Consider the following 226569-nt stretch of genomic DNA (forward strand, 5'->3'; position numbering starts at 1 on the left):
CCTCGGAGGCCGAGCGCCTCACCCGCGAGACGAACGCCGAGGCCGAGCGGCTCACCGCCGAGGCGGTCGCGGAGGCGGAGCGGCTCACCCGCGAGGCCGCCGAACTCGCCGATTCCGTCACGGCGGAGGCCCGCACCGCGGCCGAGGCCACCGTGGGCTCCGCCCGGCAGGACGCCGAGCGGATCCGCACCGAGTCCGAGCGGCTCGGGGCCGAGGCCGAGGCGGCCGCCGAGCAGATGCGCTCGGAGGCCCGCGCGGAGGCCGACCGGACCCTGGACGAGGCGCGGGAGGCCGGCGCGCGGAAGCGTTCCGACGCGGCCGAGCAGGCCGACCAGCTCATCGGCAAGGCGCAGGAGGAGGCGCTGCGCGCCACCACCGAGGCCGAGTCGCAGGCCGACCTGATGGTCGGCGCGGCCCGCAAGGAGGCCGAGCGGATCGTCGCCGAGGCGACCGTCGAGGGCAACTCGCTGGTCGAGAAGGCCCGTACGGACGCGGACGAGCTGCTCGTCGGGGCCCGTGGCGACGCGACGGCCATAAGGGAGCGGGCCGAGGAGCTGCGGGGCCGGATCGAGGGAGAGATCGAGGAGCTGCACGAGCGGGCGCGCCGCGAGAGCGCCGAGCAGATGAAGACGGCGGGCGAGCGGGTCGACAACCTGGTGAAGGCCGCCACCGAGCAGCGTGCCGAGGCCGAGGAGAAGGCCAAGGAGCTGGTCTCCGAGGCGAGTTCCGAGGCGAGCAAGGTCCGGATCGCCGCCGTCCGCAAGGCCGAGGCGCTCCTGAAGGAGGCCGAGCAGAAGAAGGCCTCGCTCGTCGCGGAGGCCGAGGGCATCAAGGCCGAGGCGGAGCGGGCGCTGGCGGAGGCGCGGGCCGAGGCCGAGCAGACGGTCGAGGAGGGCCAGCGCGAGCTGGAGGTGCTCGTGCGGCGCCGCAAGGACATCAATGCCGAGATCTCCCGTGTCCAGGACGTGCTGGAGGCGTTGGAGTCTTTCGAGACCCCCTCCGCCGGCGCGAAGTCCGCCGGGACAGCGGGTGTCAAGGCGGGCGCTTCGGCGGGTTCCACTCGTTCGAGTGGCAAGTCCCAGGACGGCTAGCCACTCAAAAGGCTGGACATTCTCCAGATCAAACGGGCATACGCTCGATGACACGCCGCTTCGGCCCCTAGGATTCCCTCTAACACCTCACCGGTCTCATTCGACAGGAAACCCATGAGCGACACATCCTCCCCCTTCGGCTTCGAGCTCGTGCGGCGCGGTTACGACCGCGGTCAGGTGGACGACCGCATTACCAAGCTCGTTTCCGACCGCGACAGTGCGCTGTCCCGCATCACCTCCCTGGAGAAGCGCATCGAGGAACTCCACCTCGAGACGCAGAACGCCCAGGCTCAGGTCACCGACGCCGAGCCGTCGTACGCGGGGCTCGGCGCCCGGGTCGAGAAGATCCTCCGGCTCGCCGAGGAGGAGGCGAAGGACCTGCGTGAGGAGGCCCGTCGCGCCGCCGAGCAGCACCGCGAGCTGGCCGAGTCGGCCGCCCAGCAGGTGCGCAACGACGCGGAGTCCTTCGCGGCCGAGCGTAAGTCGAAGGCCGAGGACGAGGGCGTTCGGATCGTCGAGAAGGCGCAGGGCGAGGCCAACACGCTGCGCGCCGAGGCGCAGAAGGACGCGCAGTCGAAGCGCGAGGAGGCGGACGCCCTCTTCGAGGAGACCCGCGCCAAGGCCGCCCAGGCCGCCGCGGACTTCGAGACCAACCTGGCCAAGCGCCGCGAGCAGTCGGAGCGCGACCTGGCCTCGCGTCAGGCCAAGGCCGAGAAGCGCCTCGCCGAGATCGAGCACCGGGCCGAGCAGCTCCGCCTGGAGGCCGAGAAGCTGCGTACGGACGCGGAGCGCCGGGCCCGCCAGACGGTGGAGACCGCGCAGCGCCAGGCCGAGGACATCGTGGCCGACGCGAACGCCAAGGCCGACCGGATCCGCAGCGAATCGGAGCGCGAGCTCGCGGCGCTGACGAACCGCCGGGACTCGATCAACGCGCAGCTGACCAACGTCCGCGAGATGCTGGCGACGCTGACCGGTGCCGCGGTGGCCGCGGCCGGTTCCCCGATCGACGACGAGCGTCCGGCCGGCGTCCCGGCCCAGCAGTCCCGCTGACGCGCCCGCCGCGTACGGCCGCCCCCCGTACGGCCGTCCGGGTGAGCGCCGTCGACCTGACGGACAACCGGTAACGAGTTCGTAGCGTTCCTCAGAACCCCCTGTCATTCCGGTGGCGGGGGGTTTTGCGCGCCCGTAGGTTGGATCTCATGATCGAGCTTGAGGGCCTGACCAAGCGATACGGGGCGAAGACCGCGGTCGACCACCTCTCCTTCCAGGTGCGTCCTGGGGTGATCACGGGCTTCCTCGGGCCCAACGGGGCGGGCAAGTCGACGACGATGAGGATGATGCTGGATCTGGACAACCCGACGAGCGGGACGGTCCGGATCGACGGCAAGCACTACCGGGAGCTGGAGGAGCCGCTGAAGTACATCGGCGCGCTGCTCGACGCCAAGGCCATGAACGGCGGCCGCTCCGCGTACAACAACCTGCTGTGCCTCGCGCAGTCGAACCGCATCCCGGAGCGCCGGGTGGGCGAGGTGCTGGACCTGGTGGGTCTGACGCCGGTCGCCCGGAAGAAGTCGAAGGGTTTCTCCCTCGGCATGGGGCAGCGCCTCGGCATCGCGTCGGCGCTGCTCGGCGATCCCGAGATCCTCATGTTCGACGAACCCGTCAATGGTCTGGACCCCGAGGGAATTCACTGGATCCGCAATCTGATGAAGGCGTTGGCGGCCGAAGGCCGGACGATCTTCGTTTCCAGCCATCTCATGAGTGAAATGGCGCTGACGGCCGATCATCTGATCGTGATCGGGCAGGGAAAGCTGCTGGCCGACACGTCGATGGCGGATTTCATCCAGGAGAATTCCCGGAGTTATGTGCGGCTGCGTTCCCCTCAGCAGGAGCGCCTCCGGGACGTGCTGCACGCCCACGGCTTCGTCGCGGTGGAGGCGGGCAGCGGCAACCTGGAGGTCGACGGGGCGACGACCGAGAAGCTGGGTGAACTCGCCGCCGAGAACGGGCTCGTGCTGCACGAGCTGAGTTCCCAGCGCGCCTCGCTCGAAGAGGCCTTCATGCAGATGACCGCCGGTGCGGTGGAGTACCACGCGCACGGCACCGATGTACACGGTGGCGCCCCGGCGCCCGGCCCCCAGTGGGGCACGACCTCCGAGGGAGCCTGAACGATGGCAGCGGTATCCGCGGTCCTGCAGTCCGAGTGGACCAAGATCCGGACGGTGTCCTCGACCGTCTGGACCCTGGCGAGCGCCCTGATCGTCACGGTGGCGATCGGCGCGGCGCTGTCCGCCGTCTTCAACTCCACCTTCGACGACCTCAGCGAGGTCGAGCGGGCCACCTTCGACCCGACCCTGGTCAGCTTCTTCGGGATGACCCTGGGGCAGCTGGCGATGGTCGTCTTCGGCGTCCTGGTGGTGGGGACCGAGTACTCCTCGGGGATGATCCGCACCTCGCTGGCGGCCGTGCCCCAGCGGGCGACCTTCCTCTTCTCGAAGATCGCGGTGGCCGGCGGGCTGGCCTTCGCCGTGGGCCTCGCGACGAGCTTCCTCGCCTTCTTCCTCGGGCAGGCGCTGCTCGGCGAGCACAGCGCCTCGATCGGCGACGACAACGTCCTGCGGGCGGTGATCGGCGGCGGGCTCTACATGGGCCTGATCGCGCTGTTCTCCATGGGCGTGGCGGCGATGCTGCGCTCGTCGATGCTGTCGCTCGGCATCCTGATGCCGTTCTTCTTCCTGGTCTCGCAGATCCTGGCGGCCGTGCCGAAGGCCAAGGAGGTGGCCCGCTACTTCCCCGACCAGGCCGGCTCGAAGATCATGCAGGTCGTCCCGGACGCCATGAACACGGAGGAGGCTCCCTACGGCCCGTGGGCCGGGCTGGGGATCATGGTCCTCTGGGTGGTGGCGGCGCTGGCCGGCGGCTACCTGGTGATGAAGAAGCGGGACGCCTGACCCCGCGGGACCTCCGGGGGCCCCGGCGCCGGTCCCGCGGGATCGCGCCGGGGCCCCTGCGGGACAACCCTGATGTTTCCCCCGGAGCGGGCCCGGAGGTCTTCTCCGCTTCGCCGGAACCGTCAACGGCTGGATAAGCTCCTAGCTCATACGGGGGGCTCCGGCCGACGGCCGCCACGCCCCGACCATGGTGCGACCGACCTGGCGATGGGGCTGGAGAATGATCGAGGCAGTCGGCCTGACGAAGCGCTACGGCGCCAAGACGGCCGTGTACAACCTTTCCTTCCAGGTGAGGCCGGGTGTCGTCACCGGCTTCCTGGGACCGAACGGGTCGGGCAAGTCGACCACGATGCGGATGATCCTGGGGCTCGACCAGCCGTCCGCCGGGCACGTCACGATCGGCGGCCACCCCTTCCGGCAGCTGCCGAACGCGCCCCGCCAGGTCGGCGCGCTCCTCGACGCGAAGGCCGTGCACGGCGGGCGGAGCGCGCGCAGCCACCTGCTGTCGCTCGCGCAGCTCGCGGGCATCCCGGCGCAGCGCGTGGACGAGGTCCTCGGGGTCGTCGGCCTCCAGGACGTGGCGAAGCGGCGCTCCAAGGGCTTCTCGCTCGGCATGGGCCAGCGACTGGGCATCGCGGCGGCGCTGCTGGGCGACCCGCAGGTGCTGCTCTTCGACGAGCCGGTGAACGGTCTGGACCCGGAGGGCATCCTCTGGGTCCGGAACCTGATGAAGAAGCTCGCCGCCGAGGGGCGGACGGTCTTCGTCTCCAGCCACCTCATGAGCGAGATGGCGCTCACCGCCGACCATCTGATCGTGATCGGCCGGGGGCAGCTGCTCTCGGACATGAGCGTCAAGGACTTCATCTCGGCGAACTCCGCCGACTTCGCCCGGGTGCGGACCCCGGCGACCGAGCCGGGTCAGCGGGAGAAGCTGACGGCGGCGCTGATGGAGGCCGGCGGCCAGGTGCTGTCGGAGCCGGACGGCGCGCTGCGGGTGACGGGTCTGCCGCTGCCGCGGATCAGCGACCTCGCGCACGGCGCGGACGTACGGCTCTGGGAGCTGTCCCCGCACCAGGCCTCCCTGGAGGAGGCGTACATGCGCCTGACGCAGGGCGCCGTGGACTACCGGTCCACGGACGACCGGCTCGCGCACCTCCAGCCGCCGCAGCAGCCCGGGCAGCAGGGGTACGGCGTGCCGCCGCAGCCGGTGGCGCAGGACGTGCCGCAGCAGGGCTGGTACGCCCCGCCGCCGCCCGGGCAGAACCCGTACGCGGGAGCGCCCGGACAGCCGCCCGCGGCCGCTCCGTACGCCCCTCCGGTCCCCCCGGCCCCTCCGCGGCCGGCCGCCCCCCAGCCGAGCGACACCCCCAAGGACGCCCGATGACCGCCCCCGCCCCGCACCACGCTCCGGCGCCGCACTCCTACGTCTCCCCGATCCCGGTCCGCAGGGCGCATCTCGGTGACGCGCTGGCCTCCGAGTGGACGAAGATCCGCTCGGTGCGCTCGACGCTGTGGACGCTCGGGGTGATGGTCCTGCTGATGCTGGCCATCGGTCTGGGCGTGGCGGCGATCGCGGCGAGCTCCGAGGCGCCGATGGGCGACGAGTCCGCGCTCGGCTTCGGCTTCTTCGGGATGCTGCCGGCCTCGATCTGTGTGATCACGCTCGGGGTGCTGACCATCGCCTCCGAGTACGGCACCGGCATGATCCGCACGACCCTGACGGCCTGCCCGAGCCGGGCCCGGGTGCTGACGGCGAAGGCGATCGTCTTCTTCCTGCTGGTCTTCACCGTGACGACGGTGGTCGCCACCCTGGTGGGACTCGGGCAGGTCGCCCTGGTGGACTCGGCGGCCGCGCCGTCGGCGTCGGACTGGCTGCGGGCGACGGTCGGCGCGGGCGCCTACCTGGCCCTGCTGGGGCTGCTCTCGCTGGCGCTCGGCACGCTCATCCGCCACTCGGCCGGTGCGATCACGGTGATGATCGGTCTGCTGCTGCTGCCGCTGGTGGCGGCCCTGTTCATGTTCTCCCCGACGCTGAAGTCGGTGCAGGAGTGGCTCTTCACGTACGCGATCCCCTCGCAGATGATCGCGCTGTACGCCGCGCAGCCGCCGTTCGGCGACGCCGGCCCGTCGGGCTGGGAACCGCTGCTGATCATGGCCGGGGTGGCGGGGGCGGCGCTGGCCGGCGCCTACGCCCTGCTGAACAGCCGGGACGTGTAGGGCCCGGCTCCGGGCTCAGTACTTCGGCGCGTTCCTGGACCGCTGCACCCTGCTGGTGCGGCGGTCCTTCGCGTTCCAGCAGGCCTTGTGCCAGTGGCGGCGGTCGTCCACGCCGCCCCACTCGGGCCAGGCGACCACGTGCGGGGCGCCGGGCGGGATCTCCTGGTCGCAGCCGGGGCAGCGGTAGCGCTTGCCGGGCGCGCTGGCCCCGGCGACCAGGCGGACGTACCACTCCTCCCCCTGCCAGGTCTCGGTGCGCTGGGCGCCGCCGTACCGGTCGCCGTGGTCGCCCTGCCGCGACTCGGGCTTCTCGCCGCCTCGGGAACGGTTGTGGCGCGGGGACACGGGCACACCTCACGGGGTCGGGGAACACGGACCGTTCCCTCCAGCCTACGGGCCGCGATGCGGTGCCCCGGGCCCCGCCGGCGGCGGCTTAGCCGAAAATCGCAAGAACTTCATGAACGGCCGTTGCCTTTGGCACGTGTCAGACGTTGGTGCCAGTGCGAGGCGAGTTACGCGTCGGCCGCAGAGGAGGCACAAGGCGATGCGCGTGGGTACGTTCGTTCTGGCAGCGCAGTTCCCGGGCCAGGGGCAGGGCGAGGCCCTGCACCGGGCGGTGCGGACGGCCGAGGTGGCCGAGGAGGCGGGCCTCGACTCGGCCTGGCTCGCGGAACACCACTTCGTGCCGTACGGGGTCTGTCCCTCGGCGGTGACGCTGGCCGCGCTGCTCCTGGGCCGTACCAGAAGGCTGCGGGTGGGCACGGCGGTGAGCGTCCTGCCGAACGTCCACCCGGTCGCGCTGGGCGAGCAGGCGGCCTTGCTGCACCTCACCTCGGGCGGCAGGTTCACCCTCGGGGTGGGCCGGGGCGGCCCCTGGGTCGACCTGGAGGTCTTCGGCGCGGGTCTCGGCGCGTACGAGGAGGGCTTTCCCGAAGCACTCGACCTGCTGCTGCGCTGGCTCTCCGAGCCCCGGGTGGGAGCCGAGGGTGAACGATTCGCCTTCCGCGAGGTGCCGGTGGTGCCCCGCGCCGACGAGCTGATGGGCGGGGACCCGACGCCCGAGGTCGTCGTCGCCTGCACCTCCCCGCGGAGCGTGCGGCTGGCGGCGGAGCGCGGACTGCCGATGCTGCTCGGCATGCACTGCGGGGACGAGGAGAAGGCGGAGATGGTCGCTGCCTGGCGGCGCTGCGCGCGGGAGGCCGGCCGGGACCCGGACGAGATCGCCCGGATCGGGGCGCAGCACGTCTCGGCGGGGGTGGCCCAGCTCGCGGACCGGGCCGCGGACGCGGCCGAGGCCCTGGTGAAGGCGATGCCGGGCTGGTTGAAGCAGGGGCTCGACGCCCATGTCACCGTCGACGGCCGGCACCGGGCGATGCGGGACCCCGTGGCGTACACCGAGCTGCTCTGCGGGCTGCACCCGGTGGGCACTCCCCGGAGCGCGGCGGACCGGCTCGCGGCGACGGCGGAGCGCACGGGCATCACCCGCTACGCCCTGCTCGCCGAGGGCACGGGCGACCTCGCGGCGACCGAGGAGAACGTGCGGCGGCTCGGCACGGAGGTCCTGCCGCTGCTCGTCTGACCCCTGGGACGGACGTGCGATCCGTACGGGCGGGGGCGGGCCGTCCGTGCGGGCGGCGCACGGTCGTTCGGGGCTGTGCTGCCGCTCCGGCACCTCCGCGCGGCGATGCGCGTCGGCACGCATCGGCCGTGTCTCCCGCGATGCGGAGCGACAGCACCATGTCTCAGCAGTCGCGCAGTTCCGGCGACTGGTTCAGCAGCTGCCCCCGTACGGACGTGAAGCGGGCGAGCCGCTCGTCCACCGACGGGTCCAGCGGGAAGACCGCCACCCGGTGGCAGTTCTGGAAGGCGAGACGCACCCCGAAATGCCGCTGCAGCGCACCACGAATGGCGTCGCTCGCGAGCGCGCGCAGCAGCTGACCACGTGCCTGCTCATTCGGCGGCGGCGTCTGGTTGTCGGCGAACTCTCCGCCGTCGACCTTCAGCTGGGCCACCAGAGAACTGATCATCTCCCATGCGTAGGGCAGGGAGGTCCGGACGCAGTCGACGAAGTCGGCTTCGTCGACCTCGCCTCGCTCGGCCTGTTCCAACAGTGCCGGTGAGACGTCGAGCGACATGGGTTCTCCTCTCGCGACCCCGCGCACGGGGTCTTGCGGGCAGGGCGAAGGCCGGGCCGGCCGCCACGCAGCGTGCACGGACGACGACCTCCAGCTTCCACGGTAAGCGCGCAGTCCTGCACGCACCAGGAGATGGGGAGTACAACCGGCTGATAACCGACGGGTGTTCGGCTCAGGATCATGCCCGCGGGAGGCCGGGGCGATGCCCGAATCGCGCGGAAGAGCGCCCGTCTTGTAGCGTTGCCGACCATGCGTCTCGTCATCGCCCGTTGCTCCGTGGACTACGCGGGCCGGCTCACGGCCCACCTGCCCTCCGCGCCCCGTCTGATCCTCGTCAAGGCAGACGGCAGCGTCTCCATCCACGCGGACGACAGGGCGTACAAACCGCTCAACTGGATGTCCCCGCCCTGCACGCTCAAGGAGGGCGCCGGCGACGAGGCGGGCGTCTGGACCGTGATCAACAAAGCGGGCGAGAAACTGATCATCACGATGGAGGAGATCCTCCACGACTCCTCGCACGAGCTCGGGGTGGACCCCGGCCTCATCAAGGACGGCGTCGAGGCTCACCTCCAGGAGCTGCTCGCCGACCGCATCGAGATCCTCGGCGAGGGCTACTCCCTGATCCGCCGCGAGTACCCGACCGCGATCGGACCGGTGGACATCCTCTGCCGGGACTCCGACGGGGCGACGGTCGCGGTCGAGATCAAGCGGCGCGGTGAGATCGACGGCGTCGAGCAGCTGACCCGCTACCTGGAGCTGCTCAACCGCGATCCGCACCTCGCGCCGGTCCGGGGCGTCTTCGCGGCGCAGGAGATCAAGCCGCAGGCCCGGGTCCTGGCGACGGACCGCGGGATCGGCTGCGTGGTCCTGGACTACGACGCGATGCGGGGCATCGAGGACGACAAGCTGCGGCTGTTCTGAGGACGGCGGGCGGTACGGGGAAGGCCCCGGGTGCGGTGGACGCGCCCGGGGCCTTCCCCGTACCCGGGGTCGTTCAGGCGGGCGTCCCGGAAGCGGTGGGGTCGCCGGGGGCGGGCCGGGCGTCGCCCAGGGTCGAGGAGGCGGAGATGCTGGGGCTGTTCTCCTCCTCGGTCGTCGGGGAGGTGGTCGGCGGGGAGGTGGTCGGCTCCGGCGCGGTCGTCGTCACCGGCGGAGTCGTCGTGGTCGGGGGCTTCGACGTCGTGGCCGGCGGCTTCGGGGGCGTCGTCGTGGGCCCGGGCGGCCCGGTGGTCGGACCGGTGGGAGCGGTCGTCGTCGTGGGCGGCGGGGTCGTCGACGGGCTGTCCGAGGCCGACGGGGTGCCGGAGCCGTCGGGGGTCCCCGAGTTCGACGGGTCCGCCGGGTCCGTGGACGAGGCGCTCCCGGAGGCGGAGGGGCTCGGGGAACCGGAGCGGCTGGGGCCGCCGGTCTCGCCGGGTCCGCCCTCCTCCCCCTCGGCGGGCTCCTCGCCGTCGGTGCCGTCGTCGAGGGGGTCGTCGGTGGCCGTGCTGTCGGAGGTGACGTGGTTGGTGGCCGGGTCCTCGCCGTTCCCGGAGGTCGCGCCGAGCGTGACGACGGTGCCGAGGACCGCGACGAGCAGCGCGCCGGCGCCGACGGCGGCGAGGTTGCGGCGCGCGCCGCTGATGATGCCGCCCCGGAGGCTCGGGCGGCCGGCGCCCTTGTCGGTGTCGGGGCGGGTGATGAGCGTCGGGCCCTCGTCGGCGAAGTCGGGGAACGCGGGCATCGAGGACCGGGCCGTGCCCTGGGCGGGGCCGCCGAGGGTCGGTGCCTTGGCCGGGAAGGCGACCGGCGGGGTCGTGGCCGGCGTCGGCGCCGACGGCGCCGGGAAGGGCTCGGCGGCCGGTCTGCGGCCGGGGCCCCGCAGGGAGGGCACGCCGCGGGGCGGTGAGACGGGCTCCTCGGTGCGGGCGGCGGGGGCGGCGTGCTCGCCGGAGAGGTCGGCGACCAGGGCGAGGGCGCGGCGGCCCGCGACGGTGCCGCGCTTGTCGGCGAGCACCCCGCGCATGCCGATGGAGGCCTCCAGTTCGGCGCGGGCCCGCTCCAGGTTTCCGGCGCACAGGGCGAGGACGCCCAGCTCGTGGTGGAAGTAGGCCTCCTCGGCGACCTCGCCGGTGAGCCGGGCGGCCTCCTGTCCGGCGCGCAGCGCCCGCTCCCAGGCGCCCCAGTGCAGTCCGGCGGCGAAGGCGGGGGCGGCGGCGCGGGCGAGCAGGACGGCGGTGGCGCGGTGCTCGGCCTCCGTGTCGGGGGTGCTCCCGTTGCCGGCGACGAGGACGGAGAGGGCGGCGAGCAGGGCGTCGGACTCGGCGGCCGCCCGCTCGGGGGTGACGGAGGGGTGCGCGGCCCACCAGGCGTAGTGCTGGGCGGCGGTGTGGGCGCGGTCGGCGGCGGCGTGGGCGGGCTCGTACCCCTGGGCGAGGAGCTGGGTGAGGACTCCGGCGGCGAGCCGGTAGCGGGGGCCGACCGGGGAGAGCAGGCCGCAGGCCCGCAGTTCGCCGAGGGCGGCGTCGGCGTGGGTGTCGCCGACGAGGGCCGGCAGGTGGGCCTGGTGCGGGACCTCGCCGCCGAGGGCGACGGCGAAGCGGAGGGCCGTCTGGGCGGAGCGGCTGAGGCGGGAGGCGAGCAGGGCGGCGGGGGCGGCGCCCTCGCCGAGGCTGGGCAGGGGTATCTCGCGGAGTTCGACGTCGGGGTCCTCGACTCCGTCGAAGGCCGCGGCGGCGGCGGCCGCGGCGGCTTCCGGGTCGGTGGGCCCGAAGGCCTCCTCCAGGGCGCCGAAGGCGTCGAACTCGGCGGGGGTGACGCGGAGCCGGTCGCGCTGGCGGAGCAGGGCGCCGGCCTGGACGAAGCGGAGCGGCAGCCCCTCGGACTCGAACCAGAGGTCTCCGGCCCAGTTGGCCTCGTCGTCGCTGAGGGTGCGGCCGACGGCGCTCTCCAGGAGCTCGATCGCGGCGCCGCGGCCGAGGCCGGCGAGGTGGATGTCCTCGACGTGGGCGTCGGGGGACGGCGCGGGGGTGTCGGGTCCGGCGGCGAGCAGGAAGGCGCACTCGGGGGCGGCGGCGAGGAACTCGTCGAGGGCGGCGCCGCCGAACTCCAGGTCGTCGACGAGCACGACGGCGCCGATCTCGCGGAGCCGTTCGTGGAGGACGTCCTGGCCGGGCCGGTGGTCGGGGGCGTGCCGGACGGCGGCGAACAGTTCGTGGAGGAGTTCGGCGGGGGTGCGGTGGTGGCCGGAGAGCCGGACGACCCCGTCGGGGGCGAGGTCGGCGCAGTCGGCGGCGACGGCGTCGAGGAGGGCGGTGCGGCCGGATCCGGCGGGGCCGCTCAGGCGGGCGGAGCGGCCGCGGCCGAGGATGCCGGCGAGCCGCTCGCGCTCCTCCTGGCGTTCGAGCAGGGGCAGCGCGGGCGCGACCGGGCCAGGCGGTACGGGAGGGGCGGCGGCGCGGGCGGCCTCGGCGCGCTCCTCGGGGGTGCGGGGGCGGGGGGCCTCGGGTTCCTGGCCGGGCGGGCAGGGTTCGATCTCGCTGCCGTCGACGGGGTTGACGGTGACGAGCAGGTCGCCGGAGACGAGCCGGACGACGCGGGCACGCGCGGGTGCGGGGGCCGGGGCGGGGGCGCCGCGACCCTGGCGGGCGTCCTCGCCCTCGCCGTCGTGTCCGTACTCCTCCGGCCCGCGGTTGATCGGGTCCATGGTCCAAGCCCCCAAGAAGCGGTGTCCGGTGCCCGCCGGGTGGGTCCGTCAATGTGCAGGCGACCGAACCCTAGACCGTGGTCAGGCGCTCGGGAACAGGTGGGGTGCCCACGAGACCCAGTCGTCACGGTCTTGTGAGGATTGCGCGTGACGCCGGGTTCGCACGGCTGCTTCACACGGGTGTCACCGGCGGGTCGTCCCGCACCGGGCCTGCCCCGCTCCGGGTGGTCACACCCGGGGCAGGGACTCCAGGGCGAGGCCGCCCTCGATGGCGAGGATGCGGTGCAGCTTGGTGGCGACGAGCAGCCGCTGCATCTGGGGCGGCACCCCGCGCAGGACGAGCCGCCGGCCGCAGCGGCCCGCGCGCCGGTGGGCGCCCATGATGACGCCGAGTCCGGTCGCGTCCCAGGAGTCCAGGCCGGTCAGGTCGAGCACCAGGTCGCCGACGCCGTCGTCGACGGCCGAGTGCAGGACCGTACGGGCGTCCGCCGCGCTGCGGACGTCGAGGCGGCCCCCGACGACCAGCTCGACTTGGTCGCCCCTGATGTGCATATGCGCTCCCCGAGAGTGCTCCGTCTTCGCAACAACTGACTGCCGCACCGGCAGATACGTTGCGCCTTGTCAGCGAACCGATACCGAAATTCACCCCACGGGGTGAGGCGGGGTGGCGGGCCGTGCTCAGTACTTGTAGAAGCCCTGCCCGCTCTTGCGGCCGATGTCACCCGCGTCCACCATCCGGCGCATCAGTTCCGGCGCCGCGAACTTCTCGTCCTGGGACTCGGTGTAGATGTTGGTGGCCGCGTTCACCAGGATGTCGATGCCGGTGAGGTCGGCGGTGGCGAGCGGGCCCATGGCGTGGCCGAAGCCGAGCTTGCAGGCGATGTCGATGTCCTCGGCCGTGGCGACGCCGGACTCCTGGAGCTTGGCGGCCTCGACGACGAGGGCGGCGATGAGGCGGGTGGTGACGAAGCCGGCGACGTCGCGGTTGACGACGATGCAGGTCTTGCCGACCGACTCGGCGAACTCCCGCGCGGTGGCGAGGGTCTCGTCGCTGGTCTTGTAGCCGCGGACGAGCTCGCAGAGCTGCATCATCGGGACCGGGGAGAAGAAGTGGGTGCCGACGACGGCCTCGGGCCGGGCGGTCACCGCGGCGATCTTGGTGATCGGGATCGCGGAGGTGTTGGAGGCGAGGACCGCGCCGTCCTTGGCGACCTTGTCGAGCGAGCGGAAGATCTCGTGCTTGACGTCGAGGTTCTCGAAGACGGCCTCGACGACGATGTCGGCGTCGGCGACGGCCTCCAGCTCGGTGGTGGCGGTGATGCGGCCGAGCGCGGCCTCGGCGTCGGCGGCGTCCAGCTTGCCCTTGGCGACGAACCGGTCGTACGACGCCTTGATGCCGTCGGTGCCCCGGGTGAGCGCGGCGTCGGTGACGTCACGCAGGACGACGTCCCAGCCCGCCTGTGCCGAGACCTGCGCGATGCCGGATCCCATGAGTCCGGCCCCGATGACGGCGAGCTTCCTGGCCACGATGTTCCACCCCTTAACGCCTGTTCACTTCTGGCTCTCCGGCGGAGATTAGCGGTCGGGAGGCGTCATGTGACCGTGAAGTAATGCGCGTCACGCCCTGTTTGACGGACGTCACACTCGCAGCACCCCGTTCGCGGGGTCAGTCCTCCCGTACGGCGTACGTCAGCACCTTGTCGCCGAGCAGCTCCCCGGCGATGCCGCTCTCGGGCCTGATGCTGCTGTACGGGGTGCTCGTGGCCCTGGTCGGCGCGGCGCTCGCCGTGACGGTCGGCACACGGACGTTCCAGAAGGCCCTCGCCTGACTAGGCTGGACCCATGGTCAATCTGACGCGCATCTACACCCGCACCGGCGACCAGGGCACCACGGCTCTCGGCGACATGAGCAGGACCGCCAAGACCGATCTGCGGATCTCGGCGTACGCCGACGCCAACGAGGCCAACGCCGCCATCGGTACGGCCATCGCCCTGGGACAGCTCGACGCGGAGCTCGTGAAGGTCCTCGTCCGGGTGCAGAACGACCTCTTCGACGTGGGCGCGGACCTCTGCACTCCGGTGTTGGAGGACCCCGAGTACCCGCCGCTGCGCGTCGAGCAGTCGTACGTCGACAAGCTGGAGGCCGACTGCGACCTCTTCCTGGAGTCGCTCGACAAGCTGCGCTCCTTCATCCTGCCGGGCGGCACGCCCGGGGCGGCGCTGCTGCACCAGGCGTGCACGGTGGTCCGGCGGGCGGAGCGCTCCACCTGGGCGGCCCTGGAGGTGCACGGCGAGACGATGAACGCCCTGACCGCCACCTACCTCAACCGGCTCTCAGACCTGCTCTTCATCCTTGCTCGTACGGCGAACAAGCAGGTCGGGGACGTGCTCTGGGTCCCGGGCGGGGAGCGCTGAGGCCTCCTCCGGGGCCTTCCGCGGGAAGAGCGCGTAGCTGAGCGCGATCAGGCCGTGGATGCCCGCCGACCGCCAGGCGACGAAGATCCAGCCGTAGAGGCCGTCGGTGTTCCCGTCCTCGCCGACGTACAGGGCGGCCAGCAGCAGCAGTCCGGAGGCGACGGCCGCCGCCGTCACCGAGCCGAGCCAGACCCTGCCCTCGTGGCGGGCCCGGGCCATCCCGTACCGCGGGGGCTTGGGGGGCCGCGGCGCACCGCCGAGGCGGTGGGCGGCGTGGCCGTCGAGCCACTTCACGGTGCGGTGGCCGTGGCCGACGGTGTACCCGATGTACAGGGCGGCGAGACCGTGCTTCCAGCTGGGGTCGGCCCCGTTCTTGAGGTCGATGGCGGTGACGACCAGGAGCAGGACCTCCAGGAGCGGCTCGCAGAGCAGCAGCGCGATACCCGTCCGGGGCATCTTCAGGAGGTAGCGGGCGGCGAGGCCGGCGGCCAGCAGGACCCAGAAGCCGACCTCGCAGACGACGATCAGCGTGACGATCACGGCGGTTCCCCTTTCGGTACCCCCTCAGCGTCCCGCGCGATCCGGCCGTCCTCGTCGTCGCCGGTGACGAAGTCCGCCTACATCCTTCGGCGGAGGCACGGATCGGTCCGGACGAGGAGGCCGGGGCCGGTGCGGACGTGTTGGATGAGTACGTGACGCTCCCCCGCCCGCTCCGCTTCGACCTGCTCATGGGCCTCCTCGGGTTCTCCAGCGGACTCCTCCTGTGGTCCTTCGGGCTCTACACGACGGGCGACCGTCTCCTCGACCAGCGGTGGGCTCCCCTGATCCCGCTCGCCGTGATGGCCGTGATGGAGGCGCTGCGCCGGACGCTGCCGCGGACCGCGCTGGCCGTCGGCACCCTCGCGATCGTCGCCGACCAGCTCACCAACGGGAACCTGATCACGATCCTGATGTTCACGGACCTGGTCTACGCGGCCGTCGTCTACGGCCCGCCCGCCACCGCCCGGCGGGTCCCCTACACGACCGGCCTGGTCACGGTGGCGGTCACCGTCGGCTTCCTCGTCTGGTGGCAGAACGCGATCGCGCTGCTCGTCGGGGCGCTCACCGGCATGATCTCCTTCATGCCCGCGATGACCGGCGCCGTCGTGCGCAACCACCGGGAGGCGGCCGAGGCGGCCCGGCTGCGGGCCGAGCAGACGGCGCTGCTCGCCGAGATGGACCGCGCGCAGGCGGTCGTCGCCGAGCGGGCCCGGATGGCGCGCGAGCTGCACGACATGGTGGCGAACCACCTCTCGGCGATCGCGATCCACTCCACGGCCGCCCTGTCGCTCGACGAGCCCGCCACCACCCGGCAGGCGCTCACCGTGATCCGCGAGAACAGCGTGGCGGGCCTGTCCGAGATGCGCCGGCTCATCGGCATCCTCCGGGACAGCAGCGGGGACACGGAGCCGGCCGCCGCCCCCACGCTCGCCGCCCTCGACGCGCTGGTCGACCAGGCGCGGGCCAACGCCCGGCCGAGCGGTCTCGACCTCGTCCTGGAGGACACCAGGGAGAGCGCGGCGGGGCTTCCCGCGCCGGTGGAGCTGGCCGCGTACCGGATCGTGCAGGAGTCCCTGACGAACGCGCTCAAGCACGCGGCGCCGGGCGAGGTCCGGGTGGTGCTCGGCCGGGAACCCAAGGCCCTGACGGTCGAGGTGACGAGCCGCTACGGGGAGCGTCCCGGCCCGACGGCGCCCGGCTCGGGGGCCGGCCTCGTGGGGATGCGGGAGCGGGTGGAGCTGCTCGGCGGCGCCTTCGAGGCGGGTCCGGTGACGGACCACGACGGACGCAAGCGGTGGCAGGTCAGGGCGGAACTGCCCATGGACGTGAGGGACGAGGAGCAGGCATGACAGTGCGGGTGGTGGTCGCCGAGGACCAGTCCGCGGTACGGGCGGGCCTGGTGCTCATCCTGGGCAGCGCCCCGGACATCGAGGTCGTCGGCGAGGCGGCGGACGGCGAGCGGGCGGTGGAGCTGGCCCGCGCGCTCCGCCCCGACCTGGTCCTGATGGACGTGCAGATGCCCCGGATGGACGGGGTGACGGCGACCGGGATCGTGGTGTCGGAGGGACTGGCCGACGTGCTGGTGCTGACGACCTTCGACCTCGACGCCTATGTCTTCGGGGCGCTGCGGGCGGGGGCGTCGGGCTTCCTGCTGAAGAACGCGGAGGCGCGGGAGCTGATCGAGGCGGTCCGGACGGTGGCGCGCGGCGAGGGGCTGATCTCCCCGGCGGTGACCCGGCGGCTGATCGCGGAGTTCGCGGCGACGGGCCGCGCGGTCCGGGAGCCGTCGGGGACGGACCCATCGGTGCTCGACGCCCTGACGCCCCGGGAGCGGGAGGTGCTCTCGACGCTGGGCCAGGGGCTGTCGAACGCGGAGATCGCGGTACGGCTCGACATGGCGGAGGCGACGGTGAAGACGCACGTCAGCAAGGTGCTCGGAAAGCTGGAGCTGCGGAGCAGGGTCCAAGCGGCCGTCCTGGCACAGGAGTTGGGGGTGTAGCGGACCTCACCGACGTTGGTCTGGACCTCTTGACGGTTGGTCCAGACCTTTCTACGCTCGCGGGGCGCGCGCATCTTCACGGACCACCGGACCACCCCCACCCATGTCCGTCCGCAACTTGAGGAGCACCGTTGAGCACTCAAGCACCGACGCGCAGAACAGGGTTCAGACACCGGGCCGCCGCCGGCCTCACCGCCCTGATCCTGCCCCTGGCCGCCATGGTCGGCCTCGCCACGCCCGCGGAAGCCGCCACCTCGGCCACCGCCACGTACACCAAGACCCAGGACTGGGGCACCGGATTCGGTGCCAGCTGGACCGTCAAGAACACCGGCACCACCACAATCAGCTCCTGGACCGTCGAGTGGGACTACCCCGCCGGTACGTCCGTCACCTCCGCCTGGGACGCCTCCGTCACCAGCTCCGGCAACCACTGGACCGCCAAGAACGTCGGCTGGAACGGGACCCTCGCCCCCGGCGCCTCGGTCTCCTTCGGCTACAACGGCGCGGGCCCCGGCGCCCCCAGCGGCTGCAAGATCAACGGCGCCGCCTGTGACGGCACCAGCCAGCCCGGCGACAACGCCCCCTCCGCCCCCGGCACCCCCGTGGCCTCGGACATCACCGACACCTCGGTGAAGCTCACCTGGACCGCGGCCACCGACGACAAGGGCGTCAAGAACTACGACGTCAAGCGGGACGGCACCACCGTCGCGACCGTCACCGGCCTCACGTACACCAACACGGGCCTGACCGCCGGCACCGACTACAGCTACACCGTCGTCGCCCGCGACACCGTCGACCAGACGGGCCCCGCCTCCGGCGCGACCCCCGTCCGCACCACCGGGGGCGGCGGCGGCCAGCCGAACCCCAACGCGGTGAAGATGGGCTACTTCACCAACTGGGGCGTCTACGGGCGCAACTACCACGTGAAGAACATCGTGACCTCGGGCTCCGCGTCCAAGATCACCCACATCAACTACGCGTTCGGCAACGTCCAGGGCGGCAAGTGCACCATCGGTGACGCCTACGCCGACTACGACAAGGCCTACACCGCCGACCAGTCCGTCGACGGCGTCGCCGACACCTGGGACCAGCCGCTGCGCGGCAACTTCAACCAGCTGCGCAAGCTGAAGAAGGCCTACCCGAACATCAAGATCCTCTGGTCCTTCGGCGGCTGGACCTGGTCGGGCGGCTTCGGCCAGGCCGTCCAGAACCCCGCGGCCTTCGCGCAGTCCTGCTACGACCTGGTCGAGGACCCGCGCTGGGCCGACGTCTTCGACGGCATCGACCTGGACTGGGAGTACCCGAACGCCTGCGGTCTCTCCTGCGACACCAGCGGCGCCGCCTCCTTCAAGAACATGATGCAGGCCATGCGGGCCAAGTTCGGCGCCAACTACCTGGTCACCGCGGCCGTCACGGCCGACGCCTCCACCGGCGGCAAGATCGACGCCGCCGACTACGCGGGCGCCGCACCGTACATGAACTGGTTCAACGTGATGACGTACGACTTCTTCGGCGGCTGGGCGGCGCAGGGTCCGACGGCCCCGCACTCCCCGCTCACCGCGTACGCCGGCATCCCGCAGCAGGGCTTCAACTCCGCCGAGGCCATCGCCAAGTTCAAGGCGAAGGGCGTGCCCGCCAACAAGCTGCTGCTCGGCATCGGCTTCTACGGCCGCGGCTGGACCGGCGTCACCCAGGCCGCCCCCGGCGGCACGGCGACCGGGCCCGCCCCCGGCACCTACGAGCCGGGCATCGAGGACTACAAGGTCCTCAAGAACACCTGCCCGGCCAACGGCACCGTCGCGGGCACGGCCTACGCCCACTGCGGCAGCAACTGGTGGAGCTACGACACCCCCGCCACCGTGAACTCGAAGATGAGCTGGGCCAAGAACCAGGGCCTCGGCGGAGCGTTCTTCTGGGAGTTCAGCGGTGACACCAGCAACGGCGAGCTCGTCGGCGCCATCAACACCGGTCTGAACTAACCCCCCACGGGGTCACGAAGAAGCGGGGGCCGGCGCAGCACGCCGACCCCCGCTTCCTCATGTCCTACGCGACATTCACCCTCTGCCCCGGAGGCGCCGCCTCCAGCCAGGCCATGAAGCCCGTCCGGGCGTCCTCGCTCATCGCGAGCTCCAGGCGGACGCCCTCGTACATGCAGGGCTGGATCACCATGTCGGAGAGGAGCGCGAGCTCCTCCTCGCCCTCCGGCATCCGGCGCTCCAGGGCCACGATGGAGGAACGCTCCAGGACACGGCGCGGGCGGGGCGCGTACGAGAAGACCCGGAACCAGGCGATCTCGTCACCGCTGTAGCGGGCGACGCCGTACGTCCAGCCCTTGCCGCTCGGATCCGGATCGTCCGGGACGTTCCAGTGCAGCGAGCAGTCGAAGGTGCCGCCGGCGCGCTGGATCAGCCTTCGGCGCAAGCCGAAGACGAAGAGTCCGATCACCACCAGTGCGACGACCAGGCCGCACACGAGCAGAGCGAGGAACATCTTCACCGACCTCCTCGCTGCGTCCCGTAGCCGACACCGCCGGCAGAACCGAATACGACCTGCATCTGCATCGCCTCAGCCGCGGCACGGTCTGGATGGCTCCAGACCGTGCCGCGGCTGAGGGCACTACTCTGCGCGGACCGTCAGCGGACCGCTACCGCGCGCAGCCGGACGTCGGCGCGCCGCTCGGCGGCCGCGTCGGAGTCCGACTTCGCACGCTCCAGCGCGCGCTCGGCGCGCTGGGCGTCGATCTCGTCCGCCAGCTCGCAGACCTCCGCGAGCAGCGACAGCTTGTCGTCGGCGAACGAGATGAATCCACCGTGGACGGCGGCGACGACGGTCGCGCCCTCGCTGGTACGGATGGTCACCGGGCCCGACTCCAGCACACCGAGCAGCGGCTGGTGGCCGGGCATGACGCCGATGTCGCCGGAGGTGGTACGCGCGATGACCAGGGTGGCCTCGCCGGACCAGACACTCCGGTCCGCGGCGACCAGCTCGACGTGCAGCTCAGCAGCCAAGGGTGGCTCCTCGGGTCACCACCCGGCGGTCGTGCCGGGTGTTGGGGTCAATTCTAAGGGGCGTGGTGAGGGGGGCGGGACCGGAATCCCGCCCCCCTCGGGAGAGCACGGGGCTCAGGAGACGCCGAGCTCCTTGGCGTTGGCCTTGAGGTCCTCGAGGCCACCGCACATGAAGAACGCCTGCTCGGGGAAGTGGTCGTACTCACCGTCGCAGATCGCGTTGAACGCGGCGATCGACTCGTCGAGCGGAACGTCCGAACCGTCCACACCGGTGAACTGCTTCGCCGCGTGGGTGTTCTGGGACAGGAAGCGCTCGACACGGCGGGCGCGGTGGACAACGAGCTTGTCCTCCTCGCTCAGCTCGTCGATACCGAGGATCGCGATGATGTCCTGGAGGTCCTTGTACTTCTGCAGGATTCCCTTGACGCGCGTGGCGGCGTCGTAGTGGTCCTGCGCGATGTAGCGCGGGTCCAGGATCCGGGACGTGGAGTCCAGCGGGTCCACGGCCGGGTAGATGCCCTTCTCGGAGATCGGACGGGAGAGAACCGTCGTCGCGTCGAGGTGGGCGAAGGTGGTCGCCGGCGCCGGGTCGGTGAGGTCGTCGGCGGGGACGTAGATCGCCTGCATGGAGGTGATCGAGTGACCACGGGTCGAGGTGATGCGCTCCTGGAGGAGACCCATCTCGTCGGCCAGGTTCGGCTGGTAACCCACCGCGGAGGGCATGCGGCCGAGCAGGGTCGACACCTCGGAACCGGCCTGCGTGAAGCGGAAGATGTTGTCGATGAAGAACAGCACGTCCTGCTTCTGCACATCGCGGAAGTACTCCGCCATGGTCAGACCGGCGAGGGCCACGCGGAGACGGGTGCCCGGGGGCTCGTCCATCTGGCCGAAGACCAGGGCGGTCTTGTCCAGAACGCCGGCCTCCTCCATCTCCACCATGAGGTCGTTGCCCTCACGGGTGCGCTCACCGACGCCCGCGAAGACCGACACACCGTCGTGCAGCTTGGCCACACGGACGATCATCTCCTGGATCAGAACGGTCTTGCCGACACCGGCACCACCGAACAGACCGATCTTTCCACCCTTGACGTACGGGGTGAGAAGGTCGACGACCTTCAGGCCGGTCTCGAACATCTCGGTCTTGGACTCGAGCTGGTCGAAGGCGGGGGCCTTGCGGTGGATGGTCCAGCGCGGCGCGTCGGCCACGGTGGACTCGTCCGCGTTCAGCACCTGACCCAGCGTGTTGAACACGCGGCCCTTGGTGACGTCGCCGACGGGCACCGTGATGCCGTCGCCGGTGTCGACCACGGGGGCCTGGCGGACCAGACCGTCGGTGGGCTGCATCGAGATGGTGCGGACGACGCCGTCACCGAGGTGCTGGGCGACCTCGAGGGTCAGGGTCTTGGTCCCGCCCTCGACGGCCGGGTCCGGAACCTCGACGTTCAGCGCGTTGTAGATCTCCGGCATCGCGTCGACGGGGAACTCCACGTCGACGACCGGGCCGATGACCCGGGCGACGCGGCCCGTGGCGGCGGCCGTCTCAACAGTGGTCGTCATTACTTGTCACTCCCCGCGGTCGCGTCGGCCAGGGCTGCGGTGCCACCGACGATCTCGCTGATTTCCTGGGTGATTTCGGCCTGGCGGGCCGCGTTGGCAAGTCGGGAGAGGTTGTTGATCAAGTCTCCCGCGTTGTCGGTCGCCGACTTCATCGCGCGTCGCGTGGCGGCGTGCTTGGAAGCAGCCGACTGCAGCAGCGCGTTGTAGATCCGGCTCTCGACGTACCGGGGCAGCAGGGCGTCGAGGACGTCCTCCGCCGACGGCTCGAAGTCGTACAGCGGACGAAGGGTGTCCTTGTCGCCCGCCTCCTTCGCCACCTCGTCGAGGCTGAGGGGCAGCAGCCGGGCCTCGACCGCCGTCTGCGTCATCATCGAGACGAACTCGGTGTAGACGATGTGGAGCTCGTCCACACCACCCTCCGCCGTGTCCTTCTCGATCGCCTCGATCAGCGGAGCCGCGATCGTCTTGGCGTCGCCGTACGACGGCTGGTCCGTGAACCCGGTCCACGAGCCGGCCAGCTTCCGCTCACGGAAGTTGTAGTGCGCGATGCCACGACGGCCCACCACGTAGATGGTGACCTCGCGGCCCTCGGCCTCCAGCTTCGCCGTCAGCTTCTCCGCCGCCTTGATGGCGTTGGAGTTGAAGGCACCGGCCAGACCGCGGTCGCTCGAGAGGAGCAGGACCGCGGCGCGGATCGGGTTCTCCGCCTCGGTGGTCAGCGGGTGCTTGTCGTTCGCACCCGTGGCCACCGCCGTGACCGCGCGCGTCAGCTCGGTCGCGTACGGAGTCGACGCCTGCACCTTGCGCTGCGCCTTGACGACACGCGAGGCGGCGATCATCTCCATCGCCTTGGTGATCTTCTTCGTCGCGGTGACGGATTTGATGCGACGCTTGTAGACCCGGAGCTGCGCTCCCATGAGTCAGGTCCCTTCCGTCGTCACTTCGAGACGTTGACGGCGGCAGGAGCGTCCTCGCCCAGCAGCTTGCCGTCAGAGGTCTCGAACTGCTTCTTGAACTCCGCGATGGCGTCGCCCACGGCCTGCAGGGTGTCGTCGGACATCTTGCCGCCCTCACGGATGGAGGTCATGAGACCGGAGTGGCTCTGGCGCAGGTACGCCAGGAGCTCGGCCTCGAAGCGACGGATGTCGACGACCGGGACGTCGTCCATCTTGCCGGTGGTGCCGGCCCAGACGGAGACGACCTGGTTCTCGGTGGGCATCGGCTGGTACTGAGCCTGCTTGAGCAGCTCGACCATGCGCTGTCCACGCTCCAGCTGCGCCTTGGACGCGGCGTCCAGGTCCGAACCGAAGGCGGCGAACGCCTCCAGCTCACGGAACTGGGCCAGGTCCACGCGGAGGCGACCGGAGATCTGCTTCATCGCCTTGTGCTGGGCGGAGCCACCGACACGCGAGACCGAGATACCGACGTTCAGGGCCGGACGCTGGCCGGCGTTGAACAGGTCGGACTCCAGGAAGCACTGGCCGTCGGTGATGGAGATGACGTTGGTCGGGATGAACGCCGACACGTCGTTCGCCTTGGTCTCGACGATCGGAAGACCGGTCATCGAACCGGCACCGAGCTCGTCCGAAAGCTTCGCGCAGCGCTCGAGGAGACGCGAGTGCAGGTAGAAGACGTCACCCGGGTAGGCCTCACGGCCCGGCGGGCGGCGCAGCAGCAGCGACACGGCGCGGTAGGCGTCGGCCTGCTTCGACAGGTCGTCGAAGACGATCAGGACGTGCTTGCCCTGGTACATCCAGTGCTGGCCGATGGCGGAGCCGGTGTACGGCGCCAGGTACTTGAAGCCGGCCGGGTCGGACGCCGGGGCGGCGACGATCGTCGTGTACTCGAGCGCACCGGCCTCTTCCAGGGCGCCGCGCACGGACGCGATGGTCGAGCCCTTCTGGCCGACGGCGACGTAGATGCAGCGGACCTGCTTGTTCACGTCGCCCGAGCGCCAGTTGTCGCGCTGGTTGATGATCGTGTCGACACACAGAGCGGTCTTGCCGGTCTGACGGTCACCGATGATCAGCTGACGCTGACCACGGCCGACCGGCGTCATGGCGTCGACGGCCTTGTAGCCGGTCTCCATCGGCTCGTGCACCGACTTACGGGCCATAACGCCCGGGGCCTGCAGCTCGAGGGCGCGGCGGCCCTCGGTCGCGATCTCGCCGAGACCGTCGATCGGGTTGCCGAGCGGGTCGACGACGCGACCCAGGTATCCCTCACCGACGCCGACGGAGAGGACCTCGCCGGTGCGCTGCACCGACTGCCCCTCCTCGATGCCGCTGAACTCGCCGAGGACGATCGCACCGATCTCGCGCTCTTCGAGGTTCAGCGCGAGACCGAGGGTCCCGTCCTCGAACTTCAGCAGCTCGTTCGCCATGGCCGAGGGAAGACCCTCGACCTTCGCGATACCGTCACCGGCCAGGCTGACCGTGCCGACCTCCTCGCGCGAGGCCGCGTCCGGCTGGTACGACTGGACGAAGTTCTCCAGTGCGTCCCGGATCTCCTCCGGCCGGATCGTGAGCTCCGCCATCTGGGTTCCCTGCTCTCCTTGTTGGGCCCGAAGTTTCTTAGGGGGTCTGGGGGCCGACCCCCAGGAATCTTCTGCAATCTCTGCACGGCCCAACCGGGCCGCTGGTCTAGCTGTGTAGCTGTGATGCCTTGTGCTGCTGGTGACGGTCGTCAGCCGGCCAGTCGACGGGTCGCCTCGTCGAGGCGCTCCGCGATCGAGCCGTTGATGACCTCGTCGCCGACCTGCACCGTGATCCCGCCGAGGACCGAGGGGTCCACGTCCAGGTTCAGGTGCATCTCGCGGCCGTACAGCTTGGCGAGTACGGCTCCGAGGCGCTGCTTCTGCTGGTCCGACAGCGGCACCGCCGAGGTGACGACGGCGACCATCCGGTCCCGGCGCGCCGCGGCGAGCTTGGAGAGGGACTCGAGTCCCGCTTCCAGGCTACGTCCCCGGGGCTGGGTCACCAGACGGACGACCAGACGCTCGGTGGCGACGTTGGCCTTGCCTCCGAGCAGGCTGCGGAGCAGCTGGCCCTTGGCGGTGGCCGTGGCGGCCTTGTCCGTCAGCGCCGAGCGGAGCTCGGGGCTGGAGGACACGATCCGGCCGAAGCGGAACAGCTCGTCCTCGACACCGTCGAGGGCGCCCGCCTTCTGCGCCGCGGTGAGGTCGGCGGTGTTCGCCAGCTCCTCGGCCGCGTCGACCAGGTCACGCGAACGCGACCAGCGGGAACGCACCATGCCGGACACCAGGTCGACGGTCTCGCCGCCCACCTGACCGTTCAGGAGTCGCTGCGCGAGCTCGGCCTTGGCCTCACCCGACTGCGCGGGGTCGGTCAGGACCCGACGCAGCGACACCTCGCGGTCGAGCAGCGTGGTGACTGCGGCCAGCTCGTCCGCGAGCTTCGTCGCGTCGACCGACGTGTTGTCGGTCAGCGCGTCGAGGGACTCACGGCCGGCGGCCAGTGCCTCACGGCTCGCTCCGTTCATCGGACGGCCTCCGCCTTCTCCTCGAGCTCGTCGAGGAAGCGGTCGATCGTCCGGCTCTGGCGGGCGGTGTCCTCGAGGGACTCGCCGACCAGCTTGCCCGCCAGGTCGGTGGCGAGCTTGCCCACGTCCTGTCGCAGCGAAGCGGAGGCGGCCTTGCGGTCGGCCTCGATCTGCGTGTGGCCGGCCGCGATGATCTCCTCGCGCTGGCGCTGGCCTTCCGCCTTCATCTCCTGGATGATCGCGGTGCCCTGCTCCGTCGCCTCCTGGCGGAGACGCGCGGCCTCGTGGCGGGCCTCGGCGAGCTGGGCCTTGTACTGCTCCAGCACACTCTGAGCCTCGATCTGGGCCGACTCGGCCTTCTCGATGCCGCCCTCGATGGCCTCGCGGCGCTGCTCCAGAACCTTGTTGATGTTCGGGAGGAGCTTCTTGGCGAGGAAGCCGAAGACGATGACGAAGGCGATCAGGCCGATGACGAGCTCGTCGAGATGCGGGATCAGAGGAGGCTGGGGCTCCTCCGCCGCCGCAAGAAGCAGAGCGTTCACATCAGTGCCTTCCGTAAAAAGAATCGGGCAGTCGGTCCGGCTTACTGGTAGACGAAGCCCATGACGATGCCGATGAGGGCGAGCGCCTCACAGAAGGCGAAGCCCATGATCTGGTTGGTACGGATGAGACCGGCGGCCTCGGGCTGGCGGGCGAGCGCCTGCGTACCGTTACCGAAGATGATGCCGACGCCGACGCCGGGGCCGATCGCGGCGAGGCCGTAGCCGATGGACGCGACGTTGCCGACGAGGGTGGTCTTGGCGGAGTCGCCGGGGGCGGCGAGGTTGACCAGTTCGAGAGCAGCGGACATGCCGTTACTTCCTTCTCTTTCAATGACCCGGTGGGGGTTGGCCACCGGACGACTGTTGGATTGGGGGTGAAGCCACGATCCGGGACGGATCGGCTCAGTGGTGCTCGGAGAGCGCGCCCTGGATGTAGCTGCAGGCCAGGAGGACGAAGACGTACGCCTGGACGGCCTGGATGAAGAGCTCGAAGGCGGTCATCACGAGGACCATCACGAACGAGGCGCCGGCGTAGACGAAGCCCAGGCCGTTCATGAGGTACCAGGTGGCCAGCGAGAACATCACGATCAGCAGGTGACCGGCGAACATGTTCGCGAACAGTCGCACCGCGTGCGTGAAGGGGCGGATCAGCAGGTTCGAGAAGAACTCGAGGACGACGACCATCGGAAGGATCGCGCCGAGCGACTTGTCGTAGCCGACGATGTTCTTCCAGCCGCCGACGAAGCCGTGCTTCTTGAACGTCAGCGAGATCCACATGACGTAGACGATCAGCGCGAGACCGGCCGGGAAGGCGATCAGCGAGGTGACCGGGAACTGGGCGAGCGGAATGATCGACCAGAGGTTCATGATCCAGACGAAGAAGAACAGCGACACCATGAAGGGGACGTACTTCTCGCCGTCCTTCTTGCCGATGATCTCGTAGACGATGCCGCGGCGCACGAAGTCGTAGCCGGCCTCGCCAACCATCTGCAGCTTGCCGGGGACCAGCTTGGGCTTGCGGAACGCGGCCCAGAAGAACCCGACGACCACGATGGAGCCCAGGAGGGCGAGCAGCATCGGCTTGGTGAACTCGATGCCTCCCACCGTCGCGATGGGCTCGTACATGAACGTGTGCAGGCCCGGCGCCGGGAAGCCACATCCACTGAAGATGTGGCAATCCGGGTCGAAGGCAAGCGTCTGGTCAGCACTCACCGCGGGCTCCTTCAGCGTGGCGCATAGGTACGGCAACCTCGTTGTGTCGGCGCGGCGCGCAGCCGCGGGTCGGCACTGGACTGGTCTTACGGATTAGGGGGCGGCGGTCAGGCATCGAGCCTCGCGCTGGGACAGGCGTCTCGGATGCCCGCGCCCGCAGTGCCGCAGTTGGCACCGGACGATAGCAGGAAGCCGAACGCGGCTTTATCCCGGCCCTACCCTTCACGACTTCGACCCCGTGTTTCCGGGGTCGATGTACGTGATCTTGGCCTTCATGTAGGCACGCGCCTGTGCGGCGACCCACACCACGGTCGCCGCGAGCAGCGTGAAGGCGAAGGCCTTGAAGTTGAACAGCGTGGTGTCCTTGAGCAGCGCCAGGAAGATGAAGAGCAGCAGCAACTGGGCCGTGTAGAGCATGAGCCCCATGGCCTGGAACAGATGCGGCAGCGACTTCGCCGTCCGCTGCAGGACGACCTGCCCGATCCCCATGAAGAGGAGCACGACCAGGGTGCCGACGACGGCGCCGAGCGCGCCCTTGCCACCGGCGACCACAGCGCTGACGACCGTGGCGATCGCGCCGACGGCAGCGGTGGGGATGACGGTGTGCAAAAGGATGCGTGCGTCGTTGGACGGCATGGCGGTGTCTCCGCTTGCTGAAGGGGGCGATGGTGTCGTCAAGGACGAGCGTAAGCCCGGTCCGAGGTGGGTCTCGGGGCCAACAGACCGTCGCACTACGGTCTTTCGGCACTGTCGCCGGGTCTCGTGAACCGTATCACAAACTATTTGAATAGGTCTTTACCCATAAGGTGTGCCAACAGTCACACATGAGAGTGACCATGCGCGTGTGTGCGCGACACCACGACGCGTTGTCTGCTATTGGCCGCGAATGCGGCTTTCGTCAACTCGGCGTTCCGGCCTTACGCCTGTCGGTGAAGCGCCCGCGGTTGCCGATGGCGGTGGACCCGTTGATCCCCGCGGGCACCGGAATCCGCTCCTCCTCCACCCGGGCCGGCGCCGGAGGGGCCTCCACGACGGGAACCCGCTTGCGGCGGCGGTAGCGGGGCGGTACGACCGACTCGGCCCAGCGGGGCGCGCGGGGGGTGAAGCGCGGCAGCAGGAGCAGCACCAGGCCGATCGCGCTGAGCGCGACGACGCAGAGGACGATCCACATCGACGCCGAGTGGACCGAGTACGCCAGCGTCCCGAAGGCGATGAGCGCGGACCAGAAGTACATGATCAGGACCGCGCGGCTGTGCGAGTGCCCGATCTCCAGGAGCCGGTGGTGCAGGTGTCCGCGGTCCGCCGCGAACGGCGACTGGCCCTTCCACGTACGGCGCACGATCGCGAGGACCAGGTCCGCCATGGGGATCGCGATGATCGTCAGCGGCAGCACCAGCGGGATGAAGACCGGCAGGGCGGCGTGCGTGGCCTGGCGGGTCGAGCCCTCGAAGATCTTGAGCGCGTCCGGGTCGACCTGACCGGTGATCGAGATCGCCGACGCGGCCAGGATCAGACCGATCAGCATCGAGCCGGAGTCGCCCATGAAGATCCGCGCGGGGTGCATGTTGTGCGGCAGGAAGCCCAGGCACATGCCCATGAGGATGACGGTGAAGAGCGTCGCGGGGGCGGCGGCCTCGATCGTGTAGCCGTACCAGAGGCGGTACGCGTACAGGAAGAAGGCGGCGGCGGCGATGCAGACCATGCCGGCCGCGAGACCGTCCAGGCCGTCCACGAAGTTGACCGCGTTGATGGTGAGGACGACCAGGGCGACGGTCAGGAGCGTGCCCTGCCACGGGGTCAGCGAGACGACGCCGACGCCCGGGATCGGCAGCCACAGGATCGTCAGACCCTGCGCCACCATGACGCCCGCCGAGATCATCTGCGCGCCCAGCTTGATCAGGGCGTCCAGCTCGAACTTGTCGTCCAGGACGCCGATCAGCCAGATCAGGGCGGCACCGGAGAGCAGCGCGCGCGGCTCGTTGGAGAGCTCGAAGACGCTGTTCAGGTTCTGCAGGTGGTCGGCGACGAGGAGTCCCGCGCAGAGCCCGAAGAACATGGCGATGCCACCGAGCCGCGGAGTCGGTTCTCGGTGTACGTCTCGGGCACGGATCTCCGGCATCGCCCCGGTCGCGATGGCGAACTTCCGCACCGGACCGGTGAGCAGATAGGTCACCGCGGCCGTGACACAGAGCGTCAGCAGGTAATCACGCACGGGCTGCCCCACAGGTTTCGCTGGCCATCTCAGCCCCACACCCTAGCCGTGCCGTCCATGTGCTTGGAGACACCCGGGGGGCCCGAACGGTTGCACAGCGACTTTCCCGGGCCGCTCCTCAGCCGCCATACGGGGGAAACCTGCCGGTCAGCGCCCGTACCTCGGCGCGTACCCGGGCCGTCTCCTCGGGATCGTCCCGCAGCGCCGCGGTGAACAGCGCCGCGATCCGCGCCATCTCCGGTGCGCCCATCCCCTGCGTGGTGACGGCCGCGGTGCCGAGCCGGATCCCCCGCCCCTCCCCGTGCGGCAGGGCGCAGGTGTCGAGGACCATGCCGGCGGCGGCGAGCCGGGCGCGGGCGGTGCGGCCGTCGACGCCGAGGGGTGCGGGATCGGCGGTGATGAGATGGGTGTCGGTGCCGCCGGTCGTCAGGGCGAAGCCCTCCGCGGCGAGCGCGGCCGCGAGCACGCGCGCGTGCTCGACCACCTGGTGGGCGTAGGCGGTGAAGGCCGGGGTGGACGCCTCCCCGAAGGCCACGGCCTTCGCCGCGATGGTGTGCATCTGGGCCCCGCCCTGGGTGAACGGGAAGACGGCCCGGTCGATCCGCTCCGCCAGCTCCTCGCCGCAGAGGACCATCCCGCCGCGCGGACCGCGGAGCACCTTGTGGGTGGTCGCGCAGACGACGTCGGCGTACGGGACGGGGCTGGGCGCCGCTCCCCCGGCGACCAGGCCGATGGGGTGGGCGGCGTCGGCGATGAGGTAGGCGCCGACCTCGTCGGCGATCTCGCGGAAGAGGGCGTAGTCGAGGTGCCGGGGGTACGAGATGGAGCCGCACACGATCGCCTTGGGGCGGTGGTGGCGGGCGAGCGCGGCGACCTGCTCGTAGTCGACGAGCCCGGTCTCGGCGTCGACCCCGTACGGGACGAAGTCGAACCAGCGGCCGGAGAAGTTCGCGGGCGAACCGTGGGTGAGGTGCCCGCCGTGCCCCAGGCCCATGGCGAGGACCGTGTCACCGGGCCTGAGAAGGGCCGCGTACGCCGCCAGGACGGCCGCGGAGCCCGAATGCGCCTGGACGTTCGCGTGCTCGGCTCCGAACAGCGCGGTGGCCCGTTCCACGGCGATCCGCTCGGCGGCGTCGGCATACGCGCAGCCGCCGTGGTGACGGGCGCCGGGGTACCCCTCGGCGTACTTGTTGGCGAGCGGCGAGCCGAGGGTGGCGAGGACGGCGGGCGAGGTGAAGTTCTCGGCGGCGATCAGCTGCAGACTGTCGGCCTGCCTCCGCGCCTCGCCGAGCAGTACGTCGGCGACCTCCGGATCCTGCCGGCGCAGGACGTCGAGAGCCTCTTCGGGGGGAGCGGTGACCGGCATGGCTGACTCCGGGCGTGGAGGGATGTCAGCACCAATGTAGGCAGGACGGCCCCCACGCGCCCGGTGAGCGGAAACCCCTGCCGCCCGCCCGTCGTCAGTCGCGCGCCCGTACGCCCGTCAGCGCCGTGACCACCGGGTCCAGCGCCTGGTTGATCTCGTCGCCGATCGAGCGGAAGAAGGTGATCGGGGCGCCGTACGGGTCGTTGACCTCGTCGGCGTCCACCGAGGGGGCGAGGAGCCACCCGCGTAGCGCCGCCGCGGCGCGGACCAGGGCACGCGCGCGTTCCACCATGCCCTCGTCGCGGGCGTCCGGGAGCGTCGCCGGGTCGATCGCCCGGACCAGCCGGGTGAACTCCTTCAGGGTGAAGGTGCGCAGTCCCGCCGAGTGGCCCATCGAGATGACCTGCGCGCGGTGGTCGCGGGTCGCGGTGAGGACCAGGTCGGCGCGGATGACGTGCTCGTCGAGGAGTTCGCGGCCGACGAAGCCGCTGTAGTCCGCGCCGAAGTCGGCGAGGACCAGTTCCGCGTTCGTCTCCATCGGGGCGCCCTCGTGGCCCCACGTGCCCGCGCTCTCCACGATCAGGCCGCCGCCCAGGGGATCGCCGAGGCGGTCGCTCAGGGCATGGCGGGTCAGCCGCTCGGTGATCGGCGAGCGGCAGACGTTGCCGGTGCTGACGTGGAGGATGCGGAAGGTGCTGCTGTCGTCGAACCCCGCTATGCCACGCCCCTCAGGGGCGGTCAATTCGCCACCTCGAGGTCGGGTACGACCTTCCGGAGGTCCTCCGGCGAGAGCGCGCCCTCGCGCAGCAGCACCGGGACCCTGCCCGTGACGTCGACGATGGAGGACGGCACGATGCCGGGCGTCGGTCCGCCGTCCAGGTAGACGGAGACGGAGTCGCCGAGCATCTGCTGGGCCGCGTCGCAGTCCTCGGGGGACGGGTGGCCGGTGAGGTTCGCCGAGGAGACGGCCATCGGGCCGACCTCGGTGAGCAGCTCGATGGCGACCGGGTGCAGCGGCATGCGGATGGCGACGGTGCCCCGGGTGTCGCCGAGGTCCCACTGCAGGGACGGCTGGTGCCGGGCGACGAGGGTGAGGGCGCCGGGCCAGAAGGCGTCGACGAGTTCCCAGGCCTGCTCGGAGAAGTCGGTGACCAGACCGTGGAGGGTGTTCGGAGAGCCGATGAGCACGGGCGTGGGCATGGTGCGGCCCCGGCCCTTGGCGGAGAGCAGGTCAGCCACGGCCTCGCTGCTGAAGGCGTCCGCCCCGATCCCGTACACGGTGTCGGTGGGCAGCACGACGAGCTCGCCGCGGCGGACGGCGGACGCGGCCTCGCGCAGACCGGTCACGCGGTCGGTCGCCTCGTTGCAGTCGTATCGCCGTGCCATCAGTTCCCGGCCTCCTCGTACGCGTGGTTCGTCAGGGCAGTCGTGGCGGTGGCGCCGGTCGTGCGGCTCATGGCATGGCCTTGCGGGCGGTCGCGAAGCGCGGCCGGTTGTTCAGGTCCGGGTGGTCGGCGGCGTCCGCCCAGCCGGCCTCCTCGTTGAAGATCCAGGGCACCTGCCCGCCCTGGGTGTCCGCGTGCTCGATGACGACGAGGCCGCCGGGACGGAGCAGCCGGTGCGCGGTGCGCTCGATGCCGCGGATGGTGTCGAGGCCGTCCTCGCCGGAGAAGAGGGCCATCTCCGGGTCGTGGTCGCGGGCCTCGGGCGCCACGTACTCCCACTCGGTGAGCGGGATGTACGGCGGGTTCGAGATGACCAGGTCGACCTGTCCGTCCAGCTCGGGGAGCGCGCTGAGCGCGTCGCCCTGGTGGACGGTGACCCGGGAGCCCTCGGCGTTCTTCCGCGTCCACACGAGGGCGTCGTCGGAGAGCTCGACGGCGTGCACGCGCGAGCGCGGCACCTCCTGGGCCATCGCGAGGGCGATGGCGCCGGAGCCGGTGCAGAGGTCGACGATGAGCGGCTCGACGACGTCCATCGCGCGGACGGCGTCTATGGCCCAGCCGACGACCGACTCGGTCTCCGGGCGGGGCACGAAGACGCCCGGCCCGACCTGGAGCTCCAGGTACCGGAAGAAGGCCCGCCCGGTGATGTGCTGGAGGGGTTCGCGGGCCTCGCGGCGGGCGACCGTCTCCCAGTAGCGGGCGTCGAAGTCCGCGTCCTTGACGTTGTGGAGCTCCCCCCGCTTGACGCCGTGCACGAACGCGGCGAGCTCCTCCGCGTCGAAACGCGGTGAGGGAACGCCGGCGTCGGCCAGCCGCTGGGTGGCCTGGGCCACCTCGGCAAGCAGCAGGTTCACGCTGGTCCTCCGTGGTGCGGGGTGGGGCTTACGGAACGGGCGCCACTTACGCCGCGGCGAGCTTGGCGGCCGAGTCGGCGTCGACGCAGGCCTGGATCATCGCGTCCAGGTCGCCGTCGAGCACCTGGTCGAGGTTGTACGCCTTGAAGCCGACGCGGTGGTCCGAGATCCGGTTCTCCGGGAAGTTGTACGTGCGGATCTTCTCGGACCGGTCGACGGTGCGGACCTGGCTGCGGCGGGCGTCGGCGGCCTCGGCCTCGGCCTTCTCCTGGGCGGCGGCGAGGAGCCGGGAGCGCAGGATGCGCATGGCCTGCTCCTTGTTCTGGAGCTGGCTCTTCTCGTTCTGGCAGGAGGCGACGATGCCGGTCGGCAGGTGCGTGATGCGGACGGCGGAGTCGGTGGTGTTGACCGACTGGCCGCCGGGGCCCGACGAGCGGTAGACGTCGATGCGCAGGTCGTTGGCGTGGACCTCGACCTCGACGTCCTCGGCCTCGGGCGTGACGAGCACGCCGGCGGCGGAGGTGTGGATGCGGCCGGCGGACTCGGTGGCGGGCACGCGCTGCACGCGGTGCACCCCGCCCTCGTACTTCAGGCGCGCCCAGACGCCCTGGCCGGGCTCGGTGGCCCCGTTGCCGCCCTTGGTCTTCACGGCGACCTGGACGTCCTTGTAGCCGCCCAGCTCGGACTCGGTGGCGTCGATGATCTCGGTCTTCCAGCCGACGCGCTCGGCGTACCGGAGGTACATGCGGAGCAGGTCGCCGGCGAAGAGGGCGGACTCGTCGCCGCCCGCGCCCGCCTTGATCTCCAGGATGACGTCCTTGTCGTCGCTCGGGTCGCGCGGGACGAGGAGCAGGCGGAGCTTCTCGGTGAGCTCCTCCCGGTCCTTCTCCAGCTGCTTGACCTCGGCGGCGAAGTCCGGGTCGTCCTGAGCGAGCTCGCGGGCGGTCTCGATGTCGTCACCGGTCTGCTTCCAGGACCGGTAGGCGGCGACGATCGGGGTCAGCTCGGCGTAGCGCTTGTTCAGCTTGCGCGCGTTCGCCTGGTCGGCGTGGACCGAAGGGTCTGCGAGCTTCGTCTCGAGGCCGGCGTGCTCGCCGACCAGTTCCTCGACCGCCTCGAACATCGGGGGCTCCTGGGTTTTTCGTCAGTTGCTACGGGGACGGCAAAGCGCCGGTCCCGGCCGCCCGCGCGGGGCGACCGTGGACCGGCGCAGGGGCTCGCTACTTGGCGGAGCCGGCCTTGCCGAAGCGGGCCTCGAAGCGGGCGACGCGGCCGCCGGTGTCGAGGATCTTCTGCTTGCCCGTGTAGAACGGGTGGCACTCGGAGCAGACCTCGGCACGGATGGTGCCTTCGGTCAGGGTGCTCCGGGTGGTGAACGACGCGCCACAGGTGCAGCTGACCTGGGTCTCGACGTACTCGGGGTGGATCTCGCGCTTCAAGGTGTCTCCTAGTTTCGGGAGGGCTCCGGGTCGCTTCCGCAGGTCGCGGCAAGCGTGAACCGGGGCCGACGTACCAGTCTGCCAGGACCGGCCGCATCTCCCCAAACCGGGGTGAGGGCGAAAGTATTCCTGGGCCCCCGGCGGCGGTCGGCGGAGCCGTCCGCGCCGCCCCCGGGCAGCGGTCGGCGGACCCCTCCGCGCCGCCCCCGGCGGCGGCCTGCCGGCTACTTCACGATGCCGTCGGCCTGGCCGGTGGCGGCGTCCTCGGTCGCCGAGGCCGGGATCGGAAGGTCCTTCTTCAGGGCCGTCCAGACCTGCCGCGACTGGGCCTCCAGGGGCACCACGCGGTTGGGGTCGCGGGGGTCGTACTCGACGGGCAGCGTGACCATGTGCACGTTCTGGGCGCCGATTCCGGAGAGGCCCTTGGCGAAGCCCATCAGCTCCTGGACCGAGTCGAGCTCGGAGTCGGGGGTGATGGCCTTGGTGGCGGCGTCGGCCAGGTCGAGGAGCTTCTTCGGGTTGGTGAGGACGCCGACGTCCTTGACCTGGTTCATGAAGGCCTTCATGAAGGCCTGCTGAAGCTGGATGCGGCCGAGGTCGCTGCCGTCGCCGACGCTCTTGCGGGTCCGCACCAGGCCGAGGGACTGCTCGCCGTCGAGGGTGTGGGTGCCGGGCGCGAGGTCGAGGTGGCTCTTGCCGTCCTTGATGGGGGCGGTGGTGGTGATCTCCACCCCGCCGAGCTTGTCGATGAGCTTCTTGAAGCCGGTGAAGTCGACCTCGATGTAGTGGTCCATGCGGATGCCGGACATCGACTCGACGGTCTTGACGGCGCAGGCGGGGCCCCCGACCTCGTACGCCGTGTTGAACATGGCGCGCTGCTCGCCGGGGACGGCGGCGCCCTGGGCGTCGGTGCACTTCGGCCGGTCGACGAGGGTGTCGCGGGGGACGGAGACGACGCTCGCCCTCTTGTGGCCCTCGTAGACGTGGACGACCATCGCGGTGTCGGAGCGGGCGCCGCCCTCGTCCTTGCCGTAGGCGCCGTTGTCTCCGGAGCGGGAGTCGGAGCCGAGGACGAGGATGTCCAGGGAGCCGTTGTCGACGTCGTCGGGGCGGTCGGTGCCCAGCTGGGCGTTGATGTCGACGGTCTCGAGGTTGCCGTCGAGCTTGAAGTAGACGTAGCCGAGGCCCGTCCCACCGAGCACGAGGACGGCGAGGGCGCCGGAGACCAGCACGGCCGCCTTGCGGCTGCGCCTGGCGCGCTGCTTGCGGCGGCGGCCGTTCCCGGCGCCGGGTATTCGCCCGCTCTTGCTCTGCTCGGTCATCGCCATCCCTTGGGCCCTAGGTTCACCACATGTGACGGTGAAGCGCCCAAAAGGGTTGCATACGGGCCTGTGAGGTTTGGATGAGCGCGCGGCCGGGACAGCACTGCGCCCACCGTGCGGGGCACGGTGGGCGCAGTGGTTCACGCAGGTCACGACCGGGTCACGAGGCCGAGGCCCCGTTCGGGTCGGCGGACCGGAGTGTGACGCAGGTCACACTCCGGGCGCCTCAGTCGTCGTTCTTGCCGCCCGGCGTGGTCTTCTGGATCTGGAGCAGGAACTCGCCGTTCGACTTCGTCTGCTTCATCTTGTCGAGCAGCAGCTCGATCGCCTGCTGCTGGTCGAGCGCGTGCAGCACGCGACGCAGCTTCCAGGTGACCGCGAGCTCGTCGCTGCCGAGGAGGATCTCCTCCTTGCGCGTGCCCGAGGCGTCGACGTCGACGGCCGGGAAGATGCGCTTGTCGGCGAGCTTCCGGTCGAGCTTGAGCTCCATGTTGCCGGTGCCCTTGAACTCCTCGAAGATCACCTCGTCCATGCGCGAGCCGGTGTCGACCAGCGCGGTGGCCAGGATGGTCAGCGAGCCGCCGTCCTCGATGTTGCGCGCGGCACCGAAGAAGCGCTTCGGCGGGTAGAGCGCGGTCGAGTCGACACCACCGGACAGGATGCGGCCGGAGGCCGGCGCCGCGAGGTTGTACGCGCGGCCCAGACGGGTGATCGAGTCGAGCAGCACGACCACGTCGTGACCCAGCTCCACGAGGCGCTTGGCGCGCTCGATGGCCAGCTCGGCGACGGTGGTGTGGTCCTCGGCCGGACGGTCGAAGGTCGAGGAGATGACCTCGCCCTTCACCGACCGCTGCATGTCGGTGACCTCTTCCGGACGCTCGTCGACCAGGACGACCATCAGGTGGCACTCGGGGTTGTTGTGCGTGATCGCGTTGGCGATCGCCTGCATGATCATGGTCTTGCCGGTCTTCGGCGGGGCCACGATCAGACCGCGCTGGCCCTTGCCGATCGGCGACACGAGGTCGATGATCCGCGTGGTCAGCACGCCCGGGTCGGTCTCCAGGCGGAGCCGGTCCTGCGGGTAGAGCGGGGTCAGCTTGTTGAACTCGGGACGGCCGCGGCCGGAGTCGGCGGCCATGCCGTTCGCCGAGTCCAGGCGGACCAGCGCGTTGAACTTCTCGCGGCGCTCGCCCTCCTTCGGCTGCCGCACGGCGCCGGTGACGTGGTCGCCCTTGCGCAGGCCGTTCTTGCGGACCTGGGCGAGGGAGACGTACACGTCGTTCGGACCGGGCAGGTAGCCCGAGGTCCGGATGAACGCGTAGTTGTCGAGGATGTCGAGGATGCCCGCGACGGGGATCAGGACGTCGTCGTCGGCGACCTGCGGCTCGCCGGCCTGGAAGTCGTCACGGCCACGGCGTCCACGGCGGTCGCGGTAGCGGCCGCGGCGACCCCGGCGACCGCCCTCAGCGTCGTCGTAGTCGTCCTGCGGACCGGCCTGCTGGCCGCCCTGCTGGCCCTGGGACTGCTGACCCTGGCCGCCCTGGCGCTGGCGCTGGCCGCCCTGGCCGCCGCCCTGCTGCTCGTCGCCCTTGCCGCGGTCGCGCTGGCGGTCACGGCGGTCACGGCGGTCGCCGCGCTCCCCGCGCTCGCCGCGGTCACGGCGGCCACGGCCCTCGGCGCCGTCGACGGCGGCCTCGGCCTTGGCGTCGGCGCCCGCGTCGGCCTTGGCCTCGGTACGAGTCTCGGTCTTGACCGCCTGCGCGGCCTCGGCCTTGGTGTCGCCCTCCGGCGAACCGGCCGGAGCGGTGGCACGGCGGCGACGACGCTCGCCCGCGGGCTGGTCGTCGGAGGCCGGCTGGCCCGGGATGTCGATCTGCTGCTGGGCGACGGCCTTCTCGGCCTTGTCGACCTTGGGCTCGGCGGCCTCGGCAGCGGTCTCACCCGTACGGGCCTTGGCGGTGGTGCGGCGCTTGGGCTTGGTCTCGGCGGCGTCGGCGGCCTTGGCGGGGGCGGCGGAGCCTCCACCGGCCTGCGCCTCCTTGATGACCTCGATCAGCTGGCTCTTGCGCATCCGCGCGGTGCCCCTGATACCGAGGCCGGACGCGACCTGCTGCAGCTCGGCCAGGACCATGCCCTCGAGGCCGGTGCCGGAGCGGCGGCGCCGTGCGGTGCCGCCGGTGGCAGCACCTGCGGCGGGCGCGGCGGCGTCGACACTGCTGTCGGCAGTCACGCCCATCAGATCGGTGGTGTCGCTCACGAAGGGTCCTTCCCTGGAGCGGACGTCGGCCATCTGGCTCGGCGACCGGTTGTGCTGTCCGGCAGCGGTCCCGTGTGGGTGGACCGTGTCCGGGGCGGTGGTCCCGCCGGGTACGGCGGAGAGAGAACGTGCTGGGGTCCGGCCCGAGCGCCCCCTGCTCGGCCCTCACTGCTGAAGAGCGAGGGGTGTCGTGCCGGTTCCGGAGCGTGCTCGAAACTGCTCAGGCAGGCTGCTCAGGCAGTTGGGGAGGCTCCCGGAAGAATCGGTGGTCCCTGATGGGGACACTCAGCACCGCGCCACAAAGGCGCCGGGTGCTGACTTGAGGTTAACACTACCGGCTCCAACAAACATTCCCCCTCTCCCTCACCGGCAATCTCCTGTCCGGACGCTGCCCGGCGTCCGGCCGCCGTGCGCCTAGGGCGCCAGCGGAAGGACGCTCGCTCCGGAGGCGTCGAGGTCGAGCCGGTTCGCGGCCCAGCCCCCGCCCGCCAGGAGGGCGACCTTGTCGGCCGTCCCGTGTTCGGCCAGCGCGAGGACCGTGGGGCCCGCGCCGGAGATGACCGCGGGGACGCCGTCCGCCCGCAGCCGGTTCACCAGGGCGATGCTGTCGGGCATCGCGGGAGCCCGGTAGTCCTGGTGCAGCCGGTCCTCGGTGGCCGCGAGCAGCAGCTCGGGGCGCCTGGTCAGGGCCTCGACGAGGAGGGCGGCGCGCCCGGCGTTGGCGGCGGCGTCCACATGCGGGACGGTGCGCGGCAGGAGTCCGCGGGCGGTCTCGGTCAGTACCGGCTTCCCGGGGACGAAAACCACCGGAACGATGGAATCCGAGGGATCCATCCTGATGGCCCGCGCGGCACCGGACTCGGTCCAGGCGAGCGTGAATCCGCCGAGGAGGCAGGCGGCGACGTTGTCGGGGTGGCCCTCGATCTCGGTGGCCAGCTCCAGCAGGGCGGCCTCGTCGAGCCGGGCGTCCCCGCCTATGGTCACCGCGCGGGCGGCGACGATGCCGGCGCAGATGGCGGCGGAGGAGGAGCCGAGGCCGCGGCCGTGCGGGATGCGGTTGGCGCAGACGACCTCGAGGCCGCGCGGCTGTCCGCCGAGCAGGTCGAAGGCCGTGCGCAGGGAGCGTACGAGGAGGTGGCTCTCGTCGCGCGGGAGCGTCTCGGCGCCCTCGCCCGCGATGTCGACGTGCAGCCCGGAGTCGGCGACACGGACGACCACGTCGTCGTAGAGCCCCAGCGACAGGCCGAAGGCGTCGAAGCCCGGACCGAGATTGGCGCTGGTGGCGGGGACGCGCACCCGTACGGCGGCGGCGCGGAACGCTGGACCGGCCATCGCTCGATGACTCTCCTTGATTGCGACAACGGGTTGTTCTGGAACAGCGGGTGTTTCAGAAGGTGTTTCGGCGGGTGTTTCACGAGAAGTACCGGGAACCCGGGGGCCGTTTCAGCCACGGAGGCGACGACGGCAACGACACCGCGCATATGCGGCGGGACGGGTTCGGTACAGCCTATCGAAGGAAGGTTCTGCCGCGACATAGGGCGCACAGGAGGCGCACGATGCGTGTCGCGAGCCAACCTGTGCGCCTATGTACGTTCCTGATCGGGTTTCGATCAGCACGTTTCCCCGCGCGGAGGGGTGAGGATCAGGCCAGACCGAGGCGCTCGGCCGCGGCCGCCGCGTCGACCGGGACGGTGACCGGCTGGGGCGCGCCGGCGACGGCCCAGTCGGGGTCCTTGAGGCCGTTTCCGGTCACCGTGCAGACGATCCGCTGCCCGGGGTCGACCTTGCCCTGCTCGGCCGCCTTCAGCAGACCGGCGACCGAGGCGGCCGAGGCGGGCTCGACGAAGACGCCCTCCTGAGCGGCCAACAGGCGGTAGGCGCGCAGGATCTCACGGTCCGTCACCTCGTCGATGAAGCCGCCCGACTCGTCGCGCGCGGCGAGCGCGTAGTCCCACGAGGCCGGGTTGCCGATGCGGATCGCGGTGGCGATCGTCGACGGGTCCTTGACGACCTCGCCGCGCACCAGCGGGGCGGAGCCGGAGGCCTGGAAGCCCCACATGCGCGGGCGGTGGGTCGCGAGGCCGTCCTCGGCGTACTCGCGGTACCCCTTCCAGTACGCCGTGATGTTGCCGGCGTTGCCCACGGGCAGGACGTGGATGTCGGGCGCGTCGCCCAGCATGTCCACGATCTCGAAGGCGGCGGTCTTCTGGCCCTCGATGCGGACCGGGTTGACCGAATTGACCAGCGCCACCGGGTAGTTCTCCGAGAGGCTGCGGGCCAGGGTGAGGCAGTCGTCGAAGTTGCCGTCGACCTGGAGGATCTTCGCGCCGTGCACGAGTGCCTGGCCCATCTTGCCGAGCGCGATCTTGCCCTGCGGCACGAGGACGGCCGACACCATGCCGGCGCGGACCGCGTAGGCCGCGGCGGAGGCGGAGGTGTTGCCGGTGGAGGCGCAGATGACGGCCTGCGCGCCCTCCTCCTTGGCCCGGGTGATGGCCATGGTCATGCCCCGGTCCTTGAAGGATCCGGTGGGGTTGGCGCCCTCGACCTTGAGGTGCACCTCGCAGCCCGTGCGCTCGGAGAGGACCTGAGCGGGTACGAGCGGCGTGCCGCCCTCACGGAGCGTGACGACCGGCGTCGTGTCCGTGACCGGAAGGCGGTCCCGGTACTCCTCGATGATGCCGCGCCACTGGTGGGTGCCCTTGTGGGTCATGGGTCCTTTACTCCCCTTCAACACGCATGATGCTGGCGACACCGCGCACGGTGTCGAGCTTGCGCAGCGCCTCGACGGTCCCGGAGAGGGCGGCGTCGGGCGCGCGGTGGGTGACGACGACGAGGGAGGCCTCGCCGTCCTTGCCCTTCTGGCGCACCGTATCGATGGATACGCCGTGCTCGGCGAAGACCGTCGCGACCTGGGCGAGCACGCCCGGCTTGTCGGCCACGTCGAGACTGATGTGGTACCGCGTGACGACCTCGCCCATGGAGCTCACGGGCAGCTGGGTGTACGCGGACTCGCCGGGGCCCGTCGCCTCGTTGAGACGGTTGCGGCAGACGGCGACGATGTCGCCGAGTACGGCGGAGGCGGTCGGCGAGCCGCCCGCCCCGGGGCCGTAGAACATGAGCCGCCCGGCGGCCTCCGCCTCCACGAAGACCGCGTTGTACGCCTCGCGGACGGAGGCCAGCGGGTGGCTGAGCGGGATCATCGCCGGGTGCACGCGGGCGGTGACGGACTCGCCGTCGGCGGCCCGCTCGCAGATGGCGAGCAGCTTGATGGTGCAGCCCATCTGCTTGGCGGAGGCGAAGTCGGCCGCGGTGACCTCGGTCATGCCCTCGCGGTAGACGTCGTCCAGGCGGACGCGCGTGTGGAAGGCGATCCCGGCGAGGATGGCGGCCTTGGCGGCGGCGTCGAAGCCCTCGACGTCGGCGGTCGGGTCGGCCTCGGCGTACCCGAGGGCGGTGGCCTCGTCGAGCGCCTCGGAGTAGCCGGCGCCGGACGTGTCCATCTTGTCGAGGATGAAGTTCGTCGTGCCGTTGACGATGCCCATCACGCGGTTGATCTTGTCGCCGGCGAGGGACTCGCGCAGCGGGCGGATCAGCGGGATGGCGCCGGCGACGGCGGCCTCGTAGTAGAGGTCCTGGCCGTGCTCCTGGGCGGCGGCGTAGAGGCTCGCGCCGTCCTGGGCGAGCAGCGCCTTGTTCGCCGAGACGACCGAGGCGCCGTGCTCGAACGCGGTGGTGATGAGGGTGCGGGCCGGCTCGACCCCGCCGATGACCTCGACGATCACGTCGATGTCGCCGCGTTTGACGAGGGCGGTGGCGTCGGTGGTGATCAGCTCCGGGGCGATGCCCTCGCGGACCTTGTCCGCGCGGCGGACCGCCACGCCGGCGAGCTCGACCGGGGCGCCGATGCGCGCGGCGAGGTCGTCGGCGTGCGTCGTCATGATGCGCGCCACCTCTGAGCCGACCACTCCACAGCCCAGCAGCGCCACCTTCAGCGGACGCGTACGCATCATCCGACCTCTTTCCCGTCCTACTTCGTATCTCTACGTTCGAGTCTCTGCGGTTCTCAACGGTGGAACCAGTCTCACTCACCGGACGGGGGTTTCAGCCCCTCGTCCGGATCCTGAGACATCTATTTCATCACTCGACTATTTCATCACCCGACGTCGAGACGCAGGAGATCTTCCTCCGTCTCGCGGCGCACGATGACCCGCGCCTCTCCGTCGCGGACGGCGACGACGGGCGGCCGGAGCGCGTGGTTGTAGTTGCTGGCCATGGACCGGCAGTAGGCGCCGGTGGCCGGCACGGCGATGAGGTCGCCGGGCGCCAGGTCCGAGGGCAGGAAGGCGTCCCGTACGACGATGTCGCCGCTCTCGCAGTGCTTGCCGACGACCCGGGAGAGCATCGGCGCGGCGTCGCTGGTCCGCGACACGAGGTTGACGGTGTACTCGGCGTCGTACAGCGCGGTGCGGATGTTGTCGGACATGCCGCCGTCGACGCTCACGTACGTCCGCAGCCCTTCGAGCGGCTTGACGGTGCCGACCTCGTACAGGGTGAAGGCGGTGGGGCCGACGATGGCGCGCCCGGGCTCGACGGAGATCCGGGGGGTACGGAGCCCGGCGGCCTCGCACTCGCGCGTCACGATCTCGTTCAGCGCCTTGGCGATCTCGTGCGGCTCGCGCGGGTCGTCCTCGGAGGTGTACGCGATGCCGAGGCCGCCGCCGAGGTCGATCTCGGGCAGCTCGACGCCGTGCTCGTCGCGGACCTCGGCGAGCAGCTGGACGACGCGCCGCGCGGAGACCTCGAAGCCGGCCATGTCGAAGATCTGCGAGCCGATGTGCGAGTGGATGCCGATGAACTCCAGGCCGTCCAGCTTGAGCGCCCGGCGGACGGCCTCGGCGGCCTGGCCGCCGGCGAGCGCGATGCCGAACTTCTGGTCCTCGTGGGCGGTGGCGATGAACTCGTGGGTGTGGGCCTCGACGCCGACGGTGACGCGGATCTGCACGGGCTGGCGGCGCCCGAGGGACTGCGCGACGTGCGCGACGCGCACGATCTCCTGGAAGGAGTCGAGGACGATCCGCCCCACGCCGGCCTCGACGGCCGTACGGATCTCGTGCTCGCTCTTGTTGTTGCCGTGGAAGGCGATGCGCTCGGCGGGCATCCCGGCGGACAGCGCGGTGGTGAGCTCGCCCCCGGAGCACACGTCGAGGTTCAGTCCCTCTTCCTTGAGCCACTTCACGACCGCCCGGGAGAGGAAGGCCTTCCCGGCGTAGAAGACGTCGGCGTCCGGGCCGAAGGCCTCGGCCCAGGCGCGGCAGCGGCCGCGGAAGTCGGCCTCGTCGAGGAAGTAGGCGGGGGTCCCGAACTCCTCGGCGAGGTCGGTCACGCTCAGCCCGCCGACGGTGGCGACACCGCGCTCGTCACGCTCCACGGTCCGCGACCACACCTTGGGGTCGAGGACGTTGAGGTCGGCGGGGGGAGCGGTGTAGTGGCCCTCGGGAAGGACGTCGGCGTGGCGAGGGCCTGCGGGGTGGGCGGAACGACTCATGTCTGAACTCTTTCAAATCCGTTCGGGTGCGCTGATGCCGAGCACGGAGAGGCCACCGGCGAGCACCGTCCCGGCGGCTTCGGCGAGCGCGAGCCGGGAACGGTGGGCGGCCGAGGGTTTCTCGTCGCCGAGCGGCAGAACGGTGTGCTGGAACGCGAGCAGCGCGTCGGCGGTGACTTCCAGGTGCCGGGCGACCCGGTCGGGGGCGCGGTGGCGGGCGGCGGCGAGGAGGACGACGGGGTGGTCGCCGAGGGCGCCGAGGAGTTCGGGTGCGTCGACGGCGGTGTCGTACGCGGGCCCGAACCCGAGCTGTGCGGCGTTGGCGATCAGCCGCCGGACGCGGGAGTGGGCGTACCGCACACGGAAGAGAGGATTGCGCTCGTGCTGCACGAGCAGCGGCGCCCCGTCGAGCGGCCGATCCTGGGGGGCGGCCCGCAGCAGGGCCCACCGTGCGGCATCGACACCGAGGAGGTCCGGCTGGTAGGGGCCGGGGTGGACGTGGATGCGCTCGTCGCGGGGGGCGGGGGCGGCAGGGTCGGCTTCGCGGGGGGCGGGGTCGTTCGACCCGGGGTGCGCGGGGATCCGCTCGTCGGCGGGGACTCCCCCGTCGTCCGCCCGACGCCCGCGAAGGGCGGCGTCGGCGCCCTGGCTCCGGAGCAGCCGGACGACGGTCTCGGTGACGAGCAGGGCGCGCGACTCCGTCAGGTCGGCGAAGCGGACGGTGACGCCGGCGAGGGCGGTACCGCTTCCGTACGCGCCCCCGGCCTCGCGGACGGCCCGCACGAGGTCGCCGGCGGCGTCGGACCGGAGGGTGAAGTTCAGGAAGCCGGGCCCGGTGACGGCGACGTCGCGGAGCCCGGGGGCGCCCCGGAGGCGCTCTTCGAGGATCCCGGCGACGTCGAGGGCACTGCGCCCGGCGGACCGGGCGAGGGTGAGGGCCACGTTGCTGGCGTAGTCGCCGACACCACCGGGCCGGGCCCGCTCGACCTTGACGACCGGGGGGACGTCGACCCGCAGCGCACCGTCGTCGACCGCGCGGCGCACGGCGTGCAGCACGGTGAGGGAGAGGTCCGCGGGGGTCACGGGACAAGCGTAGGGGAGGAGGGGGGTCGGAACGCGAACCGGTTTCGCGATGCGGTCACCCGGGACGCGGGCGAGAGGGAGAGGGAGAGGGAGTGGGAGTGGGAGATGGATGCCGGCGAAGGTCGACGGCGGGGGGCCGGGGCGAGCGGCGGGTGGGCACGAGCAAGAGATCGCTGCGAGCGCGCGGGTCCAGAGGAGACGCGAGGGGGATCCGAGCAAGTGCGGGACACCAGGGGGCCGAGGGGGGCGGAGCAAGCGGGGGGATCAGTGCGAGCGGGGGGTCGTTCCGGCGCGGCGGGGATCCTGGGAGTCGTCGACTGCGGCCGGATCCTCGCCTCCGTCGGTGCCGGCCCCGTCGGGCCGCTCGCGCCGCTCGCGGTGCATGAGCTGCCGGACGACGCGGACGAGCTCGGAGGGCTCGAAGGGCTTGGCGAGGAAGGCGTCGACGCCCGAGGCGACCCCGCCGGAGACCTCGCCCTCGCCGCAGGCGCTGATGATCGCGACGGGGAGGTGCCTGGTCCGAGGGTCGGCGCGGAGCCGTTCGGCGGTCTTGATCCCGTCCAGGCGGGGCATGACGACGTCCAGGGTGACGACATCAGGACAGACCTGATGCACGACATCCAGACACTCGGCACCATCGGCCGCGGTCACGACCTCGAACCCCTCGAGTTCGAGATTGACCCTGATCAACTGCCGGATCACCTTGTTGTCGTCGACAACGAGCACCCGACCGGACGCGCCTGACACACGGACGAGAGTAGGCCGCCCTCGACGGCCGCGTCCGGGTTTTGCCCACTTCTGACCCGTGCGGGGGACCCCGCCCCTGGTGACACCCCGGAAATACCTGTTCACAGCCACTCCCGCGGAGCTGGTAGGGTTCTACCCGTCGCCGCCGAACGCGGCGGACGCCCCCGTAGCTCAGGGGATAGAGCAACGGCCTCCGGAGCCGTGTGCGCAGGTTCGAATCCTGCCGGGGGCACTTCGCAGGAAGTGCCACACAGACCCCGTGATCAGCGGAAACGCTGAGAACGGGGTCTTGTTGTATCTGCGGGCCGGTCCCGCCTGCGGCTCAGCCGGGGTGGCCTGGGTTCGTGGTCGGGTTCGTCAGTCCGCTGTCACTCCCCAGTACGCGATGTTCGTCGGGGTGCCGTTCGCGTACAGGACCGTGCAGTTGCCCTGGGCTCGGTCCGGGTACGGGAGGGCTCCTGTGTCCAGGGCTCTGGTCCATTCCTCCTCGGTGGGTCGGGCCGTCGGGGACCAGGTGCGGACCTCGGCGTCCGTCAGCGGGCGCATGTACGGGTGGTCGCCGCGGTCCGTCGCCTCCGTTGTGCGGGGGAAGTCCAGCACCGACGCCGTGCCGACCGTGTAGACGTACTCGTTCCAGTCCGGGTCCTGCCACAGCTCCTCGATCGCGCGGCCCCCGAAGCCGTGGCCGTTCGCCGCCAGGCTCGCCTCCTGCGCCTGCCGGAATGCCGCCGCCAGATCCGGCTGGTACGGGCCCGTCTGCGTCCACGCGTTGCCGCCCATGCTGTGTCCTCTCCCCCTGGTCGTTCCCAAGGGTCCGCAGCGTAGGCGGGGGCACTGACAGCTCCCGCCGGCGTTCCAGGTCGGGTCGTTCCCTCAGCCGGTGAGTTCGGGTACCAACGCGTCTTCCTCGTCCCGGAGTTCCAGGCCGTAGCCGTACCCGGGCGAGGCGCGGGTGCTCCAGCCCGCGGCGGCGAGGCGCGCGGCCGCCGTCGAGGCGTCTCGGCAGCCGCCCCGGAGCGGGGGCGGTTCGTTGCGGGTGCGCGGACCGGGCGGTATTACGCTTTCACCGGATCGCTTTCGGAGTGCCGGCATGACGGGGTGTCGCGTACGTCCCGGAGCTTCCGCAGTCGGTCGGCCGGGGGCCTGAGTCGGGGGGAACTGTGGCGGGAGAGTCCGTGTCCAGGCGTACCGCCAAGAAGTGCGAACGGCTGTGGCGGGAGGGGGTCACACTGCTCCGGCTCGGTCAGTACGACGCCGCCGCCGTGCGGTTCACCGAGGTGCTGGAGTACGACCCCACCGCCGCCGACGCCTGGTTGGGGCTGCACGCCACCGGGCGGTCCCAGGCCGAGGCCGTCGAGGCCATGGGGCGGTACCGGCACGCCTTCGGCGAGCTGCGGAACAGGTGTGCGCTGACCGTCCGTTCGCGCTTCGACCTCGGTCTCTACGTCTCCTTCCGGCTGGAGACCTCGCGTGACCTCTGGCTCGCCGGCATGGCGCAGCGGCTCTCCGCCGGGCAGGTCGACGAGGCCGAGCCCGCGCTGCTCACCGCCGTCCTCGACTGCGACGAGACGCGCTTCCTCTGCACCCGGTACGCCTACCTCAAGCAGAACTGGCCGCTGGTGCTGGAGTTCTCCCGCGGCATCGAGGCCTCCTTCCTGCGCGACGAGGCCCAGTTGTACGTCGGGTACGCGCTCGCCCGCCAGGGGGTGTTCCACGAGGTCCTCCGCACCATGGCGCCGCTCCCCCACGCGCTGGAGCGCGGCGGCCGCTTCGACGGCGAGGTCGCCTACCTCCGCGGGCTCGCGTACGAGGGAACCGGCGACGACCGGGAGGCGCTGCGGCAGTTCCAGTACGCCTTCCGCTGCTTCCCCGGGCTCGCCGACGTCGCCCGGCGCGCCCAGGTCCAGGCACCGGCCCAGGCCCCGGTCCGCGCACCCGCCCCGGACGCGGCTGCCCTCGCCCCCGCCGGGGAGCGCCCCGGCGACGCCGCCGCCGATCCCCGGCTCGACGAGGCGCTCGCGCGGCTCGACGGGATGATCGGGCTCGAACCGGTCAAGCGGCAGGTCAGGACCCTCGTCGCCCAGCTGCGGATGGCCACGGTCCGGCGGGAGCAGGGGCTGCCGACGACCGCCGGACCCCAGCACTTCGTGTTCGCCGGGCCGCCCGGCACCGGGAAGACGACCGTGGCCCGCATCATCGGCGACGTCTTCGCCGGACTCGGCATGCTGGAGTCGGGCGCGCTCGTCGAGACCTCGCGGGTCGACCTCGTGGGCGAACACCTCGGGTCGTCTGCCGTGAAGACGAAGGCCGTCATCGACTCCGCCCTGGGCGGCGTCCTCTTCGTCGACGAGGCCTACGCGCTGCACAACACGGGCTACTCCGGGGGCGACGCCTTCGGCAAGGAGGCCTTGCAGGTGCTGCTCAAGCGGGCCGAGGACGACCGCGACCGGCTCGTCGTCGTCCTGGCCGGGTATCCGGACGAGATGGCCGAACTCCTGTCGACGAACCCGGGCCTCACCTCCCGTTTCAGTACGCGGATCGACTTCCCCTCGTACTCGGCGGAGGAACTCCTCCGGATCGCCCACGGTGTGCTCGGGGCGCAGGGCGATGTCGTGGACGAGGACGCCGCCGCGGTCCTCCACTCCCATTTCCGGAGCGTCGTCCGGGACGGGCTCGTCGACCGGCTGGGCAACGGGCGCCTCGCCCGCGAGCTGTGCCGCAAGGCCGCCTCGTGCCGCGACCTGCGGCTGTACGACACCCACGGCGGGCACGCGACCCCCAGCCGGGAGGATCTCGTCACCGTGCGCGTCGCCGACGTCAACGCCGCGTTCGAGGAACTGCGTTCCGCCGGCGGCCCGCCCGCGAGGTGAGGGCGGAGCCCCGCGTACGTGGGCGGGAGTAGACCCCCGTGGGTGGTGGTGATTGCTGTTCGCCGGGTCTGATTCCGGTGCGGCGGGAGGCTTCCGGCTTCGTACCTCGGCTGCCGGTGACCGGACCCAGGCCTCCGCGGCGGGCTCCTTCGCCCGCCGCGGCCCGCCTCACGCCGAGCGCTTGCCCTGGGTCGTCTTCTTCGCCGTCGTCTTCCTGGCGGTCGTCTCCTTCGCCGTCGTCGCCTTCGCCGCCGTCTTCTTGCTCGCCGTCTTCTTCGCCGCCGTCTTCTTCGCGGTCGTCTTCTTGGTCTCGGCGCTCTTCGCCGTGCTCTTGCCCGCCGCGGTCTTCGCCGTCGACTTGCGTGCCGGGGCCGCCGCCTTCCTGGCCGCCGTCTTCGACGTGGACTTCTTGGTGTCCGTGGCCTTGGGTGTCGCCCGCGGCTTGAGTTCGGTGACCACCGCGTCCTCGCCCCGGGCCTCCTTCGCCGCCCGCACGCTGTTCTCCAGGGCGGCCATCAGGTCGATCACCTGGCCGCCGCCGGTCTCCTCGCCCGTCTCCGGGGGTGCGACGCCCGCGCCGCCCTCCGCCTTCGCCGCGATCATCTCCTCGACCGCCGTGCGGTAGTCGTCGTGCAGGGTGCTCATGTCGACCTCGCCCAGGGTGGCCATCAGGGCGTCCGCGAGGTCGAGTTCGGCGTCCCGTACGCTCACCGGGTTCTCCGGGGCCACGCCCTCGGGCGCGCGGATCTCGTCCGGCCAGAGCAGGCCGTGCATCGCGATGACGTCGTCCACCACGCGGAGCATGCCCAGGCGTTCGCGGCCGCGGAGGGCGTACTTGGCCACGGCGACCTTCTCGCTGCGCTTCAGGGCCTCGCGGAGCAGGGTGTACGGCTTGGCCGCGGGCACGCCGTTCGCCGAGAGGTAGTACGCGGCGTCCATCTGCAGCGGGTCGATGTCGCCGGCCGGTACGAAGGCCACGATCTCGATCGTCTTCGCCGTGGGGAGCGGCAGCGAGGCCAGGTCCTCCTCGGTGATCGGGATCATCGTCCCGTCGGCGTCCTCGTACGCCTTGCCGATCTCGGCCTGCGTGACCTCCTCGCCGTCGAGCTCGCACACCTTCTTGTAGCGGACGCGCCCGCCGTCCTCGGTGTGGATCTGCCGGAAGGAGACGGACCGGCTCTCGGTGGCGTTCACCAGTTTGATCGGGATGCTGACCAGGCCGAAGGATATGGCGCCGTTCCAGATGGATCGCACAGACGTTCCCTTCGGGTCGGATCAGATCGTCGGATCAGGTCGTTTCGTCATGCCCGCTTTGTCGTGAATCGTGGGATTCTCATCGTATGACGCCTCTCACGGAGGTGGAGGGGCGGCGCCTGGCGCTCAGCAACCTGGAGAAGGTGATCCACCCGGTCACCGGCACCACCAAGGGCGAGCTGCTCCACTACTACGCGACCGTCGGGCCCGCGATCCTGCCGCATCTGCGCGACCGCCCGGTGTCCTTCCTGCGCTATCCGGACGGTCCCGACGGGCAGCTCTTCTTCACGAAGAATCCGCCGCCCGGCACACCCTCCTGGGTGAGGACCACCCCGGTGCCGCGCTCCGAGGACCCCCGGGCCCGGCAGGTGGTCGTCGAGGACCTCGCCTCGCTGATGTGGGCCGCGAACCTGGTCGTGGAGTTCCACACGCCGCAGTGGCCCGCCTCCTCCCCCGCCGTCGCCGACCGGCTCGTGTTCGACCTCGACCCCGGGGCGCCCGCGACGGTCGTCGAGTGCTGCCGCGTCGCCCTCCATCTGCGCGGCCGGCTCGCCGAGGACGGGCTGGAGGCCTTCGCCAAGACCTCCGGCTCCAAGGGGCTGCACCTGCTCGTCCCGGTGGTGCCCACGCCCTCGGCGCTGGTCTCGGCGTACGCGCGCACGCTCGCCGTCGAGGCGGAGGCGGCGCTGCCGGGGCTGGTCGTGCACCGGATGGCCCGGGCCCTGCGGCCCGGGAAGGTCTTCGTCGACCACAGTCAGAACGCCGCCGCCAAGACCACGGCCACCCCCTACACCCTGCGGGCCCGGCCCCTCCCCATGGTGTCGGCGCCCGTCACGTGGGAGGAGGTCGAGGACTGCGCCGAGGAGGCCGCGGACCCCGGCTCCCTCGTCCACCTCATGGATGACATCGCGCCACGTCTTGAGCGCTACGGGGATCTCCTCGCGCCACTTTTCGCGCCCGAACGGGCGGGAGAGGTGCCGTGAACCGGCCCGGGACCCACCCGGAACCGGCCTCGGAAGGCGGCGCGAACGGGGCCGGGGCGCACGCCCCGGGCGGGAACGACGGCCGCGCGAGCGCCGGTGGCGGGGCTCCGGGCGGGCGTCACGGGCAGCCGGGAGCCGCCGCCGGTGCGGCGAGTGGCACTCAGGGCCGCGGCGCGGACCTCAACCGCGCGGGACGCCCAGGGCTCCGTACCGCCGCAGCCCCGGGAGCCTCCGCAGCCCCCTCCGGAACCCGGGCGCGGGAGGCCCGCGAAGCCGCCGCGCCCCCGTCCCCGGCCCCGGCAGGCGGTCCGTGACCGTGCCCGAGCATCCGCAGCAGTCCGGACCGCGGCCCGGTGACCTGGTGCTTCCCCCGCCCCTCGACGTCATGCGGCCCCGGTCCGCCGACGAGATCCCCGCTCAGGGAGCGCCGCCCCGGGAGGTCCAGTACTCGCTCAAGCTCGACGGGTTCCGCGCGCTCGCCTTCGTCCTGGGCGACGGGAAGGTCGTGCTCCAGTCGCGGTCCCGGCGGGACCTCGCGCCCGAGTTCCCCGCGATCGCCGCCCACCTGCGGGACCAGCTGCCGCCCGGCATCGTCCTCGACGGCGAGCTGTGCGCCTACCGCGACGGGCGGCTGAGCTTCACCGACCTGCTGCGCTCCCCCGCGGACCGGGCGCGGGCCGGTGTCCCGGTCTCGTACATCGCCTTCGACCTGCTCGCCGTCCCGGGGCGCGACGTCCGGCCGCTGCCGCTGCGCGACCGGTGGGAGCTGCTCGGGACGGCGCTCAGCGACACCGGGCCGCCGCTCCAGCGGGTGCTGGCCACCCTGGACGAGGAGACCGCGCGCGGATGGTTCCGCGACCTGCGGGACGCCGGGGTCGAGGGGATCGTCGCGAAGGCCCTGGACTCCCCCTACCGGGCCGGTCCCACCTGGGCCTGGCGGAAGATCCGGCACGCGGAGACCAGCGACGGCCTGCTGCTCGGCGTCGTCGGGCCGCCCGGCCGGCCCCGGACCCTGGTCGTACGGCTCGCGGACGGCCGTACGGTCTCCACCTCGCCCCGGCTGACCCCGGCGCAGTCGCGCGAGGTGGGCGCCCTGGCCGCGGACCGCGCCGGGCCGCTCTTCCAGGACCCGGAGCACGGTCCGGTGCGGTGGATCGACCCGCCGCTCCCGGTCGAGCTCCGGCAGCTCGCCGTGCGGCAGCGGCAGGAGAACGCGACCTTCGTCCGCGTCCGGTCCGAGTGACAGCCGGCCTCCGGGCGCCTCCCGGGGGCGGCACGGAGTGCAACTGCCCCACTGCGCACCGCACATGGCGCAAACAGAACGCAACAGGGGCCCTGTCCGCGCCCGGTGTCGCGGGTAAGGCCTTGCCGCCCTTCCAGTGGTGCACACTTGCTGCCTGGTACAGGGCTCACGGGGAAGGCGGCCTGCAGATGCTGACGGGGATCGAGGAGGTCGACTGGGCCTCACTGGGGCATGCGTACGGCCCCGCGGACGACGTGCCGGAGCTGCTCCGCGGACTCGCCTCCGCCGATCCCGCCGAGCGGGAGACGGCCCTCGACGGCATGTACGGGGCCGTGCACCACCAGGGCGACGTCTACGACTCCACCCTGGCCTGCATCCCCTTCCTCCTCGAACTCGTCGCCGACCCGGCCGTCGAGGACCGCGGCTGCATCGTCGAACTGCTCACCAGCATCGGCGGGATCGAGCTCGAAGACGACGAGGAGATCGACGAACTCGACGCGGAGGGCGAGGAGTTCATCCCCGCCGCCAACTACGCGATGGCCGCCGCGGCGATCGCCGCCGGCGCCGACGTCTTCCTCGGGCTGATCTCCGACCCCGACCCCGAGGTACGGCTCGCCGCCCCCTGCGCGCTCGCCTCGCTGCACCCCGAGCCCGCGCGGGTGCTGACCCTGCTGCGGGAGCGGCTCACCGTCGAGCGGGACACCGAGGTGCGGCTCGCCCTGGTCGCCGCCGTCGGGCGGATCGCCCTGCGGCACGCCTCGCTGCGCGCCGAGACCGTCGACTGGCTCGGCTGGCTCGCCCGTGCCGCCCAGGATCCGGGGCTGCGGCTCGCGGCCCTCGCCCAGCGGGCGCGCTGCGCGCCCGGCGACATCCCGGAGGACATCGTGCCGTGGGTGACGGGGCTCCTCGAGGAGATCCGGACCTCGGCCTCGGGGCCGGCCGGGGGCGGCGGCGAGCGGGCCGCGACGCCGACCCTCATCGGGCAGGTCCGCGAGCTGCTGGAGGAGCACGCCGCCGGGCGCCCCGCACCCTGGACGGAGGAGCTGCTCCGGACGCTGCACGCGGCGCTCGACGACCGGGTCGACGACCGCATCGCGCTGATCGAGGCACAGCTCCGGAGCCCCGACTGGGGTCAGCGGTCGGACGCGATCTGGCTGTGCGGCGGGCTGATACGGGTCTGGCGGGGGCGGTACGAGGAGATCGTCCGGCTCGTCGGCGCCCAGCTCGACGACCCCGAGCCGCGGCTGCGGGAGGCCGCTACCTCCTTCCTGGAGCGGCTCTTCGAGCTGGGCGGCCCGGCCGCCGACGCGCTCGCGGCCCGTCTCGCCGTGGGACCCGCGGGGGCGGCGCCGGCCGGGCCCGGCGGGGCCGGCGGTCGGGGCACGCGCGGCGGCGGTGCCCAGGGCGGCGGTTTCGTCGGACGGTCCGGGCGCGACGGCGCCCTGCTCGCGCTGGCCCGCGCCGGGGACACCCGCGCCGTGCCGCTGCTCGCCCGCGCCCTGGAGGAGCGGGAGGTGCGGCGCGAGCTGCTGTACGCCATGGACGGGCTCGGGCCGTCGGCCGCCATGCTGGCGCCGCTGCTGCGGCGCCGGCTCGCGGAGGTGGAGCTCGACGAGCGGCTCTACGACCGGGCCGCGCCCCTGCTGTACGCCCTCGCGGCGGTACGGGGCTCCCAGGCCGTGCCGGAGGTCCTGCGGGTCCTGCGCGGAGCGCCGGCGAACCGGCGCGACTGGGTCCGCGAGTCCGCGCTGCGGACCCTCGCGGCCTTCGGGCCCGCGGCCGGGGAGGCCGTCCCGGACATGCGCGGGCTCCTGGGGGCCGACTCGGCCACGGTCGCCACGGCGGCCGCGCGGGCCCTGTGGGCGGCCGAGGGCGATCTGGGCGAGGTCCTGGCCGCCCTGGAGCGGTGGCTGCGGCCCGGTGCCTCGGGCGCGGACTGGTGTTCCGCCGCCCAGGCCCTCGGGGACATCGGCCCGGCCGCCGCCTCGGCGGCCGCCGCTCTCAGAACCGGCCTGGCCTCGCGGGACCTGTGGGTGCGGGTCCGGAGCGCCGCGGCCCTGTGGCGGGTGTCCGGGGACGCGGCGCCGGCTCTTCCGGTGCTGGTCGCGGCCTGGGAGGAGAACCGGCACGCGCGCGTGGACGTGGCCGAGTGCCTGGCGGAGATGGGTCCGGCCGCCGCGGAGGCGCAGCTGCTGATCCTCACCGAGCTGACGCGCAGGCGTCGCCACAACGCCCGCGAGGGCGCCTCGGGCAGCCATGACATCCACGTCGACGAGAAGCTCCTGACCGTGTGCCGGGCCGCGCTCGCGCGGATGGAGCGGGGCGGGTTCTAGCCCGGGCGGGACGGCGGGTCCGCGGAGGACTCGGCCGACGGGTCGGCGGCGATCCGTGGGCGGCGGGGCGGCGGACGACGGAGAGGCGGACGACGACCGCGACGGGTGCGCGGCGGCAGGCGGCGCGGCGACCAGCGACCGGCTGCAAGCGGCAGGCGCGGCGACCGGCTGCAAGCGGCAGGCGGCACGGCGACCGGCTGCAAGCGGCAGGCGCGGCGACCGGCTGCAAGCGGCAGGCGGCACGGCGACCGGTACGTGGCGCCCTGACCCCGGCCGACAGCAGCCGTGACCGGTACCTCGCTCCGTGAACCCCGGCCGACAGCAGCCGTGACCCCCTGCCGGGCAGTGGGGCCGCCGGTCCATGAGTAGACAAAAAGGACTTCCATCCGAATAAGGTCTACTGGAAGCAGGCCCGGACCCGGTCCGCCGTCCGATCCCCCGGTCGGCCCCGCCGGACTCCCGGCCGCACCCGTCGATCGACTCGTACGAGGAGCAGTGTGAAACCGCGCGGAACGCAGTTCGCCGCCGGTGTCCTGTGCGCCCTCGTGCTCGGCGGCGCCGTCGGCTGCGGGCGCGGCGAGGGCGGGCTCCAGAGCGCCGGGGCCACCCCGCCGGCCGCCGGCCCCGTACGGCTCTGGCCCGACCTGCCGCCCGCCACGGACCCGCCGATCGACTACGGCGAGTCCGACACCGAGCGCGTCCCCGGCGTCCAGGTCCCCGACAACGACGTCCACTCCGTCGACGCGATCGCGGTGGTCGCCGCCGAGGTGCGCGCCCACCCCGGCACGTACAGCGGCCCCGACGGCATGTACGCGGAGACCGCCCGCGCCGTGAAGGCCTGCGGCACCGCGCCGGCCGCCTGTCCGGTGATGCGGCCGTACTACCGCGACCTCACCGGCAACGGCCGGGACGAGCTGATCGTCGGCGTCCGGATGCCCGACCAGCAGGTCGGCGTGCGCGTCTACCTCGCCGAGAACGGCGGGCTCACCCGCATCATGTCCACCGTCGACCAGGTCATCAGCGTGGAGCTGGCCGGCCGCGACCTGATCATGCGCGTCGCTTCGGCGGGCATCCCCGGGTACGAGTACCGCACCGCCTGGTCCTGGGACGAGCAGCAGCACAGCATGCTGCCCACCCGCGACGAGATCGTCCGGGTGAAGCCGGGCCGCACCGCGGCACCGGCCGTCCCGGAGCCCCGCCTGGTCAGCCCGGCTCCGGCGGTCCCCGCCCCGGCCTCGCCCCCGGCGCCGCTCCCGGTCCCGCCCGACGCGGCCCCGCCCGCCGAGCCGAGCCCGTGAGGGCGCCCCGGCTGCCCGCCTGGACCGCGACCCTCACCTGGAAGGCCGCCGTCTTCATCGCGGTGATGTGCTGCGCCCTGGCCGCGCTCCTCGGCATCCTCGTGCACGTCTCGGTGACCGGCCAGACGGTGAACGACTCCCGGGAGAAGGCGCTCGCCCGGCTCACCGACGTCACCCGGCTCTACGAGGCCGGCGAGCCGCTGCCGCGGTTCGCCGGGGTCGATCCGCCCGGGCTTCCGGCCTCCCTCCGCGCGCTGGCCGTCCGGGGCGAGCGCGGCACGCTGGTCGCCGACGACCGGGGCCGGCCGACGATGTGGGCGGCGGGCCCGGCGGACGGCCGCGCCCTGGCCGTCCGGGTCGACTACACGCAGAGCGCCGAGACGATCGACGCCCTCGACCGCTCGATCCTCGGCTCCTCCGTCCTCGCGATCGGGGCGACGCTGCTCGTCGGCGCCTTCGCCGTCACCCGGGTCACCCGGCGGCTGCACCTCACCGCCCAGGTGGCCCGCCGGATCAGCGCGGGCGACCTCGACGCGCGCGTCGACGACCCGCGCACCCAGGACTCCTCGCGTCCCCAGGACGAGGTGGCCACGGTGTCGGGCGCACTCGACACGATGGCGTCCTCGCTCCAGAGCAAGCTGCAGAGCGAGCAGCGGTTCACCGCCGACGTGGCACACGAGCTGCGCACCCCGCTGACCGGGCTGTCGGCGGCGGCCGAGCTGCTGCCGGAGGGGCGGCCCTCGGAGCTGGTACGGGACCGGGTGCGGGCGATGCGCGGGCTGACCGAGGACCTGCTGGAGATCTCACGGCTCGACGCCCGCAACGAGACGGTGGACCTCGCCGTGCACGAACTCGGCCCGCTCGCCGAGCGGGTGGTGCGCGCCTCGGGGACCGGGACCGAGGTCCGGGTCCTCCGGGACGCGACCGTGGAGACGGACCGGCGGCGGCTGGAGCGGGTGCTGGGCAACCTGATCGCCAACGCCCACAAGCACGGGGCGCCGCCGGTGGTGCTGACGGTGGACGGTCCGGTGGTGTCCGTGCGGGACCACGGGCCCGGCTACCCGGCGTACCTGCTGGAGTCGGGGCCGCAGCGGTTCCGCACGGAGAGCGGCGGCAAGGGCCACGGTCTCGGGCTGACGATCGCGGTGGGGCAGGCGGAGGTGATCGGCGCCGAGCTCGTCTTCGCCGCCGCGGCCGACGGCGGGGGCGCCGAGGCACGGCTGCGGCTGCCGGAGTACGTGAGCCTGGCGGAGCCGACGGCGGAGGACTGACCGGGAAGGTGCGCGGCCCGGGCAGACCGCAGACGGCACACCGTCACGCAAAAGGGACATAGGGCACACCGCTTGCTACGTTGCGGCCATGACCGCACCGCGCACGGACGCTCCCCCTCCCGGGGTACGCACGCCGAAGCGCCGCGGCGTGGAACTCTCCCTCCTCGTCTGCGCCGTCCTCATCTGCGTCTTCGGGTACGCCGAGGTCGGCCTCGCCCGGAGCGGGGCCGTACCGCCGGACGCCGTGCGCTACGGGACCGGACTCGGCCTGCTCGCGCTCGTCGCCCATCTCGCGGTCCGGTTCCGCGCCCCCTTCGCCGATCCGCTGCTCCTGCCGATCGCGGTCCTGCTCAACGGCCTGGGCCTGGTGCTGATCTACCGGCTCGACCTGGAGACGCCCAAGGACCAGGCGGCGGCGACGCAGCTGATCTGGTCCACGCTCGGCGTCGCGCTGTTCATCGTGGTCGTCCTGCTGTTGCGCGACCATCGCGCGCTCCAGGGGTACGCCTACGTGTCGGTGGCCGCCGCGCTCGCCCTGATGATCCTGCCGATCTTCTTCCCCGCGGTGAACGGCGCCAAGATCTGGATCCGGCTGGGCGGCCTCTCCTTCCAGCCCGGCGAGTTCGCCAAGATCCTGCTGGCGGTCTTCTTCGCCGCCTACCTCGCCGCCAACCGCAACGCGCTCGCGTACACGGGCCGCCGGATCTGGAAGTTCCAGTTCCCGACCGGGCGGGTGCTCGGCCCGATCGTGGCGATCTGGCTGCTGAGCGTCGGCGTGCTCGTCCTCGAACGGGACCTCGGCACCTCGCTGCTCTTCTTCGGCCTCTTCGTGATCATGCTGTACGTGGCGACCGGCCGGACCGGGTGGATCGCCGTCGGGCTCGTCCTCGCCGCAGCCGGGGCCTTCCTCGTCGGCTCGCTCGAACCGCACGTGCACAGCCGGGTGCAGGACTGGCTCGACCCCTTCGCCTCGATCCGGGCGGGGGACGGTCCCGGGCAGCTCGCCCAGTCGCTGTTCTCGTTCGCGGCGGGCGGGATGCTCGGCTCGGGGCTCGGCCTCGGGCACTCCGTGCTCATCGGCTTCGCCACCAAGTCCGATTTCATCCTGGCGACCGCCGGCGAGGAGCTGGGACTCGTCGGTCTGACCGCGCTCTTCCTGCTGTACGCGCTGCTGGTCGCCCGCGGCTACCGCGCCGGCCTCTCGCTGCGGGACCCGTTCGGGCGGCTCCTCGCGATCGGGCTGGCCTCGATCGTGGCGCTCCAGGTCTTCGTCATCGCGGGCGGGGTGATGGGGCTGATCCCGCTGACCGGCATGGCGATGCCGTTCCTCGCCCAGGGAGGGTCGTCGGTGGTCACGAACTGGGTGATCGTGGCGCTCCTCATCCGGGTCAGCGACTCGGCGCGGGCACCGCAGCCGGACGACGCCGACACGGGGACGCTCGCCCCGGTGACCGAGGGCGCCGCGTGACCCGCCCGTCCGCCCGGAGGAGCCGGGCCGTCCCGCCGCACGCCGGGAGGAGCCGCGCCGTCGCGCCGGGCGGCCGGAGGAGCCGGACCGCCACGCCGTCCGCCCGGATCCGTCCCGGCGTGCGGCGGCTCCGCGCCCTCCCCGAGGGGGCCGTGTGATCCGGTACGCGCGGCGGGCCGCCGCCCTCTGCCTCCTCCTCCTCGTCGCGCTCCTCGTCAACTCCGCGCGCGTGATGGTCTTCGAGGCCGAGTCGCTCGACGACAACCCGGCCAACCGCCGGATCGCGATCAACCGCTACGCGCAGCCGCGCGGCGAGATCGTCGTCGACGGGAGGCCGGTCACCGGCTCCCGGGACAGCCGCCAGCAGCTGCGCTGGGAACGGACGTACCGCCAGGGCCCGTTGTACGCCCCGCTCACCGGCTACGCCTCGCAGACGTACGGCACGACCCTGGTCGAGCACGCCGAGGACGCCGTCCTGTCCGGCACAGCCCCGATGCTGGCGCCGCTGCCCCTCTGGAACGACCTCACCCGGGGCCGGCAGCCCGGCGGCGACGTCGTCACGACCGTCCGCGCCCCCCTCCAGGAGGCCGCCTTCCGGGGCCTCGCGGGGAAACGCGGCGCGGTCGTCGCCGTCGAGCCGCACAGCGGCCGCATCCTGGCGCTGGTCAGCTCCCCCTCGTACGACCCCGGCGTCCTCTCCGGTACGGGGGCGGAGGTCAAGGACGCCTGGCGGCGGCTCACCGGCTCGCCGAACCAGCCGATGCTGAACCGGGCGCTGCGGCAGACGTACCCGCCGGGCTCCACGTTCAAGATCGTGACGGCCGCCGCGGCGCTCGACGCGGGAGTGGTGCGGGACGTGGACGCCCCGACGGACACCCCGGACCCGTTCGTGCTGCCCGGCACCCGGCAGGTGCTGCCGAACGAGGCGGAGGGCTGCGCCGACGCGTCCCTCGCCTACGCGATCCAGTGGTCCTGCAACACGGTGATGGCGGGGCTGGGCGTGAAGGTGGGCCTGGCGGGGATGGTCGACTCCGTCGAGCGGTTCGGCTTCAACGACACGGGGCTGCGGGTGCCGTCCTGGGTGGCGAAGTCGAACTTCGACCGGCAGATGAGCCCGGACCAGCTCGCGCTGTCGTCGATCGGCCAGTTCGACACGACGGCGACGCCGCTGCAGATGGCGCTGGTGGCGTCGGCCGTCGCCAACAACGGGGAGATCGCCCAGCCGTACCTCGTCGACCGGACGACGACCTCCGGCGGGACCACGGTCGACCGCACGGGCCGGCGCAGCTACCGGCAGGCGATGAACCCCGCGACGGCGATGCAGCTCCAGCGGCTGATGGTGAAGGCGGTGACGGAGGGGACCGGCACGAACGCGGCCATCCCCGGGGTGCGGGTGGGCGGCAAGACCGGCACGGCGCAGCACGGCTTCGGCAACACCGGGACCCCGTACGCCTGGTTCATCGCCTGGGCGCAGGCGGAGGACGCGGCCCAGCCGGCGGTCGCGGTGGCGGTGGTCGTCGAGGACGCGGAGGCGTCCCGTACGGACATCAGCGGGGGCGGCAGCGCGGCGCCGATCGCGAAGGCGGTGATGGAGGAGGCGCTGCGGCTGGAGGCGGAGACCCGGAGGTGAGGCGGCGGCCGCGCCGCGGGTGTTCTCCATCCCGTCCGCACCCCGCGACGCTCTCCACCCCGTCCCGCGCCTGCCGTCCCTGCCGTCCTCAGCCGGCGATCGGCTTGCGGACCTCCCGCCCTCAGCCGGTGATCGGCTTGCGGACCTCCGCGCGGATCTTGGCCGTCTTCTCGGCGAGGTCCTCCAGGTCGATGTCCTTGGGGTCCCCGGAGGCCGACTCCAGGGTGACGAGGGCGACGGCGGCCGCGGTGTTGTCGTCGCCCCAGGCGCACATGGGGAGGTTCGTCCTGTCGAGCACGCTCCCCGTCGTGGTGACCTGACACCGGACGGTGACCCCGTATCCGGCGGGGGTGAAGTCCCGGGGCCCGACGACGAGCTTGGAGTCCTTCTCCGTGGCGGCGCCCCTGAGGATGGAACTCCGGGTGGACGAGCCGCTCTTGATGCGGCCGTAGAGCCCGGAGAGGACGAGCACCGAGTCGTCCTCACCGTCGTACTGCCCGACCGCCGCCGTGGCGTCCTTCACCGTGAAGTCGGGGGTGTCCTCGATCTCCTTGCCCTGGCTGTCGGACAGGTCGGAGGCCAGGGTGTACTCGCCGGCGAGGAGGGTCTTGGGGACGACCAGCTTGTGGGTCGCCTCGGGGAAGCCGCCCATGACGCCGTCGAGTCCGGCCTTGACGCCGTAGCCGAGGCCCGCCACCACGACCAGCGAGCCGACGACGATGGCGACGATCGCGCCGGACGACAGCTTCTTCTTCGGCGGGGGTCCCGTCGGCGGCTGCCCCCAGCCGCCGGGTCCGGGGCCGTACTGCGGCGGAACGCCGTACGGGGGGTGGCCCTGCGGGGGGAAGCCCTGCGGTGCGCCGAACGCGCCGGGCTGCTGCGGGGGCGGTACGGGTCCGCCGTACGGCTGCGGGGACGGCGGCTGGCTCGGCGGTGGCGGCATGCTCATGGCGGTCACGCTACGTCAGGCGTCGGACAACGCGTGTTCCCGGGCCGGATCCCGGCCCGGGCGGTGCCGCGGCCCCGACGCGATCGGGTGCGGGTTCGGGTTCCGACCGCCCGTCTCCTCCGTGGAGCCGTCCCTCCCCCGTACCCCTGTCTCCTCTCCGTACCGCTACTCCTCCGCCGTGCCCGCGGCGATCGCGTCCGCGACCTCCTCGACGCGGGCCTGCTCCTCCCTGGCGAAGCGCTCCGCGTCGAGCTGCTCCGCGATCTCCTCGTCCTGGGTCATGAGGAGGTCGAGGTTGGAGTCGCCGAGGTCGAAGACGCCCATGTCCAGGTAGGCCTTCTGGAGGCGCTCGCCCCAGAGTCCGATGTCCTTGACGCAGGGGACGATCCGGCTGAAGAGCAGCTTGCGGAAGAGGTGCAGGAACTCGCTCTGCTCGGTCAGCTCCTCCGCCTCCTTCCGCGGGATGCCGAAGTCGTCCAGGACCTCGACGCCGCGCAGCCGGTCGCGCATCAGGTAGCAGCCCTCGATGACGAACTCCTCGCGCTCGCGGAGTTCGGCGTCGGACAGTTGCCTGTAGTAGTCCCGCAGCGCCATCCGGCCGAAGGCGACGTGCCGGGCCTCGTCCTGCATCACGTACGCGAGGATCTGCTTGGGCAGCGGCTTGTCGGTGGTGTCGCGGATCATGCCGAAGGCGGCGAGGGCGAGCCCCTCGATCAGGACCTGCATGCCGAGGTAGGGCATGTCCCAGCGGGAGTCGCGCAGGGTGTCGCCGAGGAGGCTCTGCAGGTTGTCGTTGATCGGGTAGAGCATGCCGATCTTCTCGTGGAGGAACCGGCCGTAGATCTCGGCGTGCCGGGCCTCGTCCATGGTCTGGGTGGCCGAGTAGAACTTGGCGTCCAGGTCGGGCACGGACTCGACGATCCGGGCGGCGCAGACCATGGCGCCCTGCTCGCCGTGGAGGAACTGGCTGAACTGCCAGGAGGAGTAGTGCCGGCGCAGGTCGCCCTTGTCCTTCTCGGTCATCTTCGCCCAGTGGCGGGTGCCGTGGAGGGTCAGGACCTCGTCGGGCGTGCCGAGGGGGTCGTACGGGTCGACCTCCAGGTCCCAGTCGATCCGGGTGGCGCCGTCCCACTGCTTGTCCTTGCCCTTCTGGTAGAGGGCGAGGAGGCGGTCGCGGCCGGCGTCCGCCATGTCGTATTCCCAGCTGAAGCGGGCGGCACCGGTGGCGGGGACCTGCCAGCTCGGTCCGGACGGGGCCGTGGTGTAGAGGTCGCGCGTCGACACTGACGCCTCCTTGGGGGGGTCGGGCCTTCCCGTGGTGCGAGTCCTGCGGCCCAGGCTCACACGGTGCTAGACGCATCGTCAACAAGTCGCGCACAGGGGATTGACGGCCCTACTGACGGGGAGTCTGATAAGAGGTGCCCACCGGTGATACGTCACGCCGTCGCGACGAGCACAGCGAGGTTCGGACCCATGACCCCCTTCACCGAGTCCGCCGAGCCGGACTTCAGCCTCCTCCGGGACGCCCTGGGGCCGCTGCGCGACCGCGAGCAGGTCGCCGAGCGCCTCCTGGAATCCTCCCGGAAGCACTCCTACGACCCGGACGTCGAGCTCGACTGGGACGCGCCGTTCGAGGACGGCAAGTGGTTCTGGCCGCCCGAGCTGCTCTCCCTGTACGAAACCCCGCTGTGGCACCGGATGTCCGAGGAGCAGCGGATCGCGCTCTCGCGCCACGAGGCGGCCTCGCTCGCGTCTCTCGGGGTCTGGTTCGAGATCATCCTGATGCAGCTGCTCGTCCGGCACATCTACGACAAGTCCCTGACCAGCCATCACGTCCGGTACGCGCTGACCGAGATAGCGGACGAGTGCCGGCACTCGATGATGTTCGCGCGGATGATCCAGCGCGGCGGGACCCCGGCGTACCCGGTGCCGAGGATCTACCACAACCTCGCACGCGTGCTGAAGACCGTCTCCACCACCCCGGGCTCGTTCGCCTCGACGCTGCTCGGCGAGGAGATCCTCGACTGGATGCAGCGGCTGACCTTCCCGGACGATCGGGTGCAGACCCTGGTGCGCGGGGTGACCCGCATCCACGTGGTCGAGGAGGCCCGGCACGTGCGGTACGCCCGCGAGGAGCTGCGCCGCCAGATGGTGACCGCGCCGCGGTGGGAGCAGGAGTTCACCCGGCTCAGCTGCGGCGAGGCGGCGCGGGTCTTCTCGACGTGCTTCGTCAACCCGCAGGTGTACGAGGCGGTCGGCCTGGACCGGCGCGAGGCGGTCGCGCAGGTCCGGGCGAGCGGCCACCGGCGCGAGGTCATGCAGTCCGGCGCGCGCCGCCTGACGGACTTCCTGGACGACATCGGGGTGCTCAGGGGCCCCGGACGACGGCTGTGGAAGTCCTCGGGACTGCTGGCCTGAGCACCCGCGCGGGGGCGGCCGGAGGGCGCGGACCGGGGGCGGCGGGGCGACGGCGGAGGTGACGGCGGGCGACGGCCGGAGGGCGCCGACCGGGTGGCGGCGGACCGGCTGTCGGCCGGCGTACCCGGGGGGCGACGCCGGGGCGCCCCGCTACGCTGCGCAGCATGACTGCCGCCGCCACCCCCGCGTACCGCAGGCTCAGCGTCGAGGCACGCCGCGGCCAGCTCCTCGAAGCCGCCCAGGAGCTCTTCGCCCACCGCACCCCGGAGGACGTCTCCCTCGACGACGTGGCCGAGGCGGCCGGCGTCTCACGGCCCCTCGTCTACCGCTACTTCCCCGGAGGCAAGCAGCAGCTGTACGAGGCCGCCCTCCGTTCCTCCGCGGACGCCCTCGCCCACTGCTTCGCCGAACCCGCCGTCGGACCCCCGACGGAGCGGCTCGGGCGGGTGCTCGACCGCTACCTGGCCTTCGTGGACGAGCACGACGCGGGTTTCAGCGCCCTTCTGCGCGGCGGCAGCGTCGCGGAGACCTCCCGCACCACGGCGATCGTCGACGAGGTCCGCCGCTGCGCCGCCGAGCAGATCCTCGTCCACCTCGGGGTGGAGCGGCCGGGCCCCCGCCTCCGCATGCTGGTCCGCACGTGGATCGCGGCCGTGGAGGCCGCCTCCCTGATCTGGCTCGACGAGGACAAGCGGCCCCCGGCCCTCGACCTGCGGGAGTGGCTGGTGGACCACCTCGTCGCCCTCCTCGCCGCGAGCACGGCGAGCGACGAGGAGACGGCGCGGGTGGTCGCACGCCTCCTCGCCCAGGAGACGCCCGAGGGGCCCGTGGCCCGACTGGCCCGCCGGGTGATCCCGGTGGTGGGCGAGGCGGCCCACCTGCTCTGAGCCGGAACGGGGACCGGAGGGGACACTGGAGGGGTGAGAAGCGAGAACACCCCCTTTCGTGGCGGCCCCCTCGACGGCCGGGTCCTGCCGATCCTGCTCGGCCCGACCGGCCATCCGCCTAAGTGGTACGAGATCCCGGTCCCGGCCCACCACGGGAACCCCCCGACCCTCGTCACCTACCGGCGCGAGCCCGCGGGCTACACGAAGCGCCTGGGCCTCCAGCGCGGCTGGGTCTACGCGTACGCCCCCGAGGGCCGCGAGCGGCGCGAGCTGAAGTGGCCGTGGTCGAAGCCGGGTGCCGGCACGCCCGCTCCCCCGGACACCGCTGGGCCGAAGGAGTGAGACCGCCGGACGCGCCCTTGTCCGTACGGTAATCGGATGAAGTGACGCGTCATCATCCCCGTGGAGGTGGTGACGTGTCACGGAGCCTGCTGCGCACGGTCTGCACGGCGGCGCTGGCCGCTGCGACCGCCCTCACGGGCGTCCTCCCGGCGGGAGCCGCCGCGCCGGAACCCCCGGCCGACCCCCCGGTGGAGGCCCCGATCGCCTGGGCGGACCCGTCGGCGGAACCCGTGGAACCGGTGGATCCGGAGGCCGGGACGGAGACCGACGCCGGGGCGGACACGGACCCGGGCGCCGTCCCCGACACGGACCCGTCCGCACCGCCGACGACGCCGGCCACCGGCGCACCGCCCGAGGCGACCGAGGGGGCGGCTCCCGGAGGGCGCGACCCCTCGGACGCCGCCGACCCGGCCGGCCCGAGCGCGTCGGACTCTCCTACCGCTCCCCCCGCCGACGACGACGCGGCCGCGCTCCCTCCCCCCGGCGGCGACTCCGTCACCGCCCTCCTCACCCGGATGCGGACCCTCTACCGGCAGGCCGAGGAGGCGACCGAGCGGTTCAACGCCGCCGAGGAGGCGCTCAAGCTCCAGACCGCCGACACCGGCAAGGTCACCGCCCGGCTCACCGCCGCCCGCACGGCGCTCGCGCAGGGGCGCGCCGCGGCCGGGCGGATCGCCCGGGACCAGTACCAGGGCAGGTCCGAGTTCTCCTCCTACCTGGGGCTGCTCTTCGCGCCGGACTCCCGGGCCGCCTTCGACCAGGGCCATCTGATGGCGCGGGCCACCCGCGACCGGGTCACGGCGGTGGCCCGGCTGGAGAAGGCCGAGCGGCAGGCCGGCAGCCTGGCCTCCGCATCCCGCAAGGCCCTCGACCGGCAGCAGACCCTCGCCGCAGCCCGGCGGACGCGGCGCGACGAGGTGCGGGCCCGGCTCGCGGAGGTCGAGAAGCTGCTCGCCGCGCTCTCCCCCGAGCAGCTGGCCCGGCTCACCGAGCTGGAGCGGGTCCAGACGGCCGGGGCGCAGCGGGAGCTGCTCGACTCCGGCGTCCTGGCGGGCCGCCGCACCCCGTCCGGGGCGGGCGCGGAGGCGCTGAGGTTCGCGGTGGAGCAGATCGGCAAGCCGTACGAGTGGGGGGCGGAGGGCCCGGAGACGTACGACTGCTCGGGGCTGACCCAGCAGGCCTGGGCGGCGGCGGGCCGGACGGTGCCGCGGACCAGTCAGGAGCAGTGGGCGACGCTGCCCCGGGTGTCCCTCGGCGAGCTCCGCCCCGGGGACCTGGTGGTGTACTTCCCGGGCGCGACGCACGTGGCGGTCTACCTCGGCGAGGGCCTCGTGGTGCAGGCGCCGCGGCCCGGCGGCAAGGTGAAGGTCTCCCCGATCGCGGCGAACCCGCTGCTCGGGGCGGTGCGCCCGGATCCGGACGGGGAGGCCCTGGCCTCGTACGCGCCGCCGCCGCTGCCGGCCGGGGCGCGGGACGGGGCGGACGAGGGGTACGACCACGGCTGACCGCCGGCGCCCGCCCTCGCCGCACCCGAATCGCCGCACGGACCGGACGCCCGCGTCCCACCCGCATCGCCGCACGGACCGGACGCCCCCCGGCACACCCGACCCACCGCACGGACCGGACACCTGGTCCCGCCCGGCTCTCGACGCGGCCCGGACGTCCGGTCCCGCCCGGTTCCCGGCCCGGGCCGGGCGGACCCGTCAGGCTCCGGCGACCGAGGCCAGGTACGCGTTCGTCTTCTCCGGGTCGAAGAAGAAGTTCTCGAAGTCCGACGGGTCGTTGAAGCCGTTCGCGAAGCGGTCGGCGACCGGCTGGAGCTGGCCCGCGGCGCCCAGGAGGTTCAGGACGTGCTCCGGCGGGGGTGCCAGCATCGCGTTCGTCCACTTGGTGACGTGCTGCGCCGTCCGCCAGTAGCGGTCGAACGCGGACCGCATCCACTCCTCGTCGAAGGGCCGGTCGCCCTGCTCGACGATGGCCGCCAGGTAGGCCGCCGCGCACTTCGACGCCGAGTTCGAACCCTGGCCGGTGATCGGGTCGTTGGCCACGACCACGTCGGCCACGCCGAGGACCAGGCCGCCGCCGGGGAGGCGGCCGATCGGGTTGCGGACGGTCGGGGCGTACCGGCCGGCGAGGGTGCCGCCCGCGTCGGTCAGTTCGACCTTCGTCGCCCGCGCGTACTCCCAGGGCGTGAACCTCTCCATCAGCTCCAGCGTGAGCGACAGGTGCTCCGCCGGGTCCTTGACGCCCTTGAAGGCGTCGATCGGTCCGCCGGGGACGCCCTCCCAGAAGAGGATGTCCGCGCGGCCGCCGGTGGTCAGCGTCGGCATGACGAACAACTCGCCCACACCGGGGACCACGTTGCACCGCACCGCGTCGAAGTCCGGGTGCTCCGGGCGCGGGCCGAGGCCGTGGACGTACGCGACGGCCAGCGCGCGCTGCGGCTCGCTGTACGGCGAGCGCGACTCGTCCCGGCCGAACATCGAGACCAGCTCGCCCTTGCCCGCGGCGACGAGCACCAGGTCGTAGCTGCGCGAGAAGTAGTCCAGGTCGCCGACGGCCGCGCCGTGTATCACCAGCTGGCCGCCGCGCTGGGCGAAGGTCTCCATCCAGCCGGCCATCTTCACCCGCTGGTCGACCGACTGCGCGAACCCGTCGAGTCTGCCGACCCAGTCGATCGCGCGGGACGAGTCGGGCGCGGCGACCGAGACGCCGAGGCCCTCGATGCGGGGCGCCTGCGACTCCCAGAAGTCGAGGCCGAGGTCCCGCTCGTGCTGGAGCGCGGTGTGGAACATGCACTGGGTGGACATGACCCGGCCGGCCCGGATCTCGTCCGCCGTCCGGTTCGACATGAGGGTGACCTCGTACCCCGACGACTGGAGTCCGAGGGCGAGCTGCAGACCGGACTGGCCGGCGCCGACTATGAGTATCTTCCGCATGGGTGGTGCTCCTGGCGTGACGGGGAGAGCTGGGCGATCTATTCGGGGGTGTGCTCGAGCGCGTGCGCGACCATCGCGAGCAGGCTCTCGACGACGCTGTACCGCTTGCGCGCGTCCATGATCACCACGGGGACGTCCGCGGGCACGGTCAGCGCCTCCCGCACGTCCTCCGCCGCGAACAGCTCGGTGCCCTCGAAGTGGTTGACGGCCACGATGTACGGCAGTCCGCAGCTCTCGAAGTAGTCGAGGGCCGGGAAGCAGTCCGTGAGCCGCCGCGTGTCCGCCAGCACGATCGCGCCGATCGCCCCGCGCACCAGGTCGTCCCACATGAACCAGAAGCGCTGCTGTCCCGGCGTGCCGAAGACGTACAGCACCAGGTCGTTGTCGAGGGTGATCCGGCCGAAGTCCATCGCCACCGTGGTGGTGAGCTTGTCCGGGGTGGCGGTGAGGTCGTCGGTGTCCTCGCTCGCCCGGGTCATCAGCGCCTCGGTCTGGAGCGGGGTGATCTCCGAGACCGCGCGGACGAAGGTGGTCTTGCCGACGCCGAAGCCGCCCGCGACGACGATCTTCGTCGCTATCGGGGCACGGGTGTGGTCCAGCTGCCAGTCCTGCGCGCCGTCCTCGGCGTCCGGTCCGGCCGGGTCCGCTCCGGGCGCGGCCGACGCGGTCGTATCTCGCTGGAAGAGGTTGGCCGCGGGGGCCTGGGGCTGCGCGGGGATGCCCGACACGGGCGATTCGGTGTCGGCATCGGAGACGGCGGAGGCGTCAGAGACGACGGAGTCCACTCAGCACCCTTTCGAGGAGCGCGCGGTCGGGCTGTCCGGTGCCGTGACCGGTCCCGTACACACGGATCTTTCCCTGGTCGGCCAGGTCGCTGAGAAGCACCCGGACGACCCCCAACGGCATCTTCAGAAGTGCCGAGATCTCCGCGACCGTCCTCATCCGGCGGCAGATCTCGACGATGGCCCGCATCTCGGGCATCAGGCCCCGGGCGCCCGGCCCGCCGTCCGTCAGGACCTTGCGCACGGCGGGCGCTTCGAGCGCCGCCACGAAGGTCTCGACGAGCAGGACGTGGCCGAAGCGGGTCCGTCCACCCGTCAGCGAGTACGGGCGCACGCGCGCGGGGCGGCGCCCGTCCCCGCGGACGGGCAGCCGGTGGACGTGGTGCAGCGGGTAGGCCGAGGACGCGGACGTCACTGGGTGCTCTCCATCGATTTGCGCAGTTCACTGCGGACTTCGGGGGTGAGTACGTGACCGGCGCGGCCCACGAAGAGCGCCATGTGGTAGGCCACCACGCTCATGTCGCAGTCGGGTGCGGCGTGCACCCCGAGCAGCGAACCGTCGCTGATCGACATGACGAAGACGCTGCCCTCCTCCATCGCCACCATGGTCTGCTTGACCCCGCCGCCGTCCATCAGGCGCGCGGCGCCGATGGTCAGGCTGCCGATGCCGGAGACGATGGTGGCCAGGTCGGCGCTGGAGCCGCGCGGCCCGTGCGGACGGCCGGCTTCGGCGGCGGCCGTCGTGCCTTGCTGGGTGGCCGGGTCGGACGAGAGCAGCATCAGGCCGTCGGAGGAGACGACGGTGACCGAGTGGACCCCGGGCACCTCCTCCACCAGGTTCCCCAGCAGCCATTGCAGGTTGCGGGCTTCCGTGCTCAGTCCGTACGTTCCCGTCGCAGTCAACTGCGTGCCTCCTCGACTGTGTCCCCCGTCTTCTCCTCTGTGCGCGCCGGCCCTTCGTCGGCTATCCGTGCCGTCTCGATCTCCGCCTCGACGTCGCGGCGCCCGGCCTTGGCCCCCTGGTGGAAGCCGCCGAGGCGGCGGCGCAGGGCCTCCGCGTCCACACCCCCTTGGCGGGGGGCGGCGGCGGGGCCGGTGGGGCGGACCACCTGCGGGGTCCGCTTGGGCAGCCCCTTGTCGGTGACGCGCTCCGCCTGCGGGGTCCGCTGCCCGGGAACCGGCTGGTCGACGACCGGCTCGGGGGCGGCGGGAGCCTGCGGCTCCTGGTGCGGGGAGGGGGCGGTGGCGTCCGCCGGCCTCTCGTGGGCGTCCGGCTCCGGCGGCGGGTCGGGCAGCCGGACCTGGAGCGTGGTCTCGGAGACGCTCTCGCCGAGGGGCGCGGGCTGGTCGAAGGACGCGGGCCCGGCCTCGGGGAACGGCGCCGGTTCGGTGGACGCGGCCGGGGCGTCGGTGTACGCCGCCTCGGGCCCGGTGTACGGAGCCTCCGTCCCGGGCTCGGCGTACGCGGCTTCCGCCTCGGGCCGACGGGTCGGGTCCTCGGCGGACTCCGGGGCCGTCCGCCCGCTCGTCGCCGTCGCCTCCGCCGCCAGGAACGCCCGCTCGGCCGCCTCCACGAGCGGGTCGCGGTTCCGGGACGGCAGCGTGTTGGAGTTGGCCTCGGCCGCCGAGCCGGGCAGCTGGATCGCGGGCGCCCCGCCCGTCGTCCGTACGGGCTCGGTGACCGTGGTCGGCAGGGCGGCGGGGAGCAGCGGCTCCGGCAGGACGACGACGGCCGCGGTGCCGCCCGACTGCTGCTCGCGCAGCTCGACGCGGACTCCGTGGCGGGCGGCGAGGAGGGCGATGACCCGCATGCCGAGGCCCTCGCCCTCGAAGGCGGCGGGCTCGCCGTCGGCCAGGCTCGCGTTGAGCTCGGCGAGTCGGGCGGGCGTCATGCCGATGCCCGAGTCCTGGACGGAGAGCATGACCTCGCCGGACTCCATGAGCCAGCCGGAGAGCTGGACCTCCGCGTCGGGCGGCGAGAAGGAGGTGGCGTTCTCCAGGAGCTCGGCGACGAGGTGGCTGAGGTCGTCCGCGGCGAAGCCGGCGATCTGGGCGTGCGGCGGCAGGGACTGGATGGTGACCCGCTCGTACCGCTCGATCTCGCTGACGGCGGCGCGCAGCACGTCGACCAGCGGGACGGGGCCGGCGTGGCCGTGGACGTGCTCGTGCCCGGCGAGGACGAGGAGGTTCTCGCTGTGGCGGCGCATGACGGTCGCCATGTGGTCGAGCTTGAAGAGGGTCGCGAGGCGGTCCGGGTCCTGCTCGCGCTCCTCCAGCTTCTCGATGACGCCGAGCTGTCGTTCGACGAGTCCGAGGCTGCGGAGTGAGAGGTTGACGAAGGTGTGGTGGACGGTGCCCCTGAGCCGTTCGAGCTCGGCGGTGAGGAGCGCGACCTGGCCCTGCAGATCGGCGCGCTGGGCGGCGAGCTGGGCGCCGAGCGCCTCCTTGGCGGCGGCCAGGTCGGCGTGTCCGTCGGTGAGCCGCTCGGTGTGCTCGCTGAGGCCGGCGAGCTTGCCGTGCACGGTGTTCAGGGAGCGGACGACCTGGGCGAACTCGTCGTTGCGGCCGGTGAAGCGGACCGGTTCCTCGGCGGTGGGGTCCGGGGCGGCGGCGAGGCGGGCGGCGCCGATCCGGAGGACGGCGAGCGGCCGGGTGAGGGTGCGGGCGACGTAGGTGGAGATGCCGATGGCGACGAGCAGGCAGCCGCCGAGGAAGGCGATGCGCAGTTCGAGGGCGGTGACGTCGTCGTCGCGGAGGGCGGCGAAGTGCTCGACCCGCTCGGTGGCGAGGCGGGACTCGACGCCCCGCATCTGCTCGATGCGGGCGGACAGGGCGGCCTCCAGGCCGGCCGGGTCGGTGCCGCGCTCGGCCTCGGTCAGCCGGGGCTGGTCGGTGAGCGCGGCGAGGGAGCGTTCGGCGCTCTTGACGTCGGGCCCGGTGACGGTGGTGGCGAGCGCGTCGCGGGCGGCGGTTCCGGCGGCCTGGTCGAAGTCGCCGAGGGCTGCGAGTTCGCGGACGCGGGCCTGCTGGGCCGCCGCGGTGAGGGTGTCGCGGGCGCGGTCGGCCTCGGCGGCGCCCGGGGGCTCCTCGGGGACGTAGGTGCCGGTCTCGACGTCGTAGCGGACCTGGCCCGTGGGCTCGGGCTGCGGGATGGAGAGGGCGGCGAGCAGCAGGCCCCGGGTGGCGGAGGCCTGTTCGACGGCGCGGGAGAGGGCGGCGGGGGCGCGGGTGGCCTCGGTGAGGGCGGTGCCGGAGGCGCGGTCGGGGGTCCGGTCGGCCAGTTCCTCGGCGAGGGCCTGGAGCTTGGTGATGATCTCCGAGTAGGCCCGGTGGGCGTCCAGGGCGGTGCCCTTGCCGGTGAGGGCGGTGCGGCGGACGGAGGGGACGCCGGCGAGGTCGCGGCGGAGCTCGGCGGAGGCGGCGGGCCGGATCTCGTCGATCTGCCGGTCGACGCGGGTGGACCGGGTGCTGGTGATCTGGCGCTTGTCCTCGGCGTCGCCGCTCTGGGCGTCGCGGCCGGCGGCGATGTAGGCGACGACCTCGTCGCGCTCGTCGGCGAGCGAGTGGGCCAGGGTGACGGCCTGCCGGTCGAGTTCGGCGAGGGTGACCAGGCTCTGGGAGTCGTTGAGCCCGGTGGAGGCGGTGAGGACCGCGGGCGCTCCGGCGGCGAGGACGGTGATGCCGACGAGGGCGACTCCGGCGACGAGGCGGTTGCGGACGCGCTTGGGCCGGCCGGCGGGGGCGCTGCCGGGGGTGGCCGGGGTGCCGTCCGCGGTCGGCACCGCACCGGGGGTCTGGCTCCGCGTGCCGTTCTTGCTCCGAGGCCGCTTCATCTGCACCGGTGCTCGCATTCTTGACTCGTCCGCCCACAAAGCAGAGGTGACGGCCGGTCACATGGAGCGCCCCCACCCCCCTGGTATGGCTTCCGACCATTCCAGCGCTTTTGGTAAGGGGGCGCGCATCAGCCGCTCCGCCACCCGAACGAGTGAACAACACTCATGAGTTGGCGAACAACTTCGGCGGGTGGGCCGGAGGGCGCCCGGAGGGCCCCCGGTTGGATCTTCCGCGCCTGCTTTGGCAGGATGCCCGCCCGCAGCTTCCCGGAGTCGGCCGCTCCGCTCCCCGGGGCGCTCCACGGGGTCGGTACAGGCCACTTCCGCGGGTTTGCAGGTCCGGTGAAGACGCGCGCCGGGAACGTGCGCCGCGCCGGGCACACTGGGGTCATGCGCAGCGATGTCGCCACCCTCCCCGGCAGCCCCGAACGCCCCAACGAGGACTGGGTGGCCGCCGCGCTGCCCGCTTCGGGGGGCGGCGGGACGGTGGTGCTCCTCGACGGCGTCACGCCGCCGGCGGGTCATGACGGTTGTGTGCACACCGTGCCCTGGTTCACCGCGCGCCTGGGCGGGGCTTTGACCGAACTGTCCGCTTCCCGGCGGGACATGCCCCTGCCCGAGATCCTCTCCCTGGCAATCCGGCGCACCGCGGACGCCCATCGGGGCACCTGTGACCTTTCTCACGTGCGGACGCCCCAGGCGACGGTGGCGCTCGCCCGGTGGGACGAGGCCCGGGTCGAGTACCTGGTCCTGTCCGACTCCGTCCTCCTCCTGGAGGCGCCGGACGGGTCCGTGCGCGCGGTGGTCGACGACCGGCTGGACCGCGTGCCCGACGAGGTCCTGCGGTCCCTGGAGGCGACGGACCGGCTGCGGAACAGGGAGGGCGGCTTCTTCACGGCGGCGGCCGACCCGGCGGTGGCGGGGCGGGCCGTGACGGGCACGAGTCCGCGCGCGGAGGTACGGGCCCTGGCGGCGCTCACGGACGGGGCGGGCCGCTGGGTGGAGCTGTTCGCGGAGGGCGGCTGGGCGGACTGCTTCGGCGTCCTGCGCAAGGAGGGCGCGCTGGGGCTGCTGCACCGGGTGCGGGCCCTGGAGGCGGCGGACGCGGCGGCCGGCGGGACGCGGCGCTGGAAGTTGCACGACGACGCGACGGCGGCGCTGGTGGAGCTCGGGGAGGGCTGATCGGCGGGGGCGGGAGCGGGCCGGGGGCGGGGGCCGTTCGGGGGGCCGGGGACCGTTCGGGGGGCGCGCCCCGCGACTCCTGCCCGTCGCGCCCGCCCGCCGCACGTGCCCGCGCGCCGCGCCCCGCCGCCGGACAGGAAGCCGAGGCGCTCGCCCGCACCGGCCGCGGTCGGCGTCCGCCGTGCTCAGCCCTCGGACCGCACGTTGAAGTGGTTCAGGAGACGGGCGAGTTCGGCGACCTCGGCGCGGTCCCAGTCGGCGAGCTTGCGGACGTACCGCTCGCGCCGCGCGTCGCGGACGCTCCGGAAGCGGTCCCGGCCCTCCTCGGTGAGCCGGACCAGCGAGGCGCGGCCGTCGGCCGGGTCGGGGTCGCGGGCGACCAGCCCGAGGTCTTCGAGGGCCCGGAGCTGGCGGCTCATGGTGGCCTTGCCGACCCCGAAGTACCCGGCGAGCTCGGTGGCCCGCTGGGGGCCGGCGTCGTCGAGGCGTACGAACAGGCCGTAGGCGGCGGGCTCCAGTTCGGGGTGGACCTCGCGGGCCATCTCGCCGGACTGGGCGCGGGCGCGGCGGAGGAAGACCGCGAGTTCGCGTTCGAGCGCGAGGAACTCCCGGTCGACCCCGCCGGGCGGCGCGGGGAGGGCCCCGGCGGGGGGCACCGGGAGCGCCCCGCGTGCGGTCGGCGTCGACCCGACTTCGCCTTCCGTACCGCTTCCGTGCACGTCAGCACCTCTCACGCGTCCTCCGGCGACCCGCCGACGGCTTTCCAGCCGCTGAAAGTTTCTTCCGGCCGAGGCCATCGCCGCAGCTCTTCCAGTATTTCGCAGGAGTAGACCAACGGCGGTACCCGGGCCCTCTTCCTCGGGCCGGGTCTACGTGCGTAGCGTCGTCCACGGCACCCGCTCTGACATGTCCACACCATTTCGTGGGGCGGGTGTCCAGGACCGCCGACCCCGCTCCCCCCACCGATCCTTTCGGAGGCACGCAATGCGTGTGCACAGATCCGGAACGACCCTCGCCGGCGCCGCGCTCGCGGCCCTGGCCCTCCTCGCCCCCCTCGCCACCTCCGCCGGAGCCGCCCAGGACCCGGCCGCCGCCGGGACGCCCCCGCGCGGCTCCGCCAGCATGGGCATGGGCGTCCTCGCGCACGACGGGCGCGGCACCGCCCCCGGCGGCGTCTCGGCCCAGGCCGTCCAGACCGAGGGCGTGGACGTGTCCAGCCACCAGGGCAACGTCGCCTGGTCCACCCTGTGGAACAGCGGCGTCAGGTGGGCCTACGTCAAGGCGACGGAGGGCACCTACTACAAGAACACCTCCTTCACCCAGCAGTACACCGGCTCGTACAACGTCGGCATGATCAGGGGCTCGTACCACTTCGCCACCCCGGACACCGCGACGGGCACGGCCCAGGCCGACTACTTCGTCGACAACGGCGGGGGCTGGTCGAAGGATGGCCGGACGCTGCCGGGCGTGCTCGACATCGAGTGGAACCCGTACGGCGCGACCTGCTACGGCAAGACCCAGGCCGGGATGGTGTCCTGGATCCGCGACTTCGTGAACCGCTACAAGGCCAGGACCGGCCGGGACCCCGTCATCTACACCGCGACCAGCTGGTGGACGCAGTGCACCGGCAACTCCTCCGCCTTCGCCTCGGCCAACCCGCTGTGGATCGCGCGGTACGCCTCGGCGGTGGGCGAACTCCCGGCCGGCTGGCAGTACTACACGATGTGGCAGTACACCTCCACCGGCCCGACGGTCGGCGACCACAACCACTTCAACGGCGACCTCTCGCGGGTGCGGGCGCTCGCCGACGGCTGAGGCCATCCGCACGGCGGCGGTCCCCGGGTGCGCGGCGCCCCGGGGGCCGCTCCGGCTTTTCCGGCCCTCCCCCTTGCCTATTGGTATGGACCAATGCGAGGCTCTACGGCGATCGCCCGGGATTCAACTTCCGTGTGCTCAGCGCGCGTTGCTCATCCGTCCTCCCCCACGCACGAGAGAGAGCCCCCGCATGCCGTCCACCCGCCGCACCGCTGCCGGCGTCGCCGCCCTGTCGGCCGCCGCAGCCCTCGTCACGCTCACCCCGACGACCGCCAGCGCCCACGGAGCCGTCTTCAACCCCGTGAGCCGCGTCGCGGCCTGCAACGCGGAGGGCCCCGAGACCCCCAAGTCGCAGGTGTGCAAGGACCTCGTCGCCGACTCCGGCACCCAGCCGCTCTACGACTGGAACGAGGTCAACATCGCCAACGCGGCGGGGCAGCACCAGGCCCTCATCCCGGACGGCAAGCTCTGCTCCGCGAACCGCGCGAAGTACCGGGCACTCGACTGGGCGCGCACCGACTGGCCTGCGACGGCGGTCGCGGCGGGCGCCTTCGACTTCAAGGTCCGGGTCACCGCCGCCCACGCCGGCACGATGACGGTCTACATCACCAAGCAGGGCTTCGACCCCACGCAGCCGCTGAAGTGGTCGGACCTGGACGCGAGCCCCGTCGCCGTCTACAACACCACCCGCACCGCCACCGACGGCTACTACAACTTCACGGGCAACCTCCCGGCCCGCACCGGCCGGCACATCGTCTACAAGGTGTGGCAGCGCAACGACAGCCCCGAGGCCTTCTACAGCTGCTCGGACGTCACCTTCGGCGGTGCGGCGGCCCAGCCGGCCGCCGCGAGGGCGCAGGCCCCGAGCGAGGCGAAGATCGCTGCCGGGGCGTCGCTGTCCACCGTGAGCCACGCGGGCCACGGCGGCGACGAGCAGGCCCCGGCCCTCTCGGCCGAGTCGGCCGCGACCCCCTCCTCGCCGCTGCCCACGGCCCTCGCGGGCGCGGGAGCCCTCGCCGTCTTCGGCGCGGGCAGCCTCCTCCTGGGCCGCCGCCGCAGGACCTCGGCCTCGTAGCCGTGTTCCTCGCCCGGGCCGGCCGACCGCGTCCGGCCCGGGCGACGCGGCCCCCTCGGGGCCGCGCCCGACCCGTCCGGCCCGCGCTCCGTCCCGAGCGTGCCGGGAGGTGTCCCGCCGATCAGCCGGGCTCGCGGGGCCCGATCGGCAAGACGCCCCCTATGCGCCGGACGCGGCGAGCGGGAAGAGGGCGGTGAGGCGGGGTATCGCCACTCCCTCCGGACGAGACCCCCGGGGCTCGCCGTCCTCTTCCCACTCCTCCCCGAAGTCCCCGGAGAGCTCGTCCGCCAGTTCCTCGGCGCGCTCGTCGACGGCGTCGTCGAACTCCTCGCCGCAGTCGTCCTCCTGGCCGGTGAGCTCGTCGAACGCGTCCTGCGCGACGTAGTCGAGACCCTCCCACTCCGGCCACTCGTCGTCGTCCCACCCGTCCCGGTGCCGGCCCACCAGGGCCCGTACGCCCGGCACGTCGGCCAGCGCGTCCGGGTCGGCGACGACCGATTCGTAGACCTTGCGCCCCTGCCCGACGAGCCAGAGGGTGAAGTAGTGGAAGCCGTCGTCGGTGCAGGCGCCGCCCTCGATCCGGTTCGCCGCGCGCCACACCGCGTGCGTCCCGGCGACCTCGAGCGCGTCGTCGAGGCGCACCTGGAAGTCCACGCTCTCTTCGGCCGGTCGCCGGAGCAGCTCCGTGCGCAGCCACTCCGTCCGCTCCTCCAGGTCACCGGTGCGTCGGCTCAACTCGTCGATGAGGGCCCAGAAGGCGTCTTCGTTCATGCGTACGAGCATGACACTCCCGGCTGACATCCGGGTGAAGAATTACCTGCGCCCGCGTACACGCGCGGGGCACGCCGGAGCGGGGTGCCCCCGCGTGGGGCACCCCGCTCCGCCGCGGGGGCGTCAGGCCGCGGCCGCGCCGACCGGCACCGCCGCCGGGGTCAGCGCGATCTCCAGGACCTGGCGGACGTCCGTGACCGGGTGGACCTCCAGCTTCTCCAGGATCTCGGCCGGGACGTCGTCCAGGTCGGCCTCGTTCCGCTTGGGGATCACGACCGTGGTGATGCCCGCCCGGTGGGCGGCGAGGAGCTTCTGCTTCACGCCGCCGATCGGGAGGACCCGGCCGGTGAGGGAGACCTCGCCGGTCATCGCCACGTCCGTGCGCACCTGGCGCCCGCTCAGCAGGGAGGCGAGGGCGGTCGTCATGGTGACGCCGGCGCTGGGGCCGTCCTTGGGGACCGCGCCCGCGGGGAAGTGGATGTGCACGCCCCGGTCCTTCAAGCCGGTGACGGGAAGCTCCAGCTCCGCCCCGTGCGAGCGGAGGAAGGAGAGCGCGATCTGCGCCGACTCCTTCATGACGTCGCCCAGTTGACCGGTGAGGGTCAGCCCGGCGGCGCCGGTCTCCGGATCGGCCAGGGACGCCTCGACGAAGAGGACGTCGCCGCCCGCGCCGGTCACGGCGAGGCCGGTGGCGACGCCCGGCACGGCCGTCCGGCGCTCCGCCGGGTCCTGGGCGGACTCGGGGACGTGGTGCGGGCGCCCGATGAGTGCGCGCAGGTCGTCGGGGCCGATCGTGAACGGCAGGTCTCGGTCGCCCAGTTCGTGCTCGGCGGCGACCTTGCGGAGCAGCCGGGAGACGGCCCGCTCCAGGGTGCGGACGCCGGCCTCGCGGGTGTACTCGCCCGCCAGCCTGCGCAGGCTCGCGTCCTCCAGGACGACCTCGCCGGGCTCCAGGCCCGCGCGCTCCAGCTGCCGGGGCAGCAGGTGGTCGCGGGCGATGACGACCTTCTCGTCCTCGGTGTAGCCGTCGAGCCTGACCAGCTCCATGCGGTCGAGGAGGGCCTCGGGAATGGCTTCGAGGACGTTGGCCGTGGCCAGGAACACCACGTCGGAGAGGTCGAGTTCGACCTCCAGGTAGTGGTCGCGGAAGGTGTGGTTCTGCGCCGGGTCGAGGACTTCGAGGAGGGCCGCCGCGGGGTCGCCGCGGAAGTCGGAGCCGACCTTGTCGATCTCGTCGAGGAGGACCACCGGGTTCATGGAACCGGCCTCCTTGATGGCGCGGACGATCCGGCCGGGCAGTGCGCCGACGTAGGTCCTGCGGTGGCCGCGGATCTCCGCCTCGTCCCGTACGCCGCCGAGGGCGACCCGGACGAACCGGCGTCCCATCGCGTGCGCGACGGACTCGCCGAGGGAGGTCTTGCCGACGCCGGGCGGTCCGACGAGGGCGAGGACGGCCCCGCCGCGGCGGCCGCCGACGACGCCCAGGCCGCGCTCGGCGCGGCGCTTGCGGACGGCGAGGTACTCGGTGATGCGCTCCTTCACGTCGTCGAGGCCGAAGTGCTCGGCGTCGAGGACGGCGCGGGCGCCGCGGATGTCGTACCGGTCCTCGGAGCGCTCGTTCCAGGGCAGTTCGAGGACGGTGTCCAGCCAGGTGCGGATCCAGGAGCCCTCGGGGGACTGGTCGCTGGACCGCTCCAGCTTCTCGACCTCCTTGAGGGCGGCCTCGCGGACCTTCTCGGGCAGGTCGGCGGCCTCCACGCGGGCGCGGTAGTCGTCGGACTCGTCCGCCTCGGACTCGCCGTTCAGGTCGCGCAGTTCCTTGCGGACCGCTTCGAGCTGGCGCCGGAGCAGGAACTCGCGCTGCTGCTTGTCGACGCCCTCCTGGACGTCCTTGGCGATGGTCTCGGCGACGTCCTGCTCGGCGAGGTGCTCGCGGAGCTGGGCGGTGGCGAGCCGGAGGCGGGCGACCGGGTCGGCGGTCTCCAGGAGCGCGACCTTCTGCTCGACGGTGAGGAAGGGCGAGTAGCCGGAGTTGTCGGCGAGGGCGCCGACGCCGTCGATCTGCTGGAGGCGGTCGACGACCTGCCAGGCCCCGCGCTTCTTGAGCCAGGTGGTGGCGAGCGCCTTGTACTCCTTGACGAGGTCGGCGACCTGGCCGGGAAGCGGGTCGGGCAGGGTCTCCTCGACCGTGCCGCCCTCGACCCAGAGGGCTGCGCCGGGCCCGGTCGTGCCGGCGCCGATGCGCACGCGGCCGATGCCGCGGATCAGGGCACCGGGGTCGCCGTCGGAGAGCCGTCCGACCTGCTCGACGGTGCCCAGGACGCCGGTCCCGGCGTAGGTCCCGTCGACGCGGGGCACGAGCAGCACCCGCGGCTTGCCCGCGCCGGGCCGAGCGGCGGCCTGGGCGGCCTCCACGGCGGCGCGCACCTCGTTGTCGGACAGGTCGAGCGGCACCACCATGCCGGGCAGCACGACCTCGTCGTCGAGCGGCAGCACGGGCAGAGTGAGCGGCACGGACGGCTTGGAGTCAGAAGCCATGATCTCCCCTTCGGCAGTCAAGTTGAGCTATGTCGACTCAATGCATGTGAGCCCGTGGATGTTCCCGGACGCCCGTTCGCTCTGAGCGATCACTCTCGCGCAGGACCCGGAACGACCGATGTAATACCTGTATGGATATTGCAGCTCTTACATCGGCCTGGGTGACGGGCTGGACCGTCTCCCGGGGGACCCCGGCCGCCGTCCCCGAGCCCTGGGGCCACCGGATCGACGTGGGACTGCCCCGGCACGTCGTACGGCACGTGCTGCCCGCCCCCGACGCCGCCACGGTGGGCGCGCTCTGCGCCCGCCTCACCGCCCCCTACAGCTGGCTCAAGGTCATGGCGGGGCCCGAGGACGCGCAGGCGTGGATCACGGAGGGGTGGACCGTCCCGGACGACCCGGGCTTCATGATGGTCAAGCCGCTCGACCCCGGCGCCCGCCCGGCCCCGCCCGAGGGGTACGCGCGGACCACCGAGGTCCGGGACGGGGTCATCCGCGTCCGCGTCCTGGCGCCCGACGGCACCCTCGCCGCGAGCGGCCGGATCGCCCCGACCGGCTCCACCGCCGTCGCCGACCAGATCGAGACCGATCCCGCGCACCGGCGCCGCGGCCTCGGCGCCAACGTCATGCGCACCCTGGAGGCCGCCGCCGCCCAGGCCGGCGCCGCGACCGGGGTGCTCGCCGCGACCACGGACGGATTCGCGCTGTACGGCTCCCTCGACTGGCGCTACCGGGGGCCGATCACCGGAATCGTCCGGGACGGCGGCGCGGCCGGCTGAGCCGATCAGCGGCATCATCCGAGAGGGCGGCCCCGCGGCCGGCCGAGCCGGCGGGCGCGAACCCGGCCGTACGGCTGCGCGGGACGTCCGCGACTTGGCATGCTCAGTCCATGGCGAGAGGCGTACGGGGAACATGGTGCGGGACCCTGATCCTGATCGGGGCCCTGGCCGGCGGTACGAGCGGCTGCGGACCCGCGGAACCGCCCGCACCGGGCGACCCGTCCCCGGCGACGAGCACGCCGGCCCCGTCGCCCACCGGGGAGGGCGGACGGCCCGAGCCGAGCGCCACGCGGCCCTCGCCCTCCACATCCCCGGCCGGCACGCCCCCGCGTGTCACGCTGCCCCCGGCCGACCCACCCTCCGACCCGCAGCCGACCGGGGTCCTCGTCGAGGTCGTCGTCGACGGCGGCCTCGCCGGGGTCCGCAACAAGCTCGTCGTCCAGCACGACGGCTCCTGGAGCATCCGCTCCGGCACCGAGCCGCCCCGGACCGGCCGGCAGACCCCCGCCCAGGCCGCCGAGCTGCGGGCCGCCCTGGCCGACCCCGCCTACGCCCGGATCCCGGAGCGGCCCACGGGCCGCCCGGTCCCCGACGGCTTCCAGTACCGCGTGACGTACCGGCACCGCCTCGTCGTCGCGCAGGACGGCGAGGAGGAGCGCCCGGCGGCGCTCCGGCGGGTCTTCGCCGCCCTCCCGGAGGGCGGCCCGCCGACGCGCCCCTGAGCCCGGCGGGCGCGACGGCCCCGGGACCGGGGCCCTGAGGCCCCGGTCCGGTTCACGCGCGCGTGAACCGGACCGGGGCACGCGCGCGATAGAGAGGGCGTGAGACTGTTGCGCCCCTCAGGGGGAGGCCCCGCAGGGGGCGACGAGGACGACGACACGGCGCTGCTGCGCGCGGTCGCCCGGGGGGACTCCGGGGCGCTCGCCGTGCTCTACGACCGGCACGCCGGCTGGCTGCACGCGCGCCTCGCCCGGCGCTGCCCCGACGAGGAGACCGTGCGGGAGGTCCTCCAGGACACCTTCGTCACGGTCTGGCGCTCCGCCGGCGGCCACCGGGGCAGGGGCGAGGCCGGCGGCTGGCTCTGGGTGATCGCGGCCCGGCGCCTGGTCGACGCGCAGCGGGCCCGGGCCCGCGCGGAACGCGTCGTGACGGAGGCCGCCCGGCAGGCCGCCCTGCCCGCGGAGCCGCCCGCCGCCGCGCCCTCCGCCGAGGACCGGGTGCTCGCCGGCCTGGAATACGGGGAGGTCGGCGCGGCCCTCGACCGGATCTCCCCCGAGCTCGCCGAGGTCCTGCGGGCCACCGTCGTCGACGGTCTGACGACCCGGGAGACCGCCCGGCTCCTCGGCATACCCGAGGGCACGGTCAAGACCCGCGCCCTGCGCGCCCGCCGCGAACTGCGCGCCGCACTCGGGGCGGCCCACCCCGGCGGCCCCCACGCCCTGGGAGGCACCGCATGACGACACAGCGCCGCCCCGCGCCCGGCCCCGGACTGCCCTGGCACGTCACGGACGACCTCGCGCGCCGGTACGCCGACGGTTCCGCGCCCGAGACCGACGCCTGGTCCCTGGAGAAGCACGTCGAGTCCTGCGCGGGCTGCGCGGGCCGCGTCTCCGCCGCCGTGCGCGCCGGAACGGCCGGCCCCGTGCTCGCGGCCGTCCGCGCCGACCTGCTGGCGTCGATCGGCGCCGCTCCGGCCCGGGCGGGCGCCCGGCCCGCGCTCGCGGGCGACACGGGCGGACGACCCGCACACGGCGGCATCGCGCCGGCCCCGGCCACTCCCCCACCGCACGCCCCCTCGCCCTCCGCCCCCACCCGGACCGGCCGCCGGGCCCGGCTCCGGTGGGCCGTCGGCCCCGCGGTCGGCGGCGCCACGCGACGACGGCCGGCACACGGCGGCACCGGGCCGAACCCGGCCCAGGCCGCCCCCTCGCCCTCCGCCCCCACCCGGACCGGCCGCTGGGCACGGCTCTGGTGGGCGGTCGGACCCGCGGTCCGCGGCTCCTGGGCGGTCGCCGTGCTGCTGGTCGTCGGCGGGGCCCTCGCGCTCGCCCACGGGGCCGGGGTCCGCGGCGCGGGCGGTCTGCTGCTCGCCCTCTCCCCCGTCCTCCCGCTCGCCGGCGTCGCCGTCTCCTACGGGCGGCACGCCGACCCGATGCACGAGATCACCGCGGCCACGCCCTCCGGCGGACTGCGGCTGCTGCTCACCCGTACCGCCGCCGTCCTCGTCGTCTGCGTACCGCTGCTGACGGCCGGGGGCGCGCTGCTGCCGCCGGTGGCCGGACTCCCGGGAGCCGCCGCCTGGCTGCTTCCGGGTCTGGCGCTGACCCTGGCGACGCTCGCGCTCGGCTCGTTCGTCGGCTGCCGGGCGGCGGCCGCGACGCTGGGCGGCGGCTGGCTGATCGCCGTCACGGGCCCGCTGCTCGGCCCCGTGGACACGGCCGCCCCGGCGGCCGCGCTCGCCCCGTACTTCTCCGGCCCCGCCGCCCAAGGGGGGTGGGCCGGCGCGGCGCTGGCCTGCGCCGCCCTCCTCGCGGTGCGGCGCCGTTCCTTCGACCACCTGGAGCTCCGGTGACCCCCTCTCCCGCCGTCGCGGTGAGCGGACTGACCGTCCGCCACCGCCGCACCCTCGCCCTCGACCGGCTCGACCTGTCCCTGGGCCCCGGCGTCCACGGCCTGCTCGGCCCGAACGGCGCCGGCAAGACCTCCCTCATCCGGGTCCTCGCGACCGTGGCCGCCCCCTCCTCCGGCCGGGTGGAGCTGCTCGGCGGAGACGCCACCCGGCACCCCGAGCGCACCGGCATCCGCCGCCGGCTCGGCTACCTCCCGCAGGACTTCGGCTACTACCCGGCCTTCACCGTGCGGGAGTTCGTGGCCTACGTCGCCTGGCTCAAGGAGGTGCCGGCCGACCGCGTCCCGGCGGCCGTGGAGCGCGCGGTGGAGCGGGTCGGGCTCGGGGACCGGATCGACGCGCGGATGAGGACGCTGTCCGGGGGCATGGTCCGGCGCGCCGGAATCGCCCAGGCCGTCGTGAACGAACCGGAACTGCTGCTGCTCGACGAGCCGACCGCCGGACTCGACCCGGAGCAGCGGGTCGACTTCCGCTCGCTGCTGCGGGAGCTGGGCACGAGGGCGACGGTGGTGGTCTCCACGCACCTGGTGGAGGACGTCGCCGCGGCCTGCACCGACGTCGCCCTCATCGAGGGGGGCCGCCTCGCCTTCCAGGGCTCGACGGCGGAACTCACCTCCCTCGGCGGGGAGTCCGCGGACGGGGACGACTCGGCGACGCACGCCGTCGAGCGCGGCTACACGGCCGCCCTGCGCGCCCACCGGGCCGCCCCGGACGCAGCGAAGGGGGCGCTCCGGTGACCGCCGTCCTCACCCCTCCCCCGCCGCGCGCCACCCGGCGGGCCGGGCGGGCGACCAGGCCCGTCGTCGTCGAACTCCGTCGCGGGCTCGGCCCGTGGACCGGTCTCGCCGTCCTCCTCACCCTGCTCGTGACCATGTACGGCAAGGCGCCCGGCTGGCAGGGGCGCTGGGCCGACGCCACGAACACGCTGCACGTGGCCGCCGGACTGCTCGCCGGGCCGCTCGCGCTCGCCGCGGGCTGCTGGCAGGGGGGCCGGGACCGGCGGCGCGGGACGCTGGACCTGTGGGAGTCCGCGGCCCGCCCGCCGCTCCGCAGGCTGTTCGTCGCGGTCGCCCCGTCCGCGCTCTGGCCCGCCGCCGGGGTGCTCCTCGCCGACGCCGTCTGCCTCCTCGCGACCTGGCCGTACGCGGCGGGCGGCCGCCCCTTCCTGGAACTCCTCGCGGCCGACGCGGTCGCCGTCGCCGCCCTGGGCGCGCTCGGTCACGTGGCCGGACGCACGGTCCGCTGGCGGCTGACGGCCCCGCTCCTGGGCATCACCGGCTATGTGGCACTGGGGATCGGCGCGTACAGCCACAGAACCGTCCGCTGGCTCGACCCCGCCGCCGAGCACCAGTTCCTCTGGGACCGGCCGGTGTGGTGGTTCGGTCCGGTGTCGATGGCGTGGACGGCCGGGCTCGCGCTGAGCGCCCTCCTTGCGTACGGGTTTCGCGGAGCGCGGCTGCGGGCGCTCGCCCTGGTCCCGCTGGCGGTGGCGGTCGCCGCCGCCGCACTGATCCTGCGCCTGCCGACGGACGAGGGCCCCTGGCGTCCGGACCCGGCCCTGGCACGCCCGCTCTGCGACGACGGCACGCCGCAGATCTGCCTCACCGCGGTGGACGCGCGTCTGCTGCCCGAGGTGTCGGCGGCACTCGCCCCGCTCAACGCCCGTCTCAAAGGGCTGCCCGGCGCCCCGGTCCGCTGGGTCGGCGGCCCGTTCGGCCCGCCCCGCCCCGGTGGCGTCGAACTGCCCGACGCCGCGGCGGACGCGGTGCGCGGCCGGCTCCCGCGGCCCGACCTGTACCTGAACGCGGCGGTGTCCTGGCTGCTCTCGGACACCTGCCGGCCGGGGGACGGCACCGGTCCGGACGCGGAGCGGGCGAGCCTCGTCAACCTCGCCGTCATCGAATGGCTGGCCCCGACGCCCGAGGACTACGGCCCCGACCCCGCCGCGGCCCGGCCGTACATCGACCGGCTCCGGGCCAAGCCGGCCGCCGCCCAGCGCGACTACCTGGCCCGCTACCTCGCGGCGAACACCTGCCGCCCGGAGGAGGTGCCGATCCCGTGAGGCCCGAGGTGTTGCTCTACCTGCGGTCCCGTGCCCTGCCGGGCGCCCTGGCCACGCTCGCCGGCACGGCGGCGGCCGCCGCCTGGGCGGCCTGGTGGCTCCAGTCCCTGCCCGACTTCGACCACCGGGCGCGCCTGCCGGTCGTCGTGCTCGGCCCGCTGCTCGCGGCCGCCGCCGTCGGCACCAGCCTGCACACGCCGAGCGACGAGCTGGACCGTACGGCGGTCCGGGCCTGGTGGCCCCGGCGGCTGGTCCACGTCCTCGCCCCGACCGCCCTCGCCGTCGCTCTGCTGGCCCTCGCGGTGCCGGGTCACGCGGAGCAGTTCGGGGCGCCGGCCGCCGTGCGCAACACCCTGGGTCTTGTGGGGGTGACGGCGGGCGCGGCCGTCGTCGTCGGCGGCCGTCTGAGCTGGCTGCCGCCCTCGTTCCTGGTGGGCGCGGTCTACCTCGCGGCGCCGTCCGCGCCGGGCGGCGGGGCGCAGTGGTGGGCGTGGGTGATGCAGCCGGGCGCCCAGCGGGGGGCGTGGACGGTGGCGCTCGCCGCCCTGGCGACGGGCACCGGGCTGTACACGTGGCGCGGCGCGCGGCGGCCGACGGGCCGTGCCTGAGACTCGGCCGCGGCCGGGCCTGGGCGGGCCTGGTGGGTCCTGGGCGGGCCTGGTGGGTCCTGGGCGGTCCCGGCCGACCCCGGTCCGGGACGGGCGCGGCCTGAGGCTCGACCGCGGCCGGACCTCGGTCGATCCCGGCCGACCCCGATCCGGGACGGGCCGTGCCCGAGGCTCGGTCCCGGCCGGTCCCCGCCCGCCTCGCGTCCGGACCTGACGAACTCCCGGCGGGGTGGGGCGCGGGTCTCCGCGCGCGGCCGCCGTCCCGGTGCGCGGCTCCGCCCGGCGCGGCCGGCGACGGGGCGTCACCGGCCGGTGTACGGGGCGTGGCGACCGTACGGGCGTCCGATCCGGGCCACCCGCGCGGAAAACGGGTTTGTCCGCTCCGCCCCGGCCCCGCCAGGATGGCCGGGGCCCACTGCCGAGCCGAGAGCGGAGCGACCGATTCATGCCAGGAACCGTCACCCTCGACCGCCGAGAAGGACCGTACGGGGAGGTCGTGCTCCGCCGGCGCGACGCGCACTTCGAGATCATCGCCAACGGCACCTTCCTGATGGACACCTCCGACGGGCGCTCCGAGCGGCTGCTGGTCGACGCGGCGCAGGCGGCGCTCCCGGAGGGGCGCCGCTCCGGGGCGTCCGTGCTCGTCGGCGGCCTGGGGGTCGGCTTCTCGCTGGCCCACGCGGCGGCCGACCCCCGCTGGGGCCGGATCACCGCGGTCGAGCGGGAGGAGGCCGTCATCGACTGGCACCGGCACGGCCCGCTCGCCGCGATCTCCGGGGCGGCGCTGGCGGATTCCCGGACCGTGATCCTGCACACGGACCTCGTGGCCCATCTCCGCACCTCGCGCGACACCTACGACGCGCTCTGTCTGGACATCGACAACGGCCCGGACTGGACGGTCACCGAGGACAACGAATCCCTTTACGGGGCCGAGGGATTGGCGTCCTGCGCGGCCCGTCTGAACCCGGGTGGAGTGCTCGCCGTGTGGTCCGCCCGACCCTCCGTCGATTTCGAAGGGTCCTTGCGGAATGCCGGATTCAGCGGGGTACGGACGGAAGAGATCCCGGTTGCCCGGGGCGTCCCCGACGCGGTTCACCTCGGCATCCGTCCCGAGTAAGTCCTGGATAGCCGGGACGCCACCGGTACCTCTAGGCTGCTGAGCCGACATCGGCGACGCGAGGCGGGGCAATGGAGCAGACACACACCACTCACCACGGTGCGGCGGCCACTCCGGGGGCCCAGCGCCGGGTGCTCGTGGTCGAGGACGACACCACGATCGTCGAGGCGATCGCCGCCCGGCTCCGCGCGGAGGGCTTCCTCGTCCAGACCGCGACGGACGGCCCCGCCGCCGTCGACGCCGCGGAGGCGTGGCAGCCGGACCTGATGGTCCTCGACGTGATGCTGCCCGGGTTCGACGGGCTTGAGGTGTGCCGCCGGGTCCAGGCCACGCGTCCCGTCCCGGTCCTCATGCTGACCGCCCGCGACGACGAGACCGACATGCTGGTCGGTCTCGGCGTGGGCGCGGACGACTACATGACGAAGCCGTTCTCGATGCGCGAGCTGGCCGCCCGCGTGCACGTGCTGCTGCGCCGGGTGGAGCGCGCCGCGCTGGCGGCGGTGACCCCGCGCAGCGGCATCCTGCGCCTCGGCGAGCTGGAGATCGACCACGCGCAGCGCCGGGTCCGGGTGCGGTCCGAGGACGTGCACCTGACCCCGACCGAGTTCGACCTGCTCGTCTGCCTGGCGAGCACGCCGCGGGCGGTCCTCTCCCGCGAGCAGCTGCTCGCCGAGGTGTGGGACTGGGCGGACGCCTCGGGCACCCGGACCGTGGACAGCCACATCAAGGCGCTGCGCCGGAAGATCGGGGCCGAGCGGATCCGTACGGTCCACGGCGTCGGCTACGCGCTGGAGACCCCGGCGCTGTGAGCCGGCGGAGGCCCGGGGGGCGGCGGGGGCGGCGGGGACCGGACGGCGCGGCCGGACGGCCGCGCCGGATCGCGATCTCGATCAAGACCAAGCTGGGCACGCTGGTCGTCGGGGCGGTGCTGCTGACCTCCGGGCTGGCGCTGGTGGCGATCCGCACGTCCACCGAGTTCCGCTACATCACGATCTTCGCGATGATCGCGACCCTGCTGATCACCCAGTTCGTGGCGCAGTCCCTGACGGCGCCGCTGGACGAGATGACCACGGTGGCCGGGACGATCTCCCGCGGGGACTTCACCCGGCGGGTGCGGGGGGCGGACCGGCGCGACGAGCTGGGCGACCTGGCGTCGACGATCAACCGGATGGCCGACGATCTGGAGGCGGTGGACCGGCACCGCAAGGAGCTGGTCGCGAACGTCTCGCACGAGCTGCGGACCCCGATCGCCGCGCTCAGGGCCGTACTGGAGAACGTCGTCGACGGTGTGTCCGAGGCGGATCCGGAGACGATGCGGTCGGCGCTGAAGCAGACCGAGCGGCTGGGCCGGCTGGTGGAGACGCTGTTGGACCTGTCACGTCTTGACAACGGTGTCGTGGCGCTCCGGGCGAGCCGTTTCGAGGTCTGGCCGTACCTCTCCGGAGTTCTGCGCGAAGCGAACCTGGCCGCCTCGCAGCGCGGCCTCTCGTCCACCTCGGGTCTCCACAACCGCACGGACGTGCACCTGCACCTGGACGTGTCGCCTCCCGAGCTGGTGGCGCACGCCGACGCCGAGCGGCTGCACCAGGTGATGGCGAACCTGATCGACAACGCGGTGAAGCACTCGCCGCCGCACGGCCGCGTCACGGTCCGGGCCCGGCGCGGGCCCTACCCGGACTCCCTGGAGCTGGAGGTCGAGGACGAGGGTCCCGGCATCCCGGAGGCGGAGCGGCACCGGGTGTTCGAGCGGTTCAACCGGGGCACGGCGCCGCACCGGCAGGGCCCCAAGAGCGACGGCGGCACGGGGCTCGGGCTCGCGATCGCCCGCTGGGCCGTGGATCTGCACGGCGGCGGGATCGGGGTGGCCGAATCATCACGCGGCTGCCGGATCAGGGTCACTCTTCCGGGCAGCCCTCCGCCGAGAGATTGACGTAGGGTTCGAACCGGAACAGCCGGGTCCCGCGGCGAAGCCGGTCCACCGGGCTGCGCGCGAGGGAGACCTCCGCGCACGTGAGCGGGATGCGGTCAGGGGTGCGGTCGAAGCGGGCCGTTCCCGGGCTTTCCCGTACCCGCACGCATCCGGAACCCCGCTTGTTTCCCGCCATTCACTGCCCCGAAACACGCCGTCAAGTGTGACTTGCACGACGTTGGCGCTCCCCGCCTGCACCTCTCGGCCGGACAGGCGTAGCCTTTATTTCCGCTGTCCATCACCTTGCGAAGCGGAAGAGGGCGGTTGCCGCCGTGTCGTCTCAGTCCCCCAGTACCCCGAGCTCCCCGGCCGACCAAGACGGGCGAGGCGTGAGCCCCGCAGCCGCCTTCGGTGCCAACGAGTGGCTCGTCGACGAGATCTACCAGCAGTACCTCCAGGACCCGAATTCGGTCGATCGTGCCTGGTGGGACTTCTTCGCCGACTACAAGCCGGGAGCGTCGGAGACCCCGACCGCCCCGGCCGCCACCACCCCGAGCGCCCCCGCGGCGCCGCAGGCGGGCCCCGCACAGGCCGCGCCTGCCGCTCCCGCGGCCGTTCCGGCCCCCGCGCCCGCTCCGGCCGCGACCCCGGCCGCCCCGGCGCCGGCGAAGCCCGCCGCGGCTCCTGCCGCGAAGCCGGCCGCCGCCGCCCCCGCCGCGACGAAGGCCGCGCCCGCCGCCGCCAAGCCCGCGGCCGAGGCCCCGGCCGGTCCCGAGCTGATCACGCTGCGTGGCCCCGCCGCCGCGGTCGCGAAGAACATGAACGCCTCGCTGGAGGTGCCGACGGCCACGTCCGTCCGCGCCGTCCCGGTGAAGCTGCTCTTCGACAACCGGATCGTGATCAACAACCACCTGAAGCGCGCCCGGGGCGGGAAGATCTCCTTCACGCACCTCATCGGCTACGCGATGGTGCAGGCGATCAAGGCCATGCCGTCGATGAACTACTCCTTCGCGGAGAAGGACGGCAAGCCGACCCTGGTCAAGCCGGAGCACGTGAACTTCGGTCTCGCGATCGACCTGGTGAAGCCCAACGGCGACCGCCAGCTCGTCGTCGCGGGCATCAAGAAGGCCGAGACCCTCAACTTCTTCGAGTTCTGGCAGGCGTACGAGGACATCGTCAAGCGGGCCCGCGTGGGCAAGCTGACGATGGAGGACTTCAGCGGCGTCACGGTCTCCCTGACCAACCCCGGCGGCCTCGGCACCGTCCACTCCGTCCCGCGCCTGATGCCCGGTCAGTCGGTCATCATGGGCGTCGGCTCGATGGACTACCCGGCCGAGTTCCAGGGCACCTCCCAGGACACCCTGAACAAGCTGGGCATCTCGAAGGTCATGACCCTGACCTCGACGTACGACCACCGCGTCATCCAGGGCGCCGCCTCCGGCGAGTTCCTGCGCGTCGTCGCCAACTTCCTGCTCGGCGAGCAGGGCTTCTACGACGACATCTTCAAGGCCCTGCGGATCCCCTACGAGCCGGTCCGCTGGCTCAAGGACATCGACGCCTCGCACGACGACGACGTCACCAAGGCCGCGCGCGTCTTCGAGCTCATCCACTCCTACCGGGTCCGCGGCCACGTCATGGCCGACACCGACCCGCTGGAGTACAAGCAGCGCAAGCACCCCGACCTGGACATCACCGAGCACGGCCTCACCCTGTGGGACCTGGAGCGGGAGTTCGCGGTCGGCGGCTTCGCCGGCAAGTCGATGATGAAGCTCCGCGACATCCTCGGCGTGCTGCGCGACTCGTACTGCCGCACCACCGGCGTCGAGTTCATGCACATCCAGGACCCGAAGCAGCGCAAGTGGATCCAGGACCGCGTCGAGCGCCCGCACTCCCGTGTGGAGCGCGAGGAGCAGCTGCGGATCCTGCGCCGGCTCAACGCCGCCGAGGCCTTCGAGACCTTCCTGCAGACGAAGTACGTCGGCCAGAAGCGCTTCTCCCTGGAGGGCGGCGAGTCCGTCATCCCGCTGCTCGACGCGGTCATCGACTCGGCCGCCGAGTCGCGCCTCGACGAGGTCGTCATCGGCATGGCCCACCGCGGCCGGCTGAACGTCCTCGCGAACATCGTCGGCAAGTCCTACGCGCAGATCTTCCGCGAGTTCGAGGGCAACCTCGACCCGAAGTCGATGCACGGCTCCGGCGACGTCAAGTACCACCTGGGCGCCGAGGGCACCTTCGTCGGTCTCGACGGCGAGGAGATCCGCGTCTCCCTGGCCGCCAACCCCTCGCACCTGGAGGCGGTCGACCCGGTCCTGGAAGGCATCGTCCGCGCCAAGCAGGACGTCATCAACAAGGGCGGCACGGACTTCACCGTCCTGCCCGTCGCCCTGCACGGCGACGCGGCCTTCGCCGGCCAGGGCGTCGTCGCCGAGACGCTGAACATGTCGCAGCTGCGCGGCTACCGCACCGGCGGCACGGTCCACATCGTCATCAACAACCAGGTCGGCTTCACCGCCGCCCCGGAGTCCTCGCGTTCCTCGATGTACGCGACCGACGTGGCCCGCATGATCGAGGCGCCGATCTTCCACGTGAACGGCGACGACCCGGAGGCCGTGGTCCGCGTCGCGCGGCTCGCCTTCGAGTTCCGCCAGACGTTCAACAAGGACGTCGTGATCGACCTCATCTGCTACCGCCGCCGCGGTCACAACGAGGGCGACAACCCGCAGTTCACCAACCCGCAGATGTACAACCTGATCGACAAGAAGCGCTCGGTGCGCAAGCTGTACACCGAGTCGCTCATCGGTCGCGGCGACATCACCCTCGAAGAGGCGGAGCAGGCGCTCCAGGACTTCCAGGGACAGCTGGAGAAGGTGTTCGCGGAGGTCCGCGAGGCGACCAACGCCCCGGCCTCGGCCGTGGTCCCGGACGCCAAGGCCGCCTTCCCGGTCGGCGTCACCACCGCGGTCTCCGCCGAGGTCGTGAAGCGGATCGCCGAGTCGCAGGTCAGCATCCCGGAGCGGATCACCGTCCACCCGCGTCTGATGCCGCAGATGCAGCGCCGCGCCGCCTCCGTCGAGGACGGCACGATCGACTGGGGCATGGGCGAGACCCTCGCCATCGGCTCGCTGCTCATGGAGGGCACCCCGGTCCGGCTGTCCGGCCAGGACTCCCGCCGCGGCACCTTCGGCCAGCGCCACGCTGTCCTGGTCGACCAGGAGACCGGCGAGGACTTCACCCCGCTGCTCTACCTGACCGAGGAGCAGGCCCACTACAACGTCTACGACTCGCTGCTCAGCGAGTACGCGGCGATGGGCTTCGAGTACGGCTACTCCCTGGAGCGCCCGGACGCCCTGGTCATCTGGGAGGCCCAGTTCGGCGACTTCGTCAACGGCGCCCAGACCGTCGTCGACGAGTTCATCTCCTCGGCCGAGCAGAAGTGGGGCCAGACCTCCGGCGTCACGCTGCTCCTGCCGCACGGCTACGAGGGCCAGGGCCCGGACCACTCGTCCGCGCGCCCGGAGCGCTTCCTCCAGATGTGCGCCCAGGACAACATGACGGTCGCCATGCCGACGCTGCCGTCGAACTACTTCCACCTGCTGCGCTGGCAGGTCCACAACCCGCACCACAAGCCGCTCATCGTCTTCACCCCTAAGTCGATGCTGCGTCTGAAGGCCGCGGCGTCCAAGGCGGAGGAGTTCACCACCGGCGGCTTCCGCCCGGTGATCGGTGACACGGCGGCCGACCCGGCCGACGTCCGCAAGGTCGTCTTCTGCGCCGGCAAGGTCTACTACGACCTGGAGGCCGAGCGTCAGAAGCGCGGCGACACGGAGACCGCGCTCATCCGCCTGGAGCGCCTGTACCCGCTGCCGGGTGCCGAGCTCCAGGCCGAGATCGCCAAGTACCCGAACGCCGCGAAGTACATCTGGGCGCAGGAGGAGCCGGCGAACCAGGGTGCGTGGCCGTTCATCGCGCTCAACCTGATCGACCACCTGGACCTGGCGGTCGGCGCGGACATCCCGGCGGGCGAGCGCCTGCGCCGGATCTCGCGTCCGCACTCCTCGTCCCCGGCGGTCGGCTCGGCCAAGCGCCACCAGGCGGAGCAGCAGCAGCTGGTCAACGAGGTCTTCGACGCCTGACCGTCGCACCGCGTGAGAGGGCCCGGCACCCCGGAGGGGGCGCCGGGCCTTCGGCGTCTCCGGGCGCCTACGTCAGAGGTTGGCCTCGAAGTCCCAGTACGGGCGGTTGCGCTGGCGGGCCGAGAGGGTGTGCGGGTGCTGGGCGCCGAGTGTCCTGGTGAGGGTGAGCAGGGCGTCCTCCTCCAGCTTCCCGGCCTCCTCGATCTCGCGCAGTCCGCGCAGGTCGGTGGCGAGCGAGACCTGGCAGGAGAGGGTCAGCGGGTGCTCGGATCCCATGACGTGCCGGGCCCGGCGCAGGGTGTCGCGGCTGAGCTCGGCCGCGTCGGAAACGCGCCCGTTGAAGTTGCGGGCGGCGGTGGCGTTGAGGGCGCAGCCGAGGACCCAGGGGTGGTCGGGTCCGAGGGCGGCGGTGAGTCCGGCGAGCGCGGCCTCCAGCATGGTCATGGCCTCGGTGCGTTCGCCGGCCGACTGCATCACGAGCGCCGTGTTGGCGAGGACGCCGGTGGATACGGGGTGGGCGGGGCCGAGGAGCGCGCGGTAGCCCGCCTCGGCCTCGTTGATGAGTTCGCGGGCCCGGTCGAGGTCGCCGTGTTCGCGCAGGTAGTTGGCGTAGTTGGTGACCGCGGAGAGCGTGAGGTAGTGGCCGCGCCCCTGCGCCTGTTCGAGGTGTTCGAGGACGCCGGCCATGACGGCGCCGATGTCGTCCTTGAAGCCGCCCTCTCGGCGCCGGCAGAGAGCGAGCTGGCTGCGTGCGTAGAGGGTCTGCAGGTGCTGGGCGCCGAGGATCTTCACGTGGAGGCGGACGTTGGCCTCCTGGCGGCCGAGCGCCTCGCGGTACCGGCCGAGGAGTCGGAGGTCCTGGGCGACCGCGTTGTTGGAGTTGAGGGTGGAGGGGTGGTGGGGACGGAGGATGTTCTCGCACCGGGAGAGGGTGTCGGCGTCCTGCTCGTGCGCCTCGCGGTAGCGGCCGAGCATCCGCAGCACCACGCCGACGTTGTGGCGGGCGGCGAGGGTGAGCTGCTGGGTCTCGCCGAGGAGGGTCTGGGCCTCGGCGAGGACCTCGCGCTGGAGGCGTTCGGACTCCTTGTACTGGCCGAGGAAGCGCAGGTCCCGGGCGATGCAGATCTTGGACTTGAGGTCGCCGAGTTCGTCGGGGTGGTCGGCCGCGGCAAGCAGAGTGCGGCGGGCGAGGTCGAGTTCGTAGGCCTCGCGGAAGCCGCCGCTGCGGCGGAGGATGTCGCCTTCCACGGTGGTGAGTTCCTGCATCTGCAGGGAGAGCGGGTCGAGGAAGCCGCTCCAGCTGCCGCGGATGCGCTCGGCGAGCCGGGTGCCCGCCTTGTGCTCGCCGCTGCGGTCGCAGTAGCGCAGGCAGTTGAGGACGGTGGTCTGGATGCGCGGGTCGGTGCTGCGCAGGGCTCCGGAGGGCTCCAGATGGGGCAGGAGTTCGGAGTAGCGGGGCCAGTTCCGGCTGTCCGTGGGATTGCCGGGGTCCGCTTCGGCGAGCAGGGTGCGGACGGCCTTGCGGTGGGCGTCGCGGTGCTCGCCGTCGGTGAGCCGGGAGACGATGTCGTGCACGAGCCGGTGCATGTGGACCGACTCCTGCTGCGGTGCCGCCTCGTCGCTGGTGACGGGGCCGCGGATGTCCCGGGTGAGCACCGAGTAGTTGACCAGGGTGTCGAGGGCCCGGGTCCAGGCGGGCAGGTCGGTGGCCATCCACCGCAGGTCCTCCGGGAGGGAGGCCTGCGGGTGGGCGCGGACGATGCCGAGGGGGATGCGGCCGGGGGCGAAGGAGGCGCAGAGGCTGAGGATGTCGATGGCCTGGGGCTGGGCGCGCCGGAGCCGGTTGATCAGTATCGACCAGGAGGTGAGGGAGGTGTTGGGCATGCCGTCGCCGGTGCCGGGCTCGTCGACGGTGGAGAGCCGTCCCTCGCGGACCATGCGGAGGTACTCGGAGGCCTCCATGCCGGACTCGCCGAGCCAGGCGGCGGCCTGGACGAGGGGCAGGGGTACGTCTCCGAACTCGGCGGCGACCTCGTCGGCCTCGGCGGCGGTGATGTGCGGGGCACGGCGCATCAGGTAGCCGGTGGACTCCGCCCGGTCGAAGTTGCGCACGGGGAGGACGTCGGTGTGTTCGCGCCAGCCGTGGTTGCGGGAGGTGATGAGGACGTGGCCGGGGCCCTGCGGGACCATGACGTCGACGTCCCTGATGTCGTCCCAGCCGTCGAAGACGACGAGCCAGCGGCCGTGCGGGGCGCCGCGGCGGAGGGCTTCCCGGACGGCGCGGATGCGTTCGCCGGGTTCGCTGCCGGTGGGCAGTTCGAGGGCGACGGCCAGCTCGCCGAGGCGGTCGCGCTGGACGTTCCGGTCGTCGGAGCTGACCCACCAGATGACGTCGTAGTCGGAGCTGAAGCGGTGGGCGTACTCGGCCGCGATCTGGGTCTTGCCGATGCCGGACATGCCGAGGAGGGTGTACGCGGCGTTGCCGCGCTCGGCGTCCATGAGCCGTTCCTGGAGGTCCGTGAGGAGGTCGTCGCGGCCGGTGAAGCGGGGGTTGCGGCGGGGGACCTCGCCCCAGATGTCCGGCGGGGTCTCGGGGTAGCGGACGAGGGCGCCCGGGGCGATCCGGCGGGCGGGTGACCGGCGGGGTTCGATGCCGAGTCTGCTGAGGAGCCGGGCCTCCGCCTCCTCCTCGCCGACGCCCCAGAGACTGACCGGTTCGAGGACGGCCGTGGAGGGGAGGAGGGTGCGGTTGGTGAGGTTGACGGCGGCGAAGCGGTCGGCGCGGTGCGCGACGAAGCCGCGCAGGACGTCGTTCCACTCCCCGGCCGGCCGGGGGCCCAGCTCGAAGAACCAGTCGTCGAGGACGAGGAGGACCGGGCCGCGGGCGAGGAGCAGGTCCCCGAGGGAGTCCTCCAGGGGGACTTCGCGGGGCGGGTCCCAGCGCTGCAGGGTGGCGCGGACGCCGTGGGTGTCGAGCCGCTGGTTGATCCAGGTCGCCCAGGGCCGGTGGTAGCCGGGGAAGACGACGAGGACGTGCTCGGGAGCAGCTCTGCCACCGTGGTCCGCCGAAGCGCCGCCCGACCGCTGTTCCGCCATGTGTGCATCTCCCGTCCCGCTCGCGCGCAACGCAGGGTCATGTGCCGTGGGCACAGTGTTACGCAAGGGCTCGCCGGCCGGAGCTGAGGCTCGCAAGGTGCATCCTCATTTGCCGGGCGAACTCCCTTCCCTCATTGGTCAGTTCATCGGATTCAAGCAGGATCGCAAGAGCTTCGACCACCTGATCGTGGATATGGTCGAACTGCCGTGCCGAGCGGGTTCGCCACGATCCCGGCACCCCGGAGGCGCGGGGGGCCCGGACGGCCCGGTGCCACAGGTCGGCGAGCGCCAGGTGGGCGTAGGCGCCCTGGAGGACACCGGCGACCGGGCGGAGGTCCCGGCGCCAGCCGACCCGGTAGGCGGGGGCCGCCCGGTCCGGCGGGTGGGGCCGGTAGAGCGGGACCAGTTCGTGGAGCGTGGCGAGTTTGCTGTGGTGGAGCTCGTGGACGAGGGTCTCGGCCATGTCGGACGCACCGGCGGCGGGCGTCATGAGGATGGCTCCGGGGGCGGCACTCAGCGTGGCGCCGATGGAACGCGTCCCGAGCGGGACGAGCGGCACGACGGCGTCCACCGAGCGGCCCACCTCGAAGGCCCGGGCGCGGTCGGTCGCGCGCAGCAGACCGCGGGCGGCGTTCCAGCTGCGGGCCCAGTCGGCGTGGTCGGTGTCGGCGCGGTCGGCCGCCGCCCTGGCCGGCATGCCCATGCCCGGCGGTAGCCGGTACGGGTCGAGGTCCTCCAGGCGGGTCACCCCGCCGGGCAGGTCGCGCAGTCCGTGCCAGCCGGGACCGCTGCCCGTCAGGCTCCGGCCGGCCCCGCGCGCGTGGCGCCGGAGCACGGCCCGGGAGCCCCTGCCGTCTCCGCCGCCGATCCGTACCGAGCGGGCGCGCGCGTCGATCCGGACGGTCCCGGTGCCGGCCTCGACCCGGCCGAGGCCGGGGAGCGGGACGACCCCGCCGGGGGCCTCGACCACCAGGTCCACGGGGAGCCCCGCGCGGAGGGCGGCGGTCAGGGCGAGCAGTTCGAGGTAGGCGAGATGGCGGTCGAGACCGGCCCCGGGCGGCTCGGTGAGCGCGGTGGCGAGCCAGGTGCCGGTGGTCGGGTAGTCCAGGGCTGCCCGGACGACGTCCGGACGGGCGCGCTCGGCCCGCTCGAACAGGAGCCAGCCCGCCTCGAAGCCGCGCAGCGCCGCGGGCGCCACCGCGTCACGGTGGCGCCGGACCCGTACCAGGAGGGTTCTGAGGAGGAGGAGTCGCCGGGCGTGCACCCCGGTCCGCAGGAACGCCGCTCCGGCTGGCCCCGGCCGGGTGCCGGCGAGCCCCGCGAGCACGGCCGGATCCGGCGGGGCGGCGATCACTCGCGGCTCCGGGCGGACGGCGGGCCGCCGGGAGGACGCGAGGGACTGCCGGAGGGAGAGCGGCCGTCGGGCGTGGATACGGCCGAAAACGTACGGGCCGTACGGGCCGTACGGGCCGAACGGGCCGAACGGGCCGAACGGGCCGAACGGGCCGAACGGGCCGAACGGGCCGTACGGGCGGCGCCGTGCTCCCGGAGGTCAGCCGACGAACTCGTCCTCCGTCCAGGAAGCGACGAGATCGGAGGGGCGGAGCAGCACTCTCTCCACCGCCGCCCCGAGAGCGGCGTCGTCCATGACCCGCAAGGTCCGCAGGTCGACGGTTGCGAGATCGGACAGATGCGGTGACCCGACGGCATCCCGCCCGACACCGGTCGCCCACCCCGTGCGCTCGCACACTCTCGGCTCCTCCTCACCGACGCTGTCCCCCACAGTCGTAGCAGTGCGGCGGTTCTTCCCGACGGCAGGAGACCGGAAACCCATTCGATTCAACTGCCACCGTGTGCGCCCCCGTTATCCAGCCGTCCGGGGCCACCACGGCGGCATGACGCGACGGCGCTCCTCGGAGCTGAGCGGCACCCCCTCCCCCGCCCTGTCGCTCTCCACCCCCGCGAGCAGCGTCCGGGTCCGTTCCACGTCGTTCCAGTCGACCTCCACCAGCTCCCCCGTGAGGCGCCGCCACTGCGCCGTCGCCGCGAGCAGGACCGTCCGGGCGCGCGCCGGACGGCCCATCAGAACGAGCACCGCGCCCTGGGCGTGCAGGGCGCGTGCACCGGTGACCGTGCCCGGCGTGTCGCCATGGGCGGCGCGGGAGTCCTCCCCGGCGTTGCGGTACGCGGCGAGGGCGTCGCCGATCACCCCGTCCCGCGCGGTTTCGGCCAACTCCAGTCGGACGCGGGCGAGCTGCATCCACACCTCGGCGCGCTCCCCCGGGTCGTCGGTGCCACGGAGCGCCTCTTCGAGCACATGGCGGCTCTCGAAGAGGTCGGGCAGGAACCCGGCACGGTGGAAGCGGAGCGCCAGGACGCTGCCGATCAGGGTGCGCGCCCGCGCGCGTTCGGGTGCTCCGGCGGGCAGGCGGGTGAGGGCCTCGCGCAGGACGCCCTCGGCCCGGTCCACCGGTGCCGTGCCCGTGGCCGTCGCGGCCCGGCGCAGCAGCGATCCTCCCCAGGTGAGGAGGAGCGGTCCGCGCTGTTCGCTGTCGGCGGGCGCCAGCAGGGTGGCCTCCTCGTACGCCGCGTCGGCGGCCGCGCCGTCGCCCTGGGCGTCGTACAGCCGGGCGCGTGCGGTGGTGAAGCGGAGCCGGAGGGCGCGGGCGTCGCCGAGGAGGGGTTCGGCGCGGTCGAGTACGGGGCCGATGCGGTCCGGCTCGGCCTCGGCGAGGTGGAGGGCGTCCGCGAGGTCGAGGAGCGCGGCGGCGCTCTCGTGCAGGGCGAGGGCGGCGGTGAGCTCGGCGGCGGCCCCGGCGCCGTCACCGCGCGCGAGGAGCAGCCGGCCGCGTCGCAGATGGAGGGTGGGGCGGGCGGATTCCGGCCAGCGGTCGGCGTCCTCGGCGAGGGCGTCGAGGGCCGCGTCGAGGTGGTCGGCCCCGTCGCCGTCCCGCCACAGCGCGTGGTGGACGACGGCCAGTTCGAGCCGGGCCTCGGCCCAGGCCTCTCCGCCGGCGCGGGCGAGCTCCCCGGCCCGTACGAGCGTGTCGGCGGCCCTGCCGAGGAGTTCGGGGCGGCGGCCGGCGCGGCGGGCCGCGGCGGTGCCGGCCTCGGCGTACAGGGCGCGGGCGAGGACGATCCGGGCCTCGACGGGTTCGGCGGGGAGCGCCGCCTCGGCGCGCTCGTGCGCCCCGGCGAGCAGCGCGGGGTCGGACTGGGCGCGGCCCTGCGCGAGGAGCCGGCGGGCCTCGGTGAGCGGGTCCGGGGTGACCAGGTCGGGGTGGTAGAAGCGGAGCACGCGCGCGGGGATGCGGGCGAAGAGCTCGGTCTCGGGGCTGTCGGGCCCCAGGGGCTCGTCCGTCGCCTCGGTCTCGGCGGGGAGGTCGGTGGCCCGGCCGGGTCCTCGGTGGGTCGCGGGAGCGGTCCCGCCGTCGGCGTCGGCGGGGGCGTCGGCGCCCGCGAGGCGTGCGGCGGCGAGCGCCGGGAAGTTGCGCATGCCCCGGCCGAAGTGGCGCTCCACGTAGGCCGAGCAGTGTTTGAGGACGAGGGCGGCGGCGCTGGGGTCGAGGGAGCCCAGGAAGTGCTGCTGGATGCCGGGCGGATAGCTGAAGCAGGGGTACGGGGTGGGTCCGGGCAGTCGGCGCAGCACTCCGCTGAGCAGGACCTCCGCCAGCTCCATGGGGCCGGTGTCGGGGAGCATGGCGCGCTGTACGAGCTGCATCACGGGCAGGGTCAGCGGGGCCGCCGCGAGATGGACGGCGAGCCGGAGCGCGCCGGGTGAGGCCGCGGCCCGGAAGGCGCGGAGGAGTTCGTCGTCGCTCCGGGTGCCGCGGGCGGTGCCGGACGGGCGCGGCGCCGCGGGCCCGGGGGCGAGCCAGGCCGCCCAGCCGCGGACGGCGTTGCCGCCGTGGCCGGTGTGGAGCCGCGTCCAGGAGGCGAAGGCCTCGGGGGTCGGGGTGAGCACGGGGACGGCCCGGCGGCCGGGGGCGGCGGGCCCCCAGGGCTCGTCGTCGGAGACGAACGCGGTGGGGCCGCCGGGGGTGGCGGAGCGCTGGAAGGTGCCGGGTTCGGCGGGGAGCGCGGTGCGGGGCCAGAGGCGCGGCGGGAGCGGCTGGACGAGGGCGAGCGGGGAGTTGCGGGGCCACTGGCGCAGGAACCGCTGGGCGGCGCCGCGCTGCCAGAGGGGTCCGACGCAGTCGCTGACGACCAGGGTGAGGCGGCGGCCGGTGGGGTCGTGGAGCTGGTCGACGGGCCGCAGCCGGGGGCGGCCGTCGGCGCCGGAGGTGGTGGTGACGAGCGGGGGGCCGTCGCCGGTGTCGTACAGGCGGTGCACCTGGACGTCCCGGAAGGCGCCGGACTGCTGGCAGGCCTGGCGGAGTTCCTCGACCATCCGGTTCCAGACGACCATGGCGGGTCCGGTGTCCATGAGGAGCTGGATGTCGGGGCGGCGGCCGGCCGCCGGGCGCATCACGGGGGTGAGCATGCCGGCGGCGGCGCTGCGTTCGGCGGTGGCCTCCTCGTCGAGGACGCCCTCCTCGGGGCGTCGGGCGGCGAGGGCGTAGGCGCGGAGGGGGCGGAGGGCCTTCTGCAGTCCCAGGAGGCCGGGCAGGGCATTGGCGCCGGGGGCGCGGACGGGCAGGCCGGCGCCCCGGTCCGCGGGCCGGGCGCCGCGGGACGCCGGAGGGCGGTCGGCGCGGGCGGTTCGCGCCTCCTCGGCGACCGCGTCGGCCGTCCCGGTGGCTCCGGTGGCCATGTGGAGGGAGACGGACTCGTGCGGGCTCCCGGGTCCGGCGGCCGTTCCGCCGCCGCTTCCGCGCGCCGCGGCATCCGTACCGGCGCCGTCCGGGCCGCCGGTGGAGAGGTCCCCGTCGGCCTCGTCCGGGGGGTCGGCCGGCGGGTCCTGCGGCCCGTCGGGTCTCTCCCGGTCCGGTGAGGGGCCGGGGAGCCACTGGGCCAGCCACAGGGCGTCGGCGACGTCCTCGGCGGTGGGGTCCTGGCCGCCGGCCCGCAGTCTGCGGGTGAGTTCCTCCAGATGCATCCGGTGCATCCGATCGTCACCTCGGCTGATCGAGCGGTTGCATGAGCATGTCGGCGATGCGTTCCCTGGTGACCCGTTCGGCGCGGGAGGCGTGCTGGGTCAGGTAGAGGGCGTTGAGGAGCTGGTCGGTGGCGATGACCTCGCCCGGCTCGCGGCTGAGGAAGCGCTGGACGAGGCCCTGTTCCCCGTCGCCGCCGGCGGCCTCGCTGCCGAGGTGGGCCTCGATCATGGCGCGGAGCTGCTCCTCGCCGGGGGCCTCCAGCTCCAGGCGGATGCAGCGGCGGAGCAGGGCGGCGGGGAAGTCCCGTTCGCCGTTGGAGGTGAGCACGATGAACGGGAAGGTGGTGCAGCGGACCCGGCCGCCGAGCACCGCCACCTTGTGCCCGTCGTCGGTGAGCACCTCGACGGCGGGCTCCCGGTCGGCGAGCCGTTCCAGCTCGGGAATGGCGAACTCGCCTTCCTCCAGGGCGTTCAGGAGGTCGTTGGGGAGGTCCAGGTCGCTCTTGTCGAGCTCGTCGATGAGCAGGACGCGGGGCTGGTCGGAGGGGAGCAGCGCGGTGCCGAGCGGGCCGAGCCTGATGTACGAGCCGATGCCGGCCGGCGCGGCGGCGGAGCCGGGCGCTCCGGCCTGGGCGCGCTCCAGCTGGACGTCCTGGAGGCGGCCGATGGCGTCGTACCGGTAGAGCCCGTCCTGGAGGGTGGTCCGGCTGACGATCGGCCAGCGCAGGACGCGGCCGAGGCGCAGTTCGTGGGCGACGGCGTGGGCGAGCGTGGACTTGCCGGTGCCGGGGTTGCCGGTGACGAGGAGCGGGCGCCTGAGGTACAGCGCGGCGTTGACGGCGTCGGTCTCCGCGGGCCTGGGGTGGTGGTTCTGGACGAGCCGGCGCTTGACGCCGAGCCGCCGGTCGGAGCCCGCCAGGGTGTCGTCGGCGCCGCCGGTGGAGAAGTCGCGCCAGGGCGGCGGGGCGGGCAGCCGCTGTATCTCGTCGTGCGGAAGGCCGGCACCACGGTAGATCCGCCAATCGTTCACGAGTGACTCCTCCTGGCTGTGGTGTCGATGCCGGGCCCGTCGACGGTACCGCCCGGGAGCGGGGCCTGCCGACGGCTTAATCGGACGGATCGCGGGGCCGTCGTCCCGGTGGGCGCACAGGTCACTGCTCCCCCTCCCCGAGCAGCGGCGGGGGTTCGAGCCGGCCGCCGTGCGGGGGCCGGTCGGGCGGGTCCAGGAGCAGGGCGACGCCTTCGGCCCAGGCGTACGCGGCGAGCGCCTCGGGGCCCGCCGCCCGGTCCGTCGCGCGCGTGCGCAGGGATCTGACGGGGCCTCGGAGGTCCCAGGCGGTGGGGGCGGCGGAGAGCAGCCGGTCGGCCCGCTCGTGGAACTCCGCGCAGTCGGTGTGGTCGTGGGGGCCGGTCCGCCAGAGGGCGAGGGGGTGCCCGGCGGCGAGCGCCGCGTGCATCGCCATGAGCCCGTCGCCGGTGCTCACCCGGCCGCAGTAGACGGGGACGGTGCCGCCCGCGGCCTCGCGGAGCCGGTCGTACGTCTCCGCCCAGGTCTCGCGGCTCCCGCGCGCGGTGTGGGCGTCCGGGCCCGTGCCGGGCACCTCGGCGCGGAGCGGGGCGGCCCGCAGCGGGCCGCCCTCCGCGGCCTCCCAGCGCTCGCGCCATTCGGGGGTGGGCTCCCGGTCGTGGCGGCGGCGGTCGCGGACGACGACGAACCTGCGCTGGCCGAGCGTGGTCGCCCAGGCGTCCTCGGGGCCGCCCTGGGTCGGTTCGAGCCGCCAGGTGTCGAGGGGTTCGTCGAAGAGTTCGAGGGGCAGCACGGCTTCGACGGCCGCCAGGTGCCGTCCGCTGTCGCCGCGCCGCAGGGCGTCGGCGAGCGGCTCGCGCAGGGCCTCCCCGAGCCGGGCGCGCTCGACGCCCCGCTCGTCGAAGTGGAGCGGGCTGACCGTGTGGCCGTCGTGGAGGAGCTTGAGCCGCCACGGGTAGCGCCGGTCGTAGATCGGGGCGTCGATCTCCAGGAGGACGTCGGCACGCGCGCGGGGCTCGCGTACGGAGAGGGGCGCCGGCCGGCCGGGGCTGACGAGGCGGTCGATCTCGCGGCGGAGGTGCCGGTCGGCGTCGCCGGACTCGTCGATGATCCAGCGGGTGAGGTCGGCGGTGTCGACCCGCTCGCCGTACCGGCCGCGCACGTGGCGGGCGACGTGGGCCGCGTACAGCAGGATCGCGTCCGGTTCGAGGTCGCGGACGCCGTCCCTGCGGGGCGCCCGCAGGCCGCGCAGGAGTCCGGCGCCCTCGCTCCAGGTGCGCGGGTCGTCCTCCAGGACGTCCGGCAGTTCGTCGTCCCTGATCCAGGCCTTGACCTGGTCGACGAGGTCCATGATCTCGCCGGGCGCGGTGGGCGCGGGCAGTTCGGCGAGGTGTCCGTAGAGCAGGGTGCGCGGTCCGGGGCCGATGCCCGAGGAGCCGGCGAGGCGTCCCTGGGTGCGGGTCCAGTCGGGCCGGTCGTCCAGGGAGCGGTAGCGGGCGAGGTGGTAGCGGTCGTGGGCGCGCAGTGCCTCGCCCATGGCCTCTCCGCCGGGCAGGTCGTGGAGCCGGCGCAGGGCGGTGACGGGGACGACGGCACCGCCGTCGCGGCCGCGTCCCTTGTTGAGGCCGACGACGGCGCCCTGCTGGTGGTCGACGACGGGGCCGCCGGAGCAGCCCTCGACCGGCATCACCCAGTCGGTGATGAGGGCCTTGCCGTCGGTGCCGATGAGGGTGCCGTGGACGTGCCGGATGCCGAGCTCACCGGTCTCCCGGGACCAGCCGTGCAGTCCGACGGAGGTCGGCGGGACGGGCGGGCGCTCGCCGAGGCGCACGCAGGACGCCTTCGTCGCGCCGGGCACGCGGACGAGCGCGATGTCGGGGAAGGCCCACCGGTCCGGCGGGTCGTCGGGCCGGTCGGGGCGCGGCAGGGCGAGCACGACGGTGCCGGTGGTCTCCCGGGAGGTCTTGCCGTCCTCCCAGGTGATGCCGACGGCGGGTTCGCTCCTCCACACCGCGCTTCCCCCCTCGGCCACGACATGGGCACAGGTCAGCACCCAGCCGGGGGCGATGAAGAAGCCGGTGCCCCAGTACCGGTCGCCGTGCGGGTCATACCCGCAGTCGGGAGCGGCGATGCGTACCAGGGCGGGGCGCACGAGAGCGTCGAAGGCGCTCATGCGGGTCCGTCGGCCGCCGGTCCCGGTGCGGAGGGACCGGGTGCGGGCGGCCGGGGCGCGGGAACGGCCGCCGGTCGCGCGCCGGACTCCGCGCGGGACTCCGCGCGGGCGGCGGGCCCGGCGGTGTCCGGGGCGGCTTGTCCGGCGGCCTGTGCGGCGGCTTCCGGGGCGGTCGGTCCGGCGGCCTGTGCGGCGGCTTCCGGGGCGGTCGGTTCGGCGGCGCGGCCCGGTTCGGTCCAGGTCAGGGAGACGTTCACGGAGGCCTTGCCCGAGCCGTCCGCGAGGACGCCGATCACCTTGCCGGACTGCGCCGACAGTTCGATGCCGAAGCTGACGGCGACCTCCACGGACCCCTGCGGGTCGAGCCCGGCCCGCAGCGAGCCGACCACCCCGCGCACCACGTCGGTGAGCCCGCCGGCCATCGAGACCACCCGGTCCTTGACGCCGGTGTCCTGGAAGCCGCCGCCCCTGCCGAGTTCCTGCACGTCACTGACCCGGGCCCACACGGGCGTGCCGTCGTCCAGCCGAATACGCGCGATCCCGTGCGTCACAGCGCCCCCGCTCCCCGAAACGATGATGAGGAAGGCTAGTCGGAGACCCTGGCGGGCGACAGGGGACGCGGGGGCTTCGGCCTATCCTGATCGCATGTACTTCACCGACCGTGGCATCGAGGAACTGGAGAAGCGGCGCGGCGAGGAGGAGGTCACCTTCGAGTGGCTCGCCGAGCAGCTGCGGACGTTCGTCGATCTCAACCCCGACTTCGAGGTGCCGGTAGAGCGCCTCGCGACCTGGCTGGCCCGTCTCGACGACGAGGACGACGACGACGAGTAGGAAGCCCGGCGCCGACAGGGCCGGCGGGACGGGTGGCGGACGGGGCGGCTCGCGGAGACGTCCGGAAGGAGGGGTGATCACGCGCGGGCGTGGTCACCCCTCCCGCAGTCGGTCGTAGGCCAGGCCGAGTGCCCCGTGGACGACGAGCAGCGCTCCGGCCGCCGTCCAGCCGCCGCTGCGCCGGCCGAGCCCCCAGAGCAGCAGCGGCACCCCCGCGGCCAGCTGCGCCCCGCCCAGCACGCGCGCCCGTGGGCCGCGCAGGTACGGGCCGAGGGGGCCCTCCTCCACCACGTCGAGTTCGGCCAGTACGGCGTCCTTCCAGCCCGACCATTCGAGCTGCTCGGCGCCCTGGGCCAGGGCCACGGAGCGGAGCCGGTCGGCGTTCTCGCCGGGCAGCAGCCCGGTCGGCAGGGCGAGGCCGACGCGGCCGAGGACGGCGACGACGCCGAGGAGCCGGGCGTGGGCGTCGGCGTCCGGGTCGGGCGCGGTGAGCGGCTCCAGGGCCTGGACGTCCAGGACGGGGTCGAGGGAGAGCCGGGCGGCGAAGGTGCGCATGGCCTCGTCCTCGCCGACGGGGGTGCCGTCCGCGAGCCAGGTGTAGCCGACCGTGCGGCGGAAGCCGGCGGCGAGGGTCAGGCCGGCGCGGTCGCGGTCCCACCAGAGGGCGACGACGGGCCAGCCGGCCGCCGAGACGGCGAGGGCGGTCGCCCAGCCGGTGACGACCCGTTCGACGGACTCGCCGTCGTGGAGCCAGGGCTTCCCCTCCGGTACGAGCACGCTCCAGTCCTCGCCCGCGGGGGCGAGCAGCAGGTGTTCGCGGAGCAGCTGGGCGGGGGGCCGGACCGTCGGCGGATCGGCACGGCAGAGGAGCAGCGCCCCGACGGGGCTCGGTCCGGATGTCGCGTTCATGGGCCCTACGCTAGGCCAATTTGTCCGCATTCGAGGCCTATTGCACCCACCCCTGTCAGGGGAGAGTCAGGGTTGACTTCCCTTCACCGCGATATATCGTGTCTATCGAGAAACACGATATGTTGCGTTGTCGAACGGGAGGTCAGCACCATGACAGAGTGGTCCGTCACCGAGCCGACGAAGCTGGCCCCCGGCGACCCCGTGAGCCGTCTGCGGGTCCGCATCGTCAACGGCGCGGTGAACGTGGTGGGGACGGACGAGGGCTCCGCCCGCGTGGAGGTCTCCGAGGTCGAGGGCCCGCCGCTGCTGGTGTCCCAGGACGGCTCCACCCTGACCGTGGGCTACGAGGACCTCCAGTGGAAGAGCGCCCTCAAGTGGCTCGACCGCAAGGAGTTCAGGCGCCGTGCGGTCGTCTCCGTCGCCGTCCCCGCGGGCGTCGACGTCGAGGTGACCGCGGTCGGCGCCGAGGCGGTCGTCACCGGCATCACGGGACGCACGGAGGTGCGCGGCGTCTCCGGCGACACCACCCTCCTCCGGCTCTCGGGCCCGGTCCGCGCCGAGAGCGTCTCGGGCAGCCTGGAGGCCCAGTCGGTCACGGGCTCGCTCCGGATCAACTCGGTGACCGGCGACGTGACGGTGATCGAGGGCGCGGGCGCCTCCGTGCGGGCCGAGACCGTCAGCGGCGACATGGTCATCGACCTCGACCCGGCCGAGCTCGACGGTCCGCCCGCCGACATCCGGCTCTCCAGCCTCTCCGGCGAGGTGTCCATCCGGCTCCCCCACCCGGCCGACGCCCGTGTCGAGGCCAACACGACGACGGGCTCCGTGTCGAACGCCTTCGAGGACCTCCGGGTGGCCGGGCAGTGGGGCACCAAGTCCGTCACCGGCACGCTCGGTTCGGGCCGGGGCACCCTGAAGGCGACCACCGTCTCCGGGTCCATCGCGCTGCTCCGCCGCCCCGATTCCGACGAGGACGGCTCGACCCCCTCCCCCGCCCCCTCCGCGACCGGAAAGGTGCTCTGACATGCCGCCCGTCTTCGCGCACGGCCGCCTCCGCCTCTACCTGCTCAAACTGCTCGACGAGGCGCCCCGCCACGGCTACGAGGTGATCCGCCTCCTGGAGGAGCGCTTCCAGGGGCTGTACGCGCCCTCGGCGGGCACGGTCTACCCGCGCCTGGCCAAGCTGGAGGCCGAGGGCCTCGTCACGCACGCCAGCGAGGGCGGCCGCAAGGTCTACTCGATCACCGACGCCGGCCGGGCCGAGCTGGCCGGGCGGGACGCCGAACTGGACGACCTGGAGCGGGAGATCCGCGAGTCGGTGTCGGAGCTGGCGGCGGAGATCCGCGACGACGTGCGCGGGGCGGCCGGGCGGGTGCGCAGCGAGATGCGGGCCGCGGCGGGCCGGGCCCGCACCGCGGACCCCTCCTCGTTCTCCGAGGCCAAGGAGGAGCTGCGCCGGGTCGGGCAGGAGTGGAAGGAGCAGGCCCGCCAGGCCCGCGCCGAGGCCACGTCCGCCCGCCACCAGGCGAAGGAGTTCCAGCGGATCGCGCAGCAGGTGCAGGAGGAGGTCCAGGACCGCTTCTCGCGCGGGGACTGGCCCAAGGGGGTCTGGGAGGGCCTCTCGGACATCACGGCCCAGCTCGGCGGCCTGGTGGCGGGCACCACCCACCCGAAGGCGGCGGGCCAGGAGCCGCCGTTCGCGGCGGCCCCGGCCGGCGAGGCACCGGAGTGGGCGCGGGACACGGAGGGCTCGGGCGACCCGGCCCGCGACCTCGACCGGCTCCTCGACCGCTTCCGCGACGAGATCCGCGACGCGGCCCGCGACCACGGGGTCGGCCAGGAGCAGCTGGCCGAGACCCGCGACCAGCTGTCGGCGGCGGCGATCCGGATCACGGGCCTGCTGCGGTCCCGCCGGGAGGCGTGACGCGGGGGTACGGCCGGGGCGGCCCTGCGGTACGGGCGCGTGCCCCGAGCGCGGGTGACGGCCCGGGGCGGGCTCGCCGCACGCGCTGCGGGTGCCGCCCCAGCACGCCTGCCGGCTTCGGACGTACCCGCGCCGCCCACGCGGAGGCCGGCGCGGGGCCGCGCCCTCGCGGCGCGTGCGCCCCGGTGCTCAGCCCCGGGTGACCGTGACCGTCACCCGGTGGCCCGGGGCGGCGAGGACCAGGGCCCGGCCGGGGGTCGTGCGGAGGACCAGCGCCCCGCCCAGGGCCGAGACCCGCCAGTCGCCGGGCGGCAGGGACAGCTCGGTGACCCGTGGGCCGCGGCGGTCCGCCGCGTCGTACGCCAGGCGGTAGACCCCGGCCCCCGCGTCGTAGCCGGCGGACCGCACCGTGCCCGCGACCGCCTCCGCGTACGGCTCGGCGGTCAGCTCCTTGTTCGTACGGAAGTTCCCGGCGCCGTCCACCGCGCAGTAGCCGCCTCCGTAGCACCAGACGTAGCCCGCCCAGCCGGAGCCGTAGCGTCCGAGGGAGGCCATGGCCTCGCGGTAGAAGCGGTTCATGTGCGGCAGGGAGTTGTTGAGCGGGCCCCATTCGCCCACCACCACCGGGACCCCGTACTCCTCGGGGTACCGGGTGACGGCCTGCTCGTAGGTCTCGATCCAGCGGGCGGCCGGGTCGTAGTCGGCGCCGGCCTCCATGGCCGTGTTGTAGAAGTGCGGGGCGTAGACCACCTTCGGGTCGTCGATCCTTCCGAGCCCGGTGGGCACGCCCTCGCCCACGATCGGCGTCGGCTCGACGAAGATCCAGGTGGACGGGTCGACCGAACGGATCGCGTCCGCGAGCCGGTTGTACAGCGGGGTGAGCTGGTCCCGCTCGATGCGCCGGGCCGCCGTCGGCAGGTCCTCGCCCTCCCGGAGCTCGCCCATCGGCTCGTTGATCAGGTCGTAGCCGAGGACGGCGGGATGGTCCCCGAAGCGGTCGGCGAGCACCCGCCACATCCGGGCCTGGGCGCGCCGCAGGTCCTCGTCCTCGTAGAGGTGGGTGAACGCCCGCTGGACGGCGGGCTCGAAGTACTCGGAGAACCAGTCGTCCGGGCGGGGTGTGAAGGGCAGTCCGTCGGTCCTGGTCGCCCAGGCGGGCACGCCGCGATGGCCGAAGGCGGGCCCGAAGACGTCCTGGTGGGCGTCGAGGAGGACCTTGACGTCGTGCTTCGCCGCCCAGTCCAGGATCCGTTCGATCTTCCGGAGGTAGGCCTGGCTGTACCGGCCCGGCCGGGGCTCCAGGTCGTCCCAGAAGACGAGCAGCCGGGCGAAGTTGAAGCCCTTGGCCCGCATGTCGCGGAAGTGCTTCTCGGTGATCGCGGAGAGGGCGGCGTCACCGCGGTTCGTCTTGTCCTCGACGTTCCAGCCGCGCAGGGTGAGGGCGCGTCCGCGCTCGTCGGTGAGGACGGGGATCGTGCCCCCGCCGGCCTGCGGCCGGGCGGCGGGGGCGGCCGCCGCGGGGGCTGCGGCGGCGGGGACCGCGGGGGCGATCAGCGCGGTGGCGAGGGCGACGGCGGCGAGGGCCGTGCGCCAGGCGGGGGTGGATCGCGACAAGGTGGACCTCCGGCACGAGGAAGTGAGCGTTGTTCACGTTTCGCGTGCCGGAAATACCATCAGGCCCACCGACGGGTCATCAAGGGGTCGTCACGAGGTCTTCAGGACGATCTTCCCGAAGAGGTCGCCGGCGGCGATCCGCTCGAAGCCCTCGCGCGCCCGGTCCAGCGGCAGGACCTGGTCGACGACCGGCCGGAGGCCCGTGGCCGCGCAGAAGGACAGCAGGTCCTCCAGCTCGTCCTTGGAGCCCATGGTCGAGCCCACCACCTTGAGTTCGAGGAAGAAGATCCGGGTCAGCTCGGCGTGCGCAGGGCGGTCGCCGCTGGTGGCGCCCGAGATGACGAGGGTGCCACCGGGCCGCAGCGACTTGACCGAGTGGGACCAGGTCGCGGCGCCGACGGTCTCGATGACCGCGTCCACCCGCTGCGGGAGCCGCGCGCCCGGCTCGAACGCCTCGACGGCGCCGAGTTCGACGGCACGCTTGCGCTTCTCCTCGTCCCGGCTGGTCGCGAAGACCCGCAGGCCGGCGGCCTTGCCGAGGGCGATCGCCGCGGTGGCGACGCCGCCGCCCGCGCCCTGCACGAGGACCGAGTCCCCGGGCCGCACACCGGCGTTGGTGAAGAGCATGCGGTACGCGGTCAGCCAGGCGGTCGGCAGGCAGGCGGCCTCCTCGAAGGAGAGCTCCCTGGGCTTGGGCAGCACGTTCCAGCGGGGCACGGTCACCCGCTCGGCGAAGGTGCCCTGGTAGCGCTCCGTGAGGATGGACCGGGGCTCGTCCGGGCCGACGCCGTGGCCGCTCTGGCCGATCACGGAGTGCAGGACGACCTCGTTGCCGTCCTCGTCGATCCCGGCCGCGTCGCAGCCGAGGATCATCGGCAGCTTCTCCTCGGGCAGCCCGACCCCGCGCAGCGACCACAGGTCGTGATGGTTGAGCGAGGCGGCCTTGACGGTGACGGTGGTCCACCCGGGCCGCACCTCGGGCTCGGGGCGTTCGCCCAATTCGAGGCCGTTCAGGGGCTGGTCGCGGTCGATTCGGGCAGCGTAGGCAGCGAACATGGCCCCGACCCTAGGCGGCCCCGGGCCGGACGCGGAACCACACGCCCGTGTGACGCATGTCCCTCCCCCGACCGCCCCGGGACGGGCCACCGCCCGGGCCCCGGGGGCCCGGAACCCACGGGCGGGGAGCGACGGGCGGGGAGCGACGGGCCGAGTGCGGTCGCGGCGGCCATGACGGCCCGGCACCCGCGCGGCCGGAAGCGGCCGGACCCGGCCGGACCCGCGACCGGACCCGGCCGAACCCGCTCCCCCGGCCCCGCACCCCCGGACCCGTCCCCGCCGGAGACCGCACCCGGCCCCACGCGAAAGGGCCCCGTCCTGGTTCCAGGACGGAGCCCTCGCGAGTGGCGGTGCGTCAGCGGCGCGCGACGCCCTCCGCGCGGGCGGCGGCGGCGACCGCGGCCGCGACGGCCGGGGCGACCCGCTCGTCGAACGGCGACGGGATGACGCAGTCGGCGGCGAGCCGGTCGCCGACGACATCGGCGATCGCGTTGGCCGCGGCGATCTTCATGCCCTCGGTGATCCGGGAGGCCCGGACCTGGAGCGCGCCGGCGAAGATGCCGGGGAACGCGAGGACGTTGTTGATCTGGTTCGGGTAGTCCGAACGGCCGGTCGCCACGACGGCCGCGTACTTGTGCGCGACGTCGGGGTGGACCTCGGGGTTCGGGTTGGCCATGGCGAACACGAAGGCGTTCGGGGCCATGGAGGCGACGGCCGCCTCGGGGACCGTACCGCCGGAGACGCCGATGAAGACGTCGGCGCCGGCGAGGGCGGTCTCCAGGGAGCCGCTGAGGCCCGCCTTGTTGGTCAGGTCGGCGATCTCGCGCTTGACCGGGTTGAGGTCGTCCCGGTCGCGGCTGACGATGCCCCGGCGGTCGGCGACGGCGACGTCGCCGAGCCCGGCCTCCAGGAGGAACTTGGCGATCGCGACACCGGCCGCACCGGCGCCGGAGATGACCGCGCGCAGCTCGCCGAGGGTCCGGCCGGTCAGCTTCGCCGCGTTGCGGAGGGCGGCGAGGGTGACGATGGCCGTGCCGTGCTGGTCGTCGTGGAAGACCGGGATGTCGAGGCGCTCCTGGAGCTTGCGCTCGATCTCGAAGCACCGCGGCGCCGAGATGTCCTCCAGATTGACGCCGCCGAAGGACGGGGCCAGCCGGACGACGGTCTCGACGATCTCGTCGGTGTCGGTGGTGGCGAGGGCGATCGGGACCGCGTCCACGCCGCCGAACTGCTTGAAGAGGATGGCCTTCCCCTCCATGACCGGGAGGGAAGCCTCCGGGCCGATGTCGCCGAGGCCGAGCACCGCCGTGCCGTCGGTCACGACGGCGACGACCTGGGACTTCCAGGTGTAGTCGTTGACCAGGTCGGGCTGCTCGGCGATCGCGGTGCACACCTTGGCGACGCCGGGCGTGTACGCGAGGGACAGGTCGTCCCGGTCACGGACGGGGACGGTGGCCTGAATGGCCATCTTGCCGCCCCGGTGGAGGGCGAAGACAGGATCGAAGGGCTCCTCCGGAGCCTCTTCCGTACCGCTGTCGTTGCGAGGATTGACGATCTCCGCTGCCATTGGGTTGACCCCTTAACGTCTGCTGCAATTGAGGGTTGGCCGCTCCTGGTGTGGAGCGGTGGGCGGGTCCCGCGGCCGCCGTGTCTGGCAGCCGCGCGGGCGCGCCGCACAACGCGCCCTGAGCCCCGGATGAGGGGTGTAAGGATCCTTCTTACCGGACAGACGGCACCGCCGACGAGTCCATATCCGCTCGGTGACGCGACTCATACCGAGTGCAGCCGGACACGCACGGAGGACGACACGTCACCCGATGTCCATATAGGTGCTTCAAGCACCCGATTGGTGGCCTTCGCGTCGTCCGAATGGCGAGATCAACAGGAAATTCTTCGGTGGCGTGGAAGGGATCCAGCAGAAGATCCGGCCCTGATGTACCGGCCTGTTGGCATTCGGGGGTCACCCGTTATCCGATTTTGACATCCATGGCCGTCGGTTTGAGGCGGTCCGAATGGCAAGATGCCGTAATCACACGAGGTCACGACACTCGAAGACGCGTACGTGGCCCACCTGGCAACTCCCTCACACGCCGGAGGAACCCGATCATGACCGCACGCTCCACGCGCTGTACGACCGCCAAGACCCGCACCTCCCGTCTTGCCGCGGTCGCCGCCGCCGCGGTCGTCGGCTCCGTGCTGCTGACCGCCTGTGGCGACCAGACCGAGGGCGGCTCCTCCGCCACCCCGACGAAGGACGGCGGCTCCGCCAACGCCGCCCCGCTCTTCTCCAAGCTCCCCGCCGACATCCAGAAGGCCGGTGTCATCAAGGTCGGCACCGACGCCTCGTACGCCCCGATGGAGTTCACCGAGGGCGGCAAGATCGTCGGTGTCGACCCCGACATCGCCGCGGCCCTGGGCAAGCAGCTCGGCGTCGAGTTCCAGTTCACCTCGGGCACCTTCGACGGTCTGATCACCTCGATCTACACCGGTCGCCAGGACGTGATCATGTCCTCGATGACGGACAACAAGAAGCGCCAGGAGGGCCTGGACGACAACGGGAAGAAGATCGGCAAGGGCATCGACTTCGTCGACTACTTCAGCTCCGGCGTCTCCCTCCTGGTCAAGAAGGGCAACCCGCAGGGCGTCAACTCGCTCGACGACCTCTGCGGCAAGACCGTGGCCGTCCAGCGCGGCACGATCTACGAGGACACCTTCAAGGCCCAGGCCACGAAGTGCGGTGCGAACAAGCTGACGATCCAGGCCTTCGACACCGACGCCGAGGCGCAGACCCGCGTCAAGGCCGGCGGCGCCGTGGCCGACCTCAACGACTACCCGGTGGCCGCGTACATCGCGAAGACCTCGGGCGGCGGCAACGACTTCGAGGTCGTCGGCAACCAGAGCGACGTCGGCCTCTTCGGCATCGGCGTCTCGAAGGACAACACGCAGCTGCGCGACGCCATCAAGGAAGCGCTCGACGCGATCATCAAGGACGGCACCTACGCCGATGCCCTGAAGAAGTGGGACGTCTCGGACAGCGCCGTCAAGGCGGCCACCGTCAACGCCGGTCAGTGACCCCTCCCGTCATCACCGGCAAGTGACCTCCCCGCTCCACTGAAGGGCAGTCGTCATGACTGACAAGATCTCCAAGGACCCGGCCGCCGCTCCGGCCGGGCCCGGCGCCTCGGGTTCCCCGTACGAGGCGATCAAGGCCATCCCCGTGCGGCACTACGGGCGCTGGGTCAGCGCCGTCGTGGTCGTCGTCCTGCTCGGATGGCTCGTCTACGCCTTCTCCCAGGGCAACATCATCTGGGACACGGTGTGGGACAAGCTGTTCGACCCGTCGATCCTCGACGGCCTGGCCAACACCGTCATCATCAGCATCGCCTCGATGGCCCTGGGCCTCGTCCTCGGCATCGTCTTCGCGGTGATGCGGCTGTCCAGGAACCCCGTGACCGGCGCCGTCGCCTGGCTCTACATCTGGTTCTTCCGCGGCACCCCGGTGTACGTGCAGCTGCTGGTCTGGTTCAACCTCTCGCTGATCTTCGAGTACATCAACCTCGGGCCGATCTACAAGAACGAGACCGTCGACGTCATGACGCCGTTCATGGTCGCGCTGCTCGGTCTCGGCCTCAACGAGGGCGCCTACATGGCGGAGATCGTCCGGGCGGGCATCCAGTCCGTCGACGAGGGCCAGACGGAGGCCGCGCACGCGCTCGGCATGTCCCAGACCAAGACCATGGGCCGGGTCGTGCTGCCGCAGGCCATGCGGGTCATCGTGCCGCCGACGGGCAACGAGTTCATCAACATGTTGAAGACCTCGTCCCTGGTCTCGGCCGTGCAGTACACAGAACTCCTGCGGGCCTCGTCGAACATCGGAAGCACGGCCGGCGCCGTGATGGAGATGCTCTTCGTCGCCTCCATCTGGTACCTCGCGCTGACCAGCGTGTTCAGCGTCGGCCAGTACTACCTGGAGCGCCGTTTCGCCCGCGGTTCGACGCGCAACCTGCCGCCCACCCCCTGGCAGCGGATCCGCGCGAACCTGACCACCTTCAAGCGATCGGCGGTGTCCGGATGACCGGCGAGCCCATGGTCAAGGCCGAAGGCGTCCACAAGTCCTACGGCGCGGCCCACATCCTCCGGGGCATCGACCTGGAGGTCCAGAACGGAGAGGTCTTCTGCCTGGTCGGCCCCTCCGGCTCCGGCAAGTCGACCTTCCTCCGGTGCATCAACCACCTGGAGCGGGTCGACGGCGGCCGGCTCTCGGTGGACGGCCAGCTGGTCGGCTACAAGGAGAAGAACGGCAAGCTGTACGAGCTGAAGGACAGCGAGGTCGCGGTCCAGCGCCGTGACATCGGCATGGTCTTCCAGCGCTTCAACCTGTTCCCCCACATGACGGCCCTGGCCAACGTCATGGAGGCCCCGATCCAGGTGAAGGGCGAGTCGAAGGCGGTGGCGCGCGAGCGTGCCGAGCGGCTGCTCGACCGGGTGGGCCTGCGGGACAAGATGGGGAACTACCCCTCGCAGCTCTCCGGCGGCCAGCAGCAGCGCGTCGCCATCGCCCGCGCGCTGGCGATGGAGCCCAAGCTGATGCTCTTCGACGAGCCCACCTCGGCGCTCGACCCGGAGCTCGTGGGCGACGTCCTCGACGTCATGCGGGACCTGGCCGAGTCGGGCATGACGATGATCGTCGTCACGCACGAGATGGGCTTCGCCCGCGAGGTCGGCGACTCCCTCGTCTTCATGGACGGCGGCGTGGTCGTCGAGGCGGGCAACCCGCGCGACGTCCTGGGCAACCCGCAGCACGACCGGACGAAGGCGTTCCTGTCGAAGGTGCTGTAGGGCCGGTGACACACGGAGGGGCGGTACGGGAGGACCCGTACCGCCCCTCCGCGCGTCCGCGCGGGCTACTTCACGGCGAGCATCAGGGTGTCGGAGGGCGAGGCCCAGACGGCCCTGGCCTCGCCGAACCCTGCGGCGACCAGGGTGTCGGCGTGCCAGCGCGGGGAGGGCATGTCCCCGTCGGCGTGCTCGCCGTAGATCTCGAAGCGGCGGGCGGTCGGCTCGGCGAGGACAGGGTCCTTCGCGGCCAGGGCCCACCACTCGGCCCAGTCCAGGGCGCCGCCGGACTTCGCGCGGTCCATGACCGCGTGACGCTGCGCGCGCTCGGCGGCGTTGATCCGGGGGGTGGTCGTGTCGATCATGTGGTCGGCGTTCATGAAGACGCCGTCGTCCCGGACGAGGCCGGCGAGCTGCCCGTAGAGGGCCGTCAGGGGCTCGCTGTGCAGCCAGTGGAGGGCGGTCGCGGTGAGGACGGCGTCGTACGAGTCGTGGGGCAGCCCGGCGGCCCAGTCGGGGTCCTTGAGGTCGGCGGTCACGAAGGTGACGCGCGCGTCGCCGGCGAAGTGGCCCTCGGCGATGGCGAGGAGCGCCGGGTCGAGATCCACACCGGTGCTCGTCGCCTCCGGGAACCTCTGGAGGAGCCGATCCGTGATACTTCCCGTACCGCACGCGAGGTCGAGGACGCGGGGCTTGGGCCCCACCAAGGCCTCGACCATGTCCAGCATCACCCGGAAGCGCTCTTCGCGGTCGGGCATGTACCACTCCTGCTGACGGTCCCAGCTCTGCTGCCAGGCCGCCCAGTCGGTTCCGGTCATCGCCGCCCCTGCCCCTCTCTGTAATACCCTCTAAGGGTAGACAGTTATTACCCCTTCCGACCGAGACACTAGCCCGCCGCAGTAAGGACTACAAGTGGAACTGGCCCATTACTCGGATTTCGCCGTACGTCTGGTCAACACCGAGGAGCCGGCCCGCGGCAAGGACTCCCTCACCTCCGTCGAGGTGGTCCGGGAGCTCTTCGGCGCCGCCTCCCAGATGGCCCGGCGGGTCACGGAGGCGGACCTGCCCCGCTTCCGCGCGGTACGGACCCGGCTGCGGGCGGTCTTCGCCCTGGCCGACGAGGGCGACCACACGGGCGCCGTCGACCTGCTGAACTCCCTGCTCCTGGAGTTCCCGGTCAGCCCCCAGATCTCCGGCCACGACATCCTCGACGAGGACGGCCGCCCCCGGTGGCACATGCACCTCGCCGACCACTCCTCGAACGCGACCACGGGGTACGCGGCGATCTGTGCCATGGGCCTGGCCTTCCACCTCACCGGGTTCGGCGCCGACCGGCTCGGCCTCTGCCAGGCGCCGCCCTGCCGCAACGCCTACCTGGACACCTCGACCAACCGCTCCCGCCGCTACTGCTCGGACCGCTGCGCGACCCGCGCCAACGTGGCCGCCTACCGGGCCCGCAAGCGCCTGGAGGCGGACCGGACGGGCCGCACCGCCGAGAACATCCAGGAGAGCGTCACCCCCGGCGACCGCTGACGTCCCGGCGTCGGCGGCCGGTAGCGCGCCCGCACCCGCCCGAGCACCAGCTCGGGCGGCACGGCGCCGAAGACCCGGCTGTCGCCCTCGGCGTCCGGGTTGTCGCCGAGCACCCACCAGCCCCCGTCCCGTCGCTCGATCAGCCGTTTCACGATGAGCAGATCCTGCTGGAGGGGATGGCGCACCACGGCCACGCACCCCGGCCGCAGGCGTCCGCCGTAGTGCACGAGCAGCTGGTCCCCGTGGAGCAGCGTGGGCACCATGGACACCCCCGTCACCTCGGCGAGCCCGAACGGAGGCCCGGCCTCGGCCGTCCCCTCGCGCCCCGGTTCCCTCATCGGCATCCCTCGCTCCGCCCGCCGGTCCACCCGCGCCTCCCACCCGTACATCCACTCGTTCACTCGTACACGAGTCCCATGGTGACCCTGGACTTTTGGCCTAAGCCCCAGGGGGCGCCCGCGAAATCGCCCTTCTCACCGAGTAATGTCCCACCTGAGAAGACGATCACGAGGAAGGACGGCTCAATGCTCTCCCGCCTGTTTGCCCCCAAGGTGAAGGTCAGCGCCCACTGCGACCTCCCGTGCGGCGTGTACGACCCGGCCCAGGCCCGCATCGAGGCCGAGTCGGTCAAGGCTGTCCAGGAGAAGTACCTGGCCAACGAGGACGCGCACTTCCGCGCCCGTGCCACGGTCATCAAGGAGCAGCGCGCGGAGCTCGCCAAGCACCACGTGTCGGTGCTCTGGAGCGACTACTTCAAGGCCCCGCACTTCGAGAAGTACCCCGAGCTCAACCAGCTGGTCAACGACACCCTGAAGGCCCTCTCGGCCGCCAAGGCGTCGACGGACCCGAAGACGGGCGAGAAGGCGCTGGAGCTCATCGCCGAGATCGACCGCATCTTCTGGGAGACGAAGAAGGCCTGACCTTCTCGTTCCCGCGTGAAAGGGGCACGACCGCACCGCGGTCGTGCCCCTTCCCGCATCCGCCCCCGGTCCCTCGCCAGGGCGCCCGCGGTTCCGCGCAGCGGCAGCGGCAGCGGCAGCGGCGATCGTCCGGTGATCGTGCGTCACTAGGCTCTCCGGCATGACCACGCACCACCCCGCCGGCTCCTCATCCCCCGGTTCGCCCTCCCCCTCCGCCCCGCCGCTGACCGCGGAGGACGCCCGCGTGCTGCTGGCCCTGCTCCCGGCCCGGATCGCACCCGGCCTCGACGCGGGCGAACTCGACGCCGTCGAGGAGCGGTTCGGGTTCCGGTTCGCGGCGGACCACCGGGTGCTGCTCGGCGCCGGGCTGCCGGTCGGGTCGCCGCGCTGGCCCGACTGGCGCGGCGGCGACCCGGACGACCTGGCCGAGCGGCTCGCCCGGCCGGCCGAGGGCGTCCTCTTCGACGTGGAGCACAGCGGCTTCTGGCACCGCTCCTGGGGCGCCCGGCCCGCGGACCCCGCCGAGGCGCTGGAGCGCGCGCGGGCCGAGACGGCGGGCCTGCCACCGCTGGTCCCCGTGTACGGCCACCGCTACCTGCCCGGCACTCCGGGCAGCTGGGGACACCCCGTGCTGTCCGTCGTCCAGACCGACGTCATCCTCTACGGGAACGACCTCGCCGACTGGCTCCGGCACGAGTTCGGCGGGCGGCCGAGCAGCCTCACCGCCCGTGCCACCGTCGGCTTCTGGTCCTCCTTCGTCGAGGGCGGACCGGGCATCGACGTCACCGCTCCCACTCCGTACACCCCCTACGCCACCACCCCGCAGGAGGCCGTCGACTGCCTCCGGATGCTGGCCGTGGAGCGGTTCGTCGGCCGCCGCCCCTCCCCGGAGCAGCTGATCGAGGCGGGTCTCGGCGCGCTCCTGCTCGACGTCGAGACCGCGTCCCTCCCGCTGCTCGCCGGACTGACCAGGTCCGAGCACGAGCACGCCGACGGCCTCTTCGCGCGGGTGGTCGAGGAACTGGGGCCGGCGGCCGCCCTGCCCGCGGGCGCGGCGGGCCGCCCCGACCCGGAGGCCGCCCGCTGGGAGCTGGTGCGCTGGTGGCTGCGGCTGATCGTGAACGGGAGCCTGGATCCGGGGGCCGGGGGCGACCTCGTCACCTTCGAGGGCTGGGCCGCCCTGTCCGGTCCCCCGGCGCTCCGGCCGCTCTTCGAGGCGACCGAGACGTACAACGACGGGGAGGCCGGTCCGGCGGGCTCCCGCGAGCACCTCGCGGCGGCGATCACCGCCGAGGCCGAGCGGCTGCTCGCCGGCCCCTGGCCGCCGCCCCGCGGCTGAGCCCCCGGGCCTGCCGAGACCCGCGGACCGCCTACCCCTCCACCCGCAGGCTGTAGCGGAGCTTCTCCTTGGGCGTCGCGCCCAGGCGGTCGTAGAAGCGGATCGCGCCCTCGTTCCAGGCCGGGGTCTGCCACTGGACCTCCGCCAGGCCGAGGCCGGCCGCCTCGGCTCGGACCGCCGCCATCAGGAGGGTTCCCAGGCCGTGGCCCCGGCTGGACTCCGTGAGGTAGAGGCAGTCCATGTGCAGGTACTCCGTGCCGTCCCAGGTGGAGATCTCGGGGGCGCAGCTCGCGTAGCCTGCGAGGGTGCCGTCGGGGAGGACCGCGACCAGGCAGCGCAGACGGGCCGTCACGGGGCCGAAGAGGAGGCCGGCGAGGCGCTCGGCGAGGCCGGGGGCCGGGGGCCCCGCCTTCTCGTACGCCGCGTGCTCGGCGACGAGTTCCACGACCCGCGCCAGGTCCTCGGGGCGGGCGGGCCGGACCAGGGCCCGTGCGGGGTGTTCGCTCATGCCGTCATCACGCACGGTCCCAGCGGCAGGGTGGCGGCGGTGCCCTGGCGGCGCAGCCACTCGCGGTACGGGGCCGCCCGCAGCGCCACCTCCCGGTAGGCCGCCGCGAGTTCCGCGTACAGGGTGTCGAGCGGCGCTCCGGGGCGGGCGTACAGCAGGAGCCGGACGGCCAGCGGGTCGCCGCGCAGCGGGCGGACGGCCATGTCCTCGCGCGGGACCGAGGTCGGCTGGCAGGGGGCGACGGCCTCGCCGAGGACGATGAGGGAGGCGGCCGTGTGGTAGTCGCCGTGCAGCAGCGGCGGGTCGATGCCGGCGGCGTGCAGGACCCGGCGGAGGCCGTCCCATTCGCCGTCCACGGTGGGGTCGACCATCCAGTGGTCGTCCGCGAGGTCGGCGAGGTCGACGACGGGCAGGGCGGCGGCGGGGTGGTCGCGGGCCAGGGAGACGAACTGCGGCTCGCGGGCGAGCAGGACGCGTTCCTCGATGCCCTCGGGGACCCGTAACGGGCAGCCCTCCACCTCGTGCACGAAGGCCACGTCGAGCTGCCCGGCGGCGACGCCGCGCAGCAGGGCGTTGGCGGAGACGTCCATCCGCAGACCGATGTCGGTGCCGGGCAGCCGCTGGCGGAGCCGGCGCAGCCAGCCCGGGAGCGCCCGGCTCGCGGTGGAGCCGACGCGGAGCCCGGGACCGCCCGTGCGGGCGGCCGCGGCCCGGGCCTCGGTGACGAGCGCCGCCATGTCGGCGACGAGCGGGCGGGCCCGGCTGAGCAGGGAGCGGCCGAGCGGGGTGGGCCGGCAGCCGGTGCGGCCGCGGGAGAACAGCTCGGCTCCCAGGGAGTTCTCTATGCGGCGCAGCTGGGTGGTCAACGACGGCTGGGTCATGCCCAGTTGGCGGGCCGCCTTGTGCAGGCTGCCCGTGTCCGCGATGGCGCAGAGCGCGCGCAGGTGTCTCACCTCCAGCTCCATGCCCCGAGGGTAGGACGGCTCCCTGGCTCGCACCAGATACCCGGAACCCCTCAATCACCTTTGATTTCATGGCAGTTGGTGGTGTTTCGACCGGGTGATGCGGTGATGTTATCGCCGGTTGGCATCATCCCCACACGCCCCGGCTCCCCCGAGACTCTCTCCCATCCCCTACAGGAGGAGCCCCCCATGCGTCATCCCAAGGTCCTCACCTCTGCCCTGGCCACCGTCCTCGGCCTCGGTCTCGCCGCCTCGCTCGGCGCGGCTCCGGCCGTGGCCGCGAGCGCCCCCACCGGCGTCCCCACCGCCGGCGGCGCCGCCGTCGCGTACGCCGGTTCGGCCGAGGAGGCGAAGGCCAACCAGGCCTTCTTCGACGCCGTCGTGAAGTCGGTGGCGAAGAAGCGGGCCGCCGCTCCCGGCGCGGCCGCCGTCACCGTGGTCTACAGCGCCTCCAACGCGCCGAGCTTCCGCACCCAGATCTCCCGCTCGGCCCAGATATGGAACAGCTCGGTGGCGAACGTCCGGCTCGTCGAGGGCAGCAACCCGGACTTCCGCTACTACGAGGGCAACGACTCCCGCGGCTCGTACGCGAGCACCGACGGCCACGGCAGCGGCTACATCTTCCTCGACTACCGGCAGAACCAGCAGTACAACTCGACCCGCGTGACCACCCACGAGACGGGGCACGTCCTCGGGCTGCCGGACCACTACAGCGGCCCGTGCAGCGAGCTGATGTCGGGCGGCGGCCCCGGCACGTCCTGCCAGAACGCCCAGCCGAACGCCCAGGAGCGGTCCCGCGTGGACCAGCTGTGGCGCTACGGCCTCGCCTCCGCGTTCAAGAACTGACCGCGCGAGGACGAGGCATCGGCGGCGCCCCCTCCCCGGGGCGCCGCCTCCTCGTTCTCCGTTCCGGTACGGGCGGCCTCAGGCCGCCTGGAGCAGCCGGCGCCCGAAGTCGGCGCCGGGCGGCAGCTGGCGCCTGACCCGCTCCAGCGCCCCGTCGAAATCGCCCCCGGCGACGCAGGCCTCGAAGGCGGCGCCGCCGTAGTGCAGCGTCAGGCTGAGGTCGCCCCGCTCACCGAGCGTCAGCAGGCAGCTGAGCGTGGCCTGCTGGGATACCCCGTCGGTGACGACGGGGAGCGGCAGGTCCCATTCCAGGACGCAGGCGGTGAGGGGCTGCCCGCCCTCCGCGGCCGCGCTGAGCGCGGCAAAGCCCTCACCCGTGTACTCGATCCCCCTGATCCGGGTGGCGACGTGCCGCCCGTCGGCCGTGATGACGATCGCTTCCGCGCCGCTGCGGTCCCGGTACCAGCCGGTCCAGACTTCCGTCGACTCCGATGACATGCGCGGACTGTAGCCCCACGAGCGGCTCCGGCGCGCGTCCGGTCACCCCGTGGCCTGACTTCTCCCGATCTTGCCGTTCTCGCCGTTCTTGCCGGTCACGTGCGCGCTCGCGGCATCCGCGCCGGCGGGGCGCGTGCCGGCGGCCACGTCGGCGGGCGTCTGCGTGCCTCCGGCGAGGTCCGCCTCCGCACCCCGGTGGAGCGTGCAGTCCGGGTTGCGGCAGGGCTGCACCTCCCATTCGGGCACCCAGGCCCCGAGGACCTTGTGCCGGGCGGCCGTCACCGTCCGCGGCTGCCCGCAGACGGGGCAGCCGTGCTCGGACCGGGGGTCACGCGTCGTGTGCGGCTCCTCGTCACCCATGGATCCAGCCTAGGACGGCGCGCACGGGAGCGCCCGTCGCCGCTCAGCGCTTCCTGGTGTACGTACGGACGAAGGCACCGTTGCCGAAGACGCGCAGGTCCTTCAGGTCGAAGTCGCGGGGCTCGAAGTCGGCGCCGAACATCGGCATGCCGGAGCCGTACACCTGCGGGTAGGTCTTGATGATCAGCTCGTCGATCTCGTCGATGAGTTCACCGGCGATCACGGAACCGCCGCAGAGCCAGATGTCCAGGGGACTGTCCTCGGCCTTGAGCTCGCGGACCCGGCCGACGAGGTCGTCGGCGATCAGCTCGACGTTCGCGTCGGGCGACTCGGCCAGCGAGCGGGCGGCGACGAGCTCCCGCAGGTGGCCGTACGGGCTGGTGAGGCCGATGTCCAGGGCGAGCCGGTACGACCCCAGACCCTGGACGACGGTGTCGAACCGCTGGTTCTCGCGGTCGATCCCGAGGGCCTGGCGGCCCTGCGCCGAGATGGTCTCCGGGTACTCGGTGGTCAGGAACTCCAGGAACTCGGCGTCCACGAAGGAGTACAGGGAGGTGGCGTCACCCTTGGGGTCGCCGATGAAGCCGTCGATGGTGCAGGCGATGAAGTACGTGAGCTTACGCAAACCGGTCCTCTTCCCCGTCAGGTCGTGACTGCGACCGCAACCACGACGGCTATAGTGCTTCACCTGTAGTGGTTGCGCAAGCCCTCTTTTCCAGGGGAGCGCGAAAAAGGAGGAGGATCCGGCATGGCGAGGAACCCCGAACGACGCACGGCGCTGCTCGACGCCGCCATCCAGGTCCTGGCGGACGAGGGAGCCCGCGGGCTGACCTTCCGCGCGGTCGACGCCCGGGCGGACGTCCCCACGGGCACCTCGTCCAACTACTTCAGGGACCGGGACCAGGTGCTCTCCCAGGTCGCCGACCGCATCTTCGAACGGCTGGCCCCCGAGCCCGGAGACTTCGAGACCGCCCTCCTGGCGGGGCCGAGCCGCCCCCTGGTCCTCGACCTGATGCGCCAGATCGCCCAGCGGCTCGCCGCCGAACGCACCTGCTACCTCGGCCTCTTCGAGCTGCGCCTCGAAGCCGTGCGCCGGCCCGAGCTGCGGACCCAGTTGACCAAGGTGCTCCGGAGCGACCTGGACGCCAACATCCAGGGGCACCTGCAGGCCGGGATGCCCGGGGACGCGGACACCGTCCGGCTGCTCTACTTCGCCCTCACCGGACTGCTGGTCGACCACTTCACGGTCCCGGGACTGCACGGCGACCGGGACCTCGACGACCTGATCGAGACCGTGGTCACCCGCGTCGTCCCCGACATGTGACCCGGCCCCGCGGCCTCAGCGCGTGCGCCGCGTGACGAACTCCGCGAGCGCCAGCATGTCCCCCGCCGCCGCCGGGTCCGGGACGGCCCTGGCCAGGTGCTCCACGGCACGGCCCATCCGCTCGGCCGCCTGGTCCTGCGCCCAGTCGCGCCCGCCGGCCCGCTCGACCGCGTCCGCGGCCGCCCGCACCGCCCCGGCGTCGAGGACCGGGCGGGCGTACAGCTCGGCCAGCTCGTCGCCCGCCGCCGTCCCCGACGCGAGCGCCGCCACCACCGGGAGCGACTTCTTGTGGGCGACCAGATCGGCCCCGGCGGGCTTGCCCGTCCGGTCCGGATCGCCCCAGATCCCGATGAGGTCGTCGATCAGCTGGAAGGCCAGGCCGGCCTCCCGGCCGAACGCGTCCATCGCCGCGACCTCCTCCTCCCCCGCGCCCGCGTAGAGCGCGCCGATGGCACAGGAGGCGCCGAGCAGCGCGCCGGTCTTGGCGGTGGCCATCGCCAGGCACTCGTCGAGGGAGACCTCGCGCGCTTCCCGCTGCTCGAAGGCGCAGTCCGCCTGCTGCCCCGCGCAGAGTTCGATGATGCAGGCGGCGAGCCGCGCGGACGCGGCCGCCGAGGCGGGGTGCGGATCCTCGGCGAGCATCCGCAGGGCGAGCGCGCTCATCGCGTCCCCGGCGATGAGCGCGTCCGGAACGCCGAAGACCGTCCAGGCGGTGGGGCGGTGCCGCCGGGTCACGTCCTCGTCGACGATGTCGTCGTGGAGCAGGGTGAAGTTGTGCGCGAGCTCCACCGCCGCCGCGGCCCTCACCGCCCGGGCCTCGTCGGCGCCGAGCGCACGGGCCGCGGCGAGGACCAGGGCGGGGCGGATCGCCTTGCCCGGCTGCTCCGTGGCCGGGGTGCCGTCGGCGTGCTCCCAGCCGAAGTGGTACATCGCGACCCGCCGCATCGAGCCCGGCAGGGTCTCGACGGTCGAGCGCAGTTGGGGATGGACGACCGTCCGCGTCCGGTCCAGGAGCCGCACGGCCCCCTGGCCTTCGGTGACGGCGTCCCCGCCGGCAATGGTCAAGGTCACTTCCTTCGTATCCTCCGTGGCGATGCTGCGCGGCGACGGGCCGGGAGTGCCCGGGGGCGGGACGGTTCGGTCCCCGCCCCTCGGACTCCGCCGGCTCAGCGCCAGCGGCTGACCTCGACGTTCTCCAGGACACCGAGCGCGTCCGGCACGAGGACGGCCGCCGAGTAGTAGGCCGTGACGAGGTAGGAGATGATCGCCTGCTCGTCGATGCCCATGAAGCGGACGGACAGGCTCGGCTCGATCTCGTCCGGGATGCCGGTCTGGTGGAGACCGATCACGCCCTGGTCGGCCTCGCCGGTGCGCATGCAGATGATCGAGGTCGTCCGGGCGTCCGAGACCGGGATCTTGTTGCACGGGTAGATCGGCACACCGCGCCAGGTCGGGATGCGGTTGCCGTTGATGTCGATCGTCTCGGGCACCAGACCGCGCTTGTTGAGCTCGCGGCCGAAGGCGGCGATGGCGCGCGGGTGGGCCAGGAAGAGCTTGGACCCCCGGCGCCGGGAGAGCAGCTCGTCCATGTCGTCGGGGCTGGGGGCGCCGTCGTGGGGCTGGAGGCGCTGCCCGTAGTCGCAGTTGGCGAGGAGGCCGAACTCCTTGTTGTTGACCAGCTCGTGCTCCTGGCGCTCGCGGAGCGCCTCGACCGTCAGCCGCAACTGCTGCTCGGTCTGGTTCATCGGCTGGTTGTAGAGGTCGGCGACGCGGCTGTGCACCTTCAGCACGGTCTGGGCGACGCTCAGCTCGTACTCGCGGGGCGAGGCGTCGTAGTCGACGTAGGTGTGCGGGACGACGGCCTCGCCGACGTGGCCGGCGGAGAGGTCGATGGCGGCCTCGCCGTACTTGTTGGTCCGCTGGTCGGGCAGGGCGGCCACGCCCGCGAGGTGGGCGGCGAGCGAACCGGCCCGCTCCGCGAGGTTCCGCACGTCGTCCCGGGTCAGCTCCAGGACCGTGCACGCGGTGGCGGCGCGGGCGGACCACTCCCAGGTGGCGTCCGCGTCCACGAGGGCGCGGTCGCCGAAGTAGGCGCCGTCGGCGAGGACCCCGAGGACCGCCTCGTCGCCGTACGGCCCCTCGCCGATCTGCTCGATCCGGCCGTGCGCGAGGAGGTGGACCCGGTCGGTCGGCTCGCCGGCGACGGCGACGACCTCGCCCGCCGCGTACTCCCGCTGGCGGCAGCGGGAGGCGAGCTCGGCCAGGGCCTCCTCGTCCTCGTAGCCGCGCAGGGCGGGGAGTTCGCCGAGTTCGGCGGGGATGACCCCGACGCGCTCCCCGGTCTGGACGAAGGTGACCCGCCCGTCGCCCACGGAGTAGCTGAGCCTCCGGTTCACCCGGTACGTACCGCCCTGCACCTGGACCCACGGCAGCGCCCGCAGCAGCCACCGCGAGGTGATCTCCTGCATCTGCGGCGCCGACTTGGTGGTCGTGGCGAGGTTCCGCGCGGCAGCGGTGCCGAGACTCTGCTGCGGCGCCTGCTGCTCCGCGACGCGGACCTCGTCACCAACCGAACCAACGGACATGGAACTCCCTCTCGTATGACTGAGTTGCGAGGGAGAGCCTTTCAGCACGGAGCGTGCCCGCGCCATTACACAATCGAGTGGGACTGTTCGACGATCTTCGGGGCATGTCACGTGATTTCCATCCGAACAGCGGAGCCCCACCCGCCTCGCGGGGCACTGTCCGGATCGGCTCGCACACGGTCCGAACGGATGGCGGCGGATTCGCGGACTCCGGTACTCCGGTACTCCGGCATCTCCGGAACACCCAACTCCGGTACTCCGGAAGCCCCCACCCGTCCTCCGAAGGGAGTCGGTCATGTCCACACCCATGTCGGCGAGCAGGTTCCTCCACGCGCTGCGCGACGCGGGCCTCAAGGTGGTCCAGGTCGGCGCCTGGTCCACCCACAACCGCAACCACAAGGGTCCGTGGGGCCCCGTCCACGGCGTGATGATCCACCACACCGTGACCCGCGGGACCGCCCACACCGTCCGGGTCTGCCGCAACGGCTACGAGGGCCTGCCGGGACCGCTCTGCCACGGCGTGATCGCCAAGGACGGCACCGTCCACCTCGTCGGCTACGGCCGGGCCAACCACGCGGGCCTCGGCGACGACGAGGTGCTGCGGGCGGTCATCGCCGAGCAGGGCCTGCCGCGGGACGACGAGGCCACCACGGACGGCAACCGGTACTTCTACGGCTTCGAGTGCGAGAACCTCGGCGACGGCGTGGACCCGTGGCCGAAGGTGCAGCTGGAGGCCATCGCGAAGGCGGCGGCCGCGGTGTGCCGGGTGCACGGCTGGAACCAGCGGTCGGTCATCGGGCACCTGGAGTGGCAGCCGGGGAAGGTGGACCCGCGGGGCTTCACGATGGCCTCGATGCGCGAGCGGGTGGCCGACCTGCTGCGCTGACGCCCCGGCCGCGCGGACCGGGGCGCCGGGCGCGGACAATGGCCCGGTGAACGCGTTCGACCTCTCCCGCCTGCGGCCCCGGCTCCCCTCGCCCCTGGAGCCGGTGGAGGACGAGCGCTTCACCCGGCGCGGCCTCACGCTGGCGCTCAAGCGCGAGGACCTCATCCACCCCGATCTGCCGGGCAACAAGTGGCGGAAGCTGGCGCTCAACCTGGAGGCGGCGGGCGGTCGTCCCGTGGTCACCTTCGGCGGCGCCTACTCCAACCACCTGCGCGCGGTGGCGGCCGCCGGCCGGCTGCTGGGTTTCCCCACGGTCGGGATCGTGCGGGGCGACGAGCTGGCCGGGCGGCCGCTCAACCCCTCGCTCGCGCGCTGCGCGGCCGACGGGATGCGGCTCGTGTTCGTCGACCGGGCCACGTACCGCGCGAAGAACGACCCGGCCACGCGCGCGATGCTCCTGGAGCGGGCCCCCGCGGGCGCGTTCGTGGTCCCGGAGGGGGGCAGCAACGCCCTGGCGGTCCGGGGGTGCGTGGAGCTCGGCCGGGAGCTCGCCGGGGCGGCCGACGCGGTCGCCGTGGCCTGCGGCACCGGGGGCACCCTGGCGGGCCTCGCGGCCGGCCTCGGCCCCGGGACACGGGCGCTGGGCGTCCCGGTCCTCAAGGGCGGCTTCCTGGGCGGGGAGGTGCGCGCCCTCCAGGAGGCGGCGTTCGGCGGGCCGCGCGGCGACTGGGCACTCGACGAGCGCTTCCACTGCGGGGGCTACGCGCGCGTCCCCCCGGCCCTGGACGCCTTCGCACGCGACTTCGAGGCGCGGCATGAACTCGCCATCGAGCGACTGTATGTGGCCAAAATGCTGCTGGGGCTCGCGACCCTCGCGGAGGAGGGCGCGTTCCCCGCGGGGACCCGGCTCGTGGCCGTCGTCACGGGCGCGCCGGACCCGACGGGGCAGGACGCCGGGCCTCAGTCCGCGGCCTCCTCGCGATAGGCGGCCGCCTCCTCCAGGTCGAGCCTGCGGAGCAGCGTCCGCATCATCTCGTCGTCGATCCGCCGGGCGTCGCGCAGCCGCACGAAGACCTCGCGCTCGGCCTCGATCATCTCCCGCGAGAGCCGCCGGTAGGTGTCGTCCGCGGTCTCCCCGGTGACCTCGTTCACGGCTCCGAGCCGCTCCCAGACGGCGTTGCGCCGTCGCTCCAGGACCGTGCGGAGCCGGTCGGCGAGGGGCTGGGGCAGGGCGTTCCGCTCGTCGGCGAGGAGGGCGTCGAGACGGGCCTCCGCGGCCTGCGAGGCCTCGCTCTGGGCCTGCGCCTCGGCCAGCGTCTCGGCGTACCGGTCCTTCCCCGGGAGCTTCAGGAGCCGGATGAGCGGCGGCAGGGTGAGGCCCTGGACGACCAGGGTGCCGATGACGGTGGTGAAGGTGAGGAAGAGGACGAGGTTGCGGGCCGGGAACTCGACGCCGTCGGTCGCCACGGGGATGGAGAAGGCGATGGCGAGCGAGACCACGCCGCGCATCCCGGCCCAGCCGACGATGAGGGGCGCCCGCCAGTCCACCCCCGGTTCGCGTTCCCGGACGCGGGCGGAGAGCCGGGGCAGGAAGGTCGCCGGATAGACCCAGACGAACCGGACCACGACCACGGCGACGAAGACCCCGACCGCGTACCAGGTCGCCTCCCCCATCCCGTACGGCCCGAGTTCCCGGACGACATAGGGCAGTTGGAGGCCGATCAGGGCGAAGACGGCCGACTCCAGCACGAAGGCGACCATCTTCCAGACGGCCTCCTCCTGGAGGCGGGTCGCGAAGTCGACCTGCCAGGCGCGGTGGCCGAGGAAGAGGCCGACCACGACGACGGCGAGGACACCGGAGGCGTGCACCTCCTCGGCCGCCGCGTAGGCGACGAACGGGATGAGGAGGGAGAGGGTGTTCTGTAGCAGGGAGTCCCCGAGGCCCCGGCGCAGCCAGTGGATGGGGACCATCAGGAGCAGGCCGACGCCGATGCCGCCGAGGGCGGCGAGCGCGAACTCCCCGAGCCCGCCGGCCCAGCTCAGCCCCTCGCCGACCGCCGCCGCGAGGGCGACCTTGTACGCGGTGATGGCGGTGGCGTCGTTCACCAGGGACTCGCCCTGGAGGATCGTGGTGATCCGGTTCGGCAAGCCGAGCTTGCGGGCGATGGCGGTGGCGGCGACCGCGTCGGGCGGGGCGACCACCGCGCCCAGCACCAGGGCGGCGGTGAGCGGCAGGTCGGGCACGAGGACGTACGCGAGCCAGCCCACGGCCACGGTGGCGAACAGGACGTACCCGACGGAGAGCAGCGCGACGGGCCGGATGTTGGCGCGCAGGTCGAGGTACGAGGAGTCGACGGCCGCCGTGTAGAGGAGCGGGGGGAGGATCAGCGGCAGCACGATGTGCGGATCGAGGGTGTAGTCCGGCACCCCGGGCACGTAGGCGGCGGCGAGGCCGACCGCGACCAGGAGGAGGGGCGCGGGCACCGGGGTGCGGCGGGCGAGTCCCGCGACCGCGGCGCTCGCCGCCACGAGTGCCACCAGCTGTAGAGCGTCCATGCCCGTCCCCGTCTCGTCCCGCAACGTAACCTGGCCATCATGAGCGAGTGCCCGCACGTTGCCGAAATGCCGCGCCCCGAACCGGCGCCGCTGGCCGACACCTGCCCGGAGTGTCTGGCGGACGGCACGCATCCGGTCCAGCTGCGGCTCTGCCTGACCTGCGGGCACGTGGGCTGCTGCGACTCCTCGGCGGGGCAGCACGCGACGCGGCACTTCGCCGGGACGGGCCACCCGGTGATGCGGACCTTCGAGCCGGGCGAGGCCTGGCGCTGGTGCTTCGTGGACGGGTCGATCGTCTGAGTCCCCGAGGCCGGTCCGGTCGTCTGAGTCCCCGAGGCCGGTCCGGTCGTCCGACGGTCCGGCGATACGGCGATTCGGCCGTTCGACGATTCGCCCGCCCCGCCGTTGGGTACGTCACCCCTCCGCCGGTCGCACGCGTCCGACCCCCAGCAGACCCCCGCCCACCGTCCGCACCCATGGGCCTACCATGGGTGACGAACGGTGATCCGGGGGGCCGGTGGGGGCAGGGGTTCGCGGCGACACGACGGGACGGATCGCGATAGCGTCACGGCGGACCGCGCAGCCCCCTGCGTACCGCCCGGTCCGGGGGCCTCTCCCCCCGGACCCCGAATGAGCTTGTGCCACCTTGGAGGTGAGGGTGTCCCAGATCGCAGGCGAGCCCGGGACCCAGGACTTCGTGGAAGTCCGGCTGCCCGCTGCGGGTGCCTATCTGTCCGTGCTGCGTACGGCCACGGCCGGCCTCGCGGCGCGCTTGGACTTCACCCTCGACGAGATCGAGGACTTGCGGATCGCGGTCGACGAGGCCTGCGCCATCCTGCTCCAGCAGGCCGTGCCGGGATCCGTCCTCAGCTGTGTCTTCCGGCTGGTCGACGACTCCCTCGACGTGACCGTCTCCGCCCCGACCACCGACGGCCGGGCGCCCGAGCGGGACACCTTCGCCTGGACGGTGCTGTCGGCACTGGCCGGGAAGGTGGAGTCGTCGGTGGCCGACGACCGCACGGTCTCGATCAGCCTGTACAAACAGCGCGGCGCGGGGCCAGGCCCGGCGTGAGGCGCGGGGACGCGACGGCCGGCATCCCTGAGCAGCAGGCACGGCCGTATGAGGTCGCTACGGAGCAGGCGGACCAGATGAGCGAGCACGAGCAGCACCCCGAGGTTCCCGAGACACCGGGCGCCTCCGGGGCCCCCCGGGGCCCCGGGCGTGCGGAGGGCTCCACCGGGGCGGGCGGGACCGCGGCGGCCACGGCCGCCGGGACCGGGACGTCCGCGGAGAAGGAGGAGCCGGAGGACGGGGACGAGTCCGAGGACGTCCCCGCCGTCCCCGACCCGCACGACCGGAGCGGCGCGCGCGCTCTCTTCGTCACGCTCCGTGAGCTGCCGGAGGGCTCCCCGGAGAAGGCCGAGCTGCGCAACCAGCTGGTGCGGATGCACCTGCCCCTGGTCGAGCACCTGGCCCGGCGCTTCCGTAACCGCGGCGAGCCGCTGGACGACCTGACGCAGGTCGCGACCATCGGTCTGATCAAGTCGGTGGACCGGTTCGACCCGGAGCGCGGTGTCGAGTTCTCGACGTACGCGACCCCGACGGTCGTCGGCGAGATCAAGCGCCACTTCCGCGACAAGGGGTGGGCGGTCCGGGTGCCGCGCCGGCTGCAGGAGCTGCGGCTCTCGCTGACCACGGCGACGGCGGAGCTCTCCCAGCAGCACGGCCGCTCGCCGACGGTGCACGAGCTGGCGGAGCGCCTCGGGATCTCCGAGGAGGAGGTCCTGGAGGGTCTGGAGTCGGCGAACGCCTACTCGACGCTCTCGCTGGACGTCCCGGACACGGACGACGAGTCGCCCGCGGTCGCGGACACCCTCGGCGCGGAGGACGAGGCCCTGGAGGGGGTCGAGTACCGCGAGTCGCTCAAGCCGCTGCTGGAGGACCTGCCGCCCCGGGAGAAGCGGATCCTGCTGCTCCGGTTCTTCGGGAACATGACCCAGTCGCAGATCGCGCAGGAGGTCGGCATCTCGCAGATGCACGTCTCCCGGCTGCTCGCGCGGACCCTCGCGCAGCTGCGGGAGAAGCTCCTCGTCGAGGAGTGACCGACGGCGGGGCGGGGCCCCGCCGAACGACCGGCGCCTGACGTCACGCACCGGGCGCTCCCCCGGGGGCGCTTAGGGTCAGCCCTCCTGGCCGGGGCGCCGGATGCCCAGCGCCTCGGTGGTGGCCGGGTTCACCAGGAGCACGAGCCCGGTGACGGCCAGCACGCCGAGGACGATGCCGGCCGGGATCAGCGCGCTGTCCGCCTGGAGCATCTGCCAGGCGACCGGCAGGGCCAGGATCTGGGTGATCACGGCCGGGCCGCGGCTCCAGGAGCGGCGCGTCCACAGCCCGCGGGCGGCGGCGAGCGGGATCAGCCCGAGTGCGACGAGCGTCACGGCGCCCGTCGCCGCGCCGGTGAGGTCGTCGGACGTCCCGGTCAGCGCGTGCACCAGCATGTAGACACCCCCGGCGAAGAGGCCGAGGGCCTCGACACCGGCCACGGCCGCCGCGGCGGCGAGTCGGGCGGGGCGGGGGGTCTGCTCCGTGCTGCTCTCAGCGGGACTGCTCATACAGGGCAGGGTAGCGGGGGCCGGACGCCCGGGCCGAAGCCGGGCGGGGGCGAGCCGACGGGGCCGGGAGGCCGGGCGGACGGACCCGGGGAGGCGTGACCGCAGGGACGGGGACGCGCGGCGGCGAGTTCCGGGCGGACGCCTCTCGTGGCGCCCGGGGGAGGTGTCCGCGGACCGGGCTGGACTGGGCCCGGTACCGCCGGGTAGGTACCCTGGCGCTCATGCGCGCACTTCTCGTGGTCAACCCGGCAGCCACCACCACCAGTGCCCGCACCCGTGACGTGCTCATCCACGCGCTCGCGAGCGAGATGAAGCTGGAGGCGGTCACCACCGAGTACCGCGGGCACGCGCGGGACCTCGGCCGGCGGGCCGCGGACTCCGGGACGATCGACCTGGTCGTGGCCCTCGGCGGCGACGGAACGGTGAACGAGGTCGTCAACGGACTGCTGCACGGCGGCCCCGATCCCGACCGGCTGCCCGGGCTCGCGGTCGTCCCCGGCGGTTCGACGAACGTGTTCGCCCGCGCCCTCGGACTGCCGAACGACGCCGTGGAGGCGACCGGCGCACTGCTCGACGCGCTGCGTGAGCGGAGAGCACGCACGGTGAGCCTGGGGCTCGCCTCGGGAACCCCGGGCACGGAGGACGAAGCCGTCCCGTCCCGCTGGTTCACCTTCTGCGCCGGACTGGGGTTCGACGCGAGCGTCATCGGCCGGGTCGAACAGCAGCGGGAGCGCGGAAAGCGGTCGACCCACGCCCTCTACCTCCGCCAGGTGGTGCGCCAGTTCCTGGAGGAGCCCAACCGCCGGCACGGCACGATCACCCTGGAACGCCCCGGCGCCGAGCCGGTCGAGGATCTCGTCCTCTCCATAATCTGCAACACCTCCCCCTGGACCTACCTGGGCAATCGCCCGGTGTACGCGTCCCCGGAGGCCTCCTTCGACACCGCGCTCGACGTCCTCGGACTGCGCCGTCTGTCCACTCCGGCGGTGGCCCGGTACGCCACCCAGCTGCTCACCTCGACCCCGGAACGAGGCCCTCGCGGCAAGCACGCGACGACTCTGCACGACCTGACCGACTTCACCTTGCATTCCAAGGTCCCCCTCCCTCTTCAGATGGACGGAGACCACCTGGGACTGCGTACGAGCGTGACGTTCACAGGCGTACGCCGTGCACTGCGTGTGATTGTGTGAGTGGAAGGGGCCAAAGTCCTTTCACTCGAACGTTTAGGCGCGCATCCACCCCTTAGAAGTACGGCTGTGACCTAGCCGACACCGAGGAATCAAAAAAAACTTTCCGGAAGGGGTTGTATCCGTTGCTGGGGTTTGGGAGTCTCTTCTTGGCGATCGGGACGGCCCGCAACACCGGCCTCCACTGAGAGCCAGAACCCCTCCTCAGTCTTAGGACCACACCAGTTCATCTGGCAGTCGGCCCTTCCCTTGCGGGGGGATTCGTGAAAGCGTTCACATTCACAAGCAACCAGCTTGTAACACCCTAGAGAGGTAGCAGCCATGGACTGGCGTCACAACGCCGTTTGTCGTGAGGAAGACCCCGAGCTGTTCTTCCCCATCGGCAACACCGGTCCTGCGCTGCTGCAGATCGAGGAAGCCAAGGCCGTCTGCCGCCGCTGCCCCGTCATGGAGCAGTGCCTGCAGTGGGCGCTCGAGTCCGGCCAGGACTCCGGCGTCTGGGGTGGCCTCAGCGAGGACGAGCGCCGCGCGATGAAGCGCCGCGCCGCTCGCAACCGGGCGCGTAACGCCAGCGCCTGACGCCCACCGACAGCCTGAGGCGAGCGGCGCATACATCGCGTATGCATTCACCGCCCTTGAGCCGCAGCGCGCAGCAGTAACCCACAGCATTCGAGCCCCGGACCGAATTCCTCGGTCCGGGGCTCGCTGCCGTCCGCGCCCGATTCCGCCGGCGGCGGGCTTCCGGGAGGGCGGTTCCACGGCGGAACCCCCCTCCCTCCGCCGCTACTTCTGCGGCTGCACCGGAATGTCGAGGACCACCTTCGTACCGCGCCCGGAGCCCGGCAGCATGTCGAAGGAACCGCCCAACTCCCCCTCCACCAGGGTGCGTACGATCTGCAGGCCGAGGTTTCCGGCCCGCTGCGGGTCGAACCCCTCGGGCAGGCCCCGGCCGTCGTCCTTGACCGTGATGAGCAGCCGCGCGTCGGGCCTGGGCTCGCCGCGCACGGCGGTGACCTCGACGGCGCCCTCGTCGCCCGGGGCGAACGCGTGCTCCAGGGCGTTCTGCAGGACTTCGGTCAGGACCATGGAGAGCGGGGTCGCGACCTCGGCGTCCAGGATGCCGAAGCGGCCGTTGCGCCGGCAGGTCACCCGGCCCGGGGAGATCTCGGCGACCATGGCGATCACGCGGTCGGCGATCTCGTCGAACTCCACCCGTTCGTCCAGGTTCTGGGACAGCGTCTCGTGGACGATCGCGATCGAACCGACCCGCCGCACCGCCTCGTTCAGGGCCTCGCGGCCCCGGTCGGAGTCCATCCGGCGGGCCTGGAGGCGCAACAGGGCGGCCACCGTCTGGAGGTTGTTCTTCACCCGGTGGTGGATCTCCCGGATGGTGGCGTCCTTGGTGATCAACTCGCGCTCGCGGCGACGCAGTTCGGTGACGTCCCGGAGCAGGACGAGCGAGCCGATCCGGGTGCCCTTGGGCTTCAGCGGGATGGCCCGGAGCTGGATGACGCCGCCGTTCCCCTCGACCTCGAACTCGCGCGGGGCGTAGCCGGAGGCCAGCGTGACCAGGGCCTCGTCGACGGGGCCGCGGGAAGGGGCGAGTTCCGCGGTGATCTGGCCGAGGTGCTGGCCGACCAGGTCGGCGGCGAGGCCGAGCCGGTGGTAGGCGGAGAGGGCGTTGGGCGAGGCGTACTGGACGATGCCCTCGGCGTCGAGGCGGACGAGTCCGTCGCCGGCGCGGGGCGAGGAGTCCATGTCGACCTGCTCACCGGGGAAGGGGAAGGTCCCGGCCGCGATCATCTGGGCGAGGTCGGAGGCCGACTGGAGGTAGGTGAGCTCCAGGCGGGAGGGGGTGCGGACGGTCAGCAGGTTGGTGTTGCGCGCGATGACGCCGAGGACGCGGCCCTCGCGGCGGACGGGGATGGACTCGACCCGTACCGGGACCTCCTCGCGCCACTCCGGATCGCCTTCGCGGACGATCCTGCCCTCGTCCAGGGCGGCGTCCAGCAGCGGTCGGCGGCCGCGCGGCACCAGGTGTCCGACCATGTCGTCCTGGTACGAGGTGGGGCCGGTGTTCGGCCGCATCTGCGCGACGGAGACGTACCGGGTGCCGTCGAGCGTCGGCACCCAGAGGACGAGGTCCGCGAAGGAGAGGTCGGAGAGCAGCTGCCACTCGGACACCAGCAGGTGGAGCCACTCGAGGTCCGAGTCGCTCAGGGCGGTGTGCTGGCGCACGAGGTCGTTCATGGAGGGCACGGTGCGAGCGTACCCGCGGAATAAAGGGGCGGTGAACCTGGATCTCCGGCGCTCCGTGCTGGAGGATGGGCCAGGAAGGACCGCGTTCCTGTGGATGGACAGACAAGAATGGTCTAGTCCACAATGAAAGCGATAGACCTCCATCCTCCCCGCACAGGAGGATGGAACGAGGTACCCGGCGCTCTCTGCCCTGACTGCGCCGAGACCTCCCACACGGCCGAGGGACCGCACACCCCCGGCCGGAGCACACTCCGGGCTGCGGTGCCGGGCGGGCTGAGGGTCCCGCCGGGCGCCGCGGCCCGCGGGTCTTTCCGGGGCCCGCTCACCCCCCGCCTCGCGGGTCCGTGCGGGGTCGCTCGCCCTCCGCCTCGCGGGTCTCGGCGCGGCCGCTCGCCCTTACCACCCCTGCCCCTGCCCGCGCGCTCAGACTGCGGGGCCGGCGTGTCCGGGGCCCGGTCGCCGGCTCCGTGCGGTGCGGGGGCCAGGCCGGCATCGCGACCGCGGCCACGGCCGCCAGCTCCTCCCTCGTGGCCCGTCGCGGGCCTGCTGGGGCATGCCCTGGAGGACGGCGGCGGCGATGTCCGCCCTGGGGGAGGTCGGCGCCCCGGAGGACATAGCGGACGTGGTGGCCTTCCTGGCCTCACACGACGCGCGCTGGGTGACCGGGCAGTGGATCGACGCCACGGGAGGCTCGCTCGCCTGATCTCCGGGGTCCGGGGGGTTCGAGTGGCTGGTGGGGCACAGGCGGCCGACGATGGAGGCGGCGGGGGCGTCCGCGGGGCGGAACGGCATGAGGGGAAGGCCCCTCCTCTGCTAGATTGGGCTTTGATTGGTCTATACCACATGGCTCCTCACCGGCAGCCCCTCACCAGATCGGCAGGCCCAGCGTGGAAGTTGTCATCGTCAAGGACGCCAAGGCAGGCGGCGAGCTCATCGCGGGCGGCATCGCCGACCTCCTGCGCCGCAAGCCCGACGCGCTGCTCGGCGTGGCCACCGGCTCGACTCCGCTGCCCATCTACGACGCCCTGATCGCCCAGGTCGAGGCCGGCTCCGTGGACGCCTCCCGCGCCCGGATCGCCCAGCTGGACGAGTACGTGGGGCTGCCCTCGGGTCACCCCGAGTCCTACCGCTCGACCGTGCTCCGCCAGGTCGTCGAACCGCTCGGGCTCTCCCAGGAGGCCTTCATGGGGCCCGACGGCTCCGCCGAGGACGTCCTGGCGGCCTGCGAGGCCTACGACACCGCGCTCGCCGAGGCCGGCGGCGTGGACCTGCAGATCCTCGGCATCGGCACCGACGGGCACATCGGCTTCAACGAGCCGTGCTCCTCGCTCGCCTCCCGCACCCGGATCAAGACGCTCACCGAGCAGACCCGCGTGGACAACGCCCGCTTCTTCGACAACGACATCGAGCAGGTGCCGCACCACGTCATCACCCAGGGCATCGGCACCATCCTGGAGGCCCGCCACCTGGTGCTCCTGGCCACCGGTGAGGGCAAGGCCGAGGCCGTGGCGCAGACCGTCGAGGGCCCGGTCGCGGCGCTCGTGCCGGCCTCCGCGCTGCAGCTGCACCCGCACGCCACGGTCGTGGTGGACGAGGCCGCCGCCTCCAAGCTGAAGCTCGCGGACTACTTCCGCCACACCTTCGCGAACAAGCCCTCCTGGCAGGGCATCTGATCCGCCCGGATCCCCCGGTCGCGGACCGCGTACGGCGAAGGGGCCCGGCACCTGGTCAGGTGCCGGGCCCCTTCGCGCGGGTCCGTCAGGCTCCGGTGCCGACCACGGCCTCGGCGGCCGCGCGGCCGCAGACCCGGGCGGCGCCGTGCGTGGCGATGTGCAGGGCCCCGCGGGGCTCCGCCTCGTTGAGGCCCATCTCGACCACGACGGTGTCCGGGCGGGCCGCGACCAGGGCGTCCAGGGCCTCGGTCATCCAGACGTGCCGGTGGAGGTCGCGGACGACCGCCACGATCCGGCGCTTCCCCGCCGCTGCGAGGAGGGCGTCCACCGAGGAGTCGGCGTAGGAGCCGGTCTCCGTGCCGGGGAGCAGCCGCTCCAGCTCGGCGGCGATGCCCCAGGGGGTCTCGTCGCCGACCGCGAAGTTCGCGACCGGAGTGAAGGAGGCCACGTAGGGCGCGCTGTCCACGGGGGTGTACGACCCCGGCCCGCGGGTCACCTTCAGGGCCCGGCGGGCGGCGACGAGTCCGATGTCGGCGCCGGGCGCGGTCCCCTCCTGCACTGCCGCGCCCGACACCGATTCAGCCCCCCTGGCCCGGTGCGCCTGGGTCCAGGTCGCCAGGGCGCGTACCCGCGCCGCGGCGTCGGCCAGCCGCTCCTCGGGCAGTTCACCGGTCCGTACCGCGTTCACCAGCGCGTCGCGCAGCTGCAGCACGGTGTCCTCGTCGCACAGCCCGCCGCCGACGCAGATCGCGTCGGCGCCCGCGGCGATGGCGAGGACCGATCCGCGCTCGATGCCGTACGTCGCCGCGACGGCCTGCATCTCCATGCCGTCGGTGACGATCAGCCCCTCGAAGCCCAGCTCCTGGCGCAGCAGACCGGTGAGGATCTGCGGGCTCAGGGTGGCCGGGCGGTGGGGGTCGAGCGCGGAGAGAAGAATATGCGCGCTCATGACCGCTTTGGTACCGGCGGCGACGGCCGCGCGGAAAGGCACCAGCTCACGGGCGTGCAGTGTGGCGAGGTCCACATCGATCCGGGGCAGCGCGTCGTGGGAGTCCACGTTGGTGTCGCCGTGTCCGGGGAAGTGCTTGGTGCAGGCCGCGACGCCGACGCCCTGGAGGCCGTCGACGTACGCCACGGTGTGCCGGGCGACCAGGTCGGGGTCCGGCCCGAAGGAGCGGACGCCGATGACCGGGTTCTCGGCGTTGGAGTTGACGTCGGCGGACGGGGCCCAGTTGAGGTCGACGCCGCAGGCCGCGAGCCGGCGGCCGAGCTCGCGGGCCACGGCCCGGGTGAGCTCGACGTCGTCGACGCTGCCCAGGGCGTAGTTGCCGGGGAACGAGGAGCCCTGCTTGACCTCGAGGCGGGTGACGTCGCCGCCCTCCTCGTCGATGGCGACGAGGACGTCGTCCCGCTCGGCCCGCAACTGCGCGGTGAGGGCGGTGAGCTGCTCGGGGCTGACGATGTTCCGGCCGAAGAGGCCGACGGACGACAGGCCCTCGCCGATGCGGCGGAGCAGCCAGTCGGGCGCGGTGGTGCCGACGAACCCGGGCTGGAGCACCGTGAGCGCGTCACGGGTCAGGGTGTCCGTGCCGTGGAGGAGTGTGGTCATGGGGAGCTCTTATCCCTTCACCGCGCCGGCGGTCATGCCGCCGACGGCCTTGCGCTGGAGGAAGAGGAACACGACGAGCACGGGAAGTGCGAAGAGCGTCGAGGCGGCCATGGTGGCGCCCCAGTCGCTGCCGAACGCGGTCTGGAACTGGGTGAGCCAGAGCGTCAGGGTCTGCGACTCCTTGTCCTTGTTCAGCATGAGGATCATGGCGAACTCGTTCCAGGCGGTGATGAAGCCGAAGAGCGAGGTCGACATCAGGCCGGGGGCGAGCAGCGGGAAGATCACCTTGCGGAAGGCCTGGCCCCGGGTGCAGCCGTCGATCTGCGCGGCCTCCTCCAGCTCGACCGGGACGGCGGCGATGAAGCCGCGCAGGGTCCAGATCGTGAAGGGGAGGACCATGACGAAGTAGATGAGCGTCAGCATCGGGATGCTGTTCAGCAGGTCGTTCTCGCGGGAGATCATGTACATCGCGATGACCATGACCTCCCAGGGGGCCATCTGCGCCATCATCACGATGAGGACGATGCCCTTGCGCCCCTTGAACCTCATGCGCGCGATCGCGAAGCTCGCGGCCAGCGCGACGAGGAGGGCGAGCACCACGGCACCGACGGTGACCATGAGGCTGTTGGTGACGTAGGTCCAGAACAGGTCGACGCCGGTGGCGGTCGAGTAGTTCTCCAGCGTCGGGGTGAAGACGAAGACGGGGTCCTTCGTCATGATCTCGTGCTGCGGCTTCAGCGAGGACGAGAACATCCAGTAGACGGGGAAGACGAACACGACCGCGAGCACGAGGGCGGTGAGGTTCTTGGCGACCGAGCCGACCGTGAGCGGCCTCCTGGTGCGCAGCTTCTGCGGAGTCTCGGTGGTGGCGCTCACAGCTCCTCCTCCTGCTTCAGGATCAGGCGGAAGTAGAAGGACATGACCGCGATGAGCATCACGATCGTCAGGATGGAGATGGCGGCGGCGACACCGTAGTGGAACTGGCCGACGCCCTCGATGTAGGCGAAGACCGGCAGCGTCTCGGAGCCGCGGTCGGGGCCGCCCTGGTTCATGGCGTAGACCTGGGCGAACGCCTTGAAGATCCAGATGATCTCCAGGAAGGTCGTGATCATGAAGAAGGACTTGAGGTTCGGGAAGACCACGGCCCAGAAGGTGCGCCAGCCGCTGGCGCCGTCCATCTTCGCGGCCTCGTACAGCTCGGACCCGATGGTGGTCAGGGCGGCGTACATGTTGAGGGCGACGAACGGGATGGAACCCCAGACCAGCAGGATCATGATGATGACCAGGGTGGAGAACCCGGTCTCGAACCAGTTGTGCTGCTCGTAGCCGTCGAAGCCGAGCGTGCGCATCAGCCAGTTCACGACGCCGAACTGCTCGTCGAAGAGCCAGCGGAAGACCGTGACGGAGGCGACGATCGGCATGGCCCAGGCGAACATCAGGGCCAGGGAGAGGACCAGGCGCATCTTCTTGCCGAGGCGGTTGAGCAGCAGGCCTATGCCCGTGCCGATCGCCATGATGAGGGCGACGTTGACGGCGGTGAAGACGACGCTTCGGACGACGACGGTCCAGAAGTCCGGGTCGCCCAGGAGCTCCGTGTAGTTGTCGAAGCCGGTCCAGACGGTCTCCCGGGTGATGAACTCCTTCCGGTTGAGCTCCTGGAAGGAGAGGATCACATTGCGGACCAGCGGGTAGAGCAGCAGCACCGCCATGGACAGCAGGGCCGGCGCGACGAGCAGGTACGGCAGCCAGCCGCTGGGCAGGGAGCGTCTGCCGCGCGAAGGCTTACGGACTTCCTTCGGGCCCGAAGGGGGTGGCGGAGTCTGAGACTTCCCTGCCGCCCTCCCGGGCGCGTCCTGAGGATCGGCGGTCGCCGTCCCCTGGGAGTCCACGGTCATGGTCTTATTCCTCGCGGTTCTGGGGCTCCCGCGCCCACCGGGGCGCGGCCCGGGGGAGCGGGCCGCTGATCACTCGTGAAGCGCCGATGGTGCGGCCGGTGCGGGACCGGCCGCACCACCGGGCTACGGATTACTGCTGGTGTTTCGGGTGCTGCTGACTACTGCTGGTTGATGCGCTCGTTGATGACCTTGTCAGCGGCCTCACCGGCGGCCTTGGCGTCCTCGCCCTTCAGGACCTTGGTCATGAAGTCCTTGATCGGGTTCGGCGCGGTCTCGACGTTCGCCCAGCCCGGGGTCACCGGGGTGACCTTGCCGGAGGCGGAGGAGGCGGCCATGGCCTCGGCGAAGGAGCCGGCGGCGGGCTTGAACTGCGCGGCGTCGGTGTTCGGAAGCAGCGCGCCCTCGGTGGCGGTGGCGTACTTCGTCATGAAGTCCTTGCCGGCGGCGAGGGCCAGCCACTCCTTCGCGAGGTCCTTGTTCTGGGACCGCTCGGCGATGGCGAGGTTCGAGCCGCCGAGGAAGACGGAGCCGGGCTTGTCGGCCGTCTTGCCCGGGATCGGGAAGTAACCGAAGTCGGCGGTCTTGCCGGCCTTCTTCATGGCGTCGATCGCGCCGCCGGCCTCCCAGCCGAGACCGATCCAGGACGCCACGCCGCCCTTGGGGACGATGTCGGTGGACTGCTGCGGGGTCGCCTCGTCCTTGTCCTTGGGAGCGGTGGAGTAGGACGCCAGCTCCTTGTAGAAGTTCATGGCGTTGACGGCCTCGGGGGAGGACAGGTTGCCCTTCCACTTGTCGCCGTCCTTGACCGCGAGGTCGCTGCCCTCGTCCCAGATGAGGCCGGCGAGGACGTACCAGGACTGGCCCGGCAGGTAGATCGCCTGCGACTTCGGGTCGGACGCCTTGAGCTTCTTGAGGCCGTCGATCCACTCGGCGCGGGTCTTGGGCGGGGTGACACCGGCCTTCTTGAAGGCGGCCTTGTCGTAGACGACGACGCGGTTGGCGGCGTACCACGGGGCGGAGTAGAGCTTGCCGTCCAGCTCGTTGGAGGCGACCATGCCCTTGTTCCAGGCGTCGTAGCCCAGGGTGGCCTTGTCGCCGGAGAGGTCGGCGAGACCGCCGGTCACGGCGTAGCCCGCGGTCTGGGTGTTGCCGAGCTCCAGGACGTCCGGCGGGGTGTCCTCGGAGAGGGCGGTGGTGACCTTCTCCTGGATGCCGTTCCAGATCTGCTTCTCGACCTTGACCTTGACGCCCGGGTGCTTGGCCTCGAAGGCCTTGTTCACCTCGGCCATCCACGCGTCCGGCGCGGAACCGTCCATGACCCAGACGGTCAGAGTCTTGTCGCCCCCGGCCGACGCCTTGGCGCCGTCCTTACCCTTGTCACTGTCGGAACCGCACGCAGCGATAGAGACCATCATGCCTGCGACGCCGATCGCCGCGATGAGCTTGCGCTTCACGCCACCCTCCTCAGGGATGCCTGCAACCCCTGCCCACCGCGCGAAGACATACGTCGGGTAGTGCTCGTGGGGCTGGGACCTGGTCTTTAATGGTTTAGACCAGTACCCGGAGCTTGGCCTAGACCTTTAGGGGTGTCAAGGGTGTATAAGAAGGGCAGTCGCGTCCGTTATCGGACCGACACCTGAGGGAGGGCGACGACCCGTGACCGGTCCGTGCCACCATGTGAGCCGCGACAGACGGAGGAGCCGGTGACGGCAGCAGCACAGGAGTCGGGAAGGCAGGCCATGGCCACGGACGCGGGCAGCACGGAACCGGAGGGCGGGACGCCCACGCGTACCGCGCGCGTGCCCAAGTACTACCGACTGAAGCGGCATCTGCTCGACATGACGGAGACGCTGCCGCCCGGCACGCCGGTCCCTCCGGAGCGGACGCTCGCCGCCGAGTTCGACACCTCGCGCACCACCGTGCGCCAGGCCCTGCAGGAGCTGGTCGTCGAGGGGCGCCTGGAGCGCATCCAGGGCAAGGGCACCTTCGTGGCCAAGCCCAAGGTCTCCCAGGCGCTGCAACTGACCTCGTACACCGAGGACATGCGCGCCCAGGGCCTGGAGCCGACCTCGCAGCTCCTGGACATCGGCTACGTCACCGCCGACGACACCCTCGCCGGACTGCTCGACATCTCGGCCGGCGGACGGGTGCTCCGCATCGAGCGCCTGCGCCTCGCGAGCGGCGAGCCGATGGCGATCGAGACCACCCATCTCTCCGCGAAGCGCTTCCCCGCGCTGCGCCGCTCGCTCGTGAAGTACACCTCGTTGTACACCGCGCTCGCCGAGGTGTACGACGTGCACCTCGCCGAGGCCGAGGAGACCATCGAGACCTCCCTCGCCACCCCGCGCGAGGCCGGACTGCTCGGCACGGACGTGGGCCTGCCGATGCTGATGCTCTCCCGCCACTCGCTGGACGCCGACGGCGAGCCGGTCGAGTGGGTGCGGTCGGTCTACCGCGGCGACCGCTACAAGTTCGTGGCGCGCCTCCAGCGCCCCAACGGCTGACACACCGCAGGGCACCCACGAGAGAGCCGGACGGCCGCACCCCCACCGGGGTGCGGCCGTCCGGCGTTTCCGCCACCCCCGGCGGGAGCCGGAGCGGCGCCCTCCGGGGAGCCCTCGGCCATCCCTCCCCCAGGGGTCCGCACAGCGAGATGACGACCCTCCGGCACCTTCCGCCTGGCAGCAACGTGACGCCTCCGCGAAACCCCCTGATCAGCGGCGCGCGACGGGCGTGCGAACCGGCTGGCTCCTAACGGCCACGCACTTGGCGCCAGCCGGTCTCCGATGACAGGGCACCCCCGGCGGGCCAGTCTTGGACCTGTCGGAGCCGCCCGGAGGAACCCGGGAACGGCGCAGGGAGACCCCGCCCCGACATCCCACGCCCGATTCGCCAGGAAGGCAGTCCCGCCATGCCCAGCAGCGCCCGTTTCGCCACCTTCGCCCGCATTCAGGTCCGCCCCGTCCTCGCCCTGCTCGTACCCGCCGCGGCCGCGCTGACCCTCGTCCTCGCCGCGGAGCCGGCCCCCACCGAGGCCTCGTCCGCGACCGCCGCCGGCGTGCAGACGGTCGCGGCCGCGCAGACGAACGAGGGCGACAACGGCTTCTCCTGGGGCTGATCTCCATCTACCTCGTCGGCATCTCGATGAGGGCATCGGACGACGAACCCGCCCCGGACGCCGACCCCCCACCGGCCCCGTCCGCCGCACTCCTCGTCGAGACGCTGCACCGCGTCGCCCGTCCGCAGGACCGCTTCGAGTCCGCACGGGCGCTGGTTCTCGACCGAACGGTCCGCCTGGCCCTCTACATCCGGGGCCCCGACGAGATCGAGGCCGTCGGCCACGCGCTGCTCCTCTGCCGACGCCTCCTCGGCCACTCCCCCGAGCTCTCCCGCCACCGCATCGCGGACTTCCGGCTGCTCTGAAGGCCCCCCGCGCACCGCGATCCCCCGACCGCCCTCCCAAGGAACCCCCATGTCCAGGGCTCGTCCCAGCGTGTCCGTCGTCATCCCCAACTACAACTACGAGAAGACCCTGCACGCCTGCCTGACCTCGGTCTTCGCCCAGACCCACGCCCCGCTCGACGTCATCGTGGTCGACGACGCCAGCACCGACGGATCCCGGGACATCGCCCGGGAGTTCGGCGTCGTCCTGATCGCCAACCCCCGCAACAGCGGGGTGTCCGCCGCCCGGAACCTCGGCGCCGCCGCCGCCCGGGGCGACGTCCTCTTCTTCCTCGACTCGGACACGGCCCTCCACCCCGAGGCCCTCGCGAACGCCGCCGACCTGCTCCGGGACGACCCCGGTCTCGGCTGCGTCCACGGGGTGCTCGACCCGGAGCCGCTCTTCGACGACGGACCCGTGGAGCGCTACCACGCCCTGCACGCCCACTTCTGGCGCCGCCGCGCCGTCGGCGAGGTCCGCACCGCGTTCTTCGCGCTCGGCGCGATCCGCAGGGAGGTCTTCGAGGCGACCGGGCCCTTCGACGAGAACCTCCGCGACTCGGAGGACGTCGAGTACAGCGGCCGTCTCGTCAGGACCCACCGGATCGTGATGACGGAGGCGATCCGCGGCCGGCACGACGACGTCGACCGGCTCGGGGCGATGCTCCGGGAGCAGTACCGGCGCTCCCAGCTGCTCATCGCGGCCGTCGGCCAGCTGCGCGAGGGCGGCCTCACCGCCAACCGGCCGCTCGGCGTCCTCGCCGCCGCGCTCACCCTGCCCGCGCTCCTCCTCGGCCTGCTCAGCCCGTGGCTGCTCCTCGTGCCCGCCCTCTGCGCGCTGGTCTTCGCCTGCGCCGATCCGGGCCTGAGCCGGTTCGCGCTGCGGACCCGCGGCCCCGGCTTCCTCCTCTACTTCACCGCCGTCCACTTCGTCCTGCACCAGGCGATCGTGCTCGGCGCCGCCCGCGGCACCGTCCGCTGGCTCACCGATCCGGACTTCGGGCCCAGCGTCCGCCGCCGCGACGACCTCCCGGCGGAGCGGACCGAAGCCGCCCCGGCCCCGGCGGCCGTCCCCACCGCCGGCGTCCCCACCTCCTCCTCGCCCGCCTCCACCGGATGACCGCCGCCCACCTCCGTCCGCACCTCCCCCCAGGAGTCCGTTCATGGCCACGCCCACGCTCACCGGCCGACAGGCGCCGCCGGCCCGCCCGCCGGCCTCCCGCCCTCCCAGTCGGCTCGCCGACCTCACCTCCCTCGTCCGCCCGGGACAGTGGACGAAGAACCTGGTCGTCGTCCCCCTCGGCCTGCTCGGCGCACCCCGCCTCGACGGCGCCGCGCTCGCCGGCGCCCTGGCCGCGATCGGCGTCTTCACCCTCGCCTCCGCACTGATCTACCTGGTCAACGACCTCGGCGACCGGGACCGGGACCGCCGCCACCCGGAGAAGCGGCACCGGCCCATCGCCGCCGGACGGATCGGCGTCAAGACCGCCGTCTCCTTCGCCTGCGCCCTCGCCGTCCTCCTCGCGGCGACGGTCGCCCTCACGGTCCTCACCGGGACGGCCTCGCTCGTCGACTGGTGGCCGGTCACCGTGTACGTGGCTCTCAACGCCGCCTACAGCAAGGGCCTCAAGCACGTCCCGCTGCTCGACGTCTTCATCGTCGCCCTCGGCTTCGTCCTCCGGCTGGCCCAGGGCTGCCTGGCCTCGGGCAACCCCGTGCCCAGCTGGCTCACCCTCTGCGTCTTCTCCCTCTGCCTGCTGCTGATCCTGGGCAAGCGGCGCCACGAGATGGCGGTCGGCGGGGTGCTCCACCGGCCCGCGCTGCGCGGCTACACCCTCGGCTTCCTCGACCAGCTGCTCGCCTTCACCGCGGTGCTCACGGCGGTCAGCTACGTCCTCCAGGTGCAGGCAAGCCCGGTCTTCGGCCCCCACGGACCGCTGGTCGCCGTGCTCACCGCCCCGTTCGCGCTGTTCGGCCTCGCCCGCTACCTGCAACTGCTCGTGGTCGACGCCGGGGGCGGCAACCCCTCGCGGGCGCTGTTCAGCGACCGCATGACCGTCACCAACGCCCTGCTCTGGTGCGCGCTGCTGGCCGGCGCGTGGCCGCTGAGCCACCTCGGCTCATGACGACCACGACCACCGCCCCGGCGCCCGCGCCCGCCGACACGGCCGGGAGTCCCCCGGCACCCCGCGGCCGCCTCCGCCGCGCCCTCCCCGTCCTCTTCCCGGTCGCCGTGGTCACCGGCATCGGCTTCGCCCTGTACGACCGGGCCGGCGAACTGGCCGCCCTCGTCCTGCGCCCCGACTCCGTCCCGTATCTCCTCGCGGCCCTCGCCGCCAACGCCCTGGCCGTCCTGTTCTCCATGGCCACCTGGCGGACCCTCCTCGCCGACCTCGGCCCCGGGATCCCGGGGCGGACCGCGACCCGGATCTACTTCACCTCCTACCTCGGCAAGTACGTGCCGGGGGCCGTCTGGGGCGTCCTCGCCCAGTTGCGGATGGGCGGCGCGGCGGGGGTGCCGGGGCCGGTGGTGCTCGCCGTCTTCCTGCTGAACCTGATCGTGGCCGTCCTCACCGGCCTCGCCGTCGGCCCGCTCGCCGCGCCCTGGACGATCGGCGCCGAGGCGTGGTGGCTCGTCCTGCCGGGCGCGGTCACCGTCGCCTTCGCCGTACGGCCCGGACTGCTCCACCGCCTGGCCGCGACCGCCGCCCGGCTCGCCCGCCGGCCGGCGCCCGCCACCCGGGCGAGCGACACGGGCATGCGGCGGGCCCTCGCCTCGGCCACCGCCTCCTGGGCGGTCGGCGGACTGCACCTGTGGGCGCTGGCCGTGATGCTCGGCGCCCCGCCGCTGACCGCGCTGCCGGTCTGTGTGGGCGGATTCGCCCTGGCCACCGCCGCCGCCAGCCTCGTGGTGGTGCTGCCGGACGGCTGGGGAGCCCGCGAGGCCCTGCTGCTCCTGGCGCTGACCGCCGTATTGCCCTGGCAGGAGGCGACCGCCGTCGCCGTCGCCAGCCGGGTGGTCTGCACCCTCAGCGAGGTCCTCGTCGGAGGCGCCGCGCTCCTGCTGACCCTCCCCCGCCGTTCCCCCTCCCCCGCCCCACCGATCCCCGCGAAGGACTGACCATGCCCCCGCTGTACTCCGTCGACGACTGCGAGTCGCTGACGACGAAGCAGGTCCACGGCCTGTACAAGGACCACGTCAACAAGAGCCAGGTCTCCCTGATGACCTCCTTCGGCTTCGGCCAGGAGCTCGTCGAGAGCGCCGAGGGCGTCTGGATCACCCAGCGCGACGGCCGCCGCGTGCTCGACTTCACCGGGGGCGTCGGCGTCCTCAACCACGGGCACAACCACCCCCGGATCCTCGCCGCCCGGCAGCGCTTCCAGGACCGGAAGAGCATGGAGGTCCACAAGACCTACTTCTCCCCGTACGTCGCGGCCCTGGGCCACAACCTGGCGGAGCTGCTGCCCGGCGACCTGAACATGTCGTTCTTCCCCAACTCCGGGGCGGAGGCGGTCGAGGGCGCGGTCAAGCTGGCGTACAAGTACCACGGCGGCCGGCGCTCCCGGGTGCTGCGGGCCGACATCTCCTTCCACGGCAAGCTGCTCGGCTCGGGCAGCCTGACCGGCCAGAACCAGTCCGGGTTCCAGTTCCCCGGCATCCCCGGCGTGGGGATCTTCCGGTACGGGGACCTGGACTCGGTCCGTACCCTCGTCGCCGAACTCCGCACCGACAAGGGCGAGTCGGACGTGTACGCGATCCTCATCGAGCCGCTGTCGGCGTCGACGATGAACGAGTGCTCGGAGGAGTTCCTGCGCGGACTGCGGGAGTTGTGCACGGCCGAGAACATCGTCCTGCTCTTCGACGAGATCTACACCGGCTGGGGCAAGACGGGCACCCTCTTCCACTTCATGCGGTACGAGGGCCTGGTCCCCGACATCCTCACCACCTCCAAGTCCTTCGGCGGCGGCAAGTCCTCGATCTCCGCCTTCGTCGCCCGCGAGCCGGTCTTCCGCAAGGCCTACGACAACCTCACCGACGCCCTGCTGCAGTCCACGTCCACCACCTACTACGGCTTCGGCGAGGAGGCGGTCACCGCCATCGAGGCCGTCAACGTGGCCGTGGAGGACGACTATCCGGCCCGCGCCCGGGACATCGAGCGGATCCTCGCGCCCGGTCTGGCGCGGATCGCCAAGGAGTACCCGGACGTGGTGGCCGAGGTCCGCGGCCACGGCGCGCTCCACGGGGTCTTCCTGCACAAGGGCCCGAAGGTCCTGGAGCTGGTGACGAAGCTGGTGCCGGGAGCGATGACGAAGGACCCGCGCTTCCGCACCAAGCTCATCACCTCGTCGGTGGTCAACGCCCTCTACCGGGACCACGGCATCTACACGTACTACACGCTCAACGGCGACAACCCGCTGATGGTGGCCCCCTCGCTGGTCGCCGAGCCGCACGAGGTCGAGTTCTTCCTGGACTGCCTCGACAAGACCCTCGCCCAGGGTCTGCCTCGTCTGCTCACCCGTTTCGTCAAGGAGAAGGTGTCGTCGCTGTGGTAAAGCGCATTGTGGTGACCGGCGGTGCCGGAATGCTCGGTTCGACGCTGATCGACCGGCTGCTCGGCGACGGCCGCCAGGTGCACTGCGTGGACCTGCGGGCCCCGCGCACGGAGCACACGAACCTGACGCACACCGTCTCGGACGTCCGGGACGCGGTGACGATGAAGCGGGTCACGGCGGAAGCGGACGTGGTGGTGCACTGCGCCGCCGCCCTGCCCAGCTACCCGGCCGACATGATCCGCTCGGTGATCGTCGGCGGGACGGAGGCGGTCCTGACGGCCGCCGAGGCGAACGCCGTGCCCCGGGTCGTGCACATCTCCTCGACCGCCGTGTACGGGCTGCCGAAGGTGGTGCCCACGCCGGAGGAGTACCCCCGCGAGCCCGTCGACACGTACAGCGCCGCCAAGGCGGAGGCCGAGGAGGTCGCCGAGCGGTTCCGGGGACGGGAGATGTGCGTCCCGATCCTCCGGCCGAAGACCTTCCTCGGGCCGGGCCGGATGGGACTCTTCGCGATGCTCTTCGAGTGGGCCGAGGAGGGCCGGAACTTCCCGGTCCTCGGCCGGGGCGACGTCCGGATCCAGATGTTCGACGTGGACGACCTCGTCGACGCGGTGGTGACCGCGATGGACGCGCCCGCCGAGACGGCCGACGACACCTTCAACCTCGGGGCCACGTCGTTCGGCACGATCCGCGAGGACTTCCAGGCCGTCCTGGACGCCGCAGGCCACGGCAAGCGGGTCCGGTCGATGCCCGCGCGGCCGGCGCTCGCCGCGCTGAGCCTTCTCCAGCGCTCCGGGCTCTCCCCGGTCTACGGACGCCTCCTGCACAAGCTCCTCGACGACAGCTTCGTCTCCACCGACAAGGCCCGGGACGTCCTCGGCTTCCGGCCTGAGTACTCCAACCAGGACGCGATCCTGCGCACCTTCGCCTGGTGGCGCGAGCAGCAGCGCACCGCGGCCGCGCTCCCCGCCGGCGCCCGCCCCGCGAAGAAGGGCGAGGGCGTCACCAGTGTCGAACCGTGGCGGCAGGGGGCCCTCTCCCTCGCCAAGGTCCTTTTCTAGGAGAACCCGATCATGTCCGCTCCGCTGGTCTCCGTCATCGTCCCCAACTACAACTACGGCCGCTCGATCGGCCTGTGCGTCGAGGCGGCCCTCGCCCAGACGTACCCGAACGTCGAGGTCATCGTCGTCGACGACTGCTCCACCGACGACTCCGCCGCCATCGCCGCGGCGGCCGGCGCCCGGGTGGTCTCCACCGGCGTCAACAGCGGGGTCGCGGTCGCCCGCAACCTCGGCGCCGAACTGTCCTCGGGCGAGGTCCTGGTCTTCCTCGACTCCGACGTCGCCATGCACCCCGACGCCGTCGCCCGGTCCGTCGAACTCCTCGACTCCGGCCAGGGGTACGGGGCGATCTGCGGCACCTACGAGCCGGAGCCGCTCATCCGCGACAGCCTGATCGAGGAGTACCGCTCGCTCCAGCAGTACTACCTGCTGCTCAGGTCCGAGGGGGTCATCGACACCGTCCACACGGCGATCCTCGCGATCCCCCGGCGGGTCTTCGACGAGGTCGGGCCGTTCAACCCGATCCTCCGGCACACCGAGGACCAGGACTACGGGCGCCGCATCTCGGAGCGGTACACGGTGCTGAGCTCCCTGGAGGTACGGGGCCGGCACGACCACGACGACACCGTGCGGATCGTCCTCGACAAGGTCTTCGCACGGGCCCGGCTCGCGGTCCCGCTCATCCTCGGCAGACGGCACCTCCAGGGCGGCTTCGTCACCGGCCCGCGCGCCGGGGCCAGCCTCGCCGCCCCCCTGACGGTGGCCGCGCTCGCGGCGCCGGCGCTGTGGGGCGCGGTGTGGGCGCTGCTGCCGCTCGCGCTGTTCGCCCTCGGCGTGTGGGGCGACCTGGACATGTACCGGGAGGTGCGGCGGCACCGGGGGCGGATCTTCCTGGGGTACTTCGTGGCCGTCAACTTCCTGGTGAACCTGACGGTGTTCGCGGCGATCGGGGTGGCGGGCGTGCAGTGGCTCTGCTCGAAGCGGTTCCGGCACCTGTACGACCCGCAGCCCCGGCCGGACCTGGCGGCGGGCACGGCGGGAACCACGGGCACGGCCGCCGGGGCGGCCGCGGGGGCCTCCCGTGGCTGACACGCTCGCTCCCCCCGAGGCGCCGGCCGGGACCGCGCGGGTCGCCCCCGCCCGGCGGCGCCGCGGCCGGCTGGCCCTCGGCGCGGCTCTCGGCTGGCTCGTCCTCCTCCTCGTCGAGTGGGCGGCGGACGGCCGGATCTGGCTCGGGCACCTGGTGGGCATCGTCCCGCCGGCCGCCTTCGCCCTGGTCCCGCTGCTGCTCGCCGCGCTCGCCCTGCTCGCCCGCGGCGCCGCCCGGTGGCGGAGCCTGGCGGCGGCCGCGCTCGCCCTGCTCGTGGGCTTCGGGCAGTCGGGCGTCGACCCGGCGGCCCTGTGGCGGCCGGAGCCGGGCACCGGGCCGGAGTCCGTACGGGTCTTCGCCTGGAACACCAACTCGTGGAACCAGCTCCTCGGCACCCAGGACCACTTCTACGCCTTCCTGAAGGCGAAGGACGCGGACGTCTACCTGCTGCACGAGTACCAGCACGTGACCGCCGACCGGAAGGGGAAGCTGCCGATCGACGACCTGGCGCGGTTGCGCCGGGAGTTCCCCGGCTACGAGGTCGCGGTCCGCGGCGAACTGGTGACGCTCTCCCGCTTCCCGATCGTGCGGCAGCCGGCCGTGGGCCCGGCCGGCGACCTGCCGCCGGGCGCGGACTGGCAGACGGAGTACAAGGAGAACAAGGTGCTGCGGACGGACGTGCGGGTGAAGGGCCGTACGGTGTCCTTCTACAACGTGCACATGCCGGTGTGGAACAGCATGCCGGACGGGCTGCTGTCCGCCGCCTTCTACCGTCACATGCGGGAGCGGTTCGCCCCGCGTCGGGCGCAGTACGCGGGCCTGGAGGCCGACGTGGCCGCCAACCGCAACCCGGTGGTGGTGGCCGGCGACTTCAACGCGACCGCCGCGATGTCCGACCTCGACCCGCTCCGGGAGCGCCTCGACGACGCGGCGGACGTGAGTACCGACCCGTACCCCACCAGTTGGGAGGAGGGCGGCTGGAAGCCCTTCTGGCGGACCGACTGGGCGTTCACCGGGAACGGGGCGAAGGCCGAGCGGTACGAGTTCAACGAGCCCGAGAAGCTGTCCGACCACGCCGTGCAGGACCTGTGGGTGTCCCTGCCGGAGAACGGGTGACCGACGTGCTGCTGTCCTGCGCCCTGGTCTGGGCGGTCTTCCTCGCCCTGCACCTGGTGCTGAACGGGCGCTGGTGGCCCTGGCTCGCGGTCTCCCTGCTGCCCCCGCTCGCCTTCGCCGCCGTCCCGCTCCTCCTGCTCGCGGCCGCCGCGGCGACGGGCGGCGGGACGGCGGGGGCGCTCGCCGCGGGCTGTCTGCTCGCGGGCTGGCCGCAGAACGGGATCAACCTGCGCGCGCTGGGGCGCCGGCCTGAGCCGGCGGCGGGGCTGCGACTGGTCTCCTGGAACACCCAGCACTGGAACCAGGGCGGCGACCCCGACCGCTTCTACGCCTTCCTGCGCTCCCTCGCGGCCGACGTCTACGTGCTCCAGGAGTACCTGAACGGCTTCGAGGGCGGCGAGGTCTGGGACATCGACGACGAGGAGCGGATCCGCGCCGCGTTCCCCGGGCACCACCTCTCCGTGGACAACGACTCCGTGACCCTGTCCCGGTTCCCGCCCGCCGGGCCGCCCGTGCCCGTCGGCGCCTGCTCGCTCCGGGTGGACCTGCGGGTCGCGGACGGCGTCCTGTCCACGTACAACGTCCACATCCCGGTGCAGCTGACCGTGATGAACCCGCTGCGTCCGGCCTTCCTGCGGGACATGCGGCGCCGGGCCGCCGCCCGCGACCGGGAGTACGCGGCCCTCGTCGCCGACCTGCGGGACAACCCCCACCCGGTGCTGGTCACCGGCGACTTCAACACGAGCGCCGCCATCGGGGACATCCGGCGGATGCCGCGCTCGCTGCGCGACGCGATCGGCGCCTGCCGTGCACTCCTCCCCGCCAGCTGGAACGCCCGAGCGCGGCTGCGCCTGTGGCGGATCGACTGGGCGTTCACCGGGGGCGGCGCCCGGGTCGGCTCGTACCGCTTCCGCTCCGCGGAGGGCCTGTCGGACCACCTGGTCCAGGAACTGACCGTCACCACCCCCCACATGTGAGCACCCCCCACCGATGAGAAAGAGGGAAGAAGCCATGGAATACACCCACCTGGGCGGCCCCGAGGGCCCCCGTGTGAGCACCCTGTGCCTGGGCACCCTGCCGTTCGGCACCCGGATCGACGAGGCCGCCGCCTTCGCCGTCCTCGACCGCTTCCACGAGGCCGGCGGCACCTTCATCGACACCGCCAACACCTACGCGTTCTGGGAGCCCGGCGCGACCGGCGCAGAGAGCGAGCTGCTGATCGGCCGCTGGCTGCGCAGCCGGGGCGTCCGGGACGAGATGGTGCTGGCCACCAAGGTCGGGGCGCTGCCCGACCCGCCCGGCTCGGCCTGGCCCGAGTGCGCGGAGGGGCTGTCGGCCCCGGTGCTGCGCCGCCAGGTGGAGCAGAGCCTGCGGAACCTGGGCACCGACCGGATCGACCTCTACTACGCGCACATCGACGACCGGCGGACCCCGGTCGCCGAGACCATGGCCGCCTTCGGCGAGCTGGAGGACACGGGGAAGATCGGCCGGGCCGGCTGCTCCAACTTCGCGGCCTGGCGGATCGAGGAGTCGCGGGGCGCGGCGGTCGCCGCCGGGGTGCCGGACTACGCGGCGGTGCAGCAGCGGTACACCTATCTGCGGCCGCGCCCCGGCGCGGAGTTCGGGGTGAACCCGCATGCCTCGGAGGAGCTGCTCGACTATCTGGGGACGCGTCCGGAGCTGACGTTCACGGCGTACACGACCCAGCTGACGGGGGCGTACACCGATGCGGGCAAGGAGGTTCCCGAGCAGTACCGGCACGAGGGTTCGGAGCGGCGCCTGAAGGTGCTCGCGGAGGTCGCGGCGGAGCTGGGGGTGACCGCCAACCAGGTGGTGCTGGCCTGGGCGCTGGGCGGCGAGCTGCCCGTGCTCCCGGTGATCGGGGCGAGTTCGACGGCGCAGCTGGACGAGACGCTCGGCGCGGTCGGGCTGCGTCTGGACGACGAGCTGAGGAAGCGGCTCGACGATGTCGACTGACCTGACCGCACGGACACGGGATCTCGCGCTCCGCCACCGGACGGCCGTGGGGGTGGCCTGGCTGCTCGTGCTGCTGCTCGGCGGAGCGGTGGCGGTGCTGGGCCTCGGCCGGCTCGACCAGTCGTTCACGGCCTCGGGCGGGCCGGGCCACCGCGCGAACCAGGAGGTCCAGGAGCGCTACGGGAACGGGGCCGCCGTCGCCCCGCTGGTCGCGGTCGCGAGCTGGCCGGCGGGCGCCGACGTGCGCGCCCCGGGCACGGCGGGGCGGTTCGGCGACGCCGTCCGGCACGCGGCGGGTCCGGGGGCGCGGACGGTCTCGTACGCGGGCACGGGCGACGAGGGGTTCCTGGGCGGGGACGGCCGCACGGTGTACGCGCTGGTCTACCCGGGCGCCGGTGAGCCGGACCTCGCGGGGCTCACGGCCGTGGAGGAGGCGGCGGTCGCCCTGCGCGCGGATCTGCGGTCGGCGCTGCCGGAGGCCCGGGTCGAGGTGACCGGGGTGCTCCCGCTCCAGCACGACAGCGCGGTGGCGGGGCCGGGGCCCGTGGCCCTGGCGGTGAAGGCGGCGTGCGCGCTGGGGCTGCTGGTGCTGCTGGCGGCGGTGTTCCGCTCGGCGGCGGGTGTCCTGGCGCCGCTGCTGCTCGCCGGGGTGACCTCGGTCGGGGCGCTGGTCCTGGTGGAGGCGGTGGCCGGGTTCACCGAGATCAGTTTCGTCGTGGTCTACCTGGTGCCGGTGACGGCCCTGGTGCTCGCCGTGCACCGGTGGGCCCAGCCGCCGGGCGCGGGCGAGCGGTCGGCGGTGACGGCCGGTGCGGCGGGGGCGGCGGCCTGCGCGGTCCTGGCCCTCTTCCCCGCGTCGTTCCTGCGCTCGGTCGGGGTCGCGGGGCTGGCGGTGTGGGCGGTGGGCACGGCGGCTGCGCTGACCCTGGTGCCGGTGCTCCGCTCGGTGGCGACGCGGTCGACGCGGCGGACGGAGCGGCCCACGGGGGCGGGGCGGTCGTCCCGGGCCGCAGGGGCGGCGGGGCGGGGCGGATGGCGTTCGGGTCCGGTGCCCGCGGTGAGCGGTCTGGTCCTCCTCGTCCTCGCGGCCGGCGCGGCCACCCAGCTGCGGGTGGGCAATCCGGAGGCGCACGCCCTGGTGGCGAGCGGCCCGGCCCGCGACGGCCTGGACCGGCTGGCGGCGGCCGGGGTGCCCTCGGGGGTTCTCCATCCCCTGGAGGTCCTGCTCCCCGAGGGGGCCGATCCGCGTGCCGCGGCCGCGCGGGCGGCCCGGGTGCCGGGGGTGCTGCTCGCGGCGGCACCGCGCGGCGACGAGTGGCGGCGCGACGGCACGGCCGTGGTGGTGGTCGTCCCGGAGGGGGAGCCGATGACGGCGGCGGGCGCGGCGACCGTGTCGGCGGTGCGGTCGGCGTTCGCGGAGGGACCCGTACCCGCGGCGGTCGGCGGTTCGGGCGTGGTCGACCGCGATCTGGTGGACGGGGTCTACGGGCTGCTGCCCTTCGCGGTCCCGGCGGCCGCTCTCGCCGCCCTGGCCGTCCTGGTCCTGCTCCCGCTGCCGTCCGGCTTCCCGGGTGCGGGGGCGGCGGCCGGCGCCGTGCTCCGCGCCGTCCTGGCCGCCCTCGCCTCGGCGGGCGCGCTGACCGTGCTGTGGCAGTGGGGTCCGGCGGGCACCGGGGCGGTCACCGGCTGGGTGCCACTGGTCGTCGGGGTGTTCGCCTTCTGCGTGTCGCTCGACCGCTCGGCGGCGTCGGCGGCGGGCGGTCCCCCGGGGGCGGGGCTCGCGGCGGCGGGTGCGGGCGCGCTCGCGGTGCTCGCGGTCGGGATCGGTCCGCAGGTCGAACTGGCGCTGCTGGTGTCGGGGTTCGCGATGGCGGCGGTGCTCGACGCGCTGGCCGGACGCCGCCGCACCCCGCCCGCGGTCCCGGCCCGTCCCACATCCCGGAGTTCACTCCAATTGGTCTAGACCTAGACGGGTTCTCCCGCTTAGCATCGACGACCGCGATCACGAATGCGGGGCGGTCGCGGTACGGAACGTGACGAGGGGGAGACAGGGGATGCTGGAGGCGCTCGGCATAAAGGAGTCGACGGAGGCCGTCTACCGCTTACTGCTGGAGCGACCCGAGTTCGACGTGGCGGAGATGGCGGCCCAGCTGGGCCGCCCCGAGCCCGAGGTCCGCGAGGCGCTCGCCTGCCTCGCGGACCTCAAGCTGGTCCTGATGGACGACTCGTCCGGCGAGGTCGAACCCTTCCATCCGGACGTCGGCTTCTCCTTCCTGCTGTCCCGGGCCGAGGCCGAGCTGAGCAAGCGGAAGCGCCAGGTCGAGCAGGCCGGCCGGGCCGTGGCCGGCATCCTCGCCTCGTACGCCGACCACGCCGAGCCGGGCGTGCGGCACGACCTGGTGGACCGCATCACCGGCCTCGACAACGTCCGGGAGCGCCTGGAGGACCTGGCCGCGAACGCCAGGACCGAGTGCCTCTCCCTGCTCCCCGGCGGGGCGCAGCTCCCCGACACCATGGACGCGAGCCAGCCGCTCGACCAACTCGCCCTGGAACGCGGCGTGCGGATCCGCTCGATCTACCAGGAGAGCTTCCGCAACGACCCGCCGACCGTCGAGTACGTGCGCTGGTACTGCGACCTCGGCGGCGAGGCGCGGACGGTGCCCGTGGTGCCGATGCTCATGGTGATCGTCGACCGGGAGGCCGCGCTGGTCCCGGTGGATCCCGAGGACGGGCGGGCGGGCGCCCTGGAGGTCCGCAGCCCCGGCCTGGTGCACGCGCTCCTGGTGCTGTTCGACCGCCTGTGGGACGCGGGCACGCCGTTCGGCGAGAGCCCGCGCCGCGACGCGCACGACCTCTCGCCGCAGGAGCGGGAGTTGCTCATGCTGCTCGGCATCGGCTGCACCGACGACATCGCCGCCCGGCGGCTCGGGGTGTCGCTGCGGACCGTGCGCCGGATGAGCTCCGAGCTGATGAACCGGCTCGGCGCGCGCAGCCGGTTCGAGGCGGGCGTGCGGGCCGCCAAGGAGGGCTGGCTCTAGAGGACGCCGTCGAACTCCCGTCCGCCCGGGCCGGGGGACCGCTCCCACGCGCACAGCTGACGGAGTCCCATCCGTTATGCGGACAGGGGTTCCGTGCAGCGGAACCGTCCCCTAGATTTCCCCAGCATTACCGAGGTGATCAGTGAGGGGACCGGAATCGCCATGTCAGAAGCGACACAACGGAAACAACCCACCATCACGCCCCTGAGGGTGGTGATCGCGCTCTGTCTGTTCGCGCCGTTCGTGGCGATGCTCTGGGTGAGCTCGTACGCGAAGGCCGAACCGCTCTTCGCGGGCATCCCGTTCTTCTACTGGTACCAGATGCTCTGGGTGCTGGTGTCCACCGCGCTCACCATGGTGGCGTACAAGCTCTGGCAGCTGGACCAGCGCGGCCGCAAGGGCGGTGACGCGCGATGAAGGACGGCGTGAACGGCGTCGCACTCGCCGTCTTCATCTTCTTCTTCCTGGCCGTCACGGTCATGGGCTTCCTGGCCGCGCGCTGGCGCAAGGCCGAGAACGAGCACAGCCTCGACGAGTGGGGCCTGGGCGGCCGGTCGTTCGGCACCTGGGTGACCTGGTTCCTGCTCGGCGGCGACCTCTACACCGCGTACACCTTCGTCGCCGTCCCGGCGGCGATCTACGCGGCGGGCGCGGCCGGCTTCTTCGCCGTGCCGTACACGATCCTGGTCTACCCGCTGATCTTCACCTTCCTGCCGCGGCTCTGGTCCGTCTCGCACAAGCACGGATACGTCACCACCTCGGACTTCGTGCGCGGCCGCTTCGGCTCCAAGGGCCTGTCCCTCGCGGTGGCGGTGACCGGCATCCTCGCCACCATGCCGTACATCGCGCTCCAGCTCGTCGGCATCCAGGCCGTCCTGGACGTGATGGGCGTCGGCGGCGGCGAGACCACCCACTGGTTCATCAAGGACCTGCCGCTGCTCATCGCCTTCGGCGTCCTCGCGGCCTACACCTACTCCTCGGGCCTGCGCGCCCCGGCGCTCATCGCCTTCGTCAAGGACACCCTGATCTACATCGTCATCGCGGTGGCGATCATCTACATCCCGATCAAGCTGGGCGGCTTCGACGAGATCTTCGCCAAGGCGGGCGAGGCATACCAACAGGTCAACCCGGCGACCGACAAGCCGCGGGGCTCGCTCGTCCCGGGCGAGGCCGGCCAGTGGACGTACGCGACGCTGGCGCTCGGCTCGGCGCTCGCGCTCTTCATGTACCCGCACTCCATCACGGCGACCCTGTCGTCCCGGAGCCGCGAGGTCATCCGCCGCAACACCACGATCCTGCCGCTGTACTCGCTGATGCTCGGCCTGCTCGCACTGCTCGGCTTCATGGCGATCGCCGCCGGCATCCAGGTGAAGAACGGCCAGCTCGCCATCCCGCAGCTGTTCGAGACGATGTTCCCCGACTGGTTCGCGGGCGTCGCCTTCGCCGCCATCGGCATCGGCGCGCTCGTTCCGGCGGCGATCATGTCGATCGCCGCGGCCAACCTCTTCACGAGGAACATTTACAAGGACTTCATCAAGCCGGACGCGACCCCGGCCCAGGAGACCAAGGTCTCCAAGCTGGTCTCGCTCCTCGTGAAGGTCGGCGCGCTCGCCTTCGTCCTCACCATGGACAAGACGGTGGCGATCAACTTCCAGCTGCTCGGCGGCATCTGGATCCTGCAGACCTTCCCGGCCCTCGTCGGCGGCCTGTTCACCCGCTGGTTCCACCGCTGGGCGCTGCTCGGCGGCTGGGCCGTCGGCATGGTCTACGGCACGGTCGCCGCGTACGGGGTCGCCAGCCCGACCCAGAAGCACTTCGGCGGCTCCTCCGCCGAGATCCCGGGCATCGGCGAGATCGGCTACATCGGTCTCACCGCCTTCGTCCTCAACGTCCTCGTCACGGTCGTCCTGACCTTCGTCCTCAAGGCCGTGAAGGCCCCCGAGGGCGTCGACGAGACCTCCCCGGAGGACTACACGGCCGACGCGGGCGACCGCGGGGTCGACACGAAGCTCCCGAAGGTGGGAGCCGAGACCCACTGAGCACCCGGCCGGACCCCGGCCGCCCCGGCACCCACGGGCCGCCCCGCCTCCCCGGAGGCGGGGCGGCCCGTCCCGTGGACCGCCCTGACGCCGGCCGGCCCGCCGGAGGCACACTGCCCTCATGGACTTCACGATCAGGGCGGTACGGCCCGAGGACTACGAGGCGCTGGGTGAGCTCACCGCGGGGACCTATCTGAGCGACGGGCTGCTGAAGCACGGGGCGGAGGACTCGTATCTGCACGTGCTCCGGGACACGGCCCGGCGGGCCCGGGAGAGCGAGGTGCTGCTCGCCGAGGACGCCGACGACCGTCTGCTCGGCGGGGTGACCTTCGCCACCGGCAACACTCCGTGGGCGGACATCGCCGTGGACGGCGAGGCCGAGTTCCGGATGCTCGTGGTCTCCCGGGAGGCCCGCGGCCGGGGCGTCGGAGAGGCCCTCGTACGGGCCTGCATCGAGCGGGCACAGGCCCTCCCGGGGTGCCGCCGCATCGTGCTGTCCACGGACGCCACGATGGTCTCCGCGCACCGGATCTACGAGCGTCTGGGCTTCGTCCGCACGCCCCACCGGGACTGGGAACCGATCCCCGATCACTCTCTGCGCACCTACGCCCTGGAGTTCTGACTCTCCGGCGCGACACAACATGTGGGGGGTTCCGCAAGCGGAGCCCCCCACATGTATGCTCGTGCTCGCTGTCGACGCAGGGGAATCCGGCGCGAATCCGGAACTGTCCCGCAACGGTGTGCTTCGTACGGATACGACATGTTCGGACGAGGTGAGTCCGAGGACCTGCCGGCAGCGCACCCGGTCCATCCGTTCCGGGTGCCGATGACTTCCGGGCCTCGCGGAGTGGGCCGGTGGACACAGCGCGTCCGGCGTCCGGACCCTCGCGTGCCCTCCTCCCCCCGCCGCGGCCCCGAGCCGAGCGAGGGAGAGCCCCCACGTGACCATCGCGCCTGCCGATCCGGCTTCCGCCGAGGCTTCCGCGGTCGAGAGCGACGGCCCCGGGACCGTGCTGCTGCGGACCCTGACCGACCTCACCGCCGACCTCACCGACACCGACCCCGGCAGGGTCGCCGCCGCCGCGCTCCGCGGCCGCAGCGCCGCCGCGGACGAGGCGGAACTGCGCGAGCTGGCCACCGAGGCGGCCGCGGGTCTGATCGCCGAGGACCCGGCGTACTCCCGGCTCGCCGCCCGGCTCCTGACCATCACCATCGCCGACGAGGCCGCGAGCCAGGGCTCGTACTCCTTCTCCGCCTCCGTCGCCGTCGGCCACCGCGAGGGCCTGATCGCCGACCGCACCGCCGAGTTCGCCGCGCTCCACGCGGACCGGCTCGACGCCACCATCGACGCGGCCGGCGACGACCGCTTCGGCTACTTCGGCCTGCGCACCCTGTACTCGCGCTACCTGCTGCGCCACCCGATCACCCGCAAGGTGATCGAGACCCCGCAGCACTTCATGCTCCGCGTGGCCTGCGGCCTCGCCGAGGACGACAGCGTCCGCGCGCTCGACGAGGTCGCCGCCCTCTACGGCCTGATGAGCCGGCTCGACTACCTGCCGTCCTCCCCCACGCTCTTCAACTCCGGCACCCGCCACCCGCAGATGTCCTCCTGCTACCTCCTGGACTCCCCCCAGGACGAGCTGGACTCCATCTACGACCGCTACCACCAGGTCGCGCGCCTCTCGAAGCACGCGGGCGGCATCGGCCTCTCCTACTCCCGCATCCGGGCCCGCGGTTCGCTGATCCGCGGCACCAACGGGCACTCCAACGGCATCGTCCCGTTCCTGAAGACCCTCGACGCCTCCGTCGCCGCGGTGAACCAGGGCGGCCGCCGCAAGGGCGCCGCCGCCGTCTACCTGGAGACCTGGCACGCGGACATCGAGGAATTCCTGGAGCTCCGCGACAACACCGGCGAGGACCAGCGCCGCACGCACAACCTCAACCTCGCGCACTGGATCCCGGACGAGTTCATGCGCCGGGTCAACGCCGACGGCGAGTGGTCGCTGTTCTCCCCGGCGGACGTGCCCGAGCTGGTCGACCTGTGGGGCGAGGAGTTCGACGCCGCCTACCGCAAGGCCGAGGCCGCCGGCCTGGCCCGCAAGACGATGCCGGCCCGCGACCTGTACGGCCGGATGATGCGGACCCTGGCCCAGACCGGCAACGGCTGGATGACCTTCAAGGACGCCTCGAACCGGACCGCCAACCAGACGGCCGAGCCGGGCACCGTCGTCCACTCCTCGAACCTCTGCACCGAGATCATCGAGGTCACGAACGACGGCGAGACGGCCGTCTGCAACCTCGGCTCGGTCAACCTCGGGTCCTTCGTGACCGGCGGGGACATCGACTGGGAGCGCCTCGACGCCACCGTCCGCACGGCCGTCACCTTCCTCGACCGGGTCGTCGACATCAACTTCTACCCGACCGAGCAGGCGGGCCGCTCCAACGCCCGCTGGCGTCCGGTCGGCCTGGGCGCGATGGGCCTCCAGGACGTCTTCTTCCAGCTGAAGCTGCCGTTCGACTCGGCCGAGGCGCGCGCGCTGTCCACCCGGATCGCCGAGCGCATCATGCTCGCCGCGTACGAGGCCTCCGCCGACCTCGCCGAGCGCAACGGCCCCGTCCCCGCCTGGGAGCAGACCCGCACCGCCCGCGGCGTGCTGCACCCCGACCACTACGACGTGGAGCTCAACTGGCCCGAGCGCTGGGCCGCGCTGCGCGAGCGGATCGCCGTCACCGGCATGCGCAACAGCCTGCTCCTCGCCATCGCGCCGACCGCGACGATCGCCTCGATCGCCGGCGTCTACGAGTGCATCGAGCCGCAGGTCTCCAACCTCTTCAAGCGCGAGACGCTGTCCGGCGAGTTCCTCCAGGTCAACTCGTACCTGGTCGACGAGCTGAAGAAGCTCGGCGTGTGGGACGCGCAGACCCGCGAGGCGCTGCGCGACTCCAACGGCTCGGTGGCCGGCTTCACCTGGGTCCCGGCCGAGGTGCGCGAGCTGTACCGCACGGCCTGGGAGATCCCGCAGCGCGGTCTCATCGACATGGCCGCCGACCGGACCCCCTTCCTGGACCAGTCGCAGTCGCTGAACCTGTTCCTGGAGACGCCGACGATCGGCAAGCTGTCGTCGATGTACGCGTACGCCTGGAAGCAGGGGCTGAAGACGACGTACTACCTGCGCTCCCGCCCGGCCACCCGGATCGCCCGCGCCGCCCAGGCCGCGACGCCGGCCGCCGCCACCATCCCCGTCCAGCAGGCGACCCCCGACGCGGACGCCCTCGCCTGCTCCCTTGAGAACCCCGAGTCCTGCGAGGCCTGCCAGTAATGAGCACCGACGACAAGAAGAAGAACCTGCTCGACCCGGGCTTCGAGCTGACCCTCCGTCCGATGCGCTACCCGGACTTCTACGAGCGCTACCGGGACGCGATCAAGAACACCTGGACCGTGGAGGAGGTCGACCTCCACTCGGACGTCGCCGACCTCGCGAAGCTCACGCCGGCCGAGCAGCACATGATCGGCCGTCTGGTCGCGTTCTTCGCGACGGGCGACTCGATCGTCTCGAACAACCTGGTGCTGACGCTCTACAAGCACATCAACTCCCCGGAGGCGCGCCTCTACCTGTCGCGCCAGCTGTTCGAGGAGGCCGTGCACGTCCAGTTCTACCTGACGCTGCTCGACACCTACCTGCCCGACCCGGAGGACCGCGCCGCCGCGTTCGACGCGGTCGAGGAGATCCCCTCCATCCGCGAGAAGGCGCAGTTCTGCTTCAGGTGGATGGACTCGGTCGAGAAGATCGAGCGCCTGGAGACGGCCGCCGACCGCCGCCGCTTCCTGCTCAACCTGATCTGCTTCGCCGCGTGCATCGAGGGCCTGTTCTTCTACGGCGCCTTCGCCTACGTGTACTGGTTCCGGTCCCGCGGTCTGCTCCACGGCCTCGCCACCGGCACCAACTGGGTGTTCCGTGACGAGACGATGCACATGAACTTCGCCTTCGAGGTCGTGGACACCGTCCGCAAGGAGGAGCCCGAGCTCTTCGACGACGCGCTCCAGCAGCAGGTCACGGACATGCTGAAGGAGGCCGTCGAGGCGGAGCTCCAGTTCGGCCGCGACCTGTGCGGCGACGGCCTGCCCGGCATGAACACCGAGTCGATGCGCGAGTACCTCCAGTGCGTCGCCGACCAGCGCCTCCAGCGCCTCGGCTTCGCCCCGGTGTACGGCTCCGAGAACCCGTTCTCGTTCATGGAGCTCCAGGGCGTCCAGGAGCTCACGAACTTCTTCGAGCGCCGCCCGTCCGCCTACCAGGTGGCGGTCGAGGGCTCGGTGGACCTCGACGAGGACTTCTAGGCCGTACGGCGAAGGGCCCCGCACTCTCCGGAGTGCGGGGCCCTTTCGCGTACGCGCGCAAGGATCAGGCGTTCGGCACCGTCTTGTAGCGCGGGGTGCCCTCCTCCATCTGGCGGAGGGCGTCCTTGCGGTCCCGCTTGGAGAGGCGGTCGATGTACAGGTAGCCGTACAGGTGGTCCGTCTCGTGCTGGAGGCAGCGGGCGAAGTAGCCCGTGCCGCGCACCTTGATCGGGTTGCCCTGCGCGTCCTGGCCGTGGACCTCCGCGTAGTCGGGGCGGGCCAGCTCGGCGTAGGCGGTCGGCACGGAGAGGCAGCCCTCGTTGGACTCGTCGAGGACGCGCGCCTCGGCCGGGAGCTCCTGGAGGACCGGGTTGACCACGACGCCGGTGTGCCGGGCGCCCTCGTCGTCCGGGCAGTCGTACACGAAGACCTTGAGGTCCACACCGATCTGGTTCGCGGCCAGGCCCACGCCCTCGGCGGCCTTCTGGCTGGCGAACATGTCGTCGATCAGCGCCGCGAGCGAGTCGTCGAACTCGGTGACGTCCTTGCACTCCTTGTGGAGCACCGGGTTGCCGACCACCGTGATCGGACGGGCCGTTCCGCGCTCGCGGTGGGCGAGCTCGCGCGCCTCGCAGTCCTCCGTGTCCACGACGAAGCCGTCGTTGATCGTCTGCTCGTCCGTCTCCTGCTGCGCCATGTCCGGCCGCGCCTTCCTGAAAACCCGATTCCGTCGGAGGACAGCCTACGGGCCCCCCGGCGTCCGCTCAGCAGACCTCTTCGAGATCCCGCCACTCGCGGCTGTCGGGGCTGTCCGCGACCCAGCCGTCGAGGAGCCCGCGGACCAGGCCCGCGGGGGCCGCGATGCCGCACTCCCGCTCGGGGACCCACAGCTCGCCCGGCGAGCGGTGTCCGAGCGGCCCGGGATGGCCCGGCTCGCTGTGGTCGTGGGGGTCGGAGTGCTCGCCCTCGCCCTCGGCGCTCGGCATGGTCGACTCGGAGCAGGCCCGGCAGAGCAGCCGCACGGAGGACGACCAGTCCTCGGCGGCGAACCCCGCTTCCGCGGCCAGCTGCTCCAGGGCGTCCCGGTCGGCCTCGGTGGCCGCCTCCAGGAGGACCACCCAGGTGGGGACGGGAGAGGGGGCCCACAGCTCGATCTCGTCGAAGACCGGGTAGGCGGGGCCGGCCGTGGTGGTGCGCTCGCCGTTCGGCACGCCGTCGTGGAGGACCACCTCGCCCCAGCGGCGTCCCGAGGACGGCAGCGGGATGGAGAGGACCTCGATGCGGGCCGGGTCGAGCCGGCGGCCCCACACGACCTCGGCCTCGCCCTCGGGCGAGAGCCGGACGGCGGCGCTGCCCAGCTCCATGCCGGCGGGCTCGCCGGTGCCCGCGGCGGCGCCCGGCACCTTCAGTCCGTAGGCCTGCCAGGCCCGGCGGGCCAGCGGCCAGTCCTGGAGCGCGGTCGCGGCGATGCCCACGTTCCACCAGTCGGGGGCGCCGCTCTCCTTGTCGAGCAGCGCGACGGCACGGAGCCCGGCGGCCCGCGCCTGCTCCCAGTCGTGCCGGAACTTGTGCAGCAGCGCCAGGTTGAACCAGGACTCGGAGAGCCAGGGCTCCAGGTCCGCCGCGCGTGTCAGGAGTGCGCCCGCGTCCTCGTACCGGCCGTCGCCGATCAGCGTGAACGCGCGGTCCGTGGCCTGCCGCCATGAGGCGGAGGGCCGATGCCGTACCTTCCCGAAGATCTTCACGATTCCCGCCTGCCGGTCGCTTCACCCTCTTGTTCGCATCCAACCATGCCCGGTCGGACGCGCGCTCATTACCCATGGGTTACCCCGTAGCGACGGAGGTCACCCCAGCCGCTCCGCCCCGCGCCAGGACCCTGGCCAGGCATTCGACGACGTCCGGGTGGTGGTCGCGGGCGATGCCGAGCCGGAGCCGTTCCAGGGCGTCGAGGGCGGCGGCCGCCCCCTCGCCTCCCGCGAGGTCGTCGTAGGCGTTCACGGTCCGGACGATCCGGGCGGGCAGCGGCTGCTCACGGTACGGGTCGGCCTGCCGCTCCACGACCACGGCGACGGCCTCGGGCACCCCGGTCCTGCGGACGACCTCGCCGCCCAGCAGGGCGATCCGGCGCTGTTCCTCGGCGGGCAGCAGGGCGGTGGCGCCGCCGGCGACGGGGTCGACGAGGGAGAGCTGGCCGATGTCGTGCATGAGGGCCGCGTGCTCCAGGACGGCCAGCTCGGTCCCGGAGAGCCCGAGCTCGCGGCCGACGGCGGCGCTGAGGGCGGCGACCCGGTGGGCGTGCCCGGGCGGGGTGCAGCCGGCGATCTCGGTGGCACGGGCGAGGGAGGCGATGGTCTGCCGGTTGACGGTGCGGACGGCGGCGTACCGCCGGAAGGAGACCTGGGTGAGCAGCAGCGGCACGGCGAGCACGGGCAGGGCCCAGAGCCCTGCGGCGGCCACGCCGAGTGCCATGACGGTGCCGGTGGCGCCGACGGCGGAGCCGATGCCGCGGAGGGCGCGCAGTTCGTCGCGGAGGAGGGGGCCGTACGGGAATCCCGTGCGGGCGCGGAGCAGGAGGGCGGCCAGGACGGCGTCGCACAGGGCGGTCAGGCCGAGCAGCAGGACGAGGAAGAGGGCGTAGGCGGGGCCTTCGCCCAGGTGCCGGACGACGGTCCCGGAGTTGTACAGGGGCTGGAAGCAGAGCGCGGCGAAGCCGACGGTGAGGACACGGCGGGCGAGGTGGTCGAGGCCGGGCTCCCGGCCCCGGGCGAGGTGGGGGACGATCCCGGCGAGGCCCGCGGCGACGACGACGGCGACGATCTGGAGGACGCCGTGGGTGGTGGCGGTGCCGGCGCTGGACCCGAGCAGGGCGTAGGCGAGGGCCCCGGCGGCGGCGAGCGGGGCGGGTTCGCCGGCGCCCGGGGTCTCGCGCGCGGGGAGGCCTCCGGCGGCGGGTGCGGTGCCCCAGCGGGTGAGTTCGCCGAGGGCGACGAGGGTGCCGAAGGCGAGGGCGTTGCCGGGTTCGTCGACGCCGTACCAGAGGGTGGAGGCGAATCCGGCGAGGCTCAGCAGAAGGGCCGCTCCGCGGACGGCTCCGACGGTGGGGGCGCCGGGTCTCATGCGCGCTCCCTGGACCTGGTGCCCTCGGCGGCTCCGGGTGCCGGGCCCGGCGTCCCGGTTCCGCGCGGCGGGGGCAGGTTCCCGTCGGGCGGGCCGGCCGGGAGGGTCTCGTCGGCGGTGACGGCGGGCTGCCAGCCGTGCCGGTGGAGGGCGCGGACGAGGGCGGCGACCATGGTGGCGTCGAAGTGGCTGCCGGCGCACCGCTCCAGTTCGGCGACGGCGGTCGGCACCGGGCGGGCCCGGCTGTAGGAGCGGGTGGAGGTCATGGCGTCGAAGGCGTCGGCGACGGCCACCATCCGGGCGTACTCGGGGATCTCGTCGCCGCGCAGGCCGTAGGGGTAGCCGCTGCCGTCCATGCGCTCGTGGTGGTGGAGGATCGCGCTCCGCGCCTCGCCGAGGAAGCCGATGCCGCGGACGATCTCGTGGCCGTATTCGGGGTGCAGCTCGATGATCCGGCGCTCCTCGGGGGTGAGGGGCCCGTCCTTGCGGAGGATCCGGGTGGGGACGCCGAGTTTGCCGACGTCGTGGAGGATGCCGGCGAACCGTACGACGTCGAGCCGGTCCTCGGGCATGCCCAGCTCGCGGGCGATCAGGACGGAGGCGTGGCCGACGCGTTCGCCGTGGCCGCGGGTGTAGCGGTCCTTGATGTCGACGGCCTGGACGAGGGCGCGGATGGTGGCCTGGTGGGCCGCGCGCTCGCGGTGGTACTGGGCGAAGACCCAGCAGGAGATGTGGATGGGGAGGAGCACGAAGAGCGCCGACACGGGCCCGTACGTGCTGCGCCAGAGGACGGCCATCATGAGTCCGGCGAGGCCGTGCACGGCGTGCGGGGCGAGTGCCCGGCCGAGGAGGCCGTGCCAGGCGGCCCGCAGCGGCAGGCCGTCGGCGGTGGCCCGGATGCCGCCGTCGAGGGCGGTGAGGACGAGGCAGAAGGCGAGCGCGGCGGCGCCGGCGGGGAGCAGGGCGTACGGGAAGTCGGGGCCTTCGGGCCCGTGTCCGAGGGCGCGGGCGCAGCCCAGGGCCTCGGCGGTGCGCGCCGCGGCCCAGACCGCGAGGGCGGTGGCGGCGGCCCGCCAGGCGCGGCGGGGGGCGGCCGGGGGTTCCTCGACGCGGGCGAGGAGGCTGCCGGGGAGGGCGGTGAGCGCGGCGGCCGCGGGGGGCAGGAGGAGGGCGGCGGCGAGGAGGACGGGGAAGAAGGAGCCGGCGCCTAAGGGCACGGATCCGCCGGTGGCGCGGCCGAGGAGACGGCAGCGGGCCGGCAGCTCGCAGAGCGCGTACAGGGCGGCGAGGAGCGCGACCGTGTCCCAGGGGGTGGCCGCGCCGGGGCGCAGGGCGGGCAGGACGGCCGCCCCGGTGCCGAGCACGGCGCAGCCGATGTACGCGCGGGCCGCGCGCGGAATGACCTTGACGCCCATCACGCGGGTCACGCTAGCGAGTCGGGCGGTTCCGGGCGGCGGGCCGGCGCGGATTCGCACCATCGGGTGATACAAGCTGATATACGCGGGAGGCCGCCGCGATCGGATCGCGACGGCCTCCGTGTCCCGCTCCGGCGGGAGAGGTCTACTCCTGGGCCGCCGGGGTCGTCGGCACGATCGGCGTGATCTCCTGCTCGGGCACCGGGTGCCCGGAGCGGATCAGGTCGATCCGGCCCATGACCTTGGACCGCAGGTCGGTGGGGACGTCGTCGCTGCCGCAGCAGCGCTTGACGAGCTTCTTCACGGCCTGCTCCAGGCCGTACTTCTCCAGGCAGGGGGAGCACTCCTCGAAGTGCACCTCGAACTTGGTGCAGTCACTGTCGGGCATCTCGTTGTCGAGGAACTCGTACAGATGGTCCAGGACTTCCGAGCAATCCGTCTCGTGCGGCTCTCCGCAGCTCATGAGCCCGAGCCTTTCAGATCGTTCGACGACTCTCCGGCGCCCGCGGGTACCAGCCCGCGGTCGCGGGCGTAGTCCTCGAGCATGCCGCGCAGCTGGCGGCGTCCCCGGTGCAGTCGTGACATCACCGTACCGATGGGTGTCCCCATGATGTCCGCGATCTCCTTGTACGCAAAGCCCTCGACATCCGCGAGATAGACGGCGATGCGGAACTCCTCGGGAATCGCCTGGAGCGCTTCCTTCACGTCGGAGTCCGGGAGGTGGTCGAGCGCCTGCGACTCGGCGGAGCGCAGACCGGTCGACATGTGCGACTCGGCGCGGGCGAGCTGCCAGTCCTCGATCTCCTCGGCGGCGCTGCGCTGGGGTTCGCGCTGCTTCTTCCGGTACGAGTTGATGAAGGTGTTGGTGAGGATGCGGTACAGCCAGGCCTTGAGGTTCGTACCCTCGCGGAACTGGTGGAAGGATCCGTACGCCTTGGCGTAGGTCTCCTGCACCAGGTCCTCCGCGTCCGCGGGGTTGCGCGTCATGCGCAGCGCGGCCGAGTACATCTGGTCGAGGAAGCCGAGGGCGTCCCGCTCGAAGCGCGCGTTGCGCTCCTCGGTCGTCTCCTCGGGGCCGTCGTCGGTCCCTGTGTCGGTCCCAGTGACCGGACCCACCTCCTCCAGCGCGGCGGCGAGCCCGAGGGCGGACCCGCTCGTTTCGGAGGATAGACGAGGAACCGCTCCGCCCGCCGCCCGAATCCGGGCTCCCTGGGGAGCGGGCAGCACTGTCCAGTCGAGGTCAGCGGCCTGCGCGCGCTCCGGGCAGATGGTCGAACCCATGCGACGGACTCCCTCTTCCTTGCTTCACACCGACGCACGGAACAACAGTGCTCCCCCGCTCGGCATTCCCGGTGCGTCAGCCCAGGGAGCCGATCCAGTCGGCGACGCCGGCCACGAGGATCTCCAGTGCCTCCTCCTGGCCGAGCGGGGCGCGCTTGGGGAGCGCGAATCCGTGGTCCCCGTAAGGGATCTCGACGAGGCGGTACGGGCCGTCCGGGAACTCCGCGGGCCGTCCGAAGGGGTCGTTGCCGCCCTGGACGACGAGGGTCGGCAGGCCGCTGCCGAGGAGTTCACCGGCCCGGGACCGCTCCGGCCTGCCCGGCGGGTGCAGGGGGAAGCTCAGGGCGAGGACGGCGTGCGCGCCGAGCTCCCGCCCGGTGCGGCAGGCGACCCGGGCGCCGGCGCTGCGGCCGCCCGCGACGACCGGCAGGCCGGGCCGGGCGAGGGACGGCCAGAGTCCGCGCCAGCCGGTGTCCAGGGTCTTGGGGGCGGGCGCGACCTTCTTGCCCGCGACCCGCCAGGGCTGCTCGACGAGCGCGGTGGTCACGCCCCGGGCGGGCAGCGCGGCGGCCAGGGCCCGGAGGTCGCGGGCCTCGATGCCGCCGCCGGCGCCGTGGCCGAGGGCGAGGACGGCCCGGGGCGCGGGCGCCTCGTGCCAGGCGATGCGGGCGTCCCCGGCGTCGGTGGGGACGGTCTCGTACTGTGTCACGTCGGTCACGCCCCCATCCTGCCCCCGCCGGCGGTCCGGGCCGCGCCGCCGGGAGGGTGTCGGGCGAACCCCGCGCGCGGGAGGGCGCCGAGCCGTGTGGCGGCCGGTCAGAACAGGGTGCCGACCTCCGGGCCGTCCAGCTCCGTCAGCAACTCGGCCCCGTTGTTGCGGACGTTGCTGACCGCGGTCGCCACCGGGTAGGCCCGCATGAGGCCCTCCGGCGGGGCGGCGAGCAGACCGCGCAGCTCGTCGGGCCGGGTGGTCGCCGGGTCGAGCCAGGCGTCCCAGCGGTCCTCGGTGAGCATCAGCGGCATCCGGGGGTGGATGTCGGCGAGCGAGCGGGGGCCCTCGGCCGGGGCCACGCCGAGCGGCCCGGTCTCGGCCTCGGTGGTGATCACCGAGCAGGTGACCCACCAGGCCGAGGGGGCGCCGTCGGGAAGGGTCGGGTCCCGCCAGAACTCGTACAGGCCCGCCATCGCGAAGACCGAGCCGTCGGCCGGGGTCACGAAGTACGGCTGCTTGCGGGCCCTCTTCCTCTTCCCCTCGACCTCCAGCTCCCGCTCGCCCGCGCCGGTGACCCACTCGTAGTAGCCGTCGGCGGGCAGGATGCACCGGCGGGCCGCGAAGGCCCGCTTGAAGGAGGGCTTCTCGTCCAGGGTCTCGGCCCGTGCGTTGATCATCCGGGCGGCGCCCTCGGGCGTCTTCGACCAGGACGGCACCAGGCCCCACCGCAGTGCGCGGAGCTGGCGAACCGGACGCGGCGATCCCGCGTCCTTCAGAGGACGCTCCAGTACGGCCCAGACCTCCTTGGTCGGGGCCACGTTCCAGTCCGGTGCCAGGGCCTCCTCGGGCTCCCACTTCTCGATACCGAAGGCCTCGACGAGGTCCTCGGGCCGCCGACTCGCTGCAAACCGTCCGCACATACGTGCCACACTGCCACGATCCCCGACCCCCGAGGAGCGGCCCGAACGATGGACCTCGACCTCTTCGGCGCGCAGGCCGCGCCGGCCGAGTGGCTGGTGATCGCCACCGGCGTCGCCGCCCTGGCCGTCACCGTGCCCCGCCGCGTCTGGCTGCTCGCCCGCAACGCGATCACCATCGCCCACGAGGGCGGCCACGGACTGGTCGCCCTCGCCACCGGCCGGCGGCTCGAAGCGATCCGGCTGCACTCGGACACCAGCGGACTGACCGTGAGCCGCGGCCGGCCGACCGGCCTCGGCGTGGTCCTCACCCTGGCCGCCGGCTATCCCGCGGCCCCGCTGCTCGGCCTCGGCGGCGCCGCCCTGCTCGGCACCCACCGGGTGACCCTGCTGCTGTGGGTGGCGACGGCCCTGCTGCTCGCGATGCTCGTGATGGTCCGCAACGCCTACGGGATCCTCACCGTCCTGCTCACCGGCGCCGCCTTCCTCCTCGTGTCCTGGCTGACCTCCCCCGAGGTCCAGTCGGTCTTCGCGTACGCCGTGGTGTGGTTCCTGCTGCTCGGCGGCGTCCGCCCGGCCTTCGAGCTCCAGTTCAAGCGGCGCCACGGCGGGGCGCCGGACTCGGACGCGGACCAGCTCGCGCGGCTCACCCATGTGCCTGCCGGAGTGTGGCTGGTCTTCTTCCACGCCGTCGCGATCTCTGCCCTGATCGGCGGCGGGCGCTGGCTCCTGGGCTTCTGACTCCCCCGTACAGTGAGTCCATGACCGCAGCCACCTCCGCGCACATCGACCCGCCCACCGACCTCTGGCCCGCTCCGTATGCCCGCGGCGCCGTCGACGCGACCGTCACCGTGCCCGGATCGAAGTCGGTCACCAACCGCGCCCTGGTCCTCGCCGCGCTGGCCTCCGAGCCCGGCTGGCTCCGCCGCCCGCTGCGCTCCCGCGACACCCTCCTGATGGCCGAGGCGCTGCGCACCCTCGGCGTGCGGATCGAGGAGGGCGTGGGCCCGGACGGCTCGGGCGAGGCCTGGCGGATCATCCCCTCGCCGCTGCGCGGCCCGGCGACCGTCGACGTCGGCAACGCGGGTACGGTCATGCGCTTCCTGCCCCCGGTCGCGGCGCTCGCCGACGGCCCGGTGCGCTTCGACGGCGACCCCCGCTCCCACGAGCGTCCGCTGCACGGCGTGATCGACGCGCTGCGCGCGCTCGGCGCCCGCATCGACGACGAGGGGCGCGGCGCCCTCCCCCTGACGGTGCACGGCGCCGGCGGCCTGGACGGCGGCACCGTCGAGATCGACGCCTCCTCGTCCTCCCAGTTCGTGAGCGCCCTGCTGCTCTCCGCGCCCCGCTTCAACCAGGGCGTGGAGGTGCGGCACGTGGGATCGCGGCTGCCCTCGCTGCCGCACATCCGGATGACCGTCGACATGCTGCGGGCGGTCGGCGCGCAGGTCGACGAGCCGGAGCACGGCGGCGCCCCGAACGTGTGGCGGGTGGCGCCCTCCGCGCTGCGCGGCCGGGACCTGGTGGTCGAGCCCGACCTGTCGAACGCGCAGCCGTTCCTGGCGGCGGCCCTGGTCACCGGCGGCCGGGTGACGGTGCCGGACTGGCCGGCGCGGACCACCCAGCCCGGTGACGCGCTGCGGACGATCTTCACCGAGATGGGTGGATCCTGCGAGCTGACCGAGGCCGGTCTGACCTTCACCGGCACGGGCCGGATCCACGGCATCGACGTCGACCTCGGCGAGGTCGGCGAGCTGACGCCCGGCATCGCGGCGGTCGCGGCCCTCGCGGACTCCCCGTCGATCCTGCGCGGGGTCGCCCACCTCCGGCTGCACGAGACGGACCGGCTGGCGGCGCTCACCAAGGAGATCAACGAGCTGGGCGGCGACGTGACCGAGACCGAGGACGGTCTCCACATCCGCCCGCGCCCGCTGCACGGCGGCGTCTTCCACACGTACCACGACCACCGCATGGCGACGGCGGGCGCGATCATCGGCCTGGCGGTCGAGGGCGTGGAGATCGAGGACGTGGCCACGACGGCGAAGACCTTGCCCGACTTCCCCAGGATGTGGACCGAAATGCTCGGGGCCTGAACCATGCGGCGCTACGGCAAGCACACCGACGAGGACGACATCCGCCAGCGGCCCAACCGCAAGGGCACCCGCCCGCGCACCACGATCCGTCCCAAGCACGAGGACGCCGTCGAGGGGATGGTCCTCACCGTCGACCGCGGCCGGCTGACCGTCCTGGTCGACGACCGGGCGGTGACGGCGATGAAGGCGCGCGAGCTGGGCCGCAAGGCGGCCGTGGTCGGCGACCGCGTGTCGCTCGTCGGCGACCTGTCCGGCGAGAAGGACACGCTGGCCCGGATCGTGCGGATCGGGGAGCGCAGCTCGGTGCTGCGGCGCACGGCCGACGACGACGACCCGTACGAGCGGGTGGTCGTGGCCAACGCCGACCAGCTGGCCATCGTCACCGCCCTCGCCGACCCCGAGCCGCGGCCGCGGCTGATCGACCGCTGCCTGGTCGCCGCGTACGACGGCGGTCTCAGCCCGCTGCTCGTGCTCACCAAGTCGGACCTGGCGCCGCCGGACTCCCTCCTGGAGATGTACGGCGCGCTGGGCGTGCCGCACGTGGTCACCACCCGCGACGAGTTCGTCGACGGGGTGGCCGCCGAGCGGGTCCACGAGCACCTCAAGGGGCGGACCACCGCGTTCGTCGGGCACTCCGGCGTCGGCAAGACGACCCTGGTGAACGCCCTGGTGCCGCCGGAGCGCCGGCGCACCACCGGTGTGGTGAACGCGGTCACGGGCCGCGGCCGGCACACCACCACCTCCGCGCTCGCCCTGCCGCTCAACGACAAGGAGGGCGGCTGGGTCATCGACACCCCGGGCGTCCGCTCCTTCGGCCTGCACCACGTCGACCCGTCCCGGGTCATCCTCGCCTTCCCCGACCTCGTGCCGGGGACGGAGAACTGCCCGCGCGCGTGCAGCCACGACGAGCAGGACTGCGCGCTGGACGCCTGGGTGGCGGAGGGACACGCCGATCCGGCGCGGCTCGTCTCGCTGCGCCGGCTGCTCGCGACCCGTGAGCGGCGCGAGGGCGACTGAGCCCGGCCGGCCCGCGTTTGCGGGCGGCCGCGCCGTCCGCGTTTACGGACGACCACGATCGGTAAGGGCATAATCGCACCAAGTGCGACGAAGCAGTCACCGACGGCGTGGGAGGCACTGACGATGGCGTGGCTGCTGGTGGTGGTGGCGGGCTTTCTGGAGACGGGGTTCGCGGTCTGCCTGAAGCTCTCGCACGGGTTCACCCGGCTGTGGCCGACGGTCGCGTTCGCCGCCTTCGCCCTGGGCAGCTTCGGCCTCCTCACGCTCGCCCTGCGCAAGCTCGACGTGGGTCCCGCGTACGCGGTGTGGACCGGAATCGGGGCGGCGGGGACGGCGATCTACGGGATGATCTTCCTCGGCGACGTGGTCTCGACACTCAAGATCATCTCGATCAGTCTGGTCATCGTCGGGGTGATCGGACTCCAGCTGTCCGGCTCCGCGCACTGACCTCCCGCCCGCACCTCCTCGACGGTGGGGACCGCGGGCGCCACGACATGGCTGAGGGCCAGCCGTACGGCGAGTTCGCAGCCCGCCGCCCACCGCTCCCCCGCACAGGCCGCGGTCGCCGCCACCAGCTCGCCGGGCGCGGGCGGGCCCTCGTCGGCGCGGCGCTGGGCGGGGACGGCCGCGGGGCGGGCGCCGGGCCGGGCGGGCCGGGGTGCGGGCAGCCGATCGTCCCAGGCTCCGGTGAGCAGGGACCGCAGCACGGGGCGGGCGGCGGCCCGGGTGACGATCCACTCGGCGACGACGACCAGGTTCCGTTCGGGCGGGGCCGGCACGGCGAGCAGCCGCCGGACGCCCTGCAGATAGCTGTCGGCCTCCCGGTGCACCAGGGCGCGGGCGAGGCCCTCCTTGCTGCCGAACTCGTTGTAGAGGGTCTGCCGGGAGACCCGGGCGGCGACGGCCAGGTCCGCCATGCGCACGGTGGACCAGGACCGGTGCGCGAGCGCGGCGAGCGCGGCGTCGAGCAGGGCCTCGCGGGCAGTCGGCATCGGCGCCTCCCGGACCAGGGAATCGTTTCCGTGCCCAGCGTCGACAGGCGTCCGGGCACTGTCAAGGGGCCGCCCGTGGACGGTTCGCCGCGCCGGGATCACCCCGGGTTAGAGTGCCGACCATGGCCGATTACCACGATGATCTGCGTCTCGCCCACGTCCTCGCGGATGCCGCCGACGCGGCCACCATGGACCGTTTCCAGGCGCTCGACCTCAAGGTCGAGACGAAGCCGGACATGACTCCGGTGAGCGAGGCCGACAAGGCAGCCGAAGAACTGATCCGGGGGCAGCTCCAGCGGGCCAGGCCGCGCGACGCGATCCTGGGCGAGGAGTTCGGCGTGGAGGGCTCGGGCCCGCGCCGCTGGGTGATCGACCCGATCGACGGTACGAAGAACTACGTGCGCGGGGTACCCGTCTGGGCGACCCTGATCGCCCTGATGGAGGCCGGGGACACCGGATTCCAGCCGGTGGTGGGCGTGGTGTCGGCCCCGGCGCTCGGCCGGCGCTGGTGGGCGGCGAAGGGCCTGGGCGCGTACACCGGGCGCAGTCTCGCCTCGGCGACCCGGATCGGGGCCTCGAAGGTGTCCTCCCTGGCGGACGCCTCCTTCGCGTACTCCTCGCTGGACGGCTGGGAGGAGCAGGGCCGCCTCGACGGCTTCCTGGACCTCACGCGCGCGTGCTGGCGGACCCGGGCGTACGGCGACTTCTGGCCGTACATGATGGTCGCCGAGGGCTCGGTGGACATCTGCGCGGAGCCGGAGCTGTCGCTGTGGGACATGGCCGCGGTGGCGGTCGTGGTGCAGGAGGCGGGCGGTACGTACACGGGTCTGGACGGCCGGCACGGTCCGCACAGCGGGAACGCGGCCGCGTCGAACGGCCTGCTCCACGGCGAGCTGCTGAGCTACCTCAACCAGGAGGCCGCGGCGGGCTGAGCGCCCGGCCGGGCCCTCCGGAACATCGGCGTTCGAGCGCCCTCGGCACTCCCCGAGGGCGCCTCGCGCGCCCCCTTGTCGAGCCCCTGCCCCGGTGCCACTCTGAGAGTCCCCCCACTTGTGAACTTGTGAATCCGTTCTCGTTGAAGGCGGGAACGCTTCACCAAGGAGGTGGCTCCGCCCATGCTCGTCCGTGACGCCATGAGCACCGTGGTCCTCACCATCGGCCCCGCCCACACCCTTCGACAGGCCGCCCGGCTGATGGCGGCGCGCCGCGTCGGCGCGGCCGTGGTCCTGGACGGGGACGCCGGACTCGGCATCCTCACCGAACGGGACATCCTCAAGTCGCTGGCCCGCGACCAGAACCCCGACACCGAGACCGCCGGCTCCCACACCACCCACGAGGTCGTCTTCGCCGCCCCCACCTGGACCCTGGAGGAGGCGGCGGAGGCCATGACGCACGGCGGCTTCCGCCATCTCGTGGTGCTCGACGGGCACGGCCCCGTCGGCATCGTCTCGGTCCGGGACATCATCCGCTGCTGGGTCCCGCTGCACAGCGTCGCGGGATGACGCGGAGGCGGGCCGGAATCCGTGGGGATTCCGGCCCGCCCCCTCTTTCGGCGGGCGCCCTCGGCCGCGCAGGGCCTGGATCGCGACGTCGAGCCGCCCGCCGAAGTCCCCGTCCGCCCGCGGAGATCGTCGATCACCGCCGTGGGCGTACACGATCCTATAATGGACATTGTCCAGGTCAAGTGATCATCCAAAGTCACACGCGTTCGGGAAGCCGGGGCGCCGACTGTTACCCTGGCCCCCATGAGCGACCTGTTGGAACGACTGCGCGGACGCGGCTGGCGGATGACCGCGCAGCGACGCGTCGTGGCCGAGGTCCTCGACGGGGATCACGTACACCTGACCGCCGACGAGGTCCACGCCCGCGCCGTGACGCGGCTCCCCGAGATCTCGCGCGCGACCGTCTACAACACGCTCGGCGAGATGGTCACCCTCGGCGAGGTGCTCGAAGTCGCGACCGACGGCCGCGCCAAGCGGTACGACCCCAACGCCCACCGACCGCACCAGCACCTGGTCTGCGGCCGCTGCGGGGCGATCCGGGACGTCCACCCGGCGGGCGACCCGCTGGCGGACCTTCCCGACACGGAGCGCTTCGGCTTCACGATCTCGAACGTCGAGGTCACGTACCGCGGCATCTGCCCGAGCTGCGCGACCTCCGCCTGAGCACGACTCCCCGAGAAGGCCCCCGCCACGGCGGGGGCCTTCTCGCCGTGCCACAGGCTCCCGTGCGCACACGACGAAGGCCCGGATCCAGTGACTGGATCCGGGCCTTCGCTTCTACTGAGTAGCGGGGACAGGATTTGAACCTGCGACCTCTGGGTTATGAGCCCAGCGAGCTACCGAGCTGCTCCACCCCGCGTCGGTAGACACGACTCTACGGGACGCCGCGCGGCCGGTGCAAATCGATTGAACGGCGCCACCGTCACGCGGTCAGCTCCTGGTGGAGCGCCTCGCTCAGCCGCGCGGCCCGCTCCGCGACCTCGGCCGGACCCAGCTCCACCGCGCGGGCGCACCAGCGGCGCCCCTCGGTCAGCTCTCCGCGGCGCGCCGCGAGCAGGGCGAGCCGGAGCGCGGCGCGGCCGTGGCCGGCCCGGGCGGCCCGGGTCCACCAGAGGGACGCCTCGCGCTCGCTGCCCTCGCGGGCGAGGAGCAGCCCGAGGTTGAAGGCCCCGTTGCGGCTGCCGGCCTCGGCCGCCTCGCGGTACCAGCGGTCGGCCTCGGCCAGGTCGCCGCGCCCGGCGGCGAGCATGCCCACCCGCACCTGGGCGCGCCGGTGGCCCTGCTGGGCCGCCCGCTCGTACCACTCCTCGCACTCGCTCTTCTCCTCCCGGGGCGCGCCGAGGACGGCCGGGCCCGGGTCGGGGCGGCGGGCGTCGAGCACCGAGGCGAGCCGGAAGGCGGCCTCGGCGCTGCCGCCGCCGGCCGCGCAGCGCAGGTGCCGCTCGGCGGTGCGCTCGTCACCGTCACGGAGCGCGGCGATGCCGACCTGGAGCGCGGCCTCGGTGTGCCCGGCGGCCGCTGCCCGCTCGTACCAGACGAGGGCCGTGCGGTCGTCGTCGCGGCCGGCGTGGAGGATGCCGAGGTTGAAGGCGGCGTCGACGCTGCCGGCCTCGGCGGCCTTGGAGAACCACGGCTCGGCGCCGTTGGCGTCGCCGGCCTGGAGGAGGAGCACGGCGAGGGCGTTGGCGGCCTCGCGGTGGCCCGCGTAGGCGGCGCGGCGGTACCACTGCTCGGCCTGCGGGATGCGGTCCTGGGCGGCGCAGAGCAGCCCGAGGTTGTAGGCGCCGTTCACGTCGCCCGCGTCCATGGCCGCCCGGTACCAGCGCTCGGCGGTCTGCTGCTCTCCGCGGGCCGCGTGGAGCGCGCCGAGGGCGTTGGCGGCGTTGCCGTCGCCGTCCTGGGCGGCGCGCAGCCACCAGACGGCGGCGCTCTCCTCGTCGCCGGCGTCGCGGAGCAGGAAGCCGAGGGCGCAGGCGGCCTTGGCCTCGCCCTCCTTGGCGGAGCTGAGGTACCAGCGGCCGGCCTCCTTGAGCTCGCCGCGGTGCTCCAGGATCGCGCCGAGGTGGAGCGCGGCCCGCCGGTGGCCGCGGGCGGCGGCCTGCCGGAACCACTGCTCGGCCTCGGAGGGCTCGCCGGCGGCCTCGCCGACGGCCGGTCCGGGTGCGCCGCCGACGGGTGCGGCGGCGGGCGCGCCGGTGGGCACGAGGGCGCCGGTGCCGGGGACGCGGAGGCGGGTGCCGGTGTCGTGCGGGCCCCGGGTGGTCTCGGTGGCGCGCCGCTCCAGGGCGAGGGCGAGGCGGTAGGCGGCCTCGCGGTGCCCCTGCTCGGCGGCGGCGCGGAGCCAGCGCTCGGCGCCCACGTCGCTGCGGTGCTCCAGGAGGTCGGCGAGGGCGTAGGCGCCGAGGGCGTGGCCCTGCTCGGCGGCCTGGCGGAGCCAGTACTCGGCGGCCGGCTCGTCACCGCGCTCGCGGTGGTGGCGGCCCAGGGCGTGGGCGGCGGGTGCGGAGCCGGCGACGGCGGCGACGCGCCACCAGCCGGCGGCCTCGTCGGCGTAGCCGCGCTGGTGGAGCAGGACGCCGAGGTTGTTCGCGGCGGCCCGGTCGCCCTCGGCGGTGGCGGCGCGGAGGAAGGGCTCGGCGCCGTCGAGGTCGCCGCGGCGCAGCAGCAGCGCGCCGAGCGCGCTCATCGAGGCGAGGTCGCCGTGCTCGGCGGCGCGCCGGTGACGGGCCTCGGTCTCGGTCTCGTTCTCGGCATCGGTCTCGGCGGTGGTGTCGACGGCCGCATCGACGGCCCCTACTGCCTCGATGATCTCGTCCGCGGCGTTTCTGGCATGCCGCTGCACAAACCGCCCTGTCTCCAACAGAGTTGCCCTGTCCCCCATAAATACCATCGTCGCACCACCCGCAACCCGAGCACACCTGGTATACCGCAGCCAGTGAGGTCACTCAGCGTTTTGTCGACATGCCCACAGAGAGACAAGTCAAACACGACTCACGCCAACTCGCCCCTTCCCTACCGCTCTTCAGGCCCCCCGCGCACGCCGACACACGACGAGGGCCCGGATCCTTATGGATCCGGGCCCTCGTCCTCTGAGTAGCGGGGACAGGATTTGAACCTGCGACCTCTGGGTTATGAGCCCAGCGAGCTACCGAGCTGCTCCACCCCGCGTCGGTGAAACCACCGTATCACGGACGCGGGATGGAAAACCTCAGGTCAGCCGCTTGATCCCGTCGTCTTGAGCTTGGCCCCGGCCGCCGCGGCGCGGTCGAGCGCCGCCTGGAGGTCCTTCTGGGCCTGGCCGTAGGCCGTCCAGTCGCCCTTCGCCAGGGCGGCCTCGCCCGCGTCGTAGGCCGTCTGGGCGTCGGCGATGGCCTGCTTGAGCGCGGCGTCGTTGGACGCCGGCGGCGGGTTGCCGGTGCCCGGCGGGGTCGTCGGCGAGGTCGGCGGCGGCGTGGTGGGCGCGTCGACCCCGAAGACCGCGTTCAGCGCCTTGGTGAGGTTGTCCTCGAACACCGTGGTGTCCTTGGTCGTGTCACCGTCCGGCTGGTCGGCGTCCACGTACGACACCGCGACCTTCTTGAGGAGCGGGTAGAGCGCGTTGCGTCCCTGGGCGTACACCGGCTCCACGTACAGGAATCCGCCGTCGAGCGGGACGGTCAGCAGGTTGCCGTACTGGATGTCCGAGTCGGCGCCCTTCAGGTCCCGGACGAAGGTGGCGACGGAGGGCAGACCGTTGAGCTTGCTCTGCACCTGCGCCGGCCCCGGCACGTCCTCGGTGACCCGCAGCAGTCTCAGCCGGCCGTACTCCTTGCTGGTGGCGTCGGCGTCGACCGCCATGAAGGCACCCAGGTTGGGCCGCCCGTTCGGCGTGAACGTCGTCGTCAGCGAGAAGCGCTGGGCCGTGTCCCCGGGCATCTTCATGCTCAGGTAGTACGGCGGGACCGCGTTGCCGTCCTTGTTGGTCGGGTCGTCCGGCACCTGCCAGGCGTCCGAGCCGCTGTAGAACTGCGCGGGGTCGGTGACGTGGTAGCGGGTCAGCAGCTCGCGCTGGACCTTGAACATGTCCTGCGGGTACCGCAGGTGCTGCATCAGGTCGCCGGCGATCTCGGACTTGGCCTTGACCGTGCCCGGGAACGCCTTCATCCAGGTCTTCAGGACCGGGTCCTGGGTGTCCCACTGGTAGAGGTTCACCGTGCCGTCGTAGGCGTCGACGGTGGCCTTGACCGAGTTGCGGATGTAGTTGACCTGGTTCTGCTGGGCGACGACGGCGCGCTGCTGGTTGCCGACGGTCAGCGAGTCGGCCGTGGTGTCGCCGAGCGTGGTGCGCGAGGCGTACGGGTAGCCGTTCGTCGTCGTGTACGCGTCGACGACCCACTGGATCCGGCCGTCGACGACCGCCGGGTAGGCGTCGCCGTCGATGGTCAGCCAGGGCGCGACGGCCTCGACGCGCTGCTTGGGCGTGCGGTTGTAGAGGACCCGCGAGCCCTCGCCGATCGCTCCCGAGTAGAGGATCTGCGGCTCGCTGAACGCGACGGCGTAGGCCGCGCGGTTGAAGGTGCTGGAGAGGTCGACCCCGCTCTTGCCCTCGTAGCTGGTGGTCTTCTCGCCGTTCTCCTCGTAGTCCAGCTCCTTCTGCGGGCCGCCCACGATCGAGTACTGGTCGGTCTTCTCGCCGTAGTAGATCCGCTGCTGGTAGCTGCCGAGCATGCCCTTCGTGGGCAGTCCCGCCTCGGTGAAGACCGGCGAGCCGTTGGCGTCCGTCTGGGTACCCGAGGCCATGATCGCGCCGTAGCCGTGGGTGTAGGTGAAGTGGTCGTTGATCCAGTTCCGCTTGGGGATGCCCTTGATGTTGAGCTCGCGGAGGCCGACGACCGTGTCCTTGCCCTGGTAGCGGTCGACGTCCAGGGTGGTCGGGAACTGGTAGTACTTCCGCTTCTGCTCCAGCTGCTGGAACGTCGGCGACACGATGTTCGGGTCGAGGACGCGGTAGCTGGCCGCCGAGTCGGCGTCGTTGCGCAGCTGGTCCTTCGCCTTCACGGTCGACTTGCCCGAGTAGTTCTCGAGCTTCGTCTCGTCGATCGCGTACGCCTTGCGGGTCGCGTCGATGTTCTTCTTGATGTACTCCGCTTCCTTGGCCTGCTCGTTCGGCTGGACCTGGAACTTCTGCACGATGGCCGGGTAGAGGCCGCCGATCAGGACCGCGGAGAGCACCATCAGACCGAAGCCGATCACCGGCAGCTGCCAGGTGCGGCGCCAGAGCGTCGCGAAGAACAGCACGGCGCAGATCGCGGCGATGCAGAACAGGATGGTCTTCGCCGGCAGGTAGGCGTTGGCGTCGACGTACCGCAGGCCCGTCCAGTTGCCGGTGGCCTTGAAGTCGCTGGACTTCACGGCCAGGCCGTACCGGTCGAGCCAGTACGCCACGGCCTTCAGCGCCACGAAGACGCCGAGCAGCACCGAGAGGTGCCCGGTGGCCGCGGCGGTGGCCCGCGCGCCCGGGCTGGTGATCCGCAGCCCGCCGTACAGGTAGTGCGTGAGCGCGGCGGCGATCAGCGACAGGACGACGGCGGCGAAGCCGAAGGCGAGCAGGAAGCGGTACCAGGGCAGGTCGAAGGCGAAGAACGACACGTCGAGACCGAACTGCGGGTCCTTCTGGCCGAACTCCACGCCGTTGACCCACATCAGCCACGTGCGCCACTGGCCCGAGGCGGACGCGCCGGCGATCAGCGCCACCAGGGCGGTGACCGCGAGCAGCACCCACTTCTTGAACGGCGCGAGGCCCATCCGGTACCGGTCGAGGCTCTGCTGCTCCAGCGACATCGCGCTGAGCGGCGGCCGGAGCCGGTACGCCAGCCAGATGTTCAGGCCGACGGCGAGCCCCATCAGGAGGCCGAAGACGGCGAAGAGGCCGATCTTCGTCCACAGGGTGGTGGTGAACACGGACGAGTAGTCGACCGAGCGGTACCAGAGCCAGTCCGTCCAGAACCCGGCGAACATCACGAAGGCCATGGCCAGCACGGCCAGGACCCCGAGTGTCATGAGCAGGGTTCGGGCCCGCCGGGACGGCCGGCCGACTCTCATCCTCGGCCCGGACGGGCTACCGCCGCGGTCCGGCATCTGGAAAGCCAACGTGCGCCCCTCGATGTTGATGCGTCTGAAAGCAGGCCCAGCGATCGTAGAGCCCAATGGTGCAACTTACTGAGGCTTTACCTAGTTCCCGTATTCAGGGGAAGAGGAGGCAGGATATTGGTCATGTCCAACGTTTCCCCCTCCGGCCCGGCGATGGCCGCGAGCCCCCTCACCCGCGCGGTGCTCGAGATCGACGAGTACGCGGCGGGCCTCGGCTGGGACCAGCCGGCCCGCCTCTTCGCCCTGGTCGACACCGCACGGCTGCGTGCCAAGGAACCCAGGCTCGCCTCCCAGCTGGGCCTGGGCGACGACGCCACCGCCTACACCCCGATCGAGCAGGAGAAGCTGCCGCGCGGGAAGCCCCTCGACGAGTTCCTCGGCACGATCGCCTGGCCCGCCGGGGTCGCCGGCTGCGCCATGACGGTGGAGCGGCTCATGCTGCCGCCCTCAGCCGAGGCGCAGGTCCCGCAGGGCCTGAACGAGAAGCAGCTCGCCAAGTGGGTGGCCGCCCACCCGGACCGCCAGGAGGTCCGGATGACGGTGGCCGTGCTGCGCGGCGGCGCCCGCGAGGCGGCCATCCGGCTGCGCGAGAAGGACACCGCCACCGAGGTCCTGACCGGCCCCGACCTGGTGCCGGGCCTCGCCGAGGCGCTCACGGCCACCTTCGAGGGCTGACCTCCGCACGACGACGCGGAAGGGGCGCCCGGTCACGGACCGGGCGCCCCTTCTCCCGTACTCCCGGACCGCGCCCGGCGTACGGACCTAGCTCTTCGAGCAGCTCGGCAGGGACTTCGTGTCGCCCGCGCGGAGCTTCTCCAGGGACTTCGTGGCGTCCTCGATGGTGTCCACCCTGACGAGGGTGAGGCCGTCCGGGATGTCGCGCGCCGCCGTCTCGCAGTTGTCGGCCGGGGTGAGGAAGTACTGGGCTCCGGCGTTCCGCGCGCCGACCAGCTTCATCTCGATGCCGCCGATCGGGCCGACCTTGCCGTCGTCGTCGATGGTGCCCGTGCCGGCGATGAAGCGGCCGCCGGTGAGGCTCTCCGGGGTGAGCTTGTCGACGATGCCGAGCGCGAACATCAGCCCGGCGCTGGGACCGCCGACGTCGGCCAGCTTGATGTCGATGGTGAACGGGAAGACGTGGTCGGTGCCGGCCTGGATGCCGACGACGGCCCGGTCCCCCTCCTCCGAGGTGGTGGTCGTGATGACCACCTTCCGGGTGGCGGTGGGCTCCTTGCGGGCCTTCTCGGCGGCGGCCGCCTCCTTGGCGGGGACGATCGTGAACTCGACGTCCTGGCCGGGCTTGCGCTTGACGACCTGCTTGGCCACGTCCGCCTGCGCGGTGATCGCCACCCCGTCCACGGCCTTGATCACGTCACCGGCGTGCAGCTTGCCCTCGGAGGGCGAGCCCTTGATCACACTGCCGACGACGACCCGGGAGACGACCGGGATGCCCAGTTCCCTGAGGGCGGCCACCTTGGCGCTCTCCTGGGACTGGCTGAACTCCTCGGCGTTCTCCTGGGTCGACTCCTCCTCGGTCTTGCCGTCCGGGTAGAGCGTGTCGTGCGGCACCACCACGTTGTCGTGGGCCAGCCAGCCGTAGACGGCCTCGACGGCGTTCATCTTGTAGTCCGCGCTGGTGACCCGGACCGTCGTCATGTTGAGGTGCCCGTCGGTCGGGTAGGTCTTGCGTCCCGAGATGTGCAGCACAGGCTCTCCCCTGGCCTCGCCGAGGGTGTTGACCGTGGGGCCGGGACTCATCTCCGCGTACGGCACCGGGATCAGGACGCCCGCGATCAGCAGGCAGATCAGGACCAGGGTGGAGGCGAGCATCGTCGCGGTGCGGCGTGGCATGGAACGACAGTACGGGACTCGCCTGTGGGTGCACCCCTGGGGCGGTCCGTACGAGGAGGCCCGGCGTCAGCTCGTCGGCGAGGCGGCGGCACCACCGGCGGCGGCGGCCGGTTCGCGCTCGGGGCGTACGGATTCGGGGGTCGTGGCGTGGGCGCGTTCCATCGCGTCCCGGAAACGGGCGTAGCCGGCGAGTTCGGCCACGTCGCCTATCGTCTTGTTCCTCGAAGCCCAGCTTCCCCATATCGCCGCGCCGACGACTGCGAAAAGCGGAATCAGCAACCAGGCCAGCGCTGCCATCCCGACCTCCCATCCCCAGTGAGTTGATCAGCAGACTCTGTCATCCGTGGGGTCAACGCTCGCGCGTGGGGGGCGGTTACGCAAATCGGGCGTTCGGCTACGCGCCGTCGGCGCGTCGCCTTGCCCTCGGGGGAGAACCGGCAGGTCGGGAAGGGCCGGCGTCAGCGGGCCCCGAGCGTGCGGCCGGGGGCGCACCCGATCAGGGGGCGGCGGGCCTCAGCAGGACCCCACCCACTCCTCCGTGCCGTCCGAGAAGGTCTGGTGCTTCCAGATGGGGACCTCGTGCTTGAGGTCGTCGATGAGCTTGCGGCAGGCCTCGAAGGCCTCGCCGCGGTGCGGGCAGGAGACGGCCACGACGACCGCGATGTCGCCCACGCCCAGGTCCCCCACCCGGTGGACGGCGGCCAGCGCGCGCACCGGGTAGTCGGCGACGACCTTCTCGGCGACCCGGCGCAGCTCGGCCTCGGCGGTCGGATGGCTGGAGTAGCCCAGACGGTCGACGTCGGCGCCGCCGTCGTGGTTGCGCACGGTCCCCACGAAGAGCGTGGTGCCGCCGGAGGCGTCGTCCCCGACCGCCCGGAAGACCTCGTCGAGGGAGAGCGGGGTGTCCCGGATCGCGAGGAGCTTGATCGGGTCGGCGGCGGCCTGCTCGCCGGGGTGGTCAGACGTCGGTGCCATGCGTCCATCGTGCCGTACGCGCGCGAGATCCCGGAATAGCGGATTCGACCGGTCGTCGGCGGCCCCTGTAGGAGGGTCCTACAGGGCGCCGGGCGCCCCGGTCAGATGCCCCGCCGCTTCCGCATCTGCCGGACCAGCGCCGCCGTGCCCAGCAGGGCCACCGTCGCGCCGGCCGCGCCCGCCGCCGTGGCGTCCTTGCGGCCCAGCCGGCGGCCGGCGACCGTGTGGCGGCCCTCGACCTCCTCCAGGAGCGCCGCGAGGACCTCCTCGTTGGTCCACTTCGGCCGCCAGCCGGCGTCGTGCAGGCGTCCGACGCTGACCACCCACGGGTGCATCGTGTACGCGAGGTCGCCGGCCGGGGACGGGGTGAGCCCGATCCGGTGGAGCCGGGCCGCGGCGCCGAGGGCGACGGCGGAGGGCAGCTCCATGCGGCGGATCCCGGAGAGCTCCTCGACCTCCTCCTGTTCGAGCCAGCCGTCGCAGCCGACCGCGAACTCGCCCTCGACCTTTTCGAGGGCCGCGTACTCCAGGGCGCTGACCAGGTCGTCGACGTGGCAGAACTGCCAGGTGGGCCGGGAGCCCGCGACGACGAGCAGCCGGGGCGACTCGAAGTAGCGGGTCAGCGCCGTGTCCGTGCCGCCGACGAGGACGGCGGGGCGGACCACGGTGACGTTGAGGCCGGGGTGCGCGCGGGGGGCCCGCCGGCCCAGCCGCTCGATCTCCAGCATGTCCCCGACGCCGGTGGCCTCGGCCGTGGCCCTGAGCTCGGCGTCCTCGGAGAGCGGGATGTCGTTGTCGGACAGGGCCCCGTAGACCATGGCGGAGGTGCACAGCACCACCCGGTGGACCCCCGCCGCGGCCGCGGCGGTCAGCACGGTCTGGGTGCCCCGGACGTTGTAGGCCGTCCGGGCGGCGGGGTCGGTCTCCAGGTCGAGGTCGACGGCGAGGTGCACGACGACGTCCGCGCCCCGCAGCTTCTCGGCGATGGCCGGGTCGCGCACGTCGAGGATGTGCCACTCGGCCTCGGCGACCTCGCCCCGTCGCTCGTCGAGGGCGACGACCTTCTTGATCTCGTCGGACGCGGCGAGGCGCCTGGTCAGCAGGTCGCCGACGCCGGAAGCGGCACCGGTGACCGCGACGACGGGGCCACGCCCGGCGGACCGGGTTGAGGGGTTTCGCGCTCCGCGAACCTGTGGATCTGGGGAACTCACCGGGCGTCTCCAGCGGTTGTCTTCAGTACGTACACGCATGACGCGTACGGACCAGGTGGCGTCCATCCTGCCGCAGGGCACGGTCCGGCGGAGCACCGAGCCCGTTTCCGGCCCGGATGTCTACGCTGGTGGTGTGCGGGGCCTGTCTGGACAGGCCCTGGTCGGGCAGTCGCCGTCGGCAGGAGGCCGGCGGCCCTACGAGCCGAGGAAACCTGTGAGTGACACCCCATTCGGATTCGGCCTTCCGCCGGAGGAGCCGGAGAACGGCGACGAGGGCAAGAAGAAGGACCCCGCCGGAGGTGGCCAGGGGTCCGGCGGCCAGAGCGGCAACCCCTTCGGGGCGAACCCGTTCGGCTTCGGCGGACTGCCCGGCATGGGCGGACTCGGCGGGCCGGGCGGTCAGGGCGGTGCGGACAACCCGTTCGCGGCGATGTTCGGCTCGCTGAACCCCAACGACCTCGGGGCGGCCTTCCAGCAGCTCGGCCAGATGCTGAGCTACGAGGGCGGTCCCGTGAACTGGGACATGGCCAAGCAGATCGCGCGTCAGGTGGTGGCCCAGGGCACCGCCGACGGCACCAAGGACGCCAGCGTGGGCCCGGCGGAGCGGTCCGCGGTCGAGGAGGCCGTGCGCCTGGCCGACCTGTGGCTGGACGGCGTGACCTCGCTGCCCTCGGGGGCGAGCACGGCCGTGGCGTGGAGCCGCGCGGAGTGGGTCGAGGCGACGCTGCCGGCCTGGCAGCAGCTGGTGGACCCGGTCGCCGAGCGGGTCGGCACGGCGATGGGCGACGTCCTGCCGGAGGAGATGCAGGCCATGGCCGGCCCGCTGATCGGCATGATGCGCTCCATGGGCGGCGCCATGTTCGGCCAGCAGATCGGGCAGGCCGTCGGCGCGCTCGCGGGCGAGGTCGTCGGCTCGACCGACGTCGGCCTGCCGCTCGGACCCGCGGGCCGGGCCGCGCTGCTGCCGCTGAACGTGGAGGCCTTCGGCAAGGACCTGGGCGTGCCCTCCGACGAGGTGCGGCTCTACCTGGCGCTGCGCGAGGCCGCCCACCAGCGTCTCTTCGCGCACGTGCCGTGGCTGCGCGCGCACCTGTTCGGCGCCGTCGAGGGGTACGCGCGGGGGATCAAGGTCGACACCTCGAAGCTGGAGGAGGCGGTGGGGCAGCTCGACCCGACGCACCCGGAGCAGCTTCAGGAGGCCCTTCAGCAGGGCATGTTCCAGCCGGAGGACACCCCGGCGCAGAAGGCCGCCCTGGCCCGTCTGGAGACGGCCCTGGCCCTCGTCGAGGGCTGGGTGGACGCGGTGGTCCACGAGGCCGCGAAGTCGCGCCTCACGTCGGCGGACGCGCTGCGCGAGACGCTGCGCCGGCGCCGGGCCTCGGGCGGTCCGGCCGAGCAGACCTTCGCCACGCTGATCGGTCTGGAGCTGCGGCCGCGGCGGCTGCGGGACGCGGCGCGTCTGTGGGCGTCGCTGACGGACGCGCGCGGGGTCGACGGCCGTGACGGTCTGTGGGAGCACCCGGACATGCTGCCGACGGCGACCGACCTGGACGACCCGGACGGCTTCGTGCACCGCGAGCACCTCGACTTCTCCGAGATCGACAAGATGCTCGGCGAGGCCGCCAAGGGCGACGCCCCGGAAGACGGGGACGGCAAGGAGTGACCCTGCACGACGACGCGGTCCTCGTCCTCAAGGGGTACGAGGACCAGCCGGAGCTGCGCGACCTCTATCTGGAGCACCTGGACGCGCACCCGGACGGCATGTACAAGCCCTGCGGGGCCGGACACCTGACCTCCAGTGCGCTGGTGCTCGATCCCGGGCGCGGGCGGGTGCTGCTGACGCTGCACCGGAAGCTGGGCATGTGGCTGCAGATGGGCGGCCACTGCGAGGAGGGCGACACGACGGTCGAGGCGGCGGCGCTGCGGGAGGCCGCCGAGGAGTCGGGGATCCCGGGTCTGACGCTGCTGCCGGGCGGCCCGGTGCGGCTCGACCGGCATGCGATCCCGGCGCCCTGCCACTGGCACCTGGACGTGCAGTACGCGGCGCTGGCCCCGGCCGGCGCGGTGGAGCAGATCAGCGAGGAGTCGCTGGACCTGCGCTGGTTCGCCTACGACGAGGTGGCGGGCGTGGCGGACGCGTCGGTGGTCCGCCTCGTGGAGAGCGCGCTGGCGCGGCTCTAGCGGGGGGCGGGAGAGGGGGCGGTCGCCGGTCGGCGGCCGCCCCCTCTCCCGTGCGCGTGCCTAGTTCCAGGCGTTGTTCTGGTTCTGGGCGTGGGATCCGTGCTGTCCGGCGCCGAACTGCGCGGCGAGGCCCTGGCCGATGGCCGCGTTCTGCGGGGGCATGACCTCGCTGGGCTGGACGAGTGCGAAGCCCTGGCCGAGGAAGCTGAGCTCCCAGCCCTCGCCGGTGTTGCCGCGGCGGCTGCGGACGTTCGAGTTGTGCGTCTGCGCCTGCATCTGGACGCGCAGCCCGGTGGACCAGGCGACGATGGCGTCCGCGTCGACGCTGACGTACTTCTCGGGGGTGACGTGCATCATCAGCGGCTGCCCCGAGGTCATCAGGGCGACCCGGCCGCGGCCGGAGATGTTGAGCTGGTACTTGCCGGTGCCGGAGACGCCGTACTGGCTGTCGACGGCGATGACCTCGGTGTGGAGGGTCGAGTCGAGCGCGAGGACGTAGGCGCTGTCGACGGTCAGGCCCTCCTGCTCGACGTCCACGATGTGCACGTACTGGGCGAGGTTGGCGAAGTAGACCGTGCCCTGGCCGGAGCAGCGCATGAGGTCGAGACCCTCACCGGTGCGGGCCTGGGCCCGCCGCTGGCCGGGGGTCTTGTACTCGCCGTCGAAGTCGACGAGTCCCTGGTACGCGACCATGGCGCCCTTGCGGGCCAGGATGTCGTCCTGCCCGGTGAGGGTGACCCGCAGGAGCTGCGGGTTCTGGATGACGTACCGCTCCTGGCTCTGCTGTTCGGCGTGGTTGAAAAGCGGGCTCTGCATGGTGTGTTCTCGCTCCCCCTCAGCCCCGGACCCGCAGGCGGTCGGTGCTGTCCTCGCTCGGCTGTACGACGACGATGCCCTGGCCCGAGAAGGCCATCTGGAAGGCCTCGCCGCTGCCCCGCCCGATGAGGGAGGAGGCCTTGAAGCTGCGCTTGCCCTTGACCTTGAGCGACGGCGACCAGGCGACGAGCGCGTCGGGGTCGACGTACGTCTCGTCGTCGCCGCGGCCGCAGTCGACGACGATCGGCGTGCCACGCGAGGTCAGGGCGACCCAGCCGGTGCCGGCGATCTCGACGTTGAACAGGCCCTGGCCGGCGAACTTCGCGAGCCCCTTGACCCGCTCGACGCCCCACTGGAGGTGGGCGTCGAAGGCGAGCAGGTTGGTGCCGTTGACCGAGATCGAGTCGTTCTGGAGGTTGATCACGACGACGTCCGCGCCGTAGTCGGCGAGGTAGAGCAGTCCGTCGCCGGAGCACTTCATGATCGGCGCGCCCTCGCCGGTGGCCCACTGCTGGGCGACCTGGCGGACGGCGGGCGGGTTGGGCTCGTAGGTGATGAAGCCCTCGTAGGCGACCATGGAGCCGGTCCGGGCGTAGAGGTCCTGGCCGGAGGCCATGGCCACCTTGAGCATGGTGCGGCCGTGGTTCTCCATCCGGGCCGCGACGGGGGTCGGGGCGTAGCCCGCGAGTTGCTGGTTCATGACTTCGGGCTCCCTCAGACCTCGTAGGGCTGGACGACGATGAAGTTGCCGGGGGCGCCCCGGAACTGGAGGTTCACGGTCTCCCCGCTGTGGCCGGGGTAGGCGTTGCGGCGGAGCCGCACCTGGCTGGAGAGGATGACCTGGGACGCGGACGACCAGGCGACGACGGCCTGGCAGTCGGCGAAGGTGGTCGGCGTGACGGGCAGCACGACGGGCACGCCGTGGGTCTTCACGACGACGGTGCCGGTGCCCTGGAACTGCATGGTGAACAGGGCGCCGCCGGGGATGCCGTGGCCCTCGATGCGCCGCACCTCGTACTGGAGGGTCTCGTCGAACGCGAGGACGTTCTCCGCGGAGACGCAGATGCCGTCTCCCTGGAGCTCGATCGGGTGCAGGTGGGCGCCCTCCTCGGCGAGGAAGACCTGGCCGCGGCCGGTGCAGCGCATCAGCTGCATCTCCTGGCCGGTGGCGTTGCCGACGATCCGGCCGGTGAAGCCGGCGCCCTTGTGGGAGAAGTCGACCTTGCCCTGGTACATGACCATGGAGCCCTGGCGGGCGAGCACGGGCGTGGCGCCCATGGCCAGGTCGACCCGCATGAGCTGCTGGTTCTGCGGGGTCCAGCGGGCGCCGGTGGGCGTCTCCTTGTACGGCGCGAGCGCGGCGTCGAGGCCGGCTCCGGTCGCCGGCGCGCCCTGCGGGACGCCGGGCTGCTGGCCGTACGGGGCGGGCTGGCCGTATCCCGGCGCCTGCGGCGGCTGACCGTACGGGCCGGGCGCCTGCGGCGGGACCTGGCCGGGGTACTGGCCCGGCGGCTGTCCCGGGACCTGGCCGTACGCCGGGGGCTGCTGCCCGTACGGCGCGGGGGCCGGGGCGGGCGGCGGGACCGGGGAGGGGGCCATGGGGGCCACCATCGTCGGCGCCGTGTGCACCGGCTGGGACGGCGGCACGGGCGCGGGCGGGGCCGGCGGCGCGCCGAAGGCGGGGGCCGGGGCGGGCGCCGGAGCCGGCGCCGGAGGGGCGCCGAAGGCGGGCGCGGGCGCCGGGGCCGCGGGGGCTCCGAACGCCGGGGGCGCCGCGGCCTGCGCCGGCGGGGCGAAGCCGGGCGCGGCCTGCTGCTGCGCGGCGGGCTCGTCCTCGGCGACCTCGCCGCCGAAGTTCCGCAGGAGCGCGTCGAGGCCGCCGTCGAAGCCCTGGCCGACCGCGGCGAACCGCCAGACGTCCTTGAGGTAGAAGTCGCCGAGCATCACGGCGCGCTCGGTGGTGAACTCGGCGCCGGTGAAGGCGTACCGCGCGACCTCCTCGCCGCCCGCGACGATCCGCAGGTGGCCGGGGCCGATCTGCGACATCTGGCCGGCGCCGTCGATGGTCGCGGTGAACGACAGCTTGTGGATGTTCGCGGGGATCCGGTCGAGAGTCACGCGGAAGGACTCGGTGTCACCGGACTGCGCCCCGAGCAGCTGGACGGACTCCTCCGGCGTCTTCGGCTGGTTGAAGAACACGAAGTAGCGGTCGTCGGAGAGACGCTCCTCCGCGTCCAGCCCGAAGCAGCTGATGTCGAAGGTCAGTCCCGGTGCCGCGATCTGCACGCCGACGTACAGATCGGTACCCGCGGTGAGATCACTGATCTTGGCCTTGTGGCCGCGTTGGAATTCCCTGGCCATGCGTAACGACCGTCCCCCATCCCGAATGGCGAATGCTCGCGCCAGGCTAGCCGCTGAGTACGACATTGAGACAGCGCAGGTCGTTTTCGGTACCGAATCGGGAAACGCCGGTCACGCAGGCGCACTCCGGGAGTCACTCCCCGCAAGCGGAAGGGGTTACTCCGAGCGAGCGGCGACGCTCAGTCCTCGCGGGTGCCCGGGAGGTGCGGGAGGCGGCCGGCGGCGACCACGCCCTCAAGGTAGCCGCGGGCCCGCTCGGTGCGGGGGTAGGCCTCCAGGAGCCGCCAGAAGCCGGGGCCGTGCCCGGGCACCAGCAGATGGGCCAGCTCGTGCAGGAGGACGTAGTCCACCACGTACTCGGGCATGCCCTGGAGCCGGTGGGAGAGGCGGATGCTGCCCTCCGAGGGGGTGCAGGAGCCCCAGCGGGTGTTCTGGTTGGTGACCCAGCGCACCGAGCCGGGGCGGGCCCGGCCGCCGAAGTACTGCTCGGAGAGCCGCAGCGCCCGCTCGGTCAGCTCGCGGTCGCCGAGGACGCCGCGGCTCTCCTGGGCGGCGAGCTTGTCGAGCATCACCCCGACCCAGCGGCGCTCCTCGGCCTCGGACATCCGGGCCGGGATGAGGACGATCGTCCGGTCGCCCTCCCGGTACGCCGAGACGGTCCTCCGCCGCCGCGGGCTTCTGCGGACCTCGACCGCACTCGTCCCCGCACCGCGGTGCGGGGTGTCGGTCACGCTGCGCTGGGGGTCGGCGGGCACGGCCCCGACGTTACCCGCTGTCAGCACGGGAAGTCCCGCCTCCGGAGTGGTTTCGGCAACGATCCGCTCACGACCCGCGCGATTCGAATGACTAATCGCGCCGCCTGTGGACAACTTTCGGCGGCCGTCCCCGCTCCGGGGCATTCTCGAACCGCGACGGCGAAAGGGCGTCGCCGACCGTGAACTGTCGATCATGAATGCGGGGCGGGGGAAATGCATCCGATGGTGAAGCCGGCGCTGCGGCGCGCCTGGCGGAGTCTGCGCCGCGTGCAGTTCGGGGTGACCCCGGCACACGCGGTGGTGCTCGATCCGGTCGACCAGGAGACGGGCACCCTGCTCGGACTGCTCGACGGAACCCGCGGCACCGAGTTGCTCCGCGCCGAGGCGAGCCGGCTCGGCCTGCCGCAGGGGCGCCTGGAAGGGCTGCTCGGACGGCTCCGGTCGGCGGGACTGCTCGTCGACGCCTCGGCGGGGCGGCCGGGGAGGACCGGCCCGGCGGCCGGCCCGGAGGACGCCTCCCTCGACCCGCTCCGCGCCGACCTCGCCTCCCTCTCCGTCGTGCACCCCGAGCCGGACCGGGCGCTGCGGACCCTGACGGCCCGGCGGGCGGCGCGCGTGCAGGTCCGGGGCGCGGGACGGGTGGGGGCGGCGGTGGCCGCGCTGCTCACGGCGGCGGGCGTGGGCGGGGTGGAGGTCGTCGACTCGGGCCGGGTGGAGCCCTGGGAGACGGGGCCGGGCGGGCTGCCGGCCGAGGCCGTGGGCGAGCGGCGGGCGACGGCGGCCCGCCGCCTGGTCGGCCGGTGGCGCAGATCGCGCTGTCCGAGCGGACCGGGTGAGGGCTCGGGCGGACTCGGGCTGTCACTCGTGGTGGTGACACCGCGGGACGGCCTCGGCGCGTATGTCCCCGATCCGCTCCCGGCGCAGCGCTGGGTCGCCACCGGCACCCCTCATCTGTACGCGGGGGTCGTGGAGGCGACGGGGGTCGTCGGGCCGCTGGTCCTGCCGGGCGGCACGGCGTGCGCGCGATGTCTCCAGGAGGAGCGCACGGACCGCGAGCCGGACTGGCCGCGGTTGCTGGTCCAGTGGCGCTCCGGCGCCCCGCATCCCCTGCCCGCCTGCGACCTGGGGCTCGCGACGGCGGTGGCGGGGCTGGCCGCCGCCCATGCCCTGGCCTTCCTCGACGGGGACCTCCCGGCGAGCACGGGCACCCGGTGGGAGGCGTCACTGCCGTTGACGGAGTGGCGGGCGGAGCGGCTGAGACCGCATCCGGCGTGCCCGTGCGGGGCGGCCCGCGCAGGAGAGGGGGAGCGAGCCTCGGCTGCCGGAGGCACGCAGGACACAATGGCGGGGTAACGGCCCTGCGCGGCACGGCAGGGCCGACCGCCCTGCGCGGTTCGGCAGTCTGGGCATTGGAGGGGCGCGCATGTCTGATCTTCCCCGGAAGGCGGTCACCCGGACCGCCAAGTTGGCCGCGTTGCCGCTGGGCTTCGCGGGCCGGGCCACCTGGGGCCTGGGCAAGCGGATCGGCGGGAGATCGGCGGAGATCGTCGCCCGCGAGCTCCAGCAGCGCACGGCCGAGCAGCTGTTCAAGGTGCTCGGCGAGCTCAAGGGCGGGGCCATGAAGTTCGGGCAGGCGCTGTCCGTCTTCGAGTCGGCCCTCCCCGAGGAGGTGGCCGGGCCCTACCGGGCGGCCCTGACCAAGCTTCAGGACGCGGCGCCGCCCATGCCGACGCGGACCGTGCACGCCGTCCTGGAGGAGCGCCTCGGCGCGGAGTGGCGGGAGCTGTTCCTGGAGTTCGAGGACAAGCCCGCGGCGGCCGCCTCGATCGGGCAGGTGCACCGGGCCGTGTGGCACGACGGGCGCGAGGTCGCGGTGAAGGTGCAGTACCCGGGCGCCGGGGAGGCGCTGCTCTCCGACCTGACGCAGCTCAGCCGGTTCGCCCGGCTCCTCGGGCCGCTGATTCCGGGCATGGACATCAAGCCGCTGATCGCCGAGATGCGCGACCGGGTGTCGGAGGAGCTGGACTACGGGCTGGAGGCGGCGGCCCAGCAGAAGCACGCCGAGGAGTTCGCGGACGACCCCGACGTGCGGGTGCCGGCGGTGGTCCACCGGGGCGACCAGGTCCTGGTGACCGAGTGGATGGACGGCATCCCCCTCGCCGAGGTGATCGCGGACGGTACGGAGGAGCAGCGGGACCGGGCGGGGCAGCTGCTGGCCCGCTTCCTCTTCTCGGGCCCCGCGCGCACCGGGCTGCTGCACGCCGATCCGCACCCGGGGAACTTCCGGCTGCTTCCGGGCGACGGGGACGAGGGGCCGGAGGGCTGGCGGCTCGGGGTGCTCGACTTCGGCACGGTCGACCGGCTGCCGGGCGGGCTTCCGGAGACGATCGGGATCTGTCTGCGGATGACGCTCGAAGGGGACGCGGAGACCGTCTACGAGCTGCTCCGGGCGGACGGCTTCGTGCGGGAGAGCGTGGTGCTCGACCCCGACGCGGTCCTGGAGTACCTACTGCCGATCATCGAGCCGGCCGAGGCGGAGTCGTTCCTGTTCACCCGCGGCTGGATGCGCACCCAGGCGGCCCGTATCGCGGACCCTCGCTCGCCGGCCCATCAGTTGGGCAAGCAGCTCAACCTGCCGCCGTCGTATCTGCTGATACACCGGGTGACGCTGAGCACCATCGGGGTGCTGTGCCAGTTGAACGCGACGGTGCGGCTGCGGGCCGAGCTGGAGGAGTGGCTGCCGGGCTTCACGACGGCCGCCGGCTGACGGGGGCCCGCCGGACGGAGCCGCCGCCGGGAGGGGTCACCACCAGGAGGAGTCGAGGCGGCCCTCGATCGCGCGGATGTTGGCGCGGGCGCAGTCCTCGCAGTAGTAGCAGCGTCGGCCGTTCTCCACCGAGCAGGTCCAGGTCAGCGGCAGGGTGTCGGCCGTCGTGCCGCAGCGATCGCAGACCAGGGGCCCCTCGGGGGTACGGGCGTCGTTCACCCTGGTCACGATAACCCGGTGCGGCGCCCGCGGTCCGGACAACGCACCGCGGGGGCCGGTCCGTTCGGACCGGCCCCCGCGGGGTGCGCCCCTGGGGGCGCGGGTGGGTCAGCGCGTGGCTGTCATCGGCGCAGGTCGTCAGTGCATGACGGCCATGGCCAGCGCGCGGCGGGCACGCAGCGAGACGCGCTCGGCGCGGCGCTGCATGCGTCGGGCGGCGACCAGGCGCACGGCCTGGCGTTCCGCGTCGGCCTCGCGGTGTCGCTCGTGCATATGGGCACGGGCCAGGGCTTCTGGGGCGAGTTGCATTTCACGGGTCCTGTTCTGACGCGCGGTGGGCGCGGCGGAGGGGAAGAAGACTGGGGTCGCGGAGCCGGCGGGCTCGCTGGTGGAAGAGGTCATCGGGGCCTGCTTCTGGGGATCGTGCGTGAGGGGGCGGTCGATGGTTCCGGTGGCGCTCATGCCGCGACCGGGTTCTTGCGCGGACGGCCACGGGGCCGCTTGCGGGCGACGACCACGCCCTGGACGAAGAGCTCGCCGCCCCAGACGCCCCACGGCTCGCGCCGGTCCTGGGCGCCGGCGAGGCAGGCGGCCACGAGGGGGCAGGTCCGGCAGAGGGACTTCGCGTACTCGACGTCGGCCGGGGACTCCGCGAAGAAGACCTCGGGGTCGTAGGCGCGACAGGGGACGGGGACGCCGAGGTTCTCGATGGCGTCGTCGAGCGCGGTGAGCGTGCTGAGGGGGGTCAAAGCGGGGTCCTCCGTGGGGCGGCCGGGCTGGGTGATCGTTTCGGAAGGCGGTACGGACGGGGCGTGCGCTTCGAGTTGCACGGTGGTCTTTCCTCGTCTGGTCGATCCGGCCTGTTGACCGGGGTTTCGGCTGGTACCGGGGTGCGTCTGTCCCGAGGCGTCCTCGTGTCGTCGCCCCCGTTCGGGAGCAAACAAAAGGGCCGCGGATCCCGGGTGGGGTTCCGCGGCCCTGAAGGCGCCGGTCTGATCATCGATCAGACTGGATCACTCCAGGGTTCGAGCCCACGGAAGGCCCACATCATGTGGTGGTGCGTCGTCGTCTGCTGGGTTCCGGCACCGGTCGCCGCAAAGTCATAGGCCTTGGCCTTGCCTGCTGCTCCTGCTTCCAGTGCCTTGGTCGGTCGCTCATTGCGAAGCTCCACGGCAGGGCGCAGACCGGCGCCGGCAAGGCCGGAGACGGGCAGACCGGTGCCAATGAACGCCGAGCCGGAGAGGCCGAGCGAGCAGGCGGAGACGACGGAGCGATCGGTCATTTTGGCGGTGCTGACGAAGCCGGCGCGGCTGGTGAAGCCGGCGGTGCTGGTCTGAATGACGTTGCTGATCACGTGGAATCGCCTCCTCTCGGCGTCTCGGAGGGCTCGGGTGCGAGCCGGACCCTCATGTTTATTTGGACAAGTACAGCACAGAGACAGGGCTTCTCAGAAGCCGCTGTTCCGTGGTTAAGAACCTATGGGGCTTGACGGGGCAGGCGCAAACTATTTTTCCGACGAGTTTTCCTCAGTCCTCGTCGAGGCCCGTCCCTCGGTCCTCACCTGCGCAGATGGCCAGGACGTCGGCGCCGAACCGGTCCAGCTTGCGGGCGCCGACGCCGGAGATCGAGGAGAGCTCCCCGCCGCTGCCGGGGACCCGCTCGGCGATGGCCATGAGCGTCTTGTCGGTGAAGACGCAGTACGCCGGCTGGCCGAGCTCCCTGGCCTGGTCGGCGCGCCAGTCGCGGAGCCGCTCGTACAGCGCCTCGTCCATGTCCGAGGGGCAGTCCTCGCAGCGCATCAGCTTCATGGCGCCGGCCTCGGTGAGGGTCGTCCCGCAGACCCGGCAGAGGACGGGGCCCCGGGGCTTGCGCCGTCCGGCGAGGGCGCCGCGCTCGAACGAGCCGGACGCGCCCGAGGCGACGGTGCCGAGGGAGCCCGAGCCGGGGCGCAGGCCCTTGAGGAAGCGGCTCGGACGCCGGGAGGCCCGGCCGCCCGGGGAGCGGGAGAGCGCCCAGGAGAGCGTGAGGTGCAGCCGGGCGCGGGTGACGCCGACGTACAGCAGGCGCCGCTCCTCCTCGATCTGCTCGTCCGTCTTGGCGTAGGTGATGGGCATCATGCCCTCGGTGAGGCCGACCAGGAACACGGCGTCCCATTCGAGGCCCTTGGCGGAGTGCAGGGAGGCGAGGGTGACGCCCTGCACGGTCGGCGCGTGCTGCGCCGCGGCCCGCTCGTCGAGTTCGGCGACCAGGTCGGAGAGGGTGGCTCCGGACCTGGCGCGGGCGAAGTCCTCGGCGAGCCGGACGAGGGCGGCGAGCGACTCCCAGCGGTCCCGGACGGCGCCGGAGCCGGCGGGCGGCTGCGGGGTCCAGCCCTTGGTCGAGAGGACGGCCCTGACCTGGGCGGGCAGGTCCTCGGCGTCGTCGAGGAGGGAGTCGTTGCCCCCGGCGCGGGCGGCGCCGCGCAGGGCGACGCCCGCCTCCCGCACCTCCTGGCGCTCGAAGAAGCGCTCGGCCCCGCGCAGCTGGTAGGGCACTCCGGCGTCGGCCAGGGCCTGCTCGTACACCTCTGACTGGGCGTTGATCCGGTAGAGGACGGCGATCTCGCCGGCCGGGACGCCGGCGGCGATGAGGTCCCTGATGCGGCGCGCGGTGCCCTCGGCCTCGGTCGGCTCGTCCGCGTACTCCGTGTAGACGGGGTCGGGGCCGGGGCCGCGCTGGGAGACCAGCTCCAGCCGGTGCTCGGCGGCCCGGCCGCGGGCCTGGCTGAGCAGTCCGTTGGCGAGGTGGACGACCTGGGGGGTCGAGCGGTAGTCGCGGACCAGTTTGACGACCGTGGCCCCCGGGTGGCGGGTGCGGAAGTTCAGCAGGTGGTCGGGGGTGGCGCCGGTGAAGGAGTAGATGGTCTGGCTGGCGTCGCCGACGACGCACAGGTTGTCCCGGTCGCCGAGCCACAGGTCGAGCAGCCGCTGCTGGAGCGGGGAGACGTCCTGGTACTCGTCCACCACGAAGTGCTGGTACTGGCTCCGGATCTGGTCGGCGATGTCGTGCCGGTCCTGGAGGATGCCGACGGTGAGCAGCAGCACGTCCTCGAAGTCGATCACCGAGCGGTCGCGCTTCAGCTGCTCGTACATCGCGTAGATCTGGCTGATCTCCGCCGGGTCGCGGGGGGCGTCCCGGTGGGACTTGGCGACGACGGCCGGGTAGTCGGCGGGGACGGTCTGGGTGACCTTGGCCCACTCGATCTCGCCGGTGACGTCCCTCAGCTCGTTGCGGTCGAGCCGGATCCGGCAGCGGGCGGCGGCGTCGGCGACCAGCTGGATCTTCCGCTCCAGCAGCCGGGGGAGATCTCCACCGACTGCTTTCGGCCAGAAGAACTGGAGCTGCCGGAGGGCCGCGGAGTGGAACGTGCGGGCCTGGACGCCGCCCGCGCCGAGCTGGCGCAGCCGGCCGCGCATCTCTCCCGCGGCGCGGTTGGTGAAGGTGACGGCCAGCACGCTGGCGGGCTGGAGCCTGCCCGAGCGCACCCCGTAGGCGATGCGGTGGGTGATCGCCCGCGTCTTGCCCGTGCCGGCACCCGCCAGCACGCACACCGGGCCGGTCAGGGCCAGGGCGACCTCGCGCTGCTCCGGGTCGAGCCCGTCGAGCACCGCGTCGGCCGTCTCCGGTACCTGCGGGAAGAGAGTGGAGTGCGTTGCTGCTGTCACCCCCCAATGCTGCCAGGTCCGCCGGAGTCGCCGCGGAGGCTTGTCCACAGGCGGTGGCCGCGGTCATACGAATTCCGGGAATGGCCGGACCAGGACGTACGTTCTTGCCTTCGGCACCCGTCAGCGAACCAAGAGGAGCGCCTCGCCATGCAGGGCACTGTGACGATGTACAGCACCACGTGGTGCGGCTACTGCCGTCGGCTGAAGAGCCAGATGGACCGCGAGGGCATCGCGTACACCGAGATCAACATCGAGCAGGACCCCGACTCGGCGGCGTTCGTCGAGAAGGCGAATGGCGGAAACCAGACGGTCCCGACCGTCCTCTTCCCGGACGGCTCGACCCTGACGAACCCGAGCCTCGCCCAGGTGAAGCAGGCGCTCAGCGTCTGAGCCTCCCGGCTGCGCGCACGAGGAACCCCCGACCGGCGACACGACCGGCCGGGGGTTCCGTGCGTCCGGGTGCGTCGGGGCGGCGAGGGGATGCCGGGGGCCGGGGGCGTCCGGGCGGCGGGGAGATCCCGGGGGCTAGGGGTGCGTGCGGGGCGGCGGGGAGATCCCGAGGGGTTCGGGTGAAGATCGCGAAACGCCCCTGCGGAGACCGCGAGGAACAGCGGCGGATCGGCGGCGCCGCGGACCGGTCGGGGGGTAGCGTACGACCGGGATTTCGCCTGCGCGAACCCCATGAACGCCCCCTGCCCGTGAAGAGCGTCACACGCCACCCCGCCTTTGTAAGGCTTCCGTCGGCGCACCTATGCTCTCCTCCCGACCGAGATTTGCGACTGCATATCCAGGTGGGATACCTCGTGCTCAACCAGACAGCCCCTGCCCCTCTCGCCCCTCCCGTGTCCGTGTCCGTCTCCCTGAGCCGCGGGCCGGGCCCCGGGGCGGACGCCGCGGGCCGAGGCCGCGGACGTCTCCACGTCCTAGACGGCTTGCGTCTCGTCGCCGCCCTCATGGTGGTCGGCTACCACTACCTCGCCTTCGGGGAGGGCTGGCCCGAGCCGGTCGAGCGGCTCTTCCCCGCCACCTACGACCTGGCCTCGTACGGCTACCTCGGCGTGGAGTTCTTCTTCCTCATCAGCGGCTTCGTCATCTGCATGAGCGGGTGGGGAAGGCCGGTGAAGGAGTTCTTCGTCTCCCGTGTGGCGCGGCTCTACCCGGCGTACTGGTTCGCCGTGGTCGCGACCTCCGTCACCGTCGCGGTGATCCCCGGCGGGCGCGAGCACGTGCCCTGGAACGACATCCTCACCAATCTGACGATGCTCCAGGAGCCGCTGGGCGCCGAGTCCGTCGACCCGGTCTACTGGACCCTCTTCGCCGAGCTCCGCTTCTACCTGCTGTTCACGGCGCTCGCCTGGTGGGGCCTGACCTACCGCCGGGTGCTGCTGTTCTGCTGCGTGTGGGGGGCGGCGAGCGTCCTGGTGTCCCCGGCCGAGCCGGGGCCCCTGAAGCTGCTGCTGATGCCCGGGTACAGCTGGTTCTTCATCGCGGGCATGGCGTTCTACCTCATGTACCGGTTCCGCCCGAACCTGATGCTCTTCGGCGTCGTCGGGGTCAGCTACTGCGCCTCGCTCGCGCCCTCCGTCGAGAGGTCCAAGGAGCTCACCTTCCTCGGCGACCGCCCGGCGTGGCCCATGGTCGTCGTGCTCGCCGTCTTCTTCGGGCTGATGGCGCTCGTCGCGACCGGCCGGCTCTCCGGCATCCGGTGGCGGTGGCTGCCGGTGGCCGGGGCGCTGACCTATCCCCTGTACCTGCTGCACGAGGTCATCGGCTGGGAGCTCTTCGCGCTCCTCGGGGAGCGGGTCACCCCCTGGGTGCTGCTCACCGCCGTGCTGCTCGGGATGCTCGTGCTGTCGTACCTGGTCCACCGTCTCGTCGAGCGGCCGCTCGGCCGGACCGTCAGGCGGCACCTGCTCCGCCGGTGAGCGCCGCGCGGACGTCCCCGCCCGCACGGCGGGCGGGGACGTCCGCGGACGCGGGACGGTCTCAGACCACGTCGCCCGGCTTCGGCAGGGGCTTGCCGTACCAGCGCTCGATCAGCCGGGAGGCGATCGAGATGCCGTACGGCGGGATCACCTCGCCCGACTCGAAGGCCGCGGCCAGGTCGTCGCGGGAGAACCAGCGGGCCTCGTGTATCTCCTCGCCGTCCACGGTGATCTCCGAGGAGGTCGCGTGGGCGAAGAAGCCCAGCATGAGGCTGGACGGGAACGGCCAGGGCTGGCTGGCGACGTACTCGACCTCGCCCACCGTGACGCCGGCCTCCTCGAAGACCTCGCGGGCCACCGACGCCTCGATGGACTCGCCGGGTTCGACGAAGCCGGCGAGGGTCGAGAAGCGGCCTTCGGGCCAGTGGACCTGCCGGCCGAGCAGCGCCCGGTCCTCGTCGTCCGTGACCAGCATGATCACCGCGGGGTCGGTCCGCGGGTAGTGCTCGGCGCCGCAGGCCTGGCAGCGGCGGATGTGCCCGGCGGCGGCGATGACCGTGCGTTCGCCGCAGCGCGAGCAGAAGCGGTGGAGGCGCTGCCAGTTCTCCAGGGCCACCGCGTGCACCATGAGGGCCGCGTCCCGGTCCGACAGCAGCAGTCCGGCCTCGCGGAGGCCCGCGGGGCGCGCCGACTGGTCCATGCGGCCGGGCAGGGAGTCCTTCTGGAGGGCGAAGTAGGAGACGCCGTCGGCGTCGGTGCCCAGGAAGTAGCGGTGCGTCTCGGTGACCGGGGCCTCGAAGGCCGGGGTCATGACGAGCTCGGTGCGTCCGTCGGGGGTGTCGTCGATCAGCACCTGCCCGCCCGAGACCACGAAGACCCGGGTGGTGGGGTGGCTCCAGGCCGCGGCGAGCCACGCCTCGTCGAGGCGGTGGTGCGCGGCGCGGTCGATCCCGCTCGGGGCGGTCAGCGAGATCGGGCGGTCCGGCGACGCGTTGTTCAGGGTGCTCACAGGTGCTTCCAACTCCCCCGGTTCGGTGTGTGGGTTCAGCGCTCGACGGCAAGGGCGGACAGGTCGCCCCACAGGTACGCGGTGGTCTCGACGCCCTTCATGAGGAGATCGAGTTCGATCTTCTCGTCGGGGGCGTGCCAGCCGTCGGACGGGACGGAGATGCCGAGGAACAGGACGGGTGCCCCCAGGACGTCCTGGAGGTCGGCGGCCGGTCCCGAGCCGCCCTCGCGGGTGTAGCGGACCTTGGCGCCGTCGAAGGCCCGGCTCATGGCTCCGGCGACCGCCGTGAGGGCCGGGTGGTCGAGCGGGGTGAGGCAGGGGCGGGTCGGGGCGCCGAAGGAGATCTCGTAGCGGATGCCGGCGGGGACGAGGCCGGCGAGCCAGTCCCGGACCGCGCGCTCGATCTTGTCCGGGTCCTGGCCCGCGACCAGCCGGAACGACAGCTTGAGCTGGGCCGAGGCGGGGACGATCGTCTTGCCGCCGGGCCCCTGGTAGCCGCCGCCGATGCCGTTGACCTCGGCGGTGGGGCGGGCCCAGACCCGCTCCAGGGTGGAGAAGCCCGCTTCGCCGAGGGTGCCGTGGGACTTCGCCGTACGCAGCCAGGCGGCCTCGTCGAAGGGCAGCTCGGCGACGAGGGCGCGCTCGGCGTCGGTGAGTTCGGTCACCCCGTCGTAGAAGCCGGGGATCGCGACGTGCTCGTCGGCGTCGTGGAGGGCGGCGACAATCCGGCCGGCGACGGTGGCCGGGTTGGGCACGGCGCCGCCGAAGGAACCGGAGTGGATGTCCTGGTCGGGGCCGTACAGCTCGATCTCGCAGTCGGCGACGCCCCGCATGCCCGTGCAGACGGTGGGCGTGGTCCCGGACCACATGCCCGTGTCGGAGACGATCACGGCGTCGGCGGCCAGGCGCCCGGCATGGTCCTCGACCAGCGCGCGGAAGTGCGGGGACCCGGACTCCTCCTCGCCCTCGACGATCAGCTTGAGGTTGACGGCAGGGGCGGTGCGGCCGGTGGCGGCGAGGTGCGCGCGCACGCCGAGGGTGTGGAAGAAGACCTGGCCCTTGTCGTCGGCGGCCCCGCGCGCGTACATCCGGCCGTCGACCACGGTCGGCTCGAACGGGTCCGTCCGCCAGCCGTCCTCGCGGGCGGCGGGCTGCACGTCGTGGTGGCCGTAGACGAGGACCGTCGGCGCGTCCGGGTCGCCGGAGGGCCATTCGGCGAAGACGGCGGGGGCGCCGGGCGTCTCCCAGACCTCGACCGTGGTGAAGCCGGTCTCGCGGAGCTTGGCGGCGAGCCACTCGGCGCTGCGCCGGACGTCCCCGGCCCGGTCCGGCTGCGCCGACACGGACGGGATGCGCAGCCACGCCGCGAGGTCGTCGAGGAAGGCGGCACGGTGCTGCTCGATGTACGTGCGTACGGCGTGGACGGCGCTGTCCGGGGTCTCGCTCATGCCCCCGAGCCTATCCGGCGCCCGGGGGTGCCCCTCCCGGCAGGAGGGCCCGGCCGGGGTCCCCCGGCGGCCCGTCGGCCTCGGCCTCGGCCTCGGCCGGCTCCCCCAGCAGCAGGGCCTCCAGCTCGGCGCGGCCGGGCAGCCGGGCGGGGCGGGCGACCTCGCCCGTCCGCACGTAGACGAAGGCGGCGGCCACCTCCTCGGGCGCGAGGCCGTGCTGCTCGGCCCAGGCGAGCCGGTAGAGGGCGAGCTGGAGCGGGTCGGCGCTGCGCACCCGGCTGGTCTTCCAGTCGACGATCTCGTACGCGCCGGTCTCCGGGTCCCGGTAGACGGCGTCGATGCGGCCCCGGACGACCCGGCCGCCGAGCGAGAGGTGCACGGGGACCTCGACGCGGTACGGGGTGCGGTGGGCGTACGCGGTCCGGGCGAAGGCCTCCTTCAGCTCGTCGAGGTCGTGTTCGTCGAGGATCTCGGGCTCGCCCGCGAAGTCCTCCCCGCCGGGCAGGTCCTCGGGGCCGAGGAACGGCAGGGGGAGCTCCTCGAAGCGGGACTCCACCCAGGCGTGGAACCGGGTGCCCCGGCGGGCCGCCGGCTGCGGGGCCTTGGGCATGGGGCGGGCCAGTTCCTGGGCGAAGCCGTCGGGGTCGGCGGCGAGGCGGAGGACCTGGGAGGCGGAGAGGTACGCGGGGAGCACCACGTCGCGGGTGGTCGCGCGGGCGCGGCGGAGTTCGGCGGTGAGGGCGGTGAGGTCGCGGTCCCAGGAGGCGACGGCACGGGCGTCCTCGGGGGTGAGCCCGTGGTGCGGTTCCGCGGCGGTCTCGGGCTCCCTGGGGGCGGGGACCGCGTCCGCGTGGGTGTCCTCGGGGAGCGCCTCCTCGTCCTCGTCCCAGACGGGTTCCTCCTCGTCCGGCCAGAGGTCCTCCGGGTGCGGGTCCCCCGCGGCGGGCGGCGCCGCGGCGGGCCGGTCCTCGTCCCGCGGTCCGAGGGCCGCCATGCGGGCCTTCACGGCCTCGGCCGCGTCCCTGCGCCGGCGCAGGGCGTCGGCGTCCAGCGGCAGCGGCCAGGCCCGGTCGCCCTCGTCCTCGGTCAGCGTCGGGTTCTGCGCGTCCTTCTCGGGTTCCTCGGCCCACTTCTCGATGTCCCCGTGGCCGGCGGCGCAGTGGTCGTACAGGGCGTGGAGGAAGTCCGAGGGGCCCCGCGGCTTCTTCTGGGAGGGGCCCCACCAGTGGGCGGAGCCGAGGAGGAGGCTGCGGGGGCGGGTGAAGGTGACGTAGCCGAGGCGGAGTTCCTCGGTGTGCTGGTGGTCCCGCATCTCGTTCTTGAAGGCGGTGAGGGCCTTCGCGGTCCAGGTGTCGACGGCCGGCAGGGTGGCCGCGTCGCCGCGCAGGGCGTGTGGCAGCACCTGCGGCTGCGAGGTCCACGACTCGCGGGCGCGGCTGCTGGGGAACTGTCCGGTGACGAGGCCGGGGACGGCGACGACGTCCCATTCGAGGCCCTTGGACTTGTGGGCCGTGAGGACCTTGACGGTGTTCTCGCCGCCGGGCAGGGCGTTGTCGAGGCCCTTCTCGAACTGGACGGCCGTGCGGAGGAAGCCGAGGAAGGCGAGCAGGCTGGCCTCGCCGTCCAGGGAGGCGAAGCCGGCCGCGATGTCGAGGAAGTGGCCGAGGGTCTCGCGGCGGCGGGCTGCCAGCGCGTGCGGGGAGGCGCTGAGTTCGACTTCGAGGCCGGTCGCCGAGAGCACCCGGTGCAGGACGTCCATGAGGGGGTCGGCGAGGGAGCCGCGCAGGGCGCGCAGTTCGGCGGCGAGCCGGGCGAAGCGGACCCGGGCGTCGGCGGAGAAGGCGAGGCCGTCGTCGACCGTGCCGCCGGAGTCGAGGAAGGTGTCGAGCGCGTCGGCGAGGGAGACGACCTCGGCCGGGTCGACGCCCTCGACGGCCGCGGCGAGCCGCTGCTCGGGGTCGGGGTCGTCGCCGCGGTGGACGAGGTGGCGGGCGCGGCGGCCGAGGAGGGCGAGGTCGCGGGGGCCGATGCGCCAGCGGGGGCCGGTGAGGAGGCGGACCAGGGCGGCGTTGGCCCCGGGGTCCTGGAGGACCTCGCAGACGGCGACCAGGTCGGCGATCTCGGGGAGGTGGAGGAGGCCGGAGAGGCCGACGACCTCGACGGGTACGTCCCGGGCGACGAGGGCGGCGTGGAGGGCGGGGAAGTCGGTGGCGGTGCGGCACAGGACGGCCATCTCGCCGGGCTCCCGGCCGGTGCGGACCAGGTGGGCGAGGGAGTCGGCGAGCCAGTCGATCTCCTCGGCGTGGGTGGGGAGGAGGGCGATGCGGACGGTGCCGTCGGCCTCGGCGCCGGGCGCGGGGCGCAGCGCCTCGACGCCCGCGTGCATGGCGCGGAGCGGGGCGGCGAGTCCGTTGGCGAGGTCGAGGAGGCGGCCGCCGCTGCGCCGGTTCTCGGAGAGCGAGTAGCGGTCGGCGGGGCTGCCGTCGGCGTGCGGGAAGTGCTCGGGGAAGTCGTCGAGGTTGGCGACGGAGGCGCCGCGCCAGCCGTAGATGGCCTGGCAGGGGTCGCCGACGGCGGTCACGGCGTGCCCGGTGGGGTGCGGGCCGGTGCCCTGGCCGAAGAGGCCGGAGAGCAGCAGCCGCTGGGCGACGGAGGTGTCCTGGTACTCGTCGAGGAGGACGACCCGGAACTCGTCGCGGAGGATCTCGCCGACCTCGGGCCGCGTGGTGGCCAGTTCGGCGGAGCGAGCGATCTGGTCGCCGAAGTCGAGCAGGTCGCGGGAGCGTTTGGCGGCCCGGTAGCGGACGACGAGGTCGAGGAGTTCGCGGCGGGCGGTGGCGGCCTCGGGGATCTTCCGCAGCTCGGCGTTGCTGAGCCTGGCCTCGGCGAGGTCGGTGAGCAGCGCGGAGTCGTGGGCGAGGAGCCGGGCCGGCGGGACGAGGTGCTCGGCGAGCTCGGCGTCGAGGGCGAGCAGGTCGGTGACGAGGGTCGGGAAGGACCGGGTCAGCGACGGGTACGGGCCGGGGGCCTCGCGCAGGACGCGGGCGGCGAGCTGGTAGCGGGTGGCGTCGGCGAGGAGCCGGGAGGTGGGTTCGAGGCCGATGCGGAGGCCGTGGTCGGTGAGCAGCCGGCCGGCGAACGCGTGGTAGGTCGAGATCAGCGGCTCGCCCGGGGGGTCGTCCGGGTCGATGACGTCGGGGTCCGTCACGCCGGCGCGGACGAGGGCGGTGCGGACGCGCTCGGCGAGCTCGCCGGCGGCCTTGTTGGTGAAGGTGAGACCGAGGACCTGCTCGGGGGCGACCTGGCCGGTGCCGACCAGCCAGACGACGCGGGCGGCCATCACCGTCGTCTTGCCGGAGCCCGCTCCGGCCACGACGACCTGCGGGGCGAGCGGCGCGGTGATGCAGGCCGTCTGCTCCGGGGTGAAGGGGATCCCGAGGAGCTCCTTGAGCTGCTCGGGGTCGGTGATTCGTGCGGTCACCCCAAAGAGGCTAACGCGGCGGACCGACAGTCCGGTCCGGGCCGGCGGGCAGGGTCTCCCCGCGCGCGTGCGCCCGCGACTCCGCGCCGGGGCCGCCGTCAGTCGACGACCTGGCGGCCCTCCGGCTGCGCGCTGCACGAGGCGCGGAACGAGCAGGTCGCGCAGTGCTGGCCGGTGGTGGGGGTGAAGCGCTCGTCGAGGACCCGGCCGGCGGCGTGGGCGAGCAGCTCGCCGACCCACTCCCCGGCGACCGGTTCCTGGGCCTGCACCTTCGGGAGGGCGTCGCCGCCCTCCTTCTGCGGGGCGCCCTGCCGCAGCTGGACGAGTTCGGCGCCGCCCGGCTCCGGGCGGTGCCCGTCGAGGACCTCGTCGAGGGCGCCCTCCCGGACCGCGAGCTGGTAGACGGCGAGCTGCGGGTGGTGGGCCACCTCGTCGCGGGTGGGGGCGGACTTGCCGGTCTTGAAGTCGACGACGTACGCGCGGCCGTGCTCGTCGGTCTCGACGCGGTCCATGGACCCGCGGATGCGGACCTCGTACGCGCCGGCCTCCAGGGTCACGTCGAAGTCGTGCTCGGAGGCGGCCGGGGTGCGGCCGCCCCGGTCCATGACGTGCCAGCTCAGGAAGCGTTCGAGCGCCGCGCGCGCGTTCCGCTTCTCCTGGGCCGACTTCCAGGGGGCGTCGAAGGCGAGGGCGTCCCAGACGGAGTCCAGCCGGGCCATGAGGACGTCGAGGTCGGCGGGGGTACGGCCGGAGGCGACCTCGTCGGCGAGGACGTGGACGACGTTGCCGAAGCCCTGGGCCGCGGTGGCGGGGGCCGCGGCCTTGACCTCGCGGCCCAGGAACCACTGGAGGGAGCAGGTGCTCACCAGGTTGTCCAGGGAGCTGGGCGAGAGGGCGACGGGCCGGTCGCGGTCGCGCAGCGGCTCCGGGCTGCGGGTCGGCTCGAACAGTCCCCACCAGCGGTCCGGGTGGGCGGCGGGGACCAGCGGCTGGCCGTCCTCGTCGGTGAGCGCGGCGAGTTCGGCGAGGCGGTCGGCGGCGGCGGCGCGGAGCGCGGGGGTGGCGTCCGGGTCGACGGTGGTGGCGCGCAGCTCGGCGACCAGGGCGGAGACGGCGAGGGGGCGGCGCGGGCGGCCGGGCACGTCCTTCGGCTCCTCGCCGAGCTCGGTGAGGAAGCGGGAGGGCTGGTCGCCGTCCTCTGCCGCGGCCTTGACCGCGGTGACGACGAGCCGGTCACGCGCGCGCGTGGCGGCCACGTAGAAGAGGCGGCGCTCCTCGGCGAGGAGGGCGCCGGGGCTCAGGGGCTCGGCGAGGCCGTCGCGGCCGATGCGGTCGGCCTCCAGGAGGGAGCCGCGGCGGCGCAGGTCGGGCCAGAGGCCCTCCTGGACCCCGGCGACGACGACGAGGCTCCATTCCAGGCCCTTGGAGCGGTGGGCGGTCATGAGGCGGACCGCGTCGGGGCGGGTGTGGCGGCGGGTGAGGGTGTCGGCGGCGATGTCCTGCGCGTCGAGCTCTTCGAGGAAGTTGAGGACGCCGCGGCCGCCGACGCGCTCCTCGGCGCGGGCGGCGGTCTCGAAGAGGGCGCAGACGGCGTCGAGGTCGCGGTCCGCGTTGCGTCCGGCGGGTCCGCCGCGGAGGGCGGCGCGCTCCAGCCGGCCGGGCCAGGGGGTGCCGTTCCAGAGCACCCAGAGGGCCTCCTCGGCGGTGCCGCCGCCGGCGAGGAGGGTTCGGGTGTCGCGGAGCAGGTCGCCGAGCCGCTTGGCGCCGCGCGCGTAGGCGGGGTCGTGGGCGGCGAGGCGCTCGGGTTCGGCGAGGGCGAGGGCGAGCAGGACGTCGGAGGGCGGCGGGACCTTCTCGCCCGCGGCCCGCGCCTCGTCGCGCAGGGCCCGCCCGAGCCGGCGCAGGTCGGCGGGGTCGACGCCGGCGAGCGGGGAGGCGAGGAGTTCGAGCGCGGTCTCGACGCCGAGCCACCCGGCGACCACGGCGGGCGCGGAGGTACGGGACGCGGCGGGCCCGGCCTCGGCGGCGGCACCCGCCTCGGTGTCCGCCCCGAGGGGCCCGGCGCCGGTGGTCGTGCCGGGTCCGGCGGGCCCTGCCTCGGCCGCCGCGCCGGTCTCGGCGGTCGCTCCGGCCCCGGCGGCCGCACCCGGCCCCGCGGGCGACCCGGTTTCCCCGCCCCCCGGGTGGGGGGCCGCCGTCGCCACCGCGCGGAGGGCCAGCAGCAGGGGTGCCACCGCCGGTTCGTGCCTCAGCGGGGTGTCCGCCGCGTCCGTCTCCACCGGGACGCCCGCCGAGGTCAGTGCGCGGCGCAGGGACGGGAGGTGGGCGGCGGCGCGGGTGAGGACGGCCATGTGCTGCCAGGGGACGCCGTCCTCCAGGTGGGCCCGGCGCAGCAGGTCCGCGATGTTCTCGGCCTCCGCCGAGGCCGTCGGGTAGGTGTACGCCTCGGCGCCGCCCCCGGTCCGCGCCGCCGTGAGGTCCCGGTGGGCGCGGACCTTGTCGGCGGGGAGCCGGGGCATCGGCATCCGCTGGGCGAGGAGCCGGGTGGCCGCGAGGAGGCGCTCCCCTGAGCGGCGCGCGGTGCGCAGCACCCGGACGCCGGCGCCGCCGAAGGAGGCGGGGAAGTCGAGGATGCCGTTCACGTCGGCGCCCCGGAAGGCGTAGATGGACTGGTCGGGGTCGCCGAAGGCGACGACCGTGCGCCCGCCGCCGCCCGCGAGCGCCCGCAGCAGCCGGACCTGCGCCGGGTCGGTGTCCTGGTACTCGTCGACGTAGATCGCGTCGTACGCGGGCAGGCTGATCTCCTCGGCGAGGAGGACGGCCCGGTGGACCAGCTCCGTGTAGTCGAGGACGCCCTGGAGGTCGAGGACGTCGAGGTACTCGGCGAGGAAGCCGGCCGCGGCCTTCCAGTCGGGCCGGCCGACCCGTTCGGCGAACCGCGCGAGGGCGTCCGGACCGAGGCCCAGTTCGCGGGAGCGGGCGAGGACGGCGCGCACCTCGTCGGCGAAGCCGCGCGTGGTGAGGCAGGCGCGGAGCTCGTCGGGCCAGCGGATGCTGCCGAGCCCTTCCCTGCCCAGGTCGATGTGGCCGGCGAGCAGTTCCCGTACGGCGAGGTCCTGCTCGGGTCCGGAGAGCAGGCGCAGCGGTTCGGCGAACAGGTCGGCGTCCTGGTGGGCGCGGATCAGGGCGTAGCAGTAGGAGTGGAAGGTGGTGGCCTGCGGGGGCCGGCGGCCGCCGAGCCGGGCGGCCATGCGGTCGCGGAGTTCGACGGCGGCCTTGCGGCTGAAGGTGAGGACGAGGATCCGCTCGGGGTCGGCGCCCTTCTCCATGCGGGTGGCGACGGACTCGACGAGGGTCGTGGTCTTGCCGGTGCCGGGGCCGGCGAGGACGAGAAGAGGTCCGCCGTCGTGGTCAACCACCTCGCGCTGGGTTGCGTCCAGCTGAGGGGAGTCCATCGGGGCCGGCGTGGTGCGCACCAGTCGGTACGCGCCCGGGTTCCGCTGCCGTCCCGGACCCGGGTACGGCTGTCCCTGGTACGGCGCCGTGCGCCGGGTGGTCGAGGAGGTGCTCACGTGGGTCGCCGGTCCTGGTGGGAGTGGTGGTGCGGGTGAGGCGGCCGTCCGCCGCGGGCGGCCGTCGGCCTCGTCGGTCCGGCGCCGCCCCGGGGGACGCGAACGTCGACGTTACGCGAAACGGCCCGTCGCCGAGCCGTACTCCGCGCCCCGTTCCGTACCGCCTCCGTCCGGCCCGGCCCCCCGCGCGCGGTGTCCCGCACGTCCGTCCCCGGTCGGCGCCCTCAGGTGTGAGTTCCGTCCCAGCGCGCCCGCCGCATGTCGATCCTCGGCAGGTGCCCCTCGGCCGCCGGGCCCCGCTCGCGCAGCGGCGTGCCCTCCTCGCGGTAGTGGTCGAGGGCCCTCAGCTCGTGCCCGGGAAGCAGCGTCCCGTCCGAGCGGACCACCCGCCACCAGGGGGCCGTCCCGCCGTACAGTGCCATGACCCGGCCCACCTGGCGGGGGCCGCCTTCGCCCAGCCATTCGGCGACGTCGCCGTAGGTCATCACCCGGCCGGGCGGGATCCCGTCGGCGACGTCGAGCACCCGTTCCGCGTACTCGGGCAGTTCTCCGGTCTCCCCCACGGGTACCTCCATGCTCATCCGCCCCATCCTGCCTCACCCCACCGACATGGCCCTGATGCCTCCGCGCGGCGGCTCTTCGTGCCACCATCGTGCGGGCGGTGACTGGTGATACGAGATCAAGAGCGACAAGTACAAGAACAAGCAGAAGAACAGCAGCGAGACCGAGAACGACACGACGCGCATGCAGAGACGGACATGGTGATGGCCCCGGACACCCAGCCCCCCGAGGGGGGCCAGGCCGACGTGCCCGAGCGGGTCTCCGGCGACGAGCCGCTGCTCGCCGCCCGCGTGCACCGGCCCTCGGACCTGATGCGGCTGCTCGCGGGTGTGCTCGCCATCGGTCTCGTCATCGCCGTCGCCGCCTTCGCCCACGCGACGACGTCGGGCCTCGAGGAGGACATCAACAAGGGTGCCGTCGGCGCGCCCGACGTCTTCGTCAAGATCGCCGGCCTGGTCTCCTCCATCGCCGTCCTGCTCGTTCCCGTCGCCTTCGCCATCGAGCGCCTGATCAAGCGGGACGGGCTGCGCATCGCGGACGGCGTCCTCGCCGCCGTGCTCGCGCACGGCCTCACCCTCGCCACCGACCTCTGGGTCGCCGAGGCCGCGCCCGGGACCATCCAGGACGCGCTGACCCAGCCGGCCTCCGGCGGCGGGCTCACCGACCCGGTGCACAACTACCTCGCGCCGGTGATCGCCTACATGACCGCCGTGGGCATGGCCCGCAGGCCGCGCTGGCGGGTGTCGCTCTGGGTGGTGCTGCTGCTCGACGCGTTCACCATGCTGGTGGCCGGCTACACCACGGCCCTCTCGATCATCCTGACCGTCCTCATCGGCTGGACGGTCGCGTACGGCACGCTCTACGCGGTCGGCTCCCCGAACGTCCGGCCCACCGGCCAGACCCTCCTCGCGGGCCTGAGACGCGTCGGCTTCCGGCCGGTCACCGCGCTGCGCGCCGAGGGCGTGCCCGACTCCTCGGACAGCGGGGACCGGGGCCGCCGGTACATCGTGACCCTGGAGGACGGGCCGCCGCTCGACGTCACCGTCGTCGACCGCGAGCAGCAGGCCCACGGCTTCTTCTACCGCGCGTGGCGCCGGATCACCCTGCGGACGATCACCACCCGCCGGTCGATCGTCTCGCTGCGCCAGGCCCTGGAGCTGGAGGCGCTCCTCGCGTACGCGGCGATCGCCGCCGGGGCCAACGCGCCGAAACTGATCGCCACCTCCGAGCTCGGTCCGGACGCCGTGATGCTCGTCTACGAGCACACGGGCGGCCGCACCCTCGACTCGCTCGACGACGACGACATCACCGACGAACTGGTCCGCAGCGCCTGGCGGCAGGTGCGGGCCCTCCAGTCGCGCCGCATCGCGCACCGGCGGCTCACGGGTGACGCGATTCTGGTGGATCGTTCCGGCAGGGTGATCCTCACCGACCTCCGCGGCGGCGAGATCGCGGCCGGCGACCTGATCCTCCGGATGGACATCGCCCAGCTGCTCACCACGCTCGGCCTGCGCGTCGGTGCCGAGCGCACGGTCGCCGCGGCCGTCGAGGTGCTCGGCCCGGACGCCGTCGCCGACTGCCTGCCGCTGCTCCAGCCGATCGCGCTGAGCCGCTCCACGCGCGCGACGCTGCGGAGGCAGGCCCGGGAGCGGTCGGCACGCGAGCGCGAGGCCGTGCTCGCCGCCTCGGAGGCGGCCAAGCACGAGCGGGAGCTGGCGAAGGCCCAGGCCGCGGAGGCCGCCGCCGACCCGACCGTCGTACGGGCGGAGACGAAGGCCGAGAAGAAGGCGGACAAGAAGGCCGAGAAGCGGGCCCTGGACACGGCGCTCGACGAGGCCCGCGAGGAGGACCTGCTGGCCCAGATCCGGCAGCAGGTGCTGCTGATCCGCCCGCAGGCGCCGGCGGAGCCGGTCCGCCTGGAACGGATCAAGCCGCGCACCCTGGTCAGCCTGATCGCGGGCGCCGTCGCCGCGTACTTCCTGCTGTCGCAGATCTCCCAGACGCCGCTGTCGACGATCGGCCAGGCCGACTGGCGGTGGGTCGCGGCAGCCGTGCTGTTCTCCGCGCTCAGCTATGTGGCGGCGGCGATGAGCCTGCTCGGCTTCGTGCCGGAGCGGGTCGGCTTCTGGCGGACGGTGGTGGCCCAGGTCGCCGGCTCGTTCGTGAAGATCGTTGCCCCGGCGGCGGTCGGCGGCGTCGCCCTGAACACCCGCTTCCTCCAGCGCTCGGGCGTGCGCCCGGGGCTCGCGGTGGCGAGCGTCGGCGCCTCGCAGCTCTTCGGGCTCGGCGCCCACATCCTGCTGCTGCTCTCCTTCGGCTACCTCACGGGAACGGAGCGCTCGCAGTCCTTCACCCCGTCGAGGACGGTCATCGCCGGCCTCCTCACGGTGGCGGTGCTCGTGCTCGTCGTGACGGCGATCCCGTTCATGCGGAAGTTCGTCTCGACGCGGCTGCGCTCGCTGTTCGCCGGCGTGGTGCCGCGCATGCTGGACGTGCTCCAGCGGCCGATGAAGCTGGTCACCGGCATCGGCGGGATGCTGCTGCTCACCCTCACCTTCGTGCTCTGCCTGCACGCCTCGATCCAGGCCTTCGACCACGAGGGCGTGTCGATCAGCTACGCGAGCGTGGCCGTCGTCTTCCTCGCGGGCAACGCGCTCGGCTCGGCGGCGCCGACCCCGGGCGGCGTGGGAGCCGTCGAGACCGCGCTCACCCTGGGTCTGATCGCGGTCGGCCTGCCCGCCGAGGTCGCGACCCCGGCCGTCCTGCTCTACCGCCTGCTGACCCTGTGGCTCCCGGTCCTGCCGGGCTGGCTCTGCTTCAACTGGCTGACGAAGCGCGAGGCGCTCTAGCGGATCCCGGGGCTCCGGGTCCCGGCCCCCGCCACCCGCATGGACCCCCGTCCCGCGCGGCGGCGGGGGCGGGCCCCCACCATGGGCCTATGCCGATCTCCGCCGCCCAGCGCGCCGCTCTGCTGACCGCCACCACCGTGCTGCTCGCCGCCGGGTGCTCGGACGGGGGCGACGAGGCGGACGCGACGAGGCCGAGCGGCACGGCCGGGATCTCGGCGCTGACCTCGCAGAAGCTGTCCTGGGCCCCCTGCCCGGCGCCGTCCGCGGCTGAGGGCGGCGGACCGGCCCCCTCCCCGCTGCCGGGCGGCGCCGCCTGGGAGTGCTCCTTCCTCCAGACCCCGCTCGACTGGTCGGTGCCGGACGGCGAGACCATCGAGCTCGCGCTGATCCGGGCCCGGGCCCGCGACCAGGAGCGGCGGATCGGTTCGCTCGTCTTCAACTTCGGCGGACCGGGCGGCTCCGGCGTCACCGCGCTGCCCGGCTTCGCCACCGACTACGAGACCCTGCGCGGCCGCTACGACCTCGTCTCCTTCGACCCGCGCGGCGTGGGCCGCAGCGACCCCGTCGAATGCCTCACCGACAAGGAGCTGGACGCCTACTACGCCCTCGACTTCACGCCCGACGACGAGGCCGAGGAACGGACGCTCTCCGAGGCGCAGAAGAGGTACGCGGCCGGCTGCGAGCGGGACGCGGGGCCCGCCCTGCCGTACGTCGGCACCGAGAACGCGGCCCGGGACATGGACCTGATGCGCCAGGTCCTCGGCGACGACAAGCTCCACTACTTCGGCATCTCGTACGGCACCGAACTCGGCGGCGTGTACGCCCACCTCTTCCCCAAGAACGTCGGACGGGCCCTCTTCGACGCCGTCGTCGACCCGGAGGCGGGCGTCGAGGAGGGCGCGCTCGGCCAGGCGAGGGGCTTCCAGCTCGCCCTGGACAACTTCGCCCAGGACTGCGTGGACCGCGGCGCGGAGTGCACCCTGCCCGGCTCCACCGTCGCCGAGATCGAGACCTTCGTGACGGACCTCCTCGCCTCCCTCGACAAGGAGCCGATCGCGGGCATCGGCGACCGCAAGCTGACCCAGACGCAGGCCACCAACGGCATCGCGCAGGCCCTCTACTCCAAGGAGTTCTGGACCTATCTGGAGCAAGGCCTCTCCGACGCGGAGGGGGGCGACGGGGCGCTGCTCCTCACCCTGTCCGACTCGATGAACGGGCGCGGCCAGAACGGCTCCTACAGCAACATCCAGGCCGCCAACGCCGCCATCAACTGCGTCGACTTCAAGCAGCGGTACACCCTCGGCCAGGCGAAGGAGCGGCTCGGCCAGTTCCGCGAGGCCTCCCCCGTCTTCGGCGACTTCATGGGCTGGGGCCTCTCCAGCTGCTCGCAATGGCCGGTCCCCGGAAGCTGGGAGCACCCGGACGTCTCCGCCCCGGGGGCGGCCCCGATCCTGGTCGTCGGCAACACCGGCGACCCGGCCACGCCGTACGAGGGCGCCCGCTCGATGGTGAAGGCGCTCGGCGACGGCGTCGGGGTGGAGCTGACGTACGAGGGCGAGGGCCACGGCGCCTACAACAGCGGCAACGCCTGCGTGAAGAAGGCGGTCGACGGCTACCTCCTGGACGGCAGGGTCCCCGCCTCCGGCACCGTCTGCAAGTAGCGCCCGGGCTCCCGCCCTCCGGGAGCCCGGGAGGCCGGCCCCCCCTAGGATGGCCGCCTTGCCGGCTCATGGGGGGAACACATGTCCATACGCATACGGGTGGCGGCACTGGCGGTCACCGGGCTGCTGGTCACGGGCTGCACGGGCGGCGGTCCACCGGCCACGCGGCCCGCCGCACCGGACGCGCGGACCACCGCGCCCGGCGACGGGCCCTCGGCCACCGGCCCCACGCCCTCCGCCACCGCCGTCCCCCCGCTCCCCGCCTCCCTCACCGGCCAGCGCCCGGACTGGACCTCCTGCCCGGCTCCCGGCACCGGCGGGGAGAAGCCCGGCGCCCGGTGGCGGTGCGCCACCGTGAAGGTGCCGCTCGACCACGCGAAGCCCGAGGGCCCCACGATCCCGGTCGCCCTGATCCGCCGGAAGGCCGACCGGGAGGACGCGCGCATCGGCTCGCTGCTCTTCAACTTCGGCGGCCCCGGCGCCTCCGGCGTCGACATCCTGCCGCGGCTGGAGGAGGACTACGCGAAGCTCGCCGAGCGCTACGACCTGGTCGGCTTCGACCCGCGCGGGGTCGGCCGCAGCTCCGGCGTGGTCTGCCGCACCGACGCCGAGCAGGCCGCCGCCGAGGCCTCCGTCGACCTCACCCCGGACTCGGCCGCCGAGGAGGCCGCGTTCCTCGCCGACAACGCCGCCTTCGGCGCCGGCTGCGCCCGCCGCTCCGGCACGGTCATCCCGCACACCACGACCACCGCGACCGCCCGCGACCTGGACCTGGTCCGGCAGGTCCTCGGGGACGAGAAGCTGCACTACTTCGGCATCTCGTACGGCACGCAGCTCGGCGGCACGTACGCGCACCTCTACCCGCGGAACGTGGGCCGGCTCGTCCTCGACGCGGTCGTCGACCCGACCGCCGACTCCGTCGGCCACGCCCGCCACCAGACGATCGGCTTCCAGCGGGCGCTGGGCAACTACCTGAAGAGCACCGGCGCGGACGCCGAGGACGGGACCGAGCGGATCGCGCGGCTGCTGCGCAGGCTCGACCGCGCGCCGCTGAAGGTCGGCGACCGGAAGCTCACCGAGGGACTCGCGCTCACCGGCATCGCGGTGACGCTCTACGGGCAGTCCAACTGGCCCCTGCTGACGTCGGCCCTCGCGGACGCCGAGAAGGGACGCGGCGGCGCCCTCCTCGAACTCGCCGACCACTACAACGACCGGGACGCGGACGGCCACTACGCCACCCAGTCCCACGCGCAGCGGGCGATCTCCTGCGCCGACTCCAGCTCGCGGCCGACCGCGGCGGAGGCGAAGGCCCTGCTCCCCGAATTCCGGCGCCTCTCCCCCGTGTTCGGCGCGTTCCTCGCCTGGGACACGGCCGGCTGGTGCGCCGAATGGCCGGTGAAGGGCGAGCGGTCGACCCCGGAGGCAGGTGCTCCGGGCTCCGCCCCGGTGCTCGTGGTCGGCACGACGGGAGACCCGGCGACCCCCTACGAGGGCGCGGAGAGGATGGCGAAGGAGCTCGGCGACGGCGTCGGCGTCCTCGTCACCAACGAGGGCGAGGGGCACGGCGCGTACGGCACGTCGTCCTGCGCGACCTCGACGATCGACCGGTACCTGCTGGACGGGAAGGTCCCCGCGTACGGCACGACCTGTTCCGGCGGGACGGCGCGCAGCGGGGCGTGACCCGGCGCACAGGAAAGGCCCGGATCCGCTGACCCGGAGCACGGGAAGGGCCCGGATCCCCGACGGGATCCGGGCCCTTCCAGCGGCCGACTAGTAGACCGGCTTCTCGGGCTCGATCTGGTGGACCCAGCCGATCACGCCGCCGCCGACGTGCACGGCGTCGGAGAAGCCCGCGGACTTGAGCACCGCGAGGACCTCCGCACTGCGGACACCCGTCTTGCAGTGCAGGACGATCCGCTTGTCCTGCGGGAGGTCCTGGAGGGCGGTGCCCATCAGGAACTCGTTCTTCGGGATCAGGCGCGCGCCCGGGATCGAGACGATCTCGTACTCGTTCGGCTCGCGGACGTCGATGATGTCGATGTTCTCGCCGTCGTCGATCCACTCCTTGAGCTGCTTGGGAGTGATCGTGGAGCCGAGGGCCGCCTCCTGGGCCTCCTCGGACACGACGCCGCAGAAGGCCTCGTAGTCGATGAGCTCGGTGACGGTCGGGTTCTCGCCGCAGACCGCGCAGTTCGGGTCCTTGCGGACCTTCACCTGGCGGTACTGCATCTCCAGGGCGTCGTAGATCATCAGGCGGCCGACCAGCGGGTCGCCCACGCCGGCCAGGACCTTGATGGCCTCGGTGACCTGGATGGAGCCGATGGACGCGCACAGCACGCCCAGGACGCCGCCCTCGGCGCAGGACGGGACCATGCCCGGCGGCGGGGGCTCCGGGTAGAGGCAGCGGTAGCAGGGGCCGTACTCGGACCAGAACACGGACGCCTGGCCGTCGAAGCGGTAGATCGAACCCCACACGTACGGCTTGTTCAGCAGCACGCAGGCGTCGTTCACCAGGTAACGGGTGGCGAAGTTGTCGGTGCCGTCGACGATCAGGTCGTACTGGCTGAAGATGTCCATCACGTTCTCGGCCTCGAGCCGCTCTTCGTGGAGGATCACGTTCACGTACGGGTTGATGCCGAGCACGCTGTCGCGCGCCGACGCGGCCTTGGAACGACCGATGTCGGCCTGGCTGTGGATGATCTGGCGCTGGAGGTTCGACTCGTCGACCTCGTCGAACTCCACGATGCCGAGCGTGCCCACGCCGGCGGCGGCCAGGTACATCAGCGCCGGCGAGCCGAGGCCGCCGGCGCCGACGCACAGCACCTTGGCGTTCTTCAGCCGCTTCTGCCCGTCCATCCCGACGTCCGGGATGATCAGGTGGCGGGAGTACCTGCGGACCTCGTCTACGGTGAGCTCGGCAGCCGGCTCGACCAGGGGTGGCAGCGACACGGGGACTCCGGTTGTCGGTATGTCAGTACGGTTGTTCTCCCCGTAACACTGCCACGCCTCTTCTCATTCCGAGACACCCGGTCCGATCCGCGAGACGATTTCGTCCCAGTAGCCGGGCAGCGAGTGGAATGGCGTGCTTTGTCCAGGACCCCCCGGGCGGTCGGTGAAGAAGATCGTCCCGGCCCCCTGCCAGCGGGCGATCCGCAGGGCCTCCTCCAGGTGGGTGCGGGGTACGCCGTGCACCAGGTGGACGAACTTCGCCTCCGTGTACTCGGCCGTCCACTCCGCCACCTGCGACCAGCGGTAGTCCGCCCAGGCACCCGAGAAGGTCACCAGCTGGTCGGCGGCCTCGGCGTAGCCGGGGTGGGGGTGGGTGCCGAGGCCGAGGACCAGGTGGGCCTCGCCGCCGAGGATCGCCTCCAGGGTCGCGGTGACCCGGCGCACGCCGGCCAGGTCCGCCCGGTCCGCCGGGCAGCGGTCCAGGTAGTAGCCGTCCACCTTGTACCAGTCGACGAAGCGGTGCGCGTCCGCGACCAGCTCGCCGAACGGGCGGGAGCCGTGGGCGGCGTCCAGGTGCCCGAGGACCCGGACGCCGGCGTTGCGGAGCCGGCCCGCCGCCTCCAGGCAGTGCGGGTCCGGGCGGCTGCCCGGACCGTCCGCGACGTTGAGCACGGCCCAGTGCACCGGGGTGCCGGGGCGGGTCAGTTCGCCCCATTCGACCGGGGCGAGGAGCGGGTGGGCGTAGCCGGGCACGCCCACCCCGAGGGCCTCCTTCACGGCCCCGGTGGTCGCCGTCAGATGCGACACGCCGCCTCCATCCAGATGTCGGCGAGCGACTCCTCCAGGTTGATCCGGGGCCGCCAGCCGAGCCGGTCGCGGGCGGTCCGGACGTCGGCCTGCTGCCAGGGGCCGCAGCCGTCGGGGTACGGGTAGGGCGTGGAGGCCAGCTGGTCGGCGATGGTCCCCTCGGTGCGGGGGGCGCCGATCATCGGGCGCTGCGGCATGCCGTGCGGGGCGTCCAGTTCGTTCAGGTTGCCGGCGTACCCGGCGACCCGGGCGAGGACGGCGGCGGCGTCCCGGAGGCGGACCGCGCGGCCGGTGCCGATGTTGACGACGCCCTGGGCGGCGGAGAGCGAGGCGGCGTGCACGGCCCGCGCCACGTCCCGGACGTCGACGAAGTCCCGCTGCACGCCGAGACCGCTGAGCTTGAGCTCGCCGTCGCCGGCCTGCATGGCCCGGCGCATCGCCTCGGCGAGCCGGCCGAGCGGGGAGCCGGCGGGGGTGCCGGGGCCGACGGGCGAGAAGACGCGGAGGACGACGGCGTCGAGGCCGGAGCCGAGGACGAGTTCGGTGGCGGCGAGCTTCGACACGCCGTACGGGCCGCCGGGGCGGGGCACGGCGTCCTCGGCGGTGGAGGAGCCGGGCTGGCTGGGCCCGTACTCCGAGGCGCAGCCGACCTGGACGAGGCGGGCTCCGCAGCCGCTGCGGCGGAGGGCCTCGCAGACGGTGGCGACGGCGACGGTGTTGTGCCGGGTGAGGTCGCGGGCACCGCCCCGGGTGGCTCCGGCGCAGTTGACGACGACCCCGGGGTGGACGGCGTCGAGGAACCGGGTCAGCGCGCCCGGGCTGCCGGAGGCAAGGTCGAAGCGCACGTCGGCGTCGTCGCCCCGGCCGAGGGCGGTGAGGTGGACCGCCGGGTCGGCGAGGAGCCGGTCGGCGACGAAGCGGCCGATGAAGCCGTTGGCTCCGAGCAGTAGCACCCTCATCGTGCGGCCCCTTCGTGCCGACCGGCCGTTGCTTGGGCTTGCGGGGTCATGGTCTTAGGTCTCCTTGCGGGGTGATGAGAGGGGTGACGGGACGCGCCCGCGGCGTCGGCTCCGCGGGTGCGACGGGGTTTCTCGGAGGGAGGCCCGGCGGGGTGTGGGTTGCTGGGGTCGCCCGGCCTCCGCCCCGGGTCGTGGTGGGTTCCCACGGGGGGTTCTCGCGGGGGTCTCACGGGGCGGCGTGGGCCGAGGCCCGGGAGAGGGAGCCGGTCGCGTGGGCCAGCAGGCCGAGCGCGGCGGCGCCGCAGACGAGAGTGGGGACGACCCCGGGGCCCCAGGTGTCGACGGCGGCCCGCACGGGGGCGGCGAGCGCGTCGAAGCCGGGGACGGGGACGCGGGCGGCGAGGACGCTCGTGAGGGCGAGCGCCTCGGCGGCGCCGGCGGCGGCGAGAGCGGCCGAGGCCTTCTCGGGGAAGCCGTGGACGGTGAGGAGGCGGGCGAGCAGGAGGAGCGCGCCGAGGGCGAGGGCCCCGGAGCTGAACCCGGTGAGCGCCAGGAGCAGGGTGAGGGCGAGGAGCGGGAGGGCGACGGCGCCGAGGAGCAGCGGGCGGATCCCGGCGGCGAAGTCGGCGAGGCCCCGGCTGTCGCCGATGCGGCGGCGGGCCCGAGCGGCGAAGAGCCGGGCGGACCAGGCGGCAGGTGCGACGGCGACGGCGAGGGCGAGGACGGGTCCGGGGGTCAGGTCCCAGGGGCCGTCGGGGCCGCCGCTGAGCACCTGGGTGAGGAGTCCGTCGCCGCAGACCGCGTAGGCCGCCAGCCAGCCGGTCCAGAGCCCCGCGGCGGGCACGCCGCCGCCGTCGGGGGCGCGGAGGGGTCCGCGCCGGACGGCGAGGAGGAGCGCGGCGGTGAGCAGCAGGGCGCCGGTGGCGCCGACGGCGAGGCGCAGCGGGCCGTGGGTGGTGGCGAGTCCGACGCCGGTGAGCGCGGCGGCCGCGCCGGGGGCGAGGGCGGGGAGCAGTCGGCCGTCGGTGTCCGCGCGCGGGGGTGCGGGGGGTGCGGCGGGCTCGCCGTCCCGGGGCACGCGCGCGTAGAGCTCCTCGGCCAGCGAGAACACGTCGCGGTGCCGGAAGCGGGCGGCGGTCCGGTCGGTGAAGCCCTGGGCCTCCAGTCCGGCGGCGATCTCCAGCGGGTCGACGGCGCGGGCGCAGAGCTCCCGGTGCCGGTGCATGAGGACCTTGACGGGGTCGGCGGTGCCGCGCCGGGGGCGGGCGGCGGGGTGCGCGGCCGGGGTGGCCGACGGGGCCGGCGGGTCGCCCGCCGCGACGGGCGGCGCGGCGGAGCCGGCCGGGCCGGTGGCGTCGGCGGCGGCGCTGGCGGCGGGCGCGGTCTCGGTCGTCTCCTCCGGGGCTATCCCGGACGGCGGTCCTTCGACGGTCTCCTCGGGGGCGGGTGCGTCGAGGACGCCGCCCGTCCGGGGGGTGAGTGCGGGGGTTCCGAGAAGGGCTTCGGAGCGGGCGTCCCAGGCTCCGGGGCTCGTCGGGGCGGCGGAGCCGTGCATGGGGGTGTCTCCTTCAGGCATCGGGGGCTCCCGTCCCGGCGGCCACGCCCTTGTGCGCCCAGCTGCCCGGTACGTGTGCCTCCGCGGGATGGGCGAAGAGCACGCCGTCCCCGGGGCGGTGGCGCACCGGCGCGTGGGAGAGGAGTTCGAGGTAGATGCCGCGGAACGCGGCGAGGTTCTGTTCGACGGTGAAGAGTTCGAGTGCGCGGGCGCGGGCGGCGGCGCCGAGCCGGTGGCGGCGCTCGGGTTCGCGGAGCAGCGCGAGGCAGGCGTCGGAGAGTGCCCGGGGGTTGCGCGGCGGGACGACGAGGCCGGTGCCGCCGATGATCTCGACGACGGCGCCGACGTCGGTCGAGACGGTGGCCCGGCCGCAGAACATGGCCTCGACGAGGCTCGCGGGGAAGCCCTCGACGACGCTGGACAGCACGACGACCGCGCCGGAGGCGTAGGTGTCCTCCAGGGTGGGCGCCTCGGGGCCGCCGAGTTCCTCGAAGGCGACGGGGTTCTCGCCGACGGCGTGCGCGCCGGCCGCCTCGTCGGGGAAGAGCTGGGCGGCGAGTGCCCTGATGTGGGCGAGGTAGGCGCCGGAGCCCGGGTCGCGGGCGGGTACGGCGACGATCCTCAGCCGGGCGTCGGGCTGCCGCGCCCGGATCTCGGCGAAGGCGTGCAGGAGGGCGATGAGGTCCTTGGCGGGTTCGGCCCGGCCGACCCAGACGAGGGTGGCGGGGTCGCCGCTCTCCTCGTCCTCGCCGACCTCGGCGAAGCGGTCGGCCGCCATGCCGGGGTGGACGGTGCGGATCCGGGCGCGGTCGGCGCCGCATCTCTCCTGCCAGCGGCGGGTGTGGGCGTTGCCGGGGGTGAGGAGCGCGGCCTGGCCGTAGACCTCGGCGGCGAGCCTGCCGTGGAGGGCGGCGAGCAGGGTGCGCAGGGGCGCGCTGCGGTCGGCGCCGGCGGGCGACAGGTAGTGGGAGCGGAGCTGGACGCCGTACTCGGTGACGAGCAGCGGGGTGCCGAAGAAGCGTTTGGCCAGCAGGCCGGGGAGGGCGGTGGTGCCGCCGGCGGCGGCGTGGCAGAGGTCGGCCGCGCCGAGCGCGTCCTCCTGGTACCAGTCGAGGGAGAGGGGGCGCAGGGTGCGCGCGAGGTGTTCGGCGAAGGCGAGGTGGTCGGGGAGTCCCGCGGCGGCGGCGCCGCGGCGGGCGCCGGGTGCCCGGCAGGCGGCTTCGAGGGCGCGGACGGCGTCGTCGGAGCGGAGTGCGCCGGGGAGGCCGCCGCGTTCGCGGGCGAGTTCGGCGAGTGCGTAGAGGCCCTCGGCGAAGGCGGTGCCGGGCAGGGTTCCGTCCGGTCCGGGCGTGGTCCCGCCCGCCGGGCCCCGACCGGTCTCGGCGGCGCAGACGCCCAGCGCCAGCTGGTGGTAGGCCTCGGTGAAGCGGCGCCGTTCGCGCCGTCCGTAGGCGCGGCGGGCGGCGCGGGGGCCGCTCAGGGCGGTGCGTTCGCGGGGGCCGCCGGCCGCCGGCCCCGAGTCGGGGCCGCCCGGCGGAGCGGTGCGTGCGACGCGGGCGTTCGGGGGGAGCGGCCGGGCGGTGCCGGTCCCACCGAGGGCGTAGAGGTCGAACTGGTGCTGTCCGAGTCCGCGTACGAGCCGCTCGCACCAGAGTCCGGACTCACCGGCGGCGTACGGGTAGCCACCCTCCGTGAGCAGTCCGATCCGCACGCGTGCACCCCCGATCTCCCTTGACGACGGCCACCGTTGGTCCGGCGACTGGCAGCGGGAAGAACGTAAGCGGAGACACCGGGGGTGCGACGGACGGTTGTCCGTCGCACCACCGGAAGGGGTGAATGCACGTAACTTTCCCTCCCCGGTAGCGTTCTGTCGCGCTAGGCCCCAGAACGGTCACGGAGGGTCAGGCGGCGGCCATTTCCCGCCGTCCCGCGCGGCGCCGTTCGCGGGCGTCCGCGGCGCGCGCCGGGTCGAGCGAGGGAACGGCGGCGAGCAGTTCCCGGGTGTACGGGTCCCGGGGTGCGCCGTACACCTCGGCGACCGTGCCCTGTTCGACGATCCGGCCCGCCCGCATGACGGCGACCCGGTCGCTGACCCGGCGGACGACGGCGAGGTCGTGGGCGATGAAGACCAGTCCCAGGCCGAGTTCCGCCTGGAGTTCGGCGAGCAGGGCGGTCACCTGGGCCTGGGTGGTGACGTCGAGGGCGGAGACCGGTTCGTCGCAGACGACGATCCGGGGTTCGGCGGCGAGGGCGCGGGCGATGCCGACGCGCTGGCGCTGGCCGCCGCTGAACTCGTGCGGGTAGGCCTCGTGGCGGTCGGGGTCGAGCCCCACCCGGTCGAGCAGTTCCCGGACGCGGCCCCGGATCCGGGTCTCGTCCCGCTCCCCCGCCGCCCGCAGCGGGTCGGCGATCGACTCGCCGACGGAGCGGCGCGGGTTGAGGGAGGACACCGGGTCCTGGAAGACCATCTGGAGCTCGCGGCGGTAGGGGCGCAGTTCCCGCTCGGACAGGGCTCCGATGTCGGTCCCGTCGTAGCGGAGCCGGCCGGCGGTGGGGTCGAGGAGCCGCACCAGCATGCGTCCGAGGGTGGTCTTGCCGCTGCCGGACTCTCCGACGACGCCGAGGGTCTCGCCCGCGTGGAGGGTGAGCGAGGCGCCCTCCACGGCGGTCACGGCCCGGGGCCCCCGCCCGAACACCTTCCGCAGGTCCCGTACGTCGAGGAGCGGCCGTCCCCGCGGCGCGGCGGGCTCCCGCACGGGCCCGTCCAGCCGGGGCACCGCGGCGAGCAGCCTCCGGGTGTACGGCTCCGCCGGGGCGCCCAGCACCCGTCCCACGGGGCCGCGTTCGACCTCGCGGCCGTCCCGCATGACGAGCACCTCGTCGACGCTCCCGGCGGCGACGCCCACGTCGTGGGTGACGAGCAGCAGCGCCGTTCCCGTCTCGCGCCGCAGCTCGTGCAGCAGGTCGAGGATCTGGGCCTGCACGGTGACGTCCAGGGCGGTGGTCGGTTCGTCGGCGACGAGGAGGCGGGGCTCGCAGGCGAGGGCCATCGCGAGCAGGGCCCGCTGGCGCATGCCGCCGCTGAACTCGTGCGGGCGGGACCGGGAGCGCCGGGCCGCGTCGGGGATGCCGACCCGGTCGAGGACCTGGACGGCGCGGGCACGGGCGGCCCGGCGCGTGCCGCCGGCGTGGACGCGGTGGACCTCGGCGATCTGGTCGCCGACGGCGTAGTAGGGGTCGAGGGCGGACAGCGGGTCCTGGAAGACCATGGCGGCGACTCCGCCGCGCAGCCGCCGCAGTTCGCCCGGCCCCGCCGTGGCCACGTCGATGCCGCCGACCCGCACGGTCCCGCCGACCCGTGCCCCGGTCCCGCGGTGGAGGCCGAGGAGGGCTGCGGCGACCGTGGACTTGCCGCTGCCGGACTCGCCGACGAGGGCGAGGGCGCGCCCTTCGCCGAGGGTGAGGGAGAGCCCGTCGACGGCCCGGACGGGGTCCCCGTTCCGTGCGAACTCGACGGTGAGGTCCTGTACTTCGACGAGCGGCGGGGTCACCTGAGGACCACCCTTCGGTCGGCGGCCGCGTAGAGCAGGTCCGCGAGGACGTTGGCGAGGACGACGAACGTGCCCGTCACCATGACCACGCCCACCACCACGGGCAGGTCGATCGCGCGCACCCCGTCGATGAGGGTCTTGCCGAGTCCGGGGATGCCGAAGAGGGACTCGGTGAGCACCGCCCCGCCGAACATGGATCCGAGGTCTACGGCGCTGACCGCGACGACGGGCGGGACGGCGCCGCGCAGCGCGTGGCGGGTGACGACGGACCGCTCCGCGACCCCGTAGGCGCGGAAGGTGCGGATGTGGTCCTCGGCGAGCGTCTCCAGGGTGGCGCTCCGGGTGAGCCGGGCGTACTTGGCGGACTCGAAGAGGCCGAGGGTGAGCCAGGGCAGCAGCATGTTCCAGGCCCACTGCTCGGCGTCCTCGCCGAGCGGTACGTAGCTGGGGAAGGGCAGCCACCGGAGGTAGGCGCAGACGGCCATGAGGAGGAGCAGGCCGAGGATGAAGACGGGGGTGCCGGTCCCGGCGAGGGTGAGCAGGGTCAGGATCCGCTCGGTGGGGCCGCCCCGGCGCAGCGCGGAGAGCAGTCCGGTGCCGACGCCGATGACGAGCCAGACGGCCATGGCACCGAGGGTGAGGGACGCGGTGGCGGGGAGGCGCTCCAGGACGAGTGCGGTGACCTGCTGGTCGCTCTGGTAGGAGAGGCCGAGGCAGGGCGCGTCGCAGTGCACGACGGAGGTGCCGGTGGAGTAGTCGCGGCCGGTGAGGACGCCCTGGAGGAAGTGCAGGTACTGGACGGGCATGCTGTCGTTCAGGCCGAGCTGCTCGCGGACCTGGGCGATCTGCTGCGGGTTGCAGCGTTCGCCGCAGGCGAGCCGCGCGGGGTCGCCGGGCGCCAGGTAGAAGAGCGTGTAGACGAGGACCGACAGGGCCAGCAGGACGAGCACGGCGCCCGCGAGCCGCTTGAGGACGAAGCGGGTCATCAGGAGGTCTCCTTGCGGGTGCCCACGCGCAGGCGGCTCGCCTCGCGCGGGTCGAGGGCCGTGCGGACCGCGTCGCCGAGGACGGTGAAGGCGAGCACGGTGACGAAGAGCAGTCCGGCGGGCAGCAGGACGTACGCGGGGTCGGCCCGGAACCAGGTCTGCGCGGTCGACAGCATCTGCCCCCAGGACGGGGTGGGCGGGGTGACGCCCACGCCGAGGAAGGACAGGGAGGCCTCGACGACGATGTTGGTCGGGACGAGGATCGCCGCGTAGGTGATGACGGGG

At 73.0% G+C, this 226569-nt stretch carries 199 protein-coding genes, 3 tRNA genes, 2 pseudogenes and 1 riboswitch (1 of these 205 running past the window's edge); of the genes and pseudogenes, 96 read left to right on the forward strand and 108 right to left on the reverse strand.

The genetic code is table 11. The features are described 5' to 3' along the window. From ACF09E_RS16885 to ACF09E_RS16910, 6 genes and pseudogenes are all read left to right on the forward strand, one after another. Nucleotides 1-1091, forward strand: a pseudogene (locus tag ACF09E_RS16885) (hypothetical protein); the annotation flags it as partial. A gap of 114 nt (nucleotides 1092-1205) precedes the next feature. After that, nucleotides 1206-2141 (forward strand): cellulose-binding protein, encoded by a 936-nt coding sequence (locus tag ACF09E_RS16890; protein ID WP_030321132.1) that lies wholly within the window; start codon nucleotides 1206-1208, stop codon nucleotides 2139-2141. A gap of 149 nt (nucleotides 2142-2290) precedes the next feature. Next, nucleotides 2291-3259: an ABC transporter ATP-binding protein gene (locus ACF09E_RS16895; protein WP_392205879.1), complete on the forward strand. Its 969-nt coding sequence runs from the start codon at nucleotides 2291-2293 to the stop codon at nucleotides 3257-3259. A gap of 3 nt (nucleotides 3260-3262) precedes the next feature. Continuing rightward, entirely contained in the window at nucleotides 3263-4042 is a 780-nt protein-coding gene (locus ACF09E_RS16900; RefSeq protein ID WP_361853488.1) for an ABC transporter permease, read from the forward strand. 220 nt (nucleotides 4043-4262) lie between these two features. Beyond that, a complete protein-coding gene (locus tag ACF09E_RS16905) occupies nucleotides 4263-5426 on the forward strand; it encodes an ABC transporter ATP-binding protein (RefSeq protein ID WP_392205881.1) in 1164 nt (387 codons plus the stop codon). After that, nucleotides 5423-6259, forward strand: a complete 837-nt coding sequence (locus ACF09E_RS16910; RefSeq protein ID WP_392205882.1) for an ABC transporter permease — start codon at nucleotides 5423-5425, stop codon at nucleotides 6257-6259. The genes ACF09E_RS16905 and ACF09E_RS16910 overlap by 4 nt, the downstream gene beginning before the upstream one ends. A gap of 15 nt (nucleotides 6260-6274) precedes the next feature. Here the strand turns inward: ACF09E_RS16910 and ACF09E_RS16915 are convergent, their stop codons facing one another. Further along, the gene (locus ACF09E_RS16915; protein WP_361853480.1) at nucleotides 6275-6604 is read right to left on the reverse strand and encodes an ATP/GTP-binding protein; all 330 of its coding nucleotides are present in this window, start codon (nucleotides 6602-6604) and stop codon (nucleotides 6275-6277) included. 199 nt (nucleotides 6605-6803) lie between these two features. Between ACF09E_RS16915 and ACF09E_RS16920 the strand changes: the two genes are divergently transcribed. Further along, nucleotides 6804-7838 carry an LLM class flavin-dependent oxidoreductase gene (locus tag ACF09E_RS16920; RefSeq protein ID WP_392205883.1) on the forward strand — a complete coding sequence of 345 codons (1035 nt, stop codon included), beginning with the start codon at nucleotides 6804-6806 and terminating at the stop codon, nucleotides 7836-7838. Nucleotides 7839-8001: 163 nt separating this feature from the next. Here the strand turns inward: ACF09E_RS16920 and ACF09E_RS16925 are convergent, their stop codons facing one another. Continuing rightward, nucleotides 8002-8394 (reverse strand): SCO5389 family protein, encoded by a 393-nt coding sequence (locus tag ACF09E_RS16925; protein WP_015036224.1) that lies wholly within the window; start codon nucleotides 8392-8394, stop codon nucleotides 8002-8004. 249 nt (nucleotides 8395-8643) lie between these two features. On the opposite strand from ACF09E_RS16925, the gene nucS reads away from it, so the two are divergent. Beyond that, complete coding sequence (gene nucS / locus ACF09E_RS16930) at nucleotides 8644-9315, forward strand: endonuclease NucS (RefSeq protein WP_361853474.1); 672 nt, start codon at nucleotides 8644-8646, stop codon at nucleotides 9313-9315. Nucleotides 9316-9388: 73 nt separating this feature from the next. Here the strand turns inward: nucS and ACF09E_RS16935 are convergent, their stop codons facing one another. The 3 genes from ACF09E_RS16935 to ACF09E_RS16945 form a co-directional block, all read right to left on the reverse strand. Beyond that, nucleotides 9389-12079 carry an ATP-binding protein gene (locus ACF09E_RS16935; RefSeq protein WP_392205884.1) on the reverse strand — a complete coding sequence of 897 codons (2691 nt, stop codon included), beginning with the start codon at nucleotides 12077-12079 and terminating at the stop codon, nucleotides 9389-9391. Between the two features lie 228 nt (nucleotides 12080-12307). Continuing rightward, entirely contained in the window at nucleotides 12308-12631 is a 324-nt protein-coding gene (locus tag ACF09E_RS16940) for an STAS domain-containing protein (RefSeq protein WP_148006196.1), read from the reverse strand. Nucleotides 12632-12757: 126 nt separating this feature from the next. Then, on the reverse strand, nucleotides 12758-13606 hold the full coding sequence (locus tag ACF09E_RS16945) for a 3-hydroxyacyl-CoA dehydrogenase family protein (RefSeq protein ID WP_361851653.1): 849 nt from the start codon (nucleotides 13604-13606) through the stop codon (nucleotides 12758-12760). 170 nt (nucleotides 13607-13776) lie between these two features. Here ACF09E_RS16945 and ACF09E_RS16950 point away from each other — a divergent pair, with 170 nt between their 5' ends. Both ACF09E_RS16950 and ACF09E_RS16955 read left to right on the forward strand, forming a co-directional pair. Continuing rightward, nucleotides 13777-13908: a hypothetical protein gene (locus ACF09E_RS16950; protein WP_392205886.1), complete on the forward strand. Its 132-nt coding sequence runs from the start codon at nucleotides 13777-13779 to the stop codon at nucleotides 13906-13908. 13 nt (nucleotides 13909-13921) lie between these two features. Then, complete coding sequence (locus ACF09E_RS16955) at nucleotides 13922-14494, forward strand: cob(I)yrinic acid a,c-diamide adenosyltransferase (RefSeq protein ID WP_392205887.1); 573 nt, start codon at nucleotides 13922-13924, stop codon at nucleotides 14492-14494. On the opposite strand, the gene ACF09E_RS16960 is transcribed toward ACF09E_RS16955, so the two are convergent. Continuing rightward, a complete protein-coding gene (locus ACF09E_RS16960; protein WP_392205889.1) occupies nucleotides 14414-15034 on the reverse strand; it encodes a hypothetical protein in 621 nt (206 codons plus the stop codon). The genes ACF09E_RS16955 and ACF09E_RS16960 overlap by 81 nt on opposite strands. A gap of 152 nt (nucleotides 15035-15186) precedes the next feature. Here ACF09E_RS16960 and ACF09E_RS16965 point away from each other — a divergent pair, with 152 nt between their 5' ends. The 3 genes from ACF09E_RS16965 (at nucleotide 15187) to ACF09E_RS16975 (ending at nucleotide 19012) form a co-directional block, all read left to right on the forward strand. Continuing rightward, on the forward strand, nucleotides 15187-16383 hold the full coding sequence (locus ACF09E_RS16965) for a sensor histidine kinase (protein WP_392205890.1): 1197 nt from the start codon (nucleotides 15187-15189) through the stop codon (nucleotides 16381-16383). Beyond that, nucleotides 16380-17033, forward strand: a complete 654-nt coding sequence (locus tag ACF09E_RS16970; protein WP_392205891.1) for a response regulator — start codon at nucleotides 16380-16382, stop codon at nucleotides 17031-17033. Before ACF09E_RS16965 ends, ACF09E_RS16970 begins: the two co-directional genes overlap by 4 nt. 131 nt (nucleotides 17034-17164) lie before the next feature. Then, complete coding sequence (locus ACF09E_RS16975) at nucleotides 17165-19012, forward strand: glycosyl hydrolase family 18 protein (protein WP_392205893.1); 1848 nt, start codon at nucleotides 17165-17167, stop codon at nucleotides 19010-19012. A gap of 64 nt (nucleotides 19013-19076) precedes the next feature. Here the strand turns inward: ACF09E_RS16975 and ACF09E_RS16980 are convergent, their stop codons facing one another. From ACF09E_RS16980 to ACF09E_RS17100, 25 genes are all read right to left on the reverse strand, one after another. Further along, nucleotides 19077-19523: a DUF2550 domain-containing protein gene (locus ACF09E_RS16980; RefSeq protein WP_361851636.1), complete on the reverse strand. Its 447-nt coding sequence runs from the start codon at nucleotides 19521-19523 to the stop codon at nucleotides 19077-19079. 143 nt (nucleotides 19524-19666) lie between these two features. Continuing rightward, a complete protein-coding gene (locus ACF09E_RS16985; protein WP_053648591.1) occupies nucleotides 19667-20041 on the reverse strand; it encodes a F0F1 ATP synthase subunit epsilon in 375 nt (124 codons plus the stop codon). A 114-nt stretch (nucleotides 20042-20155) separates the two neighbouring features. After that, nucleotides 20156-21598, reverse strand: coding sequence for a F0F1 ATP synthase subunit beta (gene atpD / locus ACF09E_RS16990; protein WP_361851632.1), 1443 nt, complete (start codon nucleotides 21596-21598; stop codon nucleotides 20156-20158). Beyond that, nucleotides 21598-22515 carry a F0F1 ATP synthase subunit gamma gene (locus ACF09E_RS16995; RefSeq protein WP_392205894.1) on the reverse strand — a complete coding sequence of 306 codons (918 nt, stop codon included), beginning with the start codon at nucleotides 22513-22515 and terminating at the stop codon, nucleotides 21598-21600. Before ACF09E_RS16995 ends, atpD begins: the two co-directional genes overlap by 1 nt. A 20-nt stretch (nucleotides 22516-22535) precedes the next feature. Beyond that, complete coding sequence (gene atpA, locus ACF09E_RS17000; protein ID WP_361851627.1) at nucleotides 22536-24134, reverse strand: F0F1 ATP synthase subunit alpha; 1599 nt, start codon at nucleotides 24132-24134, stop codon at nucleotides 22536-22538. 149 nt (nucleotides 24135-24283) lie between these two features. Continuing rightward, nucleotides 24284-25099: a F0F1 ATP synthase subunit delta gene (locus ACF09E_RS17005; RefSeq protein ID WP_388793509.1), complete on the reverse strand. Its 816-nt coding sequence runs from the start codon at nucleotides 25097-25099 to the stop codon at nucleotides 24284-24286. Then, the gene (locus ACF09E_RS17010) at nucleotides 25096-25641 is read right to left on the reverse strand and encodes a F0F1 ATP synthase subunit B (protein WP_073808580.1); all 546 of its coding nucleotides are present in this window, start codon (nucleotides 25639-25641) and stop codon (nucleotides 25096-25098) included. The genes ACF09E_RS17005 and ACF09E_RS17010 overlap by 4 nt, the downstream gene beginning before the upstream one ends. Nucleotides 25642-25682: 41 nt before the next feature. After that, nucleotides 25683-25949: an ATP synthase F0 subunit C gene (gene atpE, locus ACF09E_RS17015; protein ID WP_055599282.1), complete on the reverse strand. Its 267-nt coding sequence runs from the start codon at nucleotides 25947-25949 to the stop codon at nucleotides 25683-25685. Between the two features lie 94 nt (nucleotides 25950-26043). After that, nucleotides 26044-26853 (reverse strand): F0F1 ATP synthase subunit A, encoded by an 810-nt coding sequence (gene atpB, locus ACF09E_RS17020; RefSeq protein WP_355957606.1) that lies wholly within the window; start codon nucleotides 26851-26853, stop codon nucleotides 26044-26046. Nucleotides 26854-27075: 222 nt separating this feature from the next. Continuing rightward, nucleotides 27076-27489 carry a hypothetical protein gene (locus tag ACF09E_RS17025; protein WP_055599284.1) on the reverse strand — a complete coding sequence of 138 codons (414 nt, stop codon included), beginning with the start codon at nucleotides 27487-27489 and terminating at the stop codon, nucleotides 27076-27078. A gap of 262 nt (nucleotides 27490-27751) precedes the next feature. Continuing rightward, complete coding sequence (locus ACF09E_RS17030) at nucleotides 27752-29065, reverse strand: MraY family glycosyltransferase (protein ID WP_361851615.1); 1314 nt, start codon at nucleotides 29063-29065, stop codon at nucleotides 27752-27754. A gap of 118 nt (nucleotides 29066-29183) precedes the next feature. Then, nucleotides 29184-30431: a serine hydroxymethyltransferase gene (gene glyA / locus ACF09E_RS17035; RefSeq protein ID WP_392205895.1), complete on the reverse strand. Its 1248-nt coding sequence runs from the start codon at nucleotides 30429-30431 to the stop codon at nucleotides 29184-29186. 94 nt (nucleotides 30432-30525) lie between these two features. Next, entirely contained in the window at nucleotides 30526-31173 is a 648-nt protein-coding gene (locus tag ACF09E_RS17040; protein WP_392205897.1) for a protein-tyrosine-phosphatase, read from the reverse strand. After that, on the reverse strand, nucleotides 31170-31817 hold the full coding sequence (locus tag ACF09E_RS17045; RefSeq protein WP_392205898.1) for an L-threonylcarbamoyladenylate synthase: 648 nt from the start codon (nucleotides 31815-31817) through the stop codon (nucleotides 31170-31172). Before ACF09E_RS17045 ends, ACF09E_RS17040 begins: the two co-directional genes overlap by 4 nt. Before the next feature lie 67 nt (nucleotides 31818-31884). Further along, nucleotides 31885-32730: a peptide chain release factor N(5)-glutamine methyltransferase gene (prmC, locus tag ACF09E_RS17050; RefSeq protein WP_015036198.1), complete on the reverse strand. Its 846-nt coding sequence runs from the start codon at nucleotides 32728-32730 to the stop codon at nucleotides 31885-31887. A 46-nt stretch (nucleotides 32731-32776) separates the two neighbouring features. Next, nucleotides 32777-33853, reverse strand: coding sequence for a peptide chain release factor 1 (gene prfA, locus ACF09E_RS17055; protein ID WP_361851602.1), 1077 nt, complete (start codon nucleotides 33851-33853; stop codon nucleotides 32777-32779). Nucleotides 33854-33950: 97 nt separating this feature from the next. Beyond that, nucleotides 33951-34169, reverse strand: coding sequence for a 50S ribosomal protein L31 (gene rpmE, locus ACF09E_RS17060; RefSeq protein ID WP_030321069.1), 219 nt, complete (start codon nucleotides 34167-34169; stop codon nucleotides 33951-33953). Nucleotides 34170-34393: 224 nt separating this feature from the next. After that, nucleotides 34394-35491 carry an LCP family protein gene (locus tag ACF09E_RS17065; RefSeq protein WP_388793497.1) on the reverse strand — a complete coding sequence of 366 codons (1098 nt, stop codon included), beginning with the start codon at nucleotides 35489-35491 and terminating at the stop codon, nucleotides 34394-34396. Between the two features lie 226 nt (nucleotides 35492-35717). Then, nucleotides 35718-37748: a transcription termination factor Rho gene (gene rho, locus ACF09E_RS17070; protein ID WP_392205899.1), complete on the reverse strand. Its 2031-nt coding sequence runs from the start codon at nucleotides 37746-37748 to the stop codon at nucleotides 35718-35720. A gap of 414 nt (nucleotides 37749-38162) precedes the next feature. Then, nucleotides 38163-39080: a homoserine kinase gene (thrB, locus tag ACF09E_RS17075; RefSeq protein ID WP_392205900.1), complete on the reverse strand. Its 918-nt coding sequence runs from the start codon at nucleotides 39078-39080 to the stop codon at nucleotides 38163-38165. A 310-nt stretch (nucleotides 39081-39390) separates the two neighbouring features. After that, nucleotides 39391-40461: a threonine synthase gene (thrC, locus tag ACF09E_RS17080; RefSeq protein WP_361857138.1), complete on the reverse strand. Its 1071-nt coding sequence runs from the start codon at nucleotides 40459-40461 to the stop codon at nucleotides 39391-39393. 7 nt (nucleotides 40462-40468) lie between these two features. Then, nucleotides 40469-41761, reverse strand: a complete 1293-nt coding sequence (locus ACF09E_RS17085; protein WP_361857135.1) for a homoserine dehydrogenase — start codon at nucleotides 41759-41761, stop codon at nucleotides 40469-40471. Nucleotides 41762-41904: 143 nt separating this feature from the next. Then, nucleotides 41905-43296 carry a diaminopimelate decarboxylase gene (gene lysA / locus ACF09E_RS17090; RefSeq protein ID WP_392205901.1) on the reverse strand — a complete coding sequence of 464 codons (1392 nt, stop codon included), beginning with the start codon at nucleotides 43294-43296 and terminating at the stop codon, nucleotides 41905-41907. A 12-nt stretch (nucleotides 43297-43308) separates the two neighbouring features. Next, nucleotides 43309-44379, reverse strand: a complete 1071-nt coding sequence (nrtL, locus tag ACF09E_RS17095; RefSeq protein ID WP_392205902.1) for an ArgS-related anticodon-binding protein NrtL — start codon at nucleotides 44377-44379, stop codon at nucleotides 43309-43311. 264 nt (nucleotides 44380-44643) lie between these two features. After that, complete coding sequence (locus ACF09E_RS17100; protein ID WP_392205903.1) at nucleotides 44644-45126, reverse strand: response regulator; 483 nt, start codon at nucleotides 45124-45126, stop codon at nucleotides 44644-44646. A 160-nt stretch (nucleotides 45127-45286) separates the two neighbouring features. Between ACF09E_RS17100 and ACF09E_RS17105 the strand changes: the two genes are divergently transcribed. Continuing rightward, nucleotides 45287-45358 (forward strand) — tRNA-Arg (locus ACF09E_RS17105). A 125-nt stretch (nucleotides 45359-45483) separates the two neighbouring features. On the opposite strand, the gene ACF09E_RS17110 is transcribed toward ACF09E_RS17105, so the two are convergent. After that, on the reverse strand, nucleotides 45484-45906 hold the full coding sequence (locus ACF09E_RS17110; RefSeq protein ID WP_392205904.1) for a hypothetical protein: 423 nt from the start codon (nucleotides 45904-45906) through the stop codon (nucleotides 45484-45486). Between the two features lie 395 nt (nucleotides 45907-46301). Between ACF09E_RS17110 and ACF09E_RS17115 the strand changes: the two genes are divergently transcribed. Beyond that, a complete protein-coding gene (locus tag ACF09E_RS17115; RefSeq protein WP_392205906.1) occupies nucleotides 46302-47996 on the forward strand; it encodes an AAA family ATPase in 1695 nt (564 codons plus the stop codon). Nucleotides 47997-48164: 168 nt separating this feature from the next. Here the strand turns inward: ACF09E_RS17115 and ACF09E_RS17120 are convergent, their stop codons facing one another. Beyond that, nucleotides 48165-49250, reverse strand: a complete 1086-nt coding sequence (locus ACF09E_RS17120; protein ID WP_392205907.1) for a Ku protein — start codon at nucleotides 49248-49250, stop codon at nucleotides 48165-48167. An 86-nt stretch (nucleotides 49251-49336) separates the two neighbouring features. Here ACF09E_RS17120 and ligD point away from each other — a divergent pair, with 86 nt between their 5' ends. From ligD to ACF09E_RS17155, 7 genes are all read left to right on the forward strand, one after another. Continuing rightward, complete coding sequence (gene ligD, locus ACF09E_RS17125; protein ID WP_392205908.1) at nucleotides 49337-50233, forward strand: non-homologous end-joining DNA ligase; 897 nt, start codon at nucleotides 49337-49339, stop codon at nucleotides 50231-50233. A 310-nt stretch (nucleotides 50234-50543) separates the two neighbouring features. Continuing rightward, nucleotides 50544-51476, forward strand: a complete 933-nt coding sequence (locus ACF09E_RS17130) for a DNA ligase (RefSeq protein WP_392205909.1) — start codon at nucleotides 50544-50546, stop codon at nucleotides 51474-51476. Nucleotides 51477-51664: 188 nt separating this feature from the next. Then, nucleotides 51665-53809: a PBS lyase gene (locus ACF09E_RS17135; protein WP_392205910.1), complete on the forward strand. Its 2145-nt coding sequence runs from the start codon at nucleotides 51665-51667 to the stop codon at nucleotides 53807-53809. Between the two features lie 497 nt (nucleotides 53810-54306). Next, entirely contained in the window at nucleotides 54307-55107 is an 801-nt protein-coding gene (locus tag ACF09E_RS17140) for a hypothetical protein (protein ID WP_392205912.1), read from the forward strand. Beyond that, nucleotides 55104-56378: an ATP-binding protein gene (locus ACF09E_RS17145; RefSeq protein WP_392205913.1), complete on the forward strand. Its 1275-nt coding sequence runs from the start codon at nucleotides 55104-55106 to the stop codon at nucleotides 56376-56378. The genes ACF09E_RS17140 and ACF09E_RS17145 overlap by 4 nt, the downstream gene beginning before the upstream one ends. A gap of 88 nt (nucleotides 56379-56466) precedes the next feature. Further along, entirely contained in the window at nucleotides 56467-57846 is a 1380-nt protein-coding gene (locus ACF09E_RS17150) for an FtsW/RodA/SpoVE family cell cycle protein (protein ID WP_392205914.1), read from the forward strand. Nucleotides 57847-58000: 154 nt separating this feature from the next. Next, entirely contained in the window at nucleotides 58001-59476 is a 1476-nt protein-coding gene (locus tag ACF09E_RS17155) for a penicillin-binding transpeptidase domain-containing protein (protein WP_392205916.1), read from the forward strand. Nucleotides 59477-59597: 121 nt separating this feature from the next. On the opposite strand, the gene ACF09E_RS17160 is transcribed toward ACF09E_RS17155, so the two are convergent. Next, nucleotides 59598-60425, reverse strand: a complete 828-nt coding sequence (locus tag ACF09E_RS17160; protein ID WP_392205917.1) for a hypothetical protein — start codon at nucleotides 60423-60425, stop codon at nucleotides 59598-59600. 165 nt (nucleotides 60426-60590) lie between these two features. Continuing rightward, nucleotides 60591-61709: a ferritin-like domain-containing protein gene (locus tag ACF09E_RS17165; protein WP_392205918.1), complete on the reverse strand. Its 1119-nt coding sequence runs from the start codon at nucleotides 61707-61709 to the stop codon at nucleotides 60591-60593. Nucleotides 61710-61898: 189 nt separating this feature from the next. On the opposite strand from ACF09E_RS17165, the gene ACF09E_RS17170 reads away from it, so the two are divergent. The 4 genes from ACF09E_RS17170 to ACF09E_RS17185 all read left to right on the forward strand — a co-directional run bounded on the left by ACF09E_RS17170 (nucleotide 61899) and on the right by ACF09E_RS17185 (nucleotide 65577). Beyond that, nucleotides 61899-62843 (forward strand): diiron oxygenase, encoded by a 945-nt coding sequence (locus ACF09E_RS17170; protein WP_392205920.1) that lies wholly within the window; start codon nucleotides 61899-61901, stop codon nucleotides 62841-62843. Nucleotides 62844-63007: 164 nt separating this feature from the next. After that, nucleotides 63008-63730, forward strand: coding sequence for a TetR/AcrR family transcriptional regulator (locus ACF09E_RS17175; RefSeq protein ID WP_392205922.1), 723 nt, complete (start codon nucleotides 63008-63010; stop codon nucleotides 63728-63730). Nucleotides 63731-63763: 33 nt separating this feature from the next. Further along, nucleotides 63764-64072, forward strand: a complete 309-nt coding sequence (locus ACF09E_RS17180) for a hypothetical protein (RefSeq protein ID WP_361857381.1) — start codon at nucleotides 63764-63766, stop codon at nucleotides 64070-64072. A 74-nt stretch (nucleotides 64073-64146) separates the two neighbouring features. Beyond that, nucleotides 64147-65577, forward strand: a complete 1431-nt coding sequence (locus tag ACF09E_RS17185; protein ID WP_392205924.1) for an NlpC/P60 family protein — start codon at nucleotides 64147-64149, stop codon at nucleotides 65575-65577. A 198-nt stretch (nucleotides 65578-65775) separates the two neighbouring features. Here ACF09E_RS17185 and ACF09E_RS17190 read toward each other — a convergent pair whose 3' ends face one another. From ACF09E_RS17190 to ACF09E_RS17210, 5 genes are read right to left on the reverse strand one after another with little or no spacing between them, the layout of a single operon-like run. Then, nucleotides 65776-67011 (reverse strand): styrene monooxygenase/indole monooxygenase family protein, encoded by a 1236-nt coding sequence (locus ACF09E_RS17190; protein WP_392205926.1) that lies wholly within the window; start codon nucleotides 67009-67011, stop codon nucleotides 65776-65778. 38 nt (nucleotides 67012-67049) lie between these two features. Next, nucleotides 67050-67796, reverse strand: a complete 747-nt coding sequence (locus ACF09E_RS17195; protein WP_392205928.1) for an ATP/GTP-binding protein — start codon at nucleotides 67794-67796, stop codon at nucleotides 67050-67052. Then, nucleotides 67777-68208, reverse strand: a complete 432-nt coding sequence (locus ACF09E_RS17200) for a DUF742 domain-containing protein (protein WP_361860270.1) — start codon at nucleotides 68206-68208, stop codon at nucleotides 67777-67779. The genes ACF09E_RS17195 and ACF09E_RS17200 overlap by 20 nt, the downstream gene beginning before the upstream one ends. Continuing rightward, nucleotides 68205-68696, reverse strand: a complete 492-nt coding sequence (locus ACF09E_RS17205; RefSeq protein ID WP_148006159.1) for a roadblock/LC7 domain-containing protein — start codon at nucleotides 68694-68696, stop codon at nucleotides 68205-68207. Before ACF09E_RS17205 ends, ACF09E_RS17200 begins: the two co-directional genes overlap by 4 nt. After that, entirely contained in the window at nucleotides 68693-71644 is a 2952-nt protein-coding gene (locus tag ACF09E_RS17210) for a nitrate- and nitrite sensing domain-containing protein (RefSeq protein ID WP_392205930.1), read from the reverse strand. The genes ACF09E_RS17205 and ACF09E_RS17210 overlap by 4 nt, the downstream gene beginning before the upstream one ends. A 372-nt stretch (nucleotides 71645-72016) precedes the next feature. On the opposite strand from ACF09E_RS17210, the gene ACF09E_RS17215 reads away from it, so the two are divergent. Beyond that, the gene (locus ACF09E_RS17215; protein WP_392205932.1) at nucleotides 72017-72808 is read left to right on the forward strand and encodes a hypothetical protein; all 792 of its coding nucleotides are present in this window, start codon (nucleotides 72017-72019) and stop codon (nucleotides 72806-72808) included. A 185-nt stretch (nucleotides 72809-72993) separates the two neighbouring features. Here ACF09E_RS17215 and ACF09E_RS17220 read toward each other — a convergent pair whose 3' ends face one another. Next, nucleotides 72994-73542: a MarR family winged helix-turn-helix transcriptional regulator gene (locus tag ACF09E_RS17220; RefSeq protein WP_392205934.1), complete on the reverse strand. Its 549-nt coding sequence runs from the start codon at nucleotides 73540-73542 to the stop codon at nucleotides 72994-72996. 250 nt (nucleotides 73543-73792) lie between these two features. Between ACF09E_RS17220 and ACF09E_RS17225 the strand changes: the two genes are divergently transcribed. Both ACF09E_RS17225 and ACF09E_RS17230 read left to right on the forward strand, forming a co-directional pair. Beyond that, a complete protein-coding gene (locus ACF09E_RS17225) occupies nucleotides 73793-74623 on the forward strand; it encodes a lysozyme (RefSeq protein WP_392205936.1) in 831 nt (276 codons plus the stop codon). Nucleotides 74624-74813: 190 nt separating this feature from the next. Further along, nucleotides 74814-75698: a lytic polysaccharide monooxygenase gene (locus tag ACF09E_RS17230; protein ID WP_392205938.1), complete on the forward strand. Its 885-nt coding sequence runs from the start codon at nucleotides 74814-74816 to the stop codon at nucleotides 75696-75698. 159 nt (nucleotides 75699-75857) lie between these two features. Here ACF09E_RS17230 and ACF09E_RS17235 read toward each other — a convergent pair whose 3' ends face one another. Further along, a complete protein-coding gene (locus tag ACF09E_RS17235; RefSeq protein WP_392205940.1) occupies nucleotides 75858-76469 on the reverse strand; it encodes a DUF4240 domain-containing protein in 612 nt (203 codons plus the stop codon). A gap of 123 nt (nucleotides 76470-76592) precedes the next feature. After that, nucleotides 76593-79007, reverse strand: a complete 2415-nt coding sequence (gene lon, locus ACF09E_RS17240; protein WP_392205942.1) for an endopeptidase La — start codon at nucleotides 79005-79007, stop codon at nucleotides 76593-76595. 131 nt (nucleotides 79008-79138) lie between these two features. Here lon and ACF09E_RS17245 point away from each other — a divergent pair, with 131 nt between their 5' ends. The 11 genes from ACF09E_RS17245 to ACF09E_RS17295 all read left to right on the forward strand — a co-directional run bounded on the left by ACF09E_RS17245 (nucleotide 79139) and on the right by ACF09E_RS17295 (nucleotide 92244). Beyond that, the gene (locus ACF09E_RS17245; RefSeq protein WP_392205943.1) at nucleotides 79139-79786 is read left to right on the forward strand and encodes a GNAT family N-acetyltransferase; all 648 of its coding nucleotides are present in this window, start codon (nucleotides 79139-79141) and stop codon (nucleotides 79784-79786) included. A gap of 110 nt (nucleotides 79787-79896) precedes the next feature. Beyond that, nucleotides 79897-80508 (forward strand): hypothetical protein, encoded by a 612-nt coding sequence (locus ACF09E_RS17250; protein ID WP_392205944.1) that lies wholly within the window; start codon nucleotides 79897-79899, stop codon nucleotides 80506-80508. A gap of 99 nt (nucleotides 80509-80607) precedes the next feature. Continuing rightward, complete coding sequence (locus ACF09E_RS17255; protein ID WP_392205945.1) at nucleotides 80608-81243, forward strand: RNA polymerase sigma factor; 636 nt, start codon at nucleotides 80608-80610, stop codon at nucleotides 81241-81243. After that, nucleotides 81240-82358: a zf-HC2 domain-containing protein gene (locus tag ACF09E_RS17260; protein WP_392205946.1), complete on the forward strand. Its 1119-nt coding sequence runs from the start codon at nucleotides 81240-81242 to the stop codon at nucleotides 82356-82358. Before ACF09E_RS17255 ends, ACF09E_RS17260 begins: the two co-directional genes overlap by 4 nt. Next, complete coding sequence (locus ACF09E_RS17265; protein WP_392205947.1) at nucleotides 82355-83152, forward strand: ABC transporter ATP-binding protein; 798 nt, start codon at nucleotides 82355-82357, stop codon at nucleotides 83150-83152. Before ACF09E_RS17260 ends, ACF09E_RS17265 begins: the two co-directional genes overlap by 4 nt. Further along, complete coding sequence (locus tag ACF09E_RS17270) at nucleotides 83149-84477, forward strand: hypothetical protein (protein ID WP_392205948.1); 1329 nt, start codon at nucleotides 83149-83151, stop codon at nucleotides 84475-84477. The genes ACF09E_RS17265 and ACF09E_RS17270 overlap by 4 nt, the downstream gene beginning before the upstream one ends. Continuing rightward, nucleotides 84474-85085 carry a hypothetical protein gene (locus ACF09E_RS17275; protein ID WP_392205949.1) on the forward strand — a complete coding sequence of 204 codons (612 nt, stop codon included), beginning with the start codon at nucleotides 84474-84476 and terminating at the stop codon, nucleotides 85083-85085. The genes ACF09E_RS17270 and ACF09E_RS17275 overlap by 4 nt, the downstream gene beginning before the upstream one ends. A 445-nt stretch (nucleotides 85086-85530) precedes the next feature. Continuing rightward, the gene (locus ACF09E_RS17280) at nucleotides 85531-86202 is read left to right on the forward strand and encodes a spermidine synthase (RefSeq protein ID WP_392205950.1); all 672 of its coding nucleotides are present in this window, start codon (nucleotides 85531-85533) and stop codon (nucleotides 86200-86202) included. 71 nt (nucleotides 86203-86273) lie between these two features. Beyond that, nucleotides 86274-87011: a response regulator transcription factor gene (locus ACF09E_RS17285; protein ID WP_383438404.1), complete on the forward strand. Its 738-nt coding sequence runs from the start codon at nucleotides 86274-86276 to the stop codon at nucleotides 87009-87011. 68 nt (nucleotides 87012-87079) lie between these two features. Continuing rightward, nucleotides 87080-88132 carry an ATP-binding protein gene (locus tag ACF09E_RS17290; RefSeq protein WP_388794104.1) on the forward strand — a complete coding sequence of 351 codons (1053 nt, stop codon included), beginning with the start codon at nucleotides 87080-87082 and terminating at the stop codon, nucleotides 88130-88132. 311 nt (nucleotides 88133-88443) lie between these two features. Beyond that, nucleotides 88444-92244, forward strand: coding sequence for a multifunctional oxoglutarate decarboxylase/oxoglutarate dehydrogenase thiamine pyrophosphate-binding subunit/dihydrolipoyllysine-residue succinyltransferase subunit (locus tag ACF09E_RS17295; RefSeq protein WP_392205951.1), 3801 nt, complete (start codon nucleotides 88444-88446; stop codon nucleotides 92242-92244). A gap of 72 nt (nucleotides 92245-92316) precedes the next feature. On the opposite strand, the gene fxsT is transcribed toward ACF09E_RS17295, so the two are convergent. The 6 genes from fxsT to ACF09E_RS17325 all read right to left on the reverse strand — a co-directional run bounded on the left by fxsT (nucleotide 92317) and on the right by ACF09E_RS17325 (nucleotide 104129). Further along, nucleotides 92317-95340 (reverse strand): FxSxx-COOH system tetratricopeptide repeat protein, encoded by a 3024-nt coding sequence (gene fxsT, locus ACF09E_RS17300; RefSeq protein ID WP_392205952.1) that lies wholly within the window; start codon nucleotides 95338-95340, stop codon nucleotides 92317-92319. Nucleotides 95341-95398: 58 nt separating this feature from the next. Further along, the gene (locus tag ACF09E_RS17305) at nucleotides 95399-96694 is read right to left on the reverse strand and encodes an aKG-HExxH-type peptide beta-hydroxylase (RefSeq protein ID WP_392205953.1); all 1296 of its coding nucleotides are present in this window, start codon (nucleotides 96692-96694) and stop codon (nucleotides 95399-95401) included. Between the two features lie 510 nt (nucleotides 96695-97204). Further along, a complete protein-coding gene (locus ACF09E_RS17310; RefSeq protein WP_392205954.1) occupies nucleotides 97205-100387 on the reverse strand; it encodes an SAV_2336 N-terminal domain-related protein in 3183 nt (1060 codons plus the stop codon). 7 nt (nucleotides 100388-100394) lie between these two features. Beyond that, nucleotides 100395-101408, reverse strand: coding sequence for an AAA family ATPase (locus tag ACF09E_RS17315; protein ID WP_392205955.1), 1014 nt, complete (start codon nucleotides 101406-101408; stop codon nucleotides 100395-100397). Between the two features lie 121 nt (nucleotides 101409-101529). Beyond that, a complete protein-coding gene (locus ACF09E_RS17320; RefSeq protein WP_392205956.1) occupies nucleotides 101530-103578 on the reverse strand; it encodes a trypsin-like peptidase domain-containing protein in 2049 nt (682 codons plus the stop codon). Further along, nucleotides 103575-104129, reverse strand: coding sequence for a CU044_2847 family protein (locus ACF09E_RS17325; protein ID WP_392205957.1), 555 nt, complete (start codon nucleotides 104127-104129; stop codon nucleotides 103575-103577). Before ACF09E_RS17325 ends, ACF09E_RS17320 begins: the two co-directional genes overlap by 4 nt. Nucleotides 104130-104223: 94 nt before the next feature. Between ACF09E_RS17325 and ACF09E_RS17330 the strand changes: the two genes are divergently transcribed. Further along, nucleotides 104224-104409, forward strand: a complete 186-nt coding sequence (locus ACF09E_RS17330) for a DUF6104 family protein (protein WP_053640526.1) — start codon at nucleotides 104224-104226, stop codon at nucleotides 104407-104409. Between the two features lie 93 nt (nucleotides 104410-104502). Here ACF09E_RS17330 and ACF09E_RS17335 read toward each other — a convergent pair whose 3' ends face one another. Continuing rightward, a complete protein-coding gene (locus tag ACF09E_RS17335) occupies nucleotides 104503-105318 on the reverse strand; it encodes a hypothetical protein (RefSeq protein ID WP_392205958.1) in 816 nt (271 codons plus the stop codon). A gap of 150 nt (nucleotides 105319-105468) precedes the next feature. Between ACF09E_RS17335 and ACF09E_RS17340 the strand changes: the two genes are divergently transcribed. Continuing rightward, nucleotides 105469-106341, forward strand: coding sequence for a DUF4097 family beta strand repeat-containing protein (locus ACF09E_RS17340; protein ID WP_361860407.1), 873 nt, complete (start codon nucleotides 105469-105471; stop codon nucleotides 106339-106341). 1 nt (nucleotide 106342) lies between these two features. Continuing rightward, nucleotides 106343-107242 (forward strand): PadR family transcriptional regulator, encoded by a 900-nt coding sequence (locus tag ACF09E_RS17345; protein ID WP_392205959.1) that lies wholly within the window; start codon nucleotides 106343-106345, stop codon nucleotides 107240-107242. A 189-nt stretch (nucleotides 107243-107431) separates the two neighbouring features. On the opposite strand, the gene ACF09E_RS17350 is transcribed toward ACF09E_RS17345, so the two are convergent. The 3 genes from ACF09E_RS17350 to ACF09E_RS17360 form a co-directional block, all read right to left on the reverse strand. Then, complete coding sequence (locus tag ACF09E_RS17350) at nucleotides 107432-108856, reverse strand: cellulase family glycosylhydrolase (protein WP_392205960.1); 1425 nt, start codon at nucleotides 108854-108856, stop codon at nucleotides 107432-107434. Nucleotides 108857-108946: 90 nt separating this feature from the next. Then, a complete protein-coding gene (locus ACF09E_RS17355) occupies nucleotides 108947-109912 on the reverse strand; it encodes a zinc-binding dehydrogenase (protein ID WP_361863696.1) in 966 nt (321 codons plus the stop codon). Between the two features lie 355 nt (nucleotides 109913-110267). Beyond that, on the reverse strand, nucleotides 110268-111479 hold the full coding sequence (locus tag ACF09E_RS17360; RefSeq protein WP_392040849.1) for an NADP-dependent malic enzyme: 1212 nt from the start codon (nucleotides 111477-111479) through the stop codon (nucleotides 110268-110270). A 539-nt stretch (nucleotides 111480-112018) separates the two neighbouring features. On the opposite strand from ACF09E_RS17360, the gene ACF09E_RS17365 reads away from it, so the two are divergent. Genes ACF09E_RS17365 through ACF09E_RS17375 form a run of 3 tightly spaced genes read left to right on the forward strand, consistent with a single transcriptional unit; the run spans nucleotide 112019 to nucleotide 114751 of the window. Beyond that, nucleotides 112019-112984, forward strand: coding sequence for an ABC transporter substrate-binding protein (locus tag ACF09E_RS17365; protein ID WP_392205961.1), 966 nt, complete (start codon nucleotides 112019-112021; stop codon nucleotides 112982-112984). A gap of 55 nt (nucleotides 112985-113039) precedes the next feature. Continuing rightward, nucleotides 113040-113987, forward strand: coding sequence for an amino acid ABC transporter permease (locus ACF09E_RS17370; protein WP_361850784.1), 948 nt, complete (start codon nucleotides 113040-113042; stop codon nucleotides 113985-113987). Next, on the forward strand, nucleotides 113984-114751 hold the full coding sequence (locus ACF09E_RS17375; RefSeq protein ID WP_388793399.1) for an amino acid ABC transporter ATP-binding protein: 768 nt from the start codon (nucleotides 113984-113986) through the stop codon (nucleotides 114749-114751). Before ACF09E_RS17370 ends, ACF09E_RS17375 begins: the two co-directional genes overlap by 4 nt. A gap of 65 nt (nucleotides 114752-114816) precedes the next feature. Here ACF09E_RS17375 and ACF09E_RS17380 read toward each other — a convergent pair whose 3' ends face one another. Next, nucleotides 114817-115566 (reverse strand): class I SAM-dependent methyltransferase, encoded by a 750-nt coding sequence (locus ACF09E_RS17380; RefSeq protein ID WP_392205962.1) that lies wholly within the window; start codon nucleotides 115564-115566, stop codon nucleotides 114817-114819. A gap of 94 nt (nucleotides 115567-115660) precedes the next feature. On the opposite strand from ACF09E_RS17380, the gene ACF09E_RS17385 reads away from it, so the two are divergent. Continuing rightward, entirely contained in the window at nucleotides 115661-116281 is a 621-nt protein-coding gene (locus ACF09E_RS17385) for a CGNR zinc finger domain-containing protein (RefSeq protein ID WP_392205963.1), read from the forward strand. On the opposite strand, the gene sodX is transcribed toward ACF09E_RS17385, so the two are convergent. Beyond that, nucleotides 116194-116619, reverse strand: coding sequence for a nickel-type superoxide dismutase maturation protease (gene sodX / locus ACF09E_RS17390; protein WP_392206115.1), 426 nt, complete (start codon nucleotides 116617-116619; stop codon nucleotides 116194-116196). The two genes, ACF09E_RS17385 and sodX, sit on opposite strands and share 88 nt — an antisense overlap. Nucleotides 116620-116805: 186 nt before the next feature. Between sodX and sodN the strand changes: the two genes are divergently transcribed. Both sodN and ACF09E_RS17400 read left to right on the forward strand, forming a co-directional pair. Beyond that, nucleotides 116806-117201 carry a superoxide dismutase, Ni gene (gene sodN, locus ACF09E_RS17395; protein ID WP_015036129.1) on the forward strand — a complete coding sequence of 132 codons (396 nt, stop codon included), beginning with the start codon at nucleotides 116806-116808 and terminating at the stop codon, nucleotides 117199-117201. Nucleotides 117202-117361: 160 nt separating this feature from the next. Then, nucleotides 117362-118540 (forward strand): hypothetical protein, encoded by a 1179-nt coding sequence (locus ACF09E_RS17400; protein ID WP_392205964.1) that lies wholly within the window; start codon nucleotides 117362-117364, stop codon nucleotides 118538-118540. A 31-nt stretch (nucleotides 118541-118571) separates the two neighbouring features. Here the strand turns inward: ACF09E_RS17400 and ACF09E_RS17405 are convergent, their stop codons facing one another. Both ACF09E_RS17405 and ACF09E_RS17410 read right to left on the reverse strand, forming a co-directional pair. Continuing rightward, nucleotides 118572-119048, reverse strand: a complete 477-nt coding sequence (locus ACF09E_RS17405) for a GNAT family N-acetyltransferase (protein ID WP_392205965.1) — start codon at nucleotides 119046-119048, stop codon at nucleotides 118572-118574. Continuing rightward, nucleotides 119045-120013 carry a LysR substrate-binding domain-containing protein gene (locus ACF09E_RS17410; protein WP_392205966.1) on the reverse strand — a complete coding sequence of 323 codons (969 nt, stop codon included), beginning with the start codon at nucleotides 120011-120013 and terminating at the stop codon, nucleotides 119045-119047. Before ACF09E_RS17410 ends, ACF09E_RS17405 begins: the two co-directional genes overlap by 4 nt. A 186-nt stretch (nucleotides 120014-120199) precedes the next feature. On the opposite strand from ACF09E_RS17410, the gene snpA reads away from it, so the two are divergent. Next, on the forward strand, nucleotides 120200-120856 hold the full coding sequence (gene snpA / locus ACF09E_RS17415) for a snapalysin (protein WP_392205967.1): 657 nt from the start codon (nucleotides 120200-120202) through the stop codon (nucleotides 120854-120856). Between the two features lie 78 nt (nucleotides 120857-120934). Here snpA and ACF09E_RS17420 read toward each other — a convergent pair whose 3' ends face one another. From ACF09E_RS17420 to ACF09E_RS17430, 3 genes are read right to left on the reverse strand one after another with little or no spacing between them, the layout of a single operon-like run. Beyond that, nucleotides 120935-121354 carry a DUF6304 family protein gene (locus tag ACF09E_RS17420; RefSeq protein ID WP_392205968.1) on the reverse strand — a complete coding sequence of 140 codons (420 nt, stop codon included), beginning with the start codon at nucleotides 121352-121354 and terminating at the stop codon, nucleotides 120935-120937. Nucleotides 121355-121396: 42 nt separating this feature from the next. After that, entirely contained in the window at nucleotides 121397-121714 is a 318-nt protein-coding gene (locus ACF09E_RS17425; protein ID WP_392205969.1) for a hypothetical protein, read from the reverse strand. Nucleotides 121715-121757: 43 nt separating this feature from the next. Then, nucleotides 121758-122339 carry a dihydrofolate reductase family protein gene (locus ACF09E_RS17430; protein ID WP_392205970.1) on the reverse strand — a complete coding sequence of 194 codons (582 nt, stop codon included), beginning with the start codon at nucleotides 122337-122339 and terminating at the stop codon, nucleotides 121758-121760. A 123-nt stretch (nucleotides 122340-122462) separates the two neighbouring features. On the opposite strand from ACF09E_RS17430, the gene ACF09E_RS17435 reads away from it, so the two are divergent. After that, entirely contained in the window at nucleotides 122463-123038 is a 576-nt protein-coding gene (locus ACF09E_RS17435) for a TetR/AcrR family transcriptional regulator (RefSeq protein ID WP_392205971.1), read from the forward strand. A 15-nt stretch (nucleotides 123039-123053) separates the two neighbouring features. Here ACF09E_RS17435 and ACF09E_RS17440 read toward each other — a convergent pair whose 3' ends face one another. Further along, nucleotides 123054-124097 carry a family 2 encapsulin nanocompartment cargo protein polyprenyl transferase gene (locus ACF09E_RS17440; protein WP_392206116.1) on the reverse strand — a complete coding sequence of 348 codons (1044 nt, stop codon included), beginning with the start codon at nucleotides 124095-124097 and terminating at the stop codon, nucleotides 123054-123056. 107 nt (nucleotides 124098-124204) lie between these two features. Continuing rightward, nucleotides 124205-125623: a family 2B encapsulin nanocompartment shell protein gene (locus ACF09E_RS17445; RefSeq protein WP_392205972.1), complete on the reverse strand. Its 1419-nt coding sequence runs from the start codon at nucleotides 125621-125623 to the stop codon at nucleotides 124205-124207. A gap of 295 nt (nucleotides 125624-125918) precedes the next feature. On the opposite strand from ACF09E_RS17445, the gene ACF09E_RS17450 reads away from it, so the two are divergent. Further along, the gene (locus ACF09E_RS17450) at nucleotides 125919-126509 is read left to right on the forward strand and encodes an N-acetylmuramoyl-L-alanine amidase (RefSeq protein WP_392205973.1); all 591 of its coding nucleotides are present in this window, start codon (nucleotides 125919-125921) and stop codon (nucleotides 126507-126509) included. A gap of 46 nt (nucleotides 126510-126555) precedes the next feature. After that, nucleotides 126556-127494 carry a 1-aminocyclopropane-1-carboxylate deaminase/D-cysteine desulfhydrase gene (locus ACF09E_RS17455; RefSeq protein WP_392205974.1) on the forward strand — a complete coding sequence of 313 codons (939 nt, stop codon included), beginning with the start codon at nucleotides 126556-126558 and terminating at the stop codon, nucleotides 127492-127494. Here ACF09E_RS17455 and ACF09E_RS17460 read toward each other — a convergent pair. Further along, nucleotides 127470-129065 (reverse strand): Na+/H+ antiporter, encoded by a 1596-nt coding sequence (locus tag ACF09E_RS17460; RefSeq protein WP_361850822.1) that lies wholly within the window; start codon nucleotides 129063-129065, stop codon nucleotides 127470-127472. The genes ACF09E_RS17455 and ACF09E_RS17460 overlap by 25 nt on opposite strands. Nucleotides 129066-129104: 39 nt before the next feature. Between ACF09E_RS17460 and ACF09E_RS17465 the strand changes: the two genes are divergently transcribed. The 3 genes from ACF09E_RS17465 (at nucleotide 129105) to ACF09E_RS17475 (ending at nucleotide 131168) form a co-directional block, all read left to right on the forward strand. Next, entirely contained in the window at nucleotides 129105-129365 is a 261-nt protein-coding gene (locus ACF09E_RS17465; RefSeq protein WP_392205975.1) for a UBP-type zinc finger domain-containing protein, read from the forward strand. A 358-nt stretch (nucleotides 129366-129723) separates the two neighbouring features. Further along, a complete protein-coding gene (locus tag ACF09E_RS17470; protein WP_019889334.1) occupies nucleotides 129724-130137 on the forward strand; it encodes an anti-sigma regulatory factor in 414 nt (137 codons plus the stop codon). Beyond that, nucleotides 130134-131168: an RNA polymerase sigma factor SigF gene (locus ACF09E_RS17475; RefSeq protein WP_392205976.1), complete on the forward strand. Its 1035-nt coding sequence runs from the start codon at nucleotides 130134-130136 to the stop codon at nucleotides 131166-131168. The genes ACF09E_RS17470 and ACF09E_RS17475 overlap by 4 nt, the downstream gene beginning before the upstream one ends. 78 nt (nucleotides 131169-131246) lie before the next feature. Here the strand turns inward: ACF09E_RS17475 and ACF09E_RS17480 are convergent, their stop codons facing one another. Continuing rightward, nucleotides 131247-131678 (reverse strand): hypothetical protein, encoded by a 432-nt coding sequence (locus ACF09E_RS17480; protein WP_361850826.1) that lies wholly within the window; start codon nucleotides 131676-131678, stop codon nucleotides 131247-131249. A gap of 221 nt (nucleotides 131679-131899) precedes the next feature. Here ACF09E_RS17480 and ACF09E_RS17485 point away from each other — a divergent pair, with 221 nt between their 5' ends. Then, complete coding sequence (locus ACF09E_RS17485) at nucleotides 131900-132868, forward strand: diacylglycerol kinase family protein (RefSeq protein ID WP_361850828.1); 969 nt, start codon at nucleotides 131900-131902, stop codon at nucleotides 132866-132868. Between the two features lie 318 nt (nucleotides 132869-133186). Further along, nucleotides 133187-133444: a WhiB family transcriptional regulator gene (locus tag ACF09E_RS17490; protein WP_003953983.1), complete on the forward strand. Its 258-nt coding sequence runs from the start codon at nucleotides 133187-133189 to the stop codon at nucleotides 133442-133444. Nucleotides 133445-133648: 204 nt separating this feature from the next. On the opposite strand, the gene ACF09E_RS17495 is transcribed toward ACF09E_RS17490, so the two are convergent. Beyond that, the gene (locus ACF09E_RS17495) at nucleotides 133649-135115 is read right to left on the reverse strand and encodes a sensor histidine kinase (protein WP_392205977.1); all 1467 of its coding nucleotides are present in this window, start codon (nucleotides 135113-135115) and stop codon (nucleotides 133649-133651) included. A gap of 568 nt (nucleotides 135116-135683) precedes the next feature. On the opposite strand from ACF09E_RS17495, the pseudogene ACF09E_RS17500 reads away from it, so the two are divergent. Together ACF09E_RS17500 and nagB are read left to right on the forward strand one after the other, a co-directional pair. Then, nucleotides 135684-135827, forward strand: a pseudogene (locus ACF09E_RS17500) (SDR family oxidoreductase); the annotation flags it as partial. A 184-nt stretch (nucleotides 135828-136011) separates the two neighbouring features. Further along, entirely contained in the window at nucleotides 136012-136797 is a 786-nt protein-coding gene (gene nagB / locus ACF09E_RS17505) for a glucosamine-6-phosphate deaminase (protein WP_385867838.1), read from the forward strand. Nucleotides 136798-136882: 85 nt separating this feature from the next. On the opposite strand, the gene ACF09E_RS17510 is transcribed toward nagB, so the two are convergent. From ACF09E_RS17510 to ACF09E_RS17525, 4 genes are all read right to left on the reverse strand, one after another. Then, nucleotides 136883-138406 carry a glycoside hydrolase family 3 protein gene (locus ACF09E_RS17510; RefSeq protein WP_392205978.1) on the reverse strand — a complete coding sequence of 508 codons (1524 nt, stop codon included), beginning with the start codon at nucleotides 138404-138406 and terminating at the stop codon, nucleotides 136883-136885. Nucleotides 138407-138415: 9 nt separating this feature from the next. After that, nucleotides 138416-139282, reverse strand: coding sequence for a carbohydrate ABC transporter permease (locus ACF09E_RS17515; RefSeq protein WP_388793355.1), 867 nt, complete (start codon nucleotides 139280-139282; stop codon nucleotides 138416-138418). Continuing rightward, nucleotides 139279-140301: a sugar ABC transporter permease gene (locus ACF09E_RS17520; RefSeq protein WP_361857439.1), complete on the reverse strand. Its 1023-nt coding sequence runs from the start codon at nucleotides 140299-140301 to the stop codon at nucleotides 139279-139281. Before ACF09E_RS17520 ends, ACF09E_RS17515 begins: the two co-directional genes overlap by 4 nt. A 158-nt stretch (nucleotides 140302-140459) precedes the next feature. Further along, nucleotides 140460-141755, reverse strand: a complete 1296-nt coding sequence (locus ACF09E_RS17525; protein WP_392205979.1) for an extracellular solute-binding protein — start codon at nucleotides 141753-141755, stop codon at nucleotides 140460-140462. Between the two features lie 285 nt (nucleotides 141756-142040). On the opposite strand from ACF09E_RS17525, the gene ACF09E_RS17530 reads away from it, so the two are divergent. From ACF09E_RS17530 to ACF09E_RS17620, 19 genes are all read left to right on the forward strand, one after another. Beyond that, complete coding sequence (locus ACF09E_RS17530) at nucleotides 142041-142805, forward strand: GntR family transcriptional regulator (protein ID WP_361857445.1); 765 nt, start codon at nucleotides 142041-142043, stop codon at nucleotides 142803-142805. A gap of 407 nt (nucleotides 142806-143212) precedes the next feature. Continuing rightward, nucleotides 143213-143419, forward strand: coding sequence for a hypothetical protein (locus tag ACF09E_RS17535; RefSeq protein WP_392205980.1), 207 nt, complete (start codon nucleotides 143213-143215; stop codon nucleotides 143417-143419). Nucleotides 143420-143445: 26 nt separating this feature from the next. Then, complete coding sequence (locus ACF09E_RS17540; protein ID WP_361857430.1) at nucleotides 143446-143724, forward strand: hypothetical protein; 279 nt, start codon at nucleotides 143446-143448, stop codon at nucleotides 143722-143724. Nucleotides 143725-143773: 49 nt separating this feature from the next. Then, on the forward strand, nucleotides 143774-144862 hold the full coding sequence (locus tag ACF09E_RS17545; protein ID WP_392205981.1) for a glycosyltransferase family 2 protein: 1089 nt from the start codon (nucleotides 143774-143776) through the stop codon (nucleotides 144860-144862). A gap of 43 nt (nucleotides 144863-144905) precedes the next feature. Further along, entirely contained in the window at nucleotides 144906-145868 is a 963-nt protein-coding gene (locus ACF09E_RS17550; protein WP_392205982.1) for a UbiA prenyltransferase family protein, read from the forward strand. Further along, a complete protein-coding gene (locus ACF09E_RS17555) occupies nucleotides 145865-146863 on the forward strand; it encodes a lysylphosphatidylglycerol synthase domain-containing protein (protein ID WP_392205983.1) in 999 nt (332 codons plus the stop codon). The genes ACF09E_RS17550 and ACF09E_RS17555 overlap by 4 nt, the downstream gene beginning before the upstream one ends. A 2-nt stretch (nucleotides 146864-146865) precedes the next feature. Then, complete coding sequence (locus ACF09E_RS17560) at nucleotides 146866-148296, forward strand: aspartate aminotransferase family protein (RefSeq protein ID WP_392205984.1); 1431 nt, start codon at nucleotides 146866-146868, stop codon at nucleotides 148294-148296. Continuing rightward, complete coding sequence (locus tag ACF09E_RS17565) at nucleotides 148290-149357, forward strand: NAD-dependent epimerase/dehydratase family protein (protein WP_392205985.1); 1068 nt, start codon at nucleotides 148290-148292, stop codon at nucleotides 149355-149357. Before ACF09E_RS17560 ends, ACF09E_RS17565 begins: the two co-directional genes overlap by 7 nt. Nucleotides 149358-149369: 12 nt before the next feature. After that, nucleotides 149370-150446: a glycosyltransferase family 2 protein gene (locus ACF09E_RS17570; protein ID WP_392205986.1), complete on the forward strand. Its 1077-nt coding sequence runs from the start codon at nucleotides 149370-149372 to the stop codon at nucleotides 150444-150446. Beyond that, nucleotides 150439-151563 (forward strand): endonuclease/exonuclease/phosphatase family protein, encoded by a 1125-nt coding sequence (locus tag ACF09E_RS17575; RefSeq protein ID WP_392205987.1) that lies wholly within the window; start codon nucleotides 150439-150441, stop codon nucleotides 151561-151563. Before ACF09E_RS17570 ends, ACF09E_RS17575 begins: the two co-directional genes overlap by 8 nt. Then, nucleotides 151560-152540 carry an endonuclease/exonuclease/phosphatase family protein gene (locus tag ACF09E_RS17580; protein ID WP_392205988.1) on the forward strand — a complete coding sequence of 327 codons (981 nt, stop codon included), beginning with the start codon at nucleotides 151560-151562 and terminating at the stop codon, nucleotides 152538-152540. Before ACF09E_RS17575 ends, ACF09E_RS17580 begins: the two co-directional genes overlap by 4 nt. A gap of 34 nt (nucleotides 152541-152574) precedes the next feature. Beyond that, nucleotides 152575-153540: an aldo/keto reductase gene (locus tag ACF09E_RS17585; protein WP_392205989.1), complete on the forward strand. Its 966-nt coding sequence runs from the start codon at nucleotides 152575-152577 to the stop codon at nucleotides 153538-153540. Continuing rightward, nucleotides 153530-155503: an MMPL family transporter gene (locus tag ACF09E_RS17590; RefSeq protein ID WP_392205990.1), complete on the forward strand. Its 1974-nt coding sequence runs from the start codon at nucleotides 153530-153532 to the stop codon at nucleotides 155501-155503. The genes ACF09E_RS17585 and ACF09E_RS17590 overlap by 11 nt, the downstream gene beginning before the upstream one ends. Nucleotides 155504-155594: 91 nt before the next feature. After that, nucleotides 155595-156578 carry a LuxR C-terminal-related transcriptional regulator gene (locus ACF09E_RS17595; protein WP_361850219.1) on the forward strand — a complete coding sequence of 328 codons (984 nt, stop codon included), beginning with the start codon at nucleotides 155595-155597 and terminating at the stop codon, nucleotides 156576-156578. 162 nt (nucleotides 156579-156740) lie between these two features. Continuing rightward, a complete protein-coding gene (locus tag ACF09E_RS17600; protein ID WP_392205991.1) occupies nucleotides 156741-156995 on the forward strand; it encodes a DUF3311 domain-containing protein in 255 nt (84 codons plus the stop codon). Next, the gene (gene mctP, locus ACF09E_RS17605) at nucleotides 156992-158617 is read left to right on the forward strand and encodes a monocarboxylate uptake permease MctP (RefSeq protein WP_392205992.1); all 1626 of its coding nucleotides are present in this window, start codon (nucleotides 156992-156994) and stop codon (nucleotides 158615-158617) included. Before ACF09E_RS17600 ends, mctP begins: the two co-directional genes overlap by 4 nt. A 121-nt stretch (nucleotides 158618-158738) precedes the next feature. Then, nucleotides 158739-159239, forward strand: coding sequence for a GNAT family N-acetyltransferase (locus tag ACF09E_RS17610; protein ID WP_392205993.1), 501 nt, complete (start codon nucleotides 158739-158741; stop codon nucleotides 159237-159239). Nucleotides 159240-159287: 48 nt separating this feature from the next. Continuing rightward, a riboswitch (cobalamin riboswitch) is annotated at nucleotides 159288-159427 on the forward strand. A gap of 131 nt (nucleotides 159428-159558) precedes the next feature. Further along, nucleotides 159559-161937, forward strand: coding sequence for a ribonucleoside-diphosphate reductase subunit alpha (locus tag ACF09E_RS17615; protein WP_392205994.1), 2379 nt, complete (start codon nucleotides 159559-159561; stop codon nucleotides 161935-161937). Beyond that, nucleotides 161937-162956, forward strand: coding sequence for a ribonucleotide-diphosphate reductase subunit beta (locus ACF09E_RS17620; RefSeq protein ID WP_392205995.1), 1020 nt, complete (start codon nucleotides 161937-161939; stop codon nucleotides 162954-162956). The genes ACF09E_RS17615 and ACF09E_RS17620 overlap by 1 nt, the downstream gene beginning before the upstream one ends. 64 nt (nucleotides 162957-163020) lie before the next feature. Here the strand turns inward: ACF09E_RS17620 and def are convergent, their stop codons facing one another. From def to ACF09E_RS17660, 8 genes are all read right to left on the reverse strand, one after another. Beyond that, nucleotides 163021-163653 (reverse strand): peptide deformylase, encoded by a 633-nt coding sequence (gene def / locus ACF09E_RS17625; RefSeq protein WP_392205996.1) that lies wholly within the window; start codon nucleotides 163651-163653, stop codon nucleotides 163021-163023. Nucleotides 163654-163720: 67 nt separating this feature from the next. Further along, the gene (locus ACF09E_RS17630) at nucleotides 163721-164701 is read right to left on the reverse strand and encodes a hypothetical protein (protein WP_361850233.1); all 981 of its coding nucleotides are present in this window, start codon (nucleotides 164699-164701) and stop codon (nucleotides 163721-163723) included. 79 nt (nucleotides 164702-164780) lie between these two features. Next, nucleotides 164781-166073: an HD domain-containing protein gene (locus tag ACF09E_RS17635; RefSeq protein WP_392205997.1), complete on the reverse strand. Its 1293-nt coding sequence runs from the start codon at nucleotides 166071-166073 to the stop codon at nucleotides 164781-164783. Beyond that, on the reverse strand, nucleotides 166070-167488 hold the full coding sequence (locus tag ACF09E_RS17640) for an HD-GYP domain-containing protein (RefSeq protein ID WP_392206117.1): 1419 nt from the start codon (nucleotides 167486-167488) through the stop codon (nucleotides 166070-166072). The genes ACF09E_RS17635 and ACF09E_RS17640 overlap by 4 nt, the downstream gene beginning before the upstream one ends. Before the next feature lie 145 nt (nucleotides 167489-167633). After that, entirely contained in the window at nucleotides 167634-167951 is a 318-nt protein-coding gene (gene rsrA / locus ACF09E_RS17645) for a mycothiol system anti-sigma-R factor (RefSeq protein ID WP_392205998.1), read from the reverse strand. Beyond that, complete coding sequence (locus tag ACF09E_RS17650; RefSeq protein WP_187282890.1) at nucleotides 167948-168604, reverse strand: sigma-70 family RNA polymerase sigma factor; 657 nt, start codon at nucleotides 168602-168604, stop codon at nucleotides 167948-167950. Before ACF09E_RS17650 ends, rsrA begins: the two co-directional genes overlap by 4 nt. Before the next feature lie 241 nt (nucleotides 168605-168845). Further along, nucleotides 168846-169478 carry an alpha/beta family hydrolase gene (locus ACF09E_RS17655; protein ID WP_392206118.1) on the reverse strand — a complete coding sequence of 211 codons (633 nt, stop codon included), beginning with the start codon at nucleotides 169476-169478 and terminating at the stop codon, nucleotides 168846-168848. 107 nt (nucleotides 169479-169585) lie between these two features. Next, nucleotides 169586-170401 (reverse strand): SOS response-associated peptidase, encoded by an 816-nt coding sequence (locus tag ACF09E_RS17660; RefSeq protein WP_392206119.1) that lies wholly within the window; start codon nucleotides 170399-170401, stop codon nucleotides 169586-169588. Nucleotides 170402-170449: 48 nt separating this feature from the next. Here ACF09E_RS17660 and ACF09E_RS17665 point away from each other — a divergent pair, with 48 nt between their 5' ends. From ACF09E_RS17665 to ACF09E_RS17680, 4 genes are all read left to right on the forward strand, one after another. After that, nucleotides 170450-171139 (forward strand): M50 family metallopeptidase, encoded by a 690-nt coding sequence (locus ACF09E_RS17665; protein WP_392205999.1) that lies wholly within the window; start codon nucleotides 170450-170452, stop codon nucleotides 171137-171139. 20 nt (nucleotides 171140-171159) lie between these two features. After that, complete coding sequence (gene aroA / locus ACF09E_RS17670) at nucleotides 171160-172491, forward strand: 3-phosphoshikimate 1-carboxyvinyltransferase (RefSeq protein ID WP_392206000.1); 1332 nt, start codon at nucleotides 171160-171162, stop codon at nucleotides 172489-172491. A 3-nt stretch (nucleotides 172492-172494) separates the two neighbouring features. Next, entirely contained in the window at nucleotides 172495-173508 is a 1014-nt protein-coding gene (rsgA, locus tag ACF09E_RS17675; RefSeq protein WP_361850243.1) for a ribosome small subunit-dependent GTPase A, read from the forward strand. A gap of 123 nt (nucleotides 173509-173631) precedes the next feature. Next, nucleotides 173632-173955: a multidrug efflux SMR transporter gene (locus tag ACF09E_RS17680; protein ID WP_266969090.1), complete on the forward strand. Its 324-nt coding sequence runs from the start codon at nucleotides 173632-173634 to the stop codon at nucleotides 173953-173955. Here ACF09E_RS17680 and ACF09E_RS17685 read toward each other — a convergent pair. Continuing rightward, nucleotides 173847-174500 carry a TetR/AcrR family transcriptional regulator gene (locus ACF09E_RS17685; RefSeq protein WP_392206001.1) on the reverse strand — a complete coding sequence of 218 codons (654 nt, stop codon included), beginning with the start codon at nucleotides 174498-174500 and terminating at the stop codon, nucleotides 173847-173849. The two genes, ACF09E_RS17680 and ACF09E_RS17685, sit on opposite strands and share 109 nt — an antisense overlap. Nucleotides 174501-174622: 122 nt before the next feature. On the opposite strand from ACF09E_RS17685, the gene hisN reads away from it, so the two are divergent. The 3 genes from hisN (at nucleotide 174623) to ACF09E_RS17700 (ending at nucleotide 176665) form a co-directional block, all read left to right on the forward strand. Then, on the forward strand, nucleotides 174623-175432 hold the full coding sequence (gene hisN / locus ACF09E_RS17690) for a histidinol-phosphatase (protein WP_392206002.1): 810 nt from the start codon (nucleotides 174623-174625) through the stop codon (nucleotides 175430-175432). 183 nt (nucleotides 175433-175615) lie between these two features. After that, nucleotides 175616-176002: a cyclic nucleotide-binding/CBS domain-containing protein gene (locus ACF09E_RS17695; protein ID WP_392206003.1), complete on the forward strand. Its 387-nt coding sequence runs from the start codon at nucleotides 175616-175618 to the stop codon at nucleotides 176000-176002. Nucleotides 176003-176245: 243 nt separating this feature from the next. Further along, entirely contained in the window at nucleotides 176246-176665 is a 420-nt protein-coding gene (locus ACF09E_RS17700) for a Fur family transcriptional regulator (RefSeq protein WP_148006096.1), read from the forward strand. A 122-nt stretch (nucleotides 176666-176787) separates the two neighbouring features. Here ACF09E_RS17700 and ACF09E_RS17705 read toward each other — a convergent pair. The 4 genes from ACF09E_RS17705 to ACF09E_RS17720 form a co-directional block, all read right to left on the reverse strand. After that, nucleotides 176788-176861, reverse strand: a tRNA-Met gene (locus ACF09E_RS17705). A gap of 63 nt (nucleotides 176862-176924) precedes the next feature. Further along, nucleotides 176925-178892: a sel1 repeat family protein gene (locus tag ACF09E_RS17710; protein WP_392206004.1), complete on the reverse strand. Its 1968-nt coding sequence runs from the start codon at nucleotides 178890-178892 to the stop codon at nucleotides 176925-176927. 204 nt (nucleotides 178893-179096) lie between these two features. Continuing rightward, nucleotides 179097-179170, reverse strand: a tRNA-Met gene (locus ACF09E_RS17715). A gap of 45 nt (nucleotides 179171-179215) precedes the next feature. Further along, nucleotides 179216-182119 carry a UPF0182 family protein gene (locus tag ACF09E_RS17720; protein ID WP_392206120.1) on the reverse strand — a complete coding sequence of 968 codons (2904 nt, stop codon included), beginning with the start codon at nucleotides 182117-182119 and terminating at the stop codon, nucleotides 179216-179218. A 135-nt stretch (nucleotides 182120-182254) separates the two neighbouring features. On the opposite strand from ACF09E_RS17720, the gene ACF09E_RS17725 reads away from it, so the two are divergent. Next, entirely contained in the window at nucleotides 182255-182806 is a 552-nt protein-coding gene (locus ACF09E_RS17725; RefSeq protein WP_361857919.1) for a PPA1309 family protein, read from the forward strand. Between the two features lie 87 nt (nucleotides 182807-182893). Here the strand turns inward: ACF09E_RS17725 and ACF09E_RS17730 are convergent, their stop codons facing one another. The 4 genes from ACF09E_RS17730 to ACF09E_RS17745 all read right to left on the reverse strand — a co-directional run bounded on the left by ACF09E_RS17730 (nucleotide 182894) and on the right by ACF09E_RS17745 (nucleotide 186168). Beyond that, nucleotides 182894-183982 carry a PDZ domain-containing protein gene (locus tag ACF09E_RS17730; RefSeq protein WP_392206005.1) on the reverse strand — a complete coding sequence of 363 codons (1089 nt, stop codon included), beginning with the start codon at nucleotides 183980-183982 and terminating at the stop codon, nucleotides 182894-182896. Between the two features lie 66 nt (nucleotides 183983-184048). Next, the gene (locus ACF09E_RS17735) at nucleotides 184049-184279 is read right to left on the reverse strand and encodes a hypothetical protein (protein ID WP_392206006.1); all 231 of its coding nucleotides are present in this window, start codon (nucleotides 184277-184279) and stop codon (nucleotides 184049-184051) included. A gap of 216 nt (nucleotides 184280-184495) precedes the next feature. Next, nucleotides 184496-184957: a molybdenum cofactor biosynthesis protein MoaE gene (locus ACF09E_RS17740; RefSeq protein WP_361857924.1), complete on the reverse strand. Its 462-nt coding sequence runs from the start codon at nucleotides 184955-184957 to the stop codon at nucleotides 184496-184498. A 101-nt stretch (nucleotides 184958-185058) separates the two neighbouring features. Then, nucleotides 185059-186168 carry an SDR family oxidoreductase gene (locus ACF09E_RS17745; protein ID WP_361857927.1) on the reverse strand — a complete coding sequence of 370 codons (1110 nt, stop codon included), beginning with the start codon at nucleotides 186166-186168 and terminating at the stop codon, nucleotides 185059-185061. Between the two features lie 214 nt (nucleotides 186169-186382). Here ACF09E_RS17745 and ACF09E_RS17750 point away from each other — a divergent pair, with 214 nt between their 5' ends. After that, nucleotides 186383-187831 carry a zinc-dependent metalloprotease gene (locus ACF09E_RS17750; protein ID WP_392206007.1) on the forward strand — a complete coding sequence of 483 codons (1449 nt, stop codon included), beginning with the start codon at nucleotides 186383-186385 and terminating at the stop codon, nucleotides 187829-187831. Beyond that, nucleotides 187828-188349 carry an NUDIX hydrolase gene (locus ACF09E_RS17755; RefSeq protein ID WP_392206008.1) on the forward strand — a complete coding sequence of 174 codons (522 nt, stop codon included), beginning with the start codon at nucleotides 187828-187830 and terminating at the stop codon, nucleotides 188347-188349. The genes ACF09E_RS17750 and ACF09E_RS17755 overlap by 4 nt, the downstream gene beginning before the upstream one ends. 60 nt (nucleotides 188350-188409) lie before the next feature. On the opposite strand, the gene ACF09E_RS17760 is transcribed toward ACF09E_RS17755, so the two are convergent. The 4 genes from ACF09E_RS17760 to ACF09E_RS17775 form a co-directional block, all read right to left on the reverse strand. Beyond that, complete coding sequence (locus ACF09E_RS17760; RefSeq protein WP_361857936.1) at nucleotides 188410-189165, reverse strand: AIM24 family protein; 756 nt, start codon at nucleotides 189163-189165, stop codon at nucleotides 188410-188412. 19 nt (nucleotides 189166-189184) lie between these two features. After that, entirely contained in the window at nucleotides 189185-189865 is a 681-nt protein-coding gene (locus ACF09E_RS17765; RefSeq protein WP_361857939.1) for an AIM24 family protein, read from the reverse strand. A gap of 14 nt (nucleotides 189866-189879) precedes the next feature. After that, complete coding sequence (locus ACF09E_RS17770) at nucleotides 189880-191526, reverse strand: TerD family protein (RefSeq protein WP_392206009.1); 1647 nt, start codon at nucleotides 191524-191526, stop codon at nucleotides 189880-189882. 179 nt (nucleotides 191527-191705) lie between these two features. Continuing rightward, entirely contained in the window at nucleotides 191706-192281 is a 576-nt protein-coding gene (locus ACF09E_RS17775) for a M48 family metallopeptidase (protein WP_392206010.1), read from the reverse strand. 213 nt (nucleotides 192282-192494) lie between these two features. Here ACF09E_RS17775 and ACF09E_RS17780 point away from each other — a divergent pair, with 213 nt between their 5' ends. Both ACF09E_RS17780 and ACF09E_RS17785 read left to right on the forward strand, forming a co-directional pair. Then, on the forward strand, nucleotides 192495-193634 hold the full coding sequence (locus ACF09E_RS17780; RefSeq protein WP_392206011.1) for a TOMM precursor leader peptide-binding protein: 1140 nt from the start codon (nucleotides 192495-192497) through the stop codon (nucleotides 193632-193634). 70 nt (nucleotides 193635-193704) lie between these two features. Continuing rightward, complete coding sequence (locus tag ACF09E_RS17785; protein WP_392206012.1) at nucleotides 193705-195048, forward strand: ABC1 kinase family protein; 1344 nt, start codon at nucleotides 193705-193707, stop codon at nucleotides 195046-195048. A gap of 36 nt (nucleotides 195049-195084) precedes the next feature. Here the strand turns inward: ACF09E_RS17785 and ACF09E_RS17790 are convergent, their stop codons facing one another. The 5 genes from ACF09E_RS17790 to ACF09E_RS17810 all read right to left on the reverse strand — a co-directional run bounded on the left by ACF09E_RS17790 (nucleotide 195085) and on the right by ACF09E_RS17810 (nucleotide 198971). Further along, nucleotides 195085-195267, reverse strand: a complete 183-nt coding sequence (locus ACF09E_RS17790; protein ID WP_392206013.1) for a hypothetical protein — start codon at nucleotides 195265-195267, stop codon at nucleotides 195085-195087. A gap of 138 nt (nucleotides 195268-195405) precedes the next feature. Further along, on the reverse strand, nucleotides 195406-195729 hold the full coding sequence (locus tag ACF09E_RS17795) for a hypothetical protein (RefSeq protein WP_055600983.1): 324 nt from the start codon (nucleotides 195727-195729) through the stop codon (nucleotides 195406-195408). Continuing rightward, nucleotides 195726-196097 carry a WhiB family transcriptional regulator gene (locus ACF09E_RS17800; RefSeq protein ID WP_148006081.1) on the reverse strand — a complete coding sequence of 124 codons (372 nt, stop codon included), beginning with the start codon at nucleotides 196095-196097 and terminating at the stop codon, nucleotides 195726-195728. The genes ACF09E_RS17795 and ACF09E_RS17800 overlap by 4 nt, the downstream gene beginning before the upstream one ends. A 173-nt stretch (nucleotides 196098-196270) precedes the next feature. Next, a complete protein-coding gene (locus ACF09E_RS17805) occupies nucleotides 196271-196549 on the reverse strand; it encodes a hypothetical protein (RefSeq protein WP_392206121.1) in 279 nt (92 codons plus the stop codon). A gap of 244 nt (nucleotides 196550-196793) precedes the next feature. Beyond that, on the reverse strand, nucleotides 196794-198971 hold the full coding sequence (locus ACF09E_RS17810; protein ID WP_392206014.1) for an ATP-dependent DNA helicase UvrD2: 2178 nt from the start codon (nucleotides 198969-198971) through the stop codon (nucleotides 196794-196796). A gap of 147 nt (nucleotides 198972-199118) precedes the next feature. Here ACF09E_RS17810 and ACF09E_RS17815 point away from each other — a divergent pair, with 147 nt between their 5' ends. Both ACF09E_RS17815 and ACF09E_RS17820 read left to right on the forward strand, forming a co-directional pair. Next, on the forward strand, nucleotides 199119-199361 hold the full coding sequence (locus ACF09E_RS17815) for a mycoredoxin (protein WP_073912119.1): 243 nt from the start codon (nucleotides 199119-199121) through the stop codon (nucleotides 199359-199361). A gap of 542 nt (nucleotides 199362-199903) precedes the next feature. Beyond that, nucleotides 199904-200896, forward strand: coding sequence for an acyltransferase family protein (locus ACF09E_RS17820; protein WP_392206015.1), 993 nt, complete (start codon nucleotides 199904-199906; stop codon nucleotides 200894-200896). A 61-nt stretch (nucleotides 200897-200957) separates the two neighbouring features. On the opposite strand, the gene nudC is transcribed toward ACF09E_RS17820, so the two are convergent. The 5 genes from nudC to ACF09E_RS17845 all read right to left on the reverse strand — a co-directional run bounded on the left by nudC (nucleotide 200958) and on the right by ACF09E_RS17845 (nucleotide 210996). Beyond that, on the reverse strand, nucleotides 200958-201905 hold the full coding sequence (gene nudC, locus ACF09E_RS17825) for an NAD(+) diphosphatase (RefSeq protein WP_392206016.1): 948 nt from the start codon (nucleotides 201903-201905) through the stop codon (nucleotides 200958-200960). Between the two features lie 35 nt (nucleotides 201906-201940). Then, nucleotides 201941-203353 carry a dipeptidase gene (locus tag ACF09E_RS17830; RefSeq protein WP_392206017.1) on the reverse strand — a complete coding sequence of 471 codons (1413 nt, stop codon included), beginning with the start codon at nucleotides 203351-203353 and terminating at the stop codon, nucleotides 201941-201943. Between the two features lie 10 nt (nucleotides 203354-203363). Beyond that, nucleotides 203364-206834, reverse strand: coding sequence for a UvrD-helicase domain-containing protein (locus tag ACF09E_RS17835; RefSeq protein ID WP_392206018.1), 3471 nt, complete (start codon nucleotides 206832-206834; stop codon nucleotides 203364-203366). A gap of 98 nt (nucleotides 206835-206932) precedes the next feature. Continuing rightward, nucleotides 206933-210406 (reverse strand): ATP-dependent helicase, encoded by a 3474-nt coding sequence (locus tag ACF09E_RS17840; protein WP_392206019.1) that lies wholly within the window; start codon nucleotides 210404-210406, stop codon nucleotides 206933-206935. 224 nt (nucleotides 210407-210630) lie between these two features. Then, nucleotides 210631-210996 carry an MGMT family protein gene (locus ACF09E_RS17845; RefSeq protein WP_209496700.1) on the reverse strand — a complete coding sequence of 122 codons (366 nt, stop codon included), beginning with the start codon at nucleotides 210994-210996 and terminating at the stop codon, nucleotides 210631-210633. Nucleotides 210997-211164: 168 nt separating this feature from the next. Between ACF09E_RS17845 and ACF09E_RS17850 the strand changes: the two genes are divergently transcribed. From ACF09E_RS17850 to ACF09E_RS17860, 3 genes are all read left to right on the forward strand, one after another. Further along, the gene (locus ACF09E_RS17850; RefSeq protein WP_392206020.1) at nucleotides 211165-213816 is read left to right on the forward strand and encodes a flippase-like domain-containing protein; all 2652 of its coding nucleotides are present in this window, start codon (nucleotides 211165-211167) and stop codon (nucleotides 213814-213816) included. 89 nt (nucleotides 213817-213905) lie between these two features. Beyond that, a complete protein-coding gene (locus ACF09E_RS17855; protein ID WP_392206021.1) occupies nucleotides 213906-215477 on the forward strand; it encodes an alpha/beta hydrolase in 1572 nt (523 codons plus the stop codon). Nucleotides 215478-215558: 81 nt separating this feature from the next. Beyond that, nucleotides 215559-217157: an alpha/beta hydrolase gene (locus ACF09E_RS17860; RefSeq protein ID WP_392206022.1), complete on the forward strand. Its 1599-nt coding sequence runs from the start codon at nucleotides 215559-215561 to the stop codon at nucleotides 217155-217157. Nucleotides 217158-217247: 90 nt separating this feature from the next. On the opposite strand, the gene moeZ is transcribed toward ACF09E_RS17860, so the two are convergent. The 8 genes from moeZ to ACF09E_RS17900 form a co-directional block, all read right to left on the reverse strand. Beyond that, nucleotides 217248-218426, reverse strand: coding sequence for an adenylyltransferase/sulfurtransferase MoeZ (gene moeZ / locus ACF09E_RS17865; RefSeq protein ID WP_361852497.1), 1179 nt, complete (start codon nucleotides 218424-218426; stop codon nucleotides 217248-217250). A gap of 63 nt (nucleotides 218427-218489) precedes the next feature. After that, complete coding sequence (locus tag ACF09E_RS17870; RefSeq protein WP_392206023.1) at nucleotides 218490-219233, reverse strand: spherulation-specific family 4 protein; 744 nt, start codon at nucleotides 219231-219233, stop codon at nucleotides 218490-218492. Continuing rightward, the gene (locus tag ACF09E_RS17875) at nucleotides 219221-220192 is read right to left on the reverse strand and encodes an NAD-dependent epimerase/dehydratase family protein (protein ID WP_392206024.1); all 972 of its coding nucleotides are present in this window, start codon (nucleotides 220190-220192) and stop codon (nucleotides 219221-219223) included. The genes ACF09E_RS17870 and ACF09E_RS17875 overlap by 13 nt, the downstream gene beginning before the upstream one ends. A 226-nt stretch (nucleotides 220193-220418) precedes the next feature. Continuing rightward, entirely contained in the window at nucleotides 220419-221768 is a 1350-nt protein-coding gene (locus tag ACF09E_RS17880) for a hypothetical protein (RefSeq protein ID WP_392206025.1), read from the reverse strand. Beyond that, nucleotides 221761-223458, reverse strand: coding sequence for a glycosyltransferase (locus tag ACF09E_RS17885; protein WP_392206026.1), 1698 nt, complete (start codon nucleotides 223456-223458; stop codon nucleotides 221761-221763). Before ACF09E_RS17885 ends, ACF09E_RS17880 begins: the two co-directional genes overlap by 8 nt. Nucleotides 223459-223648: 190 nt before the next feature. Beyond that, entirely contained in the window at nucleotides 223649-225298 is a 1650-nt protein-coding gene (locus ACF09E_RS17890; protein WP_392206027.1) for a dipeptide ABC transporter ATP-binding protein, read from the reverse strand. Continuing rightward, complete coding sequence (locus ACF09E_RS17895) at nucleotides 225295-226284, reverse strand: ABC transporter permease (protein ID WP_392206028.1); 990 nt, start codon at nucleotides 226282-226284, stop codon at nucleotides 225295-225297. The genes ACF09E_RS17890 and ACF09E_RS17895 overlap by 4 nt, the downstream gene beginning before the upstream one ends. Then, nucleotides 226284-226569, reverse strand: the end of a protein-coding gene (locus tag ACF09E_RS17900) for an ABC transporter permease (RefSeq protein ID WP_392206029.1). Its footprint extends 689 nt past the window's final position; only the last 286 of its 975 coding nucleotides appear in the window; the start codon falls outside the window, past its right edge; it ends in the stop codon at nucleotides 226284-226286. Before ACF09E_RS17900 ends, ACF09E_RS17895 begins: the two co-directional genes overlap by 1 nt.

This window comes from Streptomyces sp. NPDC014891, from assembly GCF_043081085.1.
Lineage (GTDB): Bacteria > Actinomycetota > Actinomycetes > Streptomycetales > Streptomycetaceae > Streptomyces.

Bases quoted from the DNA above. Each gene is read 5' to 3' on its own strand.
- ACF09E_RS16890 (WP_030321132.1), top strand. From the start codon at position 1,206: ATGAGCGACACATCCTCCCCCTTCGGCTTCGAGCTCGTGCGGCGCGGT.
- ACF09E_RS16895 (WP_392205879.1), top strand. From the start codon at position 2,291: ATGATCGAGCTTGAGGGCCTGACCAAGCGATACGGGGCGAAGACCGCG.
- ACF09E_RS16900 (WP_361853488.1), top strand. From the start codon at position 3,263: ATGGCAGCGGTATCCGCGGTCCTGCAGTCCGAGTGGACCAAGATCCGG.
- ACF09E_RS16905 (WP_392205881.1), top strand. From the start codon at position 4,263: ATGATCGAGGCAGTCGGCCTGACGAAGCGCTACGGCGCCAAGACGGCC.
- ACF09E_RS16910 (WP_392205882.1), top strand. From the start codon at position 5,423: ATGACCGCCCCCGCCCCGCACCACGCTCCGGCGCCGCACTCCTACGTC.
- ACF09E_RS16920 (WP_392205883.1), top strand. From the start codon at position 6,804: ATGCGCGTGGGTACGTTCGTTCTGGCAGCGCAGTTCCCGGGCCAGGGG.
- ACF09E_RS16925 (WP_015036224.1), bottom strand. From the start codon at position 8,394: ATGTCGCTCGACGTCTCACCGGCACTGTTGGAACAGGCCGAGCGAGGC.
- nucS (WP_361853474.1), top strand. From the start codon at position 8,644: ATGCGTCTCGTCATCGCCCGTTGCTCCGTGGACTACGCGGGCCGGCTC.
- ACF09E_RS16935 (WP_392205884.1), bottom strand. From the start codon at position 12,079: ATGGACCCGATCAACCGCGGGCCGGAGGAGTACGGACACGACGGCGAG.
- ACF09E_RS16940 (WP_148006196.1), bottom strand. From the start codon at position 12,631: ATGCACATCAGGGGCGACCAAGTCGAGCTGGTCGTCGGGGGCCGCCTC.
- ACF09E_RS16955 (WP_392205887.1), top strand. From the start codon at position 13,922: ATGGTCAATCTGACGCGCATCTACACCCGCACCGGCGACCAGGGCACC.
- ACF09E_RS16970 (WP_392205891.1), top strand. From the start codon at position 16,380: ATGACAGTGCGGGTGGTGGTCGCCGAGGACCAGTCCGCGGTACGGGCG.
- ACF09E_RS16980 (WP_361851636.1), bottom strand. From the start codon at position 19,523: ATGTTCCTCGCTCTGCTCGTGTGCGGCCTGGTCGTCGCACTGGTGGTG.
- atpD (WP_361851632.1), bottom strand. From the start codon at position 21,598: ATGACGACCACTGTTGAGACGGCCGCCGCCACGGGCCGCGTCGCCCGG.
- ACF09E_RS16995 (WP_392205894.1), bottom strand. From the start codon at position 22,515: ATGGGAGCGCAGCTCCGGGTCTACAAGCGTCGCATCAAATCCGTCACC.
- atpA (WP_361851627.1), bottom strand. From the start codon at position 24,134: ATGGCGGAGCTCACGATCCGGCCGGAGGAGATCCGGGACGCACTGGAG.
- ACF09E_RS17005 (WP_388793509.1), bottom strand. From the start codon at position 25,099: ATGAACGGAGCGAGCCGTGAGGCACTGGCCGCCGGCCGTGAGTCCCTC.
- atpE (WP_055599282.1), bottom strand. From the start codon at position 25,949: ATGTCCGCTGCTCTCGAACTGGTCAACCTCGCCGCCCCCGGCGACTCC.
- ACF09E_RS17025 (WP_055599284.1), bottom strand. From the start codon at position 27,489: ATGCCGTCCAACGACGCACGCATCCTTTTGCACACCGTCATCCCCACC.
- glyA (WP_392205895.1), bottom strand. From the start codon at position 30,431: ATGCCGGTCACCGCTCCCCCCGAAGAGGCTCTCGACGTCCTGCGCCGG.
- ACF09E_RS17045 (WP_392205898.1), bottom strand. From the start codon at position 31,817: ATGGCACGGCGATACGACTGCAACGAGGCGACCGACCGCGTGACCGGT.
- prfA (WP_361851602.1), bottom strand. From the start codon at position 33,853: ATGTTCGAGGCGGTCGAGGAACTGGTCGGCGAGCACGCCGGCCTCGAG.
- ACF09E_RS17065 (WP_388793497.1), bottom strand. From the start codon at position 35,491: ATGACCGAGCAGAGCAAGAGCGGGCGAATACCCGGCGCCGGGAACGGC.
- thrB (WP_392205900.1), bottom strand. From the start codon at position 39,080: ATGGCCGGTCCAGCGTTCCGCGCCGCCGCCGTACGGGTGCGCGTCCCC.
- thrC (WP_361857138.1), bottom strand. From the start codon at position 40,461: ATGACCCACAAGGGCACCCACCAGTGGCGCGGCATCATCGAGGAGTAC.
- ACF09E_RS17085 (WP_361857135.1), bottom strand. From the start codon at position 41,761: ATGATGCGTACGCGTCCGCTGAAGGTGGCGCTGCTGGGCTGTGGAGTG.
- lysA (WP_392205901.1), bottom strand. From the start codon at position 43,296: ATGAGTCGTTCCGCCCACCCCGCAGGCCCTCGCCACGCCGACGTCCTT.
- ACF09E_RS17110 (WP_392205904.1), bottom strand. From the start codon at position 45,906: ATGGGCGGCAACGCGTGGACGCAGACGGGCCCGTACCAGCCGGATCTG.
- ligD (WP_392205908.1), top strand. From the start codon at position 49,337: ATGACGCCTCTCACGGAGGTGGAGGGGCGGCGCCTGGCGCTCAGCAAC.
- ACF09E_RS17135 (WP_392205910.1), top strand. From the start codon at position 51,665: ATGCTGACGGGGATCGAGGAGGTCGACTGGGCCTCACTGGGGCATGCG.
- ACF09E_RS17150 (WP_392205914.1), top strand. From the start codon at position 56,467: ATGACCGCACCGCGCACGGACGCTCCCCCTCCCGGGGTACGCACGCCG.
- ACF09E_RS17160 (WP_392205917.1), bottom strand. From the start codon at position 60,425: ATGAGCATGCCGCCACCGCCGAGCCAGCCGCCGTCCCCGCAGCCGTAC.
- ACF09E_RS17170 (WP_392205920.1), top strand. From the start codon at position 61,899: ATGACCCCCTTCACCGAGTCCGCCGAGCCGGACTTCAGCCTCCTCCGG.
- ACF09E_RS17175 (WP_392205922.1), top strand. From the start codon at position 63,008: ATGACTGCCGCCGCCACCCCCGCGTACCGCAGGCTCAGCGTCGAGGCA.
- ACF09E_RS17190 (WP_392205926.1), bottom strand. From the start codon at position 67,011: ATGCGGAAGATACTCATAGTCGGCGCCGGCCAGTCCGGTCTGCAGCTC.
- ACF09E_RS17210 (WP_392205930.1), bottom strand. From the start codon at position 71,644: ATGCGAGCACCGGTGCAGATGAAGCGGCCTCGGAGCAAGAACGGCACG.
- ACF09E_RS17215 (WP_392205932.1), top strand. From the start codon at position 72,017: ATGCGCAGCGATGTCGCCACCCTCCCCGGCAGCCCCGAACGCCCCAAC.
- ACF09E_RS17225 (WP_392205936.1), top strand. From the start codon at position 73,793: ATGCGTGTGCACAGATCCGGAACGACCCTCGCCGGCGCCGCGCTCGCG.
- ACF09E_RS17230 (WP_392205938.1), top strand. From the start codon at position 74,814: ATGCCGTCCACCCGCCGCACCGCTGCCGGCGTCGCCGCCCTGTCGGCC.
- ACF09E_RS17235 (WP_392205940.1), bottom strand. From the start codon at position 76,469: ATGAACGAAGACGCCTTCTGGGCCCTCATCGACGAGTTGAGCCGACGC.
- lon (WP_392205942.1), bottom strand. From the start codon at position 79,007: ATGGCTTCTGACTCCAAGCCGTCCGTGCCGCTCACTCTGCCCGTGCTG.
- ACF09E_RS17245 (WP_392205943.1), top strand. From the start codon at position 79,139: ATGGATATTGCAGCTCTTACATCGGCCTGGGTGACGGGCTGGACCGTC.
- ACF09E_RS17250 (WP_392205944.1), top strand. From the start codon at position 79,897: ATGGCGAGAGGCGTACGGGGAACATGGTGCGGGACCCTGATCCTGATC.
- ACF09E_RS17260 (WP_392205946.1), top strand. From the start codon at position 81,240: ATGACGACACAGCGCCGCCCCGCGCCCGGCCCCGGACTGCCCTGGCAC.
- ACF09E_RS17280 (WP_392205950.1), top strand. From the start codon at position 85,531: ATGCCAGGAACCGTCACCCTCGACCGCCGAGAAGGACCGTACGGGGAG.
- ACF09E_RS17285 (WP_383438404.1), top strand. From the start codon at position 86,274: ATGGAGCAGACACACACCACTCACCACGGTGCGGCGGCCACTCCGGGG.
- fxsT (WP_392205952.1), bottom strand. From the start codon at position 95,340: ATGGCGGAACAGCGGTCGGGCGGCGCTTCGGCGGACCACGGTGGCAGA.
- ACF09E_RS17310 (WP_392205954.1), bottom strand. From the start codon at position 100,387: ATGCACCGGATGCATCTGGAGGAACTCACCCGCAGACTGCGGGCCGGC.
- ACF09E_RS17320 (WP_392205956.1), bottom strand. From the start codon at position 103,578: ATGAGCGCCTTCGACGCTCTCGTGCGCCCCGCCCTGGTACGCATCGCC.
- ACF09E_RS17330 (WP_053640526.1), top strand. From the start codon at position 104,224: ATGTACTTCACCGACCGTGGCATCGAGGAACTGGAGAAGCGGCGCGGC.
- ACF09E_RS17335 (WP_392205958.1), bottom strand. From the start codon at position 105,318: ATGAACGCGACATCCGGACCGAGCCCCGTCGGGGCGCTGCTCCTCTGC.
- ACF09E_RS17340 (WP_361860407.1), top strand. From the start codon at position 105,469: ATGACAGAGTGGTCCGTCACCGAGCCGACGAAGCTGGCCCCCGGCGAC.
- ACF09E_RS17345 (WP_392205959.1), top strand. From the start codon at position 106,343: ATGCCGCCCGTCTTCGCGCACGGCCGCCTCCGCCTCTACCTGCTCAAA.
- ACF09E_RS17355 (WP_361863696.1), bottom strand. From the start codon at position 109,912: ATGTTCGCTGCCTACGCTGCCCGAATCGACCGCGACCAGCCCCTGAAC.
- ACF09E_RS17360 (WP_392040849.1), bottom strand. From the start codon at position 111,479: ATGGCAGCGGAGATCGTCAATCCTCGCAACGACAGCGGTACGGAAGAG.
- ACF09E_RS17365 (WP_392205961.1), top strand. From the start codon at position 112,019: ATGACCGCACGCTCCACGCGCTGTACGACCGCCAAGACCCGCACCTCC.
- ACF09E_RS17370 (WP_361850784.1), top strand. From the start codon at position 113,040: ATGACTGACAAGATCTCCAAGGACCCGGCCGCCGCTCCGGCCGGGCCC.
- ACF09E_RS17375 (WP_388793399.1), top strand. From the start codon at position 113,984: ATGACCGGCGAGCCCATGGTCAAGGCCGAAGGCGTCCACAAGTCCTAC.
- ACF09E_RS17380 (WP_392205962.1), bottom strand. From the start codon at position 115,566: ATGACCGGAACCGACTGGGCGGCCTGGCAGCAGAGCTGGGACCGTCAG.
- sodX (WP_392206115.1), bottom strand. From the start codon at position 116,619: ATGAGGGAACCGGGGCGCGAGGGGACGGCCGAGGCCGGGCCTCCGTTC.
- sodN (WP_015036129.1), top strand. From the start codon at position 116,806: ATGCTCTCCCGCCTGTTTGCCCCCAAGGTGAAGGTCAGCGCCCACTGC.
- ACF09E_RS17400 (WP_392205964.1), top strand. From the start codon at position 117,362: ATGACCACGCACCACCCCGCCGGCTCCTCATCCCCCGGTTCGCCCTCC.
- ACF09E_RS17405 (WP_392205965.1), bottom strand. From the start codon at position 119,048: ATGAGCGAACACCCCGCACGGGCCCTGGTCCGGCCCGCCCGCCCCGAG.
- ACF09E_RS17410 (WP_392205966.1), bottom strand. From the start codon at position 120,013: ATGGAGCTGGAGGTGAGACACCTGCGCGCGCTCTGCGCCATCGCGGAC.
- snpA (WP_392205967.1), top strand. From the start codon at position 120,200: ATGCGTCATCCCAAGGTCCTCACCTCTGCCCTGGCCACCGTCCTCGGC.
- ACF09E_RS17420 (WP_392205968.1), bottom strand. From the start codon at position 121,354: ATGTCATCGGAGTCGACGGAAGTCTGGACCGGCTGGTACCGGGACCGC.
- ACF09E_RS17425 (WP_392205969.1), bottom strand. From the start codon at position 121,714: ATGGGTGACGAGGAGCCGCACACGACGCGTGACCCCCGGTCCGAGCAC.
- ACF09E_RS17435 (WP_392205971.1), top strand. From the start codon at position 122,463: ATGGCGAGGAACCCCGAACGACGCACGGCGCTGCTCGACGCCGCCATC.
- ACF09E_RS17445 (WP_392205972.1), bottom strand. From the start codon at position 125,623: ATGTCCGTTGGTTCGGTTGGTGACGAGGTCCGCGTCGCGGAGCAGCAG.
- ACF09E_RS17450 (WP_392205973.1), top strand. From the start codon at position 125,919: ATGTCCACACCCATGTCGGCGAGCAGGTTCCTCCACGCGCTGCGCGAC.
- ACF09E_RS17460 (WP_361850822.1), bottom strand. From the start codon at position 129,065: ATGGACGCTCTACAGCTGGTGGCACTCGTGGCGGCGAGCGCCGCGGTC.
- ACF09E_RS17465 (WP_392205975.1), top strand. From the start codon at position 129,105: ATGAGCGAGTGCCCGCACGTTGCCGAAATGCCGCGCCCCGAACCGGCG.
- ACF09E_RS17480 (WP_361850826.1), bottom strand. From the start codon at position 131,678: ATGAGCAGTCCCGCTGAGAGCAGCACGGAGCAGACCCCCCGCCCCGCC.
- ACF09E_RS17485 (WP_361850828.1), top strand. From the start codon at position 131,900: ATGCGCGCACTTCTCGTGGTCAACCCGGCAGCCACCACCACCAGTGCC.
- ACF09E_RS17490 (WP_003953983.1), top strand. From the start codon at position 133,187: ATGGACTGGCGTCACAACGCCGTTTGTCGTGAGGAAGACCCCGAGCTG.
- ACF09E_RS17495 (WP_392205977.1), bottom strand. From the start codon at position 135,115: ATGAACGACCTCGTGCGCCAGCACACCGCCCTGAGCGACTCGGACCTC.
- ACF09E_RS17510 (WP_392205978.1), bottom strand. From the start codon at position 138,406: ATGACCACACTCCTCCACGGCACGGACACCCTGACCCGTGACGCGCTC.
- ACF09E_RS17520 (WP_361857439.1), bottom strand. From the start codon at position 140,301: ATGACCGTGGACTCCCAGGGGACGGCGACCGCCGATCCTCAGGACGCG.
- ACF09E_RS17530 (WP_361857445.1), top strand. From the start codon at position 142,041: ATGGCCACGGACGCGGGCAGCACGGAACCGGAGGGCGGGACGCCCACG.
- ACF09E_RS17535 (WP_392205980.1), top strand. From the start codon at position 143,213: ATGCCCAGCAGCGCCCGTTTCGCCACCTTCGCCCGCATTCAGGTCCGC.
- ACF09E_RS17540 (WP_361857430.1), top strand. From the start codon at position 143,446: ATGAGGGCATCGGACGACGAACCCGCCCCGGACGCCGACCCCCCACCG.
- ACF09E_RS17545 (WP_392205981.1), top strand. From the start codon at position 143,774: ATGTCCAGGGCTCGTCCCAGCGTGTCCGTCGTCATCCCCAACTACAAC.
- ACF09E_RS17550 (WP_392205982.1), top strand. From the start codon at position 144,906: ATGGCCACGCCCACGCTCACCGGCCGACAGGCGCCGCCGGCCCGCCCG.
- ACF09E_RS17555 (WP_392205983.1), top strand. From the start codon at position 145,865: ATGACGACCACGACCACCGCCCCGGCGCCCGCGCCCGCCGACACGGCC.
- ACF09E_RS17560 (WP_392205984.1), top strand. From the start codon at position 146,866: ATGCCCCCGCTGTACTCCGTCGACGACTGCGAGTCGCTGACGACGAAG.
- ACF09E_RS17570 (WP_392205986.1), top strand. From the start codon at position 149,370: ATGTCCGCTCCGCTGGTCTCCGTCATCGTCCCCAACTACAACTACGGC.
- ACF09E_RS17585 (WP_392205989.1), top strand. From the start codon at position 152,575: ATGGAATACACCCACCTGGGCGGCCCCGAGGGCCCCCGTGTGAGCACC.
- ACF09E_RS17590 (WP_392205990.1), top strand. From the start codon at position 153,530: ATGTCGACTGACCTGACCGCACGGACACGGGATCTCGCGCTCCGCCAC.
- ACF09E_RS17595 (WP_361850219.1), top strand. From the start codon at position 155,595: ATGCTGGAGGCGCTCGGCATAAAGGAGTCGACGGAGGCCGTCTACCGC.
- ACF09E_RS17600 (WP_392205991.1), top strand. From the start codon at position 156,741: ATGTCAGAAGCGACACAACGGAAACAACCCACCATCACGCCCCTGAGG.
- mctP (WP_392205992.1), top strand. From the start codon at position 156,992: ATGAAGGACGGCGTGAACGGCGTCGCACTCGCCGTCTTCATCTTCTTC.
- ACF09E_RS17610 (WP_392205993.1), top strand. From the start codon at position 158,739: ATGGACTTCACGATCAGGGCGGTACGGCCCGAGGACTACGAGGCGCTG.
- ACF09E_RS17620 (WP_392205995.1), top strand. From the start codon at position 161,937: ATGAGCACCGACGACAAGAAGAAGAACCTGCTCGACCCGGGCTTCGAG.
- def (WP_392205996.1), bottom strand. From the start codon at position 163,653: ATGGCGCAGCAGGAGACGGACGAGCAGACGATCAACGACGGCTTCGTC.
- ACF09E_RS17635 (WP_392205997.1), bottom strand. From the start codon at position 166,073: ATGAGACCCGGCGCCCCCACCGTCGGAGCCGTCCGCGGAGCGGCCCTT.
- ACF09E_RS17640 (WP_392206117.1), bottom strand. From the start codon at position 167,488: ATGGGCGTCAAGGTCATTCCGCGCGCGGCCCGCGCGTACATCGGCTGC.
- rsrA (WP_392205998.1), bottom strand. From the start codon at position 167,951: ATGAGCTGCGGAGAGCCGCACGAGACGGATTGCTCGGAAGTCCTGGAC.
- ACF09E_RS17660 (WP_392206119.1), bottom strand. From the start codon at position 170,401: ATGTGCGGACGGTTTGCAGCGAGTCGGCGGCCCGAGGACCTCGTCGAG.
- ACF09E_RS17665 (WP_392205999.1), top strand. From the start codon at position 170,450: ATGGACCTCGACCTCTTCGGCGCGCAGGCCGCGCCGGCCGAGTGGCTG.
- aroA (WP_392206000.1), top strand. From the start codon at position 171,160: ATGACCGCAGCCACCTCCGCGCACATCGACCCGCCCACCGACCTCTGG.
- rsgA (WP_361850243.1), top strand. From the start codon at position 172,495: ATGCGGCGCTACGGCAAGCACACCGACGAGGACGACATCCGCCAGCGG.
- ACF09E_RS17680 (WP_266969090.1), top strand. From the start codon at position 173,632: ATGGCGTGGCTGCTGGTGGTGGTGGCGGGCTTTCTGGAGACGGGGTTC.
- ACF09E_RS17685 (WP_392206001.1), bottom strand. From the start codon at position 174,500: ATGCCGACTGCCCGCGAGGCCCTGCTCGACGCCGCGCTCGCCGCGCTC.
- hisN (WP_392206002.1), top strand. From the start codon at position 174,623: ATGGCCGATTACCACGATGATCTGCGTCTCGCCCACGTCCTCGCGGAT.
- ACF09E_RS17695 (WP_392206003.1), top strand. From the start codon at position 175,616: ATGCTCGTCCGTGACGCCATGAGCACCGTGGTCCTCACCATCGGCCCC.
- ACF09E_RS17700 (WP_148006096.1), top strand. From the start codon at position 176,246: ATGAGCGACCTGTTGGAACGACTGCGCGGACGCGGCTGGCGGATGACC.
- ACF09E_RS17710 (WP_392206004.1), bottom strand. From the start codon at position 178,892: ATGGTATTTATGGGGGACAGGGCAACTCTGTTGGAGACAGGGCGGTTT.
- ACF09E_RS17720 (WP_392206120.1), bottom strand. From the start codon at position 182,119: ATGCCGGACCGCGGCGGTAGCCCGTCCGGGCCGAGGATGAGAGTCGGC.
- ACF09E_RS17725 (WP_361857919.1), top strand. From the start codon at position 182,255: ATGTCCAACGTTTCCCCCTCCGGCCCGGCGATGGCCGCGAGCCCCCTC.
- ACF09E_RS17730 (WP_392206005.1), bottom strand. From the start codon at position 183,982: ATGCCACGCCGCACCGCGACGATGCTCGCCTCCACCCTGGTCCTGATC.
- ACF09E_RS17735 (WP_392206006.1), bottom strand. From the start codon at position 184,279: ATGGCAGCGCTGGCCTGGTTGCTGATTCCGCTTTTCGCAGTCGTCGGC.
- ACF09E_RS17740 (WP_361857924.1), bottom strand. From the start codon at position 184,957: ATGGCACCGACGTCTGACCACCCCGGCGAGCAGGCCGCCGCCGACCCG.
- ACF09E_RS17760 (WP_361857936.1), bottom strand. From the start codon at position 189,165: ATGCAGAGCCCGCTTTTCAACCACGCCGAACAGCAGAGCCAGGAGCGG.
- ACF09E_RS17765 (WP_361857939.1), bottom strand. From the start codon at position 189,865: ATGAACCAGCAACTCGCGGGCTACGCCCCGACCCCCGTCGCGGCCCGG.
- ACF09E_RS17770 (WP_392206009.1), bottom strand. From the start codon at position 191,526: ATGGCCAGGGAATTCCAACGCGGCCACAAGGCCAAGATCAGTGATCTC.
- ACF09E_RS17780 (WP_392206011.1), top strand. From the start codon at position 192,495: ATGCATCCGATGGTGAAGCCGGCGCTGCGGCGCGCCTGGCGGAGTCTG.
- ACF09E_RS17785 (WP_392206012.1), top strand. From the start codon at position 193,705: ATGTCTGATCTTCCCCGGAAGGCGGTCACCCGGACCGCCAAGTTGGCC.
- ACF09E_RS17795 (WP_055600983.1), bottom strand. From the start codon at position 195,729: ATGAGCGCCACCGGAACCATCGACCGCCCCCTCACGCACGATCCCCAG.
- ACF09E_RS17805 (WP_392206121.1), bottom strand. From the start codon at position 196,549: ATGACCGATCGCTCCGTCGTCTCCGCCTGCTCGCTCGGCCTCTCCGGC.
- ACF09E_RS17815 (WP_073912119.1), top strand. From the start codon at position 199,119: ATGCAGGGCACTGTGACGATGTACAGCACCACGTGGTGCGGCTACTGC.
- ACF09E_RS17830 (WP_392206017.1), bottom strand. From the start codon at position 203,353: ATGAGCGAGACCCCGGACAGCGCCGTCCACGCCGTACGCACGTACATC.
- ACF09E_RS17845 (WP_209496700.1), bottom strand. From the start codon at position 210,996: ATGGGGCGGATGAGCATGGAGGTACCCGTGGGGGAGACCGGAGAACTG.
- ACF09E_RS17850 (WP_392206020.1), top strand. From the start codon at position 211,165: ATGGTGATGGCCCCGGACACCCAGCCCCCCGAGGGGGGCCAGGCCGAC.
- ACF09E_RS17855 (WP_392206021.1), top strand. From the start codon at position 213,906: ATGCCGATCTCCGCCGCCCAGCGCGCCGCTCTGCTGACCGCCACCACC.
- ACF09E_RS17860 (WP_392206022.1), top strand. From the start codon at position 215,559: ATGTCCATACGCATACGGGTGGCGGCACTGGCGGTCACCGGGCTGCTG.
- ACF09E_RS17875 (WP_392206024.1), bottom strand. From the start codon at position 220,192: ATGAGGGTGCTACTGCTCGGAGCCAACGGCTTCATCGGCCGCTTCGTC.
- ACF09E_RS17880 (WP_392206025.1), bottom strand. From the start codon at position 221,768: ATGCCTGAAGGAGACACCCCCATGCACGGCTCCGCCGCCCCGACGAGC.
- ACF09E_RS17895 (WP_392206028.1), bottom strand. From the start codon at position 226,284: ATGACCCGCTTCGTCCTCAAGCGGCTCGCGGGCGCCGTGCTCGTCCTG.